The following is a 230,686-nucleotide window of genomic DNA, read 5'->3' as shown; positions in this document are numbered from 1 at the left end:
TCGATTTAACGCAGCACCAGGAATATTCGGGTAAAAAAATGCAGTATTTCGATAACGACTTAAATGAAGAGGGGAAACCTTATGGTAATTACGTTCCTTATGTAATCGAAACTTCGATCGGTTTAGACCGTATGTTCCTGTTAACGATGATCAATGCTTTCGAAGAACAGGATTTAAGCACCGAAGATAAACAGGATAGCCGTACTTTACTGCGCTTACACCCTGCTTTGGCCCCTTATAAAGTGGCTATTTTCCCGTTGACGAAAAAAGATGGCCTGCCAGAAAAAGCACGCGAAATTATGGATGCATTGAAATTGGATTTCAACTGTATTTACGAAGAGAAAGATGCGATTGGTAAACGTTACCGCCGCCAGGATGCTGTAGGTACGCCGTTCTGTATCACTGTAGACCATCAGAGTTTAGAGGATAATACGGTTACGATTCGCCACCGCGACAGCATGGAGCAGGAACGTGTAGCCATTGCAGATTTAGAGAACATCATTGGATCAGCAGTAAGCTGGAAAACTTTGCTCGCTTAAAACGGGAATCGTGATGCTGAAATAAATTCAGCATCCAACGAAATCATATTCAGTCGCAGGCTAAAACCTGCGACTTTTTTGTATAAAATGAAATGAATTTAGCCGAACACTACAATAAACTTTATAAAGATGCTATTACAAAAATTACTTTAGGTGAATACGAAACTGATCCTTTAATTAATGATGAAACCGACAGGCGCTTTGGCATTACCCTGGTAATCAGACCTGACCTGGCTACCAAAACCCAAATCCAACAATTTTTGGCTGAAGTAAAAGCTACTGAGCCGGACCAGTATTATTATCAAAATGCCGATATCCATATCACTTTGATGTCGATCATTTCCTGTTATGAGGGCTTTGATTTAAAGAATATCCAGGTACAGGATTACGTTAGCCTTATTCGGGAAGTTTTAAATCGGCATCAGGGATTCAAAATTCAGTTCAGAGGACTTACGGCCTCTCCTTCGTGCATCCTCATTCAGGGTTTTTTAACCGATACCTTAAATGAAATCAGGGATGATTTACGCAAAACCTTCAAAAATTCTGGGCTAAAGCAAAGCATCGATAAGCGATATGCCATACAAACAGCACACGCCACCGTTGTACGGTTTAACAATCCTTTGCAAAATCCTGACGCATTGGTTAGCCTGATGGAAAAGTACCGTAATTTTGATTTTGGTACTTTTGATGTTAAACAGGTAGAACTGGTTTATAATGACTGGTATCAGCGGGAAAAATTTGTTAAAAAGCTACATACCTTTTCATTAGCGTTTGACTAAATTATTTATCTTAGCGCCAGATTATTTAACCACAACAAATTAACCCTCGTGAAAACTCCATTTAAATTATCCTTACTGGCACTGATATGCCTTCTAATTACCTCATCCTGTAAAAAAGAAATCGATTACCACCCTGATTGGGATTCATCATCAATGAGCGGAAAAGTTGATGGCGTTTTATTGAAATGCACCTTAGCCACTGCCCAAACTTATGTAATCGATGGAAAAACTACTGTGCAGCTTTTGGGGAATAAAGCAACCAGTGGTTTTAGTTTATTGATCAGTGATTTTAAGGGGGTTGGTACATATACTTTATCTGATAGTAACATAGCTACATATCTTCCGAATAATCTAGGCCTCCAGGAGGCCTACCTCAGCGCCACCAATGGTGAAATTAAGATTACTAGCTATTTAGCCGGCCAATACATTAAAGGCACTTTCGAATTTAAAGGGCAAAATTATTTAACTTTAGCCACCAAAACCATTAGCGAAGGCCAGTTTAACATCAGTTTAGTGCCGGCAAAAATCCCTGAAACGAATAACAGTACCAACAATTTAAATGCAAAAGTAGATGGTACTGCCATAGGCTTTACCGGCGAAGCAGTATCTGTAAATTCTCCTGCGGGCAAATTATTAACAATTACAACGGTAAATGGCGATAAACGCCTGCTTATTTCGATTGTCGAATACAAAGGCGTAGGCACTTATGATATAGCAAAGGACGGAACTGGTGTTTATATGAAAGACCAAAGTCAAACCGGTTCATTTTATGCAGACGCGGGTACTTTGGTTATTACCAGCGAAGCCGGAAATAAGTTGAAAGGAACATTTTTCTTCAGTGGTGCCAACCAGAATACAACCATAAATACGTCAGTAAATATTACAGACGGAACTTTTGATTTACCTTTTAGTAAACTGTAAAAGTATTTAAAAATATTAAGCCGTTGATTTAACCATCAGCGGCTTTTCTTTTACAACGGATTTTTTGATCTATAATCTCTAAGTAGCAAAAGTACAAATGTGTATGAGTCTATTTCATAATCAATGGCTTTGATGGTATATTTGTTCAGCGATCAAAATCATTTTTATGAAAATTCCACAGAAGTTTTTTGCCCGTCGGCATGAAATTGCAGCAGATTATTTAAAAGAATTAGATAAACACCTTGATGATATCGTATCTGGCCGGGCTACAGAAATGTTCGAGGTTAGAGATTTTGCAGATCTTATTCATGTGCATCCTACACATTTAAGCAATACCATTAAGGCCGCGACCGGGCATTCGCCATGTTTCTTTTTTGAAGAACGTTTAATGGAAATTTCTAAAGCAATGCTACAGAATGTAAGTATGCCTATTGCCGAAATTGCCAGGATATTAACTTACGATCCCTCCAACTTTACCAAGTTTTTTAAACACTTTGCCGGCCAGACCCCAAAGCAGTACCGGGAGGCATATTTTAGGTCTTTGGCTACAAATCAGGAAATTATCACCACATAAAACTTAAACAGTCACCATTTTTACTGAAGCTGTCACCATTTTTACAGCCGATTTCCAGCTAATTTTGTTTAATAAAAAAACAAAAAAATGGAAACACAAAATAAAATTGCCCTGGTAACCGGTGGTAGCCGCGGACTGGGAAAAAACGCAGCCTTAAAAATTGCGGCAAAAGGAATTGGTGTAATAATTACCTATCAATCTAAAAAAGGGGAAGCAGAAGATACTGTAAACGAAATAAATGCATTGGGTGTACCGGCAGCAGCAATACAGTTAAATGTTGGCGACTCTAAAACTTTTGATAGCTTTTTTACGGAAGTTAAAAGCGTGCTAAAATCTGTTTTCCATGCAGAAAAGTTCGACTTCCTGGTTAATAATGCCGGGATTGGCATCCATGCATCATTTGCCGATACTACCGAGGAACAATTTGATGCCTTGGTAAACATCCATTATAAAGGAGCTTTCTTTTTAACCCAAAAAGCTCTGCCATTATTAAATGATGGTGGTGGCATCATTAATATTTCTTCAGGGCTCGCCCGTTTTGCAACCCCGGGTTATGCGGCCTATGCTTCGATGAAAGGTGCAATGGAAACCTTAACAAAATACCAGGCCAAAGAATTGGGAGCAAGAGGAATCAGATCGAACATCATTGCCCCTGGCGCTATAGAAACCGATTTTGGTGGTGGTGTGGTACGCGATAACGATCAACTCAATGCGGGAATAGCTGCCAATACTGCCTTAGGCCGCGTGGGTTTGCCTGACGATATTGGCGGCATAGTTGCATTTTTATGTACCGAAGATGCCAGATGGATCAATGCTCAGCGCATTGAGGCATCAGGCGGTATGTTTTTATAAACCAACTCTTTTATCCAACCACGAAGGCACCATGGCAGGAAGGCTATTTCTTTGTGCCTTCGTGGTTAATTTTAGTTGTAGCTTGTAACCGCTAAATGCTGTGGCTTAAACACGATCTAAATTTCCGAACGGAAAATAATTTGCATCAAATGCCGTTATCCATGAAAACCATCAGATGCGTAAAATACTTCTACCTACCCTTATATTCTTAATTTTTGTTACCGATGCAAATGCCCAGAAATGGACAGATGCGGAGTTTCGCAGGGCCAATACCGCAGCAAATGCTTCTTATTTAACCAACGAAGAGAAAAACGTGGTCATGTATATGAACCTCATCCGCATTGATGGCGAAAAGTTTTATTACACTTTTTTAGAAGATTACATTAATAACTACAACGCTAAGGTAAAGCAATACAGAAATTATAATGAACTGCGGATTACCCGTAACAATAGCTATTATACCTCTTTACTAAAACATTTAAGGGGGATAAAAAATCTACCTGTATTTTATCCCGATGATAAGCTTACCGCATTAAGCCGTAGCCATGCCCAGGATCTGAACCGAAACAACCTCGATACACACGAAAGCAGCAACGGAGATAAGTTTTCAACACGCTTATCTAAATATTTCCCCAATAGAGCGATGAGCGAAAATATCGACTTTGGGTATTCGAACAGTTTAGACATTGTATGTCATTTATTACTAGATTGTGGGGTACCTTCGCTTGGTCACCGGTTTAATCTGCTCGATCAAAAATATAAACTGAATACCGTTGGGGTGAGCATTCAGCCGCATCCATCGTACAGCTGGTGCGCCGTGATCGATTTTGTAGCACAACCTGCATATTACACCAACCATTAATAAAAAGACTTAAATGATCCCATTACGGTGTCAATAAAAATTTAATTGTAAATTGCGCCAAAAAATAACAACGAACAGTTTCAAGTAATGCGTAACGCCATTTTAGCCGCAATAGATTTTTTTCACCCACCTTTTAAAAAAATTATTTCTTTACATAATTTCAGGTATTTGGCTACCGGTGGCAGCACACTCTTGCTGGGCATTTTAAGTTATTACTTTGCTTACTTTTTCATTTTTAAAACGGAAGCCGTAAATTTTGGTATAATTGTGCTGCAAAGAGAAACGGCCTCATTACTCGTAGACTATGCCGTTGCCATCCCAACCAGCTTTTTGCTTAACAAGTACGTTATATTTACGCACAGTGAGCTAAAAGGCCGGGTACAATTATTTAGGTTTTTGAACCTGCAGTTCATCAATATCCTGGCTAATTATGTGCTGTTAAAGTTTTTACTGGAACTTTTACGCGATTATCCAACACTATCCATGCTTTCGCGGGTTCTGGTTTCGGTTTTAATGGCTATATTTAGTTATCTGTACCAGCACTACTTTACTTTCAGTGTAAAAAAAATCGGGAGTAAAAAAGAGAAGAAAAATTAATTTTCAATGCGGGTAGTTGTATATAAGAAATGAGGTTCATTAGTACCAATCTTTGTACCTAAACGGGATGGAAGCGGCATCCTCCGATTTTTCGTCGGAGATATAGCAAACAGCCCGACCGAAGCCTCCCGATGCAATGCTACAGTACCTTTCCTGATCATGGCCTATATAATCAAACCATTTTTTGGAAAGCAGTTCTACAAGCCTTTGGGCTTCTATAGCCCCGCCTTCGCTTCAAGTCCTCACTCGTAACCTCGTTCCGGGCTTTACGCACCAGTCGGGTTTAAGTGGCCAAAACAGTGCTCCTATTTTCGTTTTTATAGGAAATTGCAAAGAAAACCAGGTTCATCAGCACAAGCCGCTGTACCTAAACGGGATAGAAGCGGCATCCTCCGATTTTTCATCGGAGATATAGCAAACAGCCCGACCGGAGCCGCCAGATGAAATGCAACAGTACCTTTCCTTATCATGGCCTATATAATCAAACCATTTTTTGGAAAGCAGTTCTACAAGCCTTTGGGCTTCTACAGTCCCGCCTTCGCTTCAAGTCCTCACTCGTAACCTCGTTCCGGGCTTTACGCACCAGTCGGGTTTAAGTGGCCAAAACAATGCTCTTATTTTCGTTTTTAAAAGATATGCAAAGAAAACCAGGTCATTAGCACAAGCCGCTGTACCTAAACGGGATGGAAGCGGCATCCTCCGATTTTTCATCGGAGATATAGCAAACAGCCCAACCGGAGCCAAACGATGAAATGCAATAGTACCTTTCCTGATCAACAATCATCTATCCTTTTTTTGGAAAACGCAGCACTTTACAGATCAGTCGGCTTAGGTGACAAACAGTATTTCCGTTTTTTATACGACCCTGCATACCGGCCTGAGTTTCCTTTCAGAATGCCATAGTATCTTTCTTATTAACAACAACTTATCAACTTTATCTTTTTCACCTACCGAAACCTTTATTACGTTAACCTGTTAATTTATGCGGCTGCTTTCTTGTTAAGATAAAAACAACATCCTAACTTAGCTGCCAACCAACTTATTTCATAAATAACCATGAGCCATTTTAATGACTTTAATAATGCGCAGGTAGCCAAATTGCCCAATCATTTAAAGCAATTTATTGTTGCCCAGGATTACGAAAAATATACGCCCATCGATCAGGCCGTTTGGCGTTACGTAATGCGTCAGAATTACAGTTACCTTAAAAATGTTGCTTATTATCCATACATTAAAGGCTTACAAAGGGCGGGTTTAAGTATTGAATATATACCTGACCTGCAGACCATGAACGATAACCTGGGTAAAATTGGCTGGGGAGCGGTAACCGTTGATGGTTTTATTCCTCCGGCTGCTTTTATGGAATACCAGGCCTACCGTGTGCTGGTTATTGCGGCTGATATCCGCCAGATTAACCACATCGAATATACCCCTGCCCCCGATATCATACACGAAAGTGCCGGCCATGCCCCTATTATTGCTGATACCGATTATAATAATTACCTCAGCTATTTTGGTTCAATCGGGGCAAAAGCCATGTTCTCGGCCAAAGATTTCGAACTTTATGAAGCCATCAGGAAGCTTTCTATTTTAAAAGAAGCGGCAGATGCCGATCCTGCCGAAATAGCACAGGCCGAAAAAAACCTGCGTTACATCAGCGAAAATATGGGCGAGCCTTCAGAAATGGCCCTTTTAGGGCGTTTACACTGGTGGACAGTAGAATATGGTTTGATTGGCACTTTAGAAAACCCTAAAATTTACGGTGCAGGCTTGCTCTCCTCCATTGGCGAAAGTGCCACCTGTATGCACAGCGATGTAGCCAAACTCTGGTACAATATCGACACGGTAAATTACCCATACGATATTACTAAGCCGCAGCCGCAGCTTTTTGTTACTGAAACCTTTCAAAACCTGATTGATGTGTTAGAACAATTTGCCAATACCATGGCTTTCAGGCGTGGCGGAGCGGAAAGTGTAATGAAAGCCATTGCCTGTAAAAATGTGGCTACGGCTGTTTACAGTTCAGGCTTACAGGTGAGCGGTATTTTTACCGATATGGGCATCAGTGCCGGGGATGAAGTTACGTTTATTAAAACAACTGGTCCGTCGGCTTTGGCTTTTAATAATAAACAGCTTAAGGGTCATGGTAAAGATTACCATGCCGATGGCTTTTCATCGCCGGTAGGCAAACTCAGAAACACCAGCCAGCCACTTGAAAATTTTAGCCTTACAGCGTTGGAAAACATAGGGATAACCCTAGGCAAACGGGCCGAGCTCCTGTTTGATAGCGGAATTAATGTTGAAGGAATAGTTAACGATATCATTACAGAGAAGGATAAATTGATTTTAATTGCCTTTAACGATTGCACCGTTACCGAAAGCAATGGAAATACTTTATTTAAACCGGAATGGGGTACTTACGATATGGCTGTTGGCGAAAAAATTGTATCGGTGTTTAACGGTGCGGCAGACAAGGATGCCTATGAAGAAATTACTTTGATTAGCAGAGAGAAAACGCATAAAATTACCTACGATGATAAAACCTTAAAACTGCATACTTTGTATAAAACAGTTAGGGAAATCAGGGAAAGTGGCGAAAACCTGGAACAGCTTGCAGCTATTTTTACGCAATTAAAAACAGATCACAGGCAGGATTGGCTTTGTGCATTGGAAATACTCGAAATCGTTTATCATAAAAAAATCTATCATCAGCTGGAAAGGGAAATCCAGGTCTATCTGGAGATTAAGGCAAGTAAAGAAACAGACCACGCCAAATTGATCAATGATGGCTTACATGTGATTAAAAACCCGGTAAGTCAGTTACTTGTTGAAGATTGATTTATTGTCCTCGTTTATAACGATGACGTACGAGAATCACATTTGCAATGTGAGGTATGTTATTAAAAAAGCATTTTTCTCAATTAAACTTAAAAAATATATAAGAAATAAAGCCCTAAGCCATTCTTATTGTGTTTGAATATGCAAATCAGCGATAGAATTACTATTTTCAGCAATCCTCGTTACAAACGAGGACAATTCTGTACTTTAAAACCATTCTAATCTTTTAACTTTACAATAATTTTTAATTCCTTTTAATGAACGTTATAATTACAGGTGCCAGTAGCGGAATCGGTTTTGAAACAGCTTTAGAGTTTAGCTTACACAAAGAAAACAAAATTGTTGCCATTGCCCGTTCGGCCGATAAATTACGTAAACTGCTGGAGATTGCGCGGGGCATCAATCCCGATTGCACCCTTTTACCGGTAGAATTCGACATTGTTAACGACGATTATGCCGCACTAATCCCTTTTTTAAGGGAGCGGTTGGGTACAATTGATATCCTGATCAACAATGCCGGTGCTTTAATTAACAAACCATTTTTAGAAACCACTGAAGTTGATCTGGGCGAAATGCTGCAAAGCAATGTGATTTCGCATTTCAGGATGATCCAAAACCTGCTACCTTTAATGCAAAGCGGAAGCCATATTGTAAACATCGGCAGTATGGGTGGTTTTCAGGGAAGTGTTAAGTTTCCTGGCCTTTCTGCTTATTCGGCCAGTAAAGCGGCCTTACATACGTTAACCGAATGTTTGGCATTTGAATTGGCCGAAACCGGAATCAAGATCAATTGCCTGGCTTTGGGATCGGCACAAACTGAAATGCTCGAAGCTGCTTTTCCGGGTTATCAAAGTCCGGTAATGGCTTTCGAAATGGGGAAATATGTGGCCGATTTTGCAAAAACCGGGCAGAAATTTTTTAATGGCAAGATTTTACCTGTAGCCGTTACAACTCCATAATACAATAATTTTTTAGTAATTTACAGCTGTAATCGAAAAACTAAAAAAATCTATGGAAACAAATTCTCCTTTTAAAACAGCAGACAACGGAAAAAGTGCTGCAATAGTAAGTTACTTTTGGTTTATAGGATGGATAATTGCCTATTTTGCCATGTATAAAGATAATAAGACAGAATTAAGCCGTTATCATCTAAAACAAACACTTCTTTTCCATTTAGTGTCAACCGTAATAAGTTGGGGCCTAAGCTTATTTTTAATTCCTGTAATTTTTGCCACAGGCTTTGGAGGCAGTTATTACATCCTCCGCGTTATTCAGGTTTTACTATTCGTATTGTGGATTATCGGATTAATTGCCGCGATACAGGGAGAAAAGAAACCTATTCCTTTAATTGGCGATAGGGCTCAAACGATGTTTCCAAGCATTTAACTCAACCAAATATTTTATTGAAAGTCCGGATGAATAATCCGGACTTTTTTATTTCAACTCATTTTCAACATTTTAATCGACTTTGCATATTTTTTATATCTTTGAGTCCAAGCTTATGAAGAAAATAATAGTCCTGATTGCGTTTTTCATTTTGTCTGCCACGGTAGGAAAAGCCCAAACCATCATTCCTGCCCAATACCACGAGTTAATTAAAAAGCTGGTTAACAACCTTCCTAAAGAAGATAAATCATTAAACAATTCCCCGGCTAAGCAATCTGAAAGTTTAATCGATTTTGCTAAAAGTATGTTAGGTATCCCTTACCGTTATGCCACAAGCAATCCAAAAGTTGGTTTCGATTGCTCTGGTTTTGTAAGTTATGTGTTCAGTAATTTTGGTTTCAAGGTTCCCCGGTCTTCGCGCGAATTTAGTTATGTGGGTAAAGAAACCAGCCTGGAAAATGCCAAAGTAGGTGATGTATTGATTTTTACCGGCAGTAATTCGAGGATAAGAAGAATTGGCCATGTAGGCATTGTTTATTCCATTGATGAAAATGGGATCAAATTCATCCATGCTTCTTCGGGAAAAGCACATCAGGTCACCATTACCGATCTTGATGGCCATTACAAAGCCCGTTTCATGAAAATTGTAAGTATCCTTTAAGTAGGTGAATGTTCAAGCTACCTAGCTCATTCAATCCACTCAGTCATTCTAAACCTAATCTTTCATTAAGCCCTACTTTTTATATTTCCACATTCTCGTTTTACCTTCTGCAAGCCATTCTAATGTAGTTTCCAATCTTTTTGTCCGGGTAGCTTCTGTTTTTGCTTCCTCCAGCCACGATACATAATCTTTTTTATTTGAAGGGCTAAAATTCTGAAAAACGGCCAAAGCTTTAGGAACCTTGTTTAATGCTTCCACAAAATATTCAGGTACTATAAGTGCTTTTTTCTCTGCAGTTCTTGGTTTTGGAGGCAGTTTTATGTTATCCTCATTTAACTGAATGGCCTGTTGAATATAGGCGATCAGGATTTCATCAGAAGGAAGATCATCAAAAGAAGTTATTTTGCCCAATGAGCCCATAGCTTCCGAACGTTCTTTAAAAATCCCATATTCGTCTTTCAGTAATGACCCTTTCCAAAAGCCGAAGACACAATGATGTTTGAAAGAGGCCATGTGACAAACTGTGCCTTTATAATCGAAGAAAGGCATTCCCCATTTAATTTTCTCTTCAATACGGGCATCGGCTTTATGGACCAGATTCCTTAAATGATCCAAAATAGGAATGGCAAATTCTGCCGAATTGATAATGTATTGATCTACCTGAACAATGGTATGCATAGACAAAATTTAGTTAATAAATTTACAGCAAAACGATCTTTAAAGCAAATTCTACCTCGCCCATATTAAGGAATTTTTTAGCCAGCTCATGTAGCTCCCTTTCGCGGTTGGTACTGTCGCCAATCGTGGCGTCAAGAACTTCTTTAACCTCCGGATTTGTGCTGATCAGGTCAATTTCTTCATCGCTGGGTATTTGCTCAATATTACCGAGCATGCCTAAATCGTTTCCGGTTAATACTTTCGAAAATCGGACCGATTGTGGTAAACGGTCTACTCCAATACCCAATTTAGCCAAAGGCTTTGCTACCTTAAACAGATTGTCCTTTGTAACCCTGCAATACCAATCGCCGCCCAAACGAGCAACAAGATCGATCTTATGCTGATCGATTTTACCATTTTCATCTAATATTTCTTCGGTAACGTGGATTAATTTTATTTCGGCCAGAACCAGGTTTCCTGCCCCATGGTTATCTCCAAGGGCAATCACATCATTTACCACACACTCCAATTGCACAGGAGCTTCGGCCACTCTTGGCGGTTGAACGAGATCTGATTTGAGCATGGTAAATCCTGCCTTTTCGAATTCGTTTACCCCTTTTGCATATTCGGTACTGGCCAGGCTCATTTGTTGTACCATATCATAATTCACGATATTGATAACACATTCTTTTACCTGGTGAACATTCTCTAAAGTATGCTTGGTGGTATTATCTCTCACCCTTCTTGCCGGAGAAAAAATACAGATTGGTGGATTGGTACTGAACATATTAAAGAAACTGAAGGGGCTCAAATTGATATTGCCTTCAGCATCTACCGTTGAGGCAAAGCAAATCGGACGCGGCGCAATAGCATACTGCAGGTAGTTTTGCAGTTCTACAGGCGTTAGATCGGAGGTATTTAAGGATAGCAAGGTTTTATTGAGTTAAAGGTTGGAAGAAAGATTTAATATGGAGTTATATGTCAAAAAATGACGTCATCTCGACTGGAACGCAGTGAAATGGAGAGATATCTACCTTGACAGATTTAACCTCGCTGAACACTACGCTGTTTCCCGATTTCGTCGCACTCCACTCGAAATGACGTCTTTTATATAAAATATTCAACTAAATCCGATGGCTATCGGATAGGGATGACAATTTACTTCAATTTTTTCTTCAAAGCTAAAATCGAAAAATCCGTATCAGCCTTCGTAATGGTATTGGTTAGGGCACCCAGGCCTGTTATTTCCATCTCCACTACATCACCTGGCTGCAGCCATTGTACCTTATAATTAGGATCGTTAAGCAAACCGGTACCGTTCAGTTCCAAGAAGCAGCCTGTTCCAACCGTTCCTGAACCGATTACATCTCCCGGAAGAATGTCTACACCGTAGGCGCAGCGTTCAATAATTTCGGCAAAGGTCCAATCCATATCGGCGGCGTTTCCTTTTGAAACTTCGATACCATTTACGCGGCAGGTCATTTTAAGATCGTAAACATTGCCTACGTGGCCTTCACTTGGCGCAACTTTATACTGGATCAATTCGTCAGGGGTAACCAACCATGGACCAATTACGGTTGAAAAATCTTTTCCTTTAGCCGGGCCTAAATTCAACAGCATTTCTTCCATCTGCAGGGTTCGGGCACTCATATCATTCATTATCATATAACCGGCAATATATTCATCAGCCTCTGCAGCTTTAATATTTCTACCTTTTTTACCGATAACAACAGCCAGTTCGAGTTCGAAATCGAGTTTATCGAAATGATCGGGCATACATTCAATTTCTCCGGTACCCTGAATGGCATTATGATTGGTGAAATAAAAAATCGGATATTCATCAAACTGCGGAATCATATCAACCTTGCGGTTCCTGCGCGCAGCGGCTACGTGCTGCCTAAAAGCATATCCGTCCCTGCAACTGGTGGGGTGCGGAACAGGGGCTAAAATTTCGTAAAAAATTTCTTCCTTGGCTTCCCTACTTCCTTCTTTGATCTGATCATCAATACGTTTTGCCCTTTCCATTAATACCTCCCCGCCCTGCAAAAATTCGTTCATGTTATCAGGAATAAGCTTATCGCAGCTATTTAAATTATAGATATGCCCATTTACAAACACACCAAGATGCTCTCTGTCTTCGGTTTTATAGGATACTAGTTTCATATATCATTTGGTTAAATACGCGGTAAAGCTAAGCAATTAGGTTAGTCAAAATAAAACTTAGAACCTTTTATTTTAATACAGTGTATTGTTGAAGGCTTGATTTTATTACCGGAAAATCTTTTGGCTGAAGTCCTTGATAACGTTTTTTATTGGAAAGCAATCCCCCGATCAATAATCCGCCCGAGACGCCTGCAGGTACACCAGCAGCAATTAGCACAACAGATTCTGCAAGTTTATCGCTTTTAGCTGCCAGTACAAAAAACGTTAATCCTCCGGCAATGGCTAACGGGGCTACCAATCCTCTGCGATGGATATACAATGCACTGATGCTATCGGCACTAAGCTTTAAAGTATCCTTCCGGTTTCTGATGACAGTTAAGCCATTATCGGATGCAGCATAAAAAATCCCCCTCACCGCTTGCCCGCTCCGATCAACAACCCTAATATTATATTTGGCTTTTTGTTGCGCAAAACCGGCATAACTCAACGCGAAAAAAATTAAGCATGTAAAAGTAAATTTCATTAAGATAGTGGTATAAGTAAGTAATTAAAGGTAATTAAAATTTCAATTTTTAAATAAAATACTTACCTTAGTTGCATTAAAACCATGATCTTAAAAGCATTACATATTAATCCCGTAAACGATGCCATTGCAGCGCGCCGTTATAAGATGCTTTCCAAGCTGATCATGGCACAATATTCTCTGTAATTGATCTGCCCCTTTCTTATGAATTGAAACGCATTTGCGTTTTGATTGTTTATTCTTAGGATTTTTCTTTCTAACCATAACATCATTTAATTATGCCTATTTATCACAAATTAGGGCAAATTCCAGCTAAACGCCATACGGTTTTCCGCAAACCGGACGGAAATCTTTATGCCGAAGAATTGGTATCAACCGAAGGTTTTTCCAGTTTGTATTCGCTGGTATATCATTGCCATCCGCCAACCATTGTAAAACATTTAGGAGAACCTTATAGCGTAGAACCTAAAATTGCCCGAGAAAAACACCTGAAACACACCAGTTTACTCGGTTACAGGATTAAACCGGAGGACGATTTTTTAAAAAGCCGCAAACCGGTGCTGGTAAACAGCGATCTGCACATTGTGCTGGCTGCGCCAAGAAAATCGATGACTGATTATTTCTATAAAAACAGCCAGGCCGACGAAATGATCTTTGTACACGAAGGCTCCGGAAAATTGAAAACTGGCTTTGGTGAGATTAAATTTGGCTATGGCGATTACCTGATTATCCCAAGGGGAACCATTTACCAAATGGAATTTGACACTGAGGAAAACAGGCTGTTTATTGTAGAAAGCTTTAGTCCTCTGAGGTCGCCAAAAAGGTATTTAAACCAATTTGGACAGTTAATGGAGCATTCGCCCTATTGTGAGCGTGATTTAAGGTTACCTGAAAACCTGCAGACACATGATGAATATGGCGATTTTAAAATATTGATCAAAAAACAGGGATTAATTTATCCGTACACTTACGGCACACATCCTTTTGATTATGTTGGTTGGGATGGCTACCATTACCCTTATGCCTTCTCGATCCATGATTTTGAACCCATAACTGGCCGCCTGCACCAGCCCCCTCCGGTACACCAAACTTTTGAAGGACACAATTTTGTGGTCTGCTCATTTGTACCTCGCAAATACGATTACCATCCCGATTCGATCCCGGCACCTTATAACCATAGTAACGTAGATAGTGATGAAGTACTTTATTATGTTGACGGCGATTTTATGAGCCGCAAAAGTGTGGTTAAAGGGCAGATTACCTTACATCCGGGCGGTATTCCGCATGGTCCACACCCCGGAACGGTAGAAAAATCGATAGGAAAAGAAAAAACGGATGAACTGGCGGTTATGATCGATCCTTTTAAACCTTTAATGCTTACGCAGGATGCTTTGGATATAGAGGACGAAAATTATCACAAAAGCTGGCAGGAAGGATAACTGGGAGTCTTGAGTCCGAAGTCTATAGCCGGAAGTCCGGAGACCGAGGTCCGAAGATCAATTGCATAGAAATAGAGAATAAATAATAACCTAAGATCAACTTTTAAATTCCTAATAAGATCATATCACTTCCGACTTCGGACCTCCGACATCGGACTTAAATAACAACAAACAAATGGAAACACAAACATTCGCAGAAAAAATTTCTAAAGCACCAGATTTTCTGCCTATTAACGGAACAGATTATATCGAATTTTATGTAGGTAATGCCAAGCAGGCCGCTCACTATTACAAAACAGCATTTGGGTTTCAGAGCCTGGCTTATGCCGGACCAGAAACTGGCGTACGCGATCGTTCGTCGTATGTATTGCAACAGGGTAAAATCAGGCTGATCTTAACCACGGCCTTAAAATCTGACCATCCAATATCAGAACATGTAAAAAAACATGGCGACGGTGTAAAAGTATTGGCGCTTTGGGTTGATGATGCCTATAGCGCATTTGAAGAAACCACAAAACGGGGAGCTAAGCCATACATGGAGCCTAAAACCCTTACAGATGAACATGGCGAAGTTAAAATGAGCGGTATTTACACCTATGGCGAAACCGTGCACATGTTTATTGAACGTAAAAACTACACCGGAACCTTTATGCCGGGTTACCGTGTGTGGGAAAGCGATTACCAACCTGCAGATACCGGTCTCCTATATATTGACCATTGTGTGGGTAACGTGGGCTGGAACCGAATGAATGAAGCTGTAAAATGGTATGAGGAAGTAATGGGTTTTGTAAACATCCTTTCTTTTGATGATAAACAGATCAATACCGAATATTCGGCGTTAATGAGCAAAGTGATGAGCAATGGCAACGGTTATTCGAAATTTCCGATCAACGAACCTGCTGAAGGGAAAAAGAAATCGCAGATTGAAGAATACCTGGAATATTATGAAGGAGAAGGTGTACAACACATTGCGGTAGCCACAAAAGATATTGTAAAAACAGTAAAAGAATTAAAATCACGTGGGGTTGAGTTTTTAAGTGCTCCACCAGAAGCTTATTATGACATGATGCCTGCACGTGTAGGTAAAATTGATGAAGAAATTTCCCTTCTGGAAAGCCTTGGTATTTTGGTTGATTGTGACGAAGAAGGTTACCTTTTGCAGATTTTTACCAAACCGGTAGAAGACCGTCCTACGTTGTTCTTTGAGATTATTCAGCGTAAAGGTGCACAGAGTTTTGGCGCAGGTAACTTTAAGGCGTTATTTGAATCTTTAGAACGTGAGCAAGAATTAAGAGGTAATTTATAGTCAGTATGTTATAAAATTCTAAAAAGTCCGTCATTTCGGGCGAAGCATAGGGTAGTCAAGAACCCGAAGGCTCAGGGAAGCTAAATCTGTCTTGAGATAGATCTCTCCCCACCTGTACGGGCAGGCATTCCACTATGTTTCAATCGAGATGACGGCTAATTATACCTATAACACCTCACCCAGGTGTTTATAATTCGATTTTATTGTATCCAAAACTTCACTCATTTTTCCACCGAGCATCAATTTCGCCATCGATTCGGTCATTCCTTTAATTTGTGCCCATTCAATTTTAGGCGGCATGGCCAGTGCGTTCGGATTGGTCATAATATTTAATAAAACCGGTCCTTCTTCATTTAACGCATGAGTGATTGCAGTTTCCACTGCTTCGGGTTCAGCTACTGTTATTCCTTTAAATCCCATGGCCTGCGCTACCAATGCAAAATCAGGATTGATCATATCCGTTTCATTGTCTGGTAAACCGTCAACTTCCATTTCCAGTTTTACCATTCCAAGGGCTCTGTTATTAAACACAATCAGCTTTAAAGGAAGATTATATTGTTTAATTGTGGCAAGATCGCCTAAGAGCATGGATAAGCCTCCATCACCGCAAAGCGCAATTACTTGTTGTTCTGGATGTGCCAATGCAGCACCAATAGCCATTGGCATTGCATTGGCCATAGAGCCATGGTTAAATGAACCCAGCATTTTGCGTTTGCCTGTCGCATCGATAAAACGTGCTCCCCACACGCAGCACATACCGGTATCTACCGTAAAAATAGCATCGTTGGCCGCTAAGCGGTTAATGGTTTCAGCTACATATTCGGGTTGTATTTTATTTTTCTCTCCCTGATCTTTTACATAAACCTGTTGCGTTTCTTTCACTTTGCGGTAAAATTCAAGTTGCGTTTTTAAGAAACTATCATCTTTCTTTTCGGTGATAAGGGGTAACAATGCTTTGATCGAATCGCCGATGTTTCCACATAAACCCATGGTAAGTTTTGCCCGTCGGCCCAAACGTTCTGGTTTTTCGTCGATCTGCACAATCTTATTTTTTACGGGCATGAAGTTTACATAAGGAAAATCAGTTCCGAGCAAAAAGACCACGTCAGCCTCGTGCATGGCATGATAACCAGATGGCTGCCCCAGAAGCCCCGTCATGCCAACCTCATAAGGATTATCGTACTGGATGCCCATTTTGCCACGGAAAGAAAATCCAACCGGTGCCTTTAATTTAGCAGCAAGCGCCACCACTTCATCATGTGCATCGGCAGCGCCTATCCCACAAAATATCATTATTTTCTTTTCGCCGTTGAGCAAAGTGGATAGCTCATTTAATTCCGGGTCTGATGGGCGGATCACCGGTTTGTTGTTGAAGAGTTGCATAGAAGTTACACTTTCTACCGCATCCAGTTGTGCTACATCGCCAGGCAGGCCAAACACGGCAACACCTTTTTTATGAATGGCATGCTGAACCGCCGTTTGAAACATTCTTGGTGCCTGCTCGGCAGTAGTGGCTACCTGGTTATAGCAACTGCAATCGTCAAATAATTTAATGGTATTGGTTTCCTGAAAAAAGTCCATTCCAAATTCGTTTGTAGGGATGGTTGATGCAATAACAATTACCGGAACATGAGAGCGGTGCGCATCGTAAAGACCATTAATGAGGTGCACATGCCCTGGCCCGCAACTCCCTGCGCAACAAGCAATTCCATCAAGTTCAGCTTCGGCAGCGGCAGCAAAGGCACCAGCTTCTTCATTACGGACATGGATCCACTTTATTTTTCCATTTCTTCTTACCGCATCGTTAAAATAATTTAAACTGTCTCCGGTAACTGCATAAACTCTTTTTACACCAACTTCAACCAGCATTTCAACCAGTTGTTCTGCAACGTTTTTACTCATGTGGATATCTTTTAATCATGGATTTTTATATACCTAATAAAGAGATAAAGTTATGATATTGTTTTAGTTGAAAAGCAGAAAAGAAATCATTCTGATCCAGCAAAAGAACTTTAAGTAATAATTTATAAGCTAAGCAACCTGATATCAACAGGATGATTTTTTCTTCACTAAAACTTCATAAATGAAGTGCACCTTTGAAATAACAAAACACGAAGCGATTTCAATTTTGTTAAATTCTAAAAACTCATAATTAGTTTTTTAGTTTTCCGGTTACCCTTATCTGATACCTCATGTATTGCAAAATACATGAGGTTTTTTGTTAACTTTAATAAGATCTGGCTGCTTTAAATCATGAAAAACAAATGGCTTGTTATGCTAATTTCAGCATTATGTTTATTTAATTTCGGCTTCACCAAAACAAAATCAACTGTTCAAAATTATTTTTCAGAAAAACAATTCAATAGTTTCTTTCCGCGGCGGAATAATTTTTACAGCTACACTTCTTTCATTAAAGCAGTTTCTTCCCTTTCATTTATTAAAATCAGGATTGAAAAACGGGGCGAATGGATTTATAAAATTACCCGGACGGATAAAAGGACCGGCCAGGAAACCGTGGTCAGGCAAGACCAAGATTGGAACGAAGCCTGGGCAAAAACAATGCCTTACCGCACTTTCAGTATCCATTATACCGATTTCTGCAGCTCAAACGATATTAACGTAAATAAAAAAGAACTTGCAGCATTTTTCGCGCACATTGCCCACGAAACCCGTAATGGAATAAATAATAAATATAACGACGGTTTGATGCTTAACCACGAGTTAGATACCAATGTTAATTACATTGCGGCAAACGTAAATTATCCTGCCGTAAACGGTAAAAAATATTACGGACGGGGTCCTATACAATTGAGTTATAACAGCAATTATGGTTTTGCGTCAGATTGTATTTTTGGTGATAAGAACATTTTACTTAAAAACCCAAGCCTGGTAAACACCGATGCCATAACTGCTTTTGAAACTGCAATCTATTTTTGGATGACACCACAAGGTACTAAACCATCTTGCCACGATGTCATCACCGGAAAATGGGAACCAACGGCAGCTGAAATACAAAAAGGCTATAAAGCTGGTTTCGGAATGACGATTAATATTGTTAACGGCGCTTTAGAATGCAATAAAGGAACTGAAATGTCGGCAATGAAAGATAGGATGGGCTTTTACCGGTACTTTTTGAAAAAATTCGACATAAAAGATTCAGACTATTATTGCGATTGTGCAAAAATGCAACCTTTTCCGGTTTAATAGAAATCTGTCATAAATGGATCTCTCCACTTCGCATGGCTCCGGTTGAGATGACGATTCCTTTAAAATTACTCCGTACTTTCTTTAAGCATTTGATATAAATCTGCTGCCCCGCCATCAAATTTGGTTCCATTTACATAAAATGATGGGGTTCCGTTTACACCACTACGTATGCCACTATCGAAATGATCTTCTATTCTGGCTTTGATCGCTTCAGAAGCACTATCTTTCTGAAACTGCTCTAAATCCAACCCAATGGTTTCGGCCAGTTCGTCAAATAGTTTGGCATTTAAACGGTATTGGTTTTCGTAAAGCGCATCGTGCATTTCCCAAAACTTACCCTGTAACGCAGCTGCTTCGGCCGCAATGGCTGCGGGAAAAGCATATTGGTGTGCATTGGCCAAAGGAAAATGGCGGAAAACAAATTTGATCTGATCGCCAAAAGTTTCTTCAATTTCTTTCATGATAGGATAAGCATCCCCACAGTACGGACATTGGTAATCGCCAAACTCCACAATGGTCACACTTGCCGAATCATTTCCTTGAATATGATCCTGATCGTTTATTTCGGGTTTTAATACACTCATCGCTTTATTTCTTATTTAATTCTTCCAATGCATCCAAAATGCCATCGGCACCAGGATTAACGGCTAAAGGCGCTAAATAACTCCAGGCAATTTTTCCCTCTTTATCAATCACAAATAATGCTCTTTTGCTTTCTCCAACTTCATCATCGTACACGCCATAAGCTTTCGAGACTGCTCCTTTAGGCTCAAAATCGGCCAAAAGTGGGAAATGTAACTTTCTGTTTTCCTGGAAGGCCAGGTGACACCAAACGCTATCAACCGAAATCCCGAAAATCTGCGCATCGTATTTGCTGAAATAATTAAGCATTTCATTGTAAAGGGCCATCTGATCGCTGCATACCGGGCTCCAATCGGCCGGATAAAAGGCCAGGATTACGTTTTTACCTTTAAAATCTTTAAGTTTTATTTTCTGATCGGGGGTAGCATTCAACTCGAAATCTGGTGCTATAGCGCCTTTTTCTAACATATCGGGTAGTTTAAAATTTAAATCACTAAATAAACAGCGCTAAAACAGCGTTGTTTGTAACAAATATCAACCTAATTTTTGTCGTTTGATTAAATAAGACTGAAGGATGGGATAAAATCCTTCATTTATATCAGCATCAATTAAGTCGATTTTATATTGGGCACATTTTAGCGCAACCTGCTGCCGGTAAGCAGAAACCGCAGCAGTGTAATTCTCTTTAACCTGGTTGGTATGTACTTTTATCGTTTCGCCGGTTTCCATATCAATAAACTGATAGGGGCGGTTTTCAAAATTAAAGTCTATCTCTTTGGTTTTATCAACCACATTAAAAACCACCACCTCGTGTTTGTTAAACTTAAGGTGTTGCAGCGAATCAAAAAATTGATCTGTTTTATCGGCGCTGGTTTGCGTATTAAAGAGGTCGCTGAAGATAATTACCAAAGATCGTTTGTGGATCAATTCTGCCACTTGATGCAATGCCTCGCTTAAATTGGTCTGTGCATTTACCTTTGGTTTCTGCAACAGCTGTTCCAGCTGGGTAAATAAATATTTTTGATGAACCGTTGTCGATTTTGCAGGCGAATTTAATAAGATCTCATCGGTAAATAAGCTTAACCCGAAAGCATCGCGTTGTTTCTTTAAGAGGTACATTAAAGATGCTACAGCCTGTATAGAGAAGGTCAGTTTGTTTTTTTTAGGCTCAGGAAAATACATTGACGAGGAAACATCAATTACAAACTGGCAACGCAGATTGGTTTCTTCTTCGAAACGTTTGCTGTAAAGTTTATCGGTTTTGGCATATAACTTCCAGTCGATATTTTTAACATTATCGCCGTTATTATATTGGCGGTGTTCGGCAAATTCGACCGAAAAACCATGGAACGGGCTTTTATGCAAGCCTGTAATAAAACCTTCCACTACCTGCATGGCAAGCAATTCTAAATTACCATAGCTTGTTTCGTTTTCATAGTTTACAACCTGCATAGGGTAAAGCTAATAAAAGATTTATTAAAAAAACGGAAAATTAGCTAACACTTGCGAAGTTTCAAAAGTCAGGCACAAGATAAGGGCAAAACCAAAAGTGATCTGAAAAGTTGAGCGTATAGCTCAAAAAAAATCCTGAACTCAATGTTAGGATTTTTATTAACAGTCCTTGAAAAACCTATTTTTCATTTAAAACACCCATAATTGGTTTCAGCTCTGCTTTTATTTCCTTGAAAGATAATACTGATGAGGTATTAGATTTGGTTAATTTTCTAATTATCTGATTATCAAATAAATAATAGCGTATTTCTACAATATTTTTGGTTTTAAAATCTTTTAGATATATCGGCTTATCGTAAAACACTTCTTTCTTATACAAAAAGAACAGGCCATTTTCGTTGAAATAATAATCAGATTCGACCTTTCCAGTTTCTCCATAAAAAATGCAATGTATCTTTTTAAGCAAGCCTTTACTATAATAGCCGGTTACTTTACCGCCTTCTGCCGACATCCCAAAAGCGTCTTTTGTTTTCTTTTTATAAAGTTTCAGCTTTTTATTAATCGACAAGAAATCTGATTGGATTTTTCTAATTACGGCCGAAGTATCAATAGTATAGTTGATTGAACTTTTACTAGCTGCAAAAACATTACTGCTATAAATAAGCGCAATCAAACATATTAAAAGTCTTTTCATACTATTTTTCATTTTTTAAATCCCTGATACTTTTTCCAAAAGTCATCTGGAAGTGGGGATAGTCTTTAAAACCTTTCCAATTACCTCCCCATTCAAATCCAAGTTCTTCTCCAATTTTAACTACCTCTTTAGGCAAAATACTCCAAACCGCCTGTCCATCTTTTACAATTACCACATCCATAGCCAAAGCATAATTATGATAACTTGAGCCTCCTTTTGCTTTAGTAACAATGTTGCCAGGTGTTGTTCGACCTTGGTTATAAAGTGCATTTTGTTCAGCGATAGTTCTTAAAGCCTGTACAATTCTTAATTGTATCCCGAGTTCTTCTTCAACCGTATTGATAAATTCTCTTGCAGGGTTTTGTAACCTCTTATCCAAGGTTAAAATCCTTTTATTTGTTATGTCATCCCAAGTTGGTCTTAAATATCTAGGTAATCCATCTTCAACAATTAACAACAAAGAGTTTGTTTTTTTATTAAACTTTATACTTTTTCTTCTATCCCAGAACATACCAGAATCAAGAAAATAATAATCGATATCTACTCCACCCCTTGCTGATTTTTTTTGTACTATATAATTTTTATGAATAGTATCAATAATCAAAATTATTGAAGAACCAGGAAATGAGCATGAGCTCAGGCCTCGAAATAATTTAAAAGGATCATAAAAAGTAAATAAAATACCGGCATTCCTTTTTTCTTTTAAAGAATATTCCATCATTAAATTATTAATGGTTTGATAATTAATTATTAAATCACAATAAAATAATAGGGAACAATAAATGCATAGCAATTAGAATGCCATAATTAAATCAAAACCGAGTAGGTTTAAACGATCCAGTCATTTAATAAGGCAATTCGACAAGCTCGACTTGACATTCCTAAAAGATTATACAGCTGCTAGGTTTGCCCACGATATAAAAAAACACCCGCAAGTTTTAAAACCTGCGGGTGTAGCATTAAAAATATTTTCGATTTACTTCTTCGCAATTCGATATAAATGTCCGTTATCGGTTACCGAATAAAGCGCTCCATCCTTTCCTTCGGCCATATCGCGAAAACGTTCGCCTTTACCTTCAAGCAAGCGCTCTTCGCCAACAATTTTATCATCTTTTATCACCAAGCGGATAATGTGCGAACCACTTAACCCACCTACAAACAAATTGCCCTTCCACTCGGCTATACTGTTGCCGTTATAAAAAGCTATGCAACCGGGCGAGATACTCGGATTCCAGTAGTAAACCGGTTGTTCCATACCTTCTTTCTGCGTTATACCGTCGCCCACTTTTTTACCGCTGTACTCCGTTCCGTAAGTGATGATTGGCCAACCATAATTTTTGCCGGGTTTAATAATGTTTACTTCATCGCCTCCTTTAGGGCCAAATTCTGCCTCCCACAAATCACCGGTTGAGGGATTAATGGCCAAACCATCCGGGTTACGAAGCCCGTAGGCATAAATTTCAGGTCGGGCATCGGCTTTACCGGCAAATGGTCCGTTAGCAACCGCCTTACCCTCTGGTGTAAGATGTAAAATTTTACCCAACGAAGAATTTAAATATTGTGCCTGTATTCTGATATCACTTCCAGAACGTTCGCCTGTACTTACAAATAAATTTCCGTTTTTATCGAAAACGATTCTCGATCCGTACTGAAGTTTACCGCCATAAGCAGGTGTAGCACGGTAAATAACGGTTTGGTTTTCAACAGATGTTTCATTTGCGGCCAATTTACCTTTGGCAATGGCCAATAAAACACCCTCTTTCTGTGGTTCTGAATAAGCCCAGTAAATCAACCTGTTTTTTGCAAAGTTGGGATCTAAGGTTACATCCAGTAAGCCGCCCTGCCCGGATGGATCTACCTTTGGCAAACCTGTAATCTTTTTACTCAATTTTCCATCAGCTGTAAGGATCACCATGGTGCCCTGCTTTTGGGTAATCAGGAAACCACCATTGGGAAGTACCGAAATTGCCCATGGATTTTCAAGCTTTTCGTTAATGACCGAAATATCCAAAGGAGTTTTGGTTTTAACACCTGCAATTCTGGTTTGCCCGGCAAAAGCAGGTTTAAAATCGGCAGATGGCTGGTTGGTTTCAACAGGATTCTGTGCTTCCACACATGAAATATTTATACAGTTAAGGGCCAAACCCGTTAATAAAATGCTTAAATTTTTATTGCTAAATAAGTTAACCGACATATTTGAGTTTTTTAAATAAAGAAACAAAATTATGTTTACAATAAAAAACCCAGATCCATTAAATGAACCTGGGTTTTAAATATGTTACAAGCCTTTAGGCTTTGACCTTTTTACTTTAAGCTTAAATTAAACCAATTGCTTGTTTAATTTATCTGCTAAAATTGATTTTGGAACAGCACCAACTTGCTTGTCAACTACCTGTCCGTCTTTAAAGTATAATAAAGCAGGGATGTTGCGGATACCAAACTGCATCGAAATTTGAGGGTTATTATCAACGTTTACTTTTCCAACTACCGCTTTACCGTCATATTCTTTAGCGATTTCTTCTACTACCGGACCAACCATGCGACAAGGGCCACACCATTCTGCCCAAAAATCTACCAATACGGGTTTATCTGATTTTAATACAAGCTCCTCGAAGTTTGCATCTGTGATTTCTAATGCCATAACTGTTTTTTTTATTTTCAAATATATGTATTCAATTGTAATGCCAACACATCTGTAATGTCAATTTGACATTATTTTGAGGTAAAGGGCTTAAAGGTGAAAGGTATAAGGTTTAGGCGCTTTAAGCTTCCACCTTAAACCTAAGGCCTTATCCCCTAGTTCAGCTTGTAATTTACCACATTCATTCCCATTAATTGTTCCAGGAACTTGTTATTGGGGTTTATTTTTAAATTTTTTGATGGTAAATCGAGCATAATCTGTTTTTCGCTATCAAAAACAGCAAAGTTAAGTTGGCAGTTTTGCTGCTCAGAATTTGCCTTATTGTCTGCTAATATTGCTTCAATCTCCTTCATTAGCTGATCATTAACCCGCTCGATAGGCACCTGAATGGTTAAACTTTTAGCCAATTTATCGCGCAGTTCGGACATGAGATTAATCGCAGTAATTTTAAATTCCCAGTCGCCGGCCTTCCCGAAACGCTCGCCTACCCTGCCCCTGATCTGCAAGAAATAGCCTTCGGTTAAAAACGATTTAAACTTCAGGAAATCCTCACCGAAAAGGGCCATTTCACAGGCATCATCGTAATCTTCGAAAACAAAGGTACCGAAAGGCTTACCTGTTTTGGTAATGCGTTGCGATGCAGTTACCACCAAACCGCCTACGCAGAGTTCACGGTTTTTCAGTTTCTCAAACTCAGCAAGTACTTCTTCATTACTATCGCCCATTCGCACTTTGTTAATGATACTGAGCTGTCTGACACTGTGGGTACAGAATTTATCCAGTTCGAGCTTATAGTTATCCAACGGATGGCCGGAAAGGAAAATGCCGATGGCATCCTTTTCGTATTTCAGGCGGTCCATCAAGGCCCATTCCGGCGATACAGGTAAAGTAGGTTCCAAAATGAGATCGGCTTTAGATCCTCCGAACAAAGAAGCCTGGGAGGTACTTTCGTTGTTCTGGAAATCGTTGGCATATTTGATAATTTTCTCTATGCCGTTCATCTTATCGTTCGGACCGATGTAGAAATATTGTGCCCTGTGCCCGCCGAAGGCATCGAAAGCACCGCTGTACACAAAACTCTCGTACGCTTTTTTATTTACAATACGGGTATTGGAACGTTTTGCAAAATCGTACACGCTGGCATAAGGGCCGTTGCCATTCCGTTCCTCGATAATACTTTCTACCGCTTTTTCGCCCACACCTTTTACAGCCGACATCCCAAAACGGACTTCTCCTTTGGCGTTAACCGAGAATTTAAGGTCAGATTCGTTTACATCCGGCCCTAATACGGTAACCCCCATTTGCCGGCATTCTTCCATAAAGAAAGCCACCTGCTTAATATCGCTCATGTTGTTGGAAAGTACCGCAGCCATGTATTCAGCAGGGTAATGTGCCTTTAGATAAGCCGTTTGATAAGCAATCCAGGCATAACAGGTGGAGTGCGATTTGTTGAAAGCGTAAGATGCAAATGCTTCCCAGTCTTTCCAGATTTTCTCTAAAATGGTTGCATCATGGCCTTTTTCCGAAGCTTGCTTTACAAATTTAGGCTTCATCTTATCCAGAACGTCTTTCTGCTTCTTACCCATCGCCTTACGGAGAACGTCGGCCTCACCTTTGGTAAATCCGGCCAGTTTCTGAGATAAAAGCATTACCTGCTCCTGGTAAACGGTAATACCATATGTTTCTTTCAGGTATTCTTCGCAGGCATCCAGATCGTATTTAATTTCTTCCTCACCATTTTTACGGCGTACGAAACTTGGAATATACTCCATAGGGCCCGGACGGTATAAAGCGTTCATGGCAATTAAATCGTCGAAAACCGTTGGCTTAAGTTCTTTCATGTACTTCTGCATACCCGGACTCTCGTACTGGAAAATCCCGATGGTTTCGCCACGCTGGAAAAGTTCGTAGGTCATGACATCGTCAATCGGAAAATTATCCGGGTTGAGATCGATACCATGCCTTTTCTTCACCAGTTTGACCGTATCCTTGATGAGGGTTAACGTTTTTAACCCCAGGAAGTCCATTTTTAATAAACCGGCACTTTCTACCACCGAGTTATCAAACTGGGTAACGTATAAATCAGAATCTTTGGCAACCGAAACGGGAACGAAGTTGGTAATATCGCTGGGTGTAATAATTACCCCACAGGCGTGGATACCGGTATTCCTTAACGATCCTTCCAAAACCTGCGCCTGCTGAATAGTTTCGGCACTTAAATCCTTCTGGCTGCCCAGATTTTTCAACTCTACTACTTTCTCGTATTCATCAGGGCGTAAAGCATCCTTCAAACTCTTCTCGTCGAGGTTAAAGATTTTAGCGAGCTTCATATTAGGGATCAGCTTCGCAATTTTATCAGCCTCGAACAAAGGCAGGTCCAATACCCGCGCCGTATCGCGGATAGATGATTTGGCTGCCATGGTACCGTAAGTAATGATCTGCGCTACCTGGTTAGCACCGTATTTGTTAATTACGTAATCCATTACACGGCCACGCCCCTCATCGTCAAAGTCGATATCGATATCGGGCATGGATACACGATCCGGGTTTAAGAAACGCTCAAAAAGCAGGTCGTATTTAATCGGGTCAATATTGGTAATCCCCAAGCAATAGGCCACTGCCGAACCGGCTGCTGATCCCCTGCCCGGACCTACCGATACATCAAGGTTTCGCGCTTCAGCAATAAAATCCTGTACAATCAGAAAGTAACCCGGATAACCGGTTTTTTCAATCGTAGCCAGCTCGAAATCCAAACGCTCTATTACATCGTCGGTTAAAGTTCCGTAACGCCGTTTGGCACCTTCGTAAGTTAAATGCCTTAAAAACTTGTTCTCTCCGCGTTTGCCACCATCGGCTTCATCTTCGGCAACCAAAAATTCATCAGGGATATCGAATTTAGGCAAAAGTACCTCGCGGGCAAGTTTATAGGTTTCAATTTTATCAAGAATCTCCTGGATATTCAGTATCGCTTCGGGCAAGTCGGCAAAAAGCGCCTTCATTTCGTCAGCCGATTTAAAATAATATTCCTGATTAGGTAAACCATAACGGTAGCCACGGCCACGGCCTATCGGTGTAGCCTGCTTCTCACCGTCTTTTACACAGAGTAAAATATCATGCGCATTGGCATCCTTTTTATTTACATAATAGGTATTATTGGTAGCAACCAGTTTAACCGCATGTTTATTAGCCAGGGCAATTAAAGTTTCGTTTACACGGTCTTCATCTTCCTGGTTGTGACGCATTACCTCGATATAAAAATCATCGCCAAACTGGGCCTTCCACCAGAGTAAGGCTTCTTCTGCCTGATTTTCGCCGAGGTTTAATATTTTATTCGAAATTTCTCCCGAAAGGTTTCCGGAAAGGACAATAATATCGTCTTTATATTGTTCAATTATCCCTCTATCGATACGCGGAACGTAATAAAAGCCTTTTGTATAGGCAATAGACGACATTTTAGCCAAATTGTGGTAGCCTTTTTTATTCTTTGCCAGTAACACCATCTGGTAACCGTTATCTTTTGTAGTACGGTCTGTATGGTCATTACAAACAAAAAATTCTACCCCTACAATCGGTGTCATGATCACCTCTGTAGGGCGCTCGCCAGCTTCAATTGCAGCAGCATTTTTAGCTTCAGCTGCTTTGTTATGGTTTAAAACCTGGTTAACAAAGTGGAAAGCCCCCATCATATTGGCATGATCGGTCATGGCCACTGCAGGCATTTTTTGCGCAGCAGCGGCTTTTACCAGATCAGGAATACTGATGGTACTCTGTAATACCGAAAACTGGGTGTGATTATGCAGGTGCACAAAAGTTGCCGCTGCGAGCTCATGCCTGTTATCGGTAAGAGCCTGTTTGGAAATCCCGGAACCTTCAGTTTTTTGCTGGCGTTTGCGGATTTCATCAGAGGCCGCTTTTAAATTGATGTGCTGTAAGCCAATCCCCTCAATCAGGCCAGGGTTTACCTCCCTGAAACGCGGAAAATACTCTGCATCAACCAGTAATTCTTCTTTTTTGAAAACCTCTCTTTTTACCAGTTCCAGAAAACAGCGGGTGGTGGCTTCCACATCGGCAGTTGCATTGTGGGCTTCACTAAAAGGAACACCGAATAAATAAGAATGCAGCTCGGTTAAGGTTGGCAGTTTAAATTTACCTCCCCTACCTCCAGGCAACTGTAATAGCTGGGCGGTTACTTCCGTACAGGTATCTAAAACAGGCATTTCTGCCAGCCGGTTGGCTACACCAAAACGGTGAAACTCGCAACCCATAATGTTAACATCGAAACCAATATTCTGGCCGACAATAAATTTTGCCTTGTTTAAAACTTCATTAAACCTGGCCAGCATTTCGTCAAAACCGATGCCCTGTTCGGTTGCCAATTCTGTAGAAATACCATGAATCCGTTCTGCATCATAAGGAATATTAAATCCCTCCGGTTTTACCAGATAATCCTGATGTTCAACCAATCTCCCCATCTCATCATGCAATTGCCAGGCAATCTGTATACAGCGCGGCCAGTTATCCGTATCGGTAATGGGTGCATTGTAATTGCGGGGCAAACCCGTGGTTTCAGTATCAAAAATTAAGTACATATGGTGCGGTAAAGAATTAACCGTTTAAGCGAAATAACGGTTCTTCAAAAATAGGGAATTTGATGGCCGATGCTGTCATCATTTTATCAACAAAATATGACGGATAAACTGAGTTTGGTTCGTAAAGACAAAAACCAAGGCATAAGAAAATTCGTCAGTTCTCCTGATAGATTTCTTTTGAATAGTTTAATTTTTCATTACCGCCTGCAACTGTTTTCCAAAATGGAATTGATAAACTTTTAAAATAAGGATAAGATTCTTCGTTACATTTAGCGTAATAAAAGCTTAAAACTGGTTAAAAATGCTCCTGGCTCACCAGTTCGCTCACGTTGTATCCTTTTTGCCTGCATCTTTCAATAATGTGTACCAGTAAATCGGCTTCCATCTTAGGTTCGCGGGCCATAATAAAAAGATATTTTTCTTCCGGATGCCCCACCACCACATAACTATAATCATCAGCCAGTTCGATTACCCAGTAACCAATCTTAAAGGGCCATAAGAACTGGGCTTTCATATCACCATCAGCTTTTTCTTCCTCAAAAAACAGTTTTGAGGTGATCGATTTTTCTTTCGCTTTTCCATCCTTATGGTAAGTGGTATATACATCAAAATGGTCATCGCCAGCCAGTGTGTATGTTTCGGTAGTCTGTTTCCAGTGTTTATCCAATAAGGTTGGAATAGAGTACAAAGAATACCATTTCCCCTCAAAAGCGTTGTAATCGATATTAGAAATGGGTTTGTTTTCCATAATTTGTTAATGTAAAAATCTCTGTTTAGTATTTACCTGATAAACCCCGATTAAATTATAAAGTTTTGAAAAGCATTTTTAAACCTTATATTTATTTCTACCTTCGATAGATATTTAACGATGAGCAAACCACTAAAAATATAACATATGAAAGTAACGGTTGTTGGTGCAGGCGCAGTTGGTGCCACTTGTGCAGATAATATTGCCCGCAAAGAATTGGCGAACGAACTTGTATTATTGGATATTAAAGAAGGTTTTGCCGAGGGCAAGGCGATCGACATGATGCAGACCGCTACCCTTTTGGGCTTCGATACCAAAATTACGGGCATTACAGGCGATTACAGTAAAACCGCCGGTTCTGATGTGGTTGTCATTACATCGGGTTTACCCCGTAAACCAGGCATGACCCGCGAGGAATTGATCGGCATTAATGCAGGTATTGTAAAAGGCGTTGCCGAGAATATTTTAAAATTTTCACCCGGGGCCATTTTTATCGTAGTCAGTAACCCGATGGATACCATGACCTATCTGGCCTTAAAATCATTGGGTTTACCTAAAGAACGTATCATTGGTATGGGCGGAACATTAGATAGCTCCCGTTTCAAGTTTTACCTATCGCAGGCATTGAACTGCAATCCGAACGATTTACAGGGTTTTGTAATCGGCGGTCACGGCGATACCACCATGATTCCCCTCACGCGTTTAGCCACTTATCAAAGTTTACCGGTAAGTAACTTACTGGATAAAGCAACACTTGATAAAGTTGCCGCTGATACAATGGTTGGCGGCGCTACTTTAACCGGATTGATCGGAACTTCGGCATGGTACGCTCCAGGGGCAGCCGGTGCCACATTGGTGGAGGCCATTTTACGCGACGAGAAAAAACTATTTACCTGCTGCGTTTCATTAGAGGGCGAATACGGGCAGAGCGATATCTGTTTAGGCGTTCCGGTAATTATAGGCCGCAACGGTTGGGAAAAAATAATCGATTTTAAATTAACAGAAGATGAGCAAACCGCATTTAATAAAAGTGCCGATGCCGTTAGAAATATGAATAACGTACTGGCGGAGATGAAGCTGGTGTAATTATAAAAGATCGTTATTTCGGATGGAGAGCAACTTGTACAGGTTTAACACCAGCAACGAAGCCGAGAACCACGTAGTGCCTGGCGAAGCTAAATCTGGTGAGATAGATCTCTCCCTGTCCGAAGCAGGTGGGCATTACGCTTCACTTCAGTCGAGATAACGACTATCTTATTAAATATTTGCTTTAAACGTTGAATACCCAAGGTGTAAATAACATTCTGACTGATGCACATAACATCAGCACTTACCACAAAATACCCATTTTGGATGGCCTGGAACTGCTGAATGCCAAAAAGCACACCATTGATTTCCCTTTTCACACACACAATAACTTTAATATTACGCTGATCTTGAACCAGACTTTCTGCACCAAACTCAGCGATAAGTTTTTACAGGCCCCGATTGGCACACTGTCAATCACCAATCCTAACGAAGTACACGCCACCCCCTGCGATAATAAACTGGGCAACTCTTTCTTTACCTTCTACATCCAGCCCGATGTACTCAAAACCTTAAATAAAGGGCGTGATGTTTTCTTTGAAGATAAAATCATCTACGATCGGGATCTTTGCAACAGCTTTCACTATTTATCCATAAATTTTAACAATCATGAGGTTGACCTCGAAAAGGAGCTGCTAAACGTTTTAAAGAAACTGGTTGAACGTTACGCCTCAGGCATACATTTCGATGATAAAAAAACAGCACTTTTCCAGAGTTTTATCAATGAGAACCTGATGGAGAAGTTTTCATTAACGGATACGGCCAGGCATTTCGGATTAGACAAATATAAATTCCTGCGTTTATTTAAGCACGAAACCGGTTTAACGCCTAACAACTACATCCTTTTACAGCGCATAGAAAAATGCAAAAAACTCATCACCAAAGACACGGATCTAATGGACGTTGCCATTGAAACCGGCTTTTACGATGTGCCCCACCTGTCGCGGCATTTCAAACGCTTTACCGGCGTTACACCTTCCGAATACAAAAGAGCTTAACTACTTAGTGCAATATCGTACAAGAGCTTTAGTTCTGTAAGTTTTATTTTTGCTGTCATACTTCAAACACAAATGAAAAGAGATAGCATCACCATTCTTATTTTATTATTTTTCGGTCTCACGGTACACGCGCAGGCTGGCAAAAACCCTGTTCCACTTAAATTAGATAGAGCAACAGCCGATTTAACCTTAAAACAAGGCGAGGAGGTCTCTTTCAGCTTCCTGTTAAAAAAAGATGTATACTATTCAATAACGGTTGAGCAAAAAGGAATTGATGTTACGATAGGCTTAAAAGATCAGCGTGGAAAGACCTTACAGGAGGTAGATTCGCCAAATGGCCGGTTCGGCAGCGAAAAAATCGTCTTCTCGCCCGATAGCACCGCCAATTTTATCCTCACAGTTAAACCCCTCGCAGATACAGCCAATGCAAAAGCGGGCAATTATTCGGTTATAGTACAAAGTCCGCCCAAAAAGTTAAAACCACTGCAGTATAAAGCCCTCGAACAGGATTTTAACATCTTAAAAAATGCCTTTATAGAAACGCATGTTGGCCTATGGTACAATACCTATACCCAATTCGATAGTTTATGCCAGGTGCAAAAGCGTAAGTTAAAAAATAAAATGACCGCTTTAGATTTTTACAAGCTTGTTGCCCCTATCGTTACCTATACCAAAGAAGGGCATAGTGCGATTCAGCCATCAGAAGAAACCACTAATTACATCAGGCAAAATGGCCGGTATTTTCCTTTTCTGGTAAAGATTTTTGATAAAAAGGTTTATATCCTGAACGACCTCGACAATTACAAAACCAGGGGAATGCAAATTTCCAAAATTAACGGAACCAGTATCGAAAGCATAATGGAGCAGTTTTTAAGGATAGAACCTGCCGATGGCTACAATACCACCAGCAAATACCATTGGATAGAAACTGCTTTTTCTAAATATTACCTGCGTTTTTTCGAGCAGCAGCCTGCCACATTTAATCTCGAACTGATTCATCCTAAAACCAATGAAAAGATTAGCTATAGCCATATACCCGCATTAAATTTTAAACAATATGGAAAATTTGTATCAAAAGAAACAAAAGCAATACCCAATTACAGCTATAAAGAATCGGCTCAATTAAAGATCGATACACTGAACAGCATAGCAACATTAGTGGTCAATACATTTTCTACCAGTGACTATACGAATGGAAGAAAAGGATTTAAAGAATTTTTGGCAAAAAGTTTCCAGAACATTGCCGATTATAAAATACAACACCTGATTATCGACATCAGGAAAAATGAAGGAGGTGAACAGGGTATGGAAGATCACCTCATGTCTTACCTGGTGGATAGGGAATATCAAAAATACCAATATGCCGAAATCCCATCCTTTACCTATTCATTTCTGGATTATACCGAATATCGCGATAAAAAATCAGCCGAAGATTTTGAGAAAGAATTAAGAGGCGAATTTTACCGCAGCAACGATGGCCGCTACATCGAATTGCCCGGGAAATATAAAGGGGATACTCCACAGGTTAACCGTTTTAAAGGCGATGTGTATATCCTAATCAGTGGCTTAAGCTTTTCGGGAGGTTCGGAATTTGCTGCTTTGGCCAAAAATTACACCAAAGCACGTTTTATCGGTGAAGAAACGGGAGGAGGATATTACGGTAATACCAGTGGTTATTTTATCCGTTATACCTTGCCAAACTCTAAATTAACCGGCCGTATCCCAATTATTAAATTTGTGGTCGAAAAAAAAGAAACCGGTATCCCTTTTGGCCGCGGTATAATGCCGGATGATGAAGTTCAACCCAAAATCGAAGAATTTTTAAGCGGTTATGATACTGAAATGGAGTTCGTTAAAAAACTGATTAAAAACAAATAACCAATACCTGGCATGGTTTTCGGGTAATTAGTTTATTTTAGGCAGATAAATGTTTACTATGAAAGCCATCTCCATTCCTTTAAAACTGATCAACCTACAGGACGATGGCTTCCACCTTTTGATGGAAGTTGTTGTTTTTAAGGAGCAACATCTGGCTGTGCTGGATACCGGCGCATCAAGAACCGTGTTCGATAAATCCTTAATTGAAGAGTACCTGTCAGAGTCCATGCAGGTATCAGACGAAATTAATGCCGCTACACTTTTTACTACCACTACAACCATACAGGCCACACTGCCCCTGTTAAAAATTGGCACATTAAAAATCAGGGATTACGAAACTGTAGCCTTCGATCTCCAGTCAGTCAGTGATACCTATCAACAATTTGGTCACCCACCAATTAAAGGTATTATTGGTGGCGATATATTGATGCAGTATAAAGCAGTTATCGATTATAAAAAACTGCAACTGCGGCTTTATAAAGAATAATAATGCAACTGGTCATTTAACCCTTTACACGATGTTGCTTTAATTGATTACTGTGTCCCACGTAAACGTTAACGGCAACTTTCTGTAATATTTTCCTGGCCCTGGCTTCTTACACATATCAGCGTTTTGGAAACACCTTTAAACTCCCGGGGCATTAAGGCTCCGTTCAGACTGTGTATCAGCGAAATGGTGGTTTAAACAAATTTTGTTTTGATTTATATAGGTTTCTTTATAAATTTAAGTTAACCAAATCAATCAAACATGAAATTTCTGAAAATCTTAGGAGGTATTATTGCCGTACTGGCAATTATCTTTGTTATAGGTGGACTGGTTTTACCAAAAACCTATTCTGTTAGTCGCAGCATTGTAATTAATGCACCTGATAGTGTTATTTATAAAAACATCGCCGATTTTAAAGAATTTTACAAATGGAACCCATGGGCTAAAATGGAACCAACTGCTAAAACCACTTATTCGGGTACTCCGGCGCAGCCCGGTCACGTTTACGCCTGGGAAGGTAAGGAAACCGGACAAGGATCAATGACAATATTAACCTCTAAACCAAGTACAAACGTAGATATTGAGCTAAAATTCATCAAACCTTTCGAAAGTTTAGCCGATACCAAATTCGATATTCAACCTGATGGAACCGGACAAAAAGTAACCTGGACCATGAGCGGCGAAAACAACATGATTTCAAAATGGATGTGCGTTTTTGTAAGCATGGATAAAATGATCGGTAAAGATTTCGAGGCAGGTTTAAAATCGTTAAAAGAAAAGTCTGAAAAAGGAAGCTAATTTTTACCGGAATTAATAAGAGAAGCTCCTCAATTAAAATTGGGGAGCTTTCTTTTTGCCTAAGCCGTAAAACGCAAACAATTGTGTCGGTTTGACGTTAAAAAAGCATTAAAAAACAACTTCTGGCTCTTAATATTTTGTAATTCGCTATTTTTTAGATTACTTGCTAACAAATGAATTTATTACTTGTAGAAGATGAACCCAATGTGGTTTCTGTAATTTCGAGGGGCCTTAACGATGAGGGGTTTAACGTAAGCATTGCTCCCGACGGCTTGATCGGAAAACAGATGGCACTAGAAAATCACTTCGACCTGATTATTCTCGACATCATGCTACCCGGAATAAATGGCTTGGAACTCTGCAAAATCATTAAGGAGCACAGGCCGAATATACCTGTTATTATGCTTACCGCATTAGGTACTACCGAAAACGTGGTAAACGGCCTGGATAACGGCGCAGACGATTACCTCATCAAACCTTTCAAATTCGCAGAGCTTTTTGCACGTATCAGGATGTTGTTACGGCGGTATCAGGGTGTAATTTCGCAGGACCAGGTGATTACGATTGCCGATTTACAGATCAATCTGAGTGCTAAAACGGTAAAAAGAAACCAACAGGAAATTACGCTTACTGCAACCGAGTACCGCTTATTGGAATATATGGCCAAAAACAAGTCGAAAATCCTCTCGCGGATCGATATCCTGGAAAATGTATGGGATATCGATTTCAACCTTGGCACCAATGTGGTTGATGTTTATGTGAATTACCTCCGTAAAAAAATCGATAAAAATGCCGATCAAAAACTGATTCATACTGCGGTAGGCCTGGGTTATATCTTGAAGGAAAAATAGATGGAGATCGCTAAGAAAATTACCCTGCTTTTTGCCATTTTATCGGCAATTATCATTTCGCTGTTAAGTGGGTTTGTATGGTACTTTTCAAACGATTTTGCTTTCGAAGATTTTTATAAACGTTTAGAAGCCAGGGTTAATATTAACGCCCAAATAAAACTTTATGAGGATGCCAATAATACCGCCTATGCTAAAATGCGCAACCAATACCTGGAACGTCTTCCATCCGAAAAAGAATATATCGTACTTGAGGGCGAAGCCACGAAGAAAATCGATCGCGAATTACCTGCCAGCTTTTATAACCGCATAAAGGCAGGTGTTATGGCCCGTTACCGGGTTGAAAACCATTTTTATGCCGGAAAAGCCTTTAAAAATGGCCAAACAAAATACATCGTGATTGTTTCGGCCAGTGATCCGGTTGGTTTTCGCGAATTAAAAGCTTTACAACGGCTCCTGATTATTGGTTTTTTCCTGTCGGTATTTCTGTCGTTTGTAGTCGGCTGGAAATTCTCGAACTATATGCTTTCGCCACTCCGGAACATTATTAAAAGTGTAAAAAAAATCAAAGCAGAAAATCTCCACCTGCGGTTGGACGTAAAAAAGGGGAACGATGAAATGTCGCAACTTGCCCAAACCTTTAATAATATGCTTAACCGTTTGGAAACTGCTTTCGAAACACAGAACAATTTTATCAGCAATGCTTCGCACGAGTTAAGAACTCCCCTTACCATCATCAGTGGCGAAGTAGAACTGGCCCAGAAAAATATTTCCGACCCACAAAAACAGGAAAAGGCACTTGCTAAAATAAAAGATGAGGCCGAAAGGCTTGAACACATTTTAACGAGTTTATTGGGGCTTGCACAATCGGGCTTTAATGGCAAAAACCAGCCCTGGGAAATGATACGGATGGACGAATTGCTTTGGGAAATCTCAGATTCGGTAAAACAGGTACATCCCAACAGCAAAATTGAGATCGATTTAAGCAAGCTTCCGGATGATGATAGCCTGCTTTCGCTCCGGGTAAATAAAAATCTTATGAAGCTGGCCATTAGCAACATTGTAAGCAATGCCTGCAAATATTCTAACGAAAACCTGGTGAACATTAATATTGAAAGTAAAGCCAATATGCTTTCTATCGGCGTAACCGACCGCGGCATAGGCATCCCACAAAGCGATATCCAGCACATATTCGAACCTTTCTTCCGTGCCTCTAACACTGGCGATTTTAAAGGTTATGGTGTTGGGCTTCCGCTTTCCCTTAATATTATCCGCTTGCACAGGGGAAGCATTGCCATCAAATCAGAAGAAGGTGTGGGGACAGAAATTAAGGTTTTATTACCCATCAAGGGCTAATCAGTGTCCGTAAATGTAGTAAAAGACCAGTGAAAACCGGTATACGATCTTTAGAAACGAATTTTTGCCATCCCAAAGTTCAAACACGGAGATAATTTGCTATTTTCGGCCTAAAGAACGATTAGGGCACTAAACCAGCGGTTATCATCATGGTCAAATATTTTACTTTCAGTTTATCCATTGCATTTATCTCGTGGATGGTGGGCATGGTGATTAATGCTTTCCTTTCCAAAACTACATTTTACCAGGAAAGGCTGTCTAAGCTGAATTTCATCCAGAATGAACACATAAACCGCTGGCTCGGTCTCACGCCCTTCAAGTGGATCATTATGCACAGTTTCTTTAAGTTTTTTAACCCTAAACTTTCCATAAAAAAAAGAATCCTGGCAAAAGAATTAAACGAGTACCGAATCGAAATGACCACTGCCGAACTTAACCATCTTTTCGCCTTTTCTTTTATGTCTGTTTTTATGTTCATTAAAATAATTCAGGGTCTATACCTGTTTGCACTGATTATGCTGCTTGTAAATGTGTTAATGAATCTATATCCAAGTTTGCTGCAACAGCAAAATAAAAGACGGATTGACCGTTACCTTGAGCCGTTAAACCGGCGCTCAGCCTAGATTGCATACCATGTTACCGGCATTAACCACCTGATTCCCAAAAGGAGTACCTTCTAATCTGATTCTAATCCTGTTCTTATTTGGCTGTAATTTTTGCGGGTTATTCTTGTATTAATAACCACATAGTTTATTTAATTAAGATATAGCCCATGAAAACAGTATTATTGCCTACCGACTTTAAATTAGAAAGCATCAGGATTGTAGATGCGCTGGTGCAGCATCAGGCAAATGAGAAACTGAACATCATCTTTGTTCATGCCTTTAAGTTGTCTGATTCTATTACCGATATGCTCATGCTGAGCCGTCGCAGCCGTGATTACGAAAACATCAGTGATGAATTTTACCGCGAACTGGAAGCTGTTAAAGAAAAATATGCCCATCAGATCAACACGATCGGTATTGAGTATTTCTATGGAAGTACCGTGGCCGCTTTTAAAAATTTCCTCGAGGCTTTTGATATATCCTGCATAGCCTACCTCAAAGGTTATTCATTTAAACCAATCAATAAATACAGTATCGATCCTAAAATATTAACGGAACGGGCAGGCTGTTCAGTAATTCAATTAAATGCCTTGTCTGTTCATGCCAGCGAAAACTTGGTAGATACAAAAATGTATGAGACACAGTTGCAAGAATCAAACGTTTAATCATCACATTTCAACCCTTATATTATGCTTTTACGAAACAATATTCCGCTCACTTATATATTTGGAAAGATCAAAAAGGAAGTCCTGTTTGTTATTGGCTACTCCATAGGCATTGTAGTATTGTATGAGAACTTCCATGTTACACGCATTTCAATTCCTGTTGCTGTGCCGGCTTTACTGGGAACCATTATTTCGCTTTTACTGGCATTCCGTTCCAACCAGGCATACGATAGATGGTGGGAGGCAAGGATTCTTTGGGGCGCCATAGTAAACGATTCAAGATCACTCTCCCGCCAGATATTGTCATTTGTAGATAATCCGTATGGAATGGATGAAATTGAAGAATTTAAAGCCCGTTTCATCAAAAGGCAGATTGCCTGGTGTTATGCATTAAGTCAGTCGCTAAGAGGCTTCAATGCCCGGAAAGGTTTGGATGAATACCTTAGCCCCGATGAAATCACCTTTATCAAAAAACGCAAAAATGTAACCGCAACCCTATTGGAGTTACATGCTATGGATTTAAAAAAGGCATTACAGGAGGGTTGGATCAACAAATATCAGCAAATAGAGATTGATAAAACCATTACCGCATTGTGTAACCACATGGGCGGATCGGAAAGGATTAAAAATACCGTTTTCCCGGTTACCTATAGCAAGTATATCAACATGTCTATCCATTTGTTTATTGTGCTGCTGCCCTTCGGACTGATTGAATATTTTGGTTACATGGAAGTTCCTTTAGTAGTGGCCATTGCGGCATTCTTTTTACTGGTAGAGAAAATGGCTGTGCATTTACAGGATCCGTTTGAAAACAAACCTACGGATACGCCAACCACAACAATCTGCAGAACCATCGAACGTGATCTTTGCCAAATGCTCGATGACAATAAAATTTACGAAGATAAGCCACAAACAGAACTGGCGCCTGTTGGATCGTATTACATTTTGTAATCGTCTGTAGTTAAGATAAATCTCATTGATTTGAGATGGTTAGTTAATGCCATGAGCTTTCTTTTTGGATGAAAAGAATCAATGGTTTATAGTGTATAATAAGACAAAAGCCATTCATGTTTGAATGGCTTTGTTTCTACCCGGCAATCAGACGTAAGCACCTAACCGTTCTAAAAAAATTAATTCGGGATGCCTTTACAGCGGTTGAAAACGGCCTGCACCATAATATACATCAACGTTGCCTTCTTAAGGATGGGCGATCAAACATCACCATAAAAACAAAACCTCTTCAAGATTTAACTTAAAGAGGTTTCGTTATTTTATGTTCAGCGCTTACTAAGCGTCTATCTTCGCATATTTGGCATTACGTTCGATAAATTCTCTACGTGGTGCCACCTCGTCGCCCATTAACATTGAGAAAGTGTGATCGCACTCTGCCGCACTTTCTATGGTAGCCTGCATTAATGTACGTGTAGCCGGGTTTAAAGTGGTATCCCAAAGCTGTTCTGCATTCATCTCACCCAAACCTTTGTAGCGTTGGATGTGTACACTATCTTCTTTACCGGCACCTTTTAAACGTTGTACAGCAGCATCACGTTGCGCATCATTCCAGCAGTATTCGAAATCTTTACCTTTTTTAACCTGGTAAAGCGGTGGTGATGCAATGTAAACATATCCGGCTTCGATCAGGGCCCTCATATAACGGTAGAAGAATGTTAAAATTAACGTGGTGATGTGCGACCCGTCAATATCAGCATCCGTCATGATTACAATTTTGTGGTAACGCAGCTTGGTTAAATTTAAAGCTTTATTATCCTCCGGTGTACCAATACTTACCCCTATAGCGGTAAACATGTTTTTGATCTCGTCATTTTCGTAGATTTTGTGCTCCATTGCTTTCTCTACGTTCAAAATCTTACCTTTTAATGGTAAAATGGCCTGATAATTACGGTCGCGGCCTTGTTTTGCAGTTCCACCTGCCGAATCACCCTCTACCAGGAAAATCTCACATCTTTCCGGGTCGCTATCAGAGCAATCGGCAAGTTTACCAGGTAAACCCGAACCGCCCATTACACTCTTACGTTGCACCATTTCCCGTGCTTTACGCGCTGCAGCACGCGCAGTAGCGGCTAAAATTACCTTATTGATAATCATTTTAGCCTCTTTAGGATTTTCTTCCAGGTAATTGCCCAGGGCCTCACCTACCGCCACATCAACAGATCCCATTACCTCACTATTACCAAGTTTGGTTTTGGTTTGTCCTTCAAATTGCGGCTCCTGTACTTTTACCGAAACAACTGCGGTTAAACCTTCCCTGAAGTCATCACCGGTGATTTCCATTTTTACGTTCTTTAATAAACCTTCCTTATCGGCATAGTTTTTTAACGTACGGGTTAAGCCCCTGCGGAAACCGGCAATATGGGTACCCCCTTCGTGGGTATTAATGTTGTTTACATAAGAGTGAACATTTTCTGAATAACTATCGTTATATTGAAAAGCCAGCTCTACCGGAACACCGTTTTTAATACCTTCGATATAGATCGGCTCTGCTAAAATTGAAGTCCGGGTATCATCCAAAAAGGCAACAAATTCCTTTAAACCACCTTCAGAGTGGAAAGTTTCTGAAAGGAATGAACCATCGTCCAGTTTCTCACGCTCGTCTGTTAAGGTTAATTTAATCCCTTTATTTAAGAAAGCCAGCTCACGCAAACGGCCAGCCAAAGTATCGTATTTATATTCTGTAGTTTGCGTAAAAATAGTCGGGTCAGGGCTGAACGTTACAATAGTACCACGTTTATCGGTAGTGCCAACTTCCTTCACGTCATACTGCGGAACCCCGATTTTATACTCCTGCATCCAGATCTTACCTTCACGGTGTACCTCGGCCTTTAAATCGGTAGATAATGCGTTAACACAACTTACCCCCACTCCATGTAAACCACCTGAAACTTTGTAAGTATCTTTATCAAATTTACCACCGGCGTGTAAAACCGTCATAACGATTTCTAAAGCCGATTTATTTTCTTTGGTATTAATTCCTGTCGGAATACCGCGTCCATTGTCTTCAACCCTGATGGAGTTGCCTTCCAGGATACGTACATCGATCGTATCTGCATGACCGGCCAAAGCCTCATCAATGGAGTTATCTACAACCTCGTAAACCAAATGGTGTAAACCTTTAATTCCCGTATCGCCTATATACATTGAAGGGCGCTTACGCACCGCTTCCAAACCTTCTAAAACCTGTATATTATCTGCCGAATAATTTGACTTTAAATCCTGTTCTTCGCTCATATTTTAATTAAAAACAATAAGTATCAAAAATACGGAAATTTTGGCATTTAAACTAATATGTGGATAAGTTTTAGGCTGTTAAAAGATTGGTATAAAAGTCGCCCGCATGGTGTTTAAATAAAAAAATCTATTCTTTTTTCTATCAATCGACAAGATAAATCACAAACCTGTTCTGGAGCGCAGGACCTGTACAAAACACTCCGTTTCTTCCCGGTTTTACGCTTTTGGGCTTCGCTGCCTCCTACCCCATCACTTGCAGGGTAACGCTTCAACCGCCCGCCTGTAACGGCAGGAGGCTATATGGCCAAAATGGCATTCCATCTTTAGGGTTGCAGGATGCAGAAACCCTTGTTCCTAAACCTGATTGAGCGGAATAGCCCGCACCCCGATTTTTCATCGGGAGAGGACTATAAGCAAAAGCAGGGCTGCAAACCGCCAAGAACCATTAACCGATCATTTCCTAATCTTTGCTGTAAAACACCAACCGATGGGCTAAATAAGGTTTATAGCAGGTGCTGACACGAACCAGGCCGATGGTATTCATTTTTGGGGTTTGTAACATGCAGAAACCCTTGTTCCTAAACCTGATTGAGCGGAATAGCCCGCATCTCGATTTTTCATCGGGAGAGGACGATAAGCAAAAGCAGGGCTGCAAACTGCCAAGAACCATTAACCGCTCATTTCCTAATCTTTGCTGTGAAACACCAACCGATGGGCCAAATAAGGTTTATAGCAGGTGCTGACACGAACTGTAGCCATGAGAATTATCATATAGGATTAAACAGCTAACCTAGGTACCCAAACATTGGTAAATTCAACCAAGCGCCGAACGCAAAACAGAACTTGTGTCCTAACAGGCCTTTCTTTAAATTGCATATCAAAACTAATTTATATAAGTTTGCTAAAATTTATTAAACAATAATGGAAAGAAGAACCTTTAAAACCTTTGGTTTACTTGCAACAGCAACATTAGTAACTGCCTTGTCTGCATGCCAGAACAAAGACACTAAAACTACTGAAACTAAAAAAACAGAGAGCACTACTGCAGCGGTTTCTCCGACCGACAAAATTGTGTTTGTTAACTCCGATTCGCTGCTTACTAAATATGAATACTTCAAAGATCTTAAAGTAAAGTTTGAAGGTAAAACCAAAAATGCGCAGGCCGATATGCAGGCAAAGGGCCAGGCCTTTCAGAGAGAAGTTGCTCAATATCAACAATCTGCCGCTACTTTATCGGCCGATCAGCGTAAAAGTACCGAAGAGCGTTTAGCACGTAAACAACAAGAGCTGCAAACCTATCAGCAAAATGCGGGTGGCGCTTTACAGAATGAGCAAGCCGTTGAAAACGAAAAGTTATATGATAAAGTAGCCGATTATTTAAAAGGTTATGCGAAGCAAAAAGGATATAAAATGGTATTGACCTACTCGAAAGGCAACAGCGCCATTTTATTTGCCGATGAAAGCTTAGATGTAACTTCGGAAGTAATTAAAGGCTTAAATGCCGAATACAGCAAAAAATAAGCAATACAATATTTAATTCAGAATGCCCTGCTTAAAAACGGGGCATTTTTTTTGTGCTGTTTTTTTCGGATATTAGAAAACTATGGAAAAACAGCATCAGGAATTTATGCAGATGGCCATCGATCTGTCTGTACAGAATGTAAGCGAAAGCATTGGTGGCCCTTTTGGCGCTGTGGTGGTAAAAGACGGCAAGGTGATTGCCAAATCGGCGAATAGGGTTACTTCTACCAACGATCCAACTGCACATGCAGAGGTTTCGGCCATTAGGCTGGCCTGTACCGAATTAAATACTTTCGATTTAAGTGGCTGTGTAATTTATACCAGCTGCGAGCCCTGCCCTATGTGTTTAGGAGCTATTTATTGGGCACGGATTGATACCATCTATTACGCAAATACCAAGGCAGATGCCGAAAATATCGGCTTTAGCGACAAGTTTATTTATGAAGAGCTGGATAAACCGATGGACAAAAGGAGCCTTCCGGTCATCCAGCTGATGCGGGATGAAGCTTTGTTGGCTTTTAAGCTATGGGAAACTTCTACACTGCGGATTAATTACTAGTACATCGGGCATAAAACAACTACGGGTTAGTAAGTGTCTTTAATAAAAACAAAGATGAATTACGAGCAAAAAATCAACAGCGAACTGGAGTTCTGGAAGTTTAAAATCTTACAGAAACCTTCACTATTGAACAAAATGACCGATAAAGTTCAGAAGAAAATAAACAGTTACATTCCAGACAAAGTGCATAGCGCCATTACCACGGCAATCAAGCAGATGGTTAAGGCTGTTCTTTTTGGTTCTACCTTTACAACATCGAAACCCATCACCGATTTAACTTTAATGCACCGTGAAGCATTGGTAAAGCAAAAAATTGATAATTACAAAAAAACCGGCGCTGCAGAAGGTGGAATTACAGGAGCTGGCGGTTTTCTAATGAGCCTGGCCGATTTCCCTTTACTGCTGGGTATTAAAATGAAGATGCTTTTTGATATCGCCGCGATTTACGGATACGATGTTAAAGATTACCGCGAGCGTTTATACATTTTACATATTTTTCAACTGGCCTTTTCGAATAAGGAAGAAAGCCAGAATGTATTTTTTAAAATGCAGAACTGGGACGATAAAGCTCACCGGTTACCTGCCAATATTGATGAATTCGATTGGCTCACTTTTCAGCAACAATACCGCGATTACATTGATTTAGCCAAACTGGCTCAACTACTGCCTTTTGTAGGTGCAGCAGTTGGTGCTGTAGCCAATTATAAATTGATCGAAAAACTGGGCAAAACAGCCATGATGGGTTACCGCATGAGGTATTTCAGTTTACAGTACGCCGTTAGCAGTTCGCAAGAAACTGAAAACCGTAAGCTGAAAACTGGAAACTAATCTTCTTTCTCAAACATGCCACCGATAAGGTCATCTGTTTCACGCCGGTCTTTTTTCGTTGGGCGGCCTGTCCCCCTGTCGCGTTTCAGGCTTGGCGCATGGAACATCGATTTAAAGGCATGGGTTTCTTCAACAGGAGTTAGGTCCTTATATTTGGTTAAGGCGGTTGGCGAATCGGTTCTGTTGTATGAAAGTTCAATTACTTCTATAATTTTCTTTTCAATACCTTTCGATACCTGATAAACATCTCCAACTTTTACAATAGCCGAAGGTTTAATATTCTGTCCTTTCAGCTTTACTCTTCCGGCTTTACAGGCATCAGTAGCAAGACTCCTCGTTTTAAACAGCCTGATCGCCCATAAATATTTATCTATCCTAAGTTTTTCTGTCTCTGTCATAAAATTCAAAAATACGTAATTAGGGTTAATTGTTTAAACTGGTTAATTAAATAGCGCTTATTCCGGCAATTAAACAGCAACCAATTATACCCAACTACAAAACAATTTAAACAATTAACCCTTTTAATAAGCAAAAATTGATTTATTTTGCGTAAAATTTAAAAACATCATGTACTCAGATTTAAAGAAATTAATTGAAGCCGCTTGGGAAGACAGAACCCTTTTACAATATAGCAACTATTGCGAAGCCATCGAAACTGTAATTCAGGGTTTAGATAAAGGCGAAATCCGTGTTGCTGAACCAGTTTTAAACTCTTGGGGCATTAATGAATGGGTTAAAAAGGCGGTAATTTTATATTTCCCGATCCGTGAGATGAAAGAAATTAAAAATGGCCCTTTTGTTTACCATGATAAAATGGAATTAAAAACCGATTACAAGGCAACGGGTGTTCGCGTTGTTCCTATGGCAAGCGCACGTTACGGTTCGTTTTTGGCAAAAGGTGTAATCATGATGCCATCGTACGTCAATATTGGCGCTTATGTTGATGAAGGCACTATGGTTGATACCTGGGCTACGGTTGGCTCTTGTGCACAGATCGGTAAACGCGTTCACTTAAGCGGTGGTGTGGGTATTGGTGGTGTTCTGGAACCGGTACAGGCTGCTCCGGTAATTATCGAAGATGATGCTTTCTTAGGTTCAAGGGCCATTGTGGTAGAAGGTGTTAAAGTAGAACGGGAAGCAGTGCTTGGAGCCAATGTTGTATTAACCGCATCAACCAAAATTATCGATGTGACCGGCTCAACACCTGTTGAATACAAAGGTATTGTTCCTGCGCGTTCCGTAGTCATTCCCGGAAGTTATACCAAAAAATTCCCTGCCGGCGAGTTTCAGGTTCCCTGTGCATTAATTATCGGAAAACGTAAAGAAAGTACGGATAAGAAAACCTCACTTAACGATGCGTTAAGGGAAAATAATGTAGCAGTATAAATGGTTTAAGGTATAGGGCTTAAGGTGTAAGGCAACACCCAAAGCCTTAACCTTTTACCTTAAACCTTACACCTCTAATGAAGATTGGATTCGATGGCAAACGGGCGGCCAACAATTTAACCGGATTGGGCAATTACAGCCGATCCTTAATTGAGCATTTGGCCAACCAGTTTCCCGAACACAAGTACCTGGTTTATTCCCCAAAAGTAAAACAGGCAAAACAGATCGATGCTTTTTTTGAAAAAGAGAACATCGAACTTCAGCTCCCTAAAAACGGCCCGTTTTTATGGAGGACATTAAATATCCTTAAAGATTTAAACCAGGATGGATGCCAGATTTTTCATGGCCTTAGTCAGGAAATACCATTGGCCATACAACATACCAGAATTAAATCGATCGTTACCATCCATGATCTGATTTTTCTCCATTTTCCGCAATACTATAAATTTATTGACCGGAAATTATACGAATGGAAAAGTAAATCGGCCTGTAAACGTGCCAGCAAAATTATCGCCATCAGCGAAAAAACAAAAAAGGATATTATTGATTTATACAAAATCAGTCCAGAAAAAATACAGGTGATTTACCAAAGCTGTGACGACAGTTTTAAAACCCCTTTCCCGCAACACGCCTTAAGCCGCATCAGTGCAACTTATAAACTACCTGAAAAATACATCCTGAACGTTGGCACCATTGAAGAACGTAAAAATCTGAAATTGGCTGTACAAGCATTAAAAAAGGTTGATGAGGAGTATAAACTCGTAGTAATAGGTAAACAAACGGGCTATTTTAAAACCGTAGAAAAGGAAATCGAAAAATTTGACTTAAAGGATCGCATCATATTCTTAAAAAACATTCCTTTTGCCGATCTGCCAGGCATTTACCAGATGGCAGGCGTTTTTGTTTATCCTTCCTTTTATGAGGGTTTTGGCATTCCTATTATTGAGGCTTTGTACTCAGGCATTCCGGTGGTTGCCGCAACAGGTTCGTGCCTGGAAGAAGCGGGCGGACCAAATAGTTTATATGTTTCGCCAAACGATGCCGACGGACTGGCAAAATCCATCAATCAGGTTCTGGAGAACTTTGAGCTCCAAAAGGAAATGAAGGAAAAAGGATTGGAATTTGTTCAGAAGTTTAACAGTTCGGTTGTTACAAAGCAATTAATGGATTGTTATCTATCTCTTTGATCGGTGGCTTTTTCGTTACTGATTTTTCAGGTTGATGATAAAGGTTACCGGTTACAGAGGTTTAGCTTTTACAGGTGAAAAGCAAGGCGAGTGCTCCTATTAAACGTTAATCCTGCCAATGCTGCAAGTCTTCACTCCTGCTTCGCTCCAAGCTTTCCGCAAATTTAAATCAGGCAGCCCATATTTTTATATTAAAACATAAAAGAGGCCTGAATTTATTTAAAATTCAGGCCTCTTTGGTTCATTTAATTGATTTTTATTTTTATTTAGCAGCAGAAACTATTGATGGGTATTGCGCCAATATTTCTTTAACACCAGTATACAAACGTTGTTCTCTTTTATTAAAGTTATCAAGGTTAAAACCAGATCCCTGTCCGTGCCAGAATAAAATCTTTTTAGCCGGATCCAGGAAATCGATGATAATGGTACCATCAATATATTGGTTTACGTAGGTTCCGCCGCCCCAGAAAGGATTTCCCCAGCCGCCACGCCAGCCCCAACCCCAGCCACCATAGTAAGCCGGACCATAAACGTCAGTTTTTTCTCTGGCTACTACAACCAGGTTAACCAATAGGTCAGGCCGGTCTGATTTCGTAAATCCTTTTGCATTCATTTCAGATTCAACCGCAGCCATTAATCGGCGCTTGTCTAAGTTGTTCAGCTTAATCCTGGCAATGCCTTTATCGTAAAAATTGTAAGTTTTGTAACCGCTTAAATCAACATTTTTATCATAGTCTGATGCGGTACGGAGTGTTGTACATCCTGCTAATGCCAATACCACTGTAAAAAGCATTAATAATTTTTGTGCTGTTTTCATTTTTTGTGCGCTCTTGTATTAATAACCTGACTTAAATATAACGATATTGTAACTCAAATGGTAAATCATTTAATTTTTTTTACAATCAGATTGTTAAGTGTAAAACGATTTCCGTTTGATTATGTTTTGACGTTATATTACTCAGACTAAATATTTTATAATTGGATTAATCGTTGAATTCGTAAATGGGTGCATATGCTGATAAGACCTGTTTTACCTCCAAAATCTTTTTTTAGCCATAACGCTTTCAAAAGGCATTTAAACATGTGCGGTTTGTCGGGTCAGCTCAGGTCTTACCTTTCAATTCCGTTTTCATAATGAGAGGAATATAACTGATCAAAAATACACTATCGTTGTAAAATTCTTTTACGGATAGATTATTTAACTTCCTGTTAATAAATTAACTTTGCAAAATGTTAAGAGACGAGATTAACAAAGCTTTTGAAGTATTAAAATCGGGCGGGGTAATCCTCTATCCTACCGATACCATTTGGGGGATAGGATGTGATGCCACAAATCCGGAAGCAGTAGATAAAGTGCTTAAAATAAAAAATCGTCCGGCCGAGAAAAGCTTAATTGTGTTACTGGATGCAGATAGCAAACTGCAAAGTTATGTTTCCGAAATACCTGATGTAGCTTACGATCTGATCGAATACGCTGAAAGCCCGCTTACCATCATTTTTTCGAATGCCAAAAACCTGGCTCAAAATGTAATCAATGCAGACGGCAGTGTAGGCATCAGGGTGGTTAAACACGATTTTTGCACCCCATTAATTCAGCGTTTCAGGAAACCTATCGTATCAACTTCTGCAAATCTAAGCGGACAGCCTTCGCCAAAATTCTTTGATGATATTGATCCCGCTATTCTTGATGCGGTTGATTACGTAGTAGATTTTGAACAGGAAAACCGGACCAGCAGAAAACCATCCACGATTATGAAACTTTCTCCTGGCGGACAGTTCGAATTTATCAGGAAGTAAGCCTCAATAGTTTTTATTAATTTCGCATCATTAAATAATTCGTCACCTGCTTTATTTTTTGGGTCTTATATAATTAACAAATGCTGGCCACAAGTAGTTACAAGGCAGTTGAAAGCTTTTTCTACTTGTAAAGTAAATTCAGCATGACGAAACAATTTTTATGCAACAACACCTACAAAATCCCATATTTAAAACCTTATCAACCATAGCAGATAAGAACAATACCGAAGCTTATGTCATCGGTGGTTTTGTGCGCGATTTATTTTTAAACCGCCCCTCGAAAGATATTGACGTAGTGGTGGTAGGCAGCGGAATTGAATATGCAGAGGCCGTAGGGCGAAAATTAAGCACCAAAGTAGCGGTTTTTAAAAACTTTGGAACGGCAAATATTAAATATCAGGATTTAGAGGTAGAGTTTGTAGGCGCCCGGAAAGAATCTTACCGATCAGATTCGCGCAAACCCATTGTTGAAGACGGCACTTTGGAAGATGACCAGCTCCGCAGGGATTTTACCATCAACGCATTGGCAATCAATTTAAATGCTAAGCATTTTGGCGAACTTTTAGACCCTTTTGATGGCGTTAAGGATTTAGAGAATAAACTGATCCGTACCCCGCTTGATCCTGAAATTACTTTTTCTGACGATCCCTTGCGCATGATGCGGGCCATCCGTTTCGCTTCACAACTTAATTTCGATATCGATCAGGCAGCACTTCAGGCCATTAAAACACAGAAACAGCGTATCAGCATTGTATCCAAAGAACGGATTACCGACGAGATGAATAAAATCATCTTGTCTAAAAAACCGTCAGTAGGTTTTAAACATCTTTTTGATACCGGGTTATTGCACATTATTTTCCCTCAAATGGCACAGCTTTACGGAGTGGAAATTATTAAGGGTAAAGGCCATAAAGATAATTTTTACCATACCTTGGAGGTACTGGATAACATTTGCGAAGTTACCGATGATTTATGGTTGCGCTGGGCGGCTATTTTACACGATATTGCCAAACCGGCAACCAAACGTTTTGAAGAAGGCCACGGCTGGACTTTCCATGGACATGAAGACCGCGGCGCCCGTATGGTGCCGAAAATTTTTGCACAGCTAAAACTTCCTTTAAACGAAAAAATGAAGTATGTACAAAAACTGGTACAACTTCACTTACGTCCGATTGTTTTGGCACAGGAAACCGTAACCGATTCGGCAGTGAGGAGGTTACTTTTTGATGCAGGCGAAGAAATCGAAAGCCTGATGTTGCTTTGCAATGCCGATGTAACCACCAAAAATGAATACAAAAAAACCAAATACAGGAACAACTTTGAGCTGGTAAAACAAAAGCTGAAAGATGTGGAAGAACGCGACAAAATCAGGAACTGGCAACCTCCGATTACAGGTAACGACATTATGGAGACTTTTGGGCTCGAAGCAGGAAAAGAAGTGGGTATGATAAAAAATGCCATCCGTGAGGCCATATTAGAAGGCGAAATCAAAAACGACTACCAGGAAGCATACGATTTTATGCTCCATCAGGCAAAACAAATGGGATTAAATCCTGTTAATAAATAATTTGATTGCCCAATTAAAAAATGAGGATGCCTTTTATGGCATTTGATGTTTGTGGTAATTATAAATTAACTTTATTTTTACGGTTCCAAAATACAATAATGGCTATTTATAAATTTAGAATTACTTTCGAAGATTTTGATGATGTTGTAAGAGAGATCGACATTAAATCAAACCAAACATTTGAAGATCTGCACAAGGCTATCCACCGATCTACTGGCTATAACGCCGAAAAATCTTCGTCTTTTTATGTAAGCACCGATAACTGGCTAAAAGGTGATGAAATTGCTTATTTACCCAGCGAGCGCAAAAAGGACCGTGTAGTTTTAATGGAAAATTCTAAATTGAGCGGTTTTATTGAAGATCCGCACCAAAAATTTTATTATACTTATAATTTTGACCGTCCTTATGATTTTCACGTTGAACTGGTAAAAATCATTTTGGATGCCGATCCTAATATCGAATACCCATTTTTGGCCAAAAGCAGTGGCGAAGCGCCAAAAATTATGGAGCAAAATAGTCCGCAGTCAGTTGATCCAAGAGGAGCTGCAGCGGCAGCGAGTGAATTTGATTTCCTTAACGAAATGGATTTTGTACCTGAAGATACAGACGAGCTTGAAGCAATGGGCGATATGGGTATTAATGAAGAGGAAAGAGATGAAGAGGAAGAAAACGAAGAAGATGAATTTGGCGATGAGTTTTCAGACAATGATCACTACGATGAGGATGGTCATAAAGATGACTACTAATTCATTTTCATTGGTATGCTGATCGAAAGCTGCACCATAAAGCAAGCTTACCGAAAGTAATTTATCTCGGGCACTGCAGAAGAATTTATGATCAAATGAAGTCAGATGTACCCTACATCTGACTTTTTCTTTTAAAGTATCATGTTAATGATAAAAAAAACATTAATCTCGATTGTTGGTCCTACGGCAATAGGCAAAACGGCCTTGGCTATCGGACTTGCCCAGCATTTTGGCACCGAAATTATCTCCGCAGATTCACGCCAGTTTTTTAAAGAAATGGCAATCGGCACAGCCAAGCCCAATGCGGAAGAATTGGCTGCAGCAAAACATCATTTTATAGACTCGCATACTGTAACACAGCTGTTCAGTACAGGCGATTTTGAGGTAGAGGCCCTAAAAAAACTCGAAGAAATTTTCCGGGAGCACGAGCTGGCCATTATGGTTGGCGGATCAGGCCTTTATGTAAATGCTTTAATTAACGGCTTGGATGAAATGCCCAATATTGATCTATCCATCCGGGAAAACCTGAACAGGCAATTTGAAGAAGAAGGCATAGCTGTTATACAAAGTCAACTGGCGCATTTAGATCCAGAATATTTCGCAAAAGTAGATCAGCAGAATCCACAAAGAATGATCAGGGGTTTAGAAGTTTTCCTGTCAACAGGCCAAAAACTTTCCTCGATGCTCTCGGCCACCAAAAAGGAAAGGCCGTTTAATATCATCAAAATCGGCCTAAATACCGACAGAGCAGTGTTATACGATAGGATCAACAAAAGGGTTGATCAAATGATTGCTGAAGGCCTGTTGGATGAAGTGAAAGGGCTTATGCCATTTAAACACCATAACGCACTAAATACCGTTGGTTACAGCGAACTTTTCGATTATTTGGATGGGAAATCCTCATTGGAGGATGCCATTGCGGCTATTAAGCAAAATACCCGCCGCTTTGCAAAACGCCAGCTTACCTGGTTTAGGAGAGATGAAGAGATTAACTGGTTTGAGCCTGATGAAAAGGAGAAGGTCATTCAGCTGATAAGCGAAAAACTTGGGTAACAAAAAAAGCTATCTCATTTGAGCTCATCGTCCTGAGCCTGTCGAAGGGTTTGTCAAAAATGCATTATTTAAGCGTTTCGACAAGCCCAACATGACAACCTCTGAAAGTTGATTTTATGAGATAGCTTTTGTTTTATAGTAACTCCCTAATTAATTGGGAAATTTCACTCCTCTATATTGAGTAATATCAACCGTTGGAATAGTAGACCCGTATTTAGCATTAATCGCATCGATAAATACATTTGCTATTACTGCATTTCCACGTGGGGTTAAGTGAATGCCATCTAAAGAGAATGCACCACCGCTAATAAATGCAGCATTAATACCTACCCCTTGAATATTCAATCCTGTTTTAACCTGATTAAAATAAGCGTAGGTATCTGCAATCGCCAAACCTTTGCTTGTGGCTAAAGATTTAATACTGCTGTTATAGCTGTTTACATAGTCTTTCACCTTAGCTACTTCATCTTTATCCAATACCCACTTATTTTCGATCGGATTTAAGGGATGTAAACCATAAGGAATAGTGCCCTGGCCGAACAAACCAGCAGACTGGAAAGGCAAACGGATAAGGTCCTCATCTGTCGCTGCTCTTACTGCACCTGTTCCGGTTTGAATAAACAACGCCTGGGCAGCAGGATTCGCAGCCTTAGCTGCTGCAAGTAATAACGATGGCTTAACCGTATTGAAATATGGGATTGATGTTACATCCGGAATAGTAGCTACAACCCCTTTTTGTCCGCCAGCCGTTAAGGCATTTAAAAAATTAGCATACAATGAAGAAAAGTTAACCTTATCAGTTAAAGTGGTTGTAGGATCAGTAGGCACAGTTACCGCACCATTTAAAGCATAACCCAATACATCGTTATTACCAAGCCATAATGAAAAGAAAGTATGATTCTTAGTCTGCACATATTGGAAATAAGTTGTAGCACCTACTTGTGCATCCGTTAAAATGCGTTCAAAAAACGGATTTGCGGCACTAAACGCTGGTGCAAATGCCAAATCAACACGCATGCCTGGTATGCCTAAATTTTGGATCTCACCGGAATATTTGAACAAACGAGTATTTGTAGGTGCATCGCGCCAACCATTACCCGGTACCGGTGTTAAAGTTGGTGTACCATTAACTAAGGCTGATAAACTAATATAACCTGAACCATTTGATTGTGCATCAGTGAAAAACGGCGAGGTAAAATTACCACCACCAACTGTAGCCATTTTGGCGGCAATTAAATTCGGATAGGCTACCTTTTGTCCTTCAAGGTATAAACCTCCATCAGCGTAACCAGAAGTTAAAGAGTTACCAATGGCAATGTATTTGCTAAAATTAGCTTGCCCTGCGGTTGTACCTGCAGGTGTTTCAATTTCTGGTTTGCATGCAGCCGTAAAAAGGATGGCAGCAGCTACGAAACTATTTAATATATATTTCTTCATTGTAATTTCTCCTACCATTTATAAGTTAACGAAATACCCGGTGCATACACCAAAGTTTTAAAAGTACCATCAAGGCCTGTTTCTATATTCTTTTGCTTACGCGATCTTACATCTTCGAAAAAGAACGATGCATTAACTTCGAAATGGCTTGTTGGTGTATAACCTAAACCCGCACTTAAAATATACCGGTTGGCATCTGGTGCCTCAGGCGTTACATAACCGTCCTGCACAGGAGAAAAAGCATAACCTACACCTGCCCTTAATGCTAACTTCTCTGAAGCCTGGTGGTTAATACCCAATTTAAATGAAGAACCATCATGATAATTACGCTCCGATTTGGTTTGTGAAGATCCATTAACAGGCTGAGCGTAATTGAATGTTAAATCCTGATAAACATGCCATTGTACCCAACTCGCATCAAATGCTAAGGCTGTACTTTTTGACAATGGAATTCCTACCCCCAAACTTGTGGTGGCCGGCAAAGGCAGTTCGGCATTAAAGGTATTACCTGCAGGAAAAGATGATCTTAATGAATTTGGCACATCAAATTCGGCAGTACCACCATCTAATTTGGTCACCACTTTTGATTTATGTACCAAAGCAAACGAGATATTGCTCAGGGTTTTTATATATAAACCGGCATTCCATCCGTAACCTTTACCTGTACCATCCAATGTAACATGGCCAGAACGGCCGTCAGGATAATTTACCGGAAGTGCACGTTGAAGGTTTACATCGCCATGGTTGTATACAAAGCCTGCCCCGATACCAATACGATCTGTTATTTTAATACTTAAAGTTGGCTGGAAATAAATAGCCTTCAGGTTTAATGAAGTAAGGGAATATTTACCCGACCAGTCATTGCCCCAATCTACCAAACCGCCGAAAGGTGTATAAACACCTAAGCCAAGTTTCCATTTATTAGATTTTGGCCCCCAAACGGCATAAAACTCAAAAGGCGGTGCAATTTTATTTTTTACATTTTCTGTCACGTTCGATCCGCTTTGCTGAAAAGCTGATTTAAACAATAATGGGTTTACTCCTGCTGAAACTGAGTTTTTCTCTAAGAAAGTTACTGCACCAGGATTGAAAAATACAGAAGCTTCATCTAAAGCCAGTGCCGAACCTGCACCAGCCATACCAATTTGTTTCTGACCTTGTAAATTAACCTGGAAACCCTGCCCCAAAACCCAAAGTGGAGCAGAAAGTAATACGCTCAATAAAATTTTTTTCATTTATAAATGGTTATATAACAAATATATGCTATGCTAACATAGTAAACAAATATTTGTTTGTAAGAATTTTGATTGTCTTACGCTTGAGCGGTTGGTCCGCCAAAGCCCATAGGAAAAGGGGGCTCCTCCTGTGTCTTGATACGGCCATTTACATTTTCAAATTTTTGAATATTATCTTCTAAAGCTGATAATAAGCGCTTTGCATGTTCAGGAGTTAAAATAATTCGCGACTTTACTTTAGCCTTCGGAATGCCTGGCATTACACGGATAAAATCCAGTACAAACTCTGTGTTGGAGTGGGTAATGATAGCCAGATTAGAAAAAATCCCTTCAGCAATTTCTTCTGATAACTCTATATTTAACTGATTTTCGTTTTGTTGTTCTTCCATAATAGTTCAAAAATAAAAAATTCCGCTTCTTAATGACGGAATTTAAGACATAATGTTTGAAATAAAATAAAAAGCCCCGACAAATGCCGGGGCTTAAAGTTATTATTGGTTAAAAACCTAAGCTTCTACTTCTTCTTGTTTTGAAGCCAGTAATTTATCATATTCTTCCTGAGAACCAACGATGATACGCTCGTAACCACGTACACCAGTACCTGATGGAATTAAGTGACCAACGATCACGTTTTCTTTCAAGCCTAACATATTATCGCGTTTACCTGCAATTGCTGCCTCATTTAATACTTTCGTAGTTTCCTGGAACGAAGCCGCAGAAATGAACGATTTAGTACCTAATGATGCACGTGTAATACCTTGTAAGATAGAACTTGCAGTTGCTGGTCTTGCATCTCTAACCGTGATCTGTTTTAAATCTTTACGTTTCAATTGAGAATTTTCATCTCTTAATCTACGTAATGAAACAATCTGACCCGGTTTGAAATCGGTCGAGTCACCTGCGTCTTCAACAACTTTCTTGTCGTACATCGCGTCGTTCTCTTCTGCAAAATCCCAACGGTCTACAGCATTGTTCTCTAAGAAAATGGTATCCCCCGGATCTTCAATGTGAACTTTCTGCATCATCTGGTGAACAATTACCTCGAAGTGCTTATCGTTAATTTTCACACCTTGCAAACGGTAAACCTCTTGAATACCATTTACCAGGTATTCCTGAACCGCTGCAGGGCCTTTAATTGATAAGATATCTGCTGGTGAGATTGAACCATCTGATAAAGGCATACCTGCTTTCACAAAGTCGTTATCCTGTACAAGGATGTGTTTAGACAATGGCACCAGGTATTTTTTAACTTCACCATCTTTCGATTCGATTGTAATCTCACGGTTACCACGTTTAACACCGCCTAAGGTTACCACACCATCGATCTCTGTTACTACCGCCGGGTTAGATGGATTACGCGCCTCGAATAACTCAGTTACACGAGGTAAACCACCCGTAATATCCCGGGTTTTACCAGTTGCACGAGGAATTTTAGCAATAATCTGGCCCGTTTGGATCGTTTCACCTTCATCAACTGAAACGTGAGCACCTACCGGGATGTTATAGCCTTTGATAAATTCACCTTTCTTATCAACAATCTGAACAGAAGGGTTTTTAGTTTTATCACGGGTATCGATAATCACTTTCTCGCGGTGACCTGTTTGCTCATCAGATTCTTCACGGTAAGTTACACCTTCAATAATGGCATCGAATTGTGCTTTACCTGCAAACTCAGAGATGATAACGGCATTATATGGATCCCACGAACAGATTTTATCACCTTTAGTCACTTTATCGCCTTCCTTAACAAATAAGAAAGCACCATAAGGAATATTGTTGGTCACGATAACCCTACCGCTTCCTGGTTCAACGATTCTAAACTCGCCTGAACGGCCTAATACCACCTGTACTTTTCCTTCTTCAGTTTCGGTATCTACGGTACGGATGTTTTCGAATTCGATAACCCCATCAAATTTAGCTACGATATTAGATTCTGCAGCAATGTTTGATGCGGTACCACCCACGTGGAAAGTACGAAGTGTTAACTGTGTACCAGGCTCACCAATTGATTGTGCAGCAATTACACCAACTGCCTCCCCTATTTGAACACGTTTACCTGATGCTAAGTTACGGCCATAACATAATGCGCAAACACCACGTTTAGACTCGCAGGTTAATACCGAACGGATTTCGATACCTTCAAGCGGTGATTCTTCGATAATTTTTGCTAAATCCTCATCGATATCCTGACCGGCAGAAACTAAAAGCTCACCATTTAACGGATTGTAAACATCGTGCAAAGAAGTACGTCCTAAGATACGCTCATATAATGGTTCAACAATATCCTCATTATCTTTCAACGCTGTAGTGTACATACCTCTTAAGGTACCACAATCCACATCGTTAACGATCATATCCTGAGCAACATCATGTAAACGACGGGTTAAGTAACCCGCATCTGCCGTTTTCAACGCCGTATCGGCCAAACCTTTACGTGCACCGTGGGTAGAGATAAAGTACTCTAATACCGACAATCCTTCTTTAAAGTTTGATAAGATCGGGTTTTCAATGATATCACCACCTGAACCTGATTTTTGAGGTTTCGCCATCAAACCACGCATACCGCAAAGCTGACGAATCTGCTCTTTAGAACCACGTGCTCCCGAATCAAGCATCATATACACGGAGTTGAAACCCTGGTTATCGCTCGATAACTGGTTCATTACGAATGTAGTTAACCTGTTGTTGATACGGGTCCAGATATCGATAATCTGATTATAACGTTCGTTATTGGTAATGAAACCCATGTTATAGTTGTTTCTTACCTCTTCAACTTCGTTAGCAGCCTGCTCTAATAAGGTATGTTTTTCTACCGGAATGTTTACATCCTGTAAGTTGAATGATAAACCTCCCTGGAAAGCCATCTTGAAACCTAGCTCTTTGATATCATCCAGGAACTGAGAAGCACGGGCCATACCTGTCATTTTAACTACCTCACCGATAATATCTCTTAACGATTTCTTAGTTAATAATTCGTTGATATAACCAACTTCTTCCGGAACCAATTGGTTGAATAATACCCTTCCAACTGTAGTTTCTGTTAATTTATTAGCAATTGTGCCATCAGCTTGTTTTACATTCACCCTTACTTTGATGAATGCGTGCAAGTCTAATTCTTTCTCGTTATAAGCAATAATTACTTCTTCCGGAGAATAGAAAGCAGAATCCTGTCCTTTAACCACCCTTGTTTCATCAGTTCTGCGGCCTTTAGTAATGTAATAAAGACCCAAAACCATATCCTGAGACGGTACTGTAATAGGCGTACCGTTTGCAGGGTTTAAGATGTTGTGTGCAGCCAACATTAATACCTGGGCTTCCAAAATTGCTGCGTTACCTAGAGGTAAGTGAACAGCCATCTGGTCACCGTCAAAATCGGCGTTGAATGCGGTACAAACTAACGGGTGTAACTGGATCGCTTTTCCTTCGATTAGTTTTGGCTGGAAAGCCTGGATACCCAATCTGTGAAGCGTAGGTGCACGGTTTAATAATACCGGGTGACCTTTTAATACGTTCTCCAGGATATCCCAAACTAAAGGATCTTTTCTATCTACAATTTTCTTGGCTGATTTAACTGTTTTTACCACACCACGCTCAATCATCTTACGGATGATGAATGGTTTGTAGAGCTCAGCAGCCATATCTTTAGGAATACCGCACTCGTGTAATTTAAGGCTTGGGCCTACAACAATTACCGAACGTGCCGAGTAATCCACACGCTTACCCAATAAGTTCTGACGGAAACGACCTTGTTTACCTTTCAAAATATCTGAAAGTGATTTTAAGGCACGGTTACCTTCAGTTTTTACCGCGTTAACTTTACGTGAGTTATCGAATAACGAATCTACAGCTTCCTGCAACATACGTTTCTCGTTACGTAAAATTACCTCTGGTGCTTTAATCTCGATCAAACGTTTTAAACGGTTGTTACGGATAATTACACGACGGTAAAGATCATTTAAATCTGAAGTTGCGAAACGGCCACCTTCTAATGGCACTAACGGACGTAATTCTGGCGGAATAACCGGAACGATTTTAACAATCATCCACTCAGGGCGATTCTCGATACGTGTATTGGCACTGCGGAAAGCTTCAACAACCTGAAGACGTTTTAACGCCTCATTTTTACGTTGCTGAGAAGTTTCGTTGGCAGCCTGGTGACGTAAGTCGTAAGATAAAGTATCTAAATCAATACGTTTTAATAAATCCTCTAAGGCTTCAGCACCCATTTTGGCGATGAATTTATTCGGGTCTTTATCGTCTAAGTATTGGTTTTCTTTAGGTAATTTATCTAAGATATCTAAATACTCTTCCTCAGTTAAGAAGTCCATATAGTTGATACCTTCCTCGGCCATTAAGCCTGCCTGGATAACTACGTAACGCTCGTAATAGATAATTAAATCTAGTTTTTTAGTAGGTAAACCTAATAAATAACCGATTTTGTTTGGTAAAGAACGGAAATACCAGATGTGTGCCACAGGAACCACCAAAGCGATGTGCCCCATACGCTCACGACGTACTTTCTTTTCTGTTACTTCAACACCACAACGATCACAAACTATACCTTTATAACGGATACGTTTGTATTTACCGCAATGACATTCGTAATCTTTTACCGGACCAAAAATACGCTCACAGAACAAACCATCACGCTCAGGTTTGTAAGTACGGTAGTTAATGGTTTCTGGTTTCAACACCTCACCGCTTGAACGTTCCAGAATAGTTTCCGGAGACGATAAGCTAATTGTGATGGATGTGAAATTGCTTTTTAATTTATTATCCTTTTTGTAAGACATACTTTCTAAGGTTAAAGGTTTAGGGCTTAGGGTTTAAGGCATAGGGTTCGAAAACCATACGCCTTATACCTTATACCTTATGCCTTAATTAATCTAATGTAATATCTAAACCTAATCCGCGTAACTCATGTACCAATACGTTAAACGATTCTGGTACACCAGGTGTTGGTAGGTTCTCACCTTTAACAATGGCTTCGTAAGTTTTGGCCCTTCCGATTACATCATCCGATTTAACGGTTAAGATCTCCTGAAGAATATTAGCAGCACCAAATGCTTCCAATGCCCAAACCTCCATCTCACCAAAACGCTGGCCCCCGAACTGGGCTTTACCACCCAATGGTTGTTGTGTAATTAATGAGTATGGTCCGATAGAACGGGCATGCATTTTATCATCAACCATGTGACCTAGTTTCAACATGTAGATAATACCTACAGTTGTGGTCTGATCAAAACGCTCACCTGTTAAACCATTGTATAAGTAGGTTTTTCCTGAAGCAGGAACACCGGCTTTAGCAATCCACTCTTCAACCTCATCGTGCGAAGCACCATCAAAAATCGGGGTAGCAAATTTAACGCCCAATTCTTTACCGGCCCACGCCAATACGGTTTCGTAGATCTGACCAAGGTTCATACGTGAAGGTACACCCAGCGGGTTCAACACGATATCAACCGGGCTACCATCAGCTAAGAAAGGCATATCTTCATCACGTACAATACGTGCAACGATACCTTTGTTACCGTGGCGACCAGCCATTTTATCACCTACTTTTAACTTACGTTTTTTAGCAACATAAACTTTTGCCATCTGTACAATTCCCGATGGAAGCTCGTCACCTACACTGATCGCAAATTTATCGCGTTTGTAAGCACCAAGTTCTTCGTTAACGCGGATACCGTAGTTATGAAGCAACATTTTAATCAGCTCGTTTTTATCATCATCAGTAGTCCATTTGTTAGGGCTAATGTGGTTATAATCGAGCTCTGCTAAAATTTTCTGCGTAAATTTAGCGCCTTTAGCGACTAATAATTCTTTGTAAATGTTATATACACCTTGCGATGTTTTTCCGTTTACAATAGCGAATAATTTGTCAACTAATTCGTTCTTTAATTTCTCAGTTGCAGTATTATAGCTCTTATCTAATTTCTCAATTGCTGATTTTTCTTCAGCTTTGGTTGTTTTCTTAGCGCGGCTGAATAATTTCGTATCAATTACCACACCCTGGATTGAAGGAGGAGTTTTTAAAGATGCATCTTTAACATCACCTGCTTTATCACCGAAGATTGCACGTAGTAATTTTTCTTCCGGTGAAGGATCAGACTCACCTTTAGGAGTAATCTTACCAATTAAAATATCACCTTCTTTTACTTCCGCACCGATACGGATAATACCGTTTTCATCAAGGTCTTTGGTAGCCTCTTCAGAAACGTTCGGGATATCTGGTGTTAACTCCTCTTCTCCACGTTTGGTATCACGTACTTCCAATTCAAACTCTTCAATATGCAATGAAGTGAAAACGTCATCACGAACAATACGTTCGTTAATTACAATCGCATCCTCAAAGTTAAAACCTTGCCAAGGCATGAATGCCACTTTCAGGTTTCTACCTAAGGCCAGTTCGCCGTTTTCTGTTGCATAACCTTCACAAAGCACCTGACCTTTGCTCACTCGCTGACCTTTCTTAACGATAGGCTTTAAGTTGATACAGGTATTCTGGTTGGTTTTTTTGAATTTGATTAAACGGTAGGTTTTGCTATCACCTTCAAATGAAACTAAACGGTCATCTTCGTTACGCTCGTATTTAATGGTAATTTCGTTAGCATCCACATATTCAACAACACCATCACCTTCAGCGTTGATCAGTGTCCTTGAGTCGCGGGCAACGCGGCCTTCCAAACCTGTACCAACAATTGGGGCCTCAGGGCGTAACAATGGTACGGCCTGACGTTGCATGTTCGATCCCATCAAAGCCCTGTTCGCATCATCATGTTCCAGGAACGGAATCAACGAAGCAGCAATTGAAGTAATCTGGTTAGGAGCAACGTCCATCAAGTCTAATTTCTCAGGCTCGATAATCGGGAAGTCACCCTCATAACGTGCTTTAACACGTGGCGTAGAGAAAACCCCTTTATCATCGTACTCCGCATTTGCCTGAGCGATGGTTTTACCATCCTCATCTTCTGCCGATAAGTAGATAACGTCTGAATCTACAACTACTTTACCATCCTCAACGCGTTTGTATGGTGTTTCAATGAAACCCAAATTATTGATTTTTGCATGCACACAAAGTGATGAAATCAAACCGATGTTTGGTCCCTCAGGCGTTTCAATTGTACATAAACGACCGTAGTGCGTATAGTGAACGTCACGTACCTCGAAACCAGCACGCTCGCGGGATAAACCACCCGGACCTAAAGCTGATAAACGGCGTTTGTGTGTAATCTCTGCCAATGGATTGGTTTGATCCATGAACTGAGATAACTGGTTTGTACCAAAGAAAGAGTTGATTACTGACGATAACGTACGAGCGTTGATCAGATCAGTCGGGGTAAACACCTCATTATCGCGGATGTTCATGCGCTCGCGGATAGTTCTGGCCATACGGGCTAAACCTACACCGAACTGTGCGTACAGCTGCTCACCTACCGTACGTACACGACGGTTAGATAAGTGATCGATATCATCCACCTCTTCTTTTGAGTTGATCAATTTGATCAGGTATTTCACAATTGCAATAATATCTGCTTTTGTTAATACTTTAACCTCATCAGGGGTATTCATCTTTAATTTACGGTTGATGCGGTAACGACCAACATCACCTAAATCATAACGTTTATCCGAGAAGAATAAACGGTCGATGATACCACGCGCAGTTTCCTCATCAGGTGGTTCTGCATTACGCAAAGCACGGTAGATGTTTTCAACTGCTTCTTTTTCTGAGTTTGATGTATCTTTCTGTAATGTATTATATATAATGGTATAATCAGCCTGACTTGCGCCATCTTCTTTTGATAAGATGATGCTTTTTACGCCGGCTTCGATAACCATATCAATGTGTTCGTCTTCTAAAACGGTTTCTCTTTCAAGAATCACTTCATTACGGTCGATAGAAACTACCTCACCAGTATCTTCATCAACAAAATCTTCAACCCATTTTTTCAATACCCTTGCAGCCAGTTTACGACCGATGTATTTCTTTAAACCCGATTTGCTAACTTTTACTTCGTCGGCAAGATCAAAAAGTTCTAAGATATCTTTATCAGAATCGTAACCGATAGCACGTAATAAAGTGGTAACCGGGAATTTTTTCTTACGATCGATATAAGCGTACATCACGTTGTTAACGTCTGTAGCGAACTCGATCCATGAACCTTTGAAAGGAATAACACGCGCAGAGTACAATTTCGTTCCGTTAGTGTGACGGCTCTGGCCGAAGAACACTCCCGGAGAACGGTGTAGCTGAGAAACGATAACGCGCTCTGCACCGTTGATAACAAATGTACCTTTTGGTGTCATATACGGGATAGTACCTAAATACACATCCTGGATAATGGTTTCAAAATCTTCATGTTCTACATCATTACAAGAAAGCTTAAGCTTTGCTTTTAATGGAACATTGTAGGTTAATCCACGCTCAATACACTCGTGTATATCGTAACGTGGCGGATCAACAAAATAATCAAGAAACTCTAATACGAAGATATTTCTTGAATCTGTTATTGGAAAGTTTTCAGCAAACACTTTGAACAAACCTTCGCTTGAGCGATCGTCTGATGTGGTATCTATCTGGAAAAATTCTCTGAATGATTGCAATTGCACATCCAGAAAATCCGGATAGTCTATAATGTGCTTACTTGTTGCAAAATTTACTCTTTGTTCGACTGTCTTTGCCAATGGACTAAAAGATTTTAGTTTAAGAATAAACTATTTGTTTGGTTTCGTTCTAACCATGCTCATTAACCAAACAAAATGAGATGTTTATAAACAGGTAAAGACACCGACATTTTCAGTCGGTGTCTAATACATTTTTAGCTTAGCTAAGTTAAGTGATTACTTAATCTCAACTACTGCTCCAGCTTCTTCTAATTGTTTTTTAAGAGCTTCTGCTTCGTCTTTAGCAACACCAGCTTTTAATTCTTTTGGTGCACCGTCAACTAAGTCTTTAGCTTCTTTCAAACCTAAACCAGTTAAGTCTTTAACAAGTTTTACAACTGCTAATTTCTGACCACCAGCTTCTTTTAAGATTACATCGAAAGATGTTTTTTCTGCAGCAGCAGCAGGTGCATCACCACCAGCAGCAGGACCAGCAACTACAGCAGCAGCTGCAGGCTCAATACCATACTCATCTTTTAAGATTTGAGCTAATTCATTAACTTCTTTAACTGTTAAGTTTACTAATTGCTCAGCAAACGCTTTTAAATCTGCCATTTTATTAAGATTTTAAAAATTTACGTAAAATAATTTTGTTTTAATTTGCGAACTTAAGGTGTCCGTTAACCTTCTCTTTCCTGAAGAGTTTTAACAATTCCTGCAATTTTGCTACCGCCTGATTGAAGCGCAGATAGAACATTTTTAGCTGGTGATTGTAATAATCCGATGATATCGCCAATAAGCTCTTCTCTTGATTTTAAGCTTACTAAACTATTCAACTGATCATCGCCAACATAAATTGATGAATCTATGAATGCCGCTTTAAGTACAGGTTTATCTCCGGTTTTTCTCAAAGTTTTGATCAACTTAGCCGGAGCATTAGCTGTTTTTGAGAATAATAATGATGATGAACCTTTTAAGCTTGCATATATCTCAGAAGCATCGCCTTCCAAACCTTCAATCGCTTTGCGGATTAAAGTGTTTTTTGCAACCTTCATTACGATATCGCTCTCAAAACATTTGCGGCGGATGTTATTGATCTGCTCAACAGAAAGGCTTGAAGTATCAGCAATGTAAAAATTGCCATACTCTTGCATTTGTCCTTGTAGTTCTAAAACTACTTCGTTTTTTTCTTCTCTGTTCATGATTAGATCCCCGCTACTGATTTGGTTTCAATTGCAATTCCAGGACTCATTGTAGAAGACACGTGAATGCTCTTAAAATAAGTTCCTTTAGCAGCAGATGGTTTTAGTTTTGAAATCACCTGAATAATTTCAAGTGCGTTCTCATAAATTTTATCTGCCGGGAATGATACTTTTCCTATCGAGGCGTGTATGATACCCGTTTTGTCTACTTTAAAATCAATTTTACCTGCTTTAACCTCTGCTACAGCTTTACCAACTTCGTTGGTTACTGTTCCAGATTTTGGGTTAGGCATTAAGTTCCTTGGACCTAAAACACGGCCCAATTTACCTACCTTAGCCATACAAGCTGGTGTAGTGATAATAATGTCTACATCGGTCCAACCACCTTCAATTTTAGCTACATACTCGTCTAAACCTACGAAGTCTGCGCCAGCTGCTTTCGCTTCTTCTTCCTTATCAGGAGTTACCAAAGCTAAAACACGTACAGTTTTACCTGTTCCGTGTGGTAAAGTAGCAATACCACGAACCATTTGATTGGCTTTACGTGGATCTACCCCTAAAGATACATCAATATCAACTGAAGCATCAAATTTAGTAGTAGTGATTTCTTTTACCAAAGCAGCAGCATCCTTCAAAGTGTAAGCTTTGCCAGCTTCTATTTTAGCATGCGCCTTTTTTTGATTTTTAGTTAATTTCGCCACTGTTGTAAACTGTTTTTTAATTAATTTTTCCAGGGTGCATCACCAGAAACGGTGATTCCCATACTACGTGCTGTACCAGCAACCATACTCATTGCCGACTCGATTGTAAATGCGTTTAAATCCGGCATTTTATCTTCAGCAATAACTTTGATTTGGTCCCAAGTCACTGAACCTACTTTTTTACGGTTAGGCTCAGCAGAACCACTCTGTAATTTAGTCGCGTCTTTCAACTGAATAGCTACAGGAGGGGTTTTGATGATGAAATCAAATGACTTATCAGCATAAACAGTAATTACAACCGGCAACACTTTACCTGCTTTATCTTGGGTACGAGCATTGTATTGTTTGCAAAACTCCATGATATTCACCCCTTTAGCACCTAATGCAGGCCCTACCGGTGGCGATGGATTTGCAGCTCCGCCTTTGATCTGTAATTTGATCATCGCACTGATTTCTTTTGCCATTTTGTGTTTTTTATTTATTTAAAACTCAATGTTAAATAGTGGAAGCATGTAACATTTTATTTCCTTAGGGCTCCTATAAAGCTTAAAGGACTGCAAAGATATGGATTAACTTACAGTAAAACAATAGTATCGATAAAATTAATTATTATTATTTTTTATCGACCTGGTCAACTGCAATGCTGATTGAAAGATAAGTTAACAACTCATAGATGATTAACGGATAGTGATGAAAGATATTGCTTTAGTAACACTGAATTGCATAAAAAAGCCCCGGAATAAATTCGGGGCTTATTATATCTTAAAAGAATTTCCTTATTCCTTTTCTACCTGCATGTAGTTCAGCTCAAGCGGAGTTTTACGGCCAAAGATCTTAACCATTACCTTCAGTTTTTTCTTCTCTTCATTTACCTCTTCGATAATACCCGAGAAACCGTTGAAAGGTCCGTCCATTACTTTGATGTTTTCGCCAACATAGTAAGGTACATTCATCGTTTCACCTTGCTCGCTCATTTCATCAACCACACCTAAAATACGGTTAACTTCTGCCTGGCGCATTGGGATCGGGTTACCTTCTTTATCTCCCAGGAAACCAATAACGCTATTAATCCCTTTGATGATATGCTCTAGCTCTCCGTCTAAAGTAGCTTCGATTAAAACATAGCCAGGATAAAAGTTACGCTCTTTGGCAATTTTTTTACCATCTTTCATTTGGTAATATTTTTCCATAGGAATTAACACCTGAGGAACCAAATGAGAGAAACCCAAACGGCTGATCTCAGCATCTATGTACTGCTTTACCTTCTTCTCTTTACCGCTAACAGCTCTTACAACGTACCACTTTAGATCGCTCATTCGTAAATATTAATTAGAAAGTGATTTATAAAAAGTATCTAACACAAATGTAGAGCCTTTATCCATTGCAAAAATTACCAATGCAATAATTAAAGAAGCTACCAATACCAGAATAGCAGAGCTTTGCAGCTCGCCCCAGGTAGGCCAGGTAACCTTCTGGGTCATTTCATCGTACGATTCTTTTATAAACTCAACTACTTTAGCCATATTAAAATTATTGAATGACCGAATGAGTAAATGAGTGAATGATACTATCTGAAAGCAATCTTTCAAATTCAATCATTCACTCATTCAAATACTCAATCATTATATTAAGCACGGGAACAAGGATTCGAACCCTGATCAAAGGTTTTGGAGACCTCTATTCTACCGTTGAACTATTCCCGTGTATTTAAAAAGAGCCAGCCTAAACCAGCTCTTTTTTATTGTTGTAGCTTAAAATTAAGCTAAGATTTCAGTTACCTGACCAGCACCTACTGTTCTACCACCTTCACGGATAGCGAAACGTAGACCTTTTTCCATTGCAATCGCGTTAATTAATTTAACAGTGATTGTAACGTTATCACCTGGCATAACCATTTCAGTTCCTTCAGCTAGTGAGATCTCACCAGTTACGTCTGTGGTACGGAAATAGAATTGAGGACGATATTTGTTGAAGAATGGAGTGTGACGACCACCTTCTGCTTTTGATAATACATAGATCTCAGCTTTGAAATCAGTGTGAGGAGTTACTGAACCTGGTTTACAGATTACCATACCACGACGGATATCAGTTTTCTCAATACCACGTAACAATAAACCTACGTTATCACCAGCTTCACCGTAATCTAAGATTTTACGGAACATCTCAACACCAGTTACTGTAGATTTTAAGTTCTCAGCACCCATACCTAAGATCTCAACAGGATCTCCAGAGTTGATTACACCACGCTCAATACGACCAGTAGCAACAGTACCACGACCAGTGATTGAGAATACGTCTTCAACAGGCATTAAGAATGGAAGATCAGTTAAACGTGGAGGAATTGGAATATAGCTATCTACAGCATCCATTAATTCCATAATTTTACCAACCCATTTAGCGTCACCGTTTAATCCACCTAATGCAGAACCTTGGATTACTGGAATATCATCACCTGGGAATTCGTAGAAAGATAATAATTCACGAACTTCCATTTCAACTAGTTCTAATAATTCTGGATCATCAACCATATCCACTTTGTTCATGAATACAACCAATGAAGGCACACCAACCTGACGAGCTAACAAGATGTGCTCACGGGTTTGTGGCATTGGACCATCAGTAGCAGCAACAACGATAATTGCACCGTCCATTTGAGCAGCACCAGTAACCATGTTTTTCACGTAATCCGCGTGACCTGGACAGTCAACGTGTGCATAGTGACGGTTAGCTGTTGAATACTCAACGTGAGCTGTATTGATAGTGATACCTCTTTCTTTTTCCTCTGGAGCAGAGTCAATAGAATCGAATGAACGTGCCTCAGTTAAACCAGCATCAGCTAAAACTTTTGTAATAGCCGCTGTTAAAGTTGTTTTACCGTGATCCACGTGACCAATTGTACCGATGTTTAAGTGCGGTTTACTGCGGTCAAATTTTTCTTTTGCCATTTTATTTATAACTAATTAGTAGGTTAACTTTTTTTATTATTTTTTTATTTATTGTTTTGATGCAATGCAACACAAAAAACCTTGTCTACCCTGCTTATTAAACAGATTTAACAAAGCTTTATTATTCTTGAGCCAAAGATGGGACTTGAACCCACGACCTCTTCCTTACCAAGGAAGTGCTCTACCGCTGAGCTACTTCGGCTTTTTAGTTTCCAGCTTTCAGCATTCAGTTTTCAGTAAAACTACCCAACTGATAACCGTTAACTGCTCACTTTATTTTGGAGCGGAAGACGAGGTTCGAACTCGCGACCTATAGCTTGGAAGGCTATCGCTCTACCAACTGAGCTACTTCCGCTTTTAAAATTAGTGATTGATTGAATGAAAGAATGAGAGATTTATTCCATCATTAAAACATTTGGTCATTCATTTAAAGTGTGGGGAGAGAAGGATTCGAACCTTCGAAGTCTTACGACAACAGAGTTACAGTCTGTCCCATTTGGCCGCTCTGGTATCTCCCCATTTTTTACTTTAAAATGCTAACACTTTAACATAAAAAGAGCCTCCTATCGGAATCGAACCAATGACCTACTGATTACAAGTCAGTTGCTCTACCAGCTGAGCTAAGGAGGCTTTAAATTTTCTGCAATGATACGAAAAATCTTCATTTTTCATATCATGAACGTGTTTTTTTAAAACTTTTATCTTTTCACAGAACTAACCTTTTCTTCTTGGCTTAACACCGTTTCCGAAAGGGAATGCAAATATACACACTTATATTTCACTTCAAAATAATTTTGAAAAAAAATAATGAAGTTATTTTAGCCAGAACGCATTATTCCTCCAAAGGAGCTTAATAATCAATCGCTTAAAATCGAATATTTTTTTTCCTTTTTTTTCATCTATTGCCCTAGTATATGTGATAACTGTACGGAATCACAATAATCAATAGCAAATAACAAATGAATTAATTTCGTTAAAAGTTAAAATTTATGTGGCAAGGCTAATTTTTTCCATGTAGATCTGATTAAAATATTCTCCTTATAGATCTCTCGACTACGTTTTACTCCGCTTGAGATGACAGGATTTATGATCAAAACAAAAAAAGAGCGGCACATTACCTGTACCGCTCCGTTATCTTATAATGAATTGCTTTTATTAATAGTCAGCAGCCTCGCTTTCGCTTAAAATTGCTTTATGCTCACTTAATTTTGCACGCGTTTTATCTTTATGTTTAGTGATCTGTTTTCTCAATGACTCGATGGCCAGATCCGTGGCTTCTTCAAATGATTTACATTGTTCTTTAGCAAAGAGGGTACCTCCCGGCACAATGAGTTTAATCTCACTGATCTTATTGGCCTCGTCCTCTACGTTCTCTAGCTTTAAATACACTTCGCCGCTAATGATCTGGTCAAAAAACTGATCAAGCTTATTTGCTTTCTTTTGTATAAAGTCTAACAACTTACTATCTGCACTGAAGTGGATTGATTGAACTCCGATTTTCATTTTTCCTCCTTTTTTTACGCCTTTGGATGGGCTTGTTTATAAATTGTTTTTAATCTTTCGATCGAGTTGTGCGTATAAACCTGGGTTGCAGCCAAACTGGCGTGGCCCAAAAGTTCTTTTATTGCATTTAAATCTGCACCTGCATTTAACAGGCTTGTGGCATAACTATGCCGCAGCACATGGGGACTTTTCTTTTCATTGGTTGATATATAGTTTAAGTATGAGGTAACAATACGGTATATCAGTTTAGGATACCCGGCTGCACCTGTATTGGTAACGATTAATATACGTAAATTGTTATTAAAGTTTTGTATTTTTTTTAGCTCGATATAGTTATTTACCTGATTGATAAGCTGTTTATTTACGGGGATAATGCGCTCCTTGTTTCTTTTGCCCAACACTTTTATTGTCCCTGAATAAACATCGATATCACTATCTTTTAATTGCAACAGTTCAGTTAAACGCATTCCGGTTCCAAAAAGCAGCTCAATCACCAGGTGATCGCGGACGGAAGGAAAACTTTCGTCGAAATAATGCGCTGAATCCAATAAATGATCCATTTTCTGTGCCTCTACAAAAACTGGCAACCTTTTAGGTATTTTCGGTGCCTTGATCAAGGCACTGGGGTTTTGATCGATTTTCCCTGAGCGGTGCAGAAACTTATAAAAACTTCTTAAAGCCGAGATTTTCCTGTTAACAGTATTCTCTGAATGTCCCTCTTCCATTAACTCAACCAGGTAGCTGCGCAGGTGGGTATGTTTAACTTCAGAGAAATCCAGCCCCGATGCCTTGAGAAACTCTTCAAACTGATCCAGATCGGTCTGATAAGAAGTAACAGTATGCTGGGAATAGCGCTTCTCGTGAGTTAAATAAGTGATAAAACTTTCTAGCAACATTCAATATTTTCTTGAGGGGCATTAGTATGAAGTTACAAATTGTTTTGATATAAAGAAATCATTAATTAAATGTTTATTGTAAAGTTTTGCACAGCCCCTGAATAAAAAAAGCCCTTCCGATTTACATCGAAAGGGCTTTAATCTTATATCTTAAACAACTATGCAGTTGTATCTTGATTCATATTCTGAATGTAAACAGCATGCTTAATTTCAGTACGACGTGTTACCGATTTTTTCTCGTATGCCTGGCGGCTACGTAGTTCTCTCAATACACCAGTTTTTTCAAACTTTTTCTTGAAACGTTTAAGGGCTTTATCCAATGATTCGCCGTCTTTAATGTTGATAATGATCATAACGCTGAAATACCTCCTCTCGTGCTTTTTAAATTTTCCGTGCTAGCGGGCTGCAAATGTAAGTAAAATATTTGGAACCAGGAAGTTTTATAAAATAATTTTTATTTAAATCATTAATTGAACTTAGGTGTTGTTTAGTTACATTTATATATACATTATTTATAATATATGACAACAGGTAAAAAAGTAGGCTCCATTATCGCAATTATAGTCGTTATTTTACTCGTAGCTATTTGCTATTACCGGTATTTCTTTGTTTTCGGAGAAGGTGTTAAGGCAGGAGAGCTCAATTATGTAGTAAAAAAAGGCTACATCTTTAAAACTTATGAAGGCAAATTAATCCAAAGCGGAATAAAATCGCGACAAACAGGTACACTACAAAACAACGAATTCGAATTTTCTATTGCTAACCAGGCTATCGCCGAAAAAATGATGGCTAATAGCGGTAAGTTTTTCGAATTACACTACAAAGAATATAAGCACTCCCTGCCCTGGCGTGGGTTTAGCGTTTATGTGGTAGACAGCATTTTAACTTCGAAAGATTTACCACAATAAAAGGTTTAGGGTTTAGGGTTTAGGGTTTAGGGTTTAGGGTTTAGGGTTTAGGGGAAATTATTATTTTGAAGTTTAGTTTTAAATTTTACACCATAAACCTTTTACCTCCTAACCTTTCTTAGGTACCTTAGCGCCTTCTTTTCTCGCCTCCGATAATCCGATGGCTACTGCCTGCTTTTTGGAAGTTACTTTTTTACCAGAGCCGCTTTTAAGTTTGCCCTCTTTCATTTCGTGCATGGTTTTTTCTACTTTTTCGCCAGCTTTTTTTGAATACTTTGCCATATTTTTAGTTCATTAATGCAATGGTTCATTGGTCATTTGTAACTGCCAATTACCAACTGAAAACTGTTTATTACTTTAGTCATAAGTAAAAACATGGTATCAGGACGGGAAGTTTTAAAATTTTAAATAAAAAAATCCGGAGGTGGTTTAACCATCCGGATTACTCATAATATATTTGGTTTTTAATAAGATGTAAGGGGTAAAGCATAAGTGTAGGGTGACTGAAATTTGCCTTAAACCCTAACCTTATACCTTTTATCCTTGCAATATTTCTCTGGCGATTACAATTTTCTGGATTTCGGAAGTGCCCTCGCCTATGGTACATAATTTACTATCCCGGTAAAATTTCTCTACCGGAAAATCTTTGGTATAGCCATAACCACCAAATATCTGAACGGCATCTGTTGCTACCTTTACGGCAACCTCCGAGGCAAAATATTTTGCCATGGCCGATTCCTTTGTCATGGGCAAATGCCTGTTCTTTAAATCTGCCGCCTGGCGGATCAACAGCTCTGCTGCTTCAATCTCTGTAGCCATATCGGCCAGTTTAAAACTGATGGCCTGATAACTGGAAATAGGCTGTCCAAACTGTTGCCGCTGTTTCGAATAAGCTACTGCTGCCTCAAAAGCACCTTTTGCAATTCCTAAGGCCAATGCGGCAATAGAAATTCTTCCCCCGTCTAAAACCTTCATGGCCTGTTTAAAACCTTCGCCTACATTACCTAGTAAATTGGCTTTCGGGACGCGGCAATTATCAAAAATCATTTCAGTAGTTTCTGATGCCCGCATTCCCAGCTTATTTTCTTTTTTGCCTGCGGTAAAGCCAGGTGTGCCGCGCTCTACTACAATAGCCGAAATTCCTTTCGAGCTTCCCTGCTCTCCCGTCCTTACCATAACCACAGCAATATCGCCGCTTTTGCCATGTGTAATCCAGTTCTTTGAACCGTTTATAATGTAGTCGTCGCCGTCTTCAACCGCGGTTGTCATCATTCTTAAGGCATCCGAGCCAGTATTGGCCTCAGTTAAACCCCAGGCACCTATCCACTCTGCAGTTGCCAGTTTAGGTAACCATTTTTTCTTTTGTTCTTCGTTGGCAAAAGTTAGGATATGGCCTGTACATAAAGAATTATGCGCGGCTAACGATAAACCTACTGAACCACAAACACGGGCTACTTCCACAATAATATCAACATACTCTTGATAACCTAAACCCGAACCGCCATACTCTTCCGGCACCAACACCCCCATTAAGCCTAATTCTCCGAACTGTTTAAACAATTCGACAGGAAAATGCTGTGCCTCATCCCATTCCATTATATATGGACGAATGTTTTTCTCTGCAAAATCCCGGACCATCGCCCTTACACTTTGCTGAGTTTCTGTTTCTGAAAAATCAAAGCTTACGCTCATTAATCTTATATTTTAAGTTAGCCGAGGGCAATTATAAACAATTATTTGATAGTTAGTTACCATTAAATATTCGTGCAATTACAGAATGAAATGGTATTCGGTTCAATAAGTTTACCGGTTAATTTTAAACCTTGAAAATTAGGTAAGAATTTTTTTGTGATTTTTTACAACTATGCCGAATATTTTATAAAATAGGTTTCAATTTGATCAGGATAAAATATTAACAGCTCAAAATCTTTAAATATGATTTGTTTTGTTAGGAAAGGAGTTGGAAGCGTTTAGGATAATACAGTCCCACTGTCCGCTTTACTTTGTGCCCGCTTCCATTGGGTTGAGGTGGGCGGCCAGTAGTCAGATTTGAGGCTACAGGGTACAGAAACAACATGCTTTTAGTTATTTGCAAGGCAGCAGCACTATCCTGCGTACCTAAACCTGATCGCGGCGAACACGGAGTGCAACGGAGTAAAGCGAAGAGCAGGGAGAAACTTTACTATGAAGCACAGGTTCTGCTTTCTAAAAACCAAAAATAAATGTTCATTCTAAAAAGAAATATACGGTGCAATCTTATCGATCACCTGCTGGTCTAGGATGACTATCTTCTTCAGATCAGATATATTTGAATAGTTACCATGCTGTTTCCGGTATTGAATAATGGCATTGATCTGCTTATACGAAAGGTATGGGTTCCGTTTTAAATCACTAAAAACCGCTGTATTGATATTAATTGTTTTTAAAGGAACATTACTGATCGATATCTGATCCTTAATTTCAGCATACCTGGCAGAATCTAAACCATAAACTTCCATTAACTGTTCTTTTTTGTAAAAACCACCCAAACGCTCTCGGTATTTGATAATCCTTTTCGCGAAAACACCACCAATTCCTTTTATTTCATCCAGTTTTGCCGAATCAGCCTGGTTAATATCCACTACTAAAGCTGCTTTTTTAACATACTCTTTCTTGTCGAAGGCGGTATATTTTCCTGAAACATTTAGCTCTCTTTCTGTGATTTTAACATAGGGTAAAATCTTTTTATACATCTCCGGAGAAATGGTGTACATTTTCTGAAGGTCTTCAGGTTTATAAAATCTACCGCCTTTAGCGGTATAATTAATAATGGCTTTTGCCTGTTTTGGCGATAAGCCCAACATCTGCCAACCATCTGCATCTAAGGTATTGGGATCAAAATTAAAAAGCTTAACCGTTTTTCCAGGAGAAGGATCTCCAATCCGGTAGCGGAAATTATTCCTATAGTTTTCATCTGCGATGGCTATTTTCTGAATTTGAGCTAAAAGATTTGGAGGATCTTTTTCCATTGGCCGGGTATAACCATATATAATAGGTATAGCCTTAAGCACTACTATAATCAATATCAGCAACAACAATCCGTTGAACTCACCTTTACTAAAACCAAAATATTTATTCAGCCAAATTCTCATTGATGCGATATGACATGTGTATTATAAATATAAATCTTATTTTTGGGATTGCAAAACTGAGCAGGTTTTGACTATCAACAACCTAAGAATTTTATATGAAGATCATAACGACATCTGAATTTGCGAAAGCAACGAAGATAGATAAGCTAGGTGTACCGGGTTTGGCAGGTTTGCTGATGGAGATCATGAAGCTGAATGACATTAATGATGTATTCGCTCAAAACCAACACTTTAAGGGTTTAGAGTTTGTAGATAAAATATTGGAAACCATTGGCGTTTCTATAGAATTTGATGAAGATGATTTAAACAGCATCCCTAAAACAGGTCCCTTTATTGCTATTGCAAATCATCCTTATGGTGGTGTGGAAGGGTTGGCTTTGGTTAAACTGCTGTGTACCGTTAGGCCAGATGCCAAGGTGATGGTAAACTTCATTTTGAAAAAAATCCCTAACCTCGACGAATTTTTTGTTGCCGTAAATCCTTTCGAAAATGTGCAGCATTCATCCAGTATCAGTGGATTAAAAACTACTTTTGACCTGCTTAGAAATGGAACGCCTATAGGTATTTTCCCTGCAGGAGAGGTTTCTACCTTTAAATTAGATGCACAACAGGTAACCGACCGGATGTGGCACCCTGTTGTTGGAAAACTGATTGCTAAATCGAAAGTACCCGTTGTGCCTATTTATTTTCATGGTAATAATGGCGTTTTCTTTAATATTTTAAGCTTTATCCACCCCACCCTGCGCACCGCAAAATTACCTTCAGAGTTTTTAAATAAGCATGGCCGTACCATTAAGGTAAGGATTGGTAAGCCAATTGCCGTTTCGGAAATTTCGCACATGAACAGCAGCAATAAACTTATGGACTTTCTAAGGGCCCGTACGTATGCACTTGGTATAGGTTTAGATACCGAAAAAAAACTGTTTAACCCGCTTAATCTCTTTAAAATTAAAAAGAAAGCTGCCGAGGTGATTGAAGAAACATCGCGCGAGCTGATTAAAGGAGAAGTAGAGCGCTTGGAAGATTTTAAGGTTTGGACAGAGAAAAACTATGAGGTCTATATTGTTCCCACGCTAAAAATTCCAAATATTTTAAGAGAAATTGGCCGTTTACGCGAAATTACTTTCCGTGAGGTAGGTGAAGGTACCAATAAAAAAATCGACCTCGACAACTACGATATTTACTATAATCACTTATTTATATGGGATAAAGATCTGGAAAACATTGTAGGTGCTTACCGCATTGGTAAAGGCGATGAGATTTTAGAAAGCATGGGCCGCCGTGGTTTCTACCTGTCTGAGCTCTTTAAAATGAAAGATCAGTTTTACCCGATGTTAAGGCAAGGGATCGAGCTGGGCAGGTCGTGGATCAGGAAAGAATACCAGGGCAAGCCACTTCCACTGTTCTTACTTTGGAAAGGCATTTTAAAATACCTGATTGATAACCCACAATATCGCTACATGTTTGGTCCGGTAAGTATCAGTAACAATTTCTCAAAATTCAGCAAGGCCCTAATTGTTGATTACATTACGAAAAACCACTTCGATTATGAGATGGCAAAATACGTTAAGCCAAGAAATAAATTTAAAGCCGATTTATTACCTATAGCCACCGATACACTGGTTGACAGCAGTGAATCTTTTAAAGATTTAGACAGTATTATCGGAGATATTGAAAACTCACACATCAAAATTCCGGTGTTGTTAAGGCAGTACATGAACCTGAATGCAAAGATTATCTCTTTCAATATCGACCCTAAATTTTCAGACTGCCTGGATGGTTTCTTAGTGGTAGACACGCATAATATCCCGCCTGAAATGCTTGAAAAACTCGGAAAAAACTTATAATTTAAGGCAATAAAAAAACCCAGACATCCATCTGGGTTTTTTATTATCAACTAACCTAAACTTTATAAATACTAACCAAATATTTATACCACAAAAATAGGCTTGCCGTGTTAAATCGGTATTAATGAAATGTTATTTATAGAATTTGTTAATAATCGAAAGATGCTTAGAAGACCTGTTTTTTCATAAAAAACTCCGTTCTAAGCGAATTATCCTGCATTAACTCAATGTTAAGCCACCTTAAAATTATTCACATAAACAAATTGTTGCTTTTATGTTAATTATAGGTAAATTTAGGATAACCAAATATCTTGCGGTTTGAAAAGAAGGATTGATACATATTTCTGGGGGCTATTTCTGTCGGTTTGCATGATGATGAATATCATTACGGCAAAGGCACAGAATTACTCATTTGATTTTTATAACGGTACCTTCAATTTCAGTATGGATTCTACAGTTGTTTTTCAAACCGCTCAAAAAGCAACAGCCTCCGAAATTGCAAAGTTTTACGGTTATGTATCCGCTGGTCATTATGCACCATTAATTGCAGCATTAAAAAAATACCAGGACAAGTATGATCTCAACGACTGGATTTATTACCAGCTGATACGTAGAACGGCAGAAGAGATCAGTCCTAAAGCCAATAATTATTTCCAATATACATTGTACAAATGGTTTTTATTGAGTAAATGCGGTTATGATGCCCGGTTGGCCGTAGGTAATGACCAGGTTATTTTTTATGTGAGGAATAATGAGGATATCAGCGATATTCCTTTTTTCATGATCGAAGATAAAAAGTTCGTTTGCTTAAATTATCACGATTATGGTAAACTGTTTAAACAGGCCGATGCTTACAAACCCATTAAAATTTTAATACCGGAGGCTAAAAATCCATTCTCTTTTAAAGTAACCAGGATGCCGGATTTTAAACCCGAAAATTATCAGGAAAAAGATATCCAGTTTAGCTACCGCCAGAAAGTTCATCATTTTAAGCTTAAAGTTAATGAGGATGTACAAACCATTTTCAAAAACTATCCGGTAGTAGATTTTGAGAGTTATTTCAATATTCCTTTAAGCAGGGAAACATACAGTTCGCTCATTCCTACTTTGAAAGAAAACCTTAAACACATGGACCAGAAAAAGGGTGTCGATTACCTCATGAGGTTTACCCGTTATGTTTTTTTATATGAAGATGATGATGAAAACTTTGGCAAGGAGAAACGTTATTCGCCCGAGCAGACATTATTGAGCACCTATAGCGATTGCGATGACCGGGCTGCATTATTTTTTTACCTCGTAAAAGAAATATACGATCTGCCAATGGTTGCCTTGTTATATCCTAAACATTTAACCATTGCGGTACAGTTCGATAAACCCATTGGTGAACCGATTACTTATAAAGGCAAGAAATATTCTTACTGTGAACCTACCCCCCAGGCACAAAACTTAAAAATAGGGCAAATTGCCCCCAACCTTAAAAACCTGAAATATGAGGTGGTGTATGCTTATGAGCCTGTTAAAAGATAAAAGACCCTAAATGTTAAGTTCAGGTTAAGAATGTATTAAAAATAAGTTATCTTATTAATAAAAAACATAATGACAACTTATTTGCACTATTTTTATCTTCAAAGAAGAATAAGTCACATGGCCGCTATCATATACACTGTTATCAAAGAATTTTTTGTCGAAATTCACGGCCACCCGGTTAAGGCCCGTATCCTATCGCCAATTAACAACGACAAGATCTTTACTTTCCAGGTAAGCTCGCATTTCAAAAATACCAGCGAACAGGAAGCCAATATACCGGCATCAACGTTTACTTCCTATGCCAACGCAGAGCGTCATTTGCTAGGCTATCTTGAAGCGTTTCAGAATACGCTGGATTTAGGCGGAGATGTTGCACCTGGAATTCATTTCTAGACATTTTATCCATCATCTTTTTCTAAAGACGTTCGAACTGAATAACCTTTTCTTTAAGTTATCCTTTATCTTTTTGGTTTCTTTTAACAGAGCAGCCGGTTAAACGATGGCTCCGATCAATATCAGACAATACATATCAGTTAGTTTAAAAACGTACTTAACTGATTTAAAATAAGTTATTATAAATATTCTATATGTTAACAAGACCCAAAATTGTTAACATAATGATAATATTAATTTAATTTTCTGATTATCTATCTTTGAGAATACCCATTAATTTTAGATGAAAAAGAATAAATCCAAGTCGAAAAACCATTCGACAAGCAAAAAGTTACGTAAAGAATTAGAGACAAAATTAGCACTTGCATTTAACGACCTTATTATTCAATATGGCAAAGCCAAAAAAACAGATAAAGTGATCGAGAAGTTTGCAAAACAGCTGGTTAAAAAAGTTGCTTTCGTGAGTCAAGATGATTCTATAACCCCATTTATTAAGGAAGAGGAAAAATCAGTTCCTGTACCAAAAGCAAAAACGACTAAACCTGCTGTAGCGAAGAAAGCAAAAGAAGAGGTTAAAGAGACAGTATAAATACGTTTTAAAATAAAGCGGGTGTTACCATTATGTTGAACACCCGCTTTTTAATTGCTCAATAGCTATTGTGCAATAATATTTTTAACTGCTATTACTGGTGTTGTATACTTGCCTCCAGAAACGGTACACTGTAATTGATAGCTGCCAGGATCAAAAAATACTTCAGGTAATCTCACTTGTGAAGCCCAAGAAAAATCTGGTGCTGCGCCATTTCCTCCTGTTGCACCCCAGCTATAAGTAACACCCGGCACATAATAACTCATGTCATAACTCTGCTCAGATCCATGAGATAAATTAGCAGTACCTGATATATATGGAATTACTACGCTAGATGGATTTAGAGGATAAATAGAACTAATAATAGGAGCATCTACTGAACTTGGAAAGGTATTTGTAAGACTTGCTAAGCTGCTGTTTTTCATTATTGAATTAGTATCATTATTGTGCTTAAAGCCCAAACTGTGCCCAATTGCATGAATCATGTTGTTAACGGCTTCTGCTGTTGAAACAAAATTGTAATCTAAATTTGCCATTATAAATACGCCAGACCTTGCATCCCCATTGGGATATTCTACAGCTTTTGCTGTAGTAGACGGAAGTAATCCCTGATCTGAGTCTATTACTATATCATATGGGGGTGGTGTATCTAATGTTCCGTATTGACGAACCAAGTGTAATTTTATATCACTAGTTGGATTCGCATTCCATGCTCCAATAGCAAGTAATATCGCATTATCCCAAGATGAATTAGCACTAACAACAGATTTTACCCAAATGTTAATGTTATGTTCCTTATCATTATTTACTGTATATATCGGATTATTTACATCCAATGAGCTTTTATTTATTAATATATCTCCCTCAACCAAATAATGTACACTACTAAAGTTTTTTATATCAGTAGTAGAAAAGCCCTTAGCTTGTATTTTGGCTATATGACTAGGGTCAATAACCTCTGGTTGAGTCGGCGGTACAACGTAAATTCCATAGCGAGTGGAAGAATAGCTTACCCGATTAATATTCTGATTATCTAAAAACTCGAATTTGACCAATATTTTCCCATATTGCTTATTCGCTGGCAGTGATGCATCTAAATCAGCTAAAATTGCCTGATTTGAACTATAGTTTGAAGATGTTATATTTTTTGTAAGTAAAAGTACGCTGGTTGGATCATCTGGAATATTTGAATCACTACTTTGATTTTCTGTATAATATAGTTTAATTGTACAATTACCAGAAACATATCCTCCTCCAGAGTTAATTCCCCTAGTTACGGAGACAAGAAACTTAAAAGGAGTTGCAGAATTTATATTTGCTACTTTAAGAGATGTTCCTTGTAAATAATTCTGTCCAATTTGAAATGATTGCAATGTCACCTGAGCATATGCACCTGTAGCTATTACCATAATAGCCAACAAAATAAATATTTGTTTTTTCATATTATTTCTCGTACGTGGCTTTATACTCATTTGCGGAATTGTACTCAGATTGAACGTCTGCTAAACTTTTATGATACCAACCATATACAACAAATTCTTTGTCCCGTTCATTATATATAATTTGATCCTTTGGTGCAGTGGTAGTTATAGAAATAAACTGTAGTAGTTTTGAAAACTCAATTTCTGACACTCCCGTTGTTTTAGTAACAGGTTCGATTTTGATTTCATCTTTTTTACAACCCGTTAGGGAGAAGATCGATAAAACTGCAACTATTGCAATTTTAAGAACATAAGTATTTAGATTCTTCATAACTAAAAATACTTACAATGGATTAAATGAAAATTAACTAAAGATTAACTATAGAACAAAAAAATACATTTACGTAAACAAAAAAGACAATAGTTACGCTTTAGCAAACTCCTATAAACAGTCAAAAATTTAAGTTATTAGTGCATTAACGATTATTAATAAGATAAAAACATAAATTATCAAGACAATTCAGTTAATATAAATGCCTGGCCATTATTTATGACACAGGCATTTATAATATATTTCAACTATATTCTAGTAAACTTTAGCACCTGGGTTAAAGTTTGTCCAGCCAGTTGTCCAGTTATCAGTTGCACTGAAGGCACCTCTGTAAGTCACAGCCGTGAAGAATGAAGAACCATCGGGGTTTACCCATGTTCCAGCTAAAGCAGCAGAACCAGCATTAGGAATTAAGTCTGGGGCTGTAGCAGTTAATGGAGCTTTTAAACCTGCATCTGTAATAGATGCTAAAGTTACATTTCCTTCTGTTTCTGCCTTTGTTTTGATTGCAGCAGATGTAATTACACCTTGTGCACTTGCATCAAAAGATTGATATGGATTAGCTACCGCATGGACTAAATTATTTTTAAATGTAGCAGCCCCAGAAACATAATCAGTAGCAGTTTGTGAAGACTCAATTGAGAAACCAGCAGCTTTATACCCTAATAAAATTGAGTTGTTTAATGCAAACTGAGCAGCTCTTCTGAAACGTGCAGCAAAGTTATTTGTAGAGGCGGTGTTATCGTTACCGTTAGTACCAACAAATGTAAAATTAGATAATACTGGCTTAGTTCTTGGGGTTGATGGACCAGTTGCTGGAATAGTTGCTTCATTATCACATTCGATACCATTACTTTGATCGGCAGCGTCAAAATAATTAGCCAATTTGTAACTTACAGCAAACTGGATTTTTCCAGAGTAACCGAAATCAAAGTCGAAATCGTCATCAGACGTGCCATAAGCGATCAAATATTTTCCGTTAACAGTTCCACCAAAAAATTCAAAAGCATCATCTTTGGCATATGACACCTGAATATGATCTAAAGTTGTTCCATTTCCCACTGCATATAAACTAAGTGCATTTACCTCGCTGTTAGCACTAAAAGCAATACCAGCATATTCAATACGTACATATTTTATTGTACCTGAGTTATCGTTTACTACTGTACCTAAACCAAATGTACCCGATACACCGCCTTCAACATTAGATACTGAAGTTCTGTTCGTAGGTGCATTACCAATGATTGTAATACCAGCCCAGTCACCTGGATTTCTATCACCCGCCGCTCTGCCAGAAGTAAATACAATAGGTTTATCTACTGTACCTACCGCTTCAATTCTAGCTCCTTTATCTATCACTAAAGCTCCTTTTGAAGTCACATCACTTTTGATAACGGTTCCAGCTTCAATAGTAAGAACCGCACCGCTTTGCACGTGGGTCTCACCTTTCAATATCCACACTCTATCTGCGGTAAGTGTTTTATTTGCTGTTACGTTACTAGGTATTGTTTCTGGCGCAACCGGCTCCTCTACTATCGGGTTGTCATTGTTTTTTTTACAAGCGGACATTGTTACAGCTAAAATTGATAACGATGCCAATAATACTTTAAAATTTTTCATGTTCAAGTGTTGTTTAAGCAAATTAACCTGGATACTTTAACACAAAGTAAACGCAGATTAAGTTATTGTTAATTAATTATTTATTTTTAAAATCGATATTATAACTAAATCCTATTGTAAAATTCGTACCGCTCTTGTAGCTGTAATAGACAGCATCATCAGCTCTGTTATAGGTTTTATTATTTGGTCCGAAGTTTAAGAAAGATACATTTGATTGGTTAAGAATATCTGAAACATTCAGCTTAATCTCACCTTTGTTTTTTAGCACTTTTTTAGCGATCTGAAAATCTATAACATCTCTTCCTTTCTCATAGATATTTGGCACAGATTCGTTACCAACTTTGCCAATTCTATCGCCAATTCTATTATAAAGCGCATTGAATGACAAACCAGTTTCAGGTGAGTTATATTGTATACCTGCATTAATCAAAAAAGGTGACAAACCTTGTAGTTGTCTAGTTTGGAAACCAGGGATACTCGATCGAACTTCAGATTTCAAATAGGTAAAGTTTGCAAATGCGATTAAGTTCTCTAACCATTTCGCATCAGACAAGAAAGTAAGCTTCTTACGAACATCTAACTCAAAGCCATACGTATATGCCTTATCAGCATTTTGATAACTGAACTTTAAATTGTCAGCCGTTGAAGAACCATCTGTGACTTGTTCAATCGGATTCTGGAAATTTTTATAGAAAACGGAGAAAGTGAATGCCTCACCTGGAGAAGGATAATATTCATACCGAATATCTGCATTGGTATTTTGACTTCTTACCAGATCAGGGTTTCCACCAATTTGAACACCTTCTTCCTGATTGACGAAAACGAAAGGTGCCAATTCTCTTAATTCTGGTCTGGTTACAGTTCTTGAACCAGAAAGCCTGAAATTAGATTTTTCATTTAAGCTATATGTCAAATTTAATGAAGGAAGTACATCAAAAAAATCTTTCTCGTAAGATCTTTTTTGTCCTGTACTATTCAGAGCATCAATGGTTTGTTTATAACCTTCAACTCTTGCTCCTAAAATTAAACGTACCTTTTCAGCGAGCGCTTGATCAAGCATTAAATAACCAGCATTTAAATCTGTTTTCGCAGTATAACTATCTTGGTTATTTGTAATTTCATCCAGTACAAACCCATTTCGTGAAATGTTGCTTGTAGCGAAAATACTTTCTTTTGGAAGGATTAATTTACTAGCATCGAATTCACTTGAGCTAGCTGGTGTATATAGAAAAATCCTTGCATCAAAATCTCTATCTCTTACTTGTTTTAACCCGCCAAATTTGAACGTGCCCTTTTTACTAAAAATATTAACAGGCATGCTTAACGATGCACTGCCACCGTAATTGTTTTCGTTTAAGTCAGAGAAAAATCTTTTAGTATTATCATCAATTAAACTAAATGGTGAGTTAGAATTCTGAATACTACCATACATAATTGTACGTAAATCCGGCTGTTCTCTTTTAATTAAAGCATAGTTTAAATTCCATTCTAGCTTAATATTTTTCTCACCCAACTGATGTTCACCCTCTAATTGAGAACTTAATAGTGATTTTTGATTTACCTCTGAAGAGGTATATCTGATATCAGTATTTTGGTTTATAAACCCATTTCTGTTTATGTAACTATCTTCAAATGATTGATTAAATAAGTTTTTTAGTGAAATTTTATTCTTTCTAATTTTATATGAAAAGTTAGCAAGCCCACCCAAAGCAACATTGTATCTATAATTTAAATCCTGATATTTATTTATAAAATTGATACCATCGAAAGCTTCACGTTCCGCAATTCTTTGGTTTTGCTCTCTCCTATAGTTTAGTGAAATTATACTTCCGAAGGTACCTTCGTTTTTAAACTTGGCAACATTCCCCCATGTAAACTGGTAGTTCTGCATAGGTAAAGCGGTATATTTTCGTTCAGCATAAAGATTAGGAAACAATTTCGAATTGGCTATCCTAAGATTTGTTGACCCTCCATTATACTCCCCCCGAGTACTAGGAAAATTTGTCGGTAGGCTTCTAGTTCCATCATCAAACCCTAAAAAATCAGTACTGTTCCTTTTGTTTGAATAAAAATCTTTAAAAGTTGATTGGGTATTATATCCTGTTGAAACAGCAAAGTTGATGAATTTACTGTCAGGTATGTCTTTTGTGATCACTTGTGTAACACCACCAGCAAAGTCTCCAGGTAAATCAGGAGTTGCAGTTTTATTTATCACAATTTTATCAATCATATTAGAAGGAATGATATCAAAAGAGAATGCTCGTTTATCAGGTTCTGTACTTGGCAGCAAGGAATTATTGATTAGCGCAACATTATAACGATCAGATAAACCTCTAATAACTAAAAACTTTCCGTCTTGAATACTTGCACCACTTACCCTTTTCAAAACTTCAGAAGTGTTCTTATCAGGCGATTTTCTAATTTGATCAGCCGTTATACCGCTTGAGATACGAGTACTATTTTTTTGTGATGCGTATAAAGAATTCACTGATTCTTGTTTAACTGAAGCTGTGATTATTACGTCGCCTAAGTTTGCCCCCCCCGCTTCTTCTAAAATTAAGTTCACAATAGTTGACTGACTACCTGAAACCTGAATGTCACTTACATTCTTAGATGTGTAACCTACATAAGATAAATTCAAGGTATATTTTCCGGCAGTTAATCCACCAATAGCGTATCTTCCTTCTACATCGGTAGAAACACCTTTGGTGGTCCCAGCTATTTTAACGGTAACGCCAATTAAAGTTTCACCAGTTTTTTTATCAGTAACAGTTCCGGAGATTTTTCCGGTTTGCGCATACGAAAGTATGCTCCATGTTAGAGCGAACACTGTAAGTGCAGCTCTTCTAAAAGAGTTTAGTAATTCCAATTTGCCTTTATTTGATAAAGGCAAAACTATTACGGCAATGTTAACAAAAGGTTAGGTGTTAATTAACATTCTTTTACCTTAAAGTTAACATAAGATTAACTACTTTTTGAATTAATACCGGATACCTGCTTTTTTGCAGATGAAGTGCAATAACCAGATCGGACCAATTAACAGGAATTTAACATCATCTAAAAATGACGGCTTTTTGCCCTCAATTTTATGACCGATAAACTGGCCGATCCAGGCTGCTACAAATATGGCCGCGTAAATAAGATAGGCCGTACTGCTGCCTAAACCAACGCCCTGTTCGATCTTTACGATTACGTAACTCATAATGGCCACTACCCAAATCATGAGAAAAAACAGAACGGGCGACAAGGTGAAATAATAATATAAGCTAAAGGCTAAAAGGAAGGATGCCCAGTTAAAAAATCCATTATAGCTACCCAAAAAACCGAGATATGGAAAAGGAATCTGCCAGATGAGGCCTAACAAACTGAATACAATCAGGGGTACACAGATCCAGTGTACCAGTTTATTGGTTGGATTTTGGTGACTTTCGGCATACTTATCAAAAAGTACATCTACCGGCCGTTTTGGTTCGATCTGGATGGTCTGCTTGCTCATAAATGTAAAAATACAAAAAAAGCGATGGAATATCCATCGCTTTAGATCTTTTAGACCTTACAGATTTTTAAAATCTGCAAGGTCTTGATATTATTTCGCAAAGGCTACGGAACGGGTTTCCCTGATTACAGTAACCTTAATCTGGCCTGGGTAAGTCATTTCAGTTTGAATACGGGTCGAAATATCAGCTGCTAAAAGTTCTGCCTGTGCATCGGTAATGCGCTCACTTTCTACAATTACACGTAGCTCTCTACCCGCCTGGATGGCAAAGGTTTTCTCTACGCCTGGGTAAGAAAGCGCAAGTTCTTCAAGGTCTTTTAAACGTTTGATATAACTTTCAACCACCTCACGGCGTGCGCCCGGACGTGCACCCGAAATGGCATCGCAAGCCTGCACAATCGGCGAAATCATCGAGGTCATCTCGATCTCGTCGTGGTGGGCACCAATCGCATTGCAGATATCCGGGTGTTCCTTATATTTTTCGGCCAGTTGCATCCCTAAAATTGCGTGTGGCAGTTCAGGATTATCATCAGGCACTTTACCAATATCATGTAATAAACCTGCACGTTTCGCCATTTTAGCATTTAAGCCAAGTTCGGCGGCCATTGTAGCACAGAAGTTAGCCACCTCACGTGAGTGATGCAATAAGTTCTGCCCATACGATGAACGGTAACGCATACGGCCAACCATGCGGATCAGTTCGGGATGCAAACCATGGATACCTAAATCGATCACGGTACGCTCACCGATCTCCACGATCTCATCTTCGATCTGTTTTTTGGTTTTGGCTACAATCTCTTCAATACGTGCCGGGTGGATACGTCCGTCGGTTACCAAACGGTGAAGTGCCAAACGGGCAATTTCCCTTCTTACCGGATCGAAACCTGATAAAATGATCGCTTCCGGGGTATCATCCACAATAATTTCAATACCGGTAGCTGCTTCAAGTGCACGGATATTTCTACCCTCCCTGCCGATTACACGACCTTTAATTTCGTCGCTTTCGATGTGGAAAATAGAAACAGAGTTTTCAATGGCAGCTTCTGTAGCGGTGCGCTGAATGGTTTGAATAACCACTTTTTTTGCTTCTTTACTGGCTGTTAATTTTGCTTCATCAACAATATCTTTAACCTGCATCATGGCCTGGGTACGGGCTTCCTGTTTCAGGTTTTCTACCAGCTGTTCTTTTGCTTCTTCAGCAGAAAGACCTGCAATGGTTTCCAATTGCTTCAGGTGCTGATTTTTTAATACTTCAACTTCTTCCTGTTTTTTAAGGGCAAGATCGGTTTGCTTTTCGAGGTTCTGTTTTTGCCTGTCGAGCTCCTGTTCTTTTTTATTGAAGTTTTCCATGCGCTGGTTCACCGATTGCTCTTTCTGTTTGATGGTGTTTTCGCGCTGATTAATGGTATTGTTTCTGGCACTAACTTCTTGTTCGTGCTCGGCTTTTAACTGCAAAAACTTCTCTTTTGCTTCTAAAAGTTTATTCTTTTTTAAAATTTCTGCATTATTTTCTGCATCCTTTAAAATCTTCTTAACCTTGTTCTGTGCAGCTATTTCCTGCTGCTTAAGCAAGTTGCGCAGGAGGAATCTTCCTACCACTACTCCAATAGCGATACCTGCTATTACGGCAAACACGTATCCTAATATTTCAACTATTTCCATTTTGTTTTTTAAGTAAAAAAAAACCGCAACTAATTTTTTAAAGTCTCATACATTTTAAACCTCAACTAAGCATAATTAGGGTTTAAGCCATTTTCAGGTGCAAAGCAAATGAAATACGCCCTCTTAACCCTATAGATATTGAAGTGTTAAGTTTTATAAAATTTGAAACTCAAAAACTAGCTGCGGCTATATTTTTGTGCTAATATATACAACTCCCGCCAACCTGAATGTATTTCTGGTTCTAAATTAAAGACCCTGAAATGGGTTCAGCACGACGAAATGTTTAAAGAACGAACCTTTATTTTGAAAAGAAATTATTGAGTAAAATATCCAATTCTTCAACTTTATCGGCAACAGCAGTATCCTGGTTCTGTACTTTGTTTTCAGTTCTCAATACAGCAGTTGCATAGTGCAATACTGCCATAGAGAGGAGATCCTGCTTATCTCTAACCGCATAATTATCCTGATAATCTTTTATGCGCTCGTTGATCATTTTTGCCGCCCGTCTCACAATCTCTTCCTCTTCCATATTCACCTTTAGTGGATAGATACGGTCGGAAATGGTTATTTTAATCGAGATTTCTCCCATTTGTTTAGCTTAGTTTCTGATTTTCCGCACCATTACTTCTTCAATAATGCGATACTTTTATCAATCTCCCGCACAAAATCGTTAATTTTTTGCTTAATGTCAAGCGATTTTTCGCTCGCCCCCTCTATACTTTTGGCCAGTTTTGTTACCCTGAGTTTTTCTTCAAGTTCTACATTTTTGCCTTTTGCAGTATCGAATGCAACTTTTAACGATTGATTCTCAAGCTTTAATAAATCATTTTCTTCCTGTAGCGCATTACATAGCTCAATCACCTGAGCCGTTTTTTGTAATACCTTATCTAATTGATCTGCAACGGAAGTCATGAATTTATTTCTAAAAATACGAATTTATATTTTATTTCCTAATTTCTGCGCCGGCTTGTCCGGTTAAATTCGCGATCAGCTTTTGCATGGTATGGTCAATCTGCTTATCAGTAAGGGTCTGCTCTTCGTCCTGTAAAATAAAATTCAGGGCGTAAGATTTCTTGCCTTCAGGTAATTTATCGCCAACGTATACATCGAATACCCCAACTTCTTTAATCAGTTTTTTATCGGTTTTGAATGCAATGCCTTTTAAGGTATCGAAACTAACCGATTGATCGATCAATAGGGAAAGGTCGCGGCGTACTGCAGGATATTTAGCAATTTCTTTATTCACGATCTTGTTTTTCTTAACGATATCCAATAAGGTAGCCCAATCGAAATCAGCATAAAATGCTTCAGCATTTACGCCAGCAGCTTTACGGTCGGCTTTCGAAACCGCACCAAAGCTGACCAATGTTTTATCTCCACGGAAATACCTGATTCCATAGGCAAAGTTTTCGTCGCTTAATGTATCCGATTGATAACTCTCGATTCCCAAACGTGAAATAATGGCATCAACAGCCGATTTTAAGTTGTAAAAAGTAACCGCTTTAGCATTATGGTTCCATTGCTCACTTTGTTTGGCTCCTGAAATCAACAATAACAACCTGGGGCGTTCAACATACTTTTCGTTAATTAAGTGGTAGGTTTTACCAAATTCGTAAAATTTCACATCCGAATTTTTCCGGTTTTGGTTATACGCTACACTTTCTAAAGCCGGCATCAACAAACTCTGGCGCATGACATTCAGGTCACTGCTTAGCGGGTTTAAAATAAATACCGCCTCATCCAATTTTTTCGAATAAGCTGATTTGGTTAACGAATTACACATAATTTCCGCATAACCGTTTGAAGTCAGCATATCTGCAATTACATTATGTGTATTTTCTTTCTCTGGTTTAATGCTGTAAGAAAGTGACGCATTTACTTTTGCAGGGATTTCAATGTTGTTATACCCATAAATACGCAGCACTTCTTCGGTAATGTCGCATTCGCGGGTAACATCAACTTTAAATGAGGGCACCCTTAAGGCCAGCGTATCTTCAGAGGTGTTGGTTGCCGAAATGCCTAAAGCAGTGATGATATGTTTGATTTCGGCCGAAGGAATATTTGCCCCAATCAGTTTATTGATATTGGTATAACTGACCTCAAACTCAAACGGTTTGATGTGATTAGGGTAAATATCAGAAACAGATGAAGAAATTTCTCCGCCCGCCAATTCTTTAATCAGTAAAGCAGCATATTTTAAAGCCGTAACTGTAATTTCAGGATCGGTACCACGCTCAAAACGGAAAGAGGCATCGGTTTTTAACCCATGTCTTTTTGAAGTTTTACGGACAGAAACGGAATTAAAATAAGCGCTTTCGAGGAAAATATTTTTAGTGCTGCTTTCCACACCCGACGATTTTCCGCCAAAAACACCCGCGATACACATGGGGGCTTCGGCATTACAGATCATCAAATCTTCTGCGCTTAATTTACGTTCTACATCATCCAGCGTTACAAAAGGAGTACCTTCGGCAACTTTCTTAACCACTACTTTTCCACCAGTGATTTTATCGGCATCAAAAGCATGCAGCGGCTGACCTAAGCCATGAAGCACATAATTGGTAATGTCGACCACATTATTGATCGGGCGTAAACCGATTACTTTTAACTTATCTTTTAACCACTCAGGCGATTCCTGTACGGTAACCCCCGAAATGGTAAGACTGCTATAACGTGGGCAAGCCGCCAGATCTTCTACCTCCACCTTAATAACCAGATTTTCATTATCGGTTTTAAAGGCCGAAAGATCAGGGATTTCATATTCACTTCTAAAATAGGCTGCCAAATCTCTGGCTACACCTAAATGTGAAGCGGCATCAGCACGGTTCGGTGTTAAGCCGATTTCAAAAACGTAATCGTCTTCCATTTTGAAATGGTCTTTAGCCCGGATTCCCACTTCGGTATCGTCAGCTAAAACCATAATTCCATCATGCGATTTACCTAAACCGATTTCATCTTCAGCACAGATCATGCCCTGCGAAAGTTCACCCCTAATTTTCGATTCTTTGATTTTAAAAGGCTCACCTTCCAAAGGATAAACAGTTGTACCCACAGTAGCCACAACCACTTTTTGCCCGGCAGCTACATTAGGCGCACCGCAAACAATCTGAAGACTTTCTTTACCCCCAACATTAACGGTGGTGATACGCAAACGGTCGGCATTGGGATGCTGCACACAGGTTAATACCTCGCCAATTACCAATCCCTCTAAGCCGCCTACAACAGGCTGTACTTTTTCTACACTTTCTACCTCCAAACCTACATTGGTAAGGATTAGAGAAAGTTCCTGAGGTGTTTTGTCTATTTGTACAAATTGTTTTAACCAGTTATATGATATTTTCATCTATTAAGATTTGAGACTCCAGACAAGAGATTTGAGACTTATCAGCACAAAAAACCGGTCTAAGAATTATAAAATGCAAAGATATTATTTAAAGGTCAAAGGAGGAAGTTAAATTATAGAGATTTGAGATTCTAGACACACGGCTAAGACCTACAAACGCTAAAAACCTTTGTTTAAACACAAGATAAAAATGGCTAATGGCCAATATTCAAATTAGAAAGAATTACGGCACATGCACCGGCTCCTATTACCAGCATAATAACAGAGGCAATAACCAATTTAAGTCCTGGTTTAACCGGTTGATCTTTAATTGCCTTTACGATGATCTGGATAATGCCAATTACAAACAACAATACGACAATTACCCAATATATAATGAAAATTCCCATGGATTTATATTGAAATTAACTGTTGGCCAGCAATACAGCACAGGCCCCAAAACCGATTACCACCATAATTACCGAAATAATAAGCAACTTTAACCCTGGTTTTACCGGTTCGTTCCTTGATGACTTAATGATAATCTGAATAATCCCTACCACAAAAAGCACGACAGCGGTAAGGCAATAAACAATCAATAATACGAATAAACCACCCATATCAGTTCATATTTAATTTTCCCCTGATCAGATCTATTTTATTGTCGCGGTAAAAAATATTCATGGTTTCGAAAGGTACCATTTTATATTTATCACTCACAATGTGCACACATGATTTCTTAACTGCTCGCACGTCAAAATCAAGCGGATCCATAAAATTCATAATAATGATCCGAAATAAATTATCATAGCTTAAACTGTCTGATTTTACCCTCGGCAAACAGCACATCAGTTCGCCAAAGGTATCTTCAGCGCAATCTACTGAAACACCGGTACTAAACAAATTGAGCATGTGTTCTTTCAGTTTTTCATCATGTTCAAAAACAATGGTATTTTTTGAATTATTCAGCAAATCTTCCGGGTTGATCAAATGTGTCATCGGGATTACCTCATCTCCTATTTTTAAGGCATAAGCCATGCAAAGCGCATCAGGATTACAGGGAACAGGAATTAAATCCTGCGGAGTAAAGGTTGGGTATTGCTCATAAATTTTTCTGCGCACTTCGGTCAGGGTGATCCTGCCCTGCTGATCGTTATAGTTATCATTTCTCCCTGCAACCTGGGTAGGCTGAAAAGTTACTCCACGCACGCATTTCTGTTTAAGTGCATAATCCAAAATATCGCCAATTTCATGGTCATTTAAGCCATTTTGTAAAGTAACAACCAAAGTAGTAGATACATTAAATTGGTTTAAATGATCGATGGCTTTTCTCCTCACCTCGCTAAGGTCTTCCCCCCTCAGCCTGGTTAATACTTCTGGACTGAAACTATCAAACTGCAGATAAATTTCAAAATCGGGCATATAACCGGCCAGTTTCTCCACAAATTTAATGTCTTTTGCAATCCTGATCCCATTCGTATTTACCATTAAATGTTTTATGGGTTTGGTTTTGGCGAGGTCTAAAATCTTAAAAAATTCGGGATGTACTGTTGGTTCCCCGCCCGAAAGCTGCACCACATCCGGCTGCCCCTCGTTTGCCACCACCACATCCATCATCCGCTCTATTTCTGCCAGCGTTCTATGCCTGCCATAACTTGGCGACGACATGGCATAACAGGTTGGGCAGGCCAGGTTACAACGGTCGGTAACCTCTATTACTGTTAAACATGAATGCTGTTCATGATCGGTACACAAACCACAATCGTAAGGACAACCGTAATGCACCTTAGTATTGAACTTAAGTGGCATTTCCGATTGCTTATTGTAATTCCTGATCTGTTTGTAATATTCTACATCATCGGCAATCATCACTTTACTATTCCCATGCGTTCTGCAATTTTTCAGCATAAACACTTTAGCATCCTGAAAAACAATTTTCGCATCGCAAAGCTGTAAACATTCCGGACAAAGACTTTTGGTATAATCGTAATATATATAATCTCTTGTGTTGGCCATAATGTTTACTGTTTAGCTGTTATCTTCTTTGAAATTCTGATGATGAATCGATAATAATAAATAAAAATAAACAATGCTGACCAATGAATGCTGCTTAAACTTAAAAATAATGAATGGTAAGGCTTAATAAATTCGATCAGGAAGCGAAATAAGAAATACAACAACATCAATAGTTTAAAGCGATCGCCATTGATCAGTTCTTGATGTTTGATGCTGTTAAAAAGAACAATCAAAAGGATGAGGTAAACTATTTCGTAAAGCATGATGGGATGCCGGCGTATACCATCACCTAAATCCATCCCGGTAAACAGGTGGGTAGGAATACCATAGGTCGGCTCATCGATCCCCATCGAAAAGCAACCGATACGGCCGATAATGAGGGCGACCAAAATCGGGATAACATAGATGTCTCCGGAGGCGATATTCACACCAATTATCTTTTTAATTAATTCGACCCCGAATAAACCACCAAGCAAACCGCCCACAATGGTTTTACTCTGGTAAAGAACCGAAAAACTAAGATGGCTAAGTACCTGAGGAGTTTCGAGCACGGCAATTATGCGCGAACCGATCAAAGCGCCAAGCATGGCCCCCAACATAATCCACAGCCTGTTGTCGTCAGATATCGGATCTGCATTTCCCTTTTTATAGTAATAATACAACCTTACACCAACTATAAAGGCCAGGGTTTCGAAAATATAGTGGTAATGGTATTGGTTGCCAAAAAGTTCGAATTGGAAAGGAAATGGAGATACAGATTTTAACAGCATCTGTTAAAAGAATAAACGGCAAAAAACAGGTAAATGATCCGAATAATACCTTTTATCCTTACTATCTGTTAGTACAGCAAATTTCTGCACCTTAAACCCTTTGTTTACAAAAATATAATCGATCCTGTTTTTCAGGTCGCTGTTAAAATCAAAACCATTAAAAGTACCTGCGGGGCCGTATGGAGGCTCTGCAGAAATATCTTTCGCATCGATAAGAAAAGATTTGATTGTTGCGATTGCCTCGGTTTCAGGTGTTACGTTCAGGTCGCCTGTAAATACAACAGGTAATGCCGGGGCAATCTGCTGTATTTTCTGTTTTAGCAGCTTAGCAGATTCAATTCTCGCTTTTACCCCAACATGATCGTAATGGGTATTAAAAACGATAAACTCTTTTTTGTTCAGCTTATCGTACAGTTTAACCCAGCTGCATACCCGGTTAAGTGCGGCATCCCATCCCTTTGAGGGAACATCAGGGGTTTCCGACAACCAAAAGGTACCGCCCTCTTTCTTTTCAAATCTATCTTTATCGAAATAAACTGCTGAAAACTCTCCTTTTCTTTTCCCATCATCACGCCCTGCCCCTACCACATCGAAATTAGAATTTTCGAGCAAGGCATCGAATTGTTCCGGCAAAGCCTCCTGTACGCAGAGAATATCGGCATCATGGAATTTTACCAAAGCTTTTACGTTATCTTTTCGGTTTGGCCAGGCGTTAACGCCATCTGATGCTACATTTAATCGGATGTTATAGGTAATGATATTAATTGGAACAGCTTTTTTCTGAGCGAAAGCCATTATGGTTAATAATAGAAAAACAGGGATAATTTTTAATGTATTCATAATATAATTCACTATTAATTAATGCGGGTTAGCAAGTAACCGCCAGATTTAAGCTGCGATGATACCAATTTAAGGTTAATTGTAGTTTAACATTCGAATATCTTTTAAATTAAATCCTCATCCCTGTAACTATAATAACGGTCATTGGCGAAGATCAGGTGATCGACCACATACAGGCTCAGCAAATTTCCTGAGGCTACCATATCCCTTGTCAATTTATCGTCGCTCTCACTAGGCTTTAAACTTCCTGAGGGATGATTATGCGCCAGCACAATATTTGCAGCATTGTTTTCCAAAGCTGTTTTAAAAATAATTTTCGGATCGGCTACCGTACCCGCCTGTCCGCCTTTGCTGATTAAAAATTTACCGATTACGCGGTTAGACCTGTTTAGAAGCAAGATCCAGAATTCTTCGTGATTGAGATTGGCGAAAGTTTGATGCAAATACCTGTAAACATCTTTAGAGGTGTTAACATGAGTAATGGTTTCTTCGGCAGTTTCCTTTCTTCGCAATCCAAGTTCCAGAGCGGCAATAATGGTTATCGCTTTGGCCTCTCCGATACCCCTAAACCGCGAAAGCTCGAGGATGGAAGCTTTTCCCAGTTTTGTTAAATTGTTATCATAAAAAGACAAAATCCTTTTGCTTAAATCTACGGCGGTTTCATTTTTATTTCCCGAGCCAATTAAAATAGCGATCAGTTCGGCATCCGTTAAATGTCTCCGTCCATGCAATAAAAGTTTTTCGCGTGGGCGGTCTTCTTCCGCCCATAATTTTATACCCAGTTTTTGTTCGTAGCTTTCCATTTTTTTAACCAAAAAAAAGGCATCTCAACCAAAAGTTGAGATGCCTTTACTAATATCGTAAAAAAATTGGCTTATTTTAAACCGTTAACGAATTTCGTTAATTTTGATTTGTTATTTGCCGCTTTGTTTTTGTGGATAACATTCTTTTTAGCTAAACGATCTAACATAGAGATTACTTTAGGCAATAAATCAGATGCAGTTTTTTTATCTTCTGCAGCACGCAATCTTTTAATGAAAGTACGTGTAGTTTTTGCCTGATATCTGTTACGTAAACGTTTTGTTGCGTTTGCTCTAATTCTTTTTAATGAAGATTTATGATTTGCCATTTCTATTTAGCCTTTTATTTTTCTTTATTCGTTTCCTTTAATTCGGGTTGCAAATATAGGATTAATATTTTTAAACTACAAAACACTTTTAACTTTTTTTTAATTAAATCCCAAGCCCATTTTCGCGTTGCCAAATACATTAAAATTCTTCATTAAGAATACATTAGCTAACAGAATAAAATTGCTTTCCGGTTAAGGGTATTTTTAATTTCTGCCCATTATGAGCTTCAAAATACTTTTCCCACATGCCGGCCTGTCGAAATTGCTTTCTTTGTATTAAAAACATAAGCCCTTAGCAGAGGTATAATAATTATTTTTTATTGAATTTTGAACAGGCTTTAAGAAAACAACCTTAAAAATACTATTTTTGGACAAAACGATTTTTGAGTGAAAAAACGAATAGCCATCTTTGCATCAGGTTCTGGTTCAAATGCCCAAAAACTGATGGAGCATTTTAAAAGGAGTAACGAAATTGAAATTTCTTTGGTGTTAACCAATAATGCTGAAGCCTATGTGTTACAAAGGGCTGATAATTTCGAAATCCCTACCCATATTTTCGATAAAAACGAATTTTATAAAACCGATGAGGTAGTGGATCTGCTTAAAAATCTCGACATTGATTTTATTGTACTGGCTGGTTTCCTTTGGCTGATCCCTAAAAACCTGATCCACGCCTATCCGGGAAGGATCGTCAATATCCATCCTGCAATCCTTCCTAAATTTGGAGGAAAAGGCATGTATGGCGACCATGTACACCAGGCGGTAATGGCTGCCGGCGAAACCGAAGGCGGCATCACGATCCATTATGTAAATGAAAATTACGATGAAGGGGAATACATTTACCAGGCGCGCTACAGGATCGATAAAAGCGACAACCTGGAAATGGTAAAATTTAAAGGCCAACAGCTCGAACACCAGCACTACCCCCGCATTGTAGAGGCGATTGTAAAAAAACTAAAAAAATAATTCGAAATTATACCTTCTTGGTTTTTGGCATCAGCAATAACAATACACTAACAATCACAAGAAATCCTATATCGAGTAAAGTTGCCCATTGATAGGCTACAGAAAACTGCGAAGCTACATTCGGGCAATGCAACTTGCCGAAAAAAACACCCCCTACAACGGCAACCCCTATCGCCACTGAAACCTGTTGCAATGTTAAGTAGATGCCCGACGAAGCACCCATCTGATTTTCTGAAGTGCTTTTTAATGAGATCGTCATTAATGACGGTAAAATTGTACCGCAGCCTATCCCATATGTAAACAACACCATCACGATGTAAAATGGTGCCGGAGCACTTAAATTAAAGAGAAACAGATGAAAAACAAGTGCTACGATCATAATAATCGATCCTGTTAGCGAAATAAATTTACCATAACGGGCCACCAGAGGCGTAAAAAACATTGATGCCATAACATAACCGAGTCCCTGGCAAACAAAATACATCCCGGTATGTGCAGAACTTATCCCTAATCCGCTTTGTAAATTAACGGTGTTGATCAAAAAATAAGAATCCTGAACAAGATAATAAAACAGGGAAATTAAAAGCCCCATCCTGAAATCTGAATTTTTAAAAAGACCTATACTTATCAACGGACTATTTCCGGTCTTTATCGTTAAGCGCTGGTAATTAATAAATATAACCGAAAATACTAATGACAGGAACAACATAGAAAGACTCCAAAGTGGCCAACCCAACTCCCAGCCCTGTATCAGCGGGTAAATCAAAAATGTTAATGTTAACATCAGTAAAAGGCTGCCGATAAAATCGAATTTCCGGCTTGTTTTAACAGGCAGTTCCTTCAGGTATTTTAAACCCAATACAACAGCAGTTAGTCCGACAGGCACATTAATCAAAAAAATCAAACGCCAACTCTGCTGAACAATTCCCAAATCAGGGATCAATCCACCCAAAAACTGACCAATAACAGAAGCGGTACCTGCAATACTGCCATAAATCCCGAGCATCCTTACCCGTTCCTTTTGATCAGGAAATAAACCGGGGATAAAAGCAATCCCCTGCGGAACCATAAAAGCACTACTTATTCCCTGTACAAAACGTGCTGCATTTAATTGGATAGCCGATTGTGATAAACCACAGGATAAAGAAGCGATGGTAAAAATCAGCATTCCGCTTAAAAACACTTTTTTCTTTCCAAAATACTCGCCTGCACGCCCCCCGGTAATCAAAAATGAAGCATAACCTATAATATACATCACGATGACCAACTGCATCTCGGCATGGGTGCCTTTTATGCCCGTTCTTATGGAAGGAAGCGCTACATTAACGATGAACAGATCCAGAACGGATAAAAATATGGCCGAACAGGCGATGAGGAAAGGGAGCCAATTGCTGTATTTTTTCATGCTTTTCTTATATTTAAGATTCAAAGGAAAAAAAGACTTTAATGGCAATCAAGTAGTCATTTAAACAGTACCAGGTATGCAAAACAGTACTAATAATGAGCATAAAGCAGTTACAAACGAAGGTTTATTTTTAAATGACTCTTCGTTGACTGGCGTATTTAAAATAATTGGCGGTAAATGGAAAATTATGCTCATTAAAGCCATTGCTGCTAAATGCCCCAAAAGATTTGGCGAGCTTAAGCGCGAAACGAATTTCTTAAGTCAGGGTACATTAACCACACAGCTGAAAGAAATGGAACGTGACAGACTTATTGAACGGCAGGCTTTTGCAGAATCCCCTCCCCGGGTAGAATATAAACTCACCGAATTAGGAAAAACCCTTCTTCCGGTAATAGATGTTTTGGAAGATTGGTATGCTAATTTCCAAATTAGCGGCAAGCAATAAAAAATACAAGTAAAACCATGATATACAATCTTCTAGTATAAATTTCAGATGTGGCTTCACTAGCTGAAAATACTTATTCAGGATAAAAAATACCCCATTCAGAAAAATATACAAATAATTTCATTTTTATTGGTTTCATCACCTAAATAAATCCCCCTGTTTTACTACCTTTGCGGCTCAAAATTTTCAGTAGAATGAGTCAATCCATTAAAATCAAAAACGCTTTAATCTCAGTATATTATAAAGATGGCTTGGAACCATTGGTAAAATTGTTGGCCGCACAAGGTGTACAGTTATTTTCTACCGGTGGAACAGAACAATTCATTAAAGATTTGAATCTTCCGGTTACGGCAGTTGAAGATTTAACCGGTTATCCTTCTATTTTAGGCGGACGTGTTAAAACCTTACACCCTAAAGTATTTGGGGGGATTTTAAACCGTAGGGCCTTAGCCGGCGACCAGGCACAGATTGCTGAATATGATATCCCTGAAATTGATTTGGTGATTGTTGATTTATATCCTTTTGAGGAAACCGTAAAAGCTGGCGGAACGCCGGAAGAGATTATCGAAAAAATCGATATCGGCGGTATTTCCCTGATCCGTGCTGCCGCTAAAAACTTTAACGATGTAGTGATTATTGCCTCTAAAAATGATTATCCGACTTTACAGGCACAATTAGAAGCGCAAAATGGCGAAACTACTTTAGCGCAGCGTAAATCGTATGCTAAAACAGCTTTTCATACTTCTTCACATTACGATACCGCAATTTTCAACTATTTCAACCAGGAAGAACCGCTTGATGTTTTCAAACAAAGTGTAACTGAAGCCAAAACTTTACGTTACGGCGAGAATCCTCATCAGGGTGCTGTATTTTACGGTGATTTAGATGCCATGTTTACAAAATTGAACGGTAAAGAGCTTTCTTATAACAATCTGGTTGATGTGGATGCCGCTGTTGCCCTGATAGACGAATTTAACGATCCAACATTTGCGATCTTAAAACATACCAATGCCTGTGGTATTGCTTCACGCCCTACTGTTAAACAAGCCTGGATTGATGCTTTAGCATGCGATCCGGTTTCGGCTTTTGGCGGTGTATTGATTACCAACGCGGAGGTTGACCTGGAGACTGCAGAAGAAATTAACAACTTGTTTTTTGAAGTGTTAATTGCACCTTCTTATCAACCGGAAGCGGTAGAATTGTTCAGTAAAAAGAAAAACCGCGTTATTTTAAAACGTAACGAGGTAGAACTGAGCAAAAAACAATTTAAAACTTTGTTAAATGGTGTAATTGAGCAGGACAAAGATTTAATTATCGAGGGGCCGGAGCAAATGACAACCGTTACCGATAAAGCACCAACTGCACAGGAACTGAAAGATTTGTACTTCGCCAATAAAATCGTAAAACACACCAAATCGAATACCATCGTGTTGGTTAAGGACGATGTATTGATTGCAAGTGGTGTTGGACAAACTTCTCGTGTTGATGCTTTAAGGCAAGCGATTGAAAAAGCGGCTTCTTTCGGCTTCAGCGTAAAAGGCGCAGCTATGGCTTCTGACGCTTTCTTTCCTTTCCCAGACTGTGTAGAAATTGCTGCCGATGCCGGAATTACTGCTGTACTGCAACCTGGCGGATCGATTAAAGATGCTGACTCTGTTGCTAAAGCAAATGAAAAAGGCATTGCCATGGTAACTACCGGTGTAAGACATTTTAAACACTAGAAAGGTAGAAGGTTGAGGGTTTAAGGGCGGAAGGTTTTACATCGATAACTTCCAATCACCACAATCCGGCACTAAGAATTATAAGTTTTATTTTCTGAATATTTTAATTGTCTTAAAAACAGTTTAATAACTGAAGAAAATAAAACTTAAAACAATAAAAAAGCTATTTTTACATTAGGAATAGTATAAATTTGATAAAATAAAGAAAACATACCTTACATGGGATTATTTAACTGGTTTACGCAAGAAGTTGCTATCGATTTAGGCACTGCGAATACCCTGATTATACATAACGACAAAGTAGTGGTAGATGAACCATCTATTGTTGCTTTTGATCGTACTACAAACAAAGTTATTGCCATTGGCCGTCAGGCCATGCAAATGGAGGGTAAAACCCACGATAATATCAAAACCGTTCGTCCGCTGAAAGATGGTGTAATTGCCGATTTCAATGCCGCAGAAGCCATGATTAAAGGGATGATCCGCATGCTTAACGGCGGTAAAGGATGGATGTTCCCTTCTTTACGTATGGTTATCTGTATCCCTTCCGGTATTACAGAGGTAGAAAAACGTGCTGTGCGCGACTCCGCTGAGATTGCAGGGGCAAAAGAAGTATACCTGATACATGAGCCTATGGCAGCTGCTGTAGGTATCGGTATCGATGTGGAGGAGCCGATGGGTAACATGATTATCGATATTGGCGGTGGTACCACCGAAATTGCAGTGATTGCCTTATCGGGTATTGTCTGCGATCAATCGATCCGCGTTGCGGGTGATAACTTCGATTCTGACATTGTAAACTACATCCGCCGTCAGCATAACATTATGATCGGCGACCGTACTGCAGAGAAAATCAAAATTGAAGTGGGTGCAGCTTTACCTGAATTACAGGATGCCCCGGCTGATTTCGCAGTTCAGGGCCGCGATTTAATGACGGGTGTGCCAAAACAGATCACCGTTTCCTATACCGAAATTGCACACTGTTTAGACAAATCGATTTCTAAAATTGAAGAGGCGATTTTAAAAGCATTAGAGATTACCCCTCCCGAGCTTTCAGCAGATATTTACCAAACCGGTATTTATTTAACCGGTGGTGGTGCATTATTAAGAGGCTTAGATAAGCGTGTGGCTGCTAAAACTAAATTACCTGTCCACGTTGCAGAAGATCCACTTCGTGCGGTAGTACGCGGAACCGGAATTGCCCTTAAAAATATTGGTGGATATAAATTCTTAATGCAATAACATTCAGTTTGGAGTTTGGGGTTATGAGCTAGGAGTTTCCACTCATACGCCAAACTGTTAACTCCCAACTCCGAACTTTTAACTCCAAACTCAAATGCGTAACCTTTGGATTTTCATCAGCAGATACAACGCATTTTTCCTTTTTATTATCTTTTTTACTGTTGGTATCTACCTAACGGTGAAAAACAACTCCTATCAGCGTAGCGTAACCTTAAACTCTACAAACCAAATTGTAGGCACGGCTTACGAGCGGTTAAATGTTTTTAAGCGTTATTTAAACCTTGGGATGGTTAACGATAGCCTTGCTGCTGAAAATGCCAAACTTAAAAGCCAACTGTTAAGCTTAACCACCGTTGATACCGCTAAAGATGTTAAAGTTGTTGATACAGTAACCAACCAGGATTATACCTATCTTGCAGCCAAGGTGATCAAAAACTCCATTACTTTGCGTAATAACGTCATGACCATCAATAAGGGCAGCATTGATGGCATTAAAAGTGGAATGGCCGTTATTGCTCCTCAAAAAGGTGTTGTAGGCTTTATCCGCGATGTTTCGGAACATTTGGCAACTATCCAATCGTTATTGCATAAAGACACCAAAATCAGCGTTACCCTTAAAAAGAATAATGCTTTAGGATCGTTGGTTTGGGGCGATGGCAATTTTGATATCAAAAAAGCCTTTATCAAAGAGGTACCCAACCACATTAAGATGTACGTTGGCGATACCATCGTTACTTCGGGCTTTGCTTCATTTCCGAAAGGGATCTTAGTAGGCAGGATCAGCAAGCCAAACGTAGCCACCAATGATAATTTCCTATCGGGAGAAGTTAATTTATTTACCGATTTTAGCACATTACAATACGTATATGTGGTTAAATATAAAAAAGCTGAAGAGCAAAAAGCTTTAGAAAGCGCTGTTAAACCCAATGAATAGTAGAATCATAATCGTAAATGTGATTAGGTGGTTTTTGCTACTTTTTGTGCAGATATTCCTGCTCAAGAATATGGGCTTTTACGATCTTTCTACGCCATTTATCTATGTGCTGTTTTTACTTCTGCTTCCATTTGGCATACCCAACATTGTATTATATCTTTTGGCATTCGGGACAGGATTAACCCTCGATGCCTTTTATGATACCATGGGCGTGCACGCTACGGCCTGCGTGGTGCTGGCTTTTGTAAGAATATCCTTTATATCCATCAGTTTAAACCGCGACGCAATTGACGACCCAGAACCATCCTTAAGTTATATGGGTTTCCAATGGTTTTCACTTTATGCTTTTCTCTGCGTTATTGCACATCATTTGGTGCTGTTCTTTTTAGAAACATTCAGGTTAACCGAAGTTGGTTATACCTTAATGAGATGCGGCTTAAGTTGTATCTTTACACTGCTTATTATTTTATTGGTAGAGTTTATATTCTATAGAAGAACACCTCGTTAATGGATCAGTTATTTAACCGGAAATATATCGTTCAGGGATTATTTATTGTAATCGCGCTGATTTTGTTGGGTAAATTATTTTATATCCAGATTATCAGCGATAAAGCGTTCAGCTCTGCCGAAAGTAACGTGTTGCGTAAAATTTACAAATACCCTGCCCGTGGTGCCATTCTTGATCGTAACATGAAAGTAATTGTGCAGAACGAACCTGTTTATGATTTAATGGTCATCCCAAATGAGGTTAAACCTTTTGATACTTTAGCACTTGCCAATGCCCTGGAAATTACCGTTGAAGATGTGCGTAAAAAACTGAAAAAAGCAAGGGCACAATCTACTTACCAGTCCACTTTTTTTGAACGGCAGATTTCAGTACAAAGTTACGCCCGCTTGCAGGAAATCATGTACCGTTTTCCGGGTTTCAGAACACAGGACAGAACGATCAGGCATTACCCGGACAGTATTGCCGGCCAGCTTTTTGGCTATGTTAAGGAAGTAAGCCCCGATGATATTGAAAAATCTGAAGGTTACTATAAACCTGGCGATTTTATTGGCAAAAGCGGTTTAGAGCGTTCTTATGAAAATTTTTTACGTGGCGAAAAAGGGGTGATCAATACCTTGTACGATGCCAAAAACATTGCCCAGGGCAGCTATGCCAATGGAAAATATGATGTCAATGCCGTATCAGGTGAACGCTTAATTTCTTCTTTAGACATCAGGATTCAACGTCTTGGCGAAGAGCTGATGAAAAATAAGGTAGGGGCAATTGTAGCTATCGAACCGGCAACGGGAGAGATTTTGGCTTTCGTGAGCAGTCCGGGATATGATCCTAACCAATTAGTAGGTAAAGATTGGGGAAAAAACTACATGAATTTGATAGCAAACCCTTACCGTCCGCAGCTTATACGGCCTATTGCAGGGCAGTATTCGCCGGGATCGTCATTTAAACCGGTTGATGCACTTGTTGCCTTGCAAGATGGCGCTATCGATCCAAATACCACCTTTTTCTGTCCGGGTTACTACATGGCCGGAAACCATAAAGTGAAATGCGAACACGTAGACGGTACCATTAACATGCAAAGGGGTATCGCCCGTTCCTGCAATACTTATTTTTGCCATGTTTTTCAGAACATCATCACTAAAAACGGCATGAAAAACCAACGCCAAACCTATGCGCACTGGCACGAACAGATCATGAAATGGGGTTTTGGCCAGAAGTTGGGCATCGATATGCCTTTCGAAAAAAAGGGCATCTTCTATCCGGCAGAACATTATGATAAAATTTATGGTAAACGGTGGGGATACACCACTGTAATTTCGCAGGCGATTGGGCAGGGTGAAATTACCTCTACCCCATTGCAAATGGCCAATGTGATGGCTGCCATTGCCAACCGTGGTTATTATTTAAAACCGCACCTAATTAAAGGAATTGGCGATAAAAATGTGGTGAAGAAAGAGTATGTGGTTAAAAATTATGTAGGTGTTGATGCACAATATTTCCCTATAGTAATTAACGGAATGAGAGATGCAGTTAACAGCCCATGGGGAACAGCAAAAGAATCGCAAATACCCAATATCACCATGTGCGGTAAAACCGGCACGGTACAAAATCCACACGGCAAAAACCACTCGGTATTTATCGGCTTTGCACCAATGGACCAACCTAAAATTGCCATTGCCGTGATTGTAGAAAATGGTGGCTACGGAGGATCTTATGCTGCACCAATATCGAGTTTTATCGTTGAAAAATATTTAACTGACAGTATTAAACCACGTTCTAATGGGTATACTGTAAAAGCGTTCTCAGAAACCAATCTTTTACCTGCTTTGATCGATAAGACAAAAAAGGTTAAATTGACGAAATTGGATAGTTTAAACCTGAAAAAGGCAGATTCGCTTAAAAAGGTTAAAGACAGTTTAAAAATAAAGCCGGCAATAATAAAGCAAACCTCTACTAAAAAGCCTAAAGTAAACCAAGCCATTGTAAACCATAAACCTGTAACCAATAAATAAAGATGCAACAACAGGGAAACCGTTTCTTTTTTAATGTAGACTGGATTACCGTTTTAATCTACATAGCATTGTGTGCAATTGGCTTTATCAATGTTTATGCTTCTATCTACAATCCCGATAAAGCAACAGGCTTCGATTTTTCGAGCAGTTATGGCAAACAGCTAATTTACGTAATTACAGGGCTGATATTGGGCTTATCGATCTTATTGTTCGACGGAAGGTTATTTAACGTATTTGCACCTTTTATTTATGGCGCTACGCTCTTTTTACTCGTTGTAGTATTATTTGTGGGCCGCAATGTAGGCGGGAACCAGGCCTGGATCCCTATTGGTTCTTTTAGGCTGCAACCCTCAGAATTTGCCAAATTTGGCACCGCCCTGCTTTTGGCGAGGTATGTGAGTACGTTTAATCCCAAATTCAGGGATTTTAAATCGATCGTCATTGCCGGACTTATTGTACTGGCGCCACTTTTACTCATCATGTTGCAACCCGATACAGGTTCGGCATTGGTGTTTCTTGCCTTTATGTTCCCTTTATACCGCGAGGGTTTATCAGGCTATTTTCTTCTGATCTTCTTAGGAATGATTGTATTGTTTGTTGCTGATTTCCTGGTGCCAACTTATGTACTAGTCCTTATTCTGACGACCATTGGCGGACTTTTCATTTATAATAACAGGAGAAAACAAAAAATCATTATTTCAACCGTTCTGGTCACCATTATTGCGATTGTGTATCTTTTTGTGGTTAAAATTGCTTACGAAAAAGTTTTAGCTCCCCATCAGCGTAGCCGTATCGAATTGATGTTGGGCCTTAAGGCTGATAACAAGGGAGCAGGCTATAATGTAATTCAATCGCAGATTGCCATTGGCTCGGGGCAGGCAACCGGTCGTGGTTTTTTACAGGGTACCCAAACTAAATATGGTTATGTACCTGCTCAAAGTACCGACTTCATTTTTTCTACCATTGGCGAAGAATGGGGCTTTGTGGGCTGTTCGGTTGTAATCGGCCTATACCTATTCTTATTGCTCAGGCTGATCAACCTGGCTGAAAGGCAACGGTCTACCTTCTCCAGGGTTTATGGCTATAGTGTGGCCTGTATCCTGTTTTTCCACGTGTTTATCAATATCGGGATGACGATTGGGATCATTCCCGTAATCGGTATTCCATTACCATTCATCAGCTACGGCGGATCGTCATTATGGAGTTTCACCATCCTGTTGTTTATCTTTTTAAAACTGGATTCTAACCGTATGGGATTTATTTAGTCCTAAGTCAGGAGTCCTTAGTCTGGAGTCAATACCTCAACAGAGATGCGTCATCCTGAATAAATTTTAACCGGCATTACAAATGCTAATCCCGTGCATGTTGGTTATAAACAACAAATACATGATAGATACTGAAACAAGTTCAGTATGACGAAAACCGGTCGTTTACTGATCCATCACCCTACTTACTAAACCTTCTGTTCAGCAGCTCGTAAAACTGATCAACAGTAGCCTGTTTATTGGCCCAGTTATTTTTCGCAGCGTAATTATTTTGAAGGTAGGTGTCGGCAGCTTCGAAACTGCTCATTTTATTAATGATATCAATAACTTCCGAGTAGGCCAGGTTATATCCGCCAAACAGGTCTTTAATAAAAAGTAATTTTTCATTTAGGCTAATTGCCTGCTTTAAATCAGCAATTGGCGCTTTAACAGGCTGCTCGCTTTTTCCGTTTGTTTTGGCAAGCAGATCGTTTAAGCTTGGAGCAGGTTGTGGAGCTGGTTTTACAGGAACAGCTTCGGGCCGAAATAAAGGCCGCTCCTGCTCAACAGGTGGCGAAATAACAGGATCATCCAGTTTGACATCCCTAAGCGCCTCAATGGGTTGGCTTGACACAGAAACCGGTTCTTCTTCTTTACCAACTGCAACCGGTTCTTCAGTTGTTATTGGTGGTTCTTCTTCTACATGTCGAATTAAAAAAGGTTCCGGACCAATTTCATCTTCTTGTGTTGATATAGGCTCCGGCTGTACCCCTAAAGCTTCTTCTTTTTCATGTATTTTCTTTTTCTGAGCTAAAATCTCTGCCTCTTCTTTACTTAATGGACGGTCGAAAATTTCTTCTACAGGTTTTGCTTCATAATCAAACTGATCGTTTTCATCATGCGCATTCAATACAAATTCGAAAGTGTGGTCATCCTGATCAGGTTTGAAAAAATCATTCTTTAAAAGCGTCTCGGCTTTTTCTTCCTTACTAATTTCATCATCAATAACCTCCTGTTCCGGCTTCATATCCACCCGTTCCTCTTCTTCCTCGGCTGCTACCACCTCTTCAAGTTCCTGCGGATCAAAACACTCCTCATCTTCCAAATAACTTTTTTCGGCTTCCGGCAAGATAATGGTATTCTGTTCGGCCAACAAGGCATGGTTTCCAGGCTCGGTCTGTTTATTTTCTATTGTGGCATTTAATTTTTTGACGATATTAACATGATCAGAAAGGAAATGGGCATTGGCTAAAAAGAGTTCCAGTTCCAAATCGTTTAATTGCTGAGGATTCTGGGCTAAAAACTGGTATTGCTCATTTAATTCTGTTAAAATACTACCGATCTTTCTGAAAATATCTTGTTGGTTCATCATAAAGTTAAAACGAATTATTAGTCGATTTATGTTGGTAACTATGTGTTCAAAAATAACACATAATTCTCATATTTGTTCGGTTTAAAATTATAGAACGGACATAGGGGCATAAAAAAACAGGCATGTTATTTAGCGAACAAAATTTTAGAAGAAGGGGCGAATTTTCGGGCAGCATTGAAGTGGTATGCGGTTCCATGTTTTCGGGTAAAACCGAAGAACTGATCAGAAGGTTAAAAAGAGCTCAGATTGCTAAACTGAATGTCGAAATTTTTAAACCCCGTACCGATACACGCTACCACGAAACTGCGGTGGTTTCTCACGACTTAAACTCCATTAACTCTACCCCTGTCGACAGTGCATCGGCCATTTTATTACTGGGTACCACTACGCAGGTAGTGGGTATAGATGAGGCCCAGTTTTTTGATGATGAACTGCCAGATGTTTGTAACAAGCTGGCCCTTAAAGGCATACGCGTTATTGTTGCCGGCCTGGATATGGATTTTACAGGTAAACCCTTTGGCCCGATGCCGGCTTTAATGGCCATTGCCGAACACGTTACCAAAGTAAATGCGGTTTGTGTTTGCTGCGGAAACCCTGCCTTGTACAGTTACCGGACTGTTGCTGACGAAGCTACTGTTTTATTGGGCGAAAAAGAAAGTTACGAGCCGCGCTGCAGGGCATGTTATAATCTCGATAAAAGATAATCGCTATTCCCGATTAAACTGTATCTTTAAACATGATCTGTTATTGATATGGATAAACAATGTAAAATCAATGCTTTTAGAACCGGTTTAGCTCAATTTGTCACCTTTGAAGAAGATGAATGGGAAATCTTAAGTCAACACCTGAGTTTTTCCACGCTAAAGAAAAAGGAACATTTTATCGTTGAAGGAAAAGTATGCGACTACATGTGTTTTATTACCCGTGGTGCCGTTCGTTACTACCATATTAAAGACGGACAGGAAATTACCGGATATTTTAGCTTTGAAAATGAGTTGATGAGTGCATATAAAAGTTTCTTGAAACGCACGCTCAACACCAATTATATTCAGGCAATTGAAGAAACAGACTTGGTGATGATTTCATATCAAAATCTTCAACAAATGTTAAGTCATCCGTTATTAGCTTTAAAAATGGAGCGCTTTGGCCGGCTGGTAGCAGAACATTACATCTGTTGTTATGAAGACAGGGTTACTGCCTTTATTACCCAAAGCCCCGAAGAGCGTTACACCATGCTTGAAAAAACGGCTAAAGATATTTTCCAGCGTATTCCGCAACACTTTATTGCCAATTTTTTAGGCATTACGCCTGTCTCACTTTCCCGTATCCGCAAACGAACACTTTTGCAATAAAAGAGTTGACAACTTCGTGGTAAACAACTATTAAAGTTGTCAAATCTGAATAATCTAAAATCCTTATCTTTTGTTAACGTTTTCGTGGTTCTATGCGGCATAACTTTGAACTAATCAAAAAAACGAAGACATGCATACTATACTTGGCGCCGGCGGACCAACAGCAAACGCACTAACGAGAGAATTAATCAAAACTAACGAAACCACCAGATTAGTTAGCCGCAAACCGATTTCTACAGACCAACCCAATTTAAGCTGGGTTAAGGCCGATTTGTTAAATGAAGCTGAACTTTTCGCAGCAGCCGAGGGTTCGAAAGTAATATACCTGTGTGCCGGCTTGGTTTACGATGCCCAAATTTGGCAACAACAATGGCCCATTATCATTCAAAATGTAATTAACTTAACCAAACGTACCGGTGCCAGGCTAATTTTTTTCGATAATGTTTATATGTATGGCCTGGTAAATGGCCCCATGACTGAAGATACACCTTACCAACCCTGCAGCCTGAAAGGCAAAGTAAGGGCAAAAGTAGCTCAGCAGTTAATGGATGAGAGCAAAGCAGGCCACATTAACGTAACCATTGCCCGTGCCGCCGATTTTTACGGAACAGACTCCATGAACAGCTTTCTTGACATGATGGTTCTTGATAAATTTGCTAAAAAAGACAAAGCTCAATGGATAGGTGACGCGAATACACTGCACAGTTTTACTTACATTGAAGATGCCGGAAAAGCTTTGTTCCTGTTGGGGCAAACACCCGATTCCGGGAACCAGGTATGGCACCTGCCCACCGCAGCTCCTATAACCGGTAAAGCTTTTATCGAAATGGCTGCAAAGGTTTATGCAACCAAGCCTCAATATTTAACCATTAATAAACTGATGCTACGCTTAGTAGGTTTATTTAAAAAGGTAGTTGCAGGCACCGTAGAAATGTACTACCAGTATGATCATGACTATCATTTCGATTCAACCAAATTTGAAAAGGCGTTCAACTTTAAACCTACCACTTATTACGACGGGATTTTAAACCTATCCAAAACACTGTATAAAAAGCAGAATTGACATGAGCCGGTGTAAATTATGGTGCCAAGTATTTATCTTTGGCACCAATGATTCAAGATAATACCAAGTACGAAAGCAATGTTAAAAATATATCGATTTTAGGTTGCGGTTGGTTCGGATTGGCCCTTGCCAAAAAACTGATCGGGTTAAATTATGCGGTTAAAGGTTCTACCACAAGTCAGGATAAGTTAACCATGCTTGAAGCTGAAAATATACAGCCATTTTTAGTTGATTTTACAGCAGAATCGGTTAAAGCAGATCCAGCTTTTTTTGAGGCCGACACCTTATTTATCTGTATCCCTCCGAAGCGCAATTCCACAGAGCTCCCTGATTATCCCAACAAGATAAATTCAATTTTGACCTTTGCAAAAGATAAATCCAAACATGTGGTATTAATCAGTTCGACAAGTGTTTATGCAGATGAAAACAAAACGGTAAATGAAACCAGCAAGCCCAATCCTGATACCGATTCAGGAAGGGTCGTTTTAGCTGCCGAAATACTGTTTAAAGAATTATTTCCAGAAAACTGCACAGTGATTCGCTTTGCGGGCTTAATTGGTCCTGATCGTAACCCGGGTAGGTTTTTTGCCGGAAAAAATAATATACCAAATGGTTTAGCGCCGGTAAACCTGATCCACCAAACAGATGCGGTAGGTATTGCGGTAAAACTTTTAGAAAAACAGGCATTCGGCAGAACGTATAATGCCTGCTCGCCAAACCATCCTGCAAAAATGGATTTTTACACTTACGCGGCCAAAACCACGGGACTCGTGGTGCCTGATTTTATTTCAGAAAAGAAGGATTGGAAAATTGTGGAGAGCATAAATGTTCCAGAATTTCTGGGTTATGAGTTTGAGGTGGTGATTTAGAAATCTCTTCTTACTTTCGTCACCCTGAATTTATTTCAGGGTCTATTTTGCAAGAAAGATGTTGAAATAAATTCAGCATGACGATCGCATAAGTCAAAGAGGCCAAAAATTATCACCACGAATAAATAGTAATCGAATTAAGTTCGATAGATCTCTCGACTGCGTTGTACTTCGCTCGATATGACGAAAATCATTGTGAGGCATTTTAATTATCTCAATAAACCAATAGCAAAACCATTTAACTCAACAAGCCCAGCAACTCTTTTTTGGTTAAATTCTTAAACAAACTTCCATCTGTCTGGATCAGGTTGTTCACCAGGTCTTTTTTAGTCGCCTGCAGCTTCATGATTTTTTCTTCAATTGTATCAGGGCAGATTAGCCGTACTGCCATCACATTTTTATGCTGGCCGATCCTATACGCTCTATCTATGGCCTGGTTTTCTACCGCAGGGTTCCACCATGGGTCTACTAAATAAACATAATCGGCTTTGGTTAAATTTAATCCGGTGCCCCCGGCTTTTAAACTGATCAGAAAAACCGGTATATCAGCATTTTGTTGGAACGAGCTAACTGCTTCTGCTCTTTTACGGGTTTGCCCGGTAAGGTATTCATATTTAATGCCACGTTTTTCCAATTGCTTTTTAATCAGATCGAGCATGGTTACAAATTGAGAAAAAACAAGAATTTTATGTTTTCCGGCTTTACTCCCGATCTGTTCCATCAACACATCAATTTTTGAAGAAGCCTGTAGATAGGATTTTCCATCAGCCAATAACTCGGCCGAGTTGCAGATCTGCCGCAAGGTGGTAATACTTTTGAGTACGTGCATCGAATTTTTAGGCAGCTCATCCTCCTGTTTACCTAAAATAAAATCCTGAATTTCTTTCTTATTCGCCTCGTATACTTCGCGCTGTTCTGCTCCCATTTCGCAATACATTACAATTTCCGTTTTATCGGGCAGCTCTTTCGCTACCTGTTCTTTTGTTCTGCGAAGAATAAACGGTCTTATTTTTTTCTGGAGCTCTTCTGCCCTTCTACTGTCTTTAAACTGATCGATCGGGGTTGAATATAAATCGGCAAACTGTTGTTTACTGCCAAATAAACCGGGACAAGCAAATGACAACTGCCCGTATAAATCAAAGGTATTATTTTCAATTGGTGTACCCGTTATGGCTACTTTATTTCTCGATTGCAGCATCCGGACCGCTTTATAACGCTGTGAATCGGGATTTTTGATCAATTGCGATTCATCTAAAAATATATAGTTAAAGCGATAATCTTTTAAGAAACGGATATCAGAAAGCAGCGTTCCGTAAGAGGTTAAAATGATCTCGTAGTTATCGAAAGCATCTGTGGTTTTTGTCCTTTCGCCTGCATAAATGGTTTTCACCCTGATAGATGGAGCAAACTTCTCTGCTTCGGCTTTCCAGTTAAAAATCAACGATGCAGGAACCACCACGAGGTTGGTATTGTGTTTTACTTTTTCGCGCTGCGACAACATAAAGGCTAAAATCTGTATGGTTTTACCCAGGCCCATATCATCGGCCAGGCAAGCACCAAAATTAAAATCATCTAAAAAATTGAGCCAGTTTAACCCGTCTTTCTGGTAATGGCGAAGGGTAGCTGTTAAACCTTTTGGTATTTCCACTTCTTTGATGAAACCGGTTCCTTCAAATTTCTGCCTGTACAGTTTCAATTCGTTTTTTACATCACCATCCAGTAAAGCATCTTCATAAAGCTCGTTTATAGATGCAAATTTAATTTTTGGCGTAAGAATGGCATCTTCGGTTACTTCGCCGGCACTAAAATAAGCTGCGAATTTCTCTATCCACTCTTGGGGCAGTATGCCTTGGGTTCCATCATCTAACGTTACAAACCTGCTTTTATTCCGGATTGATTTATGGAGATGCTTTAATGCAACCTGTTGCTTGCCAAACTTTACCTTTACTTTGGTTTCGAACCAATCGGTACCGCTTAATACTTCGATGTTAATTTTCGCCTGGAATTCACTCAGTTTATTGTTTTTGAGTTTGTTGAAGCCTAAAATATGAATCCCTTTATTTCGCCATGTTTCAAAAGCATCAAGGAACCAGGCTTCTTCCAGGAACCGTTTGCGGTGCAGGTAAAAAGAATCGTTGGTTTCCTGATCGTAAAAATAAGGATGCTGTTTCAAAACGTTACCAATAAACTGCAGTTCTGCTTTTTCATCGCGGTGCAAGGTAAAAAGATTACCAAGTTTATCCTGTGCCTGGATCTGCTTTTTAGATAACACAGGGATTTCCAGGTTGCCATAACGCATTACCGGCGTGATGAGAATGTAATCTTCAGATTCTGACAGATAGATCAGCTGCTCGTTTTCAAGGTCGAAACCTTTTTCTTCGATCTGGCTTTTGGTAGCAGGTTTTAAATAAGAATAATCGACATGGATACTTCCTTCTAAAGGCACCAGGATAACCTTTTGAAACTCCTGATATTTGGTTTTGTGCAGGATTAATCTATTGCTCTGCTTTTTAAAAAAACCAATTACACGTAGAAAATCGAGCCTCCCGATTAAATATAGTTGGTTGTTAAGTTTAATAAAATACTGATGTACCAATACCAGGTTATCCAACTCATATGATTTTCCTTCGATAATCAATCGGCCGGTGATTTCATAATAATCATGGCGTTGATTTACTGAAAGCCGCAAGTCTACATCCAATAGATGCGCCTCAACCGCAGTAAGGGTTGAAGCTTGGATCATCCCGGACGGCTTACTGTCCTGCAGGTAAAACGGGATCTTTTGCGGGTTTTTCACAATCGCCTTTAAGGCTTCAATTTCCCCATCGCTTTGATCATGATTATAGTTCTGTTGAAAAGTGGTAATTCCGCTAAAAAACTTCAGCAGGTGACTATCTTCTGTTTTAAATATTAAATCGGCTGGGTTAATTAGTTTTAAAGGATTTTTAACCTTGCCATTTTTAGTAATTCCGGCTTCGAATAACTCTACTGTTAAATGGTTGTAATACCGGTGTTGCCCCAAAACCAGGATCATTTTACCCAGATCGTTTTTTACCGGCATTTTTGTTCCGGATTTGTTTGCCGGCAGTAAAAGTTCCTGCAGATTTTGCTGGATTTCTTTATTGAATGGCTGGAGGGCATCCATCTTCGGCCGGATCACTACCTGGCCGTCTTCATATCGAAGATTAAACAAAAGGTCGAGATCCTCTTCCTTTTCCAATCCGTAATCAATCGCAATTTTGGCAAGCTTTTGTTTCCTCAGGTTGCTATCGAAAAAAATGAGCAGATCCTGGCGTTGGAGGATATTGTACAAAACCCTTGCCTGGTGCTCACAAAGTTTATACTTCGGCGTTGTGCAACGGCAGGAAAGTTTTACGGAGTTTTCATTTTGCTGAACCAAAACAATTGGGAAAGGTAATCCGGAAGCCTCATCGCTAAAGGCTGCAAAATCCAGCTCAATCTGTTCAGGGAAAAGCTGGTAAAAGCCTTTAACATCCGTATGGATCAGTCCGCTTAAATGTTTGAGGATAACAATCTGGCTCAGATTTTTCAGGTTAAAATCCTCTAAAATATAATCGTAAGGATGTTGTTCTGATACCGGATGTGTTGTTACCTGTTCACTCATTTATATTAAATAGCTAAGTGATAAAAGTAATCATTAATACGTTTTTAACTAAACCCTCTTCTAAGGTTTTTATGCACAATTGATCAAGGGAACCGTCATTTCGAATTGCATGAAGCTACATTTCTCTACAACAATTTATCGCATTTGAAGAGCAGAAATCCGCTTTACAATATCTTCAATTACATTAACCGATCTGAGGATTTTATAATGCCCTACGTCTTCAAAAGATTTTGCACTGATTGCAGGATATTGATCTAAAAATTCTTTAAGAAATGGATAAGGCGAAATGTGATCAGCGGGATCATAGGCCAGAAAATGATCTACGTCCGGACCTAATTCATACAGTTCAGTCAGGTTAAAGTGGCTCACCGGCATAGAAAATTCTTTGGCAAAGTTGCTAAAAAATATATCCTGGTCTTTAGCTTCAATGTTTACCGAATTTAAGCTTTGCTCAAAGTTCTCTTTCAGCCTGATTAATGGCGCAATGCTAATGAGCAGATGGGACGTTATACCAAGTGCCTGTAATGCAATTACATTGGCCATACCACCAAGTGAATGTCCGATCAGGATATCAGGTTTTGCATAGTTTAAGGCAATAGATGTTACTGAATCGGCATATAACATCAGGTTGGAAAATTCAGAAATTGAACTTCCGTTTCCTGGAGCATCAAAAGCAATGATCTCTAAATCTTCTATTTTTTGGAGCTCAATAATCAACTCATAAAAATCCAAAGCTTTTGAAGCCCAGCCGTGCGTAAGTAACACTTTCCTGTTCCGTTTCCCCAGCTAAAACAGTTAATGGTCACGTTTGCTTTGGTAAAATAGGTATCAAAAACCTGAAGACTAAACTGTTTTGATGCGGCAATAAGCTCTTCCTGATGAAGGCGTAAAGGCATTTTGGGTGAATAAAAAATAAATTCACGCATTAAGGCGGCATCAGGTGCTTCCTGTGTTAATTTAAGCCAGTTTACAATTTGCTTTAGCCTTTTCAATTCGAGCTTGTTTATGTATTAAACCAAATGTGACTTTAAATCAGCTGGCGAATAGTTGATCGATTTTAAAGTCTTATCGTCTGATTTTCTGAATACCAAAAACAATCCATCGATTTCTTTATAATAAGATTCGGTCTGATCTTTATCCAGGTAAAACTGAATAGTTTGCTCTGCTTCTTCTATGGTTTTACAGGCCTTACTCATGTTAGAGCGGTGCACCTCGTCGAACAACGTTTTAAATTTTCCACCCAGACCAAACTCGTGAATGGCACCAGCCAAAACATACTGTAAATCGCAAAGGGCATCGGCAACTTCTACCAGGTCATTATTGTCTACTGCTTCCTGCAATTCTTTCAATTCTTCAGCTAAAAGCGCAATACGTAAATTGGCCCTCTGTTTGGAAGGGATAACCGGACTTTCTAAAATAGGATGTTTAAAAGTAGTATGAAATTCTGCAACCTGGCTTAGCGAATTAGTTTCCTGCATGGTGATTTTGATTTAATCTTTGGCAAACTTAAAAAAATCGGGAGAAATTCTGGGGAGAATTTATGAACATGATAAAAGGGTTAATTGGTTAACTGTTTAAATTGGTTAACTGCAAATTGCCAACTGGATTGCTAAATTGCGGCATTGCTAAATTGTTAACTTCAAATTGCCAACTAGAAACTGTTTAAAATGGTTAATCGGTTAACTGTTGAAACTGGTTAATTGAAAGACGAATCCCAACAATTGAACAATCTGACAATTCAACAATATTTAACTATTCCTCAATTACCAGGTTAACCGTTTTTCTTTCCTTCCCTCACCACTTTAAAAAATTCTTCTTTATAGGTGTCGCCAATGGGAATGGCCTGATCGTTAATATAAACGGTGTTTCCATCTATCATTTTAATTTTTTCGATGGAGATAATGTACGATTTGTGTATCCGGTAAAAAGGCGGCTGTGGTAGTTCAGTTTCCAGCTCCCGCAGTGCCTGGTAGGTCACAATTCTTTGGTGAGCGGTATATACCGAAACATAATTCTTCAACCCCTCTATGTAAAGTATATCGTTATAATTCACCTTGATAAACTTGTTCTTGGTATCCCCTTTAATGAAAATAAAATCATTTCCCTGTGTTACCGGCTGTACAGCAACTTCCTGCGGAGTGGGTACTACAGGCATTAAAATTTGTTGCGCTTTAGTAGCTGCTTTATAAAAACGCTCATACGAGACCGGTTTTAACAAATAATCTACCACATCAAGATCAAAACCTTCTAAAGCGTATTCGGGATAAGCCGTGGTTAAGATGACCTTACATTTGCCACCACAGATCTTTAAAAATTGAATCCCGGTTAATTCAGGCATCTGTATATCTAAAAAAACAAGGTCTACTTTTCCTTCCTGCACCAGGTTAAGTGCCTCAAAAGCATTGGTAGTGGTTCCAATCAAGGTTAAAAAAGGAGTTTTATTAATAAAGGCAGCAATAATATCTGAAGCGTAAGATTCATCATCAACAGCGAGGCAACGGATCATAGGTAACGGTTATGGGGTTAGCGTTTAGGAATAAGCTTAATAAAGTATTTCAATAATGCAAATTATCCATTAGAGATTTAAGATCAAAGTGCTTTTGTAGGTATTACCATTATTAGAGATCAACAATTCATGTTTCTCGGGGTAAATCAAATCTAACCTGCGGTGGATATTAACCATACCAACACCGCTGGAGTGGTCTTTCTGCGCGTGACTGATCTTATTGCTTACCTCGAAACTTAACCGTTTGTTATGCACTTTCAACTTAATGCGCACTGGCTGGGCTTCATCATTCACCACACCATGTTTAAAAGCATTTTCAACAAATGGGATCAATATCAGCGAAGCTATTTTTTGGTCAGTAATCCCCTCCGTTATAAAATCGACATAAAACTTTGGTTCAAAACGCATTTTAAAAAGTGCTATATAACTCTCTAAATATTCCACTTCCTTACTTAAAATTACTTTACCATCCGGACTATCATTTAGGGTATAACGCATCAGATCTGATAAACGCAAAACAGCATTGGCCAACTGGTCGGAAACGGGAATAGCCAGGGAGTAAACATAATTTAAGGTATTGTACAAAAAGTGCGGATTGATCTGCGATTTTAAAAATGAAAGTTCCGCTTTCACCACTTCTTCCTTAAGTTTACGGTTCACCTGCTCCGATTTAAAACTCTGTTCAATACCATAAACCGCAGCGGGCACCACAATAAAAGCAATAGTCCAATAAATGTTATCAGATATATATTCCCAGGCGGTAACTCTACTGTCATAATTATGAAAACCAAACCATTTTAAATAAAGCACCTCCTCTATTAAATAACGGAGAGATATAAATACTGCCATCGTAAACAGAATACCGCCAATGAGCTGTGGTACTTTATTTTTCTTTAAAAACCGTGGATATACCCATAGGTAACAGATATAAAATTCTATCAACTGGATAAAATTCATGGATACATTAAAGGCAATCTTGTTAAATGTAGTTCCAGATATTAAGACGCCTCCGTAGAAATAACCCAATATAAGTAACCAGCACACGATGTGAATAGAAATAATTTTAACTGTTTTCATGGCCTAAAACTATACAAAGCTTTTCTAATCGCCTATTTTCTTATTCCAAACATGCAAATAATTATCCCAACCCCTGACATTAGAGGATGAACACCTTTTATTGCTTCAAAAAGCATTGGGATAATATTTTTAAGGGTTGGGATTATATAGTTTTTAGCCTCATGCAGCCTCTTCATCTTTGAACCGTCAATATAAAACAAACGATGATGAAGCTATTATTTAAATCTGCTCTATTTGCCCTACTTATTTTTAACCTTCAAACTGCTTTTGCTCAAAACATTAAGGTATCAGGAACCATTACCGACAAAAGTAAAAAAGCTCTCGATTATGCATCAGTAGCATTAATCCACTTACCCGATTCGGCTTCAGTTGCTTCGCAAGTCACTAACCAACAAGGTTTATATGAGTTCAGCAATGTTAAATCAGGGAGGTATCTGATCAAAGCCCTAATGATGGGTTATGGAAAAAACCAATCTGAACCATTCGAGGTAAAAGCTATGGCTGTTAAGGTTCCGGTAATTATGCTGGCAGACCAGGCTCAAAACCTGAAAGAGGTAAACATTATATCTAAAATGCCGGTAATTGATCAAAAAGCAGACCGTGTGATCGTAAACGTAGAACAGATGAATACTGCAGGCGATAATGCCTTGGAAGTAATCAGCAGATCGCCAGGGGTAAAACTGGATAAGGATGACAACATCATACTGAAGGGGAAAAATGGAATCAATGTAATGATCGATGGAAAAATGAGTTATATGACGGGCCTGGAATTAACCACTTACCTAAAATCGTTGCCCGGATCAGTACTGAGCAAAATAGAACTGATTTCCAACCCTCCATCTGCTTTCGATGCGGCGGGCACGGCTGGGATCATCAACATCAAACTCAAAAGAAATAAAATGCAGGGCTTTAACGGGAACATGAACCTGGGTGGCGGCTACGGCCGTTATGAAAAAGTTTATGCCGGAACCAACCTCAATTATAATATCGGAAAGCTCAGCACTTATATACGGTTAGATGCCGGACATTATAATTCATACAACAGGTTAACGTTAAACAGGACCATTGACACCGAACAATATAACCAGCTTAATTTCTGGCATCCGGTAACCAACAGCCTAAATTACGCTACCGGTGCCGATTATTTTATCAACGACAAACATACCTTGGGACTAATGGTGAAAGGATTTAGTGCTCCTGAAGAAACAAAAGTAAACAGCAATTCGGTTAATTATAATGCGGCCGGCATAAAAATGGGGGCAACATCAATGTTCAATCCTCAAAGTAATACCGAAAAAAACCATGCCCTTAATCTAAACTACCGTTTTAAAACAGATACCTTGGGTGGAGAATTGGGTGTTGACGCAGATTATGTTCGATACGATAACAGCAAAGACGAAACCTTTACCAATACTTATCTCGATACGGATGATCAGCTGATCGGCAATCCAATCAATTTACGTAACAAAGGCATGGGCAAGGTTTCTATCTATTCGATCAAGGCCGATTATAGCATCAATTTTTCAAAAACATTAAAAATGGAAACCGGCTGGAAGAGCAGCTGGGTAAGATCGCAGAGCGATGTGCGTTTCGATTCGTTAAAAACGGAAGGCTGGGTTAATGATCCCCGCAGGACAAACGCCTTTCTATACCATGAGAATATCAATGCAGGTTATCTTTCTCTTGACAAAAGTTTTAAAACGATCCAGATCAAAGCGGGCTTACGTGCAGAACAAACCCTTGGTAATGGCAGTTCATCAGGCACGAATACCTTGATTGACCGAAAATACTGGAAGCTTTTCCCAACGCTTTTTGTTTCGCTAAAAATCGATTCCAACAACCTTGTAACCGCGGCATACCGTAAGAGCATCAACAGGCCATCATACAGTAGCTTAAACCCTTTTACCTTTTATTCTGACCCATATACAGCTTTACAGGGCAACCCGTTACTACAACCATCTTACGCCAATAGCTTTGAATTTAATTACTCCATCAAAAACTTCAGGGTACTTACCTTAAGTTATTCGGTAAGCGACGGTTCGATATGGGAAGTGGTTTATCAGAACAATAACACAAAAGAAAGTATCTCGAAACCAGAAAACCTGAACAGAACTACAAACTTTTACATGGCCACAGGCAGCCCTTTCGATGTAACCAAATGGTGGAACAACAGTACCGAAGTTTCGGTTGGTTATAACCGCACCGAATCGGCAGTACAGGGAAATGGTTATAACGCTTTCTCATGGAATTGGTCGGTCATGATGGATAATACGATCACCCTGCCTAAAAACTATAGCCTGTCAACCTATGCTTATTACGATTCTCCTTCAGTTTCCGGTCTTTTCCACAGCTTGGGGAGTTATCAGTTAAATATTGGTGCTAAAAAATCATTCTGGAATAAAAATGCAACACTGGCCCTAAAAGTAAATGATATTTTTAATACAAGTAAATTTAGAGCCAACCTGGAATACAACAACATTAAAACTTACTGGCAGAACGAATGGGAAAGCCGTAGAATTAATTTAAGTTTCACCTATAAATTCGGAAATATGAAAATTAAAACCGCCCGCAGGAGGCAAACGGGAACAAGTGATGAGGAAAACAGGGTAGGTAAAAATTAGGTTTGAATAAGGTTAATTGCATAAATCGGTTAACTGTTAAAATTGAGAAATCCAATTCAGTTAACCGATTAACCAGTTCTAACAACTAACCACCTACAGTACCAATAGCATCCATACATTGCAGGCAAAATGCCCCGAATTACCCAACGGTGCAGCGAGTTTTTTAAAACCTGCCTTTTCGTACATGGCAATTGCGGTGGTAAGCTCCGGAAACGATTCTAAATACACTTCATTGTAACCAAAATGCTGTGCCGATTCTATACTTTTCTCCATGAGCATCCTGCCAATACCCTTTCCCCGGGAGGATGCCGAGGTGTATAGCTTAACCAGTTCAACACAACCATCTGGCAAGCCGTCTGTTGGATAGATGCCACAGCCCCCAATAATAACCCCATCTTCTTCAGCCAGCCAATAAGCAGATTGAGGATGTTCAAAAACTTTAGAAAGTTCGTCGGTTGTAGGATCAGTGTACACAGTACCAGGCCTGTCTATTTTAAATTCTCTTAAGACCGTCCTGATCATTAAAGCAGTAGCTGCATTATCTTGTGGAGTGATGTTCCGGAGGGTAATAGCCATATTTTTTATTTTTTGTAAAGTTAATAACTTGGATCAATTGTTAACCGGGTTCATTGTAGCTATTACTCAACAATTGCTCAATTTTAAAGCAGCATCTTCTAAAATAGTTTTAGTATTTTGGCGTTATGAATAACATGAAAGAAAAACTATTGCTTTTCCTCTTTACCATAAGCATTTTTGGTTGTGGAATAAACAGGCAGGCACAGCAGATAAAAGCCCTTGAAAACTGCACCTATAAAATTACCAGTGTGCAACAGGTATCAATTGCAGGCACCGATGTTAAAAAGCTAATGGACCAGCAAAGTTTTAGCTTAACTAATTTACCGGGGATTGCCTTGGGCCTGTTAAGAAAAGATATTCCTTTAAAAGCCAATCTGAATTTAGAAATAACCAACCCTTCCGGTAATTTAGCGGCAATAAACCAGTTCGAATACAAGATATTGGTTAACAATACCGACCTGGCAGAAGGCACAGTTAATCAAAATGTAAGCATTGGCCAAAATCAAACGGTTACCGTTCCGGTTCAATTGGTGAGCAACATTTATGGATTGGTATCCAATGGAAATATTTTTAATGACATTATTAAGGCTGCCCAGAAGGGATCATCTTCAAAAGATGAAAAACTGGGGTTATTAACCATAAAAATAAAACCAACCTTTATGTTGGGCAATACACCGGTTAAATATCCAGGCTACATCACCATAAATAAAGATATCAGCAGTAAAATATTATTGTAAATACCAGTCTAATAAAAATTAGACTGTCTCAATAATAAAGAATGTGATCCTGAGCCTGTCGAAGGACCTTCGATAACACCATTAAGGGTGTTCCGACAGGCTCAACATCACAATTTTCAGCGCAACCCTATTGATAATACTTTCTTAGTATCAGTAAAAAGCTGCATTAAAATTTCTTGTGAGGTGTCATTACCATTCCTTTAAATCCGTTCGGATCCAATTTTTCATCCAATGCCCTTAGTTCTGCTACAGATAGTTTTGCCGGCATTACTGTTGTACTGGTACTTAAGCTGGCCGTTTTTGTTGCTGTAGTTACAAAACCCCCGGTTTTGGCATACAATAACGCATAAGACAATAAAGTCTCTTTTTCATCTCCCCAGGCTTTGGTTAAATCTTCTGCTGATTCTTTATCAACCGTGAGGCCAGAATAATAGCCACCAACGCCCAATTTATTTTTGGTTTCAAATTCAGGGATATACATATCTACCTTATCTATCCTGATCGGAAAGAAACCTACAGGTTTGCCATAAGTTGTTCTGCCTATTAGCTTTACCTCCATTACTGGTTTTAGGCTGTTAATGGTTAATTCACTGGCAGATGCAGTATAGTCTGACACGATAAAATAAACCCTGTTTAAGGTTAAACTACCTGATTTTGCAAATTTTTCTATGTTATCGGCCGCTGTAGGCGAGTAATTTAAATCGGCATAGGTGGCATATTTTCCATTTACGCCTGAGGTAAAAGTCTGTAATTTACCTCCATCATCCAACAGCGGTTGATGTGCCAAAACGGAAGCTTTACGCTGGGCCGTAGTAATCGATTGTAAATAGTTATTGTAATAGGAAGTAAACATCGTATTACCTGTTTCTCCTGCCGGTGCTATTAAATTAATCATATCGGTAGCGGTGGTCACATAACCACCACCATTATAGCGCAAATCAACAATGAGCTCACTTACTCCCTGTGTAGCAAAGCCAGCAAAAACCGAACTAATGGCAGCAGTGGCATTATCGGTAAAACTATTAAATACGATATAACCAACTTTCTTTGTACCAACCGTATAAACATTCGTAAAAAATATCGGGTTAATGGTATACAGGCTACTGGTGATAACAGCTGTTTTTGCATTACCGGCAATATCATTATAAGCTAAAGTAACCGCCGGATTTGTGCCAAAAATAGCGCTACTTAAAAAGTTAACAGCACCAGGATAGGTCAGGTCTGTCCTTCCGTTCACACCGGTTATCCTGCAGCCACGTGTTAAGCCCTGCTGGGCGGCCGGCGAATTTGGATATACATATTTTACCCTAAGGTCTGTCTCGTTGTTATACTGAACAGAAAAACCGTAATCATTGGCTGAGCCATTTGCACTGGCCTTTAGCACCCCGGTTTTACCTGTAGTAGCCGCTGTATAGTCGAAAAACGAATATTTAGGATCGCCGGGAGTATTGGTATATTCATATGGTTTTCCTGTTGACGGATTCAAGGAGTATTGCGTCATGGCATATAACTCAGCTTCATTAGAGCTAAACCCACGTGGGTTAAACATTTCATAAGTTGGCAGCGAAGTATTCCAATAGTAAAGTTCTTTGCCGTATAAAAAAATAGAATCTTTGGTCAGTTCATCACGCGTTCCGTTAGGTGGTGTCACAACTGGCGGAGTTTCAGGCCCCTCAGGCGTATCATTGCTCTTTTTGCAGCCGGTAATGGCCCCGAAGCTTAAAAAACCCAGTACAACCAGGTAAATGAATTTCTTATTTCTCATGGAAATCAGGATAACGTTAGTGTATATACGAACCGGGCAATAGTTAAGTAGTTTGGAAATAAAACTTTTACCTACCAACAACTCCATTTAATTCAAAATATTGTGCTCTTTAAGCACCTCAATTCATGAATTACGTAAATCTACCGATTAAATTACTTTCTGCTGAAATATTTATTAAATTTTAAAAAATAGGCTAAAACTTGCCCGGCTATTAGCCTTTTCGCCCCCATAAATTGTCGCCTTTGCACCGCTTAAATCAATCAATTCATCCCCAAATTTGTTATCATAAATTGATAAACAGGTCCATTGAGTATAAATATACGCTTAATGATAAAGGAATTGATTACACTAAAATACAGGTTATGGAAAAAATAAAATTTAAAACCACCATTAACGCTACAAAAGAGAAAGTTTGGGATGTGCTTTTCGGTGTAGAAAGTTACCCGCAATGGACGGCCGTATTTGCTGAGGGCTCCAGTGTAGAAACCGATTGGAAAAAAGGGAGCAAAGCCCTGTTTCACGATGGCAAGGGAGATGGAATGTTAGCCCTTATCGAAGAAAATATCCCGAACCAGTACCTGTCTATCAAGCATATTGGTGAAATAAAAGATGGTAAAGAAATCCCCCATAACTGGGGCGAATCATTCGAGAATTATACGTTAACGGAAAAAGATGGCAAAACGGAACTTATAATCGACATGGAAATTATTAAAGAATGGCTTGATTATTTTGAAAAGACCTGGCCAAAAGCCCTCGATAAAGTAAAAGAGATGGCCGAAAAACGGAATGAATATCATGTTGAAACATAAACGAATACTATTCCAAACGTAAAAAGCCCTGCATTGCTGCAAGGCTTTTGTTTTTTGTGGTGCCACCTGGATTCGAACCAGGGACACAAGGATTTTCAGTCCTTTGCTCTACCGACTGAGCTATGGCACCCCCTTTTGGGATTGCAAATGTAGCGTTCTTTTTTACAAATGCAAAAAAGGATTCGAATTTATTTTAAAAAAAGACGGATAAATTCAACCATACAAACCCACTTTTCTGAAAATCAGCCAGATGTAATCAAAAAAATATTTGTCAATTTTGCTAATTTATCGACCATTGTGACCAATTATGACTTTTTGCAACCAGGTCAGTTAATTTCGGAAAATGATTAGCAAAAGTCTGGAAACCAAAAAAGCCTCTCATTGCTGAAAGGCTTTTGGAAGTGGTGCCACCTGGATTCGAACCAGGGACACAAGGATTTTCAGTCCTTTGCTCTACCGACTGAGCTATGGCACCATCCGTTTGGGATTGCAAATGTAGCGTTCTTTTTCCAAAAGCAAAACTTTTTTTCGATTATTTCATTGTTAACCTGATTATCAATTAATTAATTTTTCAGTTTATTAAAAGCAGTCCCTAATCCTAGCTTAGAATGAGTACAAACAAACAATTTTATTATTTTTTTTATGCATGCATAGCAATTTATTTGGATTAATATTATAATTTAGCATTACAATCTAATATTGCATGGTAGCACAGATCATTTTTCTAGTACTTACACTTGCAGCAATTGCGCTGTTTACAGTTAATCTGCGTAAAATAATTCGCAATATCCGCTTAGGCAAACCGGTAGATCGACGGGATCAGCCGCAAAAAAGACTAATGACCATGCTCCGCGTGGCCTTCGGGCAATCTAAAATGGTGGTCCGCCCTATTCCCGCCTTTCTGCACTTTTTTGTCTATATCGGTTTCATCATTATCAATATCGAGGTATTGGAAATCATGATTGATGGGTTATTCGGCACCCACCGGATCTTTAACGGCTTAGGTAGTCTATATAACTTTCTGATCGGATCTTTTGAGATTCTGGCTTTTACCGTTTGGGTTTCCTGTGCTATTTTTCTTGTCCGCAGGAACATCCTTAAGCTTAAACGCTTTAGTGGTGTGGAGATGAAAAGCTGGCCAAAATCAGATGCCAATTATATCCTGATTACCGAAATATTATTAATGAGTGCTTTCCTGCTCATGAATGCGGCTGATGCAAAACTGCAGCTTTTAGGCGCAAGCCATTATGTTAATGCAGGTGCTTTTCCGGTAAGCCAGTATTTAATCAATATCCTTCCTTCAACAGAAAAAGCGTTGGTTATTATCGAGCGAAGCTGCTGGTGGTTCCACATTGTCGGGATTTTGGCTTTCTTAAATTACCTGCCATATTCAAAACATTTTCACATTCTTTTTGCCTTTCCAAATACTTATTTCTCCAATCTGGAGCCTAAAGGCGAGTTTACCAATATGGCTTCGGTTACCAATGAGGTAAAAGCGATGCTCGATCCTTCGTACGTTCCGGCTGAAACCGAACCCGGTAAATTTGGTGCAAAAGATGTGACCGATTTAAGCTGGGTAAACCTGATGAATGCCTATACCTGTACCGAATGCGGCCGCTGTACTTCGGTATGCCCGGCAAATATTACCGGCAAGCTATTATCTCCACGGAAAATTATGATGGATACCCGCGACCGCATTACCGAAGTGGGACAAAACATTGATAAACATGGTGCAGAACATCAGGATGGGAAAGCTTTATTAGACGATTATATTACCCGGGAAGAAATCTGGGCCTGTACCAGTTGTAACGCTTGCGTAGAAGCCTGTCCGGTAAACATCGACCCATTGCAGATTATCATGGAATTGCGCCGTTATGCGGTAATGGAAGAATCGCAGGCTCCCGGAAGCATTAATGCAATGCTGGGCAATATCGAGAATAACCAGGCTCCCTGGAAATACTCACCAGCCGATCGTTTTAACTGGGCACAAGAAAGTTAGCAACTGACGTTTTCAGTTGACATTGAATTAAATAATAATTACCAGGTCTCGATACTCGATATTTGATATTCGATACTTGATACTAGTATAATAGACAAATGGAATTTAAAGTCCCTACAATGGCCGAATTAATGGCCGCAGGCGAAGAACCGGAAATATTATTTTGGGTTGGATGTGCAGGAAGCTATGATGAACGTGCACAGAAAATTACCCGCGACATCTGCAAGATTTTACATCATGTAGGCATAAAATATGCCGTATTGGGAACCGAAGAAAGCTGCACCGGCGATCCGGCTAAAAGAGCAGGAAACGAGTTTCTTTTCCAGATGCAGGCCATGACCAATATCGAGGTTTTAAATGCCTATAACATAAAAAAAATAGTAACCGGCTGTCCGCACTGTTTCAATACCATTAAAAATGAATACCCGGGCTTAGGGGGTACTTATGAAGTTATACACCATACGCAACTCATTCAGGATTTAATTAATGAAGGTAAATTAAAAGCTGAAGGGGGCGAAAGCTTTAAAGGCAAGAAAATTACCTATCACGATCCTTGTTATTTAGGCCGTGGAAACGGAATTTATGAAGCACCAAGAAAAGCATTGGAAGTTTTAGATGCCCAACTGGTAGAAATGAAACGCTGCAAAAGCAATGGTTTATGTTGTGGTGCCGGTGGTGCACAGATGTTTAAAGAACCCGAGAAAGGAAATAAAGACATCAATGTGGAACGTATTGATGAAGCGCTGGAAACCAGCCCTCAATTTATTGCAGCGGGTTGCCCATTTTGCATGACGATGTTAAGCGATGGCATTAAATTAAAAGATAAAGAACAGGAAGTAAAAGTGCTGGATATTGCAGAAATTACGGCAAGAGCCAACGGACTTTAAATAACTTTTATAACAAAGGCCTGAGTACCGGATACTCAGGCCTTTTATTTTTAACTATACGGCATCAGATAAAGAAGTAAAGGTAAAATCCCTTATCCTTAAAGGTGGTAAGAGATAGTTTGCCTCAGATTCGGCACTTACCGTGCGTTCTGCTATCCCGATTTCATCTAAATTATTCAACATAATGATCGGGCTTTCATTGAAACGAAAATTTTTCACCGGAAATTTAATTGCTCCATTTTCGATATAAAAAGTACCGTCTCTTGTTAATCCGGTTAATAACAATGTTTGCGGATCAACCGTACGGATATACCATAAACGGGTTACTAAAATTCCTTTTTCTGTTTCTTTGATCAGTTCTTCCAGGCTTTTGGTTCCGCCCTGCATAATAGCACCGCCCGGGAAGGGGATCGCTTTAATTCCGGTTTTTTGCGCCCAGTAGCGCGAACTGTATAAGTTTTTGACTACGCCTTTTTCTATCCAGTTTACTTTCTGCTGCGGCCGCCCGTCTCCGGCCCATGTTGAAGTTGGAAGTTCCGGATTCCAGGGGTCTGAATAGATATTTACCCTTTCGTCTACCAGCTGTTCTCCCAATTTTGTCTTACCTCCCGGTTTGCTCATAAAGCTCCGCCCTTCATCGGCTTGCCTGGCATCCATCGAGAAGAACAGGTTTTCCAGCATCACCGCTACCGCAGTTGGCTCTAAAATAACGGTATATTTTCCTGGCTCAATGGCCTTTGCCGTTACCGAAGACATTGCCTTTTTAGCGGCGATAGCAGTATCGGCTTTTGCATTTAGCTTGCTAAAATCAGTATATCCCCGGGTAGCATAACCAGAACCTTTACCATCATCAGTTCTAACGGTAATGTTAAAAGCAACATCCGTTGAAGTATTGTAGGCAAATAAACCTTTACTATTCATTATAGCAGCACAGCCCACGCTGTTCGATAAAAACCCGGCGGCATTCAGTTTATTATCCATAGCCTCTTTTAAACTGGCCTGTACCGCATCGGCCCTGTCTTTTGGCGTAATGGCCGCCGTAGCCGGAGAAAATGTAGGTGAATCGGCACCATATTCCTGAGGCCCAAGAAAAGGCATAAATTCGGGATTTTCCGGTGCTAGCTGCGCAAGTTCTTCCGATCTGCGAACCACTTTTTCCAAAGAAGCATCGTCAAATTCATTGATGGTAGCGGTACCCAGCTTTTTTCCAAAGGCCGAACTCACTACCAAACTGTTGGAACTGATTCCGCCACTGGTAGAAACTGCGTTTCTGGCATACCTTAAGTTTCCACTATCCGAGCAATTTAAGTTAACTTCACATTGTTCTGCTTTTGAGTAAGCAAGTACTTTGGTTAAAAGTGCCTTTGCTTCTGCTTTTGTTAAGATTGGCATAATTTCTATCAGATTTTTCTAGCGGTGTTGATCACATTAACTTTATTAAAACGTGCGGTTGCCGATCCATGCGATACAGCACTTACCTGGCCCGGCTGTCCCTTGCCATCAAAAAACGAACCGCCTAAACGGTAGTCGCTTTCATCGCAGATTGCTACACACGAATTCCAGAATTCCTGGGTATTGGCCTGATAGGCAACATCTTTAAGCATACCAATAATTTTCCCATCCTTTATTTCATAAAAAAGTTGCCCTCCGAACTGGAAGTTATAACGTTGCTGGTCAATAGAAAATGAACCATCGCCCACAATGTAAATGCCTTTCTCTACATTTTTGATCTGATCGGCAATACTGAGTTTTGCTTTACCCGGTTGCAAAGAAATGTTGGCCATACGCTGAAACTGGACACTGCTCCAATTATCGGCATAACAGCAGCCCTGCGAGTTTTTCAATCCCAAAATATGGGCCTGATCCCTGATGGCCTGATAGTTCACCAATATTCCATCTTTAATGATATCCCATTTTCCGCATTTAACACCTTCATCATCATAACCCACAGCTCCTAATGAGCCTATTTCTGTTTTATCAGCTGTAATGTTTACTTCCTTACTGCCATAATTGAATTTCTTAGATTCCCACTTATCCAAGGTGAGGAAACTGGTACCCGCATAGTTAGCCTCATAACCCAATACCCGATCGAGCTCAGTTGGGTGTCCGCAAGATTCGTGTATGGTAAGCCAAAGGTGCGAAGGATCTAAAACGAGGTCGTACTTTCCGGGCTCTACTGTTTTGGCCTTCATTTTTTCGCCAACTTGCCTTGCGCCCTGTTTGGCATCCTCAAGCATATCGTACCGGCCTTTATAAAGCGTACCCGATGCGGTTTGTATTTTATCCTGTGGCCTGGCATTGAGGTATTCATAGCCCTTGCCAGTAGGTGCACTTAATGCATTCCTGGTTTCGAACTTACCTGTTTCCTTATTGATTTTGGTGATAAAAAAAGTAGGCCATATGCGGTGAATATCCTGATCGATATAAGAGCCATCGGTAGAGGCAAAATATTTTTGCTCGTTAACGGCAAAAAGAATGGAATTGATGTAATCTGCCCCACCTTTTATGGCTGCGTCATTTACTGATAGTAAAAGGTCTACTTTTTCCTTTACCGGTACTTCAAATGTATTTTTTTCGATGGGAGCCTTCCAGCTTACTTCTCCATATCCTTTCTGGGGAGCCAGTTGTACAGGTTCGCGCAATAAACGGGCATTTTCTTTGGCAATGGTTACGGCCAGTTCTGCTGCCTTTGCAATACTGTCTTTATCCATTTTATCTGTTGCCGCGAAACCCCAGCTTCCATTTGCAATTACCCTGATACCAATACCATACGATTCGGTATTCACAATATTTTCCACCTTATCTTCGCGCGTAACCACATATTGGTTAAGGTACCTTCCAATGCGTACATCGGTGTAGGTTGCCCCTTTTGACCGTGCCGCATTCAGGGCCACATCAGACATGATTTTCTTTGCCGCAGGATCTACATAAGTTAATGCCTGCTCGGGGGAAATCTCTCTCCCGAAAACTGGAATAGCAGGCAGCATGGCCGCAGCAGCACCTACACCAGTCAAATAAATAAAGTTTCTACGTTTCAAGATAAGATGGTTTAAAATACGACTTAAGATAGCGGTTTTAACCCAATCTCCAAAATTTTAGTCTATTATCACATTGAATCTGAAACACATGCCGGCAATACAAAAATGCTGTTATTACTGAATTTTAACAGACTGTTGCTGAACGCATATTTTTTCGAGGTTATCCCTGATCTGGTTTAAATCTTCGGCCTCCATATTTTTTACAGGGATAATTACCTGCGTAGCCATCGAATCTACATCGCCACCCCTATCCTTATAAGTCTGCACAATTACATCATCACCCTTGGTATGGATATATAATTTACCCGACAGGGTAGTTCCATAATAATCCATATCTTTAAATTTAGCCAGCTTAAATGCGAAATACTCGGTTTTACCGTTATTAAAATAACGTTTGTAGCGGCAAAAACCATTGTTGGTAACATTTAGTTCGTAACGCTTGATTTGTCCGTTTTCCTGGCTCGTATCGTAATGATCGCTAAATGTTTTATGAAGGTAACTGACGTACTGTTCGATGGATTCGGGCTCTGAAAAAGCGCATAAAAACATACAAAAAGCCGAAAGAAGGGATATTTTCAAGCAGAGTGTAAACTTTTTCATCGGGTTAGCGTTTTTAATACAGCAAATTAATTAAAATCATAAATTTGTATATGAGTTTTTCTCCACAATCAAGAGTTTGGATATACCAAAGCGATCGAAAATTTACTTCAAGTGAAGAAAATGAGATCCTGAATAAATTAGCAGCTTTTACCAGCCAGTGGAAGGCGCATGGAAACGAACTGCTGGCCAAAGCAGAAATTCGTTATGGCTTTTTTATTATCCTTACTGTTGATGAAAGTCAGGCCGGAGTAACCGGTTGCTCTATTGATAGTTCTGTGAGATTGATCAAAGAAATCGAACAGGAATATCATGTTGATCTTTTTAACCGCTTTAACATGGCTTATAAAGTAAATGGCGAGGTTGTGGTAAACAGCAAGGAAGATTTCGAGACCCTGGTAAACATCAAACAGGTAACACCCGAAACGATTGTATTTAACAACATGGTTCAAAATTTGGCTGAACTGGAAACCAAATGGGAAGTTCCTTTCCAAAATAGCTGGCACTCTACCGTTTTTGCCCATTTACTGTAAGCATTTCGCTTATTTTACACTGAATGCGATCATTTCATCCTAAAAGATGAAATGGATTTCATGCTCAGCAGGCGCATTATTTCGAAGCACCTTCTAACTACATAAAATGGCTTTAAAATAAATCATTTTAAACCACTTAAAGTGCTAATACTGATATTTTTCGTTATTAATCAAACAATTAGCCTGTAAAAAACATTATATTGGTTAAATCAAATAATGTTTATGAAGCGCTGGCTCAAAATCTCTTTAAAAATTATATCTGTTTTAGTTGTCCTCATTATATTAACCTGGTTGGCAGGTGCGTTTTATATTAGCCGTAACAAGAAAGAAGTGCTGGCTTCTATCCTCTCGCAACTAAATAAGAATTTAAATGGTCAGATTACGGCCACCAGCATGGAGCCTACACTCCTAAAGAGCTTTCCGGGCGTTTCCGTATCCCTAAACGGTGTTTTATTAAGGGATAGCTTATGGGCGCAACATAAGCATGATTTATTAAAAGCAGAAGATATAGATGTATCCCTAAATGTGCTTTCGCTTATTGTAGGCAATATCAATATCAAGCAGATAGCCATCAATAATGCAGCTATATACCTCTATACCGATTCTACCGGCTACAGCAATACCAGTATTTTTAAGAGCAAGCCCAAAACAGAGAAAAAATCTTCGCCCAAATCTTCTGCATTGGAGGTTGGTAAAATCGATTTTAATAAAGTGAGTTTAATACTCGATAACAAAAAGAGATTTAAACTTTTCAACTTTGATATCGATCAGATCAAGGGCAGGATGGAATATCCGGATAGTGGATGGGTGGGAAAAATAAAATTAAAAACCCAGGTAAACAGTTTCGCATTTAATACCCGTAAGGGCAGTTTTTTAAAAGATAAATCGCTCGAAGGCACCTTACAGGCTCATTACAGCCGTGATCTGGATGCGGTAATTTTATATCCTGAAGTATTAAACATTGGCGGTCACCCTTTTGAGATAGGCGCAAAAATAGATCTTGCCAAATCTGCTTTTGCCATTAATATTGCTGTTGACGATGTGTTATTCAGGGATGTAGCTTTGCTTTTATCGCCTAACATTTCGTCTAAGCTTTTAAAATTTGGCATCGAAAAACCCATCGATATCCGTGGGAATATCATCGATGACGGATCAGGTAAATACGGAGATCCGCTGATAAAAGTTGGCATTAAAGTACGCGATAATATCGTTTCTATTCCGGCAGGTAAATTAACAGCCTGTAACTTTGATGGATCTTTTACCAACCGCGATACCGCTGGTGGGGTTATTGGCGATGAAAACTCTTCCATTAAATTCCACAAACTAACGGCCAAATATTTCAATGCACCCCTCAAAATCGATACGTTTACAGTAAACAACTTATCGCGGCCAATCGCCACAGGCCTGGTTACTTCGCAGTTTCCTCTATCTAACTTAAACAATTCCTTTGGCACAAATAATTTCGAATTTAAAAACGGAACTGCTAACCTGAGATTATATTGTAAGGCCGATATTGATAATTTCAGGTTTACCAAGCCGGTAGTTTCAGGTAAAATACAGGTTGCTGACGCCGATATCCTTTACATCCCGAGAAAACTGCACCTGGTAAAAAGTGCATTAAACATCAATTTTAACCAAAACGATCTATCTATCCAGAACGGACATTTTCAACTGGGCAAAAGTGAGCTGAACGTAAGTTGTAGCATTGCAAATTTTGCCAATTTATATTATACCGCACCAGATAAAATACTGGTGAATTTAAAAATGTCGAGTCCACAACTTTATTTAAAAGAATTTCTACCCTTTTTAGGGCCAAGATCGAGCAATAAACCTAAATCGGGTGGAAACAAACGGGTGGTATCTAAAGAACTGAGTAATGTGCTCGAGCTTTCTAAAATGAACATCCGCTTAACGGTAGATAAAGCCATTTATGAAAAATTTACGGCCAAAAACCTCGATGCAGATATTTCATTACGTGGAGGCGGTATATTTTTCAATAAAATCAGTGTGGCGCATGCCGGCGGGCAGTTATCCCTGGCAGGCAATATTATTCAGGAAGCTGCCTCAAACAGCTTTAAAATTAATTCGAAAATCAGCCATGTGAGTGTTAAAGATTTCTTTTACTCTTTTGATAATTTCGGACAGAATACCATTACCAACAAAAATTTAAAGGGCTACCTCTCTTCGCTGGTTAATATTTCGGGCAGGATATCACATACCGGAAAAATCCTGCCGCGATCTATAAATGGCAAAGTAGTATTCAATCTGAACAATGCAGCCCTTGTTAATTTCGAGCCCATGGTTAAAGTCGGGAAATTTGCCTTTGCAAACCGGAACTTATCCAATGTAGAGATCAAAAACCTGGATGGAACCCTCAACATCAGGGGCGACAAAATCGAAATCAGTCCAATGCAGATTAATTCCAGTGCTTTAAATTTTAATGTTAAAGGTACTTATGCTTTGGGTAATGGAACTAATGTAGCCATGGATATCCCTTTAAGGAATCCCAAAGGAGATGAAAACCTAACCAAAGAAGAGAAAAAACAAGCCAGAATGCGAGGCATCGTACTGCATTTAAAGGCTGTTGACGATGAAAAAGGGGGCATTAAGATCAGGTGGAACAAAGATCACGATTAGTTCGGGAGTCTTGAGCCTATAGTCTTTAGTCGATAATAGACTGAGGACCAAGGACTGTGAACTTAAGACTAAAAATCCAGCGGCCCCAACCTGTTCATATTTCTTAAAATCAGGTATTGACGGTGCCTGATGTAAGGTGTGGCATTTTTTGGGGTCCATCTTAATGGATTTGGGAAACAAGAAGCAATTAAGGCAGCCTGTTTTTTGGTTAATTTAGCACACGATTTTCCGTAATACTCCTGCGAAGCAGCCTCAGCACCGTAAATGCCATCGCCCATTTCGATAACGTTCAGATAAACCTCTAATATCCTTTCTTTGCTCCAGAAAAGTTCGATCAGCAAGGTAAAATAAGCTTCAAAACCTTTTCTTATCCACGATCGGCCAGGCCATAAAAAAACATTTTTTGCCGTCTGTTGCGAAATGGTACTTCCTCCCTTTACTTTCTTCCCTTTGGCATTGCTGGCAAAAGCTTTTTCAATGGCTTTCATATCAAAGCCTATATGTTTTAAAAAGAGCTGATCTTCGGCCGATACCGCTGCCCTTTTCATGTTGTCAGAAATATCGTCAAACTTTACCCATTTCTTCTCTGTTTTAAAAGGCTTTCCATCAGCCTTACGCTCAACGTTCCGTAAAACCATTAAAAGTGTAATCGGCGGATTAATGAAACGCAACGCGATAACCCAAAATACAGAAACCAGCAAAAAATATAAAAATACTTTGGTGGCAATATCGGTGATCCTTTTTAGTAACGGATGTTTTGCTTTACTTTTTGTTCTGGTTTTACGGGTTTTTGCCATGCGCCAAAGTTAATTAAAGGGATGGAAGATGGGAAACTGAAGAGCAAAGATTCTTTCCAAAATGATTTTTTAAGGTTCAAAAATTAAATGAAAGATTAACAAATAGTATATAAATGCCATTGTTTTGTATTTTAGGGTTTAATTATAGCCAAATGAAAAAATTGCCCTATCTATTTTTAGCCCTCAGCTTATGGGGATGTAGCACAACCCGGAACATCAGTAACCAACCTGAAAAATGGGTTAAACTTTTCAACGGAAAAGACATTAAAGACTGGAATGTCAAAATCCACCATCATGATTACAATGTAAATTTCGGGAATACTTTCCGTGTAGAAGATGGCATTATCAAAGTACGTTACGATCAATATGGCGACTTTAACGATCAGTTTGGCCATCTCTACTATAAAACACCTTTTTCTTACTACCACCTCAAACTAAAATACCGCTTTGTTGGCGAGCTGCAAAAAGGCGCACCAAGTTATACCCTGCGTAACAGCGGATTAATGTTCCACTCGCAGGATCCAAAAACAATGCCTAAAGAACAAGACTGGCCAATTTCAGTTGAGATGCAGTTTTTAGGAGGTTTAAGCGACGGCAGGCCGCGGCCAACAGGTAATATGTGTTCGCCAGGCACCGATATTTTTTACCAGGGCAAACTATATGATGGCCATTGTTTGGACTCTAAATCGAAAACATACGATGGCGACCAATGGGTATCGGCAGAACTGATTGTTCTGGGCGATTCGCTCGTGACGCATATTATCAACGGCGATACGGTTTTACAGTATAGCAAACCACAGATAGGTAATGGCGTAGCTAACCGCTACGACCCGAAAATTAAAATTGATGGTAAAATGCTTACAGAAGGATTTGTTGCTTTGCAAAGTGAAGGTCAGCCGGTAGATTTTAAGGATATCGAGATCATGGAATTACCGCATAACAGCAAGAAAAAATCAAAATAAACATTTTCCGATATCATACGTTACAAGAACATGAAAGTTGCATTAATTACGGGAGGAAGTAAAGGAATCGGTTTTGGTATAGCCGAGGCCCTTTTAAAAGACGGTTACAAAGTAGCCATTACCAGCAGAACTATTGCGAGCGCAAACCAGGCAGCTGCCGATCTGGTTGCTTTTGGCGATGTACTGGCCATTGAAGCCAATGTGGCAGATTTTAATTCCCAACAGGAAGCCATTAACCTGATTATCGAAAAATGGGGGCAATTGGATGTACTGATCGCAAATGCGGGTGTCGGCCATTTCGCTCCGGTAGACGAATTGAGTGTTGATTTATGGAAAGAAACCATCGATACCAATTTAACGGGTGTTTTTTATAGTATTAAAGCATCGGTTGACGAAATCAAAAAAAGCAAAGGGCATATTTTTACGATATCGAGTTTAGCGGGCACTAACTTTTTTGCGGGGGGGTCGGCCTATAATGCAAGTAAATTTGGGTTAACGGGATTTACCCAATCGGTAATGCTTGATTTAAGAAAATACGGTGTAAAAGTGAGTACCATTATGCCTGGCTCGGTAGCGAGCCATTTTAACAACCATCAACCTGATGGCGAAACCGATGCCTGGAAAATCCAGCCGGAAGATATGGGCAAACTCATTGTTGATTTATTAGCCATGCCAGCAAGAACATTACCAAGCAAGGTAGAAATCAGACCAACCACGCCTAAGGGATAGGAAAGATTTGAGATTTGAGACATCAGATTTGAGACATCAGATTTGAGCTAAAAAATTAGCACGTTTTGCCAAGTCTCAAATCTCAGCTCTAATTTCTCAGATCTAAAGCATAAAAAAAGTCCTTTCAGAAAAACCAAAAGGACTTTTTATGATTCTTTAAAGAATGCTTATTCAGCAACTACTTCGAAAGGAACCTGAACTTTAACTTCTTTGTGCAAGTTTAAGTTAGCCACATATTCGCCAACAAATTTAGGTTCAGTTTCGAAAGTGATACGACGACGGTCTACATCAAAGCCTTGCGCTTTTAATGCCTCAGCAATCTGGATGGTATTAACCGCTCCGAAGATTTTTCCGCTTTCGCCAGCTTTAGCACCGATTGAAAGTTTAACATCAGTTAAACGCTCAGCAACGCCTTCAGCATCTTTCTTAATTTTATCTTGTTTAAAAGCAGCTTGCTTTAAGTTTTCAGCCAAAACTTTTTTAGCTGAAGAAGTAGCCAATGCTGCAAATCCTTGAGGGATTAAATAGTTACGGCCAAAACCTGGCTTTACTGTAACTACATCATCTTTCTCACCAAGGCCTTTAATATCTTGTTTTAAAATAATTTCCATATCTCTAGCCTCCTATTTTAATTGATCAGCAACGAAAGGTAACAAACCGATATGACGGGCACGTTTAACGGCCTGAGCCACTTTACGTTGGAATTTTAACGAAGTACCAGTTAAACGGCGTGGTAATAATTTACCTTGATCGTTGATAAATTTCAACAAGAAGTTTGCATCCTTGTAATCGATGTATTTAATTCCGTTTTTCTTGAAACGGCAATATTTTTTACGGTTATCCTCTACTTTAGGGGCAGTTACGTATTGAATTTGTTCTCTTGCCATTACGCTGCAACCTCCTTAGTTTTTTTGTTAAAAGCACCACTACGCTTTTTCTCATTGTAAGCAATTGCGTGTTTGTCTAAACGGATAGTTAAGAAACGTAACACACGCTCATCGCGTTTTAATTCAAGCTCTAATTTTGCGATCAAATCTCCTGAAGCTTTGTATTCAGTTAAGTTGAAGAATCCGTTTGATTTTTTATCAATTGGATACGCTAATTTTCTCAAACCCCAACTATCTTCTTGGATAATTTCGGCATTGTTATCTGTAAGAACTGCTTTAAATTTAGCTAATGCTTCTTTTGCAGCGTCTTCCGATAACAACGGGGTTAGAACGATAACAGTTTCGTACTGATTCATTGTTATTAATTAAGTTTTTAATTTTTTAATCCCGAGGTATATTACGGGGATGCAAAAGTAACAATATTTTTCTTAAAATCAAATGATTAGTAAGAATAATAATGGAATAGGGCTAGATGGAAAATGGATGATGAAAATAACGATATTAGTTCATCCGTCTTACCTCTCCCATTTTATATAAAAAAAGGGAATTATCATCAAGATAATCCCCTTATATCAATTAGCTGTTGTTATTAATAAGTTTGTATCGTTTTAACATAAGACTCATCTTTAAATTTAACCATGAAGGTCAATTCTTTTGAATCTGTTTTGCTGATATTGAATTTTTTGGTCAACTGGGTTTTATCTTTAAAAACCTCGTAATACACCTCATCATTGTATTCGTTGTACACTTTCACTTCGATTGGGCTTTTATCCAAATTCTCCAGGTTAAGCGTAATCACCTGATCTTTTTGAGTATAAACCGGTTTAAATACGTTAGAGATTTTTGGCTCAGAAACAAGCGCTTTACCATTTTTAATGGTTACAGTATATTTAGCCAGTTTTAAATCAGATTCTATTTTAAGTAAATAAATTCCGTCAGGAAGTGCATTTAAATCATAAACTTTGCTTGAAGCTGCCGAGGCATGAATGTTTTCTTCGAACAATACTTCCTCATCTGAACCCACAAACGATAAATTAACATCTTCTGCCCTGTCTATAGAAAAACGGATAAATTTATTTTTTTCGCCTTTTACGTTTAGTGTAAAATTATCATCGTTAGCGTGAACACCCGTAGCAGTAAAAAATAACGCTGCTATTAAACCGATTTTTAAGAACTTTTTCATAACCAAATATTTTAAAGAGTCAATCATTATATGATGATACTAAGGTAAGGTGCTATTTTGAATATAGTGAGTTGCATATTTTCCACTTTCTATGCTATATTACCCCAACAACACCTTAATTTGACAAAAAGCTATAATAAAGCATATTTTTTATGTATTTTGGTAAAATAATTTAACACATATGAAACCAAGTTTCGAGGTTGTTGAGCCTTCGTTCGGAAGTTCGTTCTATTATTCGAAGTATGTAGAAAATGCAAACAACATGGCACATCTTTGGCATTACCATCCGGAGATCGAAATGGTGTTTGTAAATGGCGGGTCGGGGAAAAGGCAAATCGGAAGTCACGTTTCTTACTATACCGAGGGCGATCTTATCCTGATCGGCAGCAACCTTCCCCATTGCGGCTTTACCGATACCAATACCGGGAATAAAAATGAAACGGTGATCCAGATGAAGCCCGATTTCCTGGGCAGCGTGTTTCTGGGCCTGCAAGAGATAAAAGGCATACAGGAACTGTTCGATAAATCGAAAGCAGGAATCGCCTTTGGCAGCGAAACCATGCATGCAGTTGGCGAAAGGATTGAAATGATGGACGATCAGCCACCTTTTGAAAGACTTTTAACTTTACTCAGCGTATTAAAGCAACTTGAACATGCTAAAGATTACCACATCTTAAACGCCGATGGTTTTTCGATGGAAATGCAGGTGCAGGACAACGATCGCATCAACATGATCTTTAACTATGTAAAAGACCACTTCCAGGAGCAGATCAGTTTACAGCATGTAGCAGAAATGTCGAGCATGACGGTTCCTTCATTTTGCCGGTATTTTAAAAAAATCACCAAAAAAACCTTTACAAATTTTGTAAACGAATACCGGGTAGTACACGCCTCAAAGCTTTTGGCCGAAAAACCCACCAGCATCGCCAATATCTCTTACGAAAGCGGTTTTAACAATTTCAGCCACTTTAATAAATTATTTAAGGAATTTACGGGCAAAAGTGCTTCTGAGTATAGGAATGAGTTAAAATCAGTCATTAAATAATCTCTTTAGAACAGTTTTCAAGACATGCACAAAATCCTGCTATTTTTATTGATCAATTTGATGGGTTCCTCGCTCTACGCCCAATATGTAGAGATCAACCTGGTTAATTGCAAAATAAACGACAACGAGCAAAAGAAAATAGAAAAGCTGATTGCGTATGAGCGCATGTTCTGCAATGAAATTTTTGAAACAAGAGAGAACATTACCGTTCCTGTTAAAATCAATCTTTACGGAAAATCAAAAGATTACCGCATAGAGAAAAACAAGTATAACGCGCCATCATCAACCGGCTTCTACATACCGGCAATAAACCAGGCCTTTATCATGAAAAGCGGCGATTTTATTCCCGTGGCGTTGCACGAGGCCAGTCATAGTATTTTCCAGTTCAATTATCAGAAAGCACCGAAGTGGCTAAATGAGGGCTTGGCCGAATTTTTCGAAACTCTAGATTTTGACAGTGAAGGCAACTTATACGCTTACCCACAGGGCAACCGGATTAAAAGCATAAAAGCAGGTTTAGCTTTTATGGATACCGACAGGTTAAAGACATTTTTCAAAATTTACGATGGTACTTTTTATGGCCATGGCATCAACGATAATTATAATACTGCCTATAGTATGATCTATTATTTCGTTAAAAATAAAAGAACAGCTGCATTAAAAAACATCATTAAGCTTACTGCGCAGGGATATGACACCGAAAAAGCGATAGCACTTACTTACGGCAGTTTTGATGCATTTGAAGCCAGTTATAAACAGTTTTATAACCTTCACCATTGATATGATCAGTATTGCTTCACTTTTATGCGGCAGTTGCCTTTATAATATTCTTTCATTTTAATCACCTCTTTTGATTTCTCGGTTAGCCAGAAAATGGCATAACTGTCTTGGCTGTAATTGATTTTAAGCAACCAGCAATTAACGGTTATATCTGCATTCAATTTCAAATTATCTTTGCCAACCACTTCATAACGGTGGTAAGTTGCTGATTTTTCGTTGGGATCAAAAAATGAAATATCAAACTGCTGGCCAACCTTTTTTATCGGCAATAACGCATACGTTTCTAAATCCTGCTCCCAAGAAATGACCGGAATATCTAATTTAACCGGGCCTTTTTTAACAGCAGCATTATTTTTTACGGTATCAGATGGTAGCATTAAACCATTTTTATAATCGTAGGCAAAAATACCCCGGCTTTTATAATTGGCATAATGATAAATCGGAGCTAGGGTTTTTCGGTCGCAAATCTTCGTGATTGTGGCAAAAAGAGAATCGTTACGGAGCCATTTCCAACCAAAATCCAGCACTTCATTTTGATCTCTTTTTTTAAAAGCAATTGTTCTCTCCCATATATCTCCAATAGTCCGTTTCGTTTCAAGAGAATCGGTCATATAAACCAGGTAGCTGGTTTTTCCTTCTTTCAGATTGCTCATCACCAGTTTATGGTTTTGTGCATTTATAGTATCAACCTGTGCTACCGAAGTGCCTGTAAAAAACAATATTATTGCGCTAATAAAAACTAATACCTTCATTTATAAAGCTTTACCGTTAGATTAATTTTACCACTAAATGTTACGCAGCTTTTTATAAATCATTTTGGCATTTCAACTTTTCCACATTCCAATTTTTCGATCCTACAACACCTAAATTTTTCCTATTTTCGTGCCGATGGAAAATTTTATCGTTTCTGCCCGTAAATACCGCCCTGCCACCTTCGAAACCGTTGTTGGCCAGCAGCATATTACCGGTACGCTAAAAAATGCCATCAAAAACAACCAGCTTGCCCAGGCATTTCTATTTTGCGGACCACGTGGAGTGGGTAAAACTACCTGTGCACGTATCCTGGCCAAAACCATTAACTGTACTAAGCCTACAGCCGATATGGAAGCCTGTGGCCAATGCGACAACTGCCTCTCTTTTCAAAACGGACATTCTTTTAATGTACACGAATTGGACGCGGCCTCGAACAACTCTGTTGACGATATCCGTAGCTTAATTGAGCAGGTGCGTATACCACCGCAAGCCGGTAAATACAAAATCTATATTATTGATGAGGTTCACATGTTATCGCAAAGTGCATTTAATGCCTTTCTGAAAACATTGGAAGAACCACCTCCTTATGCCATTTTTATCCTGGCCACTACTGAGAAACATAAAATCCTGCCAACTATCCTATCACGTTGCCAGATTTTTGATTTCAACCGCATACAGGTAGAAGATATTGCCAGCCACCTGTCAACCATTGCACAACGCGAAAACATTGCTTTCGAAAGCGATGGTTTACACATTATTGCTCAAAAGGCAGATGGCGGATTGCGTGATGCGCTTTCGATGTTCGATCAGATTGCCAGTTATGCCAATAAAAACATTACTTACAAAGCGGTAATCGATAACCTGAACATTTTAGATTACGATTACTTTTTTAAACTTACCTCTTACCTCACTGCTGCAGAAGTGAGCCAGACCCTGCTTTTGTTCGATGAAATTTTGAACAATGGTTTTGATGGCAATAACTTCATCAATGGCTTGGCCAGTCACTTCCGTAACCTGTTAGTAGGTAAGGATGCGGCTACCATTAAATTGCTGGAAGTGAGTGAAAACATCAAACAAAAGTATCTGGAACAGTGCAGGCAAACAGAATTATCGTTTCTGTTAACAGCGCTGAATTTAGCCAACACCTGCGATTTAAACTATAAAAACTCTAAAAACCAGCGTTTACAGGTAGAGTTGGCACTGATTAAAATGTGCCACATCCGGTCGGTCGTCAATTTAGCACAACAACCCTTAAGCCCTAATAACACAGCAACTGACGCAGATCAGGATAAAAAAAAAACTAATGTCGTAGCCGAACCTGCTGAAAGCCTAAAGCCTAAGGCCGGGGCCGAAAGTAGTAGCCAAGCCACTGCACCCGTTACTGGCCTCCCTGTTTCGCCTGGTATAGCGGCAGAGGAAAAGCCAAAAGAAGCCTTAAGACCTCATAGTTCCCAGCCATCCACCACTTCCATTAGTATTAATATCACAAAGGCTAAAGCAGCCAGTATGCTGATCCCATCGCTCAACGATTTTGATCGCATTGCGCAGGAGGAGGAAGAAAAAGGCCCGAAAAAAGCAACCGGCGAAGCCCGCGAAGCATTTAGTTACGACCGCTTATTGGAAATCTGGAGCATATATACACAAAGGCTTAAAGCTGCTGATAAAATCAATCTTTTTACCATTTTAAACAATTTTGCCCCTACCCTTGTACATCCTGAGTTGATTGAAATTTCGGTAGAAAGTAAAACGCAGGAACACCTTATACAACAGGAATCGGTAGAGCTTTTAAACTTTTTACGCAACGAGCTCCGCAACTTTGGCATAGAAGTTACCTACAAACTGGTAGAACGAAAGATAGAAAACAGGCTATATGGTAACCGCGAAAAGTATGACTACCTGGTAAATAAGAACCCAAAACTGGACGAATTGAGAAGAAGGTTTAACTTGGATATTAATCCTTAGCTAGTTTTCAGTTGGAAGTTTTTAGTTGCCGCTTTTAAACCACCGGGAACCAAACTACCAACTGAATACTGTTAACTAATGTTCCATATCGTTAATCGGATAACCTTCCTCATCTAAATCATCACGATTATCTTCTTCTGTACGTGAAAGAATTTCATCTTCGGGATTAAGCAATACACTTTCTCCATTGTCTACATGCATCCCCAGCTCCTCCAAGTTATCTTCAGCAATTTCCTCATTGCGGGCATATTCGTCGCCAACATAGGGGTTGGCTTCATCATAGGTAGAATCATCATCTCTTGCACCTGCCGCTACAGTTTCATAACCCATCGGATGGTCATATTCACTGTCTGTTCCCCTTACATCGAGCTCGTAACTCTCCTTATTTTCATCATACGATAAATTTTCCTTATTGATTTCGCTGTTTTCTGTGGTGCTATGTATTTTATCCTGCGATCCTTTATTTTCGTTAATTGCCATGGTATTGGTCTCCTATAATAATTTATAATATTATAACAAAGCACTATAAATAAGGTTTTCTATAGCCAAAGAATTCTGTTGCTATTTGGGCGTGCCCCAAGCTGCGCAGGGTCGGGCTATCCACTACTAGTCCTCTCCACTCGTACCTCATGGCTGTGGGCTATCCGTTTCTATCCCTCACGCGGCAAAATGCAGATTTAAAACAATCGGTTAAACAGGATATTGTACGATCTTCATTTCGGTCGGTTGAGGACATAAGCCTTAGGCATTAAAAATAGTACGGGCCAATCCACCTAAACCCGATCAAGCGGGATGCTGCCGATCCTTCATCGGGAGCGGGACTGTTGGAACCCAAAAGCTTCTGCATCTGCTTTCCTAATACAAAGATTTAAATTTTAATACCACTAAAACCATGAAAACCCCACGTCATAAAAAAGCGTCCTGATTTTTACATCAGGACGCTAAATATTTCAAGAGTTGTCAACTTTCCTTGCCAGGGGCATATTAAAGTTAACCACTCAGCTTATAAACTTGCCAAAGAGGTATTTAATGTTTCACTTGGGCGCATGGCTTTGCTTGCCAGTTCATCATCAGGGTTATAATAACCGCCAATGTTTTGTGGTTTGCCTTGTGCACCGATCAGTTCTTTGTTAATTTTGGTTTCATTTTCCAATAAGGTTTTAGCCAAAGGTGCAAACCTGGCTTTCAGATCAGCATCCTTTGTTTGGGCTGCTAATGCCTCAGCCCAGTATAGGGCTAAATAGAAATGAGAACCCCGGTTATCGATTGTTCCCAGCTTTCTTCCTGGTGATTTATCTGTCGCTAAAAACTTAGCATTGGCTTCATCTAAAGCATCGGCCAATACCTGTGCTTTTGCATTGTTTTGAGTTTGAGCTAAATGCTCTAAAGAAGCCTGAAGTGCTAAAAACTCACCAAGCGAATCCCAGCGTAAATAACCTTCTTCGATAAACTGCTCAATGTGTTTTGGAGCAGAACCACCGGCACCGGTTTCGAATAAACCACCACCGTTCATTAACGGAACGATAGAAAGCATTTTCGCCGAAGTTCCCAGTTCTAAAATCGGGAACAAATCAGTTAAATAATCACGCAGTACGTTACCGGTAACCGAAATGGTATCTAAACCTTTGCGAATGCGTTCCAAAGTAAATTTAGTCGCTTCAACCGGAGCTAAAATGCGGATATCTAAGCCTGTAGTATCGTAATCTTTTAAATAAGTATTTACTTTTGCAATGATTTCCCTATCATGTGCTCTTTTTTCGTCTAACCAAAAAACAGCCGGAGTTTCAGATAAGCGTGCCCGGTTTACGGCTAATTTTACCCAATCCTGGATCGGCGCATCCTTTGTTTGGCACATGCGGAAAATATCTCCTTTTTCTACTTTTTGATCGAAAAACACTTTTCCATCAGCATCTGTAACCCGGATAACCCCGTTTCCGGTAGCCTGGAAAGTTTTATCGTGCGAACCATATTCTTCTGCTTTTTGTGCCATTAACCCTACGTTCGGTACCGTACCAATGGTAGTTACATCAAAAGCACCGTGCGCTTTACAATCTTCGATGGTTGCTGTATAAACACCTGCATAAGAACGGTCCGGGATTAAAGCAATGGTATCCTGAAGTTTACCTTCTTTGTTCCACATCTGGCCCGAAGTACGGATCATGGCCGGCATAGAAGCATCAACAATTACATCCGAAGGAACATGCAGGTTGGTAATGCCTTTATCAGAATTAACCATGGCCAAAGCAGGTCCGTTTTCAATAGCCTGTGCCAAAGCGGCTTCAATCTCTGCCTGTTTAGGATTACCTGCAATTTTTGCATATACATCTCCTAAGCCATTTCTGGTATCAATATTAAGCTCCTTGAAAAGATCAGCATATTTGGCAAAAACATCTGCGAAATAAACTTCAACAATGGCACCGAAAATAATCGGATCAGAAACCTTCATCATGGTTGCTTTTAAGTGTGCTGATAATAATACACCAGCTGCTTTTGCTTCAGCAATCTCTTTGGCTACGAAAGTTTTCAATGCCGACAAGCTTAATGCTGAGCTATCAATAACCTCTCCGGCTTTTAACGGCGATAAACCTTTTAATTCGGTTATTGTACCATCGGCTGCTACAAATTCAATTTTAAACTGGCTGGCTTCAGCAACCGTGGTAGACTTTTCTGATCCATAAAAATCGCCTTCAGTCATGCTGGCCACTTTGGTTTTTGAATCTGCCGACCATTTACCCATTGAATGCGGGTTTTGTTTAGCGTAATTTTTAACGGCTTTAGGTGCTCTGCGGTCGGAGTTACCTTCACGTAAAACCGGGTTTACAGCCGAACCTAAAACTTTTGCATATTTAGCTTTGATTGCTTTTTCTTCATCGCTCTGTGCATTATCCGGATAATTAGGAATGGCATAACCCTGAGCCTGTAACTCGGTAATTGCACCTACCAATTGAGGGATAGAAGCAGAGATGTTTGGTAATTTAATGATGTTTGCTTCGGGAGTGGTAGCCAATGCACCAAGCTCTGCTAAAGCATCACCAATTTTTTGGTCGTCTTTTAAATACTCAGGAAAGTTTGCCAAAATTCTTCCTGCTAAAGAAATATCTCTGGTTTCTACATCAATACCCGCTGATGCGGTAAAAGCTTGTACGATAGGTAAAAGTGAATAAGTAGCCAACATTGGCGCCTCATCGGTTTTGGTGTAGATAATTTTTGATGTATTTGACATGTTATATTGATTTTGCTTATTTATTTAATTACCCGATCGATTTATGGCTTTGTAAACCAATCTTTTTAAAATCGGCTAAAGATAAAATAATCGAATGAATTAAGGAACATCGTAATGTTATTTATGGTTTGGATTGGCAATTCATTTATTAGGAGCTCATCATCTCCATTGTAATAAAAGAAATAATGGAACATACTATTGTTTTTTGGAGCGCAATGTTATTCGCTTCTTTAACGTTACTCCTGTGCTCCGCTTTATCCCGATGAAATCGGGGATGCCCGCTCCGATCAGGGCTATAAATTCAGGCCTCTGGCACGGAAAACCGACCTGGTAGCAGAAAAGCACTGCAACTAAACCTGATCGAACGGATGCCATTTTTCATGGCAGGAAGTAGAGCAGGAAGAAAATAAGCAATGAAATACTGTAACTGCTTTCCAAAAAAATAATCAATTAACAATACATTCATTATCGTTCTGATTCATTGCAACATTCCCGATAATTTTTGATTAGGCAAATTCTTTGGCTAAACTTTTGTTGCGGGAAAAGCATATATCTACTTTAAATATTTTAATTGAAATGACCGAAACTACCTTAGATCAACAGTTAAATGCCCGTAAATTCGACGAAGCAAAAAGCTTGATGCAAAAGGGCGAAAAACTCTCCAAAAACTTGCATGATTATCAAAGATCATCCATTTTAGATAACCTCATCCGCGAAAAACAGTACGAAATCCTGAACATGATGGTAAAGGATAAAACCATCGAAACCGATATTTATGAATTTGATAATTTTGATAAAAGCATTTTCCAAAGCGTTGTACGCAACCTCGGCAATGATAGAGAAGATATTGCTTTTTTTAAAGACTTTATTACCCATTTCGATAACCTCAATGATGAGGTAAATACCAAAACCTTATTGGGTTATCTGTTCGAGAATGGTGTAAACGCCGAGGTTATCAAGGCCTGTATCGATGCCGGATGTTCTACAACATTCAAAAATAATGCAGAAGAAAATTACCTCCACCAGTTGGTAAAAAGCAGTTTCCGCCGGTATAACCTCAATGATGAGCAAACTACAGATCTGCTTAAGGAGTATATCGATATCCTGATTAGCGAAGGTACCGACATAAACGAAGGCAACATTATACAGGAAACACCTTTAATTGCTGCCGTAAAGCTGAATAAGAAAAACTTAATTACACACCTGCTTGAAAATGGAGCAGATCCTAACCAGGTCGACCGGGAAGGTAATTCGGCCTTCTTTTATGCTGTAGCACATTCGCAAAATGAAACCATTTATAGTATGTTGCGCAATTCTGCCTCATCTGAGCTTAATCAGTTAAATAAAAAAGGGGTAACACTGTTATTCGAATACGTGCGCATGATGCCCAACACTGAAAACAGCATCAATTTTCTTAAAAAACTGCTTAACGATGGTGCAGATTTATACCAACCCAGTACCTGGTACAGTGCAGATAAAACCCCTTTGGATGTGATCGTTGAAAAACAGGCCAATATTTTAGAGGCAGTATTGGAAAGCCAACTGGTAGATATCAACAGAACCGATAACGGGGGGAATACCCTGTTGCACAAAGTTTGCGCCTATAATGTAAATTACGAACCTGAAAAAGCCAAGGAAACCTACCGCAAGGTAAAGCTCCTGATCGAAAATGGAGCCGATATTACAATAAGCAACGATAAAGACCAAACAGCCTTAATGCTGGCCTCAGATGATAACCTGAAAATAAAAACTGTTGAACTGCTAATGAAACAATCTTAAAATATGTCAATGTCATTTATAGTTGCATGCGAAAGCGGCAAGCGCAAAATAGCCGAACTTTTATTGGCCAATAATGAAGTAGAAGTAGGTTATACCGACGAGAAAGGCAGAACCGCTTTGCATTATGCTGCGCATCACGGGTACCTGGATCTTGTAAAAATTTTAATCGATCGGGGTGCAGATCTGGATTATGAGGACCACAATGGCGAAACACCCTTTTATTTCGCCTGCCTGCAAAAACAAAAACAAACTGCCCTTTACCTGTTGGATAAAGGTGCCAGGATAGACATTAAGGACCTGAAAGGAAACAGTCTGTTGCATTTAACTGCACAAAACGGACAGGTTGAAATACTGGAAAAGCTGCTTGATGGCGGACTTGATGTTAACAGCGAAAATAATGAAGCAGAAACACCCCTTCTTATCGCATCGGCCTGGAGAAACAAGGAGGTGGTCCTGAAATTATTAGAATTTGGTGCCAATATCAGTACCACAAATAAACATGGCGATTCGCCTTTAATTTTTGCGGTTAAATCTAAAAATACGCCAATGGTTGAGCTGCTTATTGATAAAGGTGCCAACATCAACCAGGTTAACCATAGTGGAGAATCTGCATTGTTGCTTGCCTGTTATGATGGCAACCGCATGCTCACTAAAATATTGGTAGAAAAAGGGGCTGATGTATTTGTATCTTCAAAAAACGGCCTGTCGCCAATATGGTATGCCTGCGCCAATAACCAAAAAGAAATTGTCGATTTATTTTTAAACCATGGCGTGGATGTAAATTATGCCAAACCACTTTCTGGTAATGACGATTCGATGTATTCGTACCTCGAATGGGTAGAAACAGCCAACAACATTTCCCTATCTGCCAGTTTCTCTTTTGATAACCATTATAGCTATGGCGGCGAAAGTATGCTGCACGTAGCAGCCAAAAGCGGTCATTTAAGCATGTTAAAGTTATTGTTGGAAAAAGGTGCTAAAGTTAATATCCAGGATGAAAGCGGGAACACTGCTTTACACTATTCTGCGGCAAATGGTAAAAAAGATGCGGTTAAATTTTTACTCGAAAAATCTGCCGATCCCTCGATCGTGAACGTCAAAGAACAAAAGGCAATTGATTATTCGAATATTAAGGGCTTTAATGAAATTACCGAACTCCTGTTGAAATATGGGCCTGCGGTTAATTTGAATACACAAATGACAAGCGCCATACCCAAGGAAAACGCCGCAGAAGCTTCAAAAAACGATATGGCTACAAAAAAGCAGGCATTGTTAGACTTAAAAGAGTTATTAGATGCCGGGATTTTATCGCAGGAAGAATTCGACGCAGAAAAAGCGAAGGTTTTGAAAGGTTGAGAATAATCCCGCAGTTGATCGTCATGAATAAGCAACTTGCAACGATTATTATACTGAAAAATATTGTCGAACGAATTTTTGTTATAAATTTACCTCAACAGATTTTCCTGATCACAAATATACAACTGATCAGGAAAATCCGATATTAATGCTCACACAAATGAAACGCAGTCCTAAAATCAACCTCCTAATAAGTTCCATTCTCTTCCTTTCCATCGTTATATATGCCTGTTCTCCTAAACTGTATGTTGACGAAAACAAGCGTTATGAGGCCGGTACCTTAACCGGTAAACAGATCGATTCGCTACACCTTTTCTTAAAACAAAATGAAAGGCTTGCTTTAAAAGATACCATCATTATTAAATACGATTTCAATAAAGACGATTGCTGGAAAGACCTTAGCTACCAGAATGCAGAATTTTTGAATAATGTAAGATGGACCTTTCAAAAAAATATTCTTGAAAAAGCAGAAGCCAGGCCAAAAGTTGCCATTTACCAATACCGGGAAGAAGGAAAAAGTTTCAGTCCGATTAAATCAAAGGGGTTAGAAATAGAAACAGATCCGGGTTTTCTTAAAAAATTATTATTTAAAGAGGTAACTTCTTGCGGAACCTCGGCAATTATTCTCCCTAACGGAAAATTTCTCCTGGTAAAATCAGATCCGCAATTTTCTGCACTGATATTAAACGCTAATGATATCGAAAAGAAATTACAGGAAAACCTGGTTAAATAAATGCCAGGAAAAAATCAGGTTGCGTTAAAAATGATTTAACAAAATTTAACTAAAAAATTAGGTGTAATGTTGTAATTTAGTTTCGTTAACCGTTTCAAAATCAGCAACTGTAAATGTACGCTCAAAATCTTCTACTACACCATACCGATCTTAAAAGCATCATCTTTCAATGGTCGGGCTTCATTAACAATCCATAACTAATTTTAGAAGAATAAGATGCTTTCCTGTTAACCAAAATGGGAGCAGGAAAAACGATATGCGCTCTCAAGGGAAGGTACTCCAGGGTACTTTCCTTTATTATTTTGGCCTTGGTATAATTATACACACACTAAAACATCTCCCTGTTTTCGATGTTATATTTTTTGAGACAAATTCTTTATCAAAAACCGGTTAACATGAAGAACAAGATTTTTTATACCTCAGTGCTTTCTATTGCAGTCCTTTTGGGATGCCAATCCAATTCTACATCACAAAAGCAGGGAAAAGATACGACCTTAACAACTAAAACCGGAGCAGTAGAATTACCTGCCCCGGATACCAATGCTGCTAAAAATAAATTCAGCAAAGTAATCGGCTGGCCGGATGGAAAAACACCTATTGCACCTGAAGGCTTTGTGGTAACCAGATTTGCGTCCAATATTAAAAGTCCGCGTAATACCTACATTACACCCAATGGCGATGTACTGGTAGCACTTTCCAACTCAGAAAGAAGTGCGGTAGAAGCAATTGCCAACAAAGTAACAGGTAAGGCAAAATCAGAGGTACCCGGGAAAAGTGCCAATACCATTCTCCTGTACCGTGATGAGAATAAAGATGGTAAACCCGAAACGGTGACCACCTTTTTAAGTGGCTTGAACCAACCATTCGGAATGCTGGTTATCGGCAATTCATTTTATGTAGCCAATACCGATGGCCTCTGGCAATACCCTTATCAAACAGGCGATACCCAAATAACCGCAGCCGGTAAAAAGATCTTGAGCCTTCCGGCTGGTGGTTATAACAATCACTGGACAAGAAACCTGATTGCCAATGCCGATAAAAGCAAAATTTATATAACTGTTGGATCGGGCAGTAATGTAGGTGAAAATGGAATGGAGCATGAAGTAAGAAGAGCCTGTATATTGGAAGTGAACCCTGACGGAAGTGGCGAAAAAATTTATGCCAGTGGTTTACGAAATCCCGTTGGGATAGATTGGGCACCATCAACCAATATGCTTTGGACAGCTGTTAACGAGCGCGATGGCCTTGGTGACGACCTGGTTCCAGACTATATCACCAGCGTTAAACAAGGTGCTTTTTATGGTTGGCCGTACTCCTATTACGGCCAAAATGAAGACCCTCGCTTAAAAGGCCAAAACCCTGAAATGGTTAAAAAAGCGATTGTTCCGGATGTTGCAGTTGGTGCACATACCGCATCACTGGGATTAGCTTTTTATAAAGGGAACAAGTTTCCGGAAAAATACCAGGGAGGTGCATTTATTGGCCAGCACGGCTCATGGAACCGATCAGCAATTTCCGGCTATAAAGTAGCTTTCGTACCTTTTAAAGATGGCAAACCAAATGGAAAACCTGAGGATTTTTTAACTGGTTTTATCGCCGACCAGGATAAGGCAGAAGTTTATGGTCGTCCGGTTGGAGTTACCCTTACACCAGATGGCGCTTTATTGGTTGCTGATGATGTTAGCGGCGTAATCTGGAAAGTAGCTGCAAAATAATTTATAATTAGCCACAGATTAGTAGAATATACACTAAATTTATTCGCCAGTTTGTGGCTAAATACTAACCCTTTCCACTTTGAAATCGAACTTTACCTTACTGTTTACCTTACTTTTTTTTACAGGCTTAGCGCAGACCCTGAAACCCGACTCGATCAAAAAACTTGAAGAAGTGACGATAAAAGGTTATTACAATCCCCAAAATTTACTCAGATCGGTATCCGCGGTAAACCTGGTAGATAGTGGCTTAATAAAAAACCAGCCCAGCAGTTCACTGGTGAGCATATTAAATACGGTAACCGGGGTACGTATGGAAGAACGTTCGCCGGGCAGCTATCGTTTATCGCTCCGTGGCAGTCTGCTCCGATCTCCTTTTGGCATTCGGAATATTAAAATTTACATCGATGATTTCCCCTTAACTGATGCAGGTGGAAATACTTACCTGAATGTTTTAGATGCTTCTGCCATTGGTACAATGGAAATTTATAAGGGACCTGAAGCCAGTATTTTTGGTGCGAGTACAGGTGGGGCTATTTTAATTAATACGCCTGCCATAAACCAAAATGAAATTGATATTTCAGCTATTGGAGGTTCCTATGGTCTATTTCATCAAACGGCATCAATTAAACGGCAATATAAAAAGTATGGTTTCAGCTTGAGCGAAGGGTACCAGAAAAGTGATGGATATCGACAAAACAGTGCTATAGATAGAAAATATTTTCAAACGCTGCAACAGTGGAATTATAACAACGCCGGTAGTTTAAAGGCTTTTATTTTTTATAGCGATTTAGGCTACCAAACGCCAGGCGGATTAACGGCTGCACAATTAGATCAAGACCCTAAACTGGCACGGCCGGCAACAGCAACCTTACCTGGTGCCATTTCGCAGCAGGCAGCCATTTATAATAAAACCATTTTTGGGGGAATATCCAATTCCTACCAGATCAGCCAGCGGTTAAAACATGTTATTGCTTTATTTACCACTTATACAGATTTTAAGAACCCCTATATTACCAATTATGAAAAACGCTATGAAAGTACACTTGGATTAAGAACATTTTTGGAATATGCCCAAACAAAAAATAACCTTAAACTTAATGCCCAAATTGGGTTAGAGCATTCCACAACCAAAAGCCAGATCAAAAACTTTAATAACAATGGAGGTGAAGCTACCACAATGCAGGCTTCAGACCGCTTAAGAGCCGGTCAGGATTTTGCCTACTTAAGACTAAACTTCGATATTAGCAATAAATTTCTGATCGAACTTGCTTCAAGTTTAAATTTCTACGGGTACAACTACGAAAGTTATTTCCCTGTTGTTATTGCCTCGAAACAAAGAAAATTCGATACCCAGTTTATGCCAAAGGCAGCGGTATCTTACCTGATTACCTCCGGTTTTTCGGCCAGGGCTTCAATCAGCAAAGGTTATTCGCCACCTACCATTGCGGAGGTAAGGTCGTCAGACAACACCATTAACAATAACTTACAGCCAGAATTAAGCTGGAATTATGAAGCCGGCCTACGTTATAGAACCAAAAACAACCGTTTTTATGTTCATGGAAACCTATTCAGTTACCATTTGAAAGAGGCTATTGTTAGGAGGTTAAATCAAAACGATGCCGAATATTTTATCAATGCGGGGGGAACCAAACAGCGGGGAATTGAACTGGAAACTGCCATTTGGATCGTCAGAAACAACAGTTCATTTTTAACAGGATTACAACTGAGAAGCAATTACACCTATAGCCATTTCAGGTTTAGCGATTTCGTAAGCGGCCCGGCTACCTATAGTGGAAATAAACTCACGGGTGTTCCTGAAAGTATTTTAGTGAACAGTTTGGAGTTAAATTTCCCTAAAGCCATCTATTTCTTTGTACAACATAATTACACTTCGGCCATCCCTTTAAACGATGCCAATACCATTTTCGCGAAAAGGTATCATCTGGTTGAAAGCAAACTAGGGATCAGAAATTTATGGATAGGCAAAACCCGTTTAGATTTATTTGCTGGTGTAAATAACCTTCTTAATGCGAACTACAGTTTAGGCAACGATTTAAATGCGGCAAACGGAAGGTATTTTAATCCTGCTGCCAAAATCAATTTTTACACCGGCCTGTCTGTTAAATTATGATTTTAAACCACATCATATAATTTGAGACCTATATGATGTGGTTTACTTTCATTTAATAAGCATTTTACTTTTCATTCCCCCTAATTATCAGGTCGCTCACGGCTATATCAATTCCGTAACGTTTTTTCCCATCCTTGTCATCATACCGATTTGCCTGTAGCCTGCCTTCTACCGTTAAACCTGTACCCTTTTTAATCTGAGCCTCAGCAATTTCGGCTTTTGCATTCCAAAAAGTTAAATTAAACCATTGTACTTTTTTTACTTCCTCACCCGCAGTATTTCTGTAGGTTTCATTTATGGCCAGGTTAACTCTTGCTAATTTTTGATTTCCAAAAGTTTTAATCTCTGCATCTGCTCCTGCAAATCCGCTCAATACTACTTTGTTAATTGCACTTTCCATGATCTTTAAATTTTAAGTTTCTAAATGTTTAACGAACAGTCATCACCCCGACAACCGACAAGACAAAATTGTAAACTGCACCAGAAATTAATCGGATGGTAAACATTTATAGTCGTTTATAAACGTTTATACACGGATAATAGGCTTTTAAAGCTTCGTTATGGTATTTTTTATGTTTTTTTATTCTACATTTTATTTTATAAATTAGACCATCATCCCATAATAAAAAAATAAATTATTATGGAACGTTTATGTTTAGACTGCGGAACCCTGCTCAGAGGGAGGGCTGATAAAAAATACTGCGACGATTCGTGCCGCAACAATTATAACAATCGTTTAAAAACCGGGGATAATCTCGTAATTAAAAAAGTAAATAGCATTCTAAAAAAGAATCGTGCTATCCTTGCTGCTCTTAATCCAAATGGTAAAACAAAGGTTACCAGTAAAAAGCTAATTTCGGCCGGCTTCAATTTTGAATACCACACCTATAGTTACGAAACCCAAAACGGAAATGCCTACATTTTCTGTTATGAATACGGGTATCTGATTTTAAATGATGACAGTTGTCTGCTTGTAAAAAAAGAGGAAAAGCTTTGGTTGGGCTAGTTCAAAACAAAGCGTACTAAACAGGAATTTTATCCACCCGGTGATGTAGTAAAAATAAAAAGAAAGAGAAACCCAACGGTGGCAGATGCTTTATTTTCTTCATACAGACCTCAATAGAAATAACGATCTTGCGGCTACAAATAAATTAATGGGTAACGGAATAAATCAGCAGAGTTTTAAAATCCAGTTAAACTTAGCAAGTTTCGGGTAGTTTATCCTTTCTTTCCAAACTACTTTTGGATCTACATTATTCAAGACCATGAAAGCACAAGAAGAAATCAATTTCAACCGGATAGCCAAGGCAATAAGCTATATCAAAGCGAATTTTAAAACACAGCCTGGTTTAGAAGAAATTGCCGAGGAAGTAAACTTAAGCCCCTTTCATTTCCAAAGATTATTTAGCGAATGGGCTGGTACTACCCCGAAACGGTTTTTGCAATACATTAGCATCGGTTATGCCAAAGAAATGCTGAAAGAAAACCAAAGTTTATTCGATACGGCATTGGAAACCGGATTATCGGGAACCAGCAGGTTGCACGATCTCTTTGTAAACATCGAGGGGATGACACCTGGCGAATATAAAAACGGTGGCGAAAACCTTCATATTAATTATAGTTTTGCAGAAAGTCCATTCGGTAACATTATTGTCGCCAGCACCTCAAAAGGAATCTGCCATATCGCTTTCTACGACGATGAAACTATTGCTTTGGCCAACCTGCAGCGCCAGTTCCCGGCAGCGCGGTACCAGCAGATATTGGATAAAGAGCAACAGAATGCTTTATATATTTTCGGCCACGATTGGAGTAAATTGCATCAGATTAAACTGCACTTAAAAGGAACTGATTTCCAGTTAAAGGTTTGGGAAGCCCTGTTAAAAATTCCTATGGGCAAATTGACCACCTATGGCAGCATTGCAAAACAATTACAAAACCCAAATGCCTCAAGAGCGGTAGGTACTGCAATTGGCGATAATCCAGTGGCCTTTCTTATCCCTTGTCACCGGGTCATACAATCAAGTGGTGCCTTGGGTGGCTATCATTGGGGTACAAGCCGAAAAACAGCCATAATTGGTTGGGAAGCAGCAAATATCAATACTTAAATCTCTATGATCAAACATGCTGATATTTCAACGGAAGAATTAAAAAAGCATTTTAAAAACAAAGATATTTGCTTTGGCGGAAATGCCAGGTTGAAGATTTTCGGATTGCTTACATGCAGATCGGGAAAGCGTATGAAGAAAGAAAACCGGGTGTTTTTCCGATCTGTCGAAGAAGCACTTCAACATGGCTATCGTCCGTGCGGGCATTGTTTAAAAACAGCATATCAACAATGGATTTATTCAACACCAAAATAGATGTTAACCGAAATCTGCTCCCCTATGGTGGAACAGTAAATTATTATGGCAAATTATTCCAGGCATCAGAAGCCGATCATTACTTCGATATGCTGATGAACACCATTGAATGGAAGAACGACGAAGCCTTTATAATGGGCAAACACATCATTACCAAACGAAAAGTTGCCTGGTATGGGGATGAAGCCTATTCTTATACCTATTCTAACAGATCGAAAATGGCCTTACCTTGGACAAAGGAGTTACTGGAGCTAAAAAAGATCTCGGAGGAGCAAACCGGCACTACATTTAACTCCTGTTTACTTAATTTATACCATAACGGCGATGAAGGGATGGCTTACCATAGCGATGATGAGAAAGCCTTAGCTAAAGATTCGGCCATTGCTTCATTAAGTTTTGGCGCAGAAAGAAAATTTCTTTTCAAACACAAAAAAACCAAAGAAACAATTACCTTGTTTCTGGAGAACGGCAGCTTGCTGGTGATGAAAGACGAAACACAAACAAACTGGTTGCACCGATTACCCCCAACCAAAAAAGTGTTTAAGCCGAGGATAAACCTCACGTTTAGAACCATGGTGGTTTAGGTTATAGGATCGTCATTTCGAGCGGGGTGTAATACAGCAGAGAACCACATAGTACTCAGCGAAACTAAATCTACCTAGACAGATCCCTCGATTCCGTTCTCTCCAGTCGAGATGACGGTCTTTGTCTTGGAATCTGTTAACAAGAATGCTTTTTGCTCCGGAATGATAAAAGGCCTTCGACAAGCCCAGGCTGACAGCAATTTTAATTTGAGTAATTGGCCACTATAATTCTGGCCAATTACTTCTTCAAAAAATCTTAATGCTTAAACTCCTTGATATCTACAATGCGGTCATCATCAGCATTTTTCTTCAAAAATGAAGTTCCATGCTCATTTGGCACCCAAGTGTAGTCTCTTTGGATATTTCCTACCAGGGTTTCAGGCTGACTGGTTAATGATGCCGGCAAAGGCAGGTTAAAGGTTTCCCCGGTTTTGGTATTTACCTGGTACAGGCTGTTAGCCGTTAGAAATGCCAATGTAGTTTTATCGCCCGAATACATAAAAAACCTCCCCTGGATACGCTCATCTTCTTTCTGGCGCTTGATCGGGTAAACCCTTGAGTTGATGGTAGTGATAAAGAAATCGTTGTTTACCAACAGATTGCTCCTGGTTAATTCTTCTAACCCTTTCGTATACTTTTTATCTTCGGCACCTTTTGATGGTTTATTTAAACTCACCACGTCAGTTTTTCCGCCATTTACATAAATAATGTAAAAGGGATCCATTTTATCTTTCCCATTATCGCCCTGAACCAATACTGCTGTTTTTTGTGTATTGATAAAAGAAGCAAGCTTAAATTTCTTGGTTTCGGCATTCGGTGCATCCTCAACTGTAATGGTCGTATCTTTAGAATTAATGGCAAAACGATCGGCAGAAGCTGTTTTCCCCGAGTCGGTTTTTACAATGGTTAATATGTCCTTTGCTGATTTTGGAAATACATTAAAATCATCACCCGCAGCAAATGCGCGTGCTTTAAAAGTCTTTTCTGAAGGACCTCCGCAACCCAATAACACAACGGAAAGAAGGAATGCATAAAGCGTAATTTTCATAGGTATGGCTATTATTTTTTTTGCTAATTTATAATCTTTCTGGCTTTCCTGTTGTTAAAGTCACCAGAAAATTACCGCTTTTGGTTAAAAATTTAATCCGCACCCGATCTGGCATGTTTATTTAACCAAAGATATGTAACAAGGCAGAGATCAAGGCGTACGCCTTTCCACCGAGCATTTTTTATTCTTATCATCTGCACATATCTTCTTCATCTGCGGAAACTATATAATTATGCCGCCCGCCGGTTTTGCCGATCAACACAGAATGCATTCCATCTTCCATCATCCATCTTACATTATCCATCTTACATTTTACCGCCCTCCTCCCTTTAGTCCATCCCCCTGACCTCCATCACTTTCAAACAGCCGACTTAAAACTAAATTTCCTATTTTTGATTAAATGATCATTCAATGCCGGGCTCAACAAACTTTCTAACCAAAAACAAAAGTATCATCCTGTATGGGATATTTTTAGCTATAATGCTTCTTTTATTAAAATGGTTAGAGCTCCGGTTCATCCTGATTAATCATGCCTTCGAAATTTATGCCGGTTCTATTGCAATTATTTTTACGGCTTTAGGCATTTGGTTGGCATTAAAATTAACGAAACCTAAAACCATCCTGATCGAAAAAGAAGTTTTCACCGAAAAACCAGAAACATTTGTCCTTAATGAAAAAGAAATGATCAGACTCAATATCAGCAAAAGGGAGCTTGAAGTATTACAACTAATGTCGGAAGGATTGAGTAACCAGGAAATTGCAGCAAAGTTATTTGTTTCCTTAAACACTATAAAAACCCATATTGCACGGCTTTTCGATAAACTGGAAGTAAAGCGTAGAACACAGGCTGTGGAAATTTCTAAAAAACTCAGCCTTATCCCATAATCGCGTTAATACTTTAGTATTAAATATCATTTTTTTTATGAAAATCACCCTAAAGTATGAAGATAAAAACAGACAATCGGGTGAATTTTGTGGTATAAATCAATAAAAAATTCAGACATGAAAAAGAACGTACTCGTATTCGGATTAATTGCAGGAGTAATTGTATCGGTATTAATGGTCCTCTCGATGATGAGGTGCTATAACGATCCCAACCTGGAGCACAGCATGCTAATCGGTTATGCTTCGATGGTACTGGCCTTCTCTTTTATTTTTGTTGGGATCAAAAACTATCGGGATAAGTATAACGACGGGTTGATCACTTTCGGCAAAGCATTTAAAATCGGTGCACTGATCAGTTTGGTAGCATCTACCATATATGTTGTTGTTTGGCTAGTTGATTATTATGTATTTATGCCCGATTTTATGGATAAATATGTTGCCCAGGTATTAAGGGAAGCCAAAGCAGATGGAGCATCGGCGGCAGAACTGGCTAAAATGACAAAAGAACTGGCTTCCAATAAAGAAATGTATAAAAACCCGGTAATGGTTATTCTCTTTACCTATATGGAAATATTGCCTGTTGGAATATTGATTTCGCTGGCTGCAGCGTTAATTTTAAGAAAAAAGCCAATCGACACGGTAAAAACTCTGGTAGTTTAAATAAAAGCACATTTTTTACGTACTGGGACCGCAGAAACAAGGGTTAAGAGAACATTGAATTAGATATAAGTTCATCAAATTAACATGTTCCGTTCCCAGCTGGGCATATCTACTTAAATCTGCGGGATAAAACCTCATGTTCGCTCCCGCTGATTTCGCAGATCAACGCAGAATCCATTCCATCGTCCATCATCCATTTTACATCTTACATTCTTCCCCCTCTACATCTTCCTACACTAAAACTCTCCCATAAATTATCTTAATTTTGATCAATAACCCCATAAATTTAATATGAAGATTTTTGCCGAAACGGAGCGATTAATTTTACGCGAATTACTGCCAGAAGATGCCGCAGGTATGTTTGAGATGGATGGTGATCCTGAAGTACACCTGTTTTTAGGTAATAAACCTGTCCTGTCTATAGAACAAAGTAAGGCCGATATTGAATTTATAAGAAAGCAGTATATCGAAAACGGAATCGGCAGGTGGGCGGTGATGGAGAAATCGACCGGTAATTTTATAGGTTGGGCGGGATTGAAACTGATTAAAGAACCGATCAATAACCACCACCACTATTACGATCTGGGTTACCGGTTCAGCAAGCGTTTTTGGGGCAAGGGCTATGCCACAGAAGCAGCTATAGCGGTAAGGGATTATGGATTTAACGAACTAAAATTGAATGAGATTATTGGTATTGCAGATACGAATAACCTGGGCTCTATTCATGTTCTCGAAAAAGTAGGCTTAAAACGGATCTCTATTTTCAATTACGGTGGCATAAAGCACCATTGGATGAAGATTGAAAAATCAGTTTAGCTTTATCAAAAGCTGATTTCACCTTTATTGGTTTAGTTTTTGATGTTAATCAGAAAATCATTAAACCTTATTGTCATGAAACAACTCATCTTCTGCACACTGCTGCTTTTCTCATTAAGCTCATGTAAAGAGAAATTAAACCCTGAAAGCTTTACAAACACTAAGTGGGAACTGATAGAACTACCCGGTTTAACATTACCTGCATCGGCAAAAGCAACCCTCAACTTTGCAGATAGCTTAAAAATAAGCGGAAAATCATTTTGTAATGGCTATGGTGGCCGTGCAGAAATTAAAGATAATAAGATCTCGGTTAAAAATGTTTTCGGCACAAAGATGTTCTGTCAGGAAACCGATGCAGCAGAACGCTCGTACCTGCATGCTTTAAATCAGGTAAACAGTGCTAAATTGGCCGAAAATAAGCTTTACCTGCTAAATGGCGATAAAACATTACTGGTTTTCACCAAAACGGACTAGAATCTTTACAATCACAAAAAGGCTGAATAAAGTATTTTTGCTATTTTCGGCCTTTTGAGTTTAACGCAGGAATGATGCCATCGATAACAAAAGATCTGAAGTTCTTTTTTTCAACCGTAAAGAATGCATTTAATCTATTTCAACACAATGATCCTTTACGCTTGGCCGGTGCAACTGCCTTTTTCACCAATTTTGCCTTACCACCTATCCTCATTATCCTGATCAGACTTTTCGGTTTGTTTACCGATAGAAGATTATTGGCTACACATCTATTTGAACGTTTGGCCAATATACTCGACAATGAAAGTATTTTACAGATCAGAACTACGTTAAGAAATATCAGGGGTATCGACCAGGCCTGGTATGTTACACTGTTCAGTTTTGTATTTTTCCTTTTTGTGGCCACCACCCTGTTCAATGTGATTAAAAACTCTTTAGAACAGATCTGGAATATTGGCCAGAAAGATAAAAAGGGCATTATCAACACCCTTAAATCAAGGGCAATATCGGTTACCATTATCCTGTTGGCGGGAATACTGTTTTTTATCGGATTGTTGGCCGATAGTGTACAGGCTTATATTGGTGCATACTTAAAGAATGGAGCACCTTCCGTGGGTTTGATATTTACTTCTGTAATCAATCAACTGGTATTCGTGCTGATTGTAACCACCTGGTTTACCATCTTATTCAGGTATTTAACCAACGGGAGGCCTACCTGGAGGGCAGCCATCTCTGGCGGATTGCTAACCGGATGCCTGTTTACTGCCGGCAAATATATCTTAAGGATTTTGTTGCCATTGAGCAATATCAGTAATATCTACGGATCAGCAGGATCGATTATCGTAATTATGCTTTTCGTATTCTACTCTTCACTGATATTTTATTTCGGTGCATCTTTTATTAAAGCGCTCAGCATTGGCAGGTCCACTCCCATTATACCGAAAAACGGGTCGTTTGCTTACGAGCTTACTGAAGTTGAACTGGAAAAGGAGGATTAAAAAGATAGGCAGATAAATTGAATTTATCTGCCTATTATCTGATTAACTTTACTCAACCAGGAATCGTCATCCTGAACTTGTTTCAGCATCTCTTTTTTAATCCAAGATCCTGAAATATATTCAGGGCGATCTAGCCCGGGTATAATCGACTAATATTACAAAATCCTGTAGCCTAAACCAATTGTAAATAAATTTAACTTGGTACCCGGATAACCCGCTTTATTAATTTTAGATAATCCCAGCTCGTAACGTGCATCAAAACTCAGTTTTTTAATGTCAAGTCCGGCACCAAATTGCCAGGCCAGTGCCTGATTTTTAAAATCTGCACGGAATACACTTCCCGCAGCCTGGCTGAAGCTCTGGTTTTCATCTAAAATCAACGAAAACATGGGCCCGGTGTTTAAACGCACGCCAATACCGGCAGCGCCGAATTTAGTTCCTACCAATAAAGGCACATCCAAACTTGTAAAACGTACTTTATTTACCTCACCCATTGCATCGCTCACCAGATTTGCTGTCTTGCCTGAAACATACAACTCCGGTTGGAAGTAAATGCCTGCAGCGCCAACCCTTGCCCAAAGACCACCATAAAAACCCGTCCGGTTCTCGCTGCTAAACGTGTTATCACTATCAAATTTCGAAAAATTTGCACCAGCTTTAACGCCCAGCTGGAAAGATGGCAGTACCTGTGCATTTGCAAATAGGCCAGCAAGTAAAAATGCAATGGTTAAAGATAAAAATTTCATATACAGTTAATTTAGTTAGTGGCATTGTTAATGGCTTCCTGTTCTTTTAAAGCCTCAACATTGTTTTTATCGCCAAAGTTTTGTGTTTTACCTGCAAAGTAATCTAAAATTCCTGAAATAGTATCTAAGTTATCAGCTAAATTTTGATGTACATCCGGTAAATCTTTTTCAAGGCGGTTATCGCCCAGTTCGATATTGTCTACTTCAATTTTACCGATTTTTTGAATAAGTGCCTGTTGAGAGTTTTGCAGATCTTCCAATTCACGCACTATTTTTTCCATTAATTCAAACTTCTTTAAAGTATTCATAGGTTCTTATTTTTAAGTTCAACTATTCTGTATAAACCCGTTAGCATTTATTTTGTTTGATTTCAGCTATTTTTTAATGGACTGATTTGGAAACCCGATAAATAACTAATAAATTAGTTTAAAATTACCGGTTATGAAAAAACTGCTCCTGCTGTTCACATTTTTTAGTTTAAAACTTACGCTTTTCGCCCAAAATACACCAGTGGTAGATAAAGAAAAACTTTTCGATCTTTACCAGACGCAGCGTTATGCCGAGGCCGCCCAGTACCTGAAAGGTATTTACGACAACAGACCGGATGATTTTAAAAACCTGAGCCAGATCGGTTATTGTTTTTTAATGGCGGGCAACCATGTGGAAGCAGAAAATTTTTACAGCAAGGCCTATGTTTTACAACCCAAAAACCTCTCCATCCTTTTTAGTTTGGGCAGCATTAGTAACAAAAGAGGCAATACCGAAAAGGCCAAAAAGTATTATGGGGAAATTGTACAGATCGACAGTACTAATTTTAATGTGTACAAACTGTTAGCCAATCTTTATCCGTTGCCAACAGACTCAATGAAACTCGTCTACCTTCTTAAAGCAAACCGGATTAATCCCTCGGAGGGTGATGTTGCTGCAGATCTGGCGGAAGTTCATGCTACGCATCAGCAGTATGAAAAGGCCTATAATGTACTTGATATAGCCATTAAGGCCGATAGCGATAACCTTATACTCCAAAGGGCGAAACTCCCGATCGCCAATCAGCTTAAAAGATACAGCGAGGTAATTGCCTCCGGTGAGAAGTTATTAAAGAATGGTGCTGATGCTGGGGTAATAAAAGATGTGGCCAAGGCCAATTATTACACCAAAAAATACCAGAAAGCCATCGATCTTTTTAAACTGCTCGAAGCAGCAGCTATGCAGAATGAAGCTACCCTTTATTATACCTCCCTCTGTTACCGTGCATTGAAAAATTATCCACAGGCTGCTGCTTATACCCAAAAAACGATCGATGAAGCCATTTCGCCAAATACTTCCAGCTATTATTCGTTATTGGGACTGGTTTATGAAGAAAATAATCAATTAAGCCTGGCAAATGCTGCCTATAAAAAAGGACTTCAATTTAAAGTTGCTCCGGCCTTATATTACCGCTTGGCCGTATTTTATGATACCAGGTTAAAACAAGGAAAAAATGCACTTAAATACTACACCCTTTATTTAAAGAGCAAACCAAACCTGATAGCGGATAAACAGGAAATTAAATTTACAAAAGACAGGATTGCACAACTGAACCTGACGGATTAAACCAGGTCTTCGAAAACAGGCTTTACATTGTCCCAAAATTCATCAAGCGCCATTATCCTGGGTTTAAAAAAAGAAATCAGTTCTGGCCAATGCTGTTGGTTAAATATACTTACGCCGCTGATACTGGTGGAAATCAAAGAAACCGTTTTCCCAAAATCATCCGTTGAATCTTTGATCCAATCCCAATCTTCATTTAAGGTATTAGTAAACATGAGTTTAAATTCCTCAAACTGTTCAAATATGAGGTGCCTGATACCGGTATCAGGATGTGAAAGCTGGATGCTGATAAAAGCCTTTTTACCATCAACATCCATTTTAAAGAAGATATTCTTCACCCCGGTTTTATAGTTGGTCCAGTTTACGGTAGCGCCACTGGCCGATGGAACGGGTTTCATATATTGCCCGAAACTGATCCAAAACTGTTGACGCAACCTTGCCGATTCTTCTTTACTGTACATTTATTTTTAGCATTGAGCTGGATAAAAGGATCGTCATCTCTACTGGAGCAAAGCGAAATGGAGAGATCTTTAAAGATACATTTCTCCACTGCGTTGCACTCCGCTAGAAAAGACGAGCTCCATGCCCTTTTTACAAAGCTGCAATTATAAGCGATTAATATTTATATTCAAAATGATAGCTCCCAGATCCAATTTCTTCTTTTTTACCGGTTTTTGGCAAAACAACCGTAGCGGTAGCATTGGCCGGAACGGTTACATCGAGTTTAAATACACCATCAGCAATTGTCCACGATGATTTAACCGTGCCGTAAACGGTTTCCAGTTCTGCCGAGGCATTGGTCAGCTTCCCGCCAGGCCTCGGTGCAATTAAAATGGCTCTGTAGCCCGGTTGTGCCGCTAAAGGATTAATCCCAGCAATATTTTTATACATCCAATCGCCAATAGCTCCATAGGCATAATGGTTAAAAGAGTTCATATCGGGTGTCTGAAAAGATCCATCCGGTTTAATCCCATCCCAACGTTCCCAGATGGTGGTTGCACCCATTTTTACCGGATAAAGCCATGAAGGATAACTTTCCTGCATCAACAGATCATAAGCCACATCTTCGTGCCCGAACCGGCTTAGTACATGGCATAGGTAAGGGGTACCTAAAAAGCCTGTGGTAAGGTGGTTTCTGTAATCCCTGATGTTATCTACCAAACGTTGTGCTGCCTGTGCACGCAGGTTTTCAGGAAGCATATCAAATTGTAAAGCCAAAACATAAGCCGTTTGGGTGTTCGAAATCAATTTACCATTAGCGGTCATATTTTCGGCCAGGTAGGCTGCTTTTATTTTGCTCAGCAAATCGCTGTATTTGGCCACATCGTCTGTTTTACCTAAAACTTTTGCCGCATTAATAAGCAGTTGGGTAGAATGCGCATAAAATGTTTGGGCAATCATGTACTTATCTGTTACTGCAGCACGGCCATCGTTATCATCATTCGGGCGGTAAAATAGCCAATCGCCAAAATGGAAACCCGTATCCCAAAGATTGTTTCTAGCGCTTGAGGATATGTAATCGACCCATTTTTTCATGCTGGCATACTGGTTTTCCAACAGGCCTTTATCACCATAAACCACATACATATCCCACGGAATAATAGTAGCTACATCGGCCCAACCTGCCGAACCCGAATCGTTTTCAGTCAGGATATTCGGTATTACAAAAGGAACACTGCCGCTCGGAAGCTGATCTGCAGCAACGTCTTTTAACCATTTTGTGAAAAAACCCGCCACATCCATATTGTAGGCCGCTGTTGAGGCAAATGCCTGTGCATCACCGGTCCAGCCCAAACGTTCATCCCGTTGCGGGCAATCGGTAGGTACATCAACAAAATTCCCCTTCTGTCCCCACGAAATGTTGTGCTGCAATTGATTTAATAAAGGATTTGAAGTGCTGAATTTGCCACTTACCTTCATATCCGAATAAAGAGCTACAGCAGTAATGTTTTCCAGTTTAAGCTCGCCAGGATAACCATCTACTTTAACATACCTGAAACCCTGAAAGGAAAAATGAGGCTCAAATACCTGCTCCGTTTCTCCTTTTAAGATATAATTATTCTGTTGCCTTGCCGAACGGAGGTTCGTAATATAAAAATTCCCTTCTTTGGTTAGCACTTCGGCATGGCTTACGGTAATTTTTGTACCAGCCGGGCCTTTTGCCTTCAGCATTACCCAGCCTACCAGGTTCTGCCCGAAATCGACCACGGTTTCGCCCAAAGGTGTTTTAACTATTTTTAAGGCCTTAAATTCTTCGTGTTTACTTACCTGCGGGCCACTCATACCAACCAGTTTTTCTGGTCCGTTTGGCAATTCCTGTACAGCTTTCCAATTTGTGTTTTCCTTAAAGTTGATGTTATTCCAGCCACGTTGTTCCAACCTTGCATCATAAGTCTCACCGTCATAGATATTGGAAGATCTTATCGCACCATAACTGGTTTTCCAGCTATTATCGCTTACAATGGTTTCTTTACTTCCATCGGTATATTCTACCTCGAACTGGAGTAATAAAGCTCTTGTATTGCCATAAAATTCTTTTTGGAAGTTGAACCCGATCCTTCCTTTATACCAGCCATCGCCCAGCGCGGCACCGATTACGTTGGTGCCTTTTTTCAATGCGTTTTTCAGATCATAAACCTGGTATTGAAGGTGGTTTTTGTAACTGGTCCAACCCGGTGCGAAGTAAGCATCACCTATGCGCCTGCCATTGATGCTGGCCTCGTATAAACCTTTTGCAGTAATATACAGGGTTGCAGAACGGACTTCCTTTTTAAGGTTAAATTCTTTTCTGAATAACGGACTGGCGAGTGACGTATCTTTTCCTTCTACCGCTATCCATTTCGCCTGCCAATCTTCAGGTTTTAAACCCGTTTGGAAATATTGTACCGGCGACCAGCCCGAAGTATTACCATGATTATCTTTTACCCTTACCTGCCAGTAATACCTGGTTTTGGATGATAATTGAGGGCCATCGTAAGCCACCAGAACCGATTGATCGTTGTTTACAGCAGTTTTCCATAAAACTTTGTCGATTTTTGGCGAGACACCCAACCTGATTTCATAATGGTCCTGTTTGGTATTTTTTGCTGTTGAATTCATTTTCCAGCTAAACCTGGGTTTAGGATTATCAATACTAAAAGGATTAACCAAATGCTCAACGGTTAAATCTTTTAAGGAGATTTTTTGCGCTGAAGCATTTATGGTAAATGAAAATAGGAATGCAGCCGCAAATATTGGGCTGAATAGGCCGGAAATTCTATTCATAAATGGTTAAGTAGTTAACTTTTAAATCTTAACAATGCAATATTCAGCAATAAAATCGAATCAACTGTTCTGCTCTGTTATGAAAAATTAAACGTTACCGCAACGCCTGTTAACACAGAACAAATTACAAAACAGTTCCCTACCCTCCAAAAAAGCGGAATAAAATTACCGGTTCATTAATCGGGCTACGTATTTTCCGATAATATCGAATTCTAAATTTACGGTATCGCCAACATTAACATCCTGCAAATTGGTGTGTTCAAAGGTATAGGGGATGATAAATACCGAAAACTCATCAGCCGCAGAATTCACCACAGTTAAGCTGATTCCATTTACACAGGCCGAGCCTTTTTCTACAGTCACATTTCCGGCACTGGCATCGTATTTAAAGCGGTATTCCCAACTGCCATCCAGTTCTTCGCGCTTAATACAAACTGCGGTTTGGTCTACATGCCCCTGAACAATATGCCCATCTAAACGGGCATTCATCTGCATACAGCGTTCCAGGTTAATTTTACTACCTACTTTTAAACCGCCTAAATTTGTTTTGTTCAGGGTTTCATCAATTGCGGTAACGGTATGTGTTCCATCATTTAAGGCCACAACCGTCAAGCAAACCCCGTTATGGGCAACACTTTGGTCAATTTTTAGTTCATGGCTGATGGCTGACGAAATGGTAAAGTGGATATTTGTATGATCGTTTTTAATGGCTGTAACTTCGCCAAGTGTTTCTATAATTCCTGTGAACATTTTTTTCTTTGTTTATCTTGGGGTATCATTCCTGCATAAAAGCCGTCATCTTAAATGTGTTGCATTTCACTCCATTGGTAGTTTTTAGTAAAACAAGTCGTCATCTCGACTGAAACGCAGTGAAATGGTGAGATCGGGCCAGACAGATTTAGCTTCGCTGGGCACTACTTTGGCTCTCGGATTCGCTTCACTCCGCTCAAAATGACACACTTCATTATTATTTTAGCAAGAAAGATGCTGAGAAGTTCAGCATGACGATCCCAACGAGGATTTTCCTTTTCTAATTTGTTAATATTTCAATCTATTTTTTCTCCAGCCCGAAGTAATTTTAACTGCCTCACCGCCTAATTTTACATCCTTTTTTTGAAACAGTTTCGCAGCAATTACTGCCGCAATCAAAGCCTCCGTTTCATCCTGAACTTTTAAGCTTTCGGGTTTAAAATATTTACCTACAAAATGCGTATCAAAATTGCCACTTCTAAACGCTTCGTGCTGCATTACAAATTTACCGAAACCCAGGGTAGTTTCTATCCCCGTAATATCATATTCTTCAATAGCCCTTACCATACGTTCAACGGCTTCTTCCCTGTCTTTGCCATAGGTAATGAGTTTGGCAATCATCGGATCATAATAAATAGGAATTTCCATGCCCTGTTCAAAGCCGTCATCAACCCGGACCCCATTTCCTTTAGGGCTATTGTAAGTTTTCAAAGTGCCGATATCGGGAAGGAAATTATTGGCCGGATCTTCTGCATAAACCCTCAGTTCTATGGCATGCCCGTTAATTTTTAAGTCTTCCTGGCTAAAGCTCAATTTTTCGCCTGAAGCAATTTTAATCTGTTCTTTTACCAGATCGATCCCGGTAATCAGTTCGGTAACGGGATGCTCTACCTGCAAACGCGTATTCATTTCGAGAAAAAAGAAATCGAGGTTTTCATCGAGTATAAACTCTACAGTACCCGCCCCGGTATAATTTACCGAACGGGCCACATCTACTGCACATTTACCCATCTGCTGCCTGATTTCTTCTGTTAAAACCGACGATGGAGCCTCTTCCACTACCTTTTGGTGGCGCCGCTGTACAGAACATTCCCGTTCAAAAAGGTGTACAATATTGCCATGCGTATCGCCCAAAACCTGTATTTCAATGTGCCTTGGCGAGGTAACATAACGTTCTATAAAAACAGCTCCATCGCCAAAGGCCGATGTAGCCTCACTTACAGCCAGCTGCATCTGTTCTTCAAAATCTTCAACCCGCTCTACAATACGCATCCCTTTACCCCCTCCACCGGCGGCAGCCTTGATCAGAATCGGGAAACCGACTTCGATGGCCCGCTGCCTGGCCTCATTTACGTCCTGAATGGCCTCTTCCGTGCCCGGCACCATGGGGATGTTATATTTTAATGCCGCTGCCTTTGCCGATAATTTATTACCCATTATTTCCATGGCTTGCGGCGATGGACCAACCAAAATTAACCCTGCATCGGCAACCAGTTGTGCAAAACCTGCATTTTCGGATAAGAAACCATAACCGGGATGAATGGCTTCTGCCCCGGTTAATTTACAGGCATCAATAATTTTCTCTCCCACCAGGTAACTCTGGTTAGAGGATGCAGGCCCTATATATACCGCTTCATCGGCATAACGTACATGTAATGCATTGCGGTCTGCTTCAGAAAAAACCGCTACGGTTTTTATTCCCATTTCCCTTGCCGAGCGCATAATGCGTAAAGCAATTTCGCCACGGTTGGCAATTAAGAGTTTGGAGATTGAGGATTGGAGTTCGGCGTTTTCAGGCATATTGGTTAGCATTTCATTAGACATATTGACCCAGGGGCTAAAGACTCATGACTTAAGGCACTTTCTAAGACAAATGTAATATTATTTCAATTGCCTGATCAATCATAGCAGGAGTTAGATCTAAATGGGTAACCAAACGGACGGTACTGGCACTGGTGGTATTGCAATGCAGTCCTTTTTCCTTTAACTGGTTTACAATTTTCTCTGCCGATCCTTTTTCTACTTCGAAGATCACAATATTGGTTTCAACCGGCATAACTGATTTTACATAAGCAGTACTTGCCAGTGCAGCGGCAATGGCTTTAGCGTGTGCATGGTCGTCTTTTAAGCGCTCCACGTGATTATCGAGCGCATAAATACCTGCCGCTGCCAAAAATCCTGCCTGGCGCATACCTCCACCAAAAGCTTTCCTGATTTTACGTGCCTTATGGATCATCTGTTTGGAACCTAAAAGCACCGAACCAACCGGTGCCCCCAAACCTTTAGATAAGCATACCGAAATACCATCAAAGTATTTACCATACTCGCTGGCATCATCACCAGTGGCTACAAGTGCATTAAAAATACGTGCACCATCTAGATGCAGTTTTAGCCCTTTTATATTACATAAGTGATGAATGGGGGCAATCTGTGCTAAAGTATAACAGCTCCCGCCACCTTTGTTTACTGTATTTTCTAAAACTACCAAACTCGAATTGGGATAGTGAATATTATCCTCATTGATTTCAGGCTCAATTAACTCGGTGGTTAATATACCGCGTTCGCCATGTAATAACCTTACCGAGGCTGCAGAATGATAGGCAATGCCACCGATCTCGTAGCGGTAAACATGTGCCGTCTGATCGCAGATCACCTCATCCATCGGCTGGGTAAAACACTTAATCGCAATCTGGTTGGTCATCGTTCCCGATGGACAGAATAATCCGGCTTCCATATTAAAAGTTGATGCCAGTTTTGTCTCCAATGCGTGTACCGTTTCGTCTTCGCCAAAAACATCATCGCCCACCTTTGCAGTCATCATGGCGTCCAACATCCCGGCGGTTGGTTTGGTTACGGTGTCACTTCTGAAATCTAAAAATCTGCTGTTCATTTCGCTGTTGGATTGTAAAATATTCTTGATGTTAAAAAAAAAGACCAATGCCTTTTCCGGTATAATTTTAAGGTTTTTCGTCGATTTAACGCCCTATATAGTGTATTTTTTACACACTTAATTTTCGGCAACAACAAATTGTTAAAAAATTATTAAAAAAAAGGATACAAAATATAAGAGTTTTTATACTTTTATCGTGCTAAAACCAAAAATAAATAAAATGATAGTAATTGCAGACGGCGGATCTACCAAAACAAATTGGTGTTTGATTAACGAGGCCGGCAGAAAAATTTACTTTAACACCGAAGGTTACAATCCATATTTTTCCAAGGGAGAGTACATTGTAAAGTCTTTGAATGAGACTCTTCCAGACCACTTGGAAAGAGAAAAATTAACAGCAGTTTATTACTACGGTGCTGGCTGTTCTACCCCTGCAAATGTGAAAATTGTGGCTGATGCCATGCAACAGATTTTTACCAATGCCAACATTTTTGTAGGCCACGATTTACTGGCTTCCTGCAGGGCACTTCTGGGAAATGAACCCGGATTTGCAGCTATTTTAGGCACGGGTACAAACTCATGCCTTTATGATGGTACCGAAATCACGATGAACATCGATTCGTTGGGGTATTTCTTAGGTGATGAAGGCAGCGGTTCATACATCGGTAAACGTATTTTGAGCGATTACATGAAAGGTTATATGCCTAAAGGTTTGCGTGAGGCTTTTTACGACAACTATGCTTTAACCAACGAAGATATTTTCGATAACATTTACAATAAGCCATTGCCAAACCGTTTCTGTGCAAGCTTCAGTAAATTTTTATACGATTTTAAAGATAATTACGAGGATTATGCTTTTGCAACCATCGATTATGCATTCACTGCATTTTTCGAAGCGTTAGTAATTCACTACCCTAACTACAAAGATCACAAATTAAACTGTGTAGGTTCTGTAGGTTACAGTTTCCGCGATATTTTAAGTATTGTTGCCGACCGTTATGAGATGGGTGTAGGCAAAATTATCCGCTCTCCTATAGATGACCTGGTACATTACCATTTAGAGTTAGCACCGAAGGCTTAGTCTCCAGTGCTAAATTTGGAGTCATTAGTCAAGATTCGGAATACAACAATACAAAAATCCCCGATTTGAAATTCAAACCGGGGATTTTTCTTTTTATAATTGACCACGTTGTTTTGGCCTTTCCGCTTTCGTCTTTAATCTCAAACGTCCTCCAACCAATACCTGTGCGATCGCACTTCTCAAATCTACTATCTCAAATCTAATATCTCAAATCTAATATCTCCATCTCAATCCGCTAAAACGATATCTCCTTACCAAAAAGTTTCGCGTATTTACGTTTATCAAAGCGGTATAGCGTAGCTGCCCGGTACGATACCCCTTTTTGTTTTTCGTCGAGTTCCTTCAATACACCAAAACTTACAATCTTTTTTCTAAAGTTGCGCTTATCGAGTTTTTTACCCAGAACCAGTTCGTACACATGCTGCAACTGTGTTAAGGTAAACTTCTCTGGCAAAAGTTCGAAGGCAATCGGTTGGTGTTTTATCCGTCGTTTTATTTTTTCTAAACCTTTATCGTATATTTTTTGGTGATCGAAAGCCAGTTTAGGCAGATCGGTAATAGGCAACCAGTTGGCGCGCTTGGCGTAAGTACTGATGGGACGCAGTTCTTTATCGCCTCCAAGGCGGATCAACGCATAATAGGCCAAAGTAATTACCCTGCCCTGCGGGTGCCTGTTTGGATCGCCAAAAGCATAATACTGCTCCATATAAATACCGCGCAAACCCGTAAGTTCGTACAAAATCCGGGAGGCCGATTGATCTAAACTCTCATCAGGACCAACAATGTTACCGGGCAATGCCCACCAATCTTTAAACGGTTCTTCATTCCTTTCAATGAGCAGGATTTTTAATTCCTTACCATCAAATCCAAACAAAACGCAATCTATCGAGAATACAGAATCTAAATGAGGTAAAATTTGTTCCAAAGTAAAATTTAGTTATTTTAAGCAGATAAAGGTATGACTTTCAATATTAAGTAAAAAAAATAAAATAAATTACTTAGTGTAAAAAATACACACTATATTCGTGTTATAAAGATGGAACCAAATATAAAAAATATAGCTGTACTAACTTCCGGAGGCGATGCCCCCGGGATGAATGCTGCAATCAGAGCTGTTGTTCGTACCGGAATTTACCATGGCATTAACATGTTTGGCGTAATGCAGGGTTACCAGGGATTAATTACCGACAACATAAAACCAATGGACGCCCGTTCGGTAAGTAATATTTTACACTTGGGAGGTACCGTATTAAAAACCGCACGTTGCTTAGAATTTAAAACAGACGAAGGTCAGCAGATTGCCTACAATAATTTAAAAAAGAATAATATAGATGGCCTGGTGGTAATCGGGGGTGATGGGACATTCACCGGGGCGAAACGTTTTTCTGAAACCTTTGGGGTTAAGGTAATCGGCATACCGGGTACTATTGATAACGATTTGGCAGGATCTGATTTTACTTTGGGTTACGATACAGCCATTAATACCGTAATTGAGGCAATCGATAAAATCAGGGACACTGCCGATGCGCACGACCGTTTGTTCTTTATCGAAGTAATGGGACGAGACTCAGGCTGTATTGCTTTAAGAAGTTCGATTGCAAGTGGTGCGGAAGCCGTGCTTTTGCCCGAAAAGGAAACCAGCGTAACCGAATTGATTAATAAATTGGCTTTAGGTGCTGCCACCAAAAAATCGTCGAGTATTGTTATTGTAGCCGAAGGGCATAAACAGGGCGGCGCTTATGATATTGCCAAAAAAGTAAAAGAAACTTTTGATCATTACGATACCAAAGTAACCATTCTTGGTCACCTGCAACGCGGGGGTAGCCCAAACAGTTTCGACAGAATTTTGGGCAGTCGTTTAGGTTTTGCGGCAGTAAATGCGTTAATTGCAGGCGAAACAGAAAAAATGGTAGGTTTAAAAGGAAACGAAATAAAATTAACCAGCATAAGAGAGGCTTTAACCGCTCATTCCTTTAAACTCGAACCCGATTTAATGGAAATGACAGAAGTACTTTCAATATAATATGATAGCAGTTGTTTATAGCGGATCGAAAACAGCATTCTGGAAATTAACCCAAAATGGACAGGTGGTGTCACATTGTAATACCACCGGCTTAAACCCCTGCTTTGTTGATCCGAAAACGATTTTACAGATCTTAAATAAAAAGGTTGCCCTGGTAAATAATGCCGAAAACATCAAAAAGATTTATTTCTTTGCGGCCGGGGCCTCGTCAGCAGACAGAAAAGAAGAATTGGCCAAAACCCTTTCGTCATTTTTCAGGTACAGTAAAATTGTTGTAGAAAATGATATGTTTGGAGCGGCTAAAGCCGCTTGTTACAATCAACCGGGTATTGTTGGTATGCTGGGCAGCGGTGCACATTGCGCTTACTTTGATGGGAAAAAGCCGCTAAACAACAACTTCGGATTAGGGTATATCCTCGGAGATGAAGGTTCTTCAAATTACTTCGGAAAAGTACTCCTTAAAGAATTTCTGAGCCTTAAAATGCCAAAGGATATCGAAGCCAAATTTACGTTAACACACAACCTGGACCGCCCTCAGATATTAGAACGTATCTACAATAAGCCACAGGCCAATATATTTTTAACTTCATTTTTCGACTTCATTACCCAAAACAGCAAACACGAATATATCCGGAAGCTGATTGATGAGGGTTTTGAAAAATACTTCGAAACCTATATTCTGCCAACAGTTGAAAAACATAAAATGCGTGAAGTGCATATTGTAGGCAAGGTAGCAGCCGAGCTTGAAGACCGCTTGAGGTTTATAGCAGGCAAATACGACCTTGAAATAAAAAGCATCATTAAAGAACCAATACAGAATTTATTAAAACATTACACTAATTAACAAAAACAATGAGCAAAATTGGAATAAACGGCTTTGGCCGTATTGGCCGACTGGTTTTCAGGGCCGCATTAAAAAGAGGATTAGATATTGTAGCCATTAACGACTTAATTGATCCGGATTACATGGCTTACATGTTAAAATATGATACTACACACGGTAAATTTGATGGTACTATTGAAGTTGTTGACGGTAACCTTGTGGTTAACGGTAAAACCATCCGTGTAACTTCTGAAAGAAATCCTGCTGATTTAAAATGGGATGCTGTAGGTGTTGAGGTGGTAATCGAATCAACCGGTTTATTCTTAACCCGTGTTGATGCTGAAAAACACATTGCTGCCGGTGCTAAGAAAGTGGTTTTCTCTGCTCCTGCAAAGGATGGCGACATCCCTACCTATGTAATGGGCGTTAACCACCATAAATTAACAGCCGATCAAACTATCGTTTCGAACGCATCGTGTACCACTAACTGTTTAGCACCTATTGCTAAAGTATTAAACGATAATTTCGGTATTGTTGAAGGTTTAATGAGCACCATCCACGCGGTAACTGCAACTCAAAAAACTGTTGATAGCCCATCTGCTAAAGACTGGAGAGGTGGCCGTGGCGGTTTCTCTAACATTATCCCTTCATCAACCGGTGCTGCCAAAGCGGTAGGTTTGGTTCTTCCTGAGTTAAAAGGAAAATTAACCGGTATGTCTTTCCGTGTTCCGGTTGCCGACGTTTCTGTTGTCGATTTAACTGCACGTTTAGAAAAACCAGCTACTTATGAGCAAGTTAAAGCTGCCATGAAAGCTGCTTCAGAAGGTGAATTAAAAGGTGTACTTGGCTATACTGAAGATGAAGTTGTTTCTTCTGACTTTATCGGCGACGACCACGCCTCTATTTTTGACGCAAAAGCAGGTATTTCATTGAACGATAATTTCGTTAAAGTGGTATCTTGGTATGATAATGAGTGGGGCTATTCTTCTGCATTAGCTAAATTCGTAGAATATTACGCTAGTTTATAATAAAAAAGTGCATGAAGCACTTTTAAAGCATTCATATCAAGGCAACATTATTCATTTAATGTTGCCTTTTTGTTTTAAACGTATTTTTCGCCTGTAAATTGGATTTTAATTTTACCTCAAAAAATATTTTTTATTAAAATACCCGCTCACAAAACAGTCTTAGTACTACAAAACACAACAATAACAGGTTAAAAATTTTATAAAAGCTATCCAACACCAAAAAATTAACGAGATTTAACTATATCGTATTATAAATTGACAATATTTAACAATTATTTAACATTTTTTTGAGTTATCTTTGCTGCATAGTCGTTTTAAACACCCAAATCTTCAATAAAAAGATCAGTAAATAAAAAATGACAAAAAAAATACTTAAAATTTTCTTAGTGTATTTTTTACACTATCAATTTTTTTACTATATTTGTAGTGTAATAAACGGAACGATGTTTATTACCATTAAAAAAGATAAATCATTTTCTTGAAAAACCGCGGTTTAGATAGAAGATTAAAGACAAAGCCTGGCTCATAACAGGTTTATATTTGGTTAGAAAAAAGAGATACGTCTGGATGGAGTATCTCTTTTCTTGTTTTAAAGCAGATCATATCCGGAAATTAATTGGGTAAGCAACCACCCCTCACCATCGACCTACATCGCAACCATAAAGCTTGCAGCCCAAGATTAATAATTTTGATACATTCCTAATCAGACTAAGCTAAATTCGGCAAGTAAAACTTCTTTGCTTTATATTTGTAAAACCTTAGCCTTTGTGGATTTAAAAACAGTACCGTACATGAGTAAGTTTAGCAAACGCTCAAATACCGCACCTGATTATGAATTTCAGCGCCTCAATAAGCTTAGGCGTTACGACATTATTAATACACCCCCGGAGCTTCTTTTCGATCTGATTGCAGAAATTGCAAAGATTACTTTTAAAGCATGCGGATCATTTGTTTCGTTTATTGATGACACACAGGTGTATTTGAAGGCAAATACCAGTCCTATACAGGTATCCATAATCAAAAAGGAAGATAGCTTATGCACGGTCGCCTCACAATCTGCAAAGGTTACCCTGATTGAAGATACCGAATCCTGTGCTGAAGTTAAAGAGAACCCTTATGTTAAAATGGATAACGGAATCAGGTTTTATGCAGCCGCACCCATTACCACAATGGAAGGTTTTGTAATTGGAGCAGTTAGCGTAATGGATAATAAACCCAGGTTCGATATTGAAGAAGATCAATTAATGGTACTGAAATGGCTGGCACGGATCACACTCGAAAAACTCGAATCGCGGCTGATTAACCGTGTTTCGGTACGCGCTTACGACGACCGCTTACACCGCCTTGCACACGACATGAAAAATCCTGCAACATCACTGGTTGCTTACGGACAACTTTTAGGCAAAGGCTTGCTTAGCCATGAAAAACTTGCTTCATTGGGCAGTAAAATTGAGCAAACCGGCCGGAACATCGAGCAAACGATGAATAATCTGCTAAATGAAGCCAAGAACGAAAATGCCTCTATAGATCTTAAATTTGAAACCATTAAAGTTAGGGACCTGCTGGATGCCGTGGCCACAACATTTGATTTTGCCTTAAAACAAAAGCAACAAACACTTAACATAAATTGTCAAATAGATGGCTATATCCAGGTAGACCAGGAACGCATTACCGATGTTTTAACCAACCTGCTGAGCAATGCCATTAAGTATTCGCAAATCGGGGCAGAAATAGAAGTAAATTGCAGCACCGGAATAAACGATATTATTTTCGAATTTAAAGACAGTGGTGTAGGCATGACAACCGAAGATATGAGTAAGCTTTTTACCAAGTTTGCCAAACTATCATCAGTACCTACCGCAAAAGAACGCTCGAACGGGATTGGGCTTTATATTGTTAAAACATTGGTACAGTTACATGGCGGCAAGGTTTGGGCCAGCAGCGCAGGGAAAAATTTAGGCAGTTCGTTTTTTGTTTCGTTGCCCAAGTTGGAAAGTATGCCGGTAACGGATTAGAATGAAATATGACAATCGCCTCCTACTTTTTGTATGGTAAAATTTCTGCAAGACTGCACCAATATATTTTAATCCCCTTACTCCCTTTCATATCGTGAAATATTAAAGCTCAATCATTCAAGAGATAATTTGTTGCATAAGAATCAATATGAATTGATAGGAACAGTCAACGGTATTAATATGTTCAAAAAATTGTCATTGTACGAAGAAACGACGAAATAGCTTAGGTATCATCTGTCAACAGTAGTAGAACACAACTCAGTCAGGTACTACGAAGATTACGATTTAAACACCTTATCAAATTTCTATGATTAACTCTTTATCATAACCATTATACTTTTCGTTGATGTACCCATGCGGATTACAAATTATTTCAGTTTCTCCAATTCTATACCTTGCCGGCGTATGGATATGCCCGTGTATCCAATAAGATGGGTGGTATTTTATAATGAGATCTTCAAGATCTGAAGCGTACGCAGCAGAAATGGGATCATTAATATATAAGGAAGGAAGTGAACGTACACTTGGCGCATGATGTGTGATCACCACATTTTTATACCCTATTGATTCCTCCAGGCTTTTCTGCAACCAATTTTTAGAAATCTTATGAATTTTATAAGTATCAATTGTTCTTAACTTCGAATAAGTAGGAGCACGTCTGATCAGCTTATAATCGTTCATTTTACTTTGACAAATGATGCCATATTCCATAGGATTGCCAAACAAGGAAAAATCGGTCCATAAAGTAGCGCCATGAAACCTGATTCCTTCAAATTCTACAAAACTATTTTCCAGTACATAAATATTTGAATCTTTAGCCTGGACAACTATCTTATTGAGTGTATTTGGATAAGTACCTTTATAGTATTCATGATTACCTAAAACATAAATAACAGGCTTATTGGAAATATTTTGCTTAACCCATTCAATACCTTTTGTACCCAGATTGATGTCACCAGCTAAAATAACCAGATCGGCATTTTGGAAACTGAGATCTGAAATACCAAATTCCTGATGTAAATCACTTATTATCTGTATTTTCATTTACTCGTTTACTATTTAACCCTTTAGCTTAAGTATTTTAACTATTTACATTCAGTGTCAATTCTTTTCTGCGCATCTGTGTCGCCCAGCAATTTTGCTTTACCCCAATCCATACAAGCACCAACTTTATCTCCAAGGTTAAATTTGGTGTTTCCCCTATTATAATATGCAAGACCATTATCCGGCTCAATCTCTATAACACGGTTATAATCTTTTAATGCTCCCTCATATTCTCCTACGTCATCTTTATTCGTTGCTCTGCTTAATAATGCATCGGCATAATCAGAATCTATTTCCAAAGCCTGATCATAATCACTTCTTCCAGCCCTATAACTATAAAGCATCTCTTTACAGTACCCTCTAGCCTGCCAAGCCTCTTTCATTTCAGATACTGATTTTATTGCTATTGAAAAATAGATTATTGCTTTACCGAAGTTTCTTTTATTGATCTCCCCAAGACCTTCTTCATAAAAATCAACCGGAGTTTTGGCTCCAACATCCAGATAATTTAAATCACTTGAATCCGATAATGTACCATAACCACTTAGTTTACAATCAAACTCATAAGCTTTACAATATAAATCTATTATCCAAAAAATAAGATCTTCTTCTGTGTAGGGCAAAGCCTTAGCTGTACCTTTTAAAATCCAGTGATCATCTTCCTGAACTGGATCTCCGAATATAAAATCGTAAATATCAGTTAAAAAGACACTTAAAGAAGTTAGTTTTTCGGGCTTATTGGAAATAAAATCCAAATCGAATTTTGCCAGAGCATTATCTTTAAAACCATCCTTGAGCATTCTTTTATAAACATTACTGGCAGCATGTTTTTCTTCGGAATAGCCATTATTAAATTCTTTCCTGGTAAAAAATCTCTCAACCATTTTCTTTTTCTCTTGATCGCAATCTATTAATGACAAAAAAGTTATTAAAATTCACTAAACTACCTCAATCCCCAAATGCCTGTAAGCATCCAAAGCGGCGTTATCTGGCTCCGTTTCGGTGATGATTACATCCACATCATTAACCGGGCAAACATAATAAGGCTCTACCGTATTTATTTTCTCGAGGGCCGACAGTGCAATGGTTTTCCTGGCCTGGTTAATCATAATATTATTTAACTGCGCATCTTCATATATTATGGAGGTAATGCCCATGCTGTGGTGCAAACTGCAGATCCCTAATATACAGATATCGGCATGCACTTTTCTAAAGGTATCGATGGTTTCTTGTCCGATAGTGATAAATGCAGTTTTATGCAATCTTCCACCGGCAAATATGACTTCCGCATTGGGGTGGTCTTCCAAAATATTGGCTACCGGAAAGCTATTGGTAATGATGGTAATTTTTAAATCTTTTGGTAATACTGCCGCGAGCGCCACTACCGAAGTACCCCCATCAAAAAATACCACCTGTCCATCTTTCAGAAATGGCAAAGCTTTGTTTGCAATGACCTGTTTATGCTGCTGGTTGTATTTTTCCCGGTCTCGGTAATGCTGTGGTATAGGAGAACGGGAAATTGCCCCGCCACGAACTGCACGAAGCAACCCTTGCGAATCAAGCTCTTTAATGTCGCGGCGCACGGTATCCTCCGATACATTTAACAATCTGCTCAACTCATCAAGCCTCACCTTCGCACCTTTGTCCAGGGTATTTATAATAATTTGTAGTCGCTCTTCCTTAATCATATCACTGCAATATATTGCAAATATAAACATTTATGATGATTAAAATTTGCAATATATTGCAATATTAAATATTTTCGTTGCAAAATATAGCAAATCATGAAAAAGACAATTGGCATTGATATGGACGGCGTACTGGCCGACATCGAAGATCATATATTACAAACTTATTATACAGAAACAGGGATTACGCTTACACGCGAAGACATTAAAGGCAAATCGGAAGAGGAACTTTTCCCCGATAGGGCTATGATTATGAAAATCTGTAACAGGGAGGGCTTTTTCAGGAACCTGCCTGTTATGGAAGGCGCCGTTGAAACTGTAAAACTCCTTATGGAAGATTACGAAATCTACATTGTTTCGGCAGCGATGGAATTTCCGCTATCACTTTTCGAAAAATATGAATGGCTGGCTGAGCATTTCCCTTTCATCAGTTGGAAGAACATCATTCTATGTGGCAATAAAAGCATCATAAATACTGACTATTTAATTGATGATCATTGCAAGAACCTCGATTTTTGCAAGGGCAAGCCTCTAATGTTTAGCGCATTCCATAATATAGGAAAAGATCATCACCACCGGATCAATCATTGGAGGGAAGTACCTGCTTTATTAAAGGGGCTTGAAGAAGCGGAGCTTAGCCTGGCATAATGGGTATTCCCAAATAAAAAGGGTGCAGCCATTGGCTACACCCTCTATCTAAATTAACGCTCTCAACTAGAAGTTGATATAAGGCTCTCACCCCTTATGTGCACAATATTACGGCAGAAAAATTAAGATTTGATGAAGATTTTAATTTATTTGAAGATTTTTGATATTTTTTAATCAATCACCACCACGTCCCCCACAACTCCCGCAAGAGCTCCCGCATGACGAACTACATGAACTATCTCCACCCCCACCATCGCTCCCGGCAGAGTTATTTCGTTTAAGGGGATCATCAGGCTTGTGGTTAATACATAATCAGGCAATTACATTCACATCCTGAATATACCACAAATAAGCATTTATCAATAGTACTATGCCAAATGCTTTACCAGCTTACTGCGTATCCTGCTCAGTGTTTCAAGACGCATGCCTAAATAACTGGCAATACAGCGTAGTGGAACCCTGGATATGTCGAAGGAATTTAACTCCATAAATTTTTCATAGCGCCTTTCTGCTGAAGGAATACGGGCCAGGATAGACCGTTCTGAAGCAGCGTAGTACTGGAGACCAAGGATTTTCCTTCCGATGACATTGGTTTCCTGATAAATTGAATACAACCTGTTTATAAATAAACGTGACATCGGTACCAGTTCAGAGTTTTCAAGGGCCTGCAGATATTCAATGGAAGGCCTGACATTCTCATCGGGATGCTGGATCGCACCAATAAATTCATTTCCAAAACTGATCCAGGTGGTGATTTCCTTACCATCATCCTTTATAAATCCCCTTACCAATCCATTTACCACAAAAAAAACGTCATCATTATTGTCAATCGGTGAGAGAACGTATTTATTCTTTTTAACAAGGATGGGCTGGAGATTTTTTTCAATTTCCTGAATAAAACCCGGCGTTATCGGGCATAAATTGCTGAAATAATTTAGTACAGCGTTAACTAAAAATACCTTGCGGGATTCGAGCATACACAAATAGGGATAGACTTTAGACCCTTAATTATAGCGATTTTTAAGAGAATATACAAATAAAGTAGATTAATTGAGACAATTATGGCATTTAATGCATTTTATAAGTTATATTTTTTTATGTTCTGAACCGCGAACTGATTTATCCAAGTAAAAATTCTCAATTTAGTGTTGTCAAATTGCGAAAAATATTGCCAGGCTTCGCAGAATGTTTTTTCCAAAATTAGTTTAGCTTTTTCCTCCTCTTTAACTGACCTGATTATATTACCATAAACAGCCGGCGAATATTTTTTATAGAGCGCTTTAAATGCAAGGAGATCAGGCGTCTTTAGTGCAGTAAAAAAGAACTCTCCGCCAGGTAAACCGGCATCCTGATCAACGTTTTGCTTTTGACGGGTAACCCCTTGATGTAACGGCTGCATGGACTACTTAATATTATTGCTATAACACAGCAGTTTTCCGTTTGTTTATGCAGGGCCATTTAAATCAAACAACCGAAGGGAGTACGTACAACGGTATGCCAACTTAAAAAAACGCAACAATAAGGCAAAACTTTTTAGCAACATTCGTTCCGTTCATCTTTTTTGACTGAAAAACAAAGCCAGAACATGCTGATTTAAAAAGTTGGCGACAATAAATACCAGGAATTAAAATATTTGTATGGAAAGCAGCCTGTTTTCAGAAGTAACACTTTGGTCTTCTGCTTTTTGCAGTTTGCAAATAATAACCAATAGAAATTTCATGGGAGCCATAGTCATAGTTACCCAATTTATTTAAACTGTAATCATAGCCATAGCCAACCCTGAGGTTCTCTCGTATGAAGAATTCGGTAATGAATCCGATGGCACTCCTTGCCCTTAAATTGCTTTGTAAAGCTGGCTTCGGGTAAAATTTTAACGATGTTCTATACACCGCACCTAACCAGAGCTTTTCTTTGATCATTAAAAAAGCATTGAGATCCAATGAGGTCGGTCCGTTTAAATCATCTTTAATCAAAAAAGCAGGTTTGAACATAAAATCATTGCTCATTGGAAATAACATTCCGGCCGTTAAATAAAAATGTGGCTTAGAAGTTATATTCAACAGGTTATTATTCCTAAAAACAGGAAGGTATTGTGTAAGCAGGTTATTGGCAGAGAAACCAATAAAAAATTTTTCGTTCGAATAATGTACGCCGGCCCTGATATCTGGTACGATACGGCTTTCGTAACCTGCAGGGATCCTGTTATCGTTTGTTTCATTGGGATCTAAAAGACTGCCGTTTAGGCCCATTTGCATAATCCCGAGTCCGATCCCAAAAGCAAGCACATTGGTTTCTGTACGGTCGAGTTTAATGCGGTAAGCAAAATTACCCGATAAATTAAGTGAGGTTTGTGCACCAATCTTATCTTTCGAAACCAAAAGACCTAAGCCCAGGCTTTCTTCTTTAACTGCCTCATCAATAGCGATAGAAAGTGTTTGCGGTGCACCCTGAATACCGGTCCACTGCGCCCTTACAAAAGCCTGCATATACAATTCTTCCTTATAGCCCGCATAAGCCGGATTAATGAAAAGGCCGTTAAACATATATTGTCCGAATTGTGCATTTTGCTGCGCAAACAGACACCAACAGATTAAATTAAATAATACCGTTAAAATTATCTTTTTCATATCCTCACCTTTTAACTTTTATTTATCTGATCACGGTAACATAGCCTTTTAATTCCTGCCATTGCCCGTTTGTAGCTTTTACCTTAAGGATGTAGAAATAGGTTCCATCTACCAGGCCATTGGCTGCCCAATCGTTCAGATAACCATTTTTCTCATACACGGTACTTCCCCACCGGTTAATGATGGTAAGCAGGTTTTCTTTATAACGATCAAGGTGTTCTATAGAAAAGGTTTCATTTTTTCCATCACCATTTGGCGTAAATACATTCGGAATTTTAAGCCCGGTAATTTCTTTAGTGTCGACAGAGGTATTGTTAGATGGATCGGGGTCGGCTTCATTGTGCGTAACGGTGGCACTATTTATCACATTTCCGGGTTTCATGGCCCTCACGTTAATAATCAGCTCCACAAAACTACCATTGGCCAGCGAAGGTATAACCCACGAAACGGTCCGCGTTTGCTCGTTATAACTTGCAGTACCCACCATAGCGGGATCGACGCTTACAAATATCAGGTTTTCAGGAAGGTCGTCTTTTACCTGTACGTTGGTAGCCGTACCTATACCGTTGTTGCGTACCAATAAATTATATTTAAACGTTTCCATATTAATTACCGGCCTGCTCTCCGATCTTTTAAGAATGGAAACATCCGCTGTGGCCACCTGCTCCATAACAACTTCCATTTCTTCTGAAAGATCAGAGCTACATCCTCCGAGGCTAAAAGTAATAACGGCATATTTTCCTGCGGCACTTACCACATAATCTTGTTCGGTGGCACCTAAAATGGCATTTCCATTTCTAAACCATTGGTAAGAAGTTGCACCTGTACCATTAGCCCTGAGTTTAACTGTGATGCCCGGTTTAAGGTTAAGCACATTGGGATTATTAGATTGCGCAAAGCATGCCGCCACCGGAAGCAGCAGCATGCCAAACACAATTATCCCTAACCTGCTAAACATCATAATGGTTCTATCTTATTGTTTATGGCGCTACAGAAATAACTGCTTTACCTGGTTTAACCGTTACGGTAATGGCTTTAGAACCTGTTGCGGTACAGCTTGTAGATGGTACAATAGGCGTAGAACCAACAGCATATTTACCTTCTGCAGTAAACACGTAAGCTTCTGGTGCAACACCTGTCTTCAGGGTAAACAATTCATTATTGGTACCCGAAACAGTTCCTAAGGTTGTTGGATCACTCACCGCTACACCGCCTTTTGTTGCTGTCCAGGTGTAAACCAAAGAAACGCCTGCCGGTAAGGTAAGTGCAGCATCTTTACTTGCCGTAATTACCGTAGTAGCGGTTTGATCGGTACAGTAAACACTTCCGGGAGCGCTTACAGTAATGGCTGGTGGCGGAAGTTTTTCAACAATAGTATTATCTGATGCATCACTCGGACAAAGATTGGCATCGGCCGGTATTACCTGAACCGAGTAAGTATGTGTTCCTGCGGTTAATGTTGCAGGCACATTAAAAATGGCATCTGCAGCTGTAGCATAAGTTACCGGACTTTGAGCGGTACCGTCAACAGTCCAAATAATCTTATCGCCCGCTACCGGGGTATATCCGCTAAACGCCGGCGTAAGTTTTACTGTACCTGTACCACATAAATATACATTTGGAGTTTGTGCAAATGCACTTATCGGTAATAAGAACAACAGGAATGCAAGGATCCTTAAACAGTTTTTTGTAATTTTTTTTGTCATGGCTTTAATTTGTTAGGGATGAATGATTTATTTCTTTTTTTTTAATTAATAGATACGGTTGGTTTATGCGGCACAAGCTTTACCCTAAAACTGAAAGGAATGTTACGCTCGCAGCCATTTGCATTTTTAATAGTTAAATTTCCCTGGTACACGGCAACGGGTGTAGTTGGGGGTATATTGATGGTGATTTCGTTTGCAGGTAAGATTTGATCGGAAACCACCGGCAGCAGGTTCCCAACCCATGAGATGCTATAGCTAACAGGATTGGAAACAGGATGAGTATAGGTCAGTTTTGTAGTGCTTAAGCCCTCACAGATTCCGGGATCAGGCCCTAAAGTTAAATTGGGCTGCGGATTTACGGCTAAATTAAAATCCACTTTTTTACCACAATAAGTAGCGTCATCTGCAACCGTATAACTGATTACCACGTTGCCTGCAGCAACAGCTGTAACCAAACCTGCACCATCCACGGTTGCAATCCCTATATCACTGCTGCTCCATGTTCCGTTAGGATAGGCATTGGTAAAAACCGAAGTTGTTCCTCCGCACATGGTTGCTGTACCAATAATTGCAGGTACCGCTGCGTATTGTTTTACTTTAACTTCTACAGCCTTAGCACCCCCTGCATTTTCACAACCGGTTAGCGTATTTATAGCTTCCACATAATAGGTTGTATTGGCAGTAAGTTGAGGTGTGGTATAAGTTGAACCCACATTAAATGGAGTACCGCCAGATGAAGATGTGTACCAGTTGTAAGTAAAATCGGCATCCGGATGGGTAACGGCAAGTGTGGTTGAAGAGCCACTACAGATTGTTGCGCCCGGAACAATAAGTGTTGGCAAAGGATTAACGTTTAGCTTTACCTTTAACCTTTCGGATGTAGCCGTGATACAGTATGTTCTGCTTGCCTGAACGTAATAATGATATTCGCCGGCAGCAAGGTTTGATGGCGGCGTATAAGTTAAACCCGTATTTAATAATGTACCGCCCGTTTCGGCATCATACCATTTATATTCGGTACAATCCTGAGGGTTATTTACGGCAAAAGTTGTGGTTGCGCCTTCGCACACGGTCCTTATATCTTCTGCAACAGGATCTGTAAGCGTACGCGGCTTTGCCAGTTTTCTTTTGATATCGTAAATCTTTAGCGAACCGAGCACACCAGCCAAACCTCCTGTGGTAATTTCCAGGCGATCGTAAACCTCGCTAACCGGGAAGGTTAACACGTATTTATCAGTTGAGCCAGGGAAAAGCCTGAGGTTTAGAAAAGTACCGACATTATTAAACGGATCGCCGGCTTTCGCTCCATTCAGATAAGGCTGTATGGTAAATCCCGTAAGCAGGCTCAGATCAAGTAACCCACCCCCCGGCTTAGCTAATATAATACTCACAGAATCCTTGGGCTGAGAGGGCTTGTTAAATATTGCCGTAAGGAAAATTTTATTTAAAACAGATAATCCCACATCCATTAAGGCGTAACTGTCTTTATCATTGTCGATGGCATTAAAGGGATCAGTCACCTTTCCGGTAGTATTTAACACCCCGCCAACCACACTGGGCTGTACGCCGGATAACACATCAATGACCTCATCGCAGTCTACTTTATCGGTAGTGACCTCCATGATATAGGCATGGAAAACCTTAGCCGACAATGCTACAGAAAGTAAATTGCCTGAAACTTTAACATAGATTCCATTATATACCTGGTTAGGGCTAACCGTAATTTCCATTTCGCCCGAACCGCTGATTACACCGGCAATATTGGTAGAATTGTAAATAGGGTTCATGGTTGCAGTATACCCGGCATCATGCCCGGCACCTAATAAACCGCCCAGGGGCCAAACTGCACTAACTGGCTGCAGATCTGTAAAACTCCCTATTTCCACTCCGCTCAGCACACTCAAAACCTCAGTTGGCAACGAAATTTTAACGGTAGCCGGGGTATTGGCCGGAATTGACCGCGGACCAGTGCCGCTGGTATTGGTAAATTGCAGAAATTGGGTAGAAGATGCCAAACCTGCCAAACCAAGCCCAACACCTATGGTTGATGCATCACTAACCTGCCCATTAACAGCATTCGGTGCATCAGAAATAGTGCCCATAATTAAGGAACCGCCCAATATTTTAACCCCATATTGGATCGACCCCTGAAAATCAGCGTAAGTACGTTTGGTATTTTCGCATGGTGTCGTAACCTGCGCATATAAATATGCAGGCATACAGCAAAGCACAAATACCACGAAAGATAGACAAGAGCGCCTTTTCAATTCTTTTGGGATATGACTTTAAATAGTTTGTTTGTTGATACAAAAGTAGGTTGGGCGGCAGCCAAATTAGCCGTTCACTTTATTCATTAAACACATAAAGAATATGCAACAGGCTGTTTTATTGACATTTATCAACAAAACACAGCTTTTAAGTGAACAAGCTAAAACCTTAGCTGACAGTATCAGCTGTCAACTTGCAGGGCAACACAAAGTTGTGCGGTGTTTTGATTTTGAAAAAGAGAAACCATTGTGTTATGCAGGTTAAATGACGCGGCTCCCCACAATGGTTATAAATTTATTTAGCAGATAATACTTGCAGAAAAAAAGAGTTATCGTATCTTTGCACCCGCCCTGGAAGCTTCCACTCCAGGGTTTAAGAAAGCTTTCCAGCAATGGGAGGCTTTTCTTATTTAAAATCAGGCGAACAGTATATCCATAGTAAGCTCTTTTTGTACCAAACCCGGATAGTTTGTACCATTTTTTACCCCATAGGTGGTGATCATGGTTAAAAATAATGCCTTTCTTGTTCCGGTTTGCAATTGGAATACCTTGAGTTTGTTATCCAGCTCTTTTTGATACGACTTGCTGATTTCAAAAGGAGCAACCGAAAATTTCATTTCACAGATATTGATACAGGAATCGTTCCGGTCGATCAGCAGATCGATCTGTGCCCCCTGCTCCTCTTTGTTTTTAGGCAGATAACGCCACACCGAAATTTCAGCATAAACATTTTCTATCCCGATTGCCTTTTTAATCTGCGAAATGTGTTTCATGCAGATGCTTTCGAAAGCGTACCCACCCCAGCTTTTCCATGAGGTACCCGAATAAAATTTTAGCCAGGTACCGGCTCCTGTTGCTTTATTGCCATCGATAAATTTCAGGTAAAAAATAGAATACTCGTCGGTAAGCTTATACAATGCATCTTTGGTGCTTTTACCGAAGGGAACATACGGCGTAATGAAACCCGACTCGGCCAGTTCTGCGAGCAGTTGCGTAGCATAGCCCCCGCTGCTTAACTTACAGGCATTAATAATTTCTGTACGGGTTAAGCCTTTACTTTTTTTGGCCAGGGCCCGCACAATATCGATGTGGTTTTCGGCTTTATCGAACAGGGAATAATACAGGTTCTTAAATTCTTCGAGCAGTAGGCCATCCTTGGTAAAAAACAACCGGTCTGTCACCTGTGCAACACTTTCGCCTGGCTCTATTTCTTTCAGGTATTGGGGAATGCCGCCCATGGTCATATATACCTGTAAAAGCTGGTATTTATCGAGCTTTATTTTTCTCTGCTTAAGATAGGCTGCTGTTTCGCCAACGGTAAAGGGCAACAACCTGATCCTCCTGGTTACACGGTTATGCAGACCACCGCGGTTATTGATTACTCTATTGATCATCCAGGAAGCTGCCGAACCGCAAATCACCACCACCAGTTTCTTTTCTTTGGAAGCCCAACTGTTCCAGAAGTTTTCGAAAGCAGGTAAAAACCCTGAACGCGGAGTATTGATCCACGGAAATTCATCAATAAAAATGATTGTTCTTTCCTTTTTCACCAAAGGCACAAGGTATTGACGAAGCACCTGGAAAGCGGCCATCCAACTTTTTGGTATGGCAAGTGGAAGCCCGCCTGCGGCCTGGGTAAGTGCCAGGGCAAAGTTTTCCAGCTGTTGGGTTAAAGTTGCATGATGGATGCCTGAAAATTCGAATGCCAGATCTTTACTAAAACCATTTCTGATCAGATAAGTTTTTCCAACCCGTCTGCGCCCATATACCGCAATGAGTTCAGGCTCGCCCGATTTTTCAATCTTACCCAACAGCAATCTTTCCTCTATCCTACCTACAACCTTTTCCATAAACCATTAATTTATAGCAATAAAGGTAATAAATTTATTATTTTTGGCGAAATATAAAAAACTATATCACGCCAAAACTATATATTTTTAAGTAGTTTTGGCGTGATATAAAAAACTATATTACGCCAAAAGTATATTTTATTAGCGAATTCTGGCGTGAGATACGACCGAAAATTATTTACTTTTAAAAATAACCACAGCTAAAGGCGGTAGATTAACCTGGATTGAATATGCCTGCCCGTTAAAACCTTCTGAACCAGGCACAATATCGCCACGGTTATTGATCCCCCCGCCATAATACACAATATCGTCGGTATTGAAAATTTCTTTCCACTTGGTTTTAAAAGGAACGCCGATTTTATAGTGCTCGCGCACCACCGGTGTAAGGTTAAGGGCAATTACCAGCGTATCTTTCGCCTTTGGCCCTTTACGCATATACACAAAAACCGATTCATTGGCATTATCAGCATCAATCCACTGGAAACCCTCGTAACTAAAATTGAAATGATAAAGGGCAGGCTCTTTACGGTAAAGAAAATTTAAAGCTTTAACGGTTTCCTGCATGCCTTTATGCGGTGCATATTGCAATAAATGCCAATCGAGCGATTGGGTAAAGTTCCACTCACTGGTTTGACCAAATTCGTTGCCCATGAACAGTAATTTTGCTCCGGGATGGGTAAACATGTACCCATAAAGTGCCCTCAGGTTGGCAAATTTCTGCCAATCATCGCCCGGCATTTTATATAACATGGGCGATTTACCATGTACCACTTCATCATGCGAAAAAGGCAGCATAAAATTTTCAGTAAAAGCATAAGTCATGCTAAAACTTAATTGATGGTGATGATGTTTCCGTCCGAGCGTATCTACTTTAAAATATTTCAGGGTATCGTTCATCCAACCCATCATCCACTTCATGCCGAAACCCAGTCCGCCATGATGCACCGGATGGGTTACCCCCGGATAGGTGCTGCTTTCTTCGGCAATGGTTTGCACACCTTTAAAATGGCCGTAAACCGCTACATTCAGATCCTGAAGAAACTGGATGGCACCAATATTTTCACTTCCCCCGTATTGGTTGGTTGCAGCATCGGCATCTTCTCTCGAGAAATTAAAATATAACATTGAGGCCACAGCATCAACCCTTAAACCATCTGCATGGTATTGGTCCAGCCAAAACATGGCGTTACTGATGAGAAAAGAACGGACCTCGTTACGGTCGTAGTTGAAGATATACGATTTCCAATCAGGGTGGAAACCTTTCCGCATATCGGCATGTTCGTACAGATGGGTTCCGTCAAATTCATATAAACCATGCCTATCGCCAGGAAAATGCGAAGGAACCCAATCCAATATTACAGCAATATCGGCCCTGTGTAATTCATTAATCAGGTACATTAAGTCCTGCGGGGAGCCATAACGGGAGCTTGCTCCAAAATACCCGGTAATCTGATAGCCCCAGCTCGGAAAAAAAGGAAATTCCATAACGGGCATCAGCTCTACATGGGTAAAGCCCATTTCTTTAACATAAGGCACAAGCCTGCCGGCTACCTCCCTGCAGTTTAAAACACGGTCGGGATTATCCGGATCGCGTTCCCAGGAGCCCAAATGTATTTCGTAAACAGAAATGGGTTGGTCTAAAGCATTTAATTTTTCCCTTTTATTAAGCCAGGCTTTATCTTTCCAGGTATAGTCGGTATCCCAAACTATACTGGCCGTTTGCGGCGGGTGCTCCCACTTGCGGGCATAGGGATCGCCTTTCAGGTGTTCAGATCCGTCGAATCCCTTTACAAAATATTTATAGACTTCGCCTTTGGCAATACCCGGAATAAAACCTTCCCAGATACCCGATTTATCCCAACGTTTGTACAGCTGATGTGAACTGTTATCCCAATCGTTAAAATTACCTACTACGTTAACCCTGGTGGCATTGGGTGCCCAAACAGAAAAATAGGTGCCGGGGGTAGCCTCAACCGTAATCAAATGGGAACCCATTTTTTCGTACAGTCTAAAATGTTTTCCAACAAGAAAAAGATCAATGTCGTAATCGGTAAATAAACTGTGTACCCAAACGGATTTTTTCTTATCGATTTTAGGTAACGCTGCTTTTTTTGCAGGAACTTTTTTTGCTGACATAGGTATTTTTGGCTAGATAAATGAAGCCCCAAACACTAAACAGCATTTGGGGCTAAATGTTACAGACTTAATATCTGAATTTCCGAGAAATTTTTATTGCACTTGAAATGCAGGATGTTTTGATCGTCGGTATAAAAATCTTTCACCTCTTTGTTATCGACAATGATTTTCTTAACCTGGAATTTTACGCCGATAATATTGCAAACATAAAACTCGTAGTTAGGCGTATATAACCCCTCATTACGCTGATTTACCTTAATAACCAGGTTATCACCTTTAACGGTAAATTTCTTTTCGAGGTAAATATCCTGTTCATAAGCAAAGGTATCGCCATGATCTTCATACATATACGAGTTCACTTCGTAATCGCTATGGTAAATGTTCAGGATTACTTCCGTAATCGATTTTTCATCTACATATTGCATTACCGGATACTCTGGTAAAACGGAACCTGCACGCACAAACATCGGCATGCTGTCTATTTTGGCATCAACGGTATATTCGTTACCTCCGTTCAAAATTTCGTTGGTCCAGAAATTGTACCAGGTACCTTTTGGCAGGTAAACCCTTCTCGATATTGCACCTTGTTCTAAAACAGGGCAGATCAATAATTTATCGCCATAGCAAAATTCATCCTGACGGAAACTGTTACTGATATTTTCCTGTTCGAGCATGACCAGTGGCCTTAAAATCGGAAAGCCATAACGATGGTGCTCCCAAAAAACAGAATACAGATAAGGCATTAAGCGGTACCTTAGTTCGATAAACTTGCGGTTAATATCTTCGAAAAACTGGCCAAAGCTCCAAGGCTCGCGCTCGGCAGTATCGCCGGCAGAGTGTGCACGCATAAATGGCGAAAAAGTTCCCAACTGGATCCAGCGGGCAAATAGTTCTCCATCAGGCTCTCCGCTAAAACCGCCAATATCGGTACCGCAGAACGGTACGCCTGAAACGGATAAACGCTGGCACTGGATATTACCGATCTTCAGGTGCTCCCAGGTTGCAATATTATCACCCGTCCACACACTGGCGTAACGCTGCATACCCGAATAACCTGCTCTTGTAATGGTAAACGGGCGTTTATTGCGCATCAGCTTTTTAAGCCCTTCGTAAGTAGAACGCACCATCTGCATACCATAAACATTATGTGCTTTACGATGCGAACCCCGGTAACCATCGTAATTATGGCGTACATCGTTAGGGAAAGTGCCCGAACCAAATACGGCAGGCTCATTCATATCGTTCCAGAAACCTGCCACACCCATATCTACCAGTTCTTTGTACAGGTTTCCCCACCAGGCACGTACTTTAGGGTTGGTAAAATCAGGGAACTGGCAACGGCCCGGCCAAACATGCCCTTCCATATAATAATCGTCGCTACGGCGACAGAAAAACCTTTTCTCTTTACCTTCTTTAAAAACCCAGTAATCGTCGTCAACTTTAATTCCCGGGTCGATCATGACAACAGTTTTAAAACCGTCGTCAGACAGTTCTTTGATCATCTTCCGGGGATCAGGAAAATATTTTTTGTTCCAGGTAAAACAGCGATAGCCATCCATATAATCGATATCGAGGTAAATGGCATCACAAGGAATTTTCCTTTCCCTGAACTGTTTGGCAATTTCTTTAACCTTCGATTCGGGGTAATAGCTCCAACGGCATTGCTGATAACCTAAAGTCCATTTTGGAGGCATCGGGTGGGTTCCGGTTAATGTTGCATAACGTTTTACCACGTCCATAATATGGGGCCCGTGGATATAATAATACTGCAGTTCGCCCCCATCTGCCCAGAAACTGGTTTTATTTACATCTTCGGCACCAAAATCAAAATACGATTTAAACGTATTATCGAAAAATATGCCGTATGCCGCCTGGTTATGCAAACCGATATAGAAAGGGATGGTACGGTAAAGCGGATCCTGGTTCCAACCATACGAGTAGGCATCCGTGTTCCAGTTTTCGAAACGCCGGCCACGAAGGTTAAAATTGCCCGATTTATCTCCTAAACCAAAGAAATTTTCTTCAGGGTGGCATTTTTTAGTAGCATAAATATAATAGCCACCAAAATCGACATTCTCTTCCCAATGCATGGGATTGGCTTCATCAACCATCAACATGTTGGTGATATTATCGTAAAAAGAGATATGGAAATTGGCTTTTTCTATTTTACAGGTTACGGCATGTGTAGAAATGGTATAATGATCGTCTTGTTCCTGCATCTTAAACACCGAAACTTTATGGTCTACTTCCGGTACGGCATAAGAAAAATCATCGAGGAAAACACCATGCGGTGCCAGGCGCACCCTGATAATATCGTCGCTCACTACCCTTACTTCTACCCTGGCATCTCCATCCGAAAAATAAAAGCGGTTGCCTTCTTTTTTCACCCTTTTAACTGCCCCAAGGTACTGTTTAACAATTGGTTTTACCGATATATCAACTGGATTGTTTAAATGCTGTATTTCCTGTTCCTTTTCGATCAGATCACCTGTCTCATTAGGTTTGTCGTTTTGCGCTTCCATCCTTGTTTTCAAATTTAAAATTCATACCTCTTAAACCACGAGGCACTAAGAAAGTACTATAATACAAATATTTTATTAAAAGGGACCAAGCTTTTTTTCAAGGCCTGTTGATTAAAGTGTATTATTTACACTAAGATCCTTAAATCAAGAATTTAATTACAGAAGATTTAACCGCAGCGCTCGATGCCCACAACCCTCAACCAGCTGTTTAATAGCAAAAAAAGCCCCCTGTACATGATATATACAGAGGGCCACTCAAAACTCAAATATTTTGCTATGGATTAAAGCTCAACCCAACATAATAGATTGCCCCAGCCGATGGATTTCCATAAGAAGTGAAATAATATTTATTGAGCACATTGGAACCGCCCAATTTAATTACCGATTGTACCGACGGTATTCTTAAACTCACCTGCGCATCCAAAGAGCTGTATGCAGGTACCTGACCCGATGCAAATGAAGAATTCCAATAGAATTGATCCTGCCAGCGGTAAGCCAGGTTGAAACCAAAGTTTTTAATAATTTCTTTATTACCCAATCCCAGGTTATAGCGGATTTTAGGCGTATTGAAATCATTAATGTAATTGGCCGGCAAATCACCAATCTGGTTGTAAGAAACGTTACCGCTTACATTCCATTTGCCTACCAGGTAATCAAGACCTAAAGCTGCACCGTAAGAAGTTACTTCACCCTCGGCATTAACCGGAACGCCGAATTTTACAAAACTTCCGCCAACATTCTGATAAACATCAACCGCGGTAATAAAATCTTTATAGATATTGTAATAACCGTAAGCATCAACCAATAAATTAGGGAGCAGCAATCCTTTGTAACCTAATTCATAAGATTGAACACTCTCCGGGCGTACGCCCCTCGAGTCGAAGTTATACTGTTGTAAAAGGGCCGGATTAGGCGTACCGGTAGCAGCGGCAGAAGCCAAAAATGCCCGGTAACTTACGTCAGTATAGGGTTTATTGGTATCAAGATGGTATTTACTGAACATAATTTCTGGCAAACCACCGATCAGCCTTTGAGAGCCTCCGCCCACCGAAAGATCAATATACTGGTTCTGTGTGGTAGGGTTACGGTAACCGGTTTGGTAAGAAACCCTGATGTTGTTGTTTTTAGCCACCGTGAACACCCCTGTTATCCTTGGGGTAAACCTGCCCTCAAAATTCTGGCTTTTATCGTAACGGCCTGCAAAAGTAAATTTAACCTTATCGTTAAAAAGTTTTTTACCAATTTGTGCAAACGCACCGTACTCTTTAATATCGATAGATTCATTTAAATCGTTAAAAATGGTACCTGCCGAATTTAAGTCATATAAACGATAAGATGCGCCCACCTGAAATTCTACCACCTTATCGAAAAGGTTGGTAAAGTTGTACATACCCTCATAGTGATACAGGTTTGATTTATCATCGAATTTCGCTCCGTAAACACTTTTTGAAGGATCAGCAGAATTGATACTGGTTGCACTGATGGTGGTATTCATCACTTTATCTTTAGCAACTTCATACTGCGGACTTCCGGGTTCAAAACGGCCCTGATTGGCAATTCCCCTGGCAAATGCATGTGCAGCAGCATCATTCTGTCCTGCGGCCCTTGCACCAACATAGTTACCAATATACTGCGGAAACCAGCTTGTTGAGGGTTTGGATATTTCGTTGATATAACTGCCCAAAATAGAAGAAATATAAGAATCGCCCGAGCGCTCCTGAGTCGTATAGGCTTTCACAAAAAAGTCATCACCCTTTATCTCTAATTTATACTGACCAATATTAAAGTTACGCAAAGAATAACGGTCAGAACCGGTATAAACCGAAGTTCCGGTACCCCAGTTGGCCAATGCTACTGCTTGCACCGTATTGCTGATATTATAATACAATGCTCCTGATACTTTTAGCGATTTGGTACTGTAATCAACCAGGTTTTCTTCATTATAGCCTGTTCTGGAAATATTCTGATCAGGAATTAAACCAGCTTTTAAGCCGACATAAAATGGGAAATAGTTCTGAACCGCCGGGCGTAAAGCTGCAGGTAAACTGGCCAAAAAGCCAGCCTGTTGTGCGGCATTTGGAATAGCCGCCCCAAAAGCACCGTCCATGGTCGATTTAATATTGGGAATTAAACCACCAGAACCTGCATTTATGCCAGAAATAGTTGCATTTTGCACACTTAAGGCCACATTACGCATGTTTTGGCTCACCTCGTCGCCATAGCTGTTTATCCCGTCGTAATTTGGATCGCTGTTTCGATCACCCGATTTGGCAGTTCTTGCCACCCTGTCGAAATTCGAATAGTTGTTTCCGTACCAATCTTTGGCCTGGAGGAATGAAAATGCTGCTTTTACCCCGAACTTATTATTCCATGATTTTGCCATTCGTACATCCAGTTGATTAAAAGGTTGTACGGTGCTGTTATCGTCGTTAACGTGGTTTACCCCGGTTTTGTATTGAAAACTTGCTCCAGGATATTTAAAAGGATCTTTTGAGGTCATTAATAAGGTACCATTAATACCACCGGCACCATAAAGGGCAGATGAAGCGCCCGGCAAAAGCTCTACATTATCTACATCAAGTTCGGTAATTCCCACAATATTACCCACCGAGAAGTTCAATCCGGGTGCCTGGTTGTCCATTCCATCGATATACTGGTTAAAACGGGTATTCCCGTTTGAGTTGAAACCACGTGTATTGATCGATTTAAAGGTTAAACTCTGCATACTGCTTTCTACACCTTTCATATTATTTAACGCATCATAAAACGAAGGTGCAGCAACTTCCCTGATGGTAGCAGCGCTCATACGCTCAATTGATACCGGCGATTCCAAGATCCGCTCGGGCGTGCGTGAGGCTGAAACCACCACATCGCCACCCAATACCACAGCCGTTTCCAACTCCAGGTTAATACCTGTTGTACTGCCTGTTACCTGCTGTTCTACCGTACCATAACCCACATAAGAGGCAACTAAAGTAAAAGGGACTTTTGCCGTTGTGCTAAAGCTGAAATTACCATTGGCAGTGGATGCCGTACCACCCGGCTGGCCTTTGATGGTTAAACTTACGCCTGCCAGGCCTTCTTTCGATTGCTTATCTTTTACGGTACCGCTAACCGTAATGCTCTGTGCCTGTGCCACAATACTAATTGTGCACATCAATAATAACACGTAGAAGATCTGTGTAAAAATTCTGCTCATAAAGATTGTTAATTTGGTTACCTAACTAGTTAGTTATATTGTAATTTGTATGATTAGTTACATAAACTTAAACTCTTTTTTTGAATTAAACAAATTATGTTAGCATAATAATATCAATTCAAATTATAATTTTGATTGATATACAGTTTGTTGTATTTTGCATTAAACATAAACCGTCATTTTGCGCTATCTTAGCAAAAGACTTGTTAGCTAACCATTATGAATAAAATTAAGGCCTTATTTTGCGTCATCATTCCGATTGCATTAGCTTTTTTATTTAATACCAAACTAGGCGATACACCACCGCTTTTAAAATTTCTAAATCCTTTTATGGGATTTTGGCAAAATGCAGAGAACAATCACTTTATCTTCAACCATAAAGCAAAGATCAAAGGTGCCACGGATCAAATTGAAATTGTTTTCGACGACCGCATGATCCCACATATTTTTGCACAGAACGACCATGATCTTTACCTGGCTCAGGGTTATGTTACCGCCATGCACCGCCTTTGGCAAATGGATTTCCAGACCCGTTTTGCTGCAGGAAGAATCAGTGAGGTAGTGGGTCAAAAAGCCATTGAAGTTGACCGTTATCAGCGCCGCATGGGCATGGTTTATGGCGCAGAGAACTCGTTAAAAGGTATGATGGCCGATCCAAAGGCAAAAGAAATGATTCTGGCCTATACCGAGGGGATTAACGCTTATATTAAAACACTTTCTAAGGCCAACTACCCATTAGAATATAAAATACTCGATTTCAAACCCGAAAACTGGACACCTGTAAAATGTGCCCTGCTCCTTAAACAGATGTCGGCAGTATTAGCCATGGGTTCTGACGAGTTCTATATGACCAATATCCTCAAAAAATTTGGTCCGGATATTACCAAAGATCTTTTTCCGGATTATCCTTTCCGTGAAGATCCGATTATCCCGGTAGGTACCAAATGGAATTTTACGCCGCTATCTGTACCTAAAACGCCCGAAAGCTTTACCGAAGCCTTAACCGGTGAGGTAAAAACAAAAGAGAAGGTAGAGGGTATCGGCAGCAATAACTGGGCATTATCCGGTACTAAAACCGCTTCGAGCTACCCTATTTTGGCAAACGATCCCCATTTGGATTTAACCTTGCCTTCCATTTGGTACCAGATACAGTTGCATGCGCCAGGCGTTAATACTTATGGGGTCTCTTTACCGGGCGCACCTGGTGTGATTATCGGTTTTAACCAAAAAATTGCCTGGGGTGTAACCAATGTTGCCGCTGATGTACTGGATTTTTATCAGATCAGGTTTAAGGATTCGTCCCATAATCAATATTGGTACAACAACCAGTGGAAAGCGACTTCAAAGCGTTTAGAAACCATCAAAATCCGTGGAGGAAAAGATGAGGTTGATACGGTTTATTATACCCATCACGGCCCCGTGGTTTATTTCCAGAAGCCGAAATATGGCAGGGCAGATAATGTGCCTGTTGGCGATGCTTTAAGGTGGATTGCACATGATCGATCGAACGAGCTCATGACATTTTATTACCTTAACCGTGGAAAAAACTATAACGATTACCGCAAGGCTTTAACTTTTTATACCGCCCCTGCACAGAACTTTGTTTTTGCCAGTGCAGATAATGATATTGCCATAACCCCGAACGGTAAATTCCCTTTAAAATGGAAAGATCAGGGTAAGTTTATCCTTGATGGTACCGATCCGGCTTACGATTGGCAGGGATGGATCCCAAATGCACAGAACCCCACTGTGAAAAATCCCCCGCGCGGTTTTGTCAGCTCGGCCAACCAGTCGTCAACCGACCCATCGTATCCTTATTACATCAACTGGGAGTTTGCTCCATACGAACGCGGTAAGCGGATAAACGACCGCTTAACAGCAATGAAAAAAGCCACTTTAGACAGTGTCCGTTTAATGCAAACCGATAATTACAGTATCCTGGCGCAAAATCTCTTGCCTGCATTATTGCCCCTGTTAAATAATGAGCAACTTAACGCCACCCAGAAAGAAGCATTAGCTTACGTAAATAAATGGGATAAACGTTATGATGCCCATGAAATTGCAGCCAGTGTGTTCGAGCTATGGATAAACCGTTTAAGTCACGATATCTGGAGCGATGAATTTGAAGTAAAAGGTATCCCTATGCGTTTCCCATCACGCGACCGCACAGTTGAAATGATACTGAAAGAACCGAATGCCCCTTGGTACGATAACACTCATACGGCAAAAAAAGAAACACTTGCCGACCTGGTAAACGAGTCTTTTAAATTTAGCTGCGATAACCTGGAAAAACGTTTTGGTCCGATTAACAAAGACTGGGACTGGGCAAATGTGAAGCAGAGCCATGTACCTCATTTGGCAAAAATACCAGGTTTCGGATCGAAGATATTACAGATCGGTGGTGCAAAATCGACCATTAACGCCCTTGGGGAAAGTAATGGCCCCTCATGGAGAATGGTAATCGAACTTGGTAAAACACCAAAAGGACACGGTGTTTATCCAGGCGGACAATCGGGTAACCCCGGCAGCAAGTTTTATGATAATATGATCGATACCTGGGCAAATGGCAGATTGTACGATTTATTTTATATGCAAAGCCCGGATGATAAATCAGGCACGGTTATCTCTCGTTTAAAAATTTCTAAATAGACTAAAATGGTTTTCATTGTTATATTAATAATCTGTTTTTTCTTGCAAATGATTGCTCCCTGGTGGGTAATCATCGTCATTTCATTCGCCACTTGTGGCATTATCGGTAAAACCGGAAAAATAGCCTTTTGGCAGTCGTTCCTGGCCATTTTCTTATTGTGGATCGGTTATGCGCTGTTTAAAAGTTTACCAAACGATAACCTGCTTGCTGGCCGTGTGGCAGTAATGACCGGAATAAAACTTTGGTGGTTGCTGCTCCTGGTTACCGGGTTTTTAAGTGGTTTGGTTGCCGGCATCAGCGGGTATTGCGGTTATCAGTTCAGAATGGCCATGCTAGCAAAAAAAACTGACGAGAAAATAGCATAACGCTTTGTACTTTTGCAGCGTGAATTTAACAGCTGAGGATATATTTTATATAAAAAGTGCCGGTGAGTTTAACGCCATGGCCTTAAATATTTTTAAGTTTCAGGCGCAAAACTGTACAGTATACCGCGAGTATATTTTCCATTTGGGTATTGATACCAGTGAAATAACCGAAGTGACGCAGATCCCCTTCCTGCCGATCAGCTTTTTTAAAAGCCATAGGGTTTTAAGCAGCAACGATCCTATTGAGGTAACTTTTAGCAGTTCGGGTACAACGGGTATGGTGCAAAGCAGTCATCTGGTAACCAATGCCAAACTTTATGAGCAAAGTTACTTACAGGCATTTACCGAATTTTATGGACCGGTTACCGATTATTGCTTTTTAGCTTTATTACCTTCCTACCAGCAACGCTCCGGTTCGTCGTTAATTTACATGGTGAACGATCTGATCGAAAAAAGCAAACATCCGCAGAGTGGTTATTTTTTATACAATCACGACGAGTTATTGCAAACCCTGCTCGATTTAAAAGCAAAAAAGCAAAAAACCGTTTTAATCGGTGTTACCTATGCCCTGCTTGATTTTATAGAAAATTTCGATATTCATTTCCCCGAACTGATTGTGATGGAAACAGGTGGTATGAAAGGAAAGCGTAAGGAAATGGTCAGAGAAGAACTTCATGAACAGTTAACGAAAGGGTTTGGTGTAAAGGCTATCCACAGCGAATACGGGATGACAGAACTGCTTTCTCAGGCTTATTCTTTGGGCGAAGGTATTTTCAACTGCCCCAACTGGATGAAAGTGCTGATCCGCGACACCAACGACCCATTAAGTTTAATACCAGATGGCAAAACCGGAGGCATTAATGTAATCGACCTGGCCAATATCAATTCCTGCTCGTTTATTGCAACGCAGGATCTGGGCAGGATCAATACCGATCAGAGTTTTGAAGTATTAGGCAGATTTGATAATGCCGATATCAGGGGCTGTAACCTTTTGGTCCAGTAAATCAGTTAACCTTATCTGAACAATTTGCGCAAAGGCCCGTTGCAATCAGGTTTAAATGCTCCACTTTAAAACCAGCAGGCACTTTTAATGCCGGGATTTTAACGGTATCCAGACAGTAAATTTTATGGCAGTTATCGCAATTAAAATGCACATGCTCATCGTGATGCTCGTGCGCACTGCATCCATCCGAACAGATGGCATAATTGGCAGTTCCCTGCTGATCCAATACTTTATGGATAATTCCTTTTTCTTCAAAGGCCTGCAATACACGGTATAAAGTAACACGATCGGCATCCTTGCCCATCACCTGTTCTAAATATGGCTGTGAAGTGGCAGAATCCCGCCCACTCAAAATCTCCAGCACCTGTAAACGGGGTGCAGTCCTTTTTAATCCGTTCTTAACCAAAAGTTTTTCGAAACGCTCTGTTTTGTTTTCCATAGCAATACAAAAATAAGCAATTAATTAATGAGTTTGGCATTTTTGATGGTGATTGGTGGCGCATAGCTTGCATCCTTCTGTTCCAGTTTCAGAATCCCCTTTACATGTATCGGTTTTTCACTATAAGCTGCAGGGCTTTCCATTTCGATCATAATCATAACCGGAACACCGTTCTGTCCGCAAAAGTAACATTGGTTGATCGGAAGCGTGGCCAATAAAAACTTCTGTTGTTTCTGCCCGCTTTTTATAGGGATCAGGTAACCTTTAAGGTCAAATTCGCGGTTATCAAATCTTTTGATTGATTCCGTAAACAGGGGAAACAGCTCATTTTTCTCCGTCAGTTCAAATTTTACCGAACCGATTATATCCCAGTTTAGCGAACGCAGCTGATCGTTTGGATTATGCTTTTGTGTTTGCGAAAAAGCAACATTTCCAAATAACAACAGCAAAATAAAATATAGTGTTTTCATTTTTTCACGGCATCTAATAAGAAAAACGTCGACCGGCTATCGCCCGAATCGTTGATTACAAATTTTCCTTTTAACGTAACCGGTTCTTCTGTCCAGGTAACCGGTTTCAGTGTTTTAACCTCGATCATAGAAGGGATGTCGCCCGTACCACAATAAGGACAGGAAGCAACCGGCACCATGGAAAACATAAACTCGGTAAAACTGTTGCCCACTTTGGTGGGGATAATAAAGCCGGGTAGCTCGATCACCTTGTTATTAATTGCTCTTAATTCAGGTGGAAAAATTGCTTGCCAAACCAGCGGTTTAACCTGTTTATCGTACTTCAGGCCGATCAGGTTCCAGGCAGGAGTACGCATATCGGTATGTACCCGAACCTGCGCAAACGATGTAAGAGCACTCATGATCAGCAGTATGGCTATATACTTTTTCATCATAGCAGTTTTGCATTTAAAAGGAAAAACTCGCTCCTGTCATCGCCCGAATCATTGATCAGGAAAGTTCCCTTAAGTTTGATCGGTTTTTCGGTAATCGGGATCGCGGCTACCATTTTCACCTCGATCATTGAGGGGATATCTCCCGAACCACAGTATGGACAGGAGGCAAGCGGCACGATAGAGAACATAAATTCGCTGAATTTCGAACCTACCTTTGTAGGAATGATATAACCGGGCAGTTCGATAACCTTATTGTTTAAAGCTTTTAACCTTGGTGGGAAAACACTTCCCCATTTACCCGGTGCAAGTTCTGCATCGTACTTCAGGCCAATTATATTCCAGGTTGGCGTGCGCATGTCGGTATGTACCCGAACCTGCGCTGCCAATACCTGAACACCTAAACATAAAACAACCCAAAAAACTAATTTTTTCATTCCATTAACGGTCTTTCGTTAAAGTGGTGGCAATATCGACCTTATAAATCTGCATGGCCGGAATAATTGAAGCCAAAGCGCCAATCAACAGGCCGGTCCAGATTAAATAAATTTCCTGTGGAACCATCGTCAGACCTGTTAATTTTGCCTGCGATGATTCCTGGTAGGACCCGATTGCCTCCAGCGCTGCATGTCCGATCAACAAACCCAAACAAGCCCCGATCAGTGTAACCATTATGCCTTCCAGCAACACCAGAAAAAAGAGTTTAGATTTGGATGCACCAAGGCAACGCATAAGGGCAAGGTCGTATTTACGCTCTTTCATCGCATTATAGAGGCTGATGAAAATGCTTAAAGCAGCAATAGCCATAATAAACACCGCAAACCACTGTAAAGTATCAATCCCAACTCCGATCAATGAAAATAACCTTGCACTTTCCATCGCCGGCGAAGCGGCCTGCATATTGGCACTCTGGTTTACCATCCTTGGAAAAAGAATGACCGACATGGGCGATTTATACTGGATCAATAATGCGGTAATCTGTTTATCGTTAATTTCTTTGGCTTCGGCAAGCGGAGCATGATGCGCCGAATGCTCTGGCTTTTCTTCGTGCATTTTGTATACACTGCCAATATTGGTGAGGATCAGGTTATCCGTAATGTTTCCCTGGGGCTTTAAAATCCCTTTCACGGTATAGGCATGTTGTTTATGGATGTCGCCATTGCCGGTTAAACCATGTGCACCAAAAAAAGAGTCGCCGATTTTCAATTTAGATTCGGAAGCAACTGTGCTGCCAATGGTTACTTCTAAATCTTTCTGCCAAAAATTACCTTTGAGGATCGATAATGAATAAAGCTTCGTAAAAGAAGTATCTGTTCCCACAATGCGGTAGCCATTATAATTATCGCCCAGCGCCAACGGAACAGCCCGTTTAACCATTGGATGATGGGCCAGTTTGTAAGCATCCTTGGCCGGTATATTCCCTGTTGGGTAATCGATATGATAAATGCTGCTCAATATCAACTGCAACGGGCTCCCCTTAGCTCCTACCACAAGATCGATACCCCTGGCATTTTTTTCGAGTGTATTGCCGATCTGGTTAGCGGCCAGCAGAAGAATGGATAAGATGCCCACGCCAAAGGCAACCAAAATAATGTTCAGGATAGTTGTCAGTTTGTTTCTGACGAGGTTTTTGCTGCTGATTTTAAATGTATTCATTAGAGTAGATAGGTTTTAGCAATGTGTTCGCGAACCCTTTGATCATGCGTGGCAATAATCAGTGCAGCACCATTGTCTTTCGTCTGGGTGGTGAGCATCCGGATGACCTGATTGGCATTTTCATCATCCAGGCTGGAGGTAGGTTCATCAGCAATCAGCAGATCGGGTTTGTTTACCAGTGCACGCGCTACCGAAATCCTTTGCAACTGCCCCTGACTTAACTCATCGGGGTAATTTTTAGCCAGCCCGGCAATACCCAGGCCAGCTAAAAGCGAAAGGTTTCTTTCATGATCTACAGGCAAACCTGCCATTACCGCAGCAAGTTCCAGGTTATCGAGTACATCAAGAGAACGGATAAGATGCGGCCTTTGAAAAATGATGCCGACATGCCTCCCCCTAAACCTATCCAATTTCCGTGCAGGTAAAGTATATAAATCGGTGCCGTTGATTAAAACTTCACCTTCAGTCGGCTTTAAAAGGCCAGAAATAATGTTCAGAAGGGTACTCTTTCCACAGCCTGAAGCACCCAGCAAAAGCCATTGCTCCATATCGGCGATTTCCCAATTCGGAAATTTCAACCTCCTCCCTTTATCGTAAACATGCGCTAACGAACTGATCTTAATCATGATGTACTGCTTTTTGCATTTTTTTAACAACCAGATTTTTTATAGCATAGCGCCTGTAAATTTCCATGCCGTCGTTTGTACCGTGCTTACAGGCTGGGTTTAACATGGTGATCAACAACAGGGCAGGAATAAAAAGGATCTTATTATTTTTAAGCATAGGGTTATTTTTAGTGTTGATGGTTTACCGGACAGGATTTAAGCATCTGCAGGTTGATGAAATGTGCAACGGCAATGATAAAGCCTCCTGATGGGATCAAAATAGGCTCCAGCCATTCAATCCCGGAAAAGTGCCCTGTTGCAATAGAGGCAAAGCCTGCAATAAGCACTAAAATTGGTAAAATCCGGCGGTGCTGTTTCCGGTATGCCGAACTAAGGCTCCAAACGCCGATGATCAATGAAATAACGATCATGGCAATTTCAATCGATTCGTTAGCCAGGAAGTCCATACCCCACATGGGCAGTACCGTAATTAAGAAGGGCAGGGCTGCACAATGTATGGCACAAAGTGTAGAGGCAGTAATGCCCAGCCGGTCGAGGTTGATTTTGTAGCTCCGTAATTTCATTGAAATAAATTTAGTGCCCAAATATAAAAGCAATTTAGTTGCATTTAAAATAATCTGGATTATATTTGCAACATAATTGCATTAAAATGATAAAGAAATTACCCGTAACCGTACTAAGCGGTTTTTTAGGCAGTGGCAAAACCACCTTGCTCAACGCCGTATTAAGGAATAAACAGGATTTAAAAGTAGCGGTTATTGTAAACGACATGAGTGAGGTAAACATCGATGCTGCCCTGGTTAAAAACCAGCATGTTTTATCTAAAACGGATGAAAAACTGGTAGAAATGAGCAATGGCTGTATCTGCTGTACCCTACGTGAAGACCTGATGGTTGAAGTGGAAAAGTTAGCAAAAGAAAACCGGTTCGATTACCTGTTAATTGAAAGCACCGGCATATCTGAGCCGATCCCCGTAGCACAAACATTTTCTTTTGTTGATGAAGCCTCGGGGATTGACCTGGGCAGGTTTAGCCGGTTAGATACCATGGTTACGGTGGTAGATGCCTATAATTTTTACAGGGATTTTGGCTCTGCAGAGAAGCTTGCAGACCGTAATATGGTTGATGACGTAGCGGATAAACGCACTATAGTAAATCTACTTACCGACCAAATCGAATTTGCCAACGTAATTCTATTGAACAAAACAGATCTGGTAAGTGATACGGATCTTAAAGTGTTAAAGGCCTTAATTGCTAAACTTAACCCTACAGCTAAAATTTATCAGACGCTTTTCGGAGAAATAAATCCAACTTTAATCTTAAATACCGGTCTATTCGATTTTGAGTCAGCATTAGGTGGGGCCGGATGGAAAAGAGAGCTGGAAGAGATCCATCTGCCGGAAACAGAAGAATACGGCATAAGTTCAACCGTATTCCGTTCCAAAAAGCCTTTTCACCCCGAAAGATTATGGCATTACATCAATCAGGAATTTCCACAGAACATTATCCGCTCAAAGGGTATCTTCTATTTGGCTGCCATGCCAGAACAGGCTATTAATTTCTCGCAGGCGGGTGGTTCTTTAAGGATCGATCCGGCGGGAGTCTGGTGGGCAAGCATGCAGCAACACGAACGTGAACAATACCTGGATTATCGGGAAAACAGAGCCGAAATTGAAGCCGGCTGGGATAACGAGTTTGGCGACCGTAAAAATGAGCTCGTTTTTATCGGGCAGGAAATGAATAGTAACGAACTGAAAAAATCGCTGGAATATTGTCTGTTAACTGATACAGAGATAAAAAATTATAAAACAAAAACCAGCTTTGACAACCCTTTTGAGCATTTTTTGCCATAAAATGGAAGATTAGTCGATGAAATGAACAAAATGGTAGTTTTTTGATGATACGCTTGGGTTTTATTTTGCTTAAATTTGATTTAACCAAACCAAACCCAAACTTATCATGAATGCCGCAGAAGAATTAACTTTAGTTAAAACCCGCTTATCTTGCCCGAAGTGTAAAAATTTCGAAACTTACCGGGTACCAAGAGGTTTTATCTTTAAAACACTTATGCCCTGGATTTCTGTTAAGAGATACAAGTGTTATAAGTGTTTTAATAAGTTTTACGTATTTAACTAAAATCTATCGCTTACACCTGATCTGAAGGTTGTATCATAAGTAGAGCTGTTCTCTGTAACATGCCCATGGCCATTCCATAACCATGATGATACAACCTCTTTGCAATATCAGGGCGCCACATTTCTTTAAAATGGCTTGCCTCATTTAAATTCGCTTAGCTGCAGCCGCTTAAATACATATTCCTTATAACTCGCCCCTATTGGTAATATTTTTGTACCAATTTCTATATCGTATGCTGTAAAAGCGGTAACCTTATTCAGGTTGACGATAAAGGAGCGGTGAATGCGCAAAAAAGTGCTGTTCTGAAGTTCAGACTCCAGTTCGCTAATTTTGTATTTTGCCGTTACTTTCCTATCGTTACAGTGAATTACAATGTAATCTTTTAAACTCTCTATAAACCATACTTCATCCTTATTCAGGTTGTGAAACTTACCTCCTGTTTTAATATGGATAAACTGATGATTAACAGCGGGTATTGCTTCAGGTTTAAGTACGGGGCTTCTCAATCTTAAATAACGGTCGACGGCTTTAAAAAAACGGTCAAAAGTGATGGGTTTAAGTAGATAATCGATCAGATCGAGATCGTAACCTTCAATTGCATATTCGCGGTAAGCCGTGGTAATAATTACGGCAGGCGGATTTTTTAAGGTTTTAAGAAAATCGATGCCCGTAATCTGTGGCATTTTTATGTCAAGGAACAAGAGGTCTACAGGTTTGGTTCTGAGCACCTCCAAAGCTTTAATTGCATTGGAACAGGTGCCCACCACCTCAAAAGTATCAAGCTGCCTAATATGATTCTCTATCAATTGGATAGCCAGCGGCTCATCGTCAACTAAAAGACACCTTACTTTCATAGCGCTTATCCTTTAAATATGTACTGTTATTTAGGTTTATATGCAATAAAACTACAAAGATATTATCGTACGTAGTAGTGCTTAAATCGTGTTCTTCAGGATAAAGCAACCGGAGCTGCCTGGTTATATTATTAATCCCGATCCTATTTTCTTCTTTCTCCCTTCCTGGCATAAAGCTATTTAAAACCGTAAAACGGAAATGGTTGTTTACCAGCTTTAAATCTATATTAATTACAGGTTGGCCAATATCTTCGCCGGCACCGTGTTTAAAGGCATTTTCGACCAGTGAAAGTAAAATTAACGGAGCAATAACCGTATCGTGATCTATAGTGTGCCTAAAATTGACTACTAAACGCTCTCCATATCTTAATTTTTCGAGTTCTATGTAATTTTTTATCAGTGTAATTTCGGCGGATAGCGAAACATACCTCCCATTACACCGGTACAATACATGGTCGAGTATTTCTGATAACCGGGCAATAGATTTTGAGGTAACAGGCGAATTCATCAAAGAAAGCGAATAAATATTATTTAGTGTATTAAAAAGAAAATGCGGATTTAATTGTGCTTTCAAAGCCTTTAATTCTGTTTCGGCTCTCTCTTTCTCTAAGGAAAATTTATGTTGCTGCGCAGCATACTGCTCTTTAATCAATTTTATAAAGGCAAAAATCCATGCTGCAGAAAAAGTTAAGGGAAAATAATGGGTAATGAGTTTTGGCACGTCCATGGCAATTTCCAGAACTGTTTCCTGGCCAAATGGTGCTGTTCTTAAAAAAGGTTCCAGCACATGCACCACCACTATTCTCGAACAGACACAGATGATATAACTTCCGATCAGGAAGTAAAACGTAACCAGGTAATAGGTTTTAGCGGTAATCAGTTTCGGAATGATTAAATAGGTTAGAAAATAAGAGGAAACAATGGTGAAGGATATATAGTAGGCATGCCGGATCAGAATTTTATGAAAATCGTGGTATTCATCAATATCGTAACGGTTGAGAAACACAATTGAGGTAACGAGCCAAAAAATAATATGGCTAAGAAACCGGTGTGCGGAACTGAACTTGGCTATCCTCTCAATTAATGGCATCAACGCAAATATACAATTCTTCGCTATCCAAAATTACGGTGTCGACCAAGACCCTAAAAACGCAGATGAATATAGCTTAAATGGCTACTAAAAGGCCCGGACACCAAAACAACCCTCTTTAGCTGTTAAGTTCATGTATATAACTACTATTCAATTTTGGCATCCCAGTACTCTTCATATTCGCAAGAAATTTAAACCCATTATGAATCAGATGAAGCAATTGTACCTTTTATTCCTGTTATTATTGGCCATGCCCGGTTTCGCACAACAAACTGAGGTAATTATTACCGGAAGGGTTATCGATGAGAAAACTTTAAAACCACTAGAAAATGCAGGGATTAAGCTTTTATCAGCAACAGATCAGAAACTTTTAAAAGGCACCCTCACCAATAACAAAGGTGAATTTGTATTGTCTACACCACCCGGCAGGTTTGATATTAAAATTGAATTTATTGCTTACCAAACACAGCATTTAGTGAATAGAGAAATAAAACAAGGCGTTAAACTTGAAGATATTATACTTAAAGAAGATGTACAGCAGTTAAAGTCGGTTAATGTGACGGCAGAAAAGACCACGGTAGAGTTGAACCTGGATAAAAAAGTATTTAATGTGGGCAAAGACCTGATTTCAAAAGGCGGCTCTGCCAACGATATTTTAAACAATGTGCCTTCTGTAAATGTAGATGCCAATGGTGCCATAAGCCTGCGCGGAAATGGAAGTGTACAGGTGTTGATTAATGGAAAGCCATCTATGTTAACCAATAATAATGGTTTAGAACAGATACCAGCCAGCAATATTGAGAAAGTGGAGGTAATTACCAATCCATCATCAAGGTATGAGGCCCAGGGCGGTGGCGGAATTATTAATATTATCTTAAAAAAGAACATGTTAAGTGGCTTTAATGGCTCGGCCCAGATCGGGGTTGGCGATCCGGCTAACTATAACAGTAATTTAAACCTGAGCTATAAAACCGAAAAAATCAACCTTTTCAGCAACATTGGTTATCGTTACAGGAACCTTTACGGATCGGAACAACGGTACCAAAGTGTTTTTAATAATGGGATACAAACCATATTAAGGCAAAACAACAAGCAGGGAAGAAACGATGATCTTTATATTGTTTACCTGGGGATGGATTATTACCTCAACGCCAAAAACACCTTAACCGGAAGTTTTTATCATGATGTGCTGGTAAATAAAGATACCACCAATTACCATTACAATTACTACGATAAAAACAACGTGCTGGACAGTACAATTAACCGCTCTGAGCATTACAGGGAACCACAAAAATTCAATCAGCTCGAACTGAATTATGCAAAAACCTTTGATAAAAAGGATCAAAAGTGGAATACGAGTTTACAATATGTGTTCTGGAATGACGATGAAAATCAGGACATCAGCCAACAAAAAACTTTCCCAACCTTAAATAGTGCTAGCCGCTTAACCTCAAGGGATATAGAAAGCAGTGATGCGCTATTTATCCAAAGCGACTTTACAGGCACTTTCTCCGGCGATTCGAAATTCGAAGCCGGGATAAGGGCAAATATCAGGTCTATCAGAAGTGATTATTGGGCTAAGGCAGATGGTATACTGCTTCCGGCCTATGATAATAAGCTCAAGTACAACGAGAATATTTACGGCGCCTATTTTCAATACGAAAACAAATTCAATAAATTCAATTACCTGCTAGGGCTCAGGGCCGAGCTTTCCGATATCGGCATTTCAGACCGTAAGGGTGATTTTGCAGCTTCAAAAAATTATATAGACCTATTCCCTACCGCTAACATTACCTACAAGTTGCATAACAATACTAATTTGAGGCTAAGTTATAGCAGAAGAATAAACCGGCCACAGTTTTCGCAGTTAAATCCATTTTCAGGCTTATCAGATACCAGAAACTTAACGGTGGGCAATCCCGATCTGAATCCGATGTATACCAACTCACTCGAATTGGGCATACTGCAAAGATGGGGAAAACTCACCTTCAACCCATCACTTTATTATAAACATGCCACCAATTATTTCGAGTTTATACTCAAGCAAGCCGCTAATGGTTTTGTGAACACCCCCGTTAATCTCGATTATGAAGACCGTTACGGACTGGAAGTTTCCACCACCTACAATCCACTATCCTGGTGGCGCTTATCATGGGATTTTAATTATTACGCGTTTAAGCAGCAAGGGATCTTTGAAAATAAAACATACGGATCTGAAGACCATACCTGGTTTACCCGTATCAATTCCCGGATGAAGTTTCCTAAGAGTTTTTCAATCGAATACAGTTTTAACTACAGAGCTAAAAACACCGATATCCAATCGGTTAATAAAGCGCAGTACCGTGCCAATATCGCGTTCAGTAAAGATCTGTTTAAAGATAAGGTTTCAGTGACCTTGGCCGTAAACAATATTTTCGATTCGTTTATTGATAAGCAGGTCATCACAACAGATACGTATTATCTGGAATCGAATTTTAAAGGGATTGGAAGATTAACAACCGCAACGCTGGTTTACCGCTTTAACCGTAAAAAAGATGAAAAAGACAGGTTACCGAACCAGGAATAGTGTTAAAAGGTTTTTGTGAGCATACCGAAATGCCTTATTTAACGTTTCGGCATCCCTGTTTTAAACTCAGGCCCAATGATTAATTCTTTTTGCATCTTTCATTGGGCCTGAAAATATTATTCGGCAGTTAAAAGGAAATAGTTTTTCTTTCCTTTTTGCACAACAATAAATTTATCATTGATCAGGTTTGTGGTATTAAAAACCTGCGTAGCGTCAGCTACTTTTTCTTTATTAACCGAAACGCCACCACCCTGGATCAGTTTTTTGGTTTCACCTTTAGAAGAAAAAACAGCAGTTTTTTCTGCCAGCAAGGTAGCTGCATCGATACCTTCGGCCAGTTCAGATTTAGAAATGTTAAACTGCGGAATCCCCTCAAACATTTCCAATACCTGGCTTTCAGATAAAGTTTTTAAAAACTCCAACGATCCGTTGCCAAACAAAAACTCTGATGTTTTAATAGCGGTTTCTAAAGCTTCGGCTGAATGGGTTTTGATGGTAATGTCTTCGGCTAAAGCTTTTTGGAGGATACGCAGATGCGGTGCGGCATCGTGTTCCTGTTCCAAGGCTTCTATTTCTTCTTTATTTTTAAGGGTAAAAATACGGATCCACTTTTTCACATCGTCATCCGATGCATTTAACCAAAACTGGTAGAATTTATATGGCGAAGTTTTCTCCGGATCTAACCAAACTGCACCACTTTCGGTTTTACCAAATTTGGTTCCGTCTGCTTTTTTAATTAATTGTGTGGTAATGGCATAAGCTGTTCCGGCATCCTTTCTTCTGATCAGCTCCGTACCGGTAACAATATTGCCCCATTGATCGGAACCACCCATCTGCACCAGGCAGTTTTCGTTTTTCCATAAATGATAAAAATCGTAGCCCTGGATTAACTGGTAGCAGAACTCGGTAAAAGATAAACCAGCATCACCTTCCAAACGCCTTTTAACACTGTCTTTTGCCATCATGTAGTTCACGGTAATGTGTTTACCCACATCCCTGATAAAGGTAAACAGGTTCATATCCTTAAACCAATCGGCATTGTTAACCATTACCGCACCATTACCGCCTTCTTCAAACTTCAAGAATTTGGCCAATTGCTTTTTCATCCCCTTCAGGTTGTGCTCAATCATTTCCGGGGTCTGAAGATTACGTTCATCAGATTTCCCTGATGGATCGCCCACCATACCCGTAGCACCACCAACCAAAGCAAACGGCTTATGGCCAGCATTTTGAAAATGAATCAGTGTCATGATCTGGGTTAAGTGACCAACATGCAACGAATCTGCAGTAGGATCGAAACCGATATAACCAGAAGTCATACCTTCGTTCAATTTTTCTTCAGTATTCGGCATAATATCATGCAGCATGCCACGCCATCTTAACTCTTCAACAAAATTCGTCATTGTACAAACACTTTAATAATGTGCGTGCAAAGATAAAATTTTAGCTTAGTTTAATGCAAATTAGTTGGTTTTGTAAATCAATTACGGCAAACTGCACTTTGCACCGCTATATCCCAATCAATATTTTACATTGGCTCTTTACAAGCCTATAAGAAAACATTACCTTGCGAGATGAACTTTTTATCCCATTATTATTTCGACCGGACAACTAATGATGCCAATGTGGTAATGGGAACGGTTTTGCCGGATCTGATTAAGAATGCGGTAAAAGAAGCTAATTTATATCCGCAGAAGAATGAATTCCTGTTTAAAGGAAATCCTGATGAAGAAAACCTGCTTATGGGTTGGAAAAGACATTTAGCTGTTGACCTGTTTTTTCATTCTTCTGATTTCTTCCTGGAAAAAACCACTGAACTTAAGCAGCTCATTAAACCTATTGTAGAAAATACAGCCGTTCGCCCGTCATTTCTTGCCCATATTGGCCTGGAGCTTTTGTTGGACCATTTGTTGGTTGAGCACAACTTAATACGGGTAAATCATTTTTACGATAAGCTGAACGCGGTAAAAAAAGAGTCGTTAAGTGATTTCCTGGAGCACTGTAACCTCAACAAGCCCGAAGTGTTCTTTAATTTTCTGGAAAAGTTTATCAGCAGTAAATACCTTTTAAGTTATCAGAAACTCGAAAACATCAGCTATGCCCTTAACAGGATCTGCATGCGTTTGTGGCCCAATACCCTGAACGAAAAACAATTACAGCAGCTTACTTTCGAATTGGGTATTTTCAAAGCTGTTCTAGAAAAAGATTACCTGGAGATTTTCAGAGAGATTGAGAAAAAACTGGTTTAATTATTTGATATTTGGCGAAAAACCAAACAACTAAATGAAAATTAAACTAATGTTCTCCTTACTGCTAGTCTTTTTGCAGTTCAATGCCTTTACCCAACAGCAGATTAACGTTATTAAAAAACCAACATGGAATATCAGAGCTTCTTACGATAGTAAGTATGGTTCGAAGGTAGATTTATCAGGTAACGCTATTGCCATGATTGTAGATGTTCCCAATGCTGATTTCGCCGTAGTTACCATTGATGATAAATTAAGTCAGAAATGGATTACTGAACTTTCGGGTTTCCCAATGGCCATCGGAAAATTCAAAAACAACATTATGGTTATTGCCGCTACAGATCACAGTTATTTCAAAAGTTTTTCCAATCAGTTCAAAGCCTACCTTTTAGAAGAAAAAACCGGCAGATTGGTCTCTGAAAAGATAATTTATGATGGAAGTAAGGATTTTGTAGAGATGCCAGAATTCTTTTTTTCTGAAGATGGCGCCTATTTTAAAATGGCGACAAGACTAACATCGTTAAAGCGTAAGGTTCATATAGGCTTACCGATAGTGGGCTTTTTCACGGCACTTAAAATGGACAAAGACTTTAACGAATCTCAAAGTTATACCGTAATCGATTTTAATGATAAGCTGGAACAAATTCAAAAAATGGAACCTGATATGCCAGATGGAGATACCTGGAAGGCATCTTGTGGTGATGACGGAAGCTTTATTATTAGCACCGTAGATGCCTCGAAGGGAAAATGTAATGTGGCGATATATTTAAGCAGCAGCCCAAGTCCACTCAAAACGGTGAGCATTCCTGTTGATGCTTTTAATCAGGATGATATTTCTTCCATTACTTTTGCAAGCAGTAAAAAGCCATTAATCAATTACATTGGTATATTCTACAAAAATGCGAACAAAGAACGCTCTACTTTGATTGCAAGAATCGATTTTAATAACGGAACCTTTACGTCTATCAAGGAAGTATTTGATAAGGCCCATCTTAAAGAGCTACAGAAATCTTTTGTACCGGCCAACAAGAAATTCGACGACCTCGATTTTTCTGACATTAAATACCTGAACATCAGAAATATTTCAGAATACAACAATACACTTCTTGTTACTATTTCTCCAAAATACAGCGTTTCCAGCAGCCGTGGTTCGTTTACATCCGAAGGCTCGGTACTGATGAATGGATATGATGCACAGATGAAGCCTCTTTATCACCAATTTCTACCGCGTACTTACTTAAGTCGTGGTATGGGAGAAGCTTCGGACCTATCATTTAACCAAACAGAAAATACGCTTCGCATCTTGGCCAATCAATCAGATGGTGGTTCTGTTGCTACCATATATGCTGAAATGGATCTAGGATCGGGTAAAATAAACAAAATCAGTATGATCCCTAAAGATGATATTAAAAGTTCTTATTATGCCAATACAGAATCGATCAGTTGGCTAAATAATAGCTTTATTATTCCATTCGTAGAGCGTATGGGCATTTTTAGTAAGAAAGTAGATTTGCAGCTTTTGCAACTAAAATATTAATCACTCTCCTCCTTTTTCTATATTTGTCTTATGTCGCTAACTGCAATAAAACAAGAAATGGATGCCCTGGTGGCCGAATTAAACCAGCATAATTACAATTATTATGTGCTGGCCATGCCTACCATTGGCGATTATGAGTTTGATAAAAAATTAAAGCACCTCGCCGAACTCGAAAAAGCACATCCTGATTTGGCCGATCCGAATTCGCCTACGCAACGGGTTGGTGGCGATATCACTAAAAATTTTATTACGGTAAACCACAAATACCCCATGCTATCGTTGGGGAATACTTATAGTGAACAGGACCTCCGCGATTTTGACGAACGTATCCGTAAAGCCATTGGCGATAATTTCGAATATGTTTGCGAACTGAAATTTGATGGATTATCCATTAGTCTTACCTACGAAAACGGTAAACTTTTGCGTGCTGTTACCCGTGGTGATGGCACTAAAGGGGATGATGTGACCAATAATGTAAAAACCATTCATACCATCCCACACCAGATCAGATCGGCTATTGCACCGGAGCATTTCGAAATCCGTGGCGAAATTTTTATGCATAAAGCGGCTTTTTTACGATTAAATGCAGCCCGTGAGGAACTTGGCGAAATCCCCTATGCAAATCCCCGCAACTTTGCATCGGGCACCATAAAAATGCAGGACAGTAAAGAAGTGGCCAAAAGGCCCTTGGATGGGTTTATCTACTTTCTGTATACCGATAAAAATGAATTTAAAACCCATTGGGACAGCTTAAATGCGGTAAAAGAGTGGGGATTCCATGTTTGCGAGCATACCAAACTGGTTTCGGGCATAGATGCCGTACTCGAATTTATCCATTACTGGGAAAGCGAACGTTTTAAACTGAGTTACGACATTGATGGTATTGTAATTAAAGTAAATAATTATGCACAACAACAGGAATTGGGTTTTACATCCAAATCGCCACGTTGGGCTATTTCCTATAAGTATAAAGCAGCGGAGGTACAAACCGTTCTGGAAAAAGTAACCTACCAGGTAGGCAGAACCGGGGCCGTAACACCGGTTGCCAATTTAAAACCCGTTTTATTGGCCGGTACTACCGTTAAGCGTGCTACCTTACATAACGCAAACGAGATAGATCGTTTAGATTTACATGAAGGTGATACTGTTTATGTTGAAAAAGGGGGTGAAATTATCCCTAAAATCATTAAGGTAAACCTGGAGAAACGGTTACCGGAATCGAACAAAGTACACTACCCGCATCATTGCCCGGAATGCGGAACTGAACTGATCAGAAAAGAGGGTGAAGCGGTACACTATTGCCCTAACGACGAAGGTTGTCCGCCGCAGATTGTAGGTAAAATCCAACATTTTATTTCGCGCAAGGCGATGAATATTGACGGACTTGGCGACGAAACCATCGAGACCTTTTACAAACATGGCCTTGTAAGACACATCAGCGATTTGTATACGCTATACCAAAAATCGGATCAGCTCAAAACCTTAGACCGTTTTGGAGAACGCTCGATCGAAAACATGCTTGCCGGAATTGAAAAATCGAAAGAAATGCCTTTCGAAAAAGTGCTGTTTGGGCTGGGCATCCGTTATGTTGGCGAAACCGTGGCCAAAAAAACCGCTGCAGGGGTAAAAAATATCGACAATCTTACTAAGGCTACGGTAGAGGAATTAATCGCCATTGATGAGATCGGGCAGCGCATTGCGGAAAGTATTGTTGAGTATTTTGGAAAATCTGAGCACTTAAAACAGATAGAATTATTAAAATTAGCAGGATTACGGTTTGAAATTGAAGAAAAAGTAATTGCGCTGGCCAGTGATAGACTTATTGGAAAAACATTCGTAATTTCGGGCGTTTTTGAAAACTTTAGTCGCGATGAGCTAAAAGACATGATTGAAGCTAACGGAGGAAAGATGTTGAGCGGCATTTCGGGCAAATTGAATTACCTGGTAGCAGGCGACAATATGGGGCCATCGAAACTGGAAAAAGCGAATAAGCTTAATGTTCCGATCATCAGCGATGCAGAGCTTTTAGAAATGATAAAATAAATGAGCGAGTGATTGAATGTATAATTGATTAAACGTTTAAGCATTCAATCCCTCTTTCAAAATTGAATAATTATAAATTAAAATGAACAAATTTCAGGGTACTGGTGTAGCATTGGTTACACCTTTCAACACAGATGGATCAGTTGATTATAACGGCTTAAAAAACCTGATTAATCATTTGGTAGACGGAGGGATAGATTACCTCGTTTCTTTAGGTACAACCGGCGAAACCGCTACAATGACCAAGGACGAGAAGAAGAAGGTGTGGGCCTATACTGCTGAAATTAATAACAATAGATTACCATTGGTTGCGGGCATTGGCGGCAATAATACGATCGCTATAGCTGAAGAGATTAAATCTTTCGATGCTGCCGGGTACAGCGCAATTTTATCCGTTAGTCCTTATTACAACAAACCTACCCAGGAAGGAATTTACCAGCATTATAAGTATTTGGCTGAAATTTCTCCTTTGGATTTGATTTTATACAATGTACCGGGCCGTACCGGAAGCAACATGAGCGCAGAAACGACCTGCAGATTGGCTCATGATTTTAAGAACATCATTGCTACTAAAGAAGCATCGGGAAGTTTCGATCAGTTTAACCAGATCATGAGGGATAAACCTGCAGATTTTCTTTTAATTTCAGGAGATGATCCGGTTACTTTGCCTATGATCGCTTTAGGTGCTGCAGGTATTATTTCAGTAATCGGAAACGCTTTACCTAAGCAGTTTTCAGATATGGTGAAACTTTGTTTAGCCGGCGATTATAAGGCAGCCTTACCTGCTCATTTAGGCTTAATCGAGTTTACCCGTTTGGCTTTTGCCGAGGGTAATCCGGCAGGGATAAAAGCCGCATTAAAACATTTAGGTGTTTGTGGCGATACGGTAAGGTTGCCGCTGGTTAAAGCTTCTTCGGCATTGGAACAATCAATTATTGCAGAAATAGATAAATTAAGTGTAGTGGCTTAAATAGCCATCAACCATAACGTTTCGGAACAGACTGTTTGATTTTGCTGCAAAATGCAAAAGAGAGCAGTCTGTTTTTTTTGTTTTAATTGGCTTAGCATTAACAACGAGAGCTGTGGGCAAAAAAAGAGCATCAAACGATATTCGAAGCTCTTTTTATCTTATCAGGCAATTAATTTATTTCTTCTTTCCAGTAACAGGTTATCCTGCCAAACACCTTTTGCTTTACCTATTTTTTCCCGGTACCCCACTACCCTGAAGCCGGCTTTTTCATAAATTTTTAATGAAGCTGAGTTCTGAAGGAAAATTCCTGCCTGGAGCATCCAAATTCCTTTCTTCTCACTTTCAGTAATCAAAGCATTTAACAGGGAAGAGCCAATCCCCTGCCCCTTGTAGCCCTGTTTAACGAACACTTCAATTTCTGCAACGCCGCCAACATCATAATTGGCTATTACCGGCAAAAGTGCACACCAACCAACAATTTCTTTACCGCGGCGGGCTACAAACCTGCAGCTCTTAAGATGTGATGAGTCCCAATCTTTCCATAACATTTCTGGTGTTCTGAAACTTGCGGTTCCTGTAGCGATTCCTTCCTGATAGATAGTTTTAACTTCGTCCCAATCTGTTGAACGCATCATTTCCATCATAGTCTAAATTAATTTGGCCAAGATTACCTTTAAGATTAATGTTTTGTTATACTAAATTAGCCAAACACGCATCATCTAGCACATCATACAGAAACAAGTTTGTCCTGTATTATAAAACAACACAAGAACACAATAAAACGGACCATTAAAATGTATTTTTGTAACAGGAACGTTAATAAGCCCTTATTGATTTAATTTTTTTGAATATTCGAGGGGGCTCATGCCCACCCGCTTTTTAAAAGCGTTGTAAAAAGCACTCCGGGAAGAAAATCCTGCACTATAGGCCAATGCCTCTAGGGTGAAATTCTGTATAATATCGGGATTCCGGATACTTTCCTTGATCCAGTTTACACGGTAATGGTTGATATAATCGATAAAGGAGTTTTGAAAATAACTGTTTAAAACAATGGAGAGCTTATGGCTGCTCAAACCAATTTCTTTGGCAAGGGATTGGAGCCTGATATCCTTATGCCTGAATGATTGATTTTTATGGATATGCACTTCTAATTTTTGGCCCCATTCTTCTAACTCTTTGCGGCGGTCTGTAAGCCCCAGAAAGCTTCTCTTGATGGACAACAGGGTTGATGCTTTAACATTTAACAATGAAGCGACCAGGTTTAAGGGCAAGCGGTCTAAATAGCCCGGGTTGGTTTTAGCAAAATACAGATACCGCTCCTTTGCATTGCCAACACGTATAATATGGGCCCTTTGCTGTGCATCTTTATAATATTTTTCTAAAATGGCCCTGAAGATATAATTGAGCCCGAAATGGTAAGTAAAAAGACGGTTGAGTTCATTATTGTGTATAGCCAGCAGATCTGTATCTTCTACAGCCACTACATATTCCTGAGAATATCCCGATCCGTGAAGGCCGGATATGGAACTTACAAAGTCATTTTCAACTGAAATGTAGGTAGTTATTTTTCGTTTATTATGAGTGGTACAGCCCATTAGGGCACCTTTAACAATGAAGTAAATGTATTCGCATACTTCATTCTCGTTAAACAGTACCTGGTCTTTTTTAATCCTGAGCCTTAAAAGATGCTTCTCAAATTCTTCTTTCAATTTAGCATCTACCTTATGTACCTTACTGAGTACCTGTAGCAAATACTCCACATCCTTACTTTCTGCTTTATTGTATTGCAAATGTTCCGACACCTTATACTGTTAAATATTGATCACTTTATATGAAATGATTAGCACCCTTTGCCTTAACACCAAGCTTGTAATATCTTTAAATCAATATTTCTGCTTTGTATTTAAATCTTATAGATTAGAGATGGCAAATAAAAAGAAAGCTAAGAAAACTTATACAATGAAGTTCAATTTGTCTTATATATTTTACAGTAAAAACAACGTTTATTAATAAATAACGAAAAAATTACGGTACATAAAAAAACCCCAGGATATATCCTGAGGTTCTTCATCAATATTTTGGTCGCTTATGCTTTATTTTTAGTTTCCTGAACTTCTAAACGGATGGCCTGAGCTAAATTTTTCAAATCCTGCATACCTTTACGTATACGGGTTCCAGCTGCGCTGTTACCTTTGTTATAAAATTTGTCTACATCAGCTTCTAAAGCTGCCACTAAACTTTTTACTTCTTCAAATTTTTTCATTTTTAATTACTCCTATGGTTCTTTAAGGTTTTAGTTTTAATTATCTACTCTAATTTAAAGGGTTTGATGAAATAAAAAAATTTTTAGAACAATAAAAAACGGCCTTCTATACCGTTTTTTTCCACATCATATGCTTTTATAAACATATTAGCGACTAAAAAAACACATCAAGTGGCTGAAATATAGCTTTTTATAAAAATAATCTCAACAAAAAGCCCTTTAAACGGGTTTAAAGGGCTTTGTAATATGCTAATTGATCTTAAACAGTAGCAAAAAGATTCTCTTTGTAATATCCGTTTTCTAATTTTTCGGCTACTTCACTAAAAGCATCCAAAGTACGTTGCACATCTTCTAAAGTATGCACTGCAGTTGGAATCAACCTTAATTCGATCATCCCTTTCGGAATTACAGGATATACCACTATAGAACAAAAGATACCATAGTTTTCACGAAGATCGAAAGTTAGTGCCGTGGCATCAGAAAGTTCTCCTTTTAAGAAAACCGGTGTAACTACCGAATCGGTAACGCCTAAATCGAAACCGCGTTCGCGTAAACCTTTCTGTAAGGTCATGGCAATTTCCCAAAGTTTTTCTTTTAATTCAGGACGGCTTTTCAACAGCTCCAAACGTTTTAACAAACCGATTACCATTGGCATAGGCAAAGCTTTGGCAAATGTTTGCGAGCGCATGTTGTACCTTAAGAAATTGGTAATCTCTTCTGTTGAAGCTACGAAAGCACCGATACCGGCCATTGATTTAGCGAATGTACCAAAATAAACATCAATACCGTCTATACAGTCCTGTGCTTCGTGGGTTCCTGCACCTGTTTTACCCATGGTACCAAAACCATGTGCATCATCAACCAAAATCCTGAATTCGAATTCTTTCTTAAGGTCAACAAGTTCTTTTAATTTACCCTGCGCACCGCTCATTCCGAAAACACCTTCGGTAATCAATAAAATACCACCGCCTGATTCCTGCGTCAATTTTGTGGCACGTTCCAGTTGTTTACGTGCACTTTCGATATCGTTGTGTTTATATACAAAACGTTTACCCATGTGCAGACGCAGACCATCAATAATACATGCATGAGATTCTGCATCGTAAACAATTACATCGTTACGGTCAACCAGTGTATCGATAATCGATACCATACCCTGATAGCCGTAATTTAATAAAAATGCATCGGGTTTACCCACAAAGGCAGCAAGCTCCTGCTCCAGTTGCTCATGGTATTTAGAGTTACCACTCATCATACGGGCACCCATCGGGTAAGCCATACCATATTGCGCTGCAGCTTCTTCGTCAGCTTTTCTAACCTCCGGATGATTGGCTAAGCCTAAATAGTTGTTTAAACTCCAAACCAAGTGCTCTTTTCCTTTAAATTGCATGTGCGGTGCAATTTCTCCCTCTAATTTTGGAAATGAGAAATACCCATGAGACCATTTTTGGTGTTGACCAATCGGGCCCATGTGTTTTGCTATTTTATCAAATATATCCAATGTATTATCTGTTTTTTATTATAAAATTTTGCGAATTTAAGCTTTATTCGTCTTAAAATCAACCTGCTTAACTATTTTAGCTTTTAACTTAGCCTTTTAGCACGCTAATTTTATGCCAAAAAAGCCCCGGCGTTACACCGGGGCTTTAAAAAGGTTTTAGTCTGTTTTAATCAACATTATCGTGTAAGAAAGAATTGTTCGGCCTGATCTCGGTACCACCATCCTGATCGTTGCTTAACGTAAATCTACTTACCTGCGATTCGGATGAATGCTGAACTTGTTGCAACTGCATTTGCTTACGTTTGTAAGCAGGCTCGTTTTCCAATTCCTGTAAACCGTTTGTGGTACGCAATTTCATGCTCAAATCTTTTAAACGTAAGATACGTTCTTTAGATTTTTTTAATTGCTCCTCCATCGATTCGTCACTTTTATTGTCGTCTAAACCTACAACAGGCATTTCGATTTGTGGCTCAGGCTCTGGCATTGGCTGCGCTTGTGCAACCGGTGTTTCGAATACAAAATTAGTTTCAGCTAATTTTACTTCGAACTCAAATCCGGTTTCCTTCGCTTCTTCTACCTGAGGCTCTTCCTCCATTAATGTATGACGGACCACATTATTTTCAGGCTCCTGAACTTTCTGAGGTTCAGATTTATTGAACATACCACCAAAAAGATCTGCCTGTGAAACCTCTTCTTTGGCTTTTAAAACAGGCTCATAAGATGGCGCTGCTTTAGGCTTAATAAAAGAGTTTACCGGTTCAACCGGGCGAACAAGCGGAGCTTCTTCAGGTGTTAAAAGTGATATTTTCTTTTTATTTTTTTCTTCGTTTACGCGTTCTTCAGAGGTTTGGAAACCTGTAGCAATAATCGTTACCGAAAGTTTATCGCCTAAAGATTCGTCAGTACAGTTACCCCAGATCAGATCAGCAGATAAACCGGCCTTTTCCTGGATATAATCGGTAATGATCGAAACCTCATCCATGGTTACTTCGCGCAGACCAGAACTAATATTCAACAAAATGTAACGGGCACCTTCAATTTCGCTATCCTTTAATAACGGAGAAGCCAAAGCTCCTTCTACTGCCTGTAAGGCACGATCGTCTCCTTCGGCAGCAAAGCTACCCATAATGGCCACACCGCTATCTTTCATAACGGTACGCACATCTTTAAAATCGACGTTGATATAACCCGGAACAGTAATGATCTCTGCGATTCCTTTAGCTGCAGTTGTTAAAATATCGTCGGCCTGGCCAAAGGCAGAACCCAGGGTTAAGTTTCCGAAAATTTCGCGCAGGCGATCGTTAGAGATTACCAGGTAAGAATCTACATATTTTTTCAGTTCTTCCAATCCTTCATCAGCCTGCAACTTACGTCTTTTCCCTTCGAAAGAAAATGGTGTAGTAATGATGGCTACAGTTAAAATATCAAGTTCCTTGGCCGCTTTTGCAATGATCGGAGAGGCTCCTGTTCCGGTACCACCACCCATTCCTGCTGTAATAAAAAGCATCTTGGTTGTATTACCCAACATTGCCTTAATATCATCTATATTTTCTATTGCTGAGTTTTTACCAACCTCAGGAATAGAACCAGCTCCCATTCCTTCGGTTAAACTAGCACCTAACTGTACCTTGTTAGGGATAGGGCTAGACTCCAAAGCCTGGGCATCTGTATTACAAATAATAAAATCCACACCAGTAATACCAGAAAGGTACATATGGTTCACCGCGTTGCCGCCACCGCCTCCAACACCAATTACTTTGATGATCGAAGACTTATCTTTTAACATTTCGAACTGCATATCTTTATGAATCAGTTGTTTAAAAATTTTTAAATTCTGTTCATTACTCCATGTAATATTAACACTTTTTCAACAGACGTTTTCCACAAGTGTTAAGAATGTGGAAAACTCTTTCTTTGTTGAAAAATAATTAGCTTTTCAGGTAATCCTCATCGCTTACATTCATGTCGTCCTGAATGAAAGTTCTTGTTTTTGCCAGTAATTTATCGAACAAACCCGGTCCGCGTTTTTCTTTTTCCTTGGCCGCTTTTGGTTTCTCAACAAAAACACCAGGTTGTTTCATTTCTTCAATCAGCTCTTCTGCTTTCTGGATTCCTTTGATCAGCAAACCAACACTGGTAGCATACATCGGGCTTTTCAGATCATCGTAAATCGCCTTAGGCATATCTTCGTATTTAGACAAATGCTCGTTAGGATAACCAATACGGCAATCTAAACCGGTAACATATTCTACCGCCTGCGATAAGTGCTTTAACAAGGCACCACCACCGGTAATTACAATACCACCGATTAGTTTTTTCTCGTAACCTGATGATTTGATCTCGTAGTAAACATGCTCGATGATTTCTTCCATACGGGCCTGAATTACATAAGCCAGGTTTTTAACTGAAATTTCTTTCGGTTCGCGGCCACGTAATCCCGGAACACAAATAATTTCGTTTTCTTTATTTTCTTCAGCCAGTGCTGAACCGAAACGCGTTTTTAGCAACTCAGCCTGATTGCGCATTACCGAACAGCCTTCCCTGATATCTTCTGTAACACTATTACCACCAAACGGGATCACCGCCGTATGGCGGATAATGCCTTCGTGGAAAATAGCGATATCGGTAGTACCACCACCAATATCAACCAGGGCAACTCCAGCTTCTTTTTCTTCCTCGCTCAACACCGATTCGGATGAAGCCAATGGTTCAAGAATTAAATCCTGAGTTTGCAAGCCTGCATTGTTTACACATTTAATGATATTTTTTACTGCGGTAACCTGACCGGAGATGATGTGGAAGTTGGCTTCCAGGCGTACTCCTGCCATACCAATCGGATCTTTGATACCCGGTTCGTTATCGATGGTAAATTCTTGCGGTAATACATGGATGATCTCCTCACCCGGCGGCATTACCAGCTTAAACATATCATCGATTAATTTATCGATGTCTTTTTTGCCGATTTCGTTGTTTAATTCTCTTCTGGTTAAAATTCCTCTGTGCTGTAAGCTCTTGATGTGCTGACCAGCAATACCCACATTTACCACCTGTATTTCTACATTGGATTGTCCGCTTGCTACTTCAACTGCTTGAGCAATGCCCTGTACGGTTTTTTGAATGTTAGAAACCACTCCACGTGTTACACCCGCCGATTCTGCCTTGCCTATTCCTAAGATCTCTATCTTACCGTGCTGTGTTCTACGACCAACGATAACACAAATTTTTGTAGTACCGATATCCAATCCTACTACAATGGGCGACTGACTGGTAAATTTTGCCTTGTCCATATTCGTTAATTTTGCTGAGTTTTATACAATTTTTCCAGGGCTTTGATTTCTTTCTCCCTCGCTTCTCGCTGCTTTTTTAAATCTGCCTCAGATTTTGCCGGCTTTGGCTGTGTTGTTACCGCTTGCTTCGGTTTTTCTTTTTTATCTGCCGGCTTCACTTCCTTAGGTTTATTGGCCTGCGTTGTTGCCGGTTTTTTTTCTTCTTTTTTTGTTGGTTCTGCTTTTGCAGGCGTTACCTTTTTTACTTCGGGTTTCTTTAATTCCTCTTTCCTGGCTTCTACCTTTTTAGGTTCGGGCTTTTTAGGGGCTGCTTCTTTCGGCTGATCGGCTTCAGGGCGGTCGTCCATTATGGTATTGATGGTACTTCTGATCAGCGAGTCCGCTACGTTACGCTGTATCCTCAAACTATCAGCTGCCGAAAATGTTTTCGATTTTTTCCCTAACTCTGTCGAATCTCTTTTCTCGCAAACAATCTGGTTGGTATATTTAATATTAATGGTTTTATAAGTATCCCAACCTACCTGCGGCATTGCCTTTTTATAAAACAGCAACAGGTTTTTCATTTTCTTTTCAAGCGAATCGGCATTCCCCAGAATAATACGCTGGTTACCCACCCTTGGGATTAATGTGATGTCGTTTTTCTGATCAACCACAATCTGTTCGATCTGCGAATCCCAAAGGGTATCTTTTTTAATGTACAGCGCCGTTTTATACAGATCGCGTCCTAACTGGGTATGCAAAGTATCAACCCTGCTGCCAAAAACTTCGGTAATATGACCAGTTGCAACCAAAACATTGGCAGTAAAGTTTGATGAAATAGGCATTTTTAAGCCATCATTATCGATGTAAAAATCCTGTCCGTTTTCATTTAAAATACGTACAATAGGCTGGCGCTGTTTTACTTCGATGTGCAGCACCCCATCCATATCTACATACACTTTGGCAAAACCGATATAAGGGTTGGATTGCAGTTTTTGCTCAATTTTATGGATATTGATATTCTCCAGGTTTCTGCCCAGCAATACCCCCTGATCTTGCTTTAAAATCTCGTCAATTTCTTCGCGCTCAATAAAATTATCAGCACCCGGGATGATAATTTTAACATCGGTACACTTAACCGTCTGCTTTTTAACATTGATAAACCCCAAAAGCACAACCACCCCTGCCAGGCTGATCAGCCAGGCAAAGCCGGTAAAAATTGCACTCCAGTTTATTCGTTTAAGCATTGTTTAATGTATTTTTTAAAGGTTCGATAATCGTATCAATATCACCGGCACCTACCGTTAAAATTAATTCAGGTTTTGTGTCCTTAACGTACTGAACCACAAAATCTTTTCCACATATTTTCTTTTCACTCAGGGTAACCTTATCCAGTAAAAACTGTGCATTTATACCCTCAAGCGGCAATTCTCTTGCCGGATAAATTTCTAGCAGCAGCAATTCATCGGCAGTGCTTAAAACTTTTGCAAATTCATCTGCAAAATCCCGCGTACGGGTAAACAGGTGCGGCTGAAAAACCACTGTTAGTTTTTTATCAGGATACAACTGCCGTACCGCATCAAAGCAGGCTTTCAGCTCTTCAGGATGATGTGCATAATCATCGATATAAATCTGATTGCCATTATTTACAATATATTCGAAACGGCGCTTAACCCCTTTAAAATTGGCAACAGCCTGTTTTACCTTATCTGCATCGATACCTAAAGCCAGGGCAATTGCAATGGCCACAGTGGTATTCTCTACATTATGTTTTCCCGGCAGCATTAGGCTGATGTCTTTTATGTTATGCGTAGCATCGGCATAATCGAATACAAACCTGGAACCTTCAACCCGCAGGTTCCCCGCTTTTACAGACGCAGTGTTACTGGCTGCATAACTGATACTGTTTTCTAAAGGCAATCCTTCGTGTACATACAGCGTCCCTTCGGCCTTCAGCTGTCCGGCGAACAACCTGAAAGATTCTTCAAGGTGGCTTTTATCACCATAAATATCCAGGTGATCGGCATCCATAGAAGTTACTACGGCCATGTCTGGATGTAAGGTCAGGAAAGAACGGTCATACTCATCAGCTTCTACCACAACCACATTATTATCGCCAAAAAGGACATTACTATTGTAATTAGTGGTTATGCCGCCTAAAAATGCCGTACAATCGTAACCTGTATCTTTTAAAATGTGCGCTACAATTGATGAAGTGGTGGTTTTACCGTGAGTACCGGCAACGGCAATGCAAAACATCCCCTTACTGATAATGCCCAATACCTCAGAACGCTTTTTAAGGCTAAAACCTTTATCCATGAAGTGATTTAAAATCTTCGAGTCTTTTCTTATAGCCGGTGTATAAACCACCAGGGTATCGTCCTCATTCTCTAAAAATGAAGAAGGCAATGAGGCAGCTTCATCTATGTAGGTAATTAAAATACCTTCCTGTTCCAGTTTTTCGGTCAGCTTGGTCCTGGTCTTATCATAACCACAAACCACCTGCCCGCGTTTAGCAAAATAACGGGCAAGTGCACTCATGCCGATACCACCGATACCTACAAAGAAAACCCTGTTTATTTTACTTAATTCCATTTTTTTTGATTTGAGATGCTAGATAAGGGATTTGAGACTTGAGAATGCGACATAAAGCCTAATCTCAAATCTAATTTCTCCTATCTCCCATCTGTTTTTTCATATCTCTTATTTAATCAATTTCAATACCTCGCCGGCAATAATTTCGTCGGCTTCGGGCAGTGCCATTTTACCTATATTTTCAGCAAGCTTTTCGCCCTGTTCTTTATGATTTAAAAGTTCGAGGGCTGCCTTTACCAAAGTATCTTCGGCAGAGCGGTCGTTAATTAACAGTGCTGCTCCGTTTTTCACCAATGCCATTGCATTTTTGGTTTGGTGATCTTCTGCCACATTTGGCGAAGGCACCAAAATAACCGGTTTTCTGATCAAACAAAGTTCAGCAATGGTTCCCGCCCCTGCCCTGCTGATGATAACATCGGCAGCAGCATAAGCCAGGTCCATCTTATTTAAAAACTCAAGGATGCGAACGTTTGGATGATAATCAAGCCCCAACCTTTCAACAATCCCCTGGTAATAATATTTACCTGTTTGCCAGATCACCTGCACATCCTGCGCAATAATATCAGGCAGGTGTTTTTCAATTGCTTTATTCAGCGTTCCGGCGCCCAAACTACCCCCGGTAACCATAATGGTCTTTTTCAAGGGATCGAGTTTTAGCAGCTCTGCACCCTGAAAATGTTTCCCCTGGATGTCTACTACTTCCTTCCGGACAGGGTTTCCGGTTTTTAAAATTCTATCTGCAGGAAAAAACTGATCCATCCCATCAAAAGCAACGCATATTTTGGATGCTTTTTTACCCAACCATTTATTGGTTACGCCGGCATAAGAATTCTGTTCCTGGATGAGGTAAGGGATTCCTTTTAAGGAAGCTGCATACAACAAAGGCCCGGAGGCGTAACCACCTACCCCCACAACGGCATCGGGCTTAAACTCTTTAATAATCTGTATCGCTTTATTTACGCTACCGATAACCTTAAATGGAAGTGCCAGATTTTTCACAATCGAGCCGCGTTGCATTCCGCTGATGTTTAAGCCAATAATCTTATATCCGGCCGCAGGAACCTTTTCCATTTCCATCCGGCCTGTTGCGCCCACAAATAAAATATCACAGGAAGGGACCAAGCGTTTAAGCGCATTGGCTATGGCTACGGCGGGAAAAATGTGCCCGCCGGTGCCACCACCTGATATGATAATTTTTGGGGAATTATTCATTTACTGTTTAATTAATTTTTTTAACCGCAAAGCGCGCAAGGTTTTCGCAAAGCGCACTAAGTTTATTTACCACGAAGGCATAAAGTATTTTGGTGCCTGGTTTAATTTTTCAACCTTTCAACGCTCTAAGCATTCCAACACTCAACCCTCCACCTTCGACCGTTCAACCTTCATTAAGCCATCGCCAGAATCTCTCCAACGATGATTTTATTATTTGTCTTTTCTTCTTTCGAAGTCAATTTTGCATTTTCTTCCACATCACGGCTTACACTTAAAATAATGCCAAAAGCCACACTGGTAAAAATCATGGAAGTACCTCCCATGCTAA

The 230,686-nt window shown here is 39.6% G+C and carries 209 protein-coding genes and 7 tRNA genes (2 of these 216 cut by a window edge); 94 read left to right on the top strand and 122 right to left on the bottom strand.

Translation table 11 applies throughout. From position 1 onward, the window contains the following. The 11 genes from GGQ60_RS09805 to GGQ60_RS09755 all read left to right on the top strand — a co-directional run. Positions 1 to 539: the 3' portion of a glycine--tRNA ligase gene (locus GGQ60_RS09805; protein WP_183763029.1), read on the top strand. 1,105 nt of this gene lie to the left of the window's left edge; only the last 539 of its 1,644 coding nucleotides appear in the window; the start codon falls outside the window, past its left edge; the stop codon is at positions 537 to 539. A 92-nt stretch (positions 540 to 631) separates the two neighbouring features. Beyond that, positions 632 to 1,318, top strand: a complete 687-nt coding sequence (locus tag GGQ60_RS09800; protein WP_183763026.1) for a 2'-5' RNA ligase family protein — start codon at positions 632 to 634, stop codon at positions 1,316 to 1,318. A 48-nt stretch (positions 1,319 to 1,366) separates the two neighbouring features. Next, positions 1,367 to 2,239: a DUF6252 domain-containing protein gene (locus GGQ60_RS09795; RefSeq protein WP_183763021.1), complete on the top strand. Its 873-nt coding sequence runs from the start codon at positions 1,367 to 1,369 to the stop codon at positions 2,237 to 2,239. Between the two features lie 166 nt (positions 2,240 to 2,405). After that, entirely contained in the window at positions 2,406 to 2,813 is a 408-nt protein-coding gene (locus GGQ60_RS09790) for a helix-turn-helix transcriptional regulator (RefSeq protein ID WP_183763018.1), read from the top strand. An 87-nt stretch (positions 2,814 to 2,900) separates the two neighbouring features. Further along, complete coding sequence (locus GGQ60_RS09785) at positions 2,901 to 3,665, top strand: SDR family NAD(P)-dependent oxidoreductase (RefSeq protein ID WP_183763015.1); 765 nt, start codon at positions 2,901 to 2,903, stop codon at positions 3,663 to 3,665. A gap of 175 nt (positions 3,666 to 3,840) precedes the next feature. Beyond that, the gene (locus tag GGQ60_RS09780; protein WP_183763012.1) at positions 3,841 to 4,527 is read left to right on the top strand and encodes a CAP domain-containing protein; all 687 of its coding nucleotides are present in this window, start codon (positions 3,841 to 3,843) and stop codon (positions 4,525 to 4,527) included. A gap of 87 nt (positions 4,528 to 4,614) precedes the next feature. Then, positions 4,615 to 5,124, top strand: a complete 510-nt coding sequence (locus GGQ60_RS09775; RefSeq protein ID WP_183763009.1) for a GtrA family protein — start codon at positions 4,615 to 4,617, stop codon at positions 5,122 to 5,124. A gap of 1,056 nt (positions 5,125 to 6,180) precedes the next feature. After that, a complete protein-coding gene (locus GGQ60_RS09770) occupies positions 6,181 to 7,962 on the top strand; it encodes an aromatic amino acid hydroxylase (RefSeq protein ID WP_183763006.1) in 1,782 nt (593 codons plus the stop codon). A gap of 257 nt (positions 7,963 to 8,219) precedes the next feature. Next, the gene (locus GGQ60_RS09765) at positions 8,220 to 8,921 is read left to right on the top strand and encodes an SDR family oxidoreductase (RefSeq protein WP_183763003.1); all 702 of its coding nucleotides are present in this window, start codon (positions 8,220 to 8,222) and stop codon (positions 8,919 to 8,921) included. Positions 8,922 to 8,973: 52 nt separating this feature from the next. Next, complete coding sequence (locus GGQ60_RS09760; RefSeq protein WP_183763000.1) at positions 8,974 to 9,348, top strand: DUF4870 domain-containing protein; 375 nt, start codon at positions 8,974 to 8,976, stop codon at positions 9,346 to 9,348. A 115-nt stretch (positions 9,349 to 9,463) separates the two neighbouring features. Next, entirely contained in the window at positions 9,464 to 10,009 is a 546-nt protein-coding gene (locus GGQ60_RS09755; protein ID WP_183762997.1) for a C40 family peptidase, read from the top strand. Positions 10,010 to 10,081: 72 nt separating this feature from the next. Here the strand turns inward: GGQ60_RS09755 and GGQ60_RS09750 are convergent, their stop codons facing one another. The 4 genes from GGQ60_RS09750 to GGQ60_RS09735 form a co-directional block, all read right to left on the bottom strand. Continuing rightward, complete coding sequence (locus GGQ60_RS09750; protein WP_183762994.1) at positions 10,082 to 10,687, bottom strand: YdeI/OmpD-associated family protein; 606 nt, start codon at positions 10,685 to 10,687, stop codon at positions 10,082 to 10,084. A 22-nt stretch (positions 10,688 to 10,709) separates the two neighbouring features. Then, positions 10,710 to 11,597 carry a flavin reductase family protein gene (locus GGQ60_RS09745; protein WP_183762991.1) on the bottom strand — a complete coding sequence of 296 codons (888 nt, stop codon included), beginning with the start codon at positions 11,595 to 11,597 and terminating at the stop codon, positions 10,710 to 10,712. A gap of 227 nt (positions 11,598 to 11,824) precedes the next feature. Beyond that, on the bottom strand, positions 11,825 to 12,829 hold the full coding sequence (locus GGQ60_RS09740; RefSeq protein ID WP_183762988.1) for a fumarylacetoacetate hydrolase family protein: 1,005 nt from the start codon (positions 12,827 to 12,829) through the stop codon (positions 11,825 to 11,827). Between the two features lie 67 nt (positions 12,830 to 12,896). Continuing rightward, a complete protein-coding gene (locus GGQ60_RS09735) occupies positions 12,897 to 13,352 on the bottom strand; it encodes a hypothetical protein (RefSeq protein ID WP_183762985.1) in 456 nt (151 codons plus the stop codon). 278 nt (positions 13,353 to 13,630) lie between these two features. Between GGQ60_RS09735 and GGQ60_RS09730 the strand changes: the two genes are divergently transcribed. After that, complete coding sequence (locus tag GGQ60_RS09730) at positions 13,631 to 14,791, top strand: homogentisate 1,2-dioxygenase (RefSeq protein WP_183762982.1); 1,161 nt, start codon at positions 13,631 to 13,633, stop codon at positions 14,789 to 14,791. Positions 14,792 to 14,966: 175 nt separating this feature from the next. After that, positions 14,967 to 16,097: a 4-hydroxyphenylpyruvate dioxygenase gene (gene hppD / locus GGQ60_RS09725; RefSeq protein WP_183762980.1), complete on the top strand. Its 1,131-nt coding sequence runs from the start codon at positions 14,967 to 14,969 to the stop codon at positions 16,095 to 16,097. 165 nt (positions 16,098 to 16,262) lie between these two features. On the opposite strand, the gene GGQ60_RS09720 is transcribed toward hppD, so the two are convergent. After that, positions 16,263 to 17,999, bottom strand: coding sequence for a thiamine pyrophosphate-dependent enzyme (locus GGQ60_RS09720; RefSeq protein WP_183762977.1), 1,737 nt, complete (start codon positions 17,997 to 17,999; stop codon positions 16,263 to 16,265). 351 nt (positions 18,000 to 18,350) lie between these two features. On the opposite strand from GGQ60_RS09720, the gene GGQ60_RS09715 reads away from it, so the two are divergent. Next, positions 18,351 to 19,301 carry a chitinase gene (locus GGQ60_RS09715; RefSeq protein WP_183762974.1) on the top strand — a complete coding sequence of 317 codons (951 nt, stop codon included), beginning with the start codon at positions 18,351 to 18,353 and terminating at the stop codon, positions 19,299 to 19,301. Positions 19,302 to 19,369: 68 nt separating this feature from the next. On the opposite strand, the gene GGQ60_RS09710 is transcribed toward GGQ60_RS09715, so the two are convergent. The 9 genes from GGQ60_RS09710 to GGQ60_RS09670 all read right to left on the bottom strand — a co-directional run bounded on the left by GGQ60_RS09710 (position 19,370) and on the right by GGQ60_RS09670 (position 30,010). Next, a complete protein-coding gene (locus GGQ60_RS09710; RefSeq protein WP_183762971.1) occupies positions 19,370 to 19,888 on the bottom strand; it encodes a DsbA family protein in 519 nt (172 codons plus the stop codon). Between the two features lie 4 nt (positions 19,889 to 19,892). After that, positions 19,893 to 20,354 (bottom strand): redoxin domain-containing protein, encoded by a 462-nt coding sequence (locus GGQ60_RS09705; RefSeq protein WP_183762968.1) that lies wholly within the window; start codon positions 20,352 to 20,354, stop codon positions 19,893 to 19,895. Between the two features lie 66 nt (positions 20,355 to 20,420). Further along, the gene (locus tag GGQ60_RS09700; RefSeq protein WP_183762965.1) at positions 20,421 to 21,338 is read right to left on the bottom strand and encodes a DUF58 domain-containing protein; all 918 of its coding nucleotides are present in this window, start codon (positions 21,336 to 21,338) and stop codon (positions 20,421 to 20,423) included. 178 nt (positions 21,339 to 21,516) lie between these two features. Further along, on the bottom strand, positions 21,517 to 22,044 hold the full coding sequence (locus GGQ60_RS09695) for a hypothetical protein (RefSeq protein WP_183762962.1): 528 nt from the start codon (positions 22,042 to 22,044) through the stop codon (positions 21,517 to 21,519). Then, positions 22,034 to 22,753: a M15 family metallopeptidase gene (locus GGQ60_RS09690; protein ID WP_221235921.1), complete on the bottom strand. Its 720-nt coding sequence runs from the start codon at positions 22,751 to 22,753 to the stop codon at positions 22,034 to 22,036. Before GGQ60_RS09690 ends, GGQ60_RS09695 begins: the two co-directional genes overlap by 11 nt. Before the next feature lie 255 nt (positions 22,754 to 23,008). Beyond that, complete coding sequence (locus GGQ60_RS09685) at positions 23,009 to 24,226, bottom strand: PQQ-dependent sugar dehydrogenase (protein ID WP_183762960.1); 1,218 nt, start codon at positions 24,224 to 24,226, stop codon at positions 23,009 to 23,011. Between the two features lie 126 nt (positions 24,227 to 24,352). Next, positions 24,353 to 24,673, bottom strand: a complete 321-nt coding sequence (trxA, locus tag GGQ60_RS09680; RefSeq protein ID WP_183762957.1) for a thioredoxin — start codon at positions 24,671 to 24,673, stop codon at positions 24,353 to 24,355. Between the two features lie 155 nt (positions 24,674 to 24,828). After that, a complete protein-coding gene (gene dnaE, locus GGQ60_RS09675) occupies positions 24,829 to 29,262 on the bottom strand; it encodes a DNA polymerase III subunit alpha (protein ID WP_183762954.1) in 4,434 nt (1,477 codons plus the stop codon). 295 nt (positions 29,263 to 29,557) lie between these two features. Continuing rightward, entirely contained in the window at positions 29,558 to 30,010 is a 453-nt protein-coding gene (locus GGQ60_RS09670; protein ID WP_183762951.1) for a lipocalin family protein, read from the bottom strand. Between the two features lie 147 nt (positions 30,011 to 30,157). Here GGQ60_RS09670 and mdh point away from each other — a divergent pair, with 147 nt between their 5' ends. The 11 genes from mdh to GGQ60_RS09615 all read left to right on the top strand — a co-directional run bounded on the left by mdh (position 30,158) and on the right by GGQ60_RS09615 (position 39,682). Beyond that, positions 30,158 to 31,096 (top strand): malate dehydrogenase, encoded by a 939-nt coding sequence (mdh, locus tag GGQ60_RS09665; RefSeq protein ID WP_183762948.1) that lies wholly within the window; start codon positions 30,158 to 30,160, stop codon positions 31,094 to 31,096. Between the two features lie 22 nt (positions 31,097 to 31,118). Continuing rightward, positions 31,119 to 31,256, top strand: coding sequence for a hypothetical protein (locus GGQ60_RS09660; protein WP_183762944.1), 138 nt, complete (start codon positions 31,119 to 31,121; stop codon positions 31,254 to 31,256). Positions 31,257 to 31,287: 31 nt separating this feature from the next. Continuing rightward, positions 31,288 to 32,094, top strand: a complete 807-nt coding sequence (locus GGQ60_RS09655; RefSeq protein ID WP_221235920.1) for an AraC family transcriptional regulator — start codon at positions 31,288 to 31,290, stop codon at positions 32,092 to 32,094. A 72-nt stretch (positions 32,095 to 32,166) separates the two neighbouring features. Further along, complete coding sequence (locus GGQ60_RS09650; RefSeq protein ID WP_183762941.1) at positions 32,167 to 33,972, top strand: S41 family peptidase; 1,806 nt, start codon at positions 32,167 to 32,169, stop codon at positions 33,970 to 33,972. Positions 33,973 to 34,030: 58 nt separating this feature from the next. Beyond that, positions 34,031 to 34,459, top strand: coding sequence for an aspartyl protease family protein (locus GGQ60_RS09645; protein WP_183762938.1), 429 nt, complete (start codon positions 34,031 to 34,033; stop codon positions 34,457 to 34,459). 261 nt (positions 34,460 to 34,720) lie between these two features. Next, on the top strand, positions 34,721 to 35,257 hold the full coding sequence (locus GGQ60_RS09640; RefSeq protein WP_183762935.1) for an SRPBCC family protein: 537 nt from the start codon (positions 34,721 to 34,723) through the stop codon (positions 35,255 to 35,257). Between the two features lie 173 nt (positions 35,258 to 35,430). After that, the gene (locus GGQ60_RS09635) at positions 35,431 to 36,108 is read left to right on the top strand and encodes a response regulator transcription factor (protein ID WP_183762932.1); all 678 of its coding nucleotides are present in this window, start codon (positions 35,431 to 35,433) and stop codon (positions 36,106 to 36,108) included. Further along, on the top strand, positions 36,109 to 37,461 hold the full coding sequence (locus tag GGQ60_RS09630; RefSeq protein ID WP_183762929.1) for a HAMP domain-containing sensor histidine kinase: 1,353 nt from the start codon (positions 36,109 to 36,111) through the stop codon (positions 37,459 to 37,461). It abuts the gene before it with no gap. 149 nt (positions 37,462 to 37,610) lie between these two features. Beyond that, the gene (locus GGQ60_RS09625; protein WP_221235919.1) at positions 37,611 to 38,084 is read left to right on the top strand and encodes a glycosyl-4,4'-diaponeurosporenoate acyltransferase CrtO family protein; all 474 of its coding nucleotides are present in this window, start codon (positions 37,611 to 37,613) and stop codon (positions 38,082 to 38,084) included. A gap of 149 nt (positions 38,085 to 38,233) precedes the next feature. Further along, on the top strand, positions 38,234 to 38,731 hold the full coding sequence (locus GGQ60_RS09620) for a putative universal stress family protein (protein WP_183762926.1): 498 nt from the start codon (positions 38,234 to 38,236) through the stop codon (positions 38,729 to 38,731). A 24-nt stretch (positions 38,732 to 38,755) separates the two neighbouring features. Next, positions 38,756 to 39,682, top strand: a complete 927-nt coding sequence (locus GGQ60_RS09615; protein WP_183762923.1) for a bestrophin family protein — start codon at positions 38,756 to 38,758, stop codon at positions 39,680 to 39,682. Between the two features lie 336 nt (positions 39,683 to 40,018). On the opposite strand, the gene gyrB is transcribed toward GGQ60_RS09615, so the two are convergent. Then, positions 40,019 to 41,977, bottom strand: a complete 1,959-nt coding sequence (gene gyrB / locus GGQ60_RS09610; protein WP_183762920.1) for a DNA topoisomerase (ATP-hydrolyzing) subunit B — start codon at positions 41,975 to 41,977, stop codon at positions 40,019 to 40,021. 921 nt (positions 41,978 to 42,898) lie between these two features. Here gyrB and GGQ60_RS09605 point away from each other — a divergent pair. The 3 genes from GGQ60_RS09605 to GGQ60_RS09595 all read left to right on the top strand — a co-directional run bounded on the left by GGQ60_RS09605 (position 42,899) and on the right by GGQ60_RS09595 (position 44,885). After that, positions 42,899 to 43,498, top strand: a complete 600-nt coding sequence (locus tag GGQ60_RS09605) for an OmpH/Skp family outer membrane protein (protein WP_183762917.1) — start codon at positions 42,899 to 42,901, stop codon at positions 43,496 to 43,498. Positions 43,499 to 43,580: 82 nt separating this feature from the next. Beyond that, the gene (locus GGQ60_RS09600) at positions 43,581 to 44,057 is read left to right on the top strand and encodes a nucleoside deaminase (RefSeq protein WP_183762914.1); all 477 of its coding nucleotides are present in this window, start codon (positions 43,581 to 43,583) and stop codon (positions 44,055 to 44,057) included. A 54-nt stretch (positions 44,058 to 44,111) separates the two neighbouring features. Then, the gene (locus GGQ60_RS09595; RefSeq protein WP_183762911.1) at positions 44,112 to 44,885 is read left to right on the top strand and encodes an EcsC family protein; all 774 of its coding nucleotides are present in this window, start codon (positions 44,112 to 44,114) and stop codon (positions 44,883 to 44,885) included. Here GGQ60_RS09595 and GGQ60_RS09590 read toward each other — a convergent pair. Then, positions 44,882 to 45,283 (bottom strand): Hsp15 family ribosome-associated heat shock protein, encoded by a 402-nt coding sequence (locus GGQ60_RS09590; protein WP_183762908.1) that lies wholly within the window; start codon positions 45,281 to 45,283, stop codon positions 44,882 to 44,884. The genes GGQ60_RS09595 and GGQ60_RS09590 overlap by 4 nt on opposite strands. A 169-nt stretch (positions 45,284 to 45,452) precedes the next feature. On the opposite strand from GGQ60_RS09590, the gene GGQ60_RS09585 reads away from it, so the two are divergent. Beyond that, positions 45,453 to 46,271 carry a 2,3,4,5-tetrahydropyridine-2,6-dicarboxylate N-succinyltransferase gene (locus GGQ60_RS09585; protein ID WP_183762905.1) on the top strand — a complete coding sequence of 273 codons (819 nt, stop codon included), beginning with the start codon at positions 45,453 to 45,455 and terminating at the stop codon, positions 46,269 to 46,271. A gap of 77 nt (positions 46,272 to 46,348) precedes the next feature. Further along, entirely contained in the window at positions 46,349 to 47,458 is a 1,110-nt protein-coding gene (locus GGQ60_RS09580; protein WP_183762902.1) for a glycosyltransferase family 4 protein, read from the top strand. 262 nt (positions 47,459 to 47,720) lie between these two features. Here the strand turns inward: GGQ60_RS09580 and GGQ60_RS09575 are convergent, their stop codons facing one another. Further along, positions 47,721 to 48,275 carry a DUF4136 domain-containing protein gene (locus GGQ60_RS09575; protein WP_183762899.1) on the bottom strand — a complete coding sequence of 185 codons (555 nt, stop codon included), beginning with the start codon at positions 48,273 to 48,275 and terminating at the stop codon, positions 47,721 to 47,723. Positions 48,276 to 48,688: 413 nt separating this feature from the next. On the opposite strand from GGQ60_RS09575, the gene GGQ60_RS09570 reads away from it, so the two are divergent. From GGQ60_RS09570 to miaA, 4 genes are all read left to right on the top strand, one after another. Next, complete coding sequence (locus GGQ60_RS09570) at positions 48,689 to 49,255, top strand: L-threonylcarbamoyladenylate synthase (protein ID WP_183762895.1); 567 nt, start codon at positions 48,689 to 48,691, stop codon at positions 49,253 to 49,255. Positions 49,256 to 49,415: 160 nt separating this feature from the next. Continuing rightward, entirely contained in the window at positions 49,416 to 50,822 is a 1,407-nt protein-coding gene (locus GGQ60_RS09565; protein WP_183762892.1) for a CCA tRNA nucleotidyltransferase, read from the top strand. Positions 50,823 to 50,920: 98 nt separating this feature from the next. Beyond that, positions 50,921 to 51,568 carry an IS1096 element passenger TnpR family protein gene (locus GGQ60_RS09560; protein ID WP_183762889.1) on the top strand — a complete coding sequence of 216 codons (648 nt, stop codon included), beginning with the start codon at positions 50,921 to 50,923 and terminating at the stop codon, positions 51,566 to 51,568. 141 nt (positions 51,569 to 51,709) lie between these two features. Then, on the top strand, positions 51,710 to 52,621 hold the full coding sequence (gene miaA / locus GGQ60_RS09555) for a tRNA (adenosine(37)-N6)-dimethylallyltransferase MiaA (RefSeq protein ID WP_183762886.1): 912 nt from the start codon (positions 51,710 to 51,712) through the stop codon (positions 52,619 to 52,621). A gap of 150 nt (positions 52,622 to 52,771) precedes the next feature. Here miaA and GGQ60_RS09550 read toward each other — a convergent pair whose 3' ends face one another. From GGQ60_RS09550 to rpsU, 20 genes are all read right to left on the bottom strand, one after another. Beyond that, entirely contained in the window at positions 52,772 to 54,058 is a 1,287-nt protein-coding gene (locus GGQ60_RS09550; RefSeq protein WP_183762883.1) for an SGNH/GDSL hydrolase family protein, read from the bottom strand. Positions 54,059 to 54,069: 11 nt separating this feature from the next. Then, positions 54,070 to 55,293, bottom strand: a complete 1,224-nt coding sequence (locus GGQ60_RS09545) for an OmpP1/FadL family transporter (RefSeq protein ID WP_183762880.1) — start codon at positions 55,291 to 55,293, stop codon at positions 54,070 to 54,072. Between the two features lie 77 nt (positions 55,294 to 55,370). Further along, positions 55,371 to 55,682, bottom strand: a complete 312-nt coding sequence (locus GGQ60_RS09540; RefSeq protein WP_183762877.1) for a DUF3467 domain-containing protein — start codon at positions 55,680 to 55,682, stop codon at positions 55,371 to 55,373. 117 nt (positions 55,683 to 55,799) lie between these two features. Continuing rightward, positions 55,800 to 60,086: a DNA-directed RNA polymerase subunit beta' gene (gene rpoC / locus GGQ60_RS09535; protein ID WP_183762874.1), complete on the bottom strand. Its 4,287-nt coding sequence runs from the start codon at positions 60,084 to 60,086 to the stop codon at positions 55,800 to 55,802. Between the two features lie 88 nt (positions 60,087 to 60,174). Next, on the bottom strand, positions 60,175 to 63,978 hold the full coding sequence (rpoB, locus tag GGQ60_RS09530; protein ID WP_183762871.1) for a DNA-directed RNA polymerase subunit beta: 3,804 nt from the start codon (positions 63,976 to 63,978) through the stop codon (positions 60,175 to 60,177). A 156-nt stretch (positions 63,979 to 64,134) separates the two neighbouring features. Beyond that, positions 64,135 to 64,512 (bottom strand): 50S ribosomal protein L7/L12, encoded by a 378-nt coding sequence (rplL, locus tag GGQ60_RS09525; RefSeq protein WP_010601097.1) that lies wholly within the window; start codon positions 64,510 to 64,512, stop codon positions 64,135 to 64,137. Between the two features lie 65 nt (positions 64,513 to 64,577). Further along, positions 64,578 to 65,099: a 50S ribosomal protein L10 gene (rplJ, locus tag GGQ60_RS09520; RefSeq protein ID WP_183762868.1), complete on the bottom strand. Its 522-nt coding sequence runs from the start codon at positions 65,097 to 65,099 to the stop codon at positions 64,578 to 64,580. A 2-nt stretch (positions 65,100 to 65,101) separates the two neighbouring features. Further along, a complete protein-coding gene (gene rplA, locus GGQ60_RS09515) occupies positions 65,102 to 65,800 on the bottom strand; it encodes a 50S ribosomal protein L1 (protein WP_183762865.1) in 699 nt (232 codons plus the stop codon). 20 nt (positions 65,801 to 65,820) lie between these two features. Next, positions 65,821 to 66,264 carry a 50S ribosomal protein L11 gene (gene rplK / locus GGQ60_RS09510; protein WP_090773375.1) on the bottom strand — a complete coding sequence of 148 codons (444 nt, stop codon included), beginning with the start codon at positions 66,262 to 66,264 and terminating at the stop codon, positions 65,821 to 65,823. A gap of 312 nt (positions 66,265 to 66,576) precedes the next feature. Continuing rightward, positions 66,577 to 67,116, bottom strand: a complete 540-nt coding sequence (gene nusG / locus GGQ60_RS09505) for a transcription termination/antitermination protein NusG (protein WP_183762862.1) — start codon at positions 67,114 to 67,116, stop codon at positions 66,577 to 66,579. Between the two features lie 9 nt (positions 67,117 to 67,125). Further along, the gene (gene secE, locus GGQ60_RS09500; RefSeq protein ID WP_029279332.1) at positions 67,126 to 67,323 is read right to left on the bottom strand and encodes a preprotein translocase subunit SecE; all 198 of its coding nucleotides are present in this window, start codon (positions 67,321 to 67,323) and stop codon (positions 67,126 to 67,128) included. Between the two features lie 109 nt (positions 67,324 to 67,432). Next, a tRNA-Trp gene (locus GGQ60_RS09495) sits at positions 67,433 to 67,503 on the bottom strand. A gap of 54 nt (positions 67,504 to 67,557) precedes the next feature. Next, positions 67,558 to 68,745 (bottom strand): elongation factor Tu, encoded by a 1,188-nt coding sequence (tuf, locus tag GGQ60_RS09490; protein ID WP_010601091.1) that lies wholly within the window; start codon positions 68,743 to 68,745, stop codon positions 67,558 to 67,560. A 130-nt stretch (positions 68,746 to 68,875) separates the two neighbouring features. Continuing rightward, positions 68,876 to 68,947 (bottom strand) — tRNA-Thr (locus GGQ60_RS09485). Between the two features lie 77 nt (positions 68,948 to 69,024). After that, a tRNA-Gly gene (locus GGQ60_RS09480) sits at positions 69,025 to 69,100 on the bottom strand. 80 nt (positions 69,101 to 69,180) lie between these two features. Beyond that, positions 69,181 to 69,263, bottom strand: a tRNA-Tyr gene (locus GGQ60_RS09475). Between the two features lie 39 nt (positions 69,264 to 69,302). Next, positions 69,303 to 69,375 (bottom strand) — tRNA-Thr (locus tag GGQ60_RS09470). A 525-nt stretch (positions 69,376 to 69,900) separates the two neighbouring features. Beyond that, positions 69,901 to 70,248 (bottom strand): ribosome hibernation-promoting factor, HPF/YfiA family, encoded by a 348-nt coding sequence (gene hpf / locus GGQ60_RS09465; protein ID WP_025143266.1) that lies wholly within the window; start codon positions 70,246 to 70,248, stop codon positions 69,901 to 69,903. A gap of 14 nt (positions 70,249 to 70,262) precedes the next feature. After that, on the bottom strand, positions 70,263 to 71,144 hold the full coding sequence (locus tag GGQ60_RS09460; protein WP_183762859.1) for a phage lytic cycle repressor MrpR family protein: 882 nt from the start codon (positions 71,142 to 71,144) through the stop codon (positions 70,263 to 70,265). A 158-nt stretch (positions 71,145 to 71,302) separates the two neighbouring features. Beyond that, positions 71,303 to 71,497, bottom strand: coding sequence for a 30S ribosomal protein S21 (gene rpsU / locus GGQ60_RS09455; RefSeq protein ID WP_090773371.1), 195 nt, complete (start codon positions 71,495 to 71,497; stop codon positions 71,303 to 71,305). A gap of 168 nt (positions 71,498 to 71,665) precedes the next feature. On the opposite strand from rpsU, the gene GGQ60_RS09450 reads away from it, so the two are divergent. Next, positions 71,666 to 72,052, top strand: coding sequence for a hypothetical protein (locus GGQ60_RS09450; RefSeq protein WP_183762856.1), 387 nt, complete (start codon positions 71,666 to 71,668; stop codon positions 72,050 to 72,052). A gap of 108 nt (positions 72,053 to 72,160) precedes the next feature. Here the strand turns inward: GGQ60_RS09450 and GGQ60_RS09445 are convergent, their stop codons facing one another. From GGQ60_RS09445 to GGQ60_RS09435, 3 genes are all read right to left on the bottom strand, one after another. After that, positions 72,161 to 72,334 carry a DUF6496 domain-containing protein gene (locus GGQ60_RS09445; RefSeq protein ID WP_183762853.1) on the bottom strand — a complete coding sequence of 58 codons (174 nt, stop codon included), beginning with the start codon at positions 72,332 to 72,334 and terminating at the stop codon, positions 72,161 to 72,163. A gap of 255 nt (positions 72,335 to 72,589) precedes the next feature. Beyond that, positions 72,590 to 73,744, bottom strand: coding sequence for an acyl-CoA dehydrogenase family protein (locus GGQ60_RS09440; RefSeq protein WP_183762850.1), 1,155 nt, complete (start codon positions 73,742 to 73,744; stop codon positions 72,590 to 72,592). A gap of 539 nt (positions 73,745 to 74,283) precedes the next feature. Continuing rightward, positions 74,284 to 75,183, bottom strand: coding sequence for a ComEA family DNA-binding protein (locus GGQ60_RS09435; RefSeq protein WP_183762847.1), 900 nt, complete (start codon positions 75,181 to 75,183; stop codon positions 74,284 to 74,286). A 95-nt stretch (positions 75,184 to 75,278) separates the two neighbouring features. Here GGQ60_RS09435 and GGQ60_RS09430 point away from each other — a divergent pair, with 95 nt between their 5' ends. The 4 genes from GGQ60_RS09430 to GGQ60_RS09415 all read left to right on the top strand — a co-directional run bounded on the left by GGQ60_RS09430 (position 75,279) and on the right by GGQ60_RS09415 (position 79,539). Continuing rightward, the gene (locus tag GGQ60_RS09430; protein ID WP_183762844.1) at positions 75,279 to 77,030 is read left to right on the top strand and encodes a bifunctional lysophospholipid acyltransferase family protein/GNAT family N-acetyltransferase; all 1,752 of its coding nucleotides are present in this window, start codon (positions 75,279 to 75,281) and stop codon (positions 77,028 to 77,030) included. A 318-nt stretch (positions 77,031 to 77,348) separates the two neighbouring features. Continuing rightward, positions 77,349 to 78,557 (top strand): hypothetical protein, encoded by a 1,209-nt coding sequence (locus GGQ60_RS09425; protein ID WP_308421154.1) that lies wholly within the window; start codon positions 77,349 to 77,351, stop codon positions 78,555 to 78,557. A gap of 117 nt (positions 78,558 to 78,674) precedes the next feature. Further along, positions 78,675 to 78,950 carry a hypothetical protein gene (locus GGQ60_RS09420; protein ID WP_183762841.1) on the top strand — a complete coding sequence of 92 codons (276 nt, stop codon included), beginning with the start codon at positions 78,675 to 78,677 and terminating at the stop codon, positions 78,948 to 78,950. 283 nt (positions 78,951 to 79,233) lie between these two features. Further along, positions 79,234 to 79,539: a hypothetical protein gene (locus GGQ60_RS09415; protein ID WP_183762838.1), complete on the top strand. Its 306-nt coding sequence runs from the start codon at positions 79,234 to 79,236 to the stop codon at positions 79,537 to 79,539. Positions 79,540 to 79,604: 65 nt separating this feature from the next. On the opposite strand, the gene GGQ60_RS09410 is transcribed toward GGQ60_RS09415, so the two are convergent. The 16 genes from GGQ60_RS09410 to rpsT form a co-directional block, all read right to left on the bottom strand. Beyond that, positions 79,605 to 80,981, bottom strand: a complete 1,377-nt coding sequence (locus GGQ60_RS09410) for a zinc metalloprotease (RefSeq protein ID WP_183762835.1) — start codon at positions 80,979 to 80,981, stop codon at positions 79,605 to 79,607. Between the two features lies 1 nt (position 80,982). Continuing rightward, positions 80,983 to 81,291 carry a hypothetical protein gene (locus tag GGQ60_RS09405; protein ID WP_183762832.1) on the bottom strand — a complete coding sequence of 103 codons (309 nt, stop codon included), beginning with the start codon at positions 81,289 to 81,291 and terminating at the stop codon, positions 80,983 to 80,985. 255 nt (positions 81,292 to 81,546) lie between these two features. Further along, entirely contained in the window at positions 81,547 to 82,911 is a 1,365-nt protein-coding gene (locus tag GGQ60_RS09400) for a beta-helix domain-containing protein (RefSeq protein WP_183762829.1), read from the bottom strand. Between the two features lie 76 nt (positions 82,912 to 82,987). Further along, on the bottom strand, positions 82,988 to 85,780 hold the full coding sequence (locus tag GGQ60_RS09395) for a TonB-dependent receptor (RefSeq protein WP_183762826.1): 2,793 nt from the start codon (positions 85,778 to 85,780) through the stop codon (positions 82,988 to 82,990). A 111-nt stretch (positions 85,781 to 85,891) separates the two neighbouring features. Further along, positions 85,892 to 86,407 (bottom strand): Mpo1 family 2-hydroxy fatty acid dioxygenase, encoded by a 516-nt coding sequence (locus GGQ60_RS09390; RefSeq protein WP_183762823.1) that lies wholly within the window; start codon positions 86,405 to 86,407, stop codon positions 85,892 to 85,894. A gap of 90 nt (positions 86,408 to 86,497) precedes the next feature. After that, positions 86,498 to 88,069, bottom strand: coding sequence for a ribonuclease Y (gene rny / locus GGQ60_RS09385; RefSeq protein WP_183762820.1), 1,572 nt, complete (start codon positions 88,067 to 88,069; stop codon positions 86,498 to 86,500). A gap of 298 nt (positions 88,070 to 88,367) precedes the next feature. Continuing rightward, positions 88,368 to 88,658, bottom strand: coding sequence for a cell division protein ZapA (locus GGQ60_RS09380; RefSeq protein WP_131527169.1), 291 nt, complete (start codon positions 88,656 to 88,658; stop codon positions 88,368 to 88,370). A 32-nt stretch (positions 88,659 to 88,690) separates the two neighbouring features. Then, a complete protein-coding gene (locus GGQ60_RS09375; protein WP_183762818.1) occupies positions 88,691 to 88,981 on the bottom strand; it encodes a hypothetical protein in 291 nt (96 codons plus the stop codon). Positions 88,982 to 89,012: 31 nt separating this feature from the next. Beyond that, complete coding sequence (gene pheT / locus GGQ60_RS09370) at positions 89,013 to 91,412, bottom strand: phenylalanine--tRNA ligase subunit beta (protein WP_183762815.1); 2,400 nt, start codon at positions 91,410 to 91,412, stop codon at positions 89,013 to 89,015. Between the two features lie 194 nt (positions 91,413 to 91,606). Further along, a complete protein-coding gene (locus GGQ60_RS09365) occupies positions 91,607 to 91,801 on the bottom strand; it encodes a hypothetical protein (RefSeq protein WP_183762812.1) in 195 nt (64 codons plus the stop codon). Between the two features lie 15 nt (positions 91,802 to 91,816). After that, entirely contained in the window at positions 91,817 to 92,011 is a 195-nt protein-coding gene (locus GGQ60_RS09360; protein WP_183762809.1) for a hypothetical protein, read from the bottom strand. Between the two features lies 1 nt (position 92,012). After that, the gene (locus GGQ60_RS09355) at positions 92,013 to 93,407 is read right to left on the bottom strand and encodes a radical SAM protein (RefSeq protein WP_183762806.1); all 1,395 of its coding nucleotides are present in this window, start codon (positions 93,405 to 93,407) and stop codon (positions 92,013 to 92,015) included. Between the two features lie 5 nt (positions 93,408 to 93,412). Continuing rightward, on the bottom strand, positions 93,413 to 94,177 hold the full coding sequence (locus GGQ60_RS09350; protein WP_183762803.1) for a prolipoprotein diacylglyceryl transferase: 765 nt from the start codon (positions 94,175 to 94,177) through the stop codon (positions 93,413 to 93,415). Between the two features lie 3 nt (positions 94,178 to 94,180). Then, on the bottom strand, positions 94,181 to 95,017 hold the full coding sequence (locus GGQ60_RS09345; protein WP_183762800.1) for an endonuclease/exonuclease/phosphatase family protein: 837 nt from the start codon (positions 95,015 to 95,017) through the stop codon (positions 94,181 to 94,183). Positions 95,018 to 95,121: 104 nt separating this feature from the next. Continuing rightward, positions 95,122 to 95,820, bottom strand: coding sequence for a RadC family protein (gene radC / locus GGQ60_RS09340; RefSeq protein ID WP_183762797.1), 699 nt, complete (start codon positions 95,818 to 95,820; stop codon positions 95,122 to 95,124). Positions 95,821 to 95,891: 71 nt separating this feature from the next. After that, entirely contained in the window at positions 95,892 to 96,146 is a 255-nt protein-coding gene (gene rpsT, locus GGQ60_RS09335; protein ID WP_056871313.1) for a 30S ribosomal protein S20, read from the bottom strand. Positions 96,147 to 96,533: 387 nt separating this feature from the next. On the opposite strand from rpsT, the gene purN reads away from it, so the two are divergent. After that, entirely contained in the window at positions 96,534 to 97,112 is a 579-nt protein-coding gene (purN, locus tag GGQ60_RS09330) for a phosphoribosylglycinamide formyltransferase (RefSeq protein ID WP_183762795.1), read from the top strand. Between the two features lie 7 nt (positions 97,113 to 97,119). Here purN and GGQ60_RS09325 read toward each other — a convergent pair whose 3' ends face one another. Further along, positions 97,120 to 98,517 carry an MFS transporter gene (locus GGQ60_RS09325; protein ID WP_183762792.1) on the bottom strand — a complete coding sequence of 466 codons (1,398 nt, stop codon included), beginning with the start codon at positions 98,515 to 98,517 and terminating at the stop codon, positions 97,120 to 97,122. A 76-nt stretch (positions 98,518 to 98,593) separates the two neighbouring features. Between GGQ60_RS09325 and GGQ60_RS09320 the strand changes: the two genes are divergently transcribed. The 7 genes from GGQ60_RS09320 (at position 98,594) to rodA (ending at position 106,641) form a co-directional block, all read left to right on the top strand. Next, positions 98,594 to 98,962: a winged helix-turn-helix transcriptional regulator gene (locus GGQ60_RS09320; protein ID WP_183762789.1), complete on the top strand. Its 369-nt coding sequence runs from the start codon at positions 98,594 to 98,596 to the stop codon at positions 98,960 to 98,962. Positions 98,963 to 99,156: 194 nt separating this feature from the next. Beyond that, positions 99,157 to 100,683 carry a bifunctional phosphoribosylaminoimidazolecarboxamide formyltransferase/IMP cyclohydrolase gene (gene purH, locus GGQ60_RS09315; protein WP_183762786.1) on the top strand — a complete coding sequence of 509 codons (1,527 nt, stop codon included), beginning with the start codon at positions 99,157 to 99,159 and terminating at the stop codon, positions 100,681 to 100,683. 219 nt (positions 100,684 to 100,902) lie between these two features. Further along, positions 100,903 to 101,925: a rod shape-determining protein gene (locus GGQ60_RS09310; protein ID WP_010601761.1), complete on the top strand. Its 1,023-nt coding sequence runs from the start codon at positions 100,903 to 100,905 to the stop codon at positions 101,923 to 101,925. Between the two features lie 94 nt (positions 101,926 to 102,019). Next, positions 102,020 to 102,859, top strand: a complete 840-nt coding sequence (gene mreC / locus GGQ60_RS09305) for a rod shape-determining protein MreC (protein WP_183762783.1) — start codon at positions 102,020 to 102,022, stop codon at positions 102,857 to 102,859. After that, positions 102,852 to 103,367 (top strand): rod shape-determining protein MreD, encoded by a 516-nt coding sequence (locus GGQ60_RS09300; RefSeq protein WP_183762780.1) that lies wholly within the window; start codon positions 102,852 to 102,854, stop codon positions 103,365 to 103,367. Before mreC ends, GGQ60_RS09300 begins: the two co-directional genes overlap by 8 nt. Beyond that, complete coding sequence (gene mrdA, locus GGQ60_RS09295; RefSeq protein ID WP_183762777.1) at positions 103,367 to 105,376, top strand: penicillin-binding protein 2; 2,010 nt, start codon at positions 103,367 to 103,369, stop codon at positions 105,374 to 105,376. Before GGQ60_RS09300 ends, mrdA begins: the two co-directional genes overlap by 1 nt. Positions 105,377 to 105,378: 2 nt before the next feature. Further along, the gene (rodA, locus tag GGQ60_RS09290) at positions 105,379 to 106,641 is read left to right on the top strand and encodes a rod shape-determining protein RodA (protein WP_183762774.1); all 1,263 of its coding nucleotides are present in this window, start codon (positions 105,379 to 105,381) and stop codon (positions 106,639 to 106,641) included. 181 nt (positions 106,642 to 106,822) lie between these two features. Here rodA and GGQ60_RS09285 read toward each other — a convergent pair whose 3' ends face one another. Further along, positions 106,823 to 107,992 (bottom strand): DUF8457 domain-containing protein, encoded by a 1,170-nt coding sequence (locus tag GGQ60_RS09285; protein WP_183762771.1) that lies wholly within the window; start codon positions 107,990 to 107,992, stop codon positions 106,823 to 106,825. 122 nt (positions 107,993 to 108,114) lie between these two features. Between GGQ60_RS09285 and GGQ60_RS09280 the strand changes: the two genes are divergently transcribed. The 4 genes from GGQ60_RS09280 (at position 108,115) to GGQ60_RS09265 (ending at position 111,276) form a co-directional block, all read left to right on the top strand. Then, the gene (locus GGQ60_RS09280) at positions 108,115 to 108,696 is read left to right on the top strand and encodes a thymidine kinase (protein ID WP_183762768.1); all 582 of its coding nucleotides are present in this window, start codon (positions 108,115 to 108,117) and stop codon (positions 108,694 to 108,696) included. A gap of 48 nt (positions 108,697 to 108,744) precedes the next feature. Beyond that, positions 108,745 to 109,344 carry a Crp/Fnr family transcriptional regulator gene (locus tag GGQ60_RS09275; protein ID WP_183762765.1) on the top strand — a complete coding sequence of 200 codons (600 nt, stop codon included), beginning with the start codon at positions 108,745 to 108,747 and terminating at the stop codon, positions 109,342 to 109,344. A 130-nt stretch (positions 109,345 to 109,474) separates the two neighbouring features. Then, positions 109,475 to 110,407: an NAD-dependent epimerase/dehydratase family protein gene (locus GGQ60_RS09270; RefSeq protein WP_183762762.1), complete on the top strand. Its 933-nt coding sequence runs from the start codon at positions 109,475 to 109,477 to the stop codon at positions 110,405 to 110,407. 47 nt (positions 110,408 to 110,454) lie between these two features. Then, positions 110,455 to 111,276: an SDR family oxidoreductase gene (locus tag GGQ60_RS09265; protein ID WP_183762759.1), complete on the top strand. Its 822-nt coding sequence runs from the start codon at positions 110,455 to 110,457 to the stop codon at positions 111,274 to 111,276. Positions 111,277 to 111,514: 238 nt separating this feature from the next. Here GGQ60_RS09265 and GGQ60_RS09260 read toward each other — a convergent pair whose 3' ends face one another. The 6 genes from GGQ60_RS09260 to GGQ60_RS09235 form a co-directional block, all read right to left on the bottom strand. Next, positions 111,515 to 114,901, bottom strand: a complete 3,387-nt coding sequence (locus GGQ60_RS09260; protein ID WP_183762756.1) for a DEAD/DEAH box helicase — start codon at positions 114,899 to 114,901, stop codon at positions 111,515 to 111,517. Positions 114,902 to 115,036: 135 nt separating this feature from the next. Further along, positions 115,037 to 115,666, bottom strand: a complete 630-nt coding sequence (locus tag GGQ60_RS09255) for an alpha/beta fold hydrolase (RefSeq protein ID WP_183762753.1) — start codon at positions 115,664 to 115,666, stop codon at positions 115,037 to 115,039. Continuing rightward, a complete protein-coding gene (locus GGQ60_RS09250) occupies positions 115,615 to 115,893 on the bottom strand; it encodes a hypothetical protein (RefSeq protein WP_183762750.1) in 279 nt (92 codons plus the stop codon). Before GGQ60_RS09250 ends, GGQ60_RS09255 begins: the two co-directional genes overlap by 52 nt. 18 nt (positions 115,894 to 115,911) lie before the next feature. Beyond that, on the bottom strand, positions 115,912 to 116,379 hold the full coding sequence (locus GGQ60_RS09245; protein WP_183762747.1) for a pyrophosphohydrolase domain-containing protein: 468 nt from the start codon (positions 116,377 to 116,379) through the stop codon (positions 115,912 to 115,914). Positions 116,380 to 116,672: 293 nt separating this feature from the next. Continuing rightward, positions 116,673 to 117,407, bottom strand: coding sequence for a LytR/AlgR family response regulator transcription factor (locus tag GGQ60_RS09240; protein WP_183762744.1), 735 nt, complete (start codon positions 117,405 to 117,407; stop codon positions 116,673 to 116,675). A gap of 69 nt (positions 117,408 to 117,476) precedes the next feature. Continuing rightward, positions 117,477 to 118,484: a sensor histidine kinase gene (locus tag GGQ60_RS09235; protein ID WP_183762742.1), complete on the bottom strand. Its 1,008-nt coding sequence runs from the start codon at positions 118,482 to 118,484 to the stop codon at positions 117,477 to 117,479. 203 nt (positions 118,485 to 118,687) lie between these two features. On the opposite strand from GGQ60_RS09235, the gene GGQ60_RS09230 reads away from it, so the two are divergent. Further along, the gene (locus tag GGQ60_RS09230; protein ID WP_183762739.1) at positions 118,688 to 121,105 is read left to right on the top strand and encodes an outer membrane beta-barrel family protein; all 2,418 of its coding nucleotides are present in this window, start codon (positions 118,688 to 118,690) and stop codon (positions 121,103 to 121,105) included. 93 nt (positions 121,106 to 121,198) lie between these two features. On the opposite strand, the gene GGQ60_RS09225 is transcribed toward GGQ60_RS09230, so the two are convergent. Next, positions 121,199 to 121,681 carry a GNAT family N-acetyltransferase gene (locus GGQ60_RS09225; protein ID WP_183762736.1) on the bottom strand — a complete coding sequence of 161 codons (483 nt, stop codon included), beginning with the start codon at positions 121,679 to 121,681 and terminating at the stop codon, positions 121,199 to 121,201. Positions 121,682 to 121,815: 134 nt separating this feature from the next. On the opposite strand from GGQ60_RS09225, the gene GGQ60_RS09220 reads away from it, so the two are divergent. Further along, on the top strand, positions 121,816 to 122,418 hold the full coding sequence (locus GGQ60_RS09220) for an LEA/WHy family protein (RefSeq protein ID WP_183762733.1): 603 nt from the start codon (positions 121,816 to 121,818) through the stop codon (positions 122,416 to 122,418). A gap of 166 nt (positions 122,419 to 122,584) precedes the next feature. Here GGQ60_RS09220 and GGQ60_RS09215 read toward each other — a convergent pair whose 3' ends face one another. Continuing rightward, a complete protein-coding gene (locus GGQ60_RS09215; protein WP_183762730.1) occupies positions 122,585 to 124,183 on the bottom strand; it encodes a S41 family peptidase in 1,599 nt (532 codons plus the stop codon). A gap of 362 nt (positions 124,184 to 124,545) precedes the next feature. Here GGQ60_RS09215 and GGQ60_RS09210 point away from each other — a divergent pair, with 362 nt between their 5' ends. Next, complete coding sequence (locus GGQ60_RS09210) at positions 124,546 to 124,992, top strand: SRPBCC family protein (protein WP_183762727.1); 447 nt, start codon at positions 124,546 to 124,548, stop codon at positions 124,990 to 124,992. Between the two features lie 57 nt (positions 124,993 to 125,049). On the opposite strand, the gene GGQ60_RS09205 is transcribed toward GGQ60_RS09210, so the two are convergent. Together GGQ60_RS09205 and GGQ60_RS09200 are read right to left on the bottom strand one after the other, a co-directional pair. Continuing rightward, a tRNA-Phe gene (locus tag GGQ60_RS09205) sits at positions 125,050 to 125,122 on the bottom strand. A gap of 272 nt (positions 125,123 to 125,394) precedes the next feature. Continuing rightward, positions 125,395 to 125,467, bottom strand: a tRNA-Phe gene (locus GGQ60_RS09200). Positions 125,468 to 125,695: 228 nt separating this feature from the next. Between GGQ60_RS09200 and GGQ60_RS09195 the strand changes: the two genes are divergently transcribed. After that, positions 125,696 to 126,991: a 4Fe-4S dicluster domain-containing protein gene (locus tag GGQ60_RS09195; RefSeq protein ID WP_183762725.1), complete on the top strand. Its 1,296-nt coding sequence runs from the start codon at positions 125,696 to 125,698 to the stop codon at positions 126,989 to 126,991. A 98-nt stretch (positions 126,992 to 127,089) separates the two neighbouring features. Then, positions 127,090 to 127,878, top strand: a complete 789-nt coding sequence (locus tag GGQ60_RS09190) for a (Fe-S)-binding protein (RefSeq protein WP_183762722.1) — start codon at positions 127,090 to 127,092, stop codon at positions 127,876 to 127,878. A gap of 54 nt (positions 127,879 to 127,932) precedes the next feature. Here the strand turns inward: GGQ60_RS09190 and GGQ60_RS09185 are convergent, their stop codons facing one another. The 3 genes from GGQ60_RS09185 to GGQ60_RS09175 all read right to left on the bottom strand — a co-directional run bounded on the left by GGQ60_RS09185 (position 127,933) and on the right by GGQ60_RS09175 (position 131,516). Further along, a complete protein-coding gene (locus GGQ60_RS09185) occupies positions 127,933 to 129,270 on the bottom strand; it encodes a TldD/PmbA family protein (protein ID WP_221235918.1) in 1,338 nt (445 codons plus the stop codon). An 8-nt stretch (positions 129,271 to 129,278) separates the two neighbouring features. After that, entirely contained in the window at positions 129,279 to 130,916 is a 1,638-nt protein-coding gene (locus GGQ60_RS09180; RefSeq protein ID WP_183762719.1) for a TldD/PmbA family protein, read from the bottom strand. Between the two features lie 114 nt (positions 130,917 to 131,030). Then, complete coding sequence (locus tag GGQ60_RS09175) at positions 131,031 to 131,516, bottom strand: hypothetical protein (protein ID WP_183762716.1); 486 nt, start codon at positions 131,514 to 131,516, stop codon at positions 131,031 to 131,033. Between the two features lie 50 nt (positions 131,517 to 131,566). On the opposite strand from GGQ60_RS09175, the gene GGQ60_RS09170 reads away from it, so the two are divergent. Continuing rightward, positions 131,567 to 132,046, top strand: a complete 480-nt coding sequence (locus GGQ60_RS09170) for an ABC transporter ATPase (RefSeq protein WP_183762713.1) — start codon at positions 131,567 to 131,569, stop codon at positions 132,044 to 132,046. A gap of 222 nt (positions 132,047 to 132,268) precedes the next feature. Next, positions 132,269 to 134,683, top strand: coding sequence for an AsmA family protein (locus GGQ60_RS09165; protein WP_183762709.1), 2,415 nt, complete (start codon positions 132,269 to 132,271; stop codon positions 134,681 to 134,683). Between the two features lie 68 nt (positions 134,684 to 134,751). On the opposite strand, the gene mtgA is transcribed toward GGQ60_RS09165, so the two are convergent. Further along, complete coding sequence (gene mtgA, locus GGQ60_RS09160) at positions 134,752 to 135,480, bottom strand: monofunctional biosynthetic peptidoglycan transglycosylase (protein WP_183762706.1); 729 nt, start codon at positions 135,478 to 135,480, stop codon at positions 134,752 to 134,754. A gap of 152 nt (positions 135,481 to 135,632) precedes the next feature. Between mtgA and GGQ60_RS09155 the strand changes: the two genes are divergently transcribed. Further along, positions 135,633 to 136,442 (top strand): 3-keto-disaccharide hydrolase, encoded by an 810-nt coding sequence (locus tag GGQ60_RS09155; protein ID WP_183762703.1) that lies wholly within the window; start codon positions 135,633 to 135,635, stop codon positions 136,440 to 136,442. A gap of 30 nt (positions 136,443 to 136,472) precedes the next feature. Next, a complete protein-coding gene (locus GGQ60_RS09150; protein WP_183762700.1) occupies positions 136,473 to 137,171 on the top strand; it encodes an SDR family oxidoreductase in 699 nt (232 codons plus the stop codon). A 167-nt stretch (positions 137,172 to 137,338) separates the two neighbouring features. On the opposite strand, the gene rplI is transcribed toward GGQ60_RS09150, so the two are convergent. The 4 genes from rplI to GGQ60_RS09130 form a co-directional block, all read right to left on the bottom strand. After that, complete coding sequence (gene rplI / locus GGQ60_RS09145) at positions 137,339 to 137,782, bottom strand: 50S ribosomal protein L9 (RefSeq protein WP_167293211.1); 444 nt, start codon at positions 137,780 to 137,782, stop codon at positions 137,339 to 137,341. A gap of 12 nt (positions 137,783 to 137,794) precedes the next feature. Next, positions 137,795 to 138,058, bottom strand: coding sequence for a 30S ribosomal protein S18 (gene rpsR / locus GGQ60_RS09140; protein ID WP_010599582.1), 264 nt, complete (start codon positions 138,056 to 138,058; stop codon positions 137,795 to 137,797). After that, on the bottom strand, positions 138,058 to 138,414 hold the full coding sequence (rpsF, locus tag GGQ60_RS09135; protein WP_183762697.1) for a 30S ribosomal protein S6: 357 nt from the start codon (positions 138,412 to 138,414) through the stop codon (positions 138,058 to 138,060). The genes rpsR and rpsF overlap by 1 nt, the downstream gene beginning before the upstream one ends. Positions 138,415 to 138,647: 233 nt before the next feature. Next, positions 138,648 to 139,241 carry a hypothetical protein gene (locus GGQ60_RS09130; protein ID WP_183762694.1) on the bottom strand — a complete coding sequence of 198 codons (594 nt, stop codon included), beginning with the start codon at positions 139,239 to 139,241 and terminating at the stop codon, positions 138,648 to 138,650. Between the two features lie 181 nt (positions 139,242 to 139,422). On the opposite strand from GGQ60_RS09130, the gene GGQ60_RS09125 reads away from it, so the two are divergent. Both GGQ60_RS09125 and GGQ60_RS09120 read left to right on the top strand, forming a co-directional pair. Then, positions 139,423 to 140,286: an AraC family transcriptional regulator gene (locus GGQ60_RS09125; protein WP_183762691.1), complete on the top strand. Its 864-nt coding sequence runs from the start codon at positions 139,423 to 139,425 to the stop codon at positions 140,284 to 140,286. Between the two features lie 24 nt (positions 140,287 to 140,310). Beyond that, positions 140,311 to 141,066: a DUF1570 domain-containing protein gene (locus tag GGQ60_RS09120; RefSeq protein ID WP_183762688.1), complete on the top strand. Its 756-nt coding sequence runs from the start codon at positions 140,311 to 140,313 to the stop codon at positions 141,064 to 141,066. Positions 141,067 to 141,071: 5 nt separating this feature from the next. Here GGQ60_RS09120 and GGQ60_RS09115 read toward each other — a convergent pair whose 3' ends face one another. After that, on the bottom strand, positions 141,072 to 141,818 hold the full coding sequence (locus tag GGQ60_RS09115; RefSeq protein ID WP_183762685.1) for a DUF3108 domain-containing protein: 747 nt from the start codon (positions 141,816 to 141,818) through the stop codon (positions 141,072 to 141,074). A 136-nt stretch (positions 141,819 to 141,954) separates the two neighbouring features. On the opposite strand from GGQ60_RS09115, the gene GGQ60_RS09110 reads away from it, so the two are divergent. Continuing rightward, complete coding sequence (locus GGQ60_RS09110) at positions 141,955 to 143,781, top strand: DNA polymerase III subunit gamma/tau (protein ID WP_183762682.1); 1,827 nt, start codon at positions 141,955 to 141,957, stop codon at positions 143,779 to 143,781. A gap of 75 nt (positions 143,782 to 143,856) precedes the next feature. On the opposite strand, the gene GGQ60_RS09105 is transcribed toward GGQ60_RS09110, so the two are convergent. Then, the gene (locus GGQ60_RS09105; protein ID WP_183762679.1) at positions 143,857 to 144,261 is read right to left on the bottom strand and encodes a hypothetical protein; all 405 of its coding nucleotides are present in this window, start codon (positions 144,259 to 144,261) and stop codon (positions 143,857 to 143,859) included. Positions 144,262 to 144,784: 523 nt separating this feature from the next. Beyond that, entirely contained in the window at positions 144,785 to 147,004 is a 2,220-nt protein-coding gene (locus GGQ60_RS09100; RefSeq protein ID WP_183762676.1) for an NADP-dependent isocitrate dehydrogenase, read from the bottom strand. 576 nt (positions 147,005 to 147,580) lie between these two features. On the opposite strand from GGQ60_RS09100, the gene GGQ60_RS09095 reads away from it, so the two are divergent. The 5 genes from GGQ60_RS09095 (at position 147,581) to GGQ60_RS09075 (ending at position 154,718) form a co-directional block, all read left to right on the top strand. Then, entirely contained in the window at positions 147,581 to 148,783 is a 1,203-nt protein-coding gene (locus tag GGQ60_RS09095; RefSeq protein WP_183762673.1) for an ankyrin repeat domain-containing protein, read from the top strand. Between the two features lie 9 nt (positions 148,784 to 148,792). Then, the gene (locus tag GGQ60_RS09090; protein WP_229685033.1) at positions 148,793 to 150,139 is read left to right on the top strand and encodes an ankyrin repeat domain-containing protein; all 1,347 of its coding nucleotides are present in this window, start codon (positions 148,793 to 148,795) and stop codon (positions 150,137 to 150,139) included. Positions 150,140 to 150,299: 160 nt separating this feature from the next. Beyond that, positions 150,300 to 150,872 (top strand): hypothetical protein, encoded by a 573-nt coding sequence (locus GGQ60_RS09085; protein ID WP_183762667.1) that lies wholly within the window; start codon positions 150,300 to 150,302, stop codon positions 150,870 to 150,872. 395 nt (positions 150,873 to 151,267) lie between these two features. Continuing rightward, positions 151,268 to 152,587, top strand: coding sequence for a PQQ-dependent sugar dehydrogenase (locus tag GGQ60_RS09080; RefSeq protein WP_183762664.1), 1,320 nt, complete (start codon positions 151,268 to 151,270; stop codon positions 152,585 to 152,587). A gap of 79 nt (positions 152,588 to 152,666) precedes the next feature. After that, positions 152,667 to 154,718, top strand: coding sequence for a TonB-dependent receptor (locus tag GGQ60_RS09075; protein WP_183762661.1), 2,052 nt, complete (start codon positions 152,667 to 152,669; stop codon positions 154,716 to 154,718). 64 nt (positions 154,719 to 154,782) lie between these two features. Here the strand turns inward: GGQ60_RS09075 and GGQ60_RS09070 are convergent, their stop codons facing one another. After that, the gene (locus tag GGQ60_RS09070; protein WP_183762658.1) at positions 154,783 to 155,118 is read right to left on the bottom strand and encodes a single-stranded DNA-binding protein; all 336 of its coding nucleotides are present in this window, start codon (positions 155,116 to 155,118) and stop codon (positions 154,783 to 154,785) included. 240 nt (positions 155,119 to 155,358) lie between these two features. Between GGQ60_RS09070 and GGQ60_RS09065 the strand changes: the two genes are divergently transcribed. The 4 genes from GGQ60_RS09065 (at position 155,359) to GGQ60_RS09050 (ending at position 157,662) form a co-directional block, all read left to right on the top strand. Further along, the gene (locus GGQ60_RS09065; protein WP_183762655.1) at positions 155,359 to 155,724 is read left to right on the top strand and encodes a hypothetical protein; all 366 of its coding nucleotides are present in this window, start codon (positions 155,359 to 155,361) and stop codon (positions 155,722 to 155,724) included. A 259-nt stretch (positions 155,725 to 155,983) separates the two neighbouring features. Beyond that, positions 155,984 to 156,823, top strand: coding sequence for a methylated-DNA--[protein]-cysteine S-methyltransferase (locus GGQ60_RS09060; protein WP_183762652.1), 840 nt, complete (start codon positions 155,984 to 155,986; stop codon positions 156,821 to 156,823). A gap of 6 nt (positions 156,824 to 156,829) precedes the next feature. Continuing rightward, positions 156,830 to 157,078: an Ada metal-binding domain-containing protein gene (locus GGQ60_RS09055; protein WP_183762649.1), complete on the top strand. Its 249-nt coding sequence runs from the start codon at positions 156,830 to 156,832 to the stop codon at positions 157,076 to 157,078. Then, complete coding sequence (locus tag GGQ60_RS09050; protein ID WP_183762646.1) at positions 157,054 to 157,662, top strand: alpha-ketoglutarate-dependent dioxygenase AlkB family protein; 609 nt, start codon at positions 157,054 to 157,056, stop codon at positions 157,660 to 157,662. The genes GGQ60_RS09055 and GGQ60_RS09050 overlap by 25 nt, the downstream gene beginning before the upstream one ends. A 256-nt stretch (positions 157,663 to 157,918) precedes the next feature. Here GGQ60_RS09050 and GGQ60_RS09045 read toward each other — a convergent pair whose 3' ends face one another. Beyond that, the gene (locus tag GGQ60_RS09045) at positions 157,919 to 158,710 is read right to left on the bottom strand and encodes a hypothetical protein (RefSeq protein ID WP_183762643.1); all 792 of its coding nucleotides are present in this window, start codon (positions 158,708 to 158,710) and stop codon (positions 157,919 to 157,921) included. 411 nt (positions 158,711 to 159,121) lie between these two features. Between GGQ60_RS09045 and GGQ60_RS09040 the strand changes: the two genes are divergently transcribed. The 5 genes from GGQ60_RS09040 (at position 159,122) to GGQ60_RS09020 (ending at position 162,543) form a co-directional block, all read left to right on the top strand. Beyond that, positions 159,122 to 159,595, top strand: coding sequence for a response regulator transcription factor (locus GGQ60_RS09040; RefSeq protein ID WP_183762640.1), 474 nt, complete (start codon positions 159,122 to 159,124; stop codon positions 159,593 to 159,595). A gap of 117 nt (positions 159,596 to 159,712) precedes the next feature. Continuing rightward, on the top strand, positions 159,713 to 160,255 hold the full coding sequence (locus GGQ60_RS09035) for a DUF4199 domain-containing protein (RefSeq protein ID WP_183762637.1): 543 nt from the start codon (positions 159,713 to 159,715) through the stop codon (positions 160,253 to 160,255). Between the two features lie 291 nt (positions 160,256 to 160,546). Continuing rightward, complete coding sequence (locus tag GGQ60_RS09030; protein ID WP_183762634.1) at positions 160,547 to 161,071, top strand: GNAT family N-acetyltransferase; 525 nt, start codon at positions 160,547 to 160,549, stop codon at positions 161,069 to 161,071. A 75-nt stretch (positions 161,072 to 161,146) separates the two neighbouring features. Further along, positions 161,147 to 161,545 (top strand): META domain-containing protein, encoded by a 399-nt coding sequence (locus GGQ60_RS09025; RefSeq protein ID WP_183762631.1) that lies wholly within the window; start codon positions 161,147 to 161,149, stop codon positions 161,543 to 161,545. A gap of 71 nt (positions 161,546 to 161,616) precedes the next feature. Then, complete coding sequence (locus GGQ60_RS09020; protein ID WP_229685034.1) at positions 161,617 to 162,543, top strand: YihY/virulence factor BrkB family protein; 927 nt, start codon at positions 161,617 to 161,619, stop codon at positions 162,541 to 162,543. 155 nt (positions 162,544 to 162,698) lie between these two features. Here the strand turns inward: GGQ60_RS09020 and GGQ60_RS09015 are convergent, their stop codons facing one another. After that, positions 162,699 to 163,289, bottom strand: coding sequence for a porin family protein (locus tag GGQ60_RS09015; protein ID WP_183762625.1), 591 nt, complete (start codon positions 163,287 to 163,289; stop codon positions 162,699 to 162,701). A gap of 11 nt (positions 163,290 to 163,300) precedes the next feature. Then, the gene (locus GGQ60_RS09010) at positions 163,301 to 163,597 is read right to left on the bottom strand and encodes a hypothetical protein (protein WP_183762622.1); all 297 of its coding nucleotides are present in this window, start codon (positions 163,595 to 163,597) and stop codon (positions 163,301 to 163,303) included. A 133-nt stretch (positions 163,598 to 163,730) separates the two neighbouring features. Between GGQ60_RS09010 and GGQ60_RS09005 the strand changes: the two genes are divergently transcribed. Next, entirely contained in the window at positions 163,731 to 164,882 is a 1,152-nt protein-coding gene (locus GGQ60_RS09005; RefSeq protein WP_183762619.1) for a tetratricopeptide repeat protein, read from the top strand. On the opposite strand, the gene GGQ60_RS09000 is transcribed toward GGQ60_RS09005, so the two are convergent. The 5 genes from GGQ60_RS09000 to GGQ60_RS08980 form a co-directional block, all read right to left on the bottom strand. Next, positions 164,879 to 165,340, bottom strand: coding sequence for a DUF4268 domain-containing protein (locus GGQ60_RS09000; RefSeq protein WP_183762616.1), 462 nt, complete (start codon positions 165,338 to 165,340; stop codon positions 164,879 to 164,881). The two genes, GGQ60_RS09005 and GGQ60_RS09000, sit on opposite strands and share 4 nt — an antisense overlap. A 154-nt stretch (positions 165,341 to 165,494) precedes the next feature. Then, complete coding sequence (locus GGQ60_RS08995; RefSeq protein WP_183762613.1) at positions 165,495 to 168,143, bottom strand: family 78 glycoside hydrolase catalytic domain; 2,649 nt, start codon at positions 168,141 to 168,143, stop codon at positions 165,495 to 165,497. Between the two features lie 165 nt (positions 168,144 to 168,308). Next, positions 168,309 to 168,893: a riboflavin synthase gene (locus GGQ60_RS08990; RefSeq protein ID WP_183762611.1), complete on the bottom strand. Its 585-nt coding sequence runs from the start codon at positions 168,891 to 168,893 to the stop codon at positions 168,309 to 168,311. A gap of 288 nt (positions 168,894 to 169,181) precedes the next feature. Then, positions 169,182 to 170,693, bottom strand: a complete 1,512-nt coding sequence (accC, locus tag GGQ60_RS08985) for an acetyl-CoA carboxylase biotin carboxylase subunit (RefSeq protein ID WP_183762608.1) — start codon at positions 170,691 to 170,693, stop codon at positions 169,182 to 169,184. Between the two features lie 64 nt (positions 170,694 to 170,757). Beyond that, positions 170,758 to 171,783, bottom strand: coding sequence for a threonine aldolase family protein (locus GGQ60_RS08980; protein ID WP_183762604.1), 1,026 nt, complete (start codon positions 171,781 to 171,783; stop codon positions 170,758 to 170,760). 220 nt (positions 171,784 to 172,003) lie between these two features. Here GGQ60_RS08980 and GGQ60_RS08975 point away from each other — a divergent pair, with 220 nt between their 5' ends. Continuing rightward, positions 172,004 to 172,864 carry an N-acetylglucosamine kinase gene (locus GGQ60_RS08975; RefSeq protein WP_183762601.1) on the top strand — a complete coding sequence of 287 codons (861 nt, stop codon included), beginning with the start codon at positions 172,004 to 172,006 and terminating at the stop codon, positions 172,862 to 172,864. A gap of 235 nt (positions 172,865 to 173,099) precedes the next feature. Here the strand turns inward: GGQ60_RS08975 and GGQ60_RS08970 are convergent, their stop codons facing one another. Continuing rightward, on the bottom strand, positions 173,100 to 173,789 hold the full coding sequence (locus GGQ60_RS08970) for an NUDIX hydrolase (protein ID WP_090982558.1): 690 nt from the start codon (positions 173,787 to 173,789) through the stop codon (positions 173,100 to 173,102). Positions 173,790 to 173,900: 111 nt separating this feature from the next. On the opposite strand from GGQ60_RS08970, the gene pfkA reads away from it, so the two are divergent. The 4 genes from pfkA to GGQ60_RS08950 all read left to right on the top strand — a co-directional run bounded on the left by pfkA (position 173,901) and on the right by GGQ60_RS08950 (position 178,753). Further along, the gene (gene pfkA / locus GGQ60_RS08965; protein ID WP_183762598.1) at positions 173,901 to 174,887 is read left to right on the top strand and encodes a 6-phosphofructokinase; all 987 of its coding nucleotides are present in this window, start codon (positions 173,901 to 173,903) and stop codon (positions 174,885 to 174,887) included. Position 174,888: 1 nt separating this feature from the next. Next, the gene (locus GGQ60_RS08960) at positions 174,889 to 175,731 is read left to right on the top strand and encodes a hypothetical protein (protein ID WP_183762595.1); all 843 of its coding nucleotides are present in this window, start codon (positions 174,889 to 174,891) and stop codon (positions 175,729 to 175,731) included. 8 nt (positions 175,732 to 175,739) lie between these two features. Then, positions 175,740 to 176,738, top strand: coding sequence for a type I glyceraldehyde-3-phosphate dehydrogenase (gap, locus tag GGQ60_RS08955; protein WP_183762592.1), 999 nt, complete (start codon positions 175,740 to 175,742; stop codon positions 176,736 to 176,738). Positions 176,739 to 177,529: 791 nt separating this feature from the next. Beyond that, entirely contained in the window at positions 177,530 to 178,753 is a 1,224-nt protein-coding gene (locus tag GGQ60_RS08950; RefSeq protein WP_183762589.1) for a GAF domain-containing sensor histidine kinase, read from the top strand. 297 nt (positions 178,754 to 179,050) lie between these two features. Here the strand turns inward: GGQ60_RS08950 and GGQ60_RS08945 are convergent, their stop codons facing one another. Genes GGQ60_RS08945 through GGQ60_RS08935 form a run of 3 tightly spaced genes read right to left on the bottom strand, consistent with a single transcriptional unit; the run spans position 179,051 to position 181,515 of the window. Further along, positions 179,051 to 179,797, bottom strand: coding sequence for a metallophosphoesterase (locus tag GGQ60_RS08945; protein ID WP_183762587.1), 747 nt, complete (start codon positions 179,795 to 179,797; stop codon positions 179,051 to 179,053). Between the two features lie 41 nt (positions 179,798 to 179,838). Then, positions 179,839 to 180,717 carry a tetratricopeptide repeat protein gene (locus GGQ60_RS08940; RefSeq protein ID WP_183762585.1) on the bottom strand — a complete coding sequence of 293 codons (879 nt, stop codon included), beginning with the start codon at positions 180,715 to 180,717 and terminating at the stop codon, positions 179,839 to 179,841. 18 nt (positions 180,718 to 180,735) lie between these two features. Beyond that, positions 180,736 to 181,515 carry a DeoR/GlpR family DNA-binding transcription regulator gene (locus tag GGQ60_RS08935; RefSeq protein ID WP_229685035.1) on the bottom strand — a complete coding sequence of 260 codons (780 nt, stop codon included), beginning with the start codon at positions 181,513 to 181,515 and terminating at the stop codon, positions 180,736 to 180,738. Positions 181,516 to 181,581: 66 nt separating this feature from the next. Between GGQ60_RS08935 and GGQ60_RS08930 the strand changes: the two genes are divergently transcribed. After that, complete coding sequence (locus GGQ60_RS08930; RefSeq protein ID WP_183762583.1) at positions 181,582 to 182,133, top strand: 5' nucleotidase, NT5C type; 552 nt, start codon at positions 181,582 to 181,584, stop codon at positions 182,131 to 182,133. Positions 182,134 to 182,501: 368 nt separating this feature from the next. Here GGQ60_RS08930 and GGQ60_RS08925 read toward each other — a convergent pair whose 3' ends face one another. The 5 genes from GGQ60_RS08925 to GGQ60_RS08905 form a co-directional block, all read right to left on the bottom strand. Then, positions 182,502 to 183,110, bottom strand: coding sequence for a Crp/Fnr family transcriptional regulator (locus GGQ60_RS08925; RefSeq protein WP_183762581.1), 609 nt, complete (start codon positions 183,108 to 183,110; stop codon positions 182,502 to 182,504). Between the two features lie 678 nt (positions 183,111 to 183,788). Further along, positions 183,789 to 184,760 (bottom strand): PorP/SprF family type IX secretion system membrane protein, encoded by a 972-nt coding sequence (locus GGQ60_RS08920; protein WP_183762579.1) that lies wholly within the window; start codon positions 184,758 to 184,760, stop codon positions 183,789 to 183,791. 22 nt (positions 184,761 to 184,782) lie between these two features. Continuing rightward, positions 184,783 to 185,721 carry a T9SS type B sorting domain-containing protein gene (locus GGQ60_RS08915; protein ID WP_183762577.1) on the bottom strand — a complete coding sequence of 313 codons (939 nt, stop codon included), beginning with the start codon at positions 185,719 to 185,721 and terminating at the stop codon, positions 184,783 to 184,785. Between the two features lie 19 nt (positions 185,722 to 185,740). Next, a complete protein-coding gene (locus GGQ60_RS08910; RefSeq protein WP_183762574.1) occupies positions 185,741 to 186,466 on the bottom strand; it encodes a hypothetical protein in 726 nt (241 codons plus the stop codon). Between the two features lie 41 nt (positions 186,467 to 186,507). Then, on the bottom strand, positions 186,508 to 188,685 hold the full coding sequence (locus GGQ60_RS08905) for an Ig-like domain-containing protein (RefSeq protein WP_183762571.1): 2,178 nt from the start codon (positions 188,683 to 188,685) through the stop codon (positions 186,508 to 186,510). A gap of 151 nt (positions 188,686 to 188,836) precedes the next feature. On the opposite strand from GGQ60_RS08905, the gene GGQ60_RS08900 reads away from it, so the two are divergent. After that, on the top strand, positions 188,837 to 188,998 hold the full coding sequence (locus GGQ60_RS08900) for a hypothetical protein (protein WP_183762569.1): 162 nt from the start codon (positions 188,837 to 188,839) through the stop codon (positions 188,996 to 188,998). 151 nt (positions 188,999 to 189,149) lie between these two features. Here GGQ60_RS08900 and GGQ60_RS08895 read toward each other — a convergent pair whose 3' ends face one another. The 4 genes from GGQ60_RS08895 to GGQ60_RS08880 all read right to left on the bottom strand — a co-directional run bounded on the left by GGQ60_RS08895 (position 189,150) and on the right by GGQ60_RS08880 (position 198,440). Continuing rightward, positions 189,150 to 190,583 carry an AAA family ATPase gene (locus GGQ60_RS08895; protein ID WP_183762567.1) on the bottom strand — a complete coding sequence of 478 codons (1,434 nt, stop codon included), beginning with the start codon at positions 190,581 to 190,583 and terminating at the stop codon, positions 189,150 to 189,152. A 174-nt stretch (positions 190,584 to 190,757) separates the two neighbouring features. Further along, positions 190,758 to 192,719 carry a 1,4-alpha-glucan branching protein GlgB gene (gene glgB, locus GGQ60_RS08890; protein WP_183762565.1) on the bottom strand — a complete coding sequence of 654 codons (1,962 nt, stop codon included), beginning with the start codon at positions 192,717 to 192,719 and terminating at the stop codon, positions 190,758 to 190,760. A 59-nt stretch (positions 192,720 to 192,778) separates the two neighbouring features. Then, positions 192,779 to 195,241, bottom strand: a complete 2,463-nt coding sequence (locus GGQ60_RS08885; protein ID WP_183762563.1) for a glycoside hydrolase family 31 protein — start codon at positions 195,239 to 195,241, stop codon at positions 192,779 to 192,781. Between the two features lie 274 nt (positions 195,242 to 195,515). After that, complete coding sequence (locus GGQ60_RS08880; protein WP_183762561.1) at positions 195,516 to 198,440, bottom strand: TonB-dependent receptor; 2,925 nt, start codon at positions 198,438 to 198,440, stop codon at positions 195,516 to 195,518. A 219-nt stretch (positions 198,441 to 198,659) separates the two neighbouring features. Between GGQ60_RS08880 and GGQ60_RS08875 the strand changes: the two genes are divergently transcribed. From GGQ60_RS08875 to GGQ60_RS08865, 3 genes are all read left to right on the top strand, one after another. Continuing rightward, positions 198,660 to 201,089 (top strand): penicillin acylase family protein, encoded by a 2,430-nt coding sequence (locus GGQ60_RS08875; protein WP_183762559.1) that lies wholly within the window; start codon positions 198,660 to 198,662, stop codon positions 201,087 to 201,089. 48 nt (positions 201,090 to 201,137) lie between these two features. After that, on the top strand, positions 201,138 to 201,455 hold the full coding sequence (locus GGQ60_RS08870; protein WP_260300604.1) for a hypothetical protein: 318 nt from the start codon (positions 201,138 to 201,140) through the stop codon (positions 201,453 to 201,455). A gap of 76 nt (positions 201,456 to 201,531) precedes the next feature. Further along, complete coding sequence (locus GGQ60_RS08865; RefSeq protein ID WP_183762554.1) at positions 201,532 to 202,458, top strand: LuxE/PaaK family acyltransferase; 927 nt, start codon at positions 201,532 to 201,534, stop codon at positions 202,456 to 202,458. A gap of 1 nt (position 202,459) precedes the next feature. On the opposite strand, the gene GGQ60_RS08860 is transcribed toward GGQ60_RS08865, so the two are convergent. From GGQ60_RS08860 to GGQ60_RS08825, 8 genes are read right to left on the bottom strand one after another with little or no spacing between them, the layout of a single operon-like run. Next, on the bottom strand, positions 202,460 to 202,897 hold the full coding sequence (locus tag GGQ60_RS08860) for a Fur family transcriptional regulator (RefSeq protein WP_183762551.1): 438 nt from the start codon (positions 202,895 to 202,897) through the stop codon (positions 202,460 to 202,462). 20 nt (positions 202,898 to 202,917) lie between these two features. Next, positions 202,918 to 203,367 (bottom strand): hypothetical protein, encoded by a 450-nt coding sequence (locus tag GGQ60_RS08855; RefSeq protein WP_183762548.1) that lies wholly within the window; start codon positions 203,365 to 203,367, stop codon positions 202,918 to 202,920. After that, positions 203,364 to 203,801, bottom strand: coding sequence for a hypothetical protein (locus GGQ60_RS08850; protein ID WP_183762545.1), 438 nt, complete (start codon positions 203,799 to 203,801; stop codon positions 203,364 to 203,366). The genes GGQ60_RS08855 and GGQ60_RS08850 overlap by 4 nt, the downstream gene beginning before the upstream one ends. Beyond that, entirely contained in the window at positions 203,798 to 204,235 is a 438-nt protein-coding gene (locus GGQ60_RS08845) for a hypothetical protein (RefSeq protein WP_183762542.1), read from the bottom strand. The genes GGQ60_RS08850 and GGQ60_RS08845 overlap by 4 nt, the downstream gene beginning before the upstream one ends. 4 nt (positions 204,236 to 204,239) lie before the next feature. Beyond that, a complete protein-coding gene (locus tag GGQ60_RS08840; protein ID WP_183762539.1) occupies positions 204,240 to 205,454 on the bottom strand; it encodes an ABC transporter permease in 1,215 nt (404 codons plus the stop codon). Beyond that, positions 205,454 to 206,080, bottom strand: a complete 627-nt coding sequence (locus GGQ60_RS08835; RefSeq protein WP_183762533.1) for an ABC transporter ATP-binding protein — start codon at positions 206,078 to 206,080, stop codon at positions 205,454 to 205,456. The genes GGQ60_RS08840 and GGQ60_RS08835 overlap by 1 nt, the downstream gene beginning before the upstream one ends. Continuing rightward, positions 206,073 to 206,237: a hypothetical protein gene (locus tag GGQ60_RS08830; RefSeq protein WP_183762531.1), complete on the bottom strand. Its 165-nt coding sequence runs from the start codon at positions 206,235 to 206,237 to the stop codon at positions 206,073 to 206,075. The genes GGQ60_RS08835 and GGQ60_RS08830 overlap by 8 nt, the downstream gene beginning before the upstream one ends. Before the next feature lie 10 nt (positions 206,238 to 206,247). Continuing rightward, on the bottom strand, positions 206,248 to 206,643 hold the full coding sequence (locus GGQ60_RS08825; protein WP_183762528.1) for a MerC domain-containing protein: 396 nt from the start codon (positions 206,641 to 206,643) through the stop codon (positions 206,248 to 206,250). Between the two features lie 86 nt (positions 206,644 to 206,729). Between GGQ60_RS08825 and GGQ60_RS08820 the strand changes: the two genes are divergently transcribed. Continuing rightward, the gene (locus tag GGQ60_RS08820) at positions 206,730 to 207,932 is read left to right on the top strand and encodes a GTP-binding protein (RefSeq protein WP_221235917.1); all 1,203 of its coding nucleotides are present in this window, start codon (positions 206,730 to 206,732) and stop codon (positions 207,930 to 207,932) included. Positions 207,933 to 208,355: 423 nt separating this feature from the next. On the opposite strand, the gene GGQ60_RS08815 is transcribed toward GGQ60_RS08820, so the two are convergent. Next, a complete protein-coding gene (locus GGQ60_RS08815; protein WP_183762525.1) occupies positions 208,356 to 209,069 on the bottom strand; it encodes a LytR/AlgR family response regulator transcription factor in 714 nt (237 codons plus the stop codon). Further along, the gene (locus tag GGQ60_RS08810) at positions 209,044 to 210,159 is read right to left on the bottom strand and encodes a sensor histidine kinase (protein ID WP_183762522.1); all 1,116 of its coding nucleotides are present in this window, start codon (positions 210,157 to 210,159) and stop codon (positions 209,044 to 209,046) included. Before GGQ60_RS08810 ends, GGQ60_RS08815 begins: the two co-directional genes overlap by 26 nt. 211 nt (positions 210,160 to 210,370) lie before the next feature. Between GGQ60_RS08810 and GGQ60_RS08805 the strand changes: the two genes are divergently transcribed. Then, positions 210,371 to 212,725, top strand: a complete 2,355-nt coding sequence (locus GGQ60_RS08805) for a TonB-dependent receptor (RefSeq protein ID WP_183762519.1) — start codon at positions 210,371 to 210,373, stop codon at positions 212,723 to 212,725. Between the two features lie 116 nt (positions 212,726 to 212,841). Here GGQ60_RS08805 and tyrS read toward each other — a convergent pair whose 3' ends face one another. Then, positions 212,842 to 214,128 carry a tyrosine--tRNA ligase gene (gene tyrS, locus GGQ60_RS08800; protein ID WP_183762517.1) on the bottom strand — a complete coding sequence of 429 codons (1,287 nt, stop codon included), beginning with the start codon at positions 214,126 to 214,128 and terminating at the stop codon, positions 212,842 to 212,844. 171 nt (positions 214,129 to 214,299) lie between these two features. Here tyrS and GGQ60_RS08795 point away from each other — a divergent pair, with 171 nt between their 5' ends. From GGQ60_RS08795 to dapA, 4 genes are all read left to right on the top strand, one after another. Beyond that, entirely contained in the window at positions 214,300 to 214,974 is a 675-nt protein-coding gene (locus GGQ60_RS08795) for an ACP phosphodiesterase (protein WP_183762514.1), read from the top strand. Positions 214,975 to 215,008: 34 nt separating this feature from the next. Continuing rightward, positions 215,009 to 216,508: a hypothetical protein gene (locus tag GGQ60_RS08790; RefSeq protein ID WP_183762511.1), complete on the top strand. Its 1,500-nt coding sequence runs from the start codon at positions 215,009 to 215,011 to the stop codon at positions 216,506 to 216,508. A gap of 30 nt (positions 216,509 to 216,538) precedes the next feature. Continuing rightward, complete coding sequence (ligA, locus tag GGQ60_RS08785; protein ID WP_183762508.1) at positions 216,539 to 218,551, top strand: NAD-dependent DNA ligase LigA; 2,013 nt, start codon at positions 216,539 to 216,541, stop codon at positions 218,549 to 218,551. Between the two features lie 82 nt (positions 218,552 to 218,633). Then, on the top strand, positions 218,634 to 219,521 hold the full coding sequence (gene dapA, locus GGQ60_RS08780) for a 4-hydroxy-tetrahydrodipicolinate synthase (RefSeq protein WP_183762504.1): 888 nt from the start codon (positions 218,634 to 218,636) through the stop codon (positions 219,519 to 219,521). A gap of 161 nt (positions 219,522 to 219,682) precedes the next feature. On the opposite strand, the gene GGQ60_RS08775 is transcribed toward dapA, so the two are convergent. The 10 genes from GGQ60_RS08775 to GGQ60_RS08730 all read right to left on the bottom strand — a co-directional run. Continuing rightward, entirely contained in the window at positions 219,683 to 220,156 is a 474-nt protein-coding gene (locus GGQ60_RS08775; protein ID WP_229685036.1) for a GNAT family N-acetyltransferase, read from the bottom strand. A 192-nt stretch (positions 220,157 to 220,348) separates the two neighbouring features. Then, positions 220,349 to 221,323 carry a helix-turn-helix domain-containing protein gene (locus tag GGQ60_RS08770; RefSeq protein ID WP_183762501.1) on the bottom strand — a complete coding sequence of 325 codons (975 nt, stop codon included), beginning with the start codon at positions 221,321 to 221,323 and terminating at the stop codon, positions 220,349 to 220,351. Between the two features lie 284 nt (positions 221,324 to 221,607). Then, positions 221,608 to 221,784, bottom strand: coding sequence for a BF3379 family histone-like protein (locus GGQ60_RS08765; protein ID WP_183762498.1), 177 nt, complete (start codon positions 221,782 to 221,784; stop codon positions 221,608 to 221,610). Positions 221,785 to 222,043: 259 nt separating this feature from the next. After that, on the bottom strand, positions 222,044 to 223,285 hold the full coding sequence (locus tag GGQ60_RS08760) for an aminotransferase class I/II-fold pyridoxal phosphate-dependent enzyme (protein ID WP_183762495.1): 1,242 nt from the start codon (positions 223,283 to 223,285) through the stop codon (positions 222,044 to 222,046). A 166-nt stretch (positions 223,286 to 223,451) separates the two neighbouring features. Continuing rightward, positions 223,452 to 225,083, bottom strand: coding sequence for a cell division protein FtsZ (gene ftsZ / locus GGQ60_RS08755; protein WP_183762492.1), 1,632 nt, complete (start codon positions 225,081 to 225,083; stop codon positions 223,452 to 223,454). A gap of 130 nt (positions 225,084 to 225,213) precedes the next feature. Further along, a complete protein-coding gene (gene ftsA, locus GGQ60_RS08750) occupies positions 225,214 to 226,572 on the bottom strand; it encodes a cell division protein FtsA (RefSeq protein WP_183762490.1) in 1,359 nt (452 codons plus the stop codon). 5 nt (positions 226,573 to 226,577) lie between these two features. Then, positions 226,578 to 227,798, bottom strand: a complete 1,221-nt coding sequence (locus GGQ60_RS08745; protein ID WP_183762488.1) for a cell division protein FtsQ/DivIB — start codon at positions 227,796 to 227,798, stop codon at positions 226,578 to 226,580. Further along, entirely contained in the window at positions 227,791 to 229,146 is a 1,356-nt protein-coding gene (gene murC / locus GGQ60_RS08740) for a UDP-N-acetylmuramate--L-alanine ligase (protein WP_183762486.1), read from the bottom strand. Before murC ends, GGQ60_RS08745 begins: the two co-directional genes overlap by 8 nt. A gap of 108 nt (positions 229,147 to 229,254) precedes the next feature. Continuing rightward, entirely contained in the window at positions 229,255 to 230,358 is a 1,104-nt protein-coding gene (gene murG / locus GGQ60_RS08735; protein WP_183762484.1) for an undecaprenyldiphospho-muramoylpentapeptide beta-N-acetylglucosaminyltransferase, read from the bottom strand. A 173-nt stretch (positions 230,359 to 230,531) separates the two neighbouring features. Next, positions 230,532 to 230,686, bottom strand: partial view of an FtsW/RodA/SpoVE family cell cycle protein gene (locus GGQ60_RS08730; protein WP_183764717.1) — the 3' end only. It continues 1,033 nt past the right edge of the window; 155 of the gene's 1,188 nt are visible here — the last part of the coding sequence; its start codon lies off the right edge, out of view; the stop codon is at positions 230,532 to 230,534.

The organism is Pedobacter zeae, assembly GCF_014196715.1.
In the GTDB taxonomy this organism is placed as follows: Bacteria; Bacteroidota; Bacteroidia; order Sphingobacteriales; family Sphingobacteriaceae; genus Pedobacter; species Pedobacter zeae.
This window is presented reverse-complemented; position numbering and strand designations above follow the sequence as displayed.

Excerpts from the sequence above, each read along its gene's own strand:
- GGQ60_RS09800 (WP_183763026.1), top strand. The coding sequence starts at position 632 with ATGAATTTAGCCGAACACTACAATAAACTTTATAAAGATGCTATTACA.
- GGQ60_RS09790 (WP_183763018.1), top strand. The coding sequence starts at position 2,406 with ATGAAAATTCCACAGAAGTTTTTTGCCCGTCGGCATGAAATTGCAGCA.
- GGQ60_RS09785 (WP_183763015.1), top strand. The coding sequence starts at position 2,901 with ATGGAAACACAAAATAAAATTGCCCTGGTAACCGGTGGTAGCCGCGGA.
- GGQ60_RS09780 (WP_183763012.1), top strand. The coding sequence starts at position 3,841 with ATGCGTAAAATACTTCTACCTACCCTTATATTCTTAATTTTTGTTACC.
- GGQ60_RS09775 (WP_183763009.1), top strand. The coding sequence starts at position 4,615 with ATGCGTAACGCCATTTTAGCCGCAATAGATTTTTTTCACCCACCTTTT.
- GGQ60_RS09770 (WP_183763006.1), top strand. The coding sequence starts at position 6,181 with ATGAGCCATTTTAATGACTTTAATAATGCGCAGGTAGCCAAATTGCCC.
- GGQ60_RS09765 (WP_183763003.1), top strand. The coding sequence starts at position 8,220 with ATGAACGTTATAATTACAGGTGCCAGTAGCGGAATCGGTTTTGAAACA.
- GGQ60_RS09760 (WP_183763000.1), top strand. The coding sequence starts at position 8,974 with ATGGAAACAAATTCTCCTTTTAAAACAGCAGACAACGGAAAAAGTGCT.
- GGQ60_RS09755 (WP_183762997.1), top strand. The coding sequence starts at position 9,464 with ATGAAGAAAATAATAGTCCTGATTGCGTTTTTCATTTTGTCTGCCACG.
- GGQ60_RS09750 (WP_183762994.1), bottom strand. The coding sequence starts at position 10,687 with ATGCATACCATTGTTCAGGTAGATCAATACATTATCAATTCGGCAGAA.
- GGQ60_RS09740 (WP_183762988.1), bottom strand. The coding sequence starts at position 12,829 with ATGAAACTAGTATCCTATAAAACCGAAGACAGAGAGCATCTTGGTGTG.
- GGQ60_RS09735 (WP_183762985.1), bottom strand. The coding sequence starts at position 13,352 with ATGAAATTTACTTTTACATGCTTAATTTTTTTCGCGTTGAGTTATGCC.
- GGQ60_RS09730 (WP_183762982.1), top strand. The coding sequence starts at position 13,631 with ATGCCTATTTATCACAAATTAGGGCAAATTCCAGCTAAACGCCATACG.
- hppD (WP_183762980.1), top strand. The coding sequence starts at position 14,967 with ATGGAAACACAAACATTCGCAGAAAAAATTTCTAAAGCACCAGATTTT.
- GGQ60_RS09720 (WP_183762977.1), bottom strand. The coding sequence starts at position 17,999 with ATGAGTAAAAACGTTGCAGAACAACTGGTTGAAATGCTGGTTGAAGTT.
- GGQ60_RS09715 (WP_183762974.1), top strand. The coding sequence starts at position 18,351 with ATGAAAAACAAATGGCTTGTTATGCTAATTTCAGCATTATGTTTATTT.
- GGQ60_RS09710 (WP_183762971.1), bottom strand. The coding sequence starts at position 19,888 with ATGAGTGTATTAAAACCCGAAATAAACGATCAGGATCATATTCAAGGA.
- GGQ60_RS09705 (WP_183762968.1), bottom strand. The coding sequence starts at position 20,354 with ATGTTAGAAAAAGGCGCTATAGCACCAGATTTCGAGTTGAATGCTACC.
- GGQ60_RS09700 (WP_183762965.1), bottom strand. The coding sequence starts at position 21,338 with ATGCAGGTTGTAAACTATGAAAACGAAACAAGCTATGGTAATTTAGAA.
- GGQ60_RS09695 (WP_183762962.1), bottom strand. The coding sequence starts at position 22,044 with ATGAAAAATAGTATGAAAAGACTTTTAATATGTTTGATTGCGCTTATT.
- GGQ60_RS09690 (WP_221235921.1), bottom strand. The coding sequence starts at position 22,753 with ATGATGGAATATTCTTTAAAAGAAAAAAGGAATGCCGGTATTTTATTT.
- GGQ60_RS09685 (WP_183762960.1), bottom strand. The coding sequence starts at position 24,226 with ATGTCGGTTAACTTATTTAGCAATAAAAATTTAAGCATTTTATTAACG.
- trxA (WP_183762957.1), bottom strand. The coding sequence starts at position 24,673 with ATGGCATTAGAAATCACAGATGCAAACTTCGAGGAGCTTGTATTAAAA.
- dnaE (WP_183762954.1), bottom strand. The coding sequence starts at position 29,262 with ATGTACTTAATTTTTGATACTGAAACCACGGGTTTGCCCCGCAATTAC.
- GGQ60_RS09670 (WP_183762951.1), bottom strand. The coding sequence starts at position 30,010 with ATGGAAAACAAACCCATTTCTAATATCGATTACAACGCTTTTGAGGGG.
- mdh (WP_183762948.1), top strand. The coding sequence starts at position 30,158 with ATGAAAGTAACGGTTGTTGGTGCAGGCGCAGTTGGTGCCACTTGTGCA.
- GGQ60_RS09660 (WP_183762944.1), top strand. The coding sequence starts at position 31,119 with ATGGAGAGCAACTTGTACAGGTTTAACACCAGCAACGAAGCCGAGAAC.
- GGQ60_RS09650 (WP_183762941.1), top strand. The coding sequence starts at position 32,167 with ATGAAAAGAGATAGCATCACCATTCTTATTTTATTATTTTTCGGTCTC.
- GGQ60_RS09645 (WP_183762938.1), top strand. The coding sequence starts at position 34,031 with ATGAAAGCCATCTCCATTCCTTTAAAACTGATCAACCTACAGGACGAT.
- GGQ60_RS09640 (WP_183762935.1), top strand. The coding sequence starts at position 34,721 with ATGAAATTTCTGAAAATCTTAGGAGGTATTATTGCCGTACTGGCAATT.
- GGQ60_RS09635 (WP_183762932.1), top strand. The coding sequence starts at position 35,431 with ATGAATTTATTACTTGTAGAAGATGAACCCAATGTGGTTTCTGTAATT.
- GGQ60_RS09630 (WP_183762929.1), top strand. The coding sequence starts at position 36,109 with ATGGAGATCGCTAAGAAAATTACCCTGCTTTTTGCCATTTTATCGGCA.
- GGQ60_RS09625 (WP_221235919.1), top strand. The coding sequence starts at position 37,611 with ATGGTCAAATATTTTACTTTCAGTTTATCCATTGCATTTATCTCGTGG.
- GGQ60_RS09620 (WP_183762926.1), top strand. The coding sequence starts at position 38,234 with ATGAAAACAGTATTATTGCCTACCGACTTTAAATTAGAAAGCATCAGG.
- GGQ60_RS09615 (WP_183762923.1), top strand. The coding sequence starts at position 38,756 with ATGCTTTTACGAAACAATATTCCGCTCACTTATATATTTGGAAAGATC.
- gyrB (WP_183762920.1), bottom strand. The coding sequence starts at position 41,977 with ATGAGCGAAGAACAGGATTTAAAGTCAAATTATTCGGCAGATAATATA.
- GGQ60_RS09605 (WP_183762917.1), top strand. The coding sequence starts at position 42,899 with ATGGAAAGAAGAACCTTTAAAACCTTTGGTTTACTTGCAACAGCAACA.
- GGQ60_RS09600 (WP_183762914.1), top strand. The coding sequence starts at position 43,581 with ATGGAAAAACAGCATCAGGAATTTATGCAGATGGCCATCGATCTGTCT.
- GGQ60_RS09595 (WP_183762911.1), top strand. The coding sequence starts at position 44,112 with ATGAATTACGAGCAAAAAATCAACAGCGAACTGGAGTTCTGGAAGTTT.
- GGQ60_RS09590 (WP_183762908.1), bottom strand. The coding sequence starts at position 45,283 with ATGACAGAGACAGAAAAACTTAGGATAGATAAATATTTATGGGCGATC.
- GGQ60_RS09585 (WP_183762905.1), top strand. The coding sequence starts at position 45,453 with ATGTACTCAGATTTAAAGAAATTAATTGAAGCCGCTTGGGAAGACAGA.
- GGQ60_RS09580 (WP_183762902.1), top strand. The coding sequence starts at position 46,349 with ATGAAGATTGGATTCGATGGCAAACGGGCGGCCAACAATTTAACCGGA.
- GGQ60_RS09575 (WP_183762899.1), bottom strand. The coding sequence starts at position 48,275 with ATGAAAACAGCACAAAAATTATTAATGCTTTTTACAGTGGTATTGGCA.
- GGQ60_RS09570 (WP_183762895.1), top strand. The coding sequence starts at position 48,689 with ATGTTAAGAGACGAGATTAACAAAGCTTTTGAAGTATTAAAATCGGGC.
- GGQ60_RS09565 (WP_183762892.1), top strand. The coding sequence starts at position 49,416 with ATGCAACAACACCTACAAAATCCCATATTTAAAACCTTATCAACCATA.
- GGQ60_RS09560 (WP_183762889.1), top strand. The coding sequence starts at position 50,921 with ATGGCTATTTATAAATTTAGAATTACTTTCGAAGATTTTGATGATGTT.
- miaA (WP_183762886.1), top strand. The coding sequence starts at position 51,710 with ATGTTAATGATAAAAAAAACATTAATCTCGATTGTTGGTCCTACGGCA.
- GGQ60_RS09550 (WP_183762883.1), bottom strand. The coding sequence starts at position 54,058 with ATGAAGAAATATATATTAAATAGTTTCGTAGCTGCTGCCATCCTTTTT.
- GGQ60_RS09545 (WP_183762880.1), bottom strand. The coding sequence starts at position 55,293 with ATGAAAAAAATTTTATTGAGCGTATTACTTTCTGCTCCACTTTGGGTT.
- GGQ60_RS09540 (WP_183762877.1), bottom strand. The coding sequence starts at position 55,682 with ATGGAAGAACAACAAAACGAAAATCAGTTAAATATAGAGTTATCAGAA.
- rpoC (WP_183762874.1), bottom strand. The coding sequence starts at position 60,086 with ATGTCTTACAAAAAGGATAATAAATTAAAAAGCAATTTCACATCCATC.
- rplL (WP_010601097.1), bottom strand. The coding sequence starts at position 64,512 with ATGGCAGATTTAAAAGCGTTTGCTGAGCAATTAGTAAACTTAACAGTT.
- rplJ (WP_183762868.1), bottom strand. The coding sequence starts at position 65,099 with ATGAACAGAGAAGAAAAAAACGAAGTAGTTTTAGAACTACAAGGACAA.
- rplK (WP_090773375.1), bottom strand. The coding sequence starts at position 66,264 with ATGGCAAAAGAAATCAGTGCGATGATCAAATTACAGATCAAAGGCGGA.
- nusG (WP_183762862.1), bottom strand. The coding sequence starts at position 67,116 with ATGAGCGATCTAAAGTGGTACGTTGTAAGAGCTGTTAGCGGTAAAGAG.
- secE (WP_029279332.1), bottom strand. The coding sequence starts at position 67,323 with ATGGCTAAAGTAGTTGAGTTTATAAAAGAATCGTACGATGAAATGACC.
- tuf (WP_010601091.1), bottom strand. The coding sequence starts at position 68,745 with ATGGCAAAAGAAAAATTTGACCGCAGTAAACCGCACTTAAACATCGGT.
- hpf (WP_025143266.1), bottom strand. The coding sequence starts at position 70,248 with ATGAAAATCGGAGTTCAATCAATCCACTTCAGTGCAGATAGTAAGTTG.
- GGQ60_RS09460 (WP_183762859.1), bottom strand. The coding sequence starts at position 71,144 with ATGTTGCTAGAAAGTTTTATCACTTATTTAACTCACGAGAAGCGCTAT.
- rpsU (WP_090773371.1), bottom strand. The coding sequence starts at position 71,497 with ATGATCATTATCAACATTAAAGACGGCGAATCATTGGATAAAGCCCTT.
- GGQ60_RS09450 (WP_183762856.1), top strand. The coding sequence starts at position 71,666 with ATGACAACAGGTAAAAAAGTAGGCTCCATTATCGCAATTATAGTCGTT.
- GGQ60_RS09445 (WP_183762853.1), bottom strand. The coding sequence starts at position 72,334 with ATGGCAAAGTATTCAAAAAAAGCTGGCGAAAAAGTAGAAAAAACCATG.
- GGQ60_RS09440 (WP_183762850.1), bottom strand. The coding sequence starts at position 73,744 with ATGAGCGTAAGCTTTGATTTTTCAGAAACAGAAACTCAGCAAAGTGTA.
- GGQ60_RS09435 (WP_183762847.1), bottom strand. The coding sequence starts at position 75,183 with ATGAGAATTTGGCTGAATAAATATTTTGGTTTTAGTAAAGGTGAGTTC.
- GGQ60_RS09430 (WP_183762844.1), top strand. The coding sequence starts at position 75,279 with ATGAAGATCATAACGACATCTGAATTTGCGAAAGCAACGAAGATAGAT.
- GGQ60_RS09420 (WP_183762841.1), top strand. The coding sequence starts at position 78,675 with ATGGCCGCTATCATATACACTGTTATCAAAGAATTTTTTGTCGAAATT.
- GGQ60_RS09415 (WP_183762838.1), top strand. The coding sequence starts at position 79,234 with ATGAAAAAGAATAAATCCAAGTCGAAAAACCATTCGACAAGCAAAAAG.
- GGQ60_RS09410 (WP_183762835.1), bottom strand. The coding sequence starts at position 80,981 with ATGAAAAAACAAATATTTATTTTGTTGGCTATTATGGTAATAGCTACA.
- GGQ60_RS09405 (WP_183762832.1), bottom strand. The coding sequence starts at position 81,291 with ATGAAGAATCTAAATACTTATGTTCTTAAAATTGCAATAGTTGCAGTT.
- GGQ60_RS09400 (WP_183762829.1), bottom strand. The coding sequence starts at position 82,911 with ATGAAAAATTTTAAAGTATTATTGGCATCGTTATCAATTTTAGCTGTA.
- GGQ60_RS09390 (WP_183762823.1), bottom strand. The coding sequence starts at position 86,407 with ATGAGCAAGCAGACCATCCAGATCGAACCAAAACGGCCGGTAGATGTA.
- rny (WP_183762820.1), bottom strand. The coding sequence starts at position 88,069 with ATGGAAATAGTTGAAATATTAGGATACGTGTTTGCCGTAATAGCAGGT.
- GGQ60_RS09380 (WP_131527169.1), bottom strand. The coding sequence starts at position 88,658 with ATGGGAGAAATCTCGATTAAAATAACCATTTCCGACCGTATCTATCCA.
- GGQ60_RS09375 (WP_183762818.1), bottom strand. The coding sequence starts at position 88,981 with ATGACTTCCGTTGCAGATCAATTAGATAAGGTATTACAAAAAACGGCT.
- pheT (WP_183762815.1), bottom strand. The coding sequence starts at position 91,412 with ATGAAAATATCATATAACTGGTTAAAACAATTTGTACAAATAGACAAA.
- GGQ60_RS09365 (WP_183762812.1), bottom strand. The coding sequence starts at position 91,801 with ATGGGAATTTTCATTATATATTGGGTAATTGTCGTATTGTTGTTTGTA.
- GGQ60_RS09360 (WP_183762809.1), bottom strand. The coding sequence starts at position 92,011 with ATGGGTGGTTTATTCGTATTATTGATTGTTTATTGCCTTACCGCTGTC.
- GGQ60_RS09355 (WP_183762806.1), bottom strand. The coding sequence starts at position 93,407 with ATGGCCAACACAAGAGATTATATATATTACGATTATACCAAAAGTCTT.
- GGQ60_RS09350 (WP_183762803.1), bottom strand. The coding sequence starts at position 94,177 with ATGCTGTTAAAATCTGTATCTCCATTTCCTTTCCAATTCGAACTTTTT.
- GGQ60_RS09345 (WP_183762800.1), bottom strand. The coding sequence starts at position 95,017 with ATGAATACATTAAAAATTATCCCTGTTTTTCTATTATTAACCATAATG.
- radC (WP_183762797.1), bottom strand. The coding sequence starts at position 95,820 with ATGGAAAGCTACGAACAAAAACTGGGTATAAAATTATGGGCGGAAGAA.
- rpsT (WP_056871313.1), bottom strand. The coding sequence starts at position 96,146 with ATGGCAAATCATAAATCTTCATTAAAAAGAATTAGAGCAAACGCAACA.
- GGQ60_RS09325 (WP_183762792.1), bottom strand. The coding sequence starts at position 98,517 with ATGAAAAAATACAGCAATTGGCTCCCTTTCCTCATCGCCTGTTCGGCC.
- GGQ60_RS09320 (WP_183762789.1), top strand. The coding sequence starts at position 98,594 with ATGCAAAACAGTACTAATAATGAGCATAAAGCAGTTACAAACGAAGGT.
- purH (WP_183762786.1), top strand. The coding sequence starts at position 99,157 with ATGAGTCAATCCATTAAAATCAAAAACGCTTTAATCTCAGTATATTAT.
- GGQ60_RS09310 (WP_010601761.1), top strand. The coding sequence starts at position 100,903 with ATGGGATTATTTAACTGGTTTACGCAAGAAGTTGCTATCGATTTAGGC.
- mreC (WP_183762783.1), top strand. The coding sequence starts at position 102,020 with ATGCGTAACCTTTGGATTTTCATCAGCAGATACAACGCATTTTTCCTT.
- GGQ60_RS09300 (WP_183762780.1), top strand. The coding sequence starts at position 102,852 with ATGAATAGTAGAATCATAATCGTAAATGTGATTAGGTGGTTTTTGCTA.
- mrdA (WP_183762777.1), top strand. The coding sequence starts at position 103,367 with ATGGATCAGTTATTTAACCGGAAATATATCGTTCAGGGATTATTTATT.
- rodA (WP_183762774.1), top strand. The coding sequence starts at position 105,379 with ATGCAACAACAGGGAAACCGTTTCTTTTTTAATGTAGACTGGATTACC.
- GGQ60_RS09285 (WP_183762771.1), bottom strand. The coding sequence starts at position 107,992 with ATGATGAACCAACAAGATATTTTCAGAAAGATCGGTAGTATTTTAACA.
- GGQ60_RS09280 (WP_183762768.1), top strand. The coding sequence starts at position 108,115 with ATGTTATTTAGCGAACAAAATTTTAGAAGAAGGGGCGAATTTTCGGGC.
- GGQ60_RS09275 (WP_183762765.1), top strand. The coding sequence starts at position 108,745 with ATGGATAAACAATGTAAAATCAATGCTTTTAGAACCGGTTTAGCTCAA.
- GGQ60_RS09270 (WP_183762762.1), top strand. The coding sequence starts at position 109,475 with ATGCATACTATACTTGGCGCCGGCGGACCAACAGCAAACGCACTAACG.
- GGQ60_RS09265 (WP_183762759.1), top strand. The coding sequence starts at position 110,455 with ATGATTCAAGATAATACCAAGTACGAAAGCAATGTTAAAAATATATCG.
- GGQ60_RS09260 (WP_183762756.1), bottom strand. The coding sequence starts at position 114,901 with ATGAGTGAACAGGTAACAACACATCCGGTATCAGAACAACATCCTTAC.
- GGQ60_RS09245 (WP_183762747.1), bottom strand. The coding sequence starts at position 116,379 with ATGCAGGAAACTAATTCGCTAAGCCAGGTTGCAGAATTTCATACTACT.
- GGQ60_RS09240 (WP_183762744.1), bottom strand. The coding sequence starts at position 117,407 with ATGATCCGTTGCCTCGCTGTTGATGATGAATCTTACGCTTCAGATATT.
- GGQ60_RS09235 (WP_183762742.1), bottom strand. The coding sequence starts at position 118,484 with ATGAAAACAGTTAAAATTATTTCTATTCACATCGTGTGCTGGTTACTT.
- GGQ60_RS09230 (WP_183762739.1), top strand. The coding sequence starts at position 118,688 with ATGATGAAGCTATTATTTAAATCTGCTCTATTTGCCCTACTTATTTTT.
- GGQ60_RS09225 (WP_183762736.1), bottom strand. The coding sequence starts at position 121,681 with ATGGCTATTACCCTCCGGAACATCACTCCACAAGATAATGCAGCTACT.
- GGQ60_RS09220 (WP_183762733.1), top strand. The coding sequence starts at position 121,816 with ATGAAAGAAAAACTATTGCTTTTCCTCTTTACCATAAGCATTTTTGGT.
- GGQ60_RS09215 (WP_183762730.1), bottom strand. The coding sequence starts at position 124,183 with ATGAGAAATAAGAAATTCATTTACCTGGTTGTACTGGGTTTTTTAAGC.
- GGQ60_RS09210 (WP_183762727.1), top strand. The coding sequence starts at position 124,546 with ATGGAAAAAATAAAATTTAAAACCACCATTAACGCTACAAAAGAGAAA.
- GGQ60_RS09195 (WP_183762725.1), top strand. The coding sequence starts at position 125,696 with ATGGTAGCACAGATCATTTTTCTAGTACTTACACTTGCAGCAATTGCG.
- GGQ60_RS09190 (WP_183762722.1), top strand. The coding sequence starts at position 127,090 with ATGGAATTTAAAGTCCCTACAATGGCCGAATTAATGGCCGCAGGCGAA.
- GGQ60_RS09185 (WP_221235918.1), bottom strand. The coding sequence starts at position 129,270 with ATGCCAATCTTAACAAAAGCAGAAGCAAAGGCACTTTTAACCAAAGTA.
- GGQ60_RS09175 (WP_183762716.1), bottom strand. The coding sequence starts at position 131,516 with ATGAAAAAGTTTACACTCTGCTTGAAAATATCCCTTCTTTCGGCTTTT.
- GGQ60_RS09170 (WP_183762713.1), top strand. The coding sequence starts at position 131,567 with ATGAGTTTTTCTCCACAATCAAGAGTTTGGATATACCAAAGCGATCGA.
- GGQ60_RS09165 (WP_183762709.1), top strand. The coding sequence starts at position 132,269 with ATGAAGCGCTGGCTCAAAATCTCTTTAAAAATTATATCTGTTTTAGTT.
- mtgA (WP_183762706.1), bottom strand. The coding sequence starts at position 135,480 with ATGGCAAAAACCCGTAAAACCAGAACAAAAAGTAAAGCAAAACATCCG.
- GGQ60_RS09155 (WP_183762703.1), top strand. The coding sequence starts at position 135,633 with ATGAAAAAATTGCCCTATCTATTTTTAGCCCTCAGCTTATGGGGATGT.
- GGQ60_RS09150 (WP_183762700.1), top strand. The coding sequence starts at position 136,473 with ATGAAAGTTGCATTAATTACGGGAGGAAGTAAAGGAATCGGTTTTGGT.
- rplI (WP_167293211.1), bottom strand. The coding sequence starts at position 137,782 with ATGGAAATTATTTTAAAACAAGATATTAAAGGCCTTGGTGAGAAAGAT.
- rpsR (WP_010599582.1), bottom strand. The coding sequence starts at position 138,058 with ATGGCAAGAGAACAAATTCAATACGTAACTGCCCCTAAAGTAGAGGAT.
- rpsF (WP_183762697.1), bottom strand. The coding sequence starts at position 138,414 with ATGAATCAGTACGAAACTGTTATCGTTCTAACCCCGTTGTTATCGGAA.
- GGQ60_RS09130 (WP_183762694.1), bottom strand. The coding sequence starts at position 139,241 with ATGAAAAAGTTCTTAAAAATCGGTTTAATAGCAGCGTTATTTTTTACT.
- GGQ60_RS09125 (WP_183762691.1), top strand. The coding sequence starts at position 139,423 with ATGAAACCAAGTTTCGAGGTTGTTGAGCCTTCGTTCGGAAGTTCGTTC.
- GGQ60_RS09120 (WP_183762688.1), top strand. The coding sequence starts at position 140,311 with ATGCACAAAATCCTGCTATTTTTATTGATCAATTTGATGGGTTCCTCG.
- GGQ60_RS09115 (WP_183762685.1), bottom strand. The coding sequence starts at position 141,818 with ATGAAGGTATTAGTTTTTATTAGCGCAATAATATTGTTTTTTACAGGC.
- GGQ60_RS09110 (WP_183762682.1), top strand. The coding sequence starts at position 141,955 with ATGGAAAATTTTATCGTTTCTGCCCGTAAATACCGCCCTGCCACCTTC.
- GGQ60_RS09105 (WP_183762679.1), bottom strand. The coding sequence starts at position 144,261 with ATGGCAATTAACGAAAATAAAGGATCGCAGGATAAAATACATAGCACC.
- GGQ60_RS09100 (WP_183762676.1), bottom strand. The coding sequence starts at position 147,004 with ATGTCAAATACATCAAAAATTATCTACACCAAAACCGATGAGGCGCCA.
- GGQ60_RS09095 (WP_183762673.1), top strand. The coding sequence starts at position 147,581 with ATGACCGAAACTACCTTAGATCAACAGTTAAATGCCCGTAAATTCGAC.
- GGQ60_RS09090 (WP_229685033.1), top strand. The coding sequence starts at position 148,793 with ATGTCATTTATAGTTGCATGCGAAAGCGGCAAGCGCAAAATAGCCGAA.
- GGQ60_RS09085 (WP_183762667.1), top strand. The coding sequence starts at position 150,300 with ATGAAACGCAGTCCTAAAATCAACCTCCTAATAAGTTCCATTCTCTTC.
- GGQ60_RS09080 (WP_183762664.1), top strand. The coding sequence starts at position 151,268 with ATGAAGAACAAGATTTTTTATACCTCAGTGCTTTCTATTGCAGTCCTT.
- GGQ60_RS09070 (WP_183762658.1), bottom strand. The coding sequence starts at position 155,118 with ATGGAAAGTGCAATTAACAAAGTAGTATTGAGCGGATTTGCAGGAGCA.
- GGQ60_RS09065 (WP_183762655.1), top strand. The coding sequence starts at position 155,359 with ATGGAACGTTTATGTTTAGACTGCGGAACCCTGCTCAGAGGGAGGGCT.
- GGQ60_RS09060 (WP_183762652.1), top strand. The coding sequence starts at position 155,984 with ATGAAAGCACAAGAAGAAATCAATTTCAACCGGATAGCCAAGGCAATA.
- GGQ60_RS09055 (WP_183762649.1), top strand. The coding sequence starts at position 156,830 with ATGATCAAACATGCTGATATTTCAACGGAAGAATTAAAAAAGCATTTT.
- GGQ60_RS09050 (WP_183762646.1), top strand. The coding sequence starts at position 157,054 with ATGGATTTATTCAACACCAAAATAGATGTTAACCGAAATCTGCTCCCC.
- GGQ60_RS09045 (WP_183762643.1), bottom strand. The coding sequence starts at position 158,710 with ATGAAAATTACGCTTTATGCATTCCTTCTTTCCGTTGTGTTATTGGGT.
- GGQ60_RS09040 (WP_183762640.1), top strand. The coding sequence starts at position 159,122 with ATGCCGGGCTCAACAAACTTTCTAACCAAAAACAAAAGTATCATCCTG.
- GGQ60_RS09035 (WP_183762637.1), top strand. The coding sequence starts at position 159,713 with ATGAAAAAGAACGTACTCGTATTCGGATTAATTGCAGGAGTAATTGTA.
- GGQ60_RS09030 (WP_183762634.1), top strand. The coding sequence starts at position 160,547 with ATGAAGATTTTTGCCGAAACGGAGCGATTAATTTTACGCGAATTACTG.
- GGQ60_RS09025 (WP_183762631.1), top strand. The coding sequence starts at position 161,147 with ATGAAACAACTCATCTTCTGCACACTGCTGCTTTTCTCATTAAGCTCA.
- GGQ60_RS09020 (WP_229685034.1), top strand. The coding sequence starts at position 161,617 with ATGATGCCATCGATAACAAAAGATCTGAAGTTCTTTTTTTCAACCGTA.
- GGQ60_RS09015 (WP_183762625.1), bottom strand. The coding sequence starts at position 163,289 with ATGAAATTTTTATCTTTAACCATTGCATTTTTACTTGCTGGCCTATTT.
- GGQ60_RS09010 (WP_183762622.1), bottom strand. The coding sequence starts at position 163,597 with ATGAATACTTTAAAGAAGTTTGAATTAATGGAAAAAATAGTGCGTGAA.
- GGQ60_RS09005 (WP_183762619.1), top strand. The coding sequence starts at position 163,731 with ATGAAAAAACTGCTCCTGCTGTTCACATTTTTTAGTTTAAAACTTACG.
- GGQ60_RS09000 (WP_183762616.1), bottom strand. The coding sequence starts at position 165,340 with ATGTACAGTAAAGAAGAATCGGCAAGGTTGCGTCAACAGTTTTGGATC.
- GGQ60_RS08995 (WP_183762613.1), bottom strand. The coding sequence starts at position 168,143 with ATGAATAGAATTTCCGGCCTATTCAGCCCAATATTTGCGGCTGCATTC.
- GGQ60_RS08990 (WP_183762611.1), bottom strand. The coding sequence starts at position 168,893 with ATGTTCACAGGAATTATAGAAACACTTGGCGAAGTTACAGCCATTAAA.
- accC (WP_183762608.1), bottom strand. The coding sequence starts at position 170,693 with ATGCCTGAAAACGCCGAACTCCAATCCTCAATCTCCAAACTCTTAATT.
- GGQ60_RS08980 (WP_183762604.1), bottom strand. The coding sequence starts at position 171,783 with ATGAACAGCAGATTTTTAGATTTCAGAAGTGACACCGTAACCAAACCA.
- GGQ60_RS08975 (WP_183762601.1), top strand. The coding sequence starts at position 172,004 with ATGATAGTAATTGCAGACGGCGGATCTACCAAAACAAATTGGTGTTTG.
- pfkA (WP_183762598.1), top strand. The coding sequence starts at position 173,901 with ATGGAACCAAATATAAAAAATATAGCTGTACTAACTTCCGGAGGCGAT.
- GGQ60_RS08960 (WP_183762595.1), top strand. The coding sequence starts at position 174,889 with ATGATAGCAGTTGTTTATAGCGGATCGAAAACAGCATTCTGGAAATTA.
- gap (WP_183762592.1), top strand. The coding sequence starts at position 175,740 with ATGAGCAAAATTGGAATAAACGGCTTTGGCCGTATTGGCCGACTGGTT.
- GGQ60_RS08950 (WP_183762589.1), top strand. The coding sequence starts at position 177,530 with ATGAGTAAGTTTAGCAAACGCTCAAATACCGCACCTGATTATGAATTT.
- GGQ60_RS08945 (WP_183762587.1), bottom strand. The coding sequence starts at position 179,797 with ATGAAAATACAGATAATAAGTGATTTACATCAGGAATTTGGTATTTCA.
- GGQ60_RS08935 (WP_229685035.1), bottom strand. The coding sequence starts at position 181,515 with ATGTTTATATTTGCAATATATTGCAGTGATATGATTAAGGAAGAGCGA.
- GGQ60_RS08930 (WP_183762583.1), top strand. The coding sequence starts at position 181,582 with ATGAAAAAGACAATTGGCATTGATATGGACGGCGTACTGGCCGACATC.
- GGQ60_RS08925 (WP_183762581.1), bottom strand. The coding sequence starts at position 183,110 with ATGCTCGAATCCCGCAAGGTATTTTTAGTTAACGCTGTACTAAATTAT.
- GGQ60_RS08920 (WP_183762579.1), bottom strand. The coding sequence starts at position 184,760 with ATGAAAAAGATAATTTTAACGGTATTATTTAATTTAATCTGTTGGTGT.
- GGQ60_RS08915 (WP_183762577.1), bottom strand. The coding sequence starts at position 185,721 with ATGATGTTTAGCAGGTTAGGGATAATTGTGTTTGGCATGCTGCTGCTT.
- GGQ60_RS08910 (WP_183762574.1), bottom strand. The coding sequence starts at position 186,466 with ATGACAAAAAAAATTACAAAAAACTGTTTAAGGATCCTTGCATTCCTG.
- GGQ60_RS08905 (WP_183762571.1), bottom strand. The coding sequence starts at position 188,685 with ATGCCTGCATATTTATATGCGCAGGTTACGACACCATGCGAAAATACC.
- GGQ60_RS08900 (WP_183762569.1), top strand. The coding sequence starts at position 188,837 with ATGCAACAGGCTGTTTTATTGACATTTATCAACAAAACACAGCTTTTA.
- GGQ60_RS08895 (WP_183762567.1), bottom strand. The coding sequence starts at position 190,583 with ATGGAAAAGGTTGTAGGTAGGATAGAGGAAAGATTGCTGTTGGGTAAG.
- glgB (WP_183762565.1), bottom strand. The coding sequence starts at position 192,719 with ATGTCAGCAAAAAAAGTTCCTGCAAAAAAAGCAGCGTTACCTAAAATC.
- GGQ60_RS08885 (WP_183762563.1), bottom strand. The coding sequence starts at position 195,241 with ATGGAAGCGCAAAACGACAAACCTAATGAGACAGGTGATCTGATCGAA.
- GGQ60_RS08880 (WP_183762561.1), bottom strand. The coding sequence starts at position 198,440 with ATGAGCAGAATTTTTACACAGATCTTCTACGTGTTATTATTGATGTGC.
- GGQ60_RS08875 (WP_183762559.1), top strand. The coding sequence starts at position 198,660 with ATGAATAAAATTAAGGCCTTATTTTGCGTCATCATTCCGATTGCATTA.
- GGQ60_RS08870 (WP_260300604.1), top strand. The coding sequence starts at position 201,138 with ATGATTGCTCCCTGGTGGGTAATCATCGTCATTTCATTCGCCACTTGT.
- GGQ60_RS08865 (WP_183762554.1), top strand. The coding sequence starts at position 201,532 with ATGGCCTTAAATATTTTTAAGTTTCAGGCGCAAAACTGTACAGTATAC.
- GGQ60_RS08860 (WP_183762551.1), bottom strand. The coding sequence starts at position 202,897 with ATGGAAAACAAAACAGAGCGTTTCGAAAAACTTTTGGTTAAGAACGGA.
- GGQ60_RS08855 (WP_183762548.1), bottom strand. The coding sequence starts at position 203,367 with ATGAAAACACTATATTTTATTTTGCTGTTGTTATTTGGAAATGTTGCT.
- GGQ60_RS08850 (WP_183762545.1), bottom strand. The coding sequence starts at position 203,801 with ATGATGAAAAAGTATATAGCCATACTGCTGATCATGAGTGCTCTTACA.
- GGQ60_RS08845 (WP_183762542.1), bottom strand. The coding sequence starts at position 204,235 with ATGAAAAAATTAGTTTTTTGGGTTGTTTTATGTTTAGGTGTTCAGGTA.
- GGQ60_RS08840 (WP_183762539.1), bottom strand. The coding sequence starts at position 205,454 with ATGAATACATTTAAAATCAGCAGCAAAAACCTCGTCAGAAACAAACTG.
- GGQ60_RS08835 (WP_183762533.1), bottom strand. The coding sequence starts at position 206,080 with ATGATTAAGATCAGTTCGTTAGCGCATGTTTACGATAAAGGGAGGAGG.
- GGQ60_RS08830 (WP_183762531.1), bottom strand. The coding sequence starts at position 206,237 with ATGCTTAAAAATAATAAGATCCTTTTTATTCCTGCCCTGTTGTTGATC.
- GGQ60_RS08825 (WP_183762528.1), bottom strand. The coding sequence starts at position 206,643 with ATGAAATTACGGAGCTACAAAATCAACCTCGACCGGCTGGGCATTACT.
- GGQ60_RS08820 (WP_221235917.1), top strand. The coding sequence starts at position 206,730 with ATGATAAAGAAATTACCCGTAACCGTACTAAGCGGTTTTTTAGGCAGT.
- GGQ60_RS08815 (WP_183762525.1), bottom strand. The coding sequence starts at position 209,069 with ATGAAAGTAAGGTGTCTTTTAGTTGACGATGAGCCGCTGGCTATCCAA.
- GGQ60_RS08810 (WP_183762522.1), bottom strand. The coding sequence starts at position 210,159 with ATGCCATTAATTGAGAGGATAGCCAAGTTCAGTTCCGCACACCGGTTT.
- GGQ60_RS08805 (WP_183762519.1), top strand. The coding sequence starts at position 210,371 with ATGAAGCAATTGTACCTTTTATTCCTGTTATTATTGGCCATGCCCGGT.
- tyrS (WP_183762517.1), bottom strand. The coding sequence starts at position 214,128 with ATGACGAATTTTGTTGAAGAGTTAAGATGGCGTGGCATGCTGCATGAT.
- GGQ60_RS08795 (WP_183762514.1), top strand. The coding sequence starts at position 214,300 with ATGAACTTTTTATCCCATTATTATTTCGACCGGACAACTAATGATGCC.
- GGQ60_RS08790 (WP_183762511.1), top strand. The coding sequence starts at position 215,009 with ATGAAAATTAAACTAATGTTCTCCTTACTGCTAGTCTTTTTGCAGTTC.
- ligA (WP_183762508.1), top strand. The coding sequence starts at position 216,539 with ATGTCGCTAACTGCAATAAAACAAGAAATGGATGCCCTGGTGGCCGAA.
- dapA (WP_183762504.1), top strand. The coding sequence starts at position 218,634 with ATGAACAAATTTCAGGGTACTGGTGTAGCATTGGTTACACCTTTCAAC.
- GGQ60_RS08775 (WP_229685036.1), bottom strand. The coding sequence starts at position 220,156 with ATGATGCGTTCAACAGATTGGGACGAAGTTAAAACTATCTATCAGGAA.
- GGQ60_RS08765 (WP_183762498.1), bottom strand. The coding sequence starts at position 221,784 with ATGAAAAAATTTGAAGAAGTAAAAAGTTTAGTGGCAGCTTTAGAAGCT.
- ftsZ (WP_183762492.1), bottom strand. The coding sequence starts at position 225,083 with ATGCAGTTCGAAATGTTAAAAGATAAGTCTTCGATCATCAAAGTAATT.
- ftsA (WP_183762490.1), bottom strand. The coding sequence starts at position 226,572 with ATGGACAAGGCAAAATTTACCAGTCAGTCGCCCATTGTAGTAGGATTG.
- GGQ60_RS08745 (WP_183762488.1), bottom strand. The coding sequence starts at position 227,798 with ATGCTTAAACGAATAAACTGGAGTGCAATTTTTACCGGCTTTGCCTGG.
- murC (WP_183762486.1), bottom strand. The coding sequence starts at position 229,146 with ATGGAATTAAGTAAAATAAACAGGGTTTTCTTTGTAGGTATCGGTGGT.
- murG (WP_183762484.1), bottom strand. The coding sequence starts at position 230,358 with ATGAATAATTCCCCAAAAATTATCATATCAGGTGGTGGCACCGGCGGG.